Below are 230,686 nucleotides of genomic sequence, written 5' to 3' on the forward strand. Positions count from 1 at the left end.
CAATATCAGTTTCAAGAGCAGTGTATGTTTCCAGATTATGCCAGACTTTTAGTCTGTCAGCGTTCTTCACATTGCTGTTGAAAAGTATCTCATTAGTTTCCAGATTGCAGAGATATAGTGTCATACGTGGATGCATATAATTTTGTACCCATTCCTTAATATCAGGATTCCATCCCAAGTTCAAAATACACAGGCTCTTATACTGCCCGGCTGGAACTGCGTTTGCTTCTCTTTGTACAAACTGTATAATAGTTCTCAGATCCTCAAATGGATGCCAGTATGTTTCAAATGTCAGAAGAGGCTTCAAGACAGTATCCATTATGTTTCCGAAAATCAATTTATCAGATATATTTACCTTCCATTTCCTTTTCCCTATATATTCCCCGTTGAATGATACTTCTGGTTGGTATGAGGAATATTTGTGTTCCAGTATGTTCATGTAGTTATAAAGTTTTGAAAGCACATCCGTTTCAATATCTTCATTTCCGTTTTTCTCATTATCATTTGCCGGATTTGTTCCAGAACTCATAGATGGAACCATTATTAATCTGGACTTATTCAGGGAATCTGATAATTCACCTGTCTGCCTTTTTCCGGTCGAAGTTATCTTTTGTGACTCTTCTTTGACTGAACGCTGTTTTTCGTCGGACATCACTCTCTCTGCACTTTTTGATTCCATTTGTTTTAATTTGAATTCCTTAAGAATATCCCTGTCAACAATAATGCGATCATTGAACGCTTTTTTTAAATTTTCAATAAGGCTTTCCAGCAGAAAAACATCAATCGATTCTGTCGAACTTATCAGTGAAGAGAATGTATCTTTCATCTGTATAGATTCATTCAGCAAATTATCCTCTGTTCTGTAGAGTTCCTCCAACGAACCCTTTTTTCCGGAGAAACTGTCAAGTTGTTTATTCTTAATATCTGCAAGAAGCTGGGATACATTTGTCCTTATATTGCGAAACTGGAAATTAAGATCTGCTTCCTTTTGAGCATAAGTTCGCTGAATAAGTTTTTCAACAGAGCTATAAACATCGTTCAGGTTCTTGATCATAATTTGCCGATTACTCTGTTCCAGCTCCCTGGGGTCTTTTAGCACTTCCATCTTAATCTCTTCCGGATCATTTATGAGCGTATTCAACTTTATTTGAAATATAAGCAGTTATAACTATCAATTAGATGTTTTATGATTTAACAATTAGCAAAATATATTGTATGTTCATGCAACTTCATGTGTTCCAAGATCAATCGGTTCTTGCTGACAAAGAACTTCATTCACTTCAAAAGAGAAATTGAGATTTCCAAGATACATCTTTCCAGAATTTACAGGTTTTATTGCAAGGGATGTATATCCGGATGAATGGGGTTGTATTTCAGGGATGCAGGCACCAGTGTTATGGCATTCTATAAAAGAAGAAAAGCAACTGTTAAAACAAACGTTATTGATGACTTCATCTGATTTGTTATCTACATAAATGCCTATGGCATTACCAACTTCGCTGTACAGTGCATCAGGGATATTGAGTTTAACATTTACTTTAGGAAGTTGTATATAATACTCTCCAAAAACAACAGGCCCAATCTTACAATTGTTGTTGCCGAGAGTAAATAATATATCAAAATACCCCATGTCTATTGTGCCTGTTACTTTTGGTATTACCTGATATGTAACATGATAAGATGATCCTGGCGGCATAGTTTTTGTATCTGAAAATGCTGTATCATATTTCACTCCTTTTGCGAAAGAAGATTTCAAATGCAGGTTGGCCAGGTCAGCATTTAATCTATTTTCCATTTTAATAGATATTGTAGAACTTTGCCCGAATCGTAGTGGTTCAAGAAGCTCAACATTTAATCCCATATATGAGTGAGAAACGTCAATATTCCCAAAAAAGATTGGGGGCTTTTGATGTTTATTTTCGTTAACCTCAAAGTACAGGTCACAATAGCCCATGGACACAGTTCCTGATGACAGGGGAACGAAAGAAAAAGACGAAGGTACTGACGACATTGGTTCAAGATCGCCCAGATTTAAAACAGGTTTATCGCATCGAATAGTTGCAGGGAATACTGCTCTTACCCAGATGTTCTCTACCGGTTTATCGGTGGGATTGTTTACCCTGAAGTAAAGCATATTGGTGAATCCAATTTCAGCAGGTTCGCTAAATTTGTATTCTATATTTACAGAATCAACGGCCTGCATCTCTTGCACCTGTCTTCTTTCAATACCGACCTTCTTTTCATATATCCAGAAGATATAGATAATGGCATAAAGGAGAAAAATGTATATTGGTGCACTGGCAGCATATACCAGGTCAAATTTCTTATTAATGGATAGAATAAGGGATACAATCAAATATGTGGAAAGTACGACCCACAAGAATGCGTATATCTGGAAAAAAAGCCCACTTCTACCTCCTGCTTTATTATGAAGGGCATGGGAAAGTGATTTAGCAATATCTTCAAGGGGTCCAAGGTTCATCTAAATCGCCTATCCATAAATAACTAATTAGTTTATGGAGTTTTGATTATAAATATATTATTGCTTATATCCCTTCTATATTGCCTTTGTGCCGTATTCAATGCAAAAATCAGCACCCTTATCCAATGCAAATAATCACTTTTGAAGCAGTTCTGCAAAGACTTCTTCCTCACCTGTCTTCTGGATGGCGGATCTGGCTTCTATGTACCAGCTAACTATGGATGGCTTACGTTTCTGTAAAACAGTTTCGAAATCCTCCAGTCGTATTTTTCGTGCTTCTCCGCCTCTTAAAGCTTCACCAAGTGGAATATCTGCAGCTTCCTTGCATATGGCTGCAAGGTCTGCACCGGAATAAGAATTCGTGATGGAAGCAAGGTGCTTTATATCAACATCATTATCAAGCGGACGCTTTTTAAGATGTATCCTTAGGATGGCTTCCCTTGCATCGAGGTCAGGTTCAGGAACAAAGACGAGTTTGCTAAAACGCCCCGGACGTCTCAGTGCAGGATCAATTGCCCATGGTTCGTTTGTGGCTGCAAGCACAAGTAGGTTATCAGATGCAGTATCCACACCATCCATCTGTGCCAGCAACTCATTTACCACTCTCTTTGCATAGTCTTCGCTTTCACTGCGCCTTGATGCAATAGAATCTATTTCGTCAAAGAATATAATCGATCTATCTCCCTGACGAGCTATATCAAAGACCTGCTTGACATTCTTTTCTGAAGCACCAACCCATTTGCTGACAATACTGCTGGTTTTGACGCTAATGAACTCCGCTCCGCATTCCTTTGCAGCTGCCTTTGCCATCATGGTCTTACCACATCCGGGGGGGCCATAGAGTAAAATGCCTTCTCCAGCTTTCTGCCCATACATCTGGTAGAGTTCTTTGTGCGTGAAAGGATAGATGATGGCTTTGCGTATCTCTTCTTTTACCTGCTCAAGACCACCAATATCTGAAAAACCTGTTTTAGGTATCTCTTTGAGAAATACATCATCTTTTGAAAGGGATGAATCGTCATTATTTGTGGAATCTCTCTTGATTTGCGTATTTCCGTCAGAAGACAAAACAGCTGGACTTTTTTTCAATGCCTGTGCCCTGGCAAAAAGATGCTCAGCAAGATCTCGCTGTGTATTGCGGTCAATGCCCTCAGTGGAATTCATGGAGGCATCATTGTAGAGCTTGGCAGCTTTCAGGTATAGTTCACGAGCCCTTTCTGGTTGTCCTCTGTCTTCCAGGTCTTTTGCAGCTTTTGCATATCCGCGAGCCTGGGCAGCAAAAGTTATGGCTGAGTTCAAATACGCACCCCTTGATTATGAGTCTATTATAATCCAGAAAAAAGATACCGGTTTATTCGGTATCTGCCATTTCTGATTCTATCTTTTTGGAAAGTTCATCCTTTTCAGGAGTCTCACTTGATAGTTCAGCAAGGAGTTCTGATCTCAGCGAATCCTGCATTTCAGAGAGTTCATTACCGCCACTCATTGCAGCATCCATGGATGATGTCATCATGTTTGTTGCAGTGTTTACTTTCTCCATGGAGGTTCGTATATTTGTTACAGCACTCTCAAGTTTATTAGTGTCAAAACCAAGTTGTTTCTGCCATTTCCCCAGATCCTCGCCAATCTCAACAACTTCCTTGAGTCCGGTTTGCATCTCAATTACGTCGTTCATGGACTGAGCCATCTCTACCATGCTGCTGATGGTGTTTACCTGTCCTTCAACAAGAGAATATCTGCGTGATGCAACTCTGAACTCCCTGTCATTTCCCTTTGCAAGAGCTTCCTTTGCCTGCTCACGGGATTTTTGTTGCTTTCTCATGAGTTCTTTTTCACGTGTTGTCAGCCTTTGCTCTGAAATACTCAGTTTTGTTTTCAGTTCTTCGGGTGATACTTTCTTAAATGGATTTTTTAATGCCATCACAATTCCTCTTCCATTTTTTTCTGTTTTGCATATCTTATACACAGTTTCATAGCTTCAGATCTATTGATTGCTATTCCCATTTCTACTAGTGTATCCAGATATACTTTACTATCTTCTGAGATTCTTGCACTTACCGGGTAAGAATTTGCCATTGTTATTCCAACTTGACACTGTTTTGTATGCTTATGTATACAATGGAAAACAATATATATAATATTTCCTCAATACATAAATAGGAATACAAGTCAAGCTTATAGAAGAAAAGGTGTTACAATCATGGTGTTCAAATGGAAAAAAGAAGCAGATGACATTGCAAGGGTGGTCCCGAAAAAGGATGTTAAAGGTTTTTTCAGTAAAGCGGTGATTCTTTCTCCGAATGAAAAGGCAGCCATGGTAAAGAATGGAGTTGTTGATGAAATAGTAGAAAGTGGGAAATTATATGTAGGCGGTCTCTTAAAACCCGGTAACATCGGAAAGGATGTGGATGTAGCCCTGATGGATACTTCTCCTAAGGATCTGCAATGGTCACAAGCCGAATTGTGGACTCACGATAACCAGAAAGTAGCCTGTAACGGTCTGCTCCGATTCAGAATACAGGATACAAAGCGCTTTTTCCAGATGCTCTATGCCTACACAACACCTGATAATAAGGGAACCAGAGCACTTTCAATACAGGACGTATACAAACGTCTTGAAAGTGAAGTGCTGACCCTTGTTCTTGAACCAGAGGTGAGGCAGGAAGACATAGAGAAACTCTATGGGAACAGGGACCTTCGTCTGAACATTGAGAATGAACTTGAAATGCGCCTCAGGTCTACTTTATCCATGTGGGGACTGGAAATGCTGAAATATACAGTCCAGTGGGAGCTAGGTTCCTATGGAAAAGTAATGCAGGCGACCAACGATTTCCAGACAAGGGAAGAACTTGCAGAACTTGATACGCTTGCAGTTGAAGGCGATCTTGAGCGCAGGGGCAGGGAAGATGTGGCAGGTCTGCGTGCTGACCATGCGACCGTTGCAACAGAGAAGGAGTTCCATCGTGACCAGAAGCTAAAGGATGTAAGGTCCGATCTTGAAGCAGAAAGGCTGCAATATGAAGCTGATATGCAGGAAGCCAGGGAAGCTATCGGCCTTAAGGAAGAATTAAAAATTGCAAAAGCCCGGGGTATGCGTGCAGAGCTTGAAGTCGAACAGGACATGAAAGACCGCGACCATGGTAGGGATATGGAATACCTGAAACATATAACCGAGGCAGGTGGGAAGGATGTTGCAAAGACTGTGAGTGAAGGACGTGAATACGGACGTATGTCGCCGGAACAGCTTGAAGCTCTGGCTAAGGTCAAGCAGAGTGAAGCTATTGCAAAAGAGGACAAGGTCAGTTTCATGATGGAAGTTGAGGACCGGGAGCGTGCAGATTCATATCGCAGGCAGGAACTTGACGCTTCCATGATGGGGGCAGCACAGGGTAAGAAATCACCAACTGTACGAAAGTGTCCCGGGTGCGGTTCAACAATTCCTTCAGAAGCAAGTTTTTGTAGCCAGTGCGGTAAAAAAGTTACAGATATTTGATTCAAAATACCTGAACGTACTTCGAAACACGATCTAAGCGAAGATAAAATAATATCAGGATAAAGACATTATTGCAAGGTAAGGGTGGAATTTTGGCACAAAAAACTCTCAGGCTCCTGTTCATACTGGTTCTGGCATGCAGCATCTTTAGTTTGAACACAGCTTTAGCTCCAACGTCCGGTTACTATGATATTAGCCTTGTTGAAGGTGAAATTGCAGAGGTGCAGGATGGTTATTATCTAAATGTACTGGATATTGACACGTATGATGAAACGGTAAGATTTGCAGTTTCATATTACGATACCATTCTCATGGACCAGTATTATGCCAGAGGGGATTATTTCTATTATCAGGACAGCTACCTTACTCTTGAATTCAAAATTGATGATGTATATTACGACTCCTTCTATGATTATGATTACGTGGTCCTTTCAGATATTTACATCTATCCTGATTATACTGTTACTTACGATGAAACAGAAGAAAGGACTCGTGAGACTGATTACTACACAGGTTATGATTACCCGGACAGTTCAAGCACTTCCGTAGAAGATGCATTTTATGAAATGGTCGGAACTCTTGTTGTACTCATGGTAGCAGTTCTGATACTGCGCAAAATGTCTAAGAAAGGGAAAGAGAAGAAAGCCCTGAAAAAGCAAAAAAAGGAAGCTGCATTATCACCAATGCCTGTAAGTGAAAAGGCTTCAAGTACAGTTGGAGCTGCCGGGGCTGGAGTTATAGCAGATGCTGCTTCAAAGCGTGATTCTGTCGTGATCAAGTCGGCTGTCCAGTACAAAGGCGCAAATATTCTTTATAAGATCAAGGTCGAAAACACTTCTGATGAACCAATGGGCGATATCAAAATAAGTCTCTTTGTTCCTGATGTATTCCTCATTAAAGAAAATCAGAAGACAATTTCCATGTTGCAGCCCGGGGAAGGGAAAACTGCGACATTCTTTATCAGGCCAACGGGTGAATGTGGTAATTGTATACTGGCAGGAAATATCCGTTACTATGATTACAGCCAGAAGAAGCATGTTCAGGTAGATCTCAGCAACAAAATGGTGGATATAGTCTGTCCTGTACTCAGGGTCAAAGAGATCGATGAAACTGCCTGGAGGCTGAACATCAGCTCGATGATGATTGCAGAAGAGGATACTAAAGACTTGGAGATTCCGGCAGAGAATCTCTTTGACATGGCAACACGCATCCTGAAGGATATGAACATGTATATGATAACACCCGAAGTGACATCTACACAACAACTGTTCACGGGTGTTGCAAGGTTCTATGCAGAAGGTGTGGCTGGTCTGAAATATGCCGCATATGTTGAAGTGGTGGGTAAACGCAAATCCCGTCTGATTGTGAAAGCCTGGGCTGAAAAGGAAGAAGCTCTTACAGGTTTTTACCATAAGATCCTTGAAGAGATCGAAAAAAGGACGGATATCAAGCTCTTCGTTGATGATTCTGTCACCCATTACAACATAAGCAATACCACCACAATACAGGATAGTGTGATACAGCGTTCGAATATCGGTGGCGATAAAAGAAAGTGTCCTCGATGTGGAAGGGGAGTAGAAGCTAGTGAGAAGTTCTGTACCAATTGCGGGCAGAAGCTTGATCAGTAATAATTTCAAAGAAACATCCTCTCAAATCAGAAAAGATTCTTTTATCTGATTTAATCTTCTTTTTTAGACATTCAATAGAAAACTATATATTTAATAATGCGGAAGTATCATTCCGTATGTGCTGAAAGACGGCATATGACTTTTTACAATCACAATAGGAGGTTACCAGATGAGACTGGAATTTATGGAGAAAAAGTCGAGATTTGATGAATTTGAACAGGAATACCGGGACTCAAAGGCATACCTTCGCAGATCAAGGCAGTTCCAGGCCGAAGGGCAGGACCACAATGTGGTTTTCAACGTTGCTTCACTTGCACTTGAACGTTATCTTGTTGCTTTGTGCTATCTATATGATATGGAACCGTATAATCACAATTACACCTGCTTGATGGACACAGTAGAAATGTTCATGGATGTACCGGAAGAATTGAATAAGGAAATCAGGTCCCTGGATGAGATATTCGGTATTTGTTCCATTGACGATTATTATCATGGTGAGCCTGAGCTATCCGATGCAAATAGGATTCTATCAATGTGCGATGCAGTTGAGGGATTGTTTGACCAGGAAAAGATTTCATCGATTAGAAAGTCTTTAAAGATAATGGAATCTGAGTTGTAACACTAGAGGATATCAATATGCTGTAGAATATTCTCAACAATTATTTTTTTGAAACTACGGATTTGTTTTTGGATATTATTTTGTTTAGTTAACACTATATTTCCTTACTCCTTAACTTAACAGTATCCTGTAATAGAAACTCTTTTATACCAGATATACCAAGGAAGTATCGTTATGTATTGTCGAACATAACACTCCAAAATTGCTACTTCGAATGATGTTATGTCCGAAAGGGCATAACATACATTCTGATATACCATGTACCTGTGATTATCACGCCTCCGGAGAATCCTGCAAACATCAGCTCTCTTGATGACCTTACAAACGATGGTGTCAGTGTAGTATTTGGTGATTCCGAGGCAGCAGCTATCGGTGTTCTTTGTCAGAAAATGCTGACGAACAAGGGTATCTATGAGCATGTTGAGGAAAATGTAGTTGCTAAAGGTGCAACCGTCAACGAACTTGTCACCTACGTCTCACTAGGTCAGGCTGATGCATCAACAGTATGGGAAGACCTTGTCAGGGACAATGAAGATGTCAATATGATAGAGATACCTGAAGGTGATAACATCATCAAGATAGTACCTATTGCCACTCTCAAGTCATCAGAAAATCCTGAACTTGCAGATGAATTTGTACAATTTGTTATTTCTGATGAAGGTAAAGCAGTCTTTGAAGAATATGGGTTCACACTCTATCATGATATCAAAAGATCCTATTGATCCAAGTGCTAGTAATTCATTTTCAGGAGTTCTTAGCGAGGTTATCAGGATGAGATCAACAGTCAAGCTAATGATAGATGCGGGAATTCCTTTCAGGGTTGTACTTACAAAAAGAGCCTATGGTGATATGCAACTTTCAATAGGGTCAAATGTCTGCCTTACTTTTAAAGCATCAGCAACGCATTATTTAGCGATGAAAAATAAGAAAAAAGAGCGAAGTTACGTTTAAAGTAACTTCTTTCCGGCATTAGGTCCGGGGCCACATTCAAAGATATCTGTTATCTTCATTTTGATAAGGAACTTTGCAGGGAAATGCTCACCCCTTGCTTTTACTATCTTACGCATCTCATCAAAGTCCTCTCCACGGTCAATGATCCTGATATTTCCTTTGATCTGGAAGCATCCCTTTATCTCAGGTCCCCAGACATAAAGAGCACCCTTTGGATTTTCCCTGAGATTCTCTATTGTCTTGAGGAAGAAGTTATCCACGATCCAGATCGTCTCTGCGTCTTCCTGAAGGAAGCACATACCGATTGGGATTACGTTTGGAACACCATCTTTTGATGCTGTTGCAAATGGGAATATCTTCATCTTTGCGAATTGTTCTTTCATCTCATCTGTTAATTTAACCATTGATATCACCTCTGCATGTATAAATAAAAGATACAACTTATCTACACATCAATTAAGTTTAAACTTTTTCATCAGTGTGCTTGTTACTGATGGATGGTGGCAGTAGCGAAAAAAAGAATAATTAAAGAAATGAAAAGTAAAATGTGTGATTTATCAGAACAATTTATCAAGGAAGTACTGATGAACCCTTGTATCAAGAGTAAGTTCAGGATGGAATGCCAGTGCCAGTATATTTCCCTGTTCAGCAGCTACGACCATGTCATCGATTCTTGCAAGGACTGTGACATCATTTCCTGATTCCACAATTCCCGGTGCCCTGATAAATACTGCATTGTAAGGTGTGTCAAGGAACGGAAGTTCAAGTTCTATCTCAAAAGAATCACGCTGTCTTCCGAATGCATTCCTGTTGACCTTTGTATCCATAAGGCCAAGTAAGTGCTGGTGCGTTTTTGCCACCTGTTCATCGCCTGCCGTCGCAAGCAAAATAAGACCTGCACAGGTGCCCATTATGGGTTTACCTGCTGTATTCATATCCCTTATCTCATCTGCTATACCTTCACGTATCAGCAGTTTTCCAAGAGTTGTGCTTTCTCCGCCAGGGAGTACAAGTGCATCACATTCAGGAACTATCCCTTTGTGTTTGATTGTGACAAGCTCTGCCTGTTCACCACGCTGTTCAATTGCTCTTTCAAGAGCCTCAACGTGTTCGGAAACATCTCCCTGAATAGCAATAACACCAATTTTCATAAGATCACGTTTTAAGTTAAATGAATTTAAAAAAGAATAGTTGGGATGGGATTACCATCCACGGTTCTGCAAAATATCTTCATCAGGAATGGAGCCAACACTGATACCTTTCATACCTGCGCCAATACCCTTTGATACCTCTGCAAGCACTTTAGGATTATCATAGTTGTTGACAGCCTCAACAATGGCCTTTGCCATCAGTTCTGGATTCTCTGACTTGAAGATTCCGGAGCCAACAAACACACCATCAGCACCCATGCGCATCATAAGAGCTGCATCTGCTGGTGTTGCAACACCGCCTGCTGCAAAGTTAACAACAGGAATACGCTGCATTTCTGCGGTTTCCATTACAAGCTCGATCGGAGCTTCAATATCACGAGCAACTGCAATGAGTTCTTCCTTTGTCATGCCCTTTAACATGCGGATCTCTCCAAGGATCTGCTTCATGTGCTTGACAGCTTCACTGACATCACCAGTTCCAGCTTCGCCCTTTGTGCGTATCATTGCAGCGCCTTCGTTGATTCTGCGAAGTGCTTCACCAAGATTTCTTGCACCACAAACAAATGGTACAGTGAACTCTGTCTTGTCAATGTGGTAGCTGTTGTCAGCAGGTGTGAGTACTTCGGACTCATCCACCATATCAACACCAAGAGCCTCTAGAATTTCAGCCTCTACAAAGTGACCGATACGTGCTTTTCCCATTACAGGAATAGTTACAGCAGCAATTATGTCTGCAACTATCTGAGGATCTGCCATTCTTGCCACTCCTCCTTCTTTTCTGATGTCAGCAGGTACGGCCTGAAGTGCCATAACAGCAACAGCTCCTGCTTCTTCTGCGATCTTTGCCTGTTCTGGGTTTACGACGTCCATAATTACGCCACCTTTTTGCATCTTTGCAAAGCCGCGCTTTATAAGCTCAGTACCGTGTCTTAATTTCTCAAGTTCCATAATATCATCCTGAATTAGTTATGTGAATTTTAATGCTTAGCTACTCAGACTACTTAATATAGTTAATGCTTAAAAGCATTTACATCTAGTCTTCTTCAGCTTTTAATCTCGCCACACCAACAACCTTGTCGCTGGCACGAACATCCATTATTTTTACTCCCTGCGTGTTCCTTCCCTGAACGCGAACATCCTTCACCGGAATGCGAATGATGATACCTTCTGAACTGGTGAGGATAATGTCGTCATCTTCATGGACTGATTTGACATTGATGACAGGTCCGTTACGCAGGCTTGTAACGATGGTTATGACACCACGGCCTCCCCTGTGCATTGATCTGTATTCCTCAAACTCCGTCCTCTTACCAAAACCATTCTCGGTCACTGTGAGAAGTGAAGCGGTCTCGTCTACCATATCAAGGCTGACTACCATATCACCGGCTTCCAGGTTCATTCCACGGACACCCCTGGCACTGCGACCCATTACACGTACTTCATCCTCAGGGAATCGTATTGCTTTACCATGTCTTGAGACCATTACCATGTCCCTGAAACCGTCAGTGAGTGCAACATTGACAAGTTCATCATCGTCAGCAAGGCTTATGGCAATTATACCTTTCTTACGTGGGTTACTGAAATCGGAAAGCTGACTTTTCTTGACCGTACCCATGCGTGTAGCCATGAAGAGGAACATATCCTCCTTAAACTCACTAACAGGTATCATGGCCGTTACCAGTTCACCTTCATCAAGTTCAAGCAGGTTAACGATAGCTTTGCCACGGGACTGCCTGCTACCTTCCGGTATCTCATACACCTTTCGCCAGTGTACACGGCCCCTATTGGTGAAGAACATTATATAATCATGCGTAGAGGCAACAAAGATGTCCACCACGAAATCCTCTTCCTTGGTATCCATGCCTATTACGCCTTTTCCGCCTCTGTGCTGCTGGGAATACGTATCAACAGGAAGCCTTTTGATGTATCCGCTGTTGGTGATTGTCACTACCATATCCTCTTCAGGAATAAGGTCCTCATTCTCCAGTTCCTCAACAGAGGATTTGATGGCAGTTCTTCGCTGGTCACCGAAGCGTTCTTTCAGGTCTTCCAGTTCCTCCCTGATAATGCCATATTTCTTTTCTTCGCTTTCAATGATCTCTTTCAATTCAGCAATACGCTTGACAAGTTCATCGTACTCATCATCGATCTTCTGCCTTTCAAGACCAGTGAGCTTTTGCAGGCGCATATCAAGAATGGCCTTTGCCTGTAGTTCATCAAGCCCGAATTCTGAAATGAGTCCTTCTCTTGCATCTTCCACAGTTTTGGAAGAGCGTATGAGTGATATGACCGCATCAAGGTGATCAAGGGCGATCTTCAGACCTTTTAATATATGGGCCCTATCTTCTGCCTTTTTAAGCAGGAACAGGGTACGTCTCTGTATAACATCGACACGGTGTTCCAGGTATATTCTCAGTATTTGTTTCAGGTTCAGTTCCCGTGGTACATCATCAACAAGTGCAAGATTGATTATACCAAAGGTTGTCTGCATCTGGGTGTGTTTGTAGAGCTGGTTCAGTACTACATTTGCATTGGTACCACGGCTCAGTTCCACAACAACACGTATTCCTTCACGGTCGGATTCATCACGAAGGTCTGTTACACCGGTGACTCTCTTTTCCCTGACAAGGGTGGCTATATCCTCAATGAGTTTTGCCTTGTTGACCTGATAAGGGAGTTCTGTGACAATTATACGGTACTTGTCCTTTTTCATCTCCTCTATTTCGGCAACAGCTCTGATCAGTACTTTCCCACGACCTGTTTCATAAGCTGATCTTATTCCCTGGGAACCAAGTATGACACCACCGGTAGGAAAATCAGGTCCTTTGATCACGGTCATCATTTGGGAAATTGTCACATCGGAATTATCAATGAGCATTAAAGTTGCATTGATCACTTCAGTAAGATTGTGAGGTGCCATATTGGTGGCCATACCCACAGCAATACCAGTGGAACCATTGATAAGAAGATTTGGAAGTTTCGCCGGAAGAACAGTCGGCTCCTGAAGGGAACCATCATAGTTTGGACGTGTGGAAACAGTCTCCTTATCGATATCTAAAAGCATCTCATCGCATATCTTGTCCATGCGAACTTCAGTGTAACGCATGGCAGCAGCGGAGTCACCATCAATAGAACCGAAGTTACCCTGTCCGTCTATGAATGGATACCTCAGTGAGAATTCCTGGACCATCCTGACAAGGGAATCATAAACCGCAGTATCACCATGTGGGTGGTACTTACCAAGAACGTCTCCCACTACACGGGCTGACTTCTTGTAGGCTTTGTCGTAGGTGATGCCTGCCTCTTTCATGGCATAGAGTATCCTGCGGTGAACCGGCTTCAGACCGTCCCTTGCATCAGGTAATGCACGACTCACGATTACACTCATCGCATAGTCCATGAATGACTTCTTCATCTCATCTTCAATGAGAATAGGGAGTATCTTTTCACCTGTTTCCGTAGGCTGGATGTCAAAAGGAACCTCATCTTCGGATGTGTTTGATGAATCGTTATCCTGAATATTTTCATTATCAATATTATCTGCCATTTTTCTTCACCTCATACATCCAGGTTAGCGACATCTTTTGCATGTGTCGTGATAAAATGCTTACGTGGGGCCACATCATCTCCCATCAGGACTGTGAATATCTCATCTGCAGCAACCGCATCTTCCATTGTGACCTGCAGTAGTGTCCTTGTCTCAGGGTTCATTGTTGTTTCCCATAGCTGTTCAGGGTTCATTTCTCCAAGACCCTTGTATCGCTGGAGAGTTACGTTCTTGTCACCAATCTCTTCCAGCTTTGCAGCAAGTTCGCGGTCAGAGTAGACATAATAATCTCCCTTGCCTTTCTTCACACGATAGAGCGGAGGCTGTGCTATATACACATAACCGGCATCTATCATGGGTTTCATGTACCTGAAGAATAGTGTAAGTATAAGTGTCCTGATGTGTGCTCCATCAACATCCGCATCAGTCATAATGATAACTTTGTGGTAACGTGCCTTCTCAATATCATATTCGTCACCAATGCTTGTTCCCATGGCTGTGATAAATGAAATGATCTCATTGTTCTTGAGGATCTTTGTCAGACGGGATTTTTCAACGTTGAGGATCTTACCCCTGAGAGGCAGAATGGCCTGGTATTTTCGGTCCCTTCCCTGTTTAGCTGAACCTCCTGCAGAGTCTCCTTCCACAAGATATAGTTCACTGAGTGATGGGTCCTTCTCTGAACAATCTGCAAGTTTTCCTGGGAGTGTGCCTACTTCAAGTGCGCTCTTTCTTCTTGTGAGTTCCCTTGCTTTCTTTGCAGCTTCCCTTGCGCGTTGTGCATCCAGTGCTTTTTGCAGGATAGCGGTGGCAACCTTGGGGTTTTCTTCCATGAATTCAGAAAGTCCTTCAGAAACCATGGATTCCACAATTCCTTTTACGTCACTATTACCAAGTTTGGTCTTGGTCTGTCCTTCAAATTGTGGTTCTGTCAGTTTGACACTTATAATGGCAGTGAGTCCTTCACGGATATCCTCACCAGAGAGTTTTAGGTCACCCTTGGCAAGATTGTTCTTTTTGATATAATCGTTAGCAACCCTGGTAAGTGCCGCCTTAAAACCTACAAGGTGCGTACCGCCTTCATGAGTATTTATGTTATTGACAAAAGAGTAAACATATTCAGCATAGTTGTCCGTATACTGCATTGATATCTCAACAATGGTATCGTCCTTTGTCCGCTCAAAGTATATGGGGGAATCATGCAGGACAGTCCTGTTGACATTAAGGTGTTTTACGAAAGAGACAATACCGCCTTCGTATTCAAAAACTTCTGCAACAGGTTCCTCAGTTCTATTGTCTGCTATGCTGATCTTTATGCCTCTGTTGAGGAATGCAAGTTCACGAAGTCTTGTAACCAGAGTATCATATGCAAATTTAGTGGTCTCAAATATCTTTGAATCCGGCATGAAAGTAGATTTTGTTCCTGTGCCATCAGCCTCACCTATCTCAAGCACGTCATCCACTGGTGCTCCACGCTGATAACGCTGGTAATATACCTTTCCATCACGCTGAACCTCAACTTCCATCCATTCAGAGAGTGCATTTACAACAGATACACCAACTCCATGAAGACCGCCTGATACTTTATAAGTATCCTTATCAAATTTACCGCCTGCATGGAGAACGGTCATAACGACTTCAAGTGCTGATTTTTTGTACTTGGGGTGGGTTCCTACCGGAATTCCTCTTCCATTATCCTGAACGGTGATAGTTCCGTCATGGTTTATCGCTACGTCTATCTGTGTACAGTATCCGGCCAGAGCCTCATCAATACTGTTGTCAACTACTTCATACACAAGATGGTGAAGGCCCCTGCTATCAATACTTCCGATGTACATGCTCGGTCGTTTGCGAACAGCTTCAAGTCCCTCGAGTACCTGGATATTGCTTGCATCATAAGCCTGTTTTTCACTCATTTAAATACAGCTCCGTGAAAAAATTCATAATCCTCAAATAATAATGTCTAATCTATACATCTCTAAAACGTATACTCAATCGTCCTTCAAAATACAGTCAAAGAAATATTTATTTTGAATCTCTAGGCTCTTATTTTTATCTAATTAGCTTGGCTTTTTATTATGCATTCATGCTTATTAAATGTTTATATAAATTTGTTTAAAAAAGTGTATGAATAAAACTTTAGCAACTCTGATAAGCTAGAAATCCTTCTAATTTGATGCTAAATCATTCCAAAAAACCCTATTATATATAAAATACAACGATAATGCTAAGTTAACTTTTTTCCATTTAAGAATAGCAATTGGATTAAAAAATGAAAGGACAGTTGTGTCCTTTCCACTATCTATTCTTCTATCCTTTCTTACTCTCTTGCTGCGTAGTACATATTTCCAACAGGTATGCAAGTGGCAGCCATATAGGCCAGTGCTCCTATGATGGGTATTTCACCCACAAGAAGCAGGACAAAGATACCAAGTGCCATCTTTGTCCAGGGTTTGGATTCTTTCCCGACTTTCATGAACAAATATTTTCCAAGCCAGAGAGCTGTGAATATCCTTGCGATATAGAGAGCTGCAAATATCAAACCCATGAGTAGCATCCCCAGAGGGATACCTATCAGGGTGACAAATAGCAGGAATACGAGTACAAAGGATGCTACAAATATTCCAAGACCGGTGAGGAAAGCTTTCCCAGGTGCTTCCGGGGTCTTCGAAGCTATATTTTGTATCTGCTTTGGCCAGATTGCCATTCCCAGAAGGCCTATCAGCACAAGTGCAAGATATCCTATGAACCATAAAATTATAGAAAATGAATCATTCTTCTTGTCATCATATTTCTCCTGCAGGAAGTCGGTCTCTTTTCCTACTGTTTCGGCTGGAACATCTGCACTTTCAGGACTTCGGTATTTGAGATTGCCAGTAATGTATGCATCCGGCAGTACCACAAGCTGTCCTGTGGTCAGGTCTACACTTCCACCCACAGTGCCACCAAGTGTGACTTCACCACCAGATCCTGTGATGTTTCCACCTATATCTCCAAGTAAGTTCAACTGGCCTGATGCAGATGTGAAGTCACCACCAACGGCTCCGGTATCGGATATTTTAGTATCACCTGTAAATGAGATAAGGTCATCATGTACATATCCGGTAATTGTTAACGTCCCGGCTGCAGCTCTTACATCATCACCTACGTTACCTGTTATGGTAACATCCCCGGCAGCTACTATAAGGTCCTGTGTGATATTTCCCTGAATGTCCACCATACCACCGGCAACGATCAAATCCCCGTTAATAGTCCCTTTGATAATTATATTGTTACCGGCGATGTAAACATCATCATCTATAACATCGTCTATGACTATTGTATCCCCACTTTCAATGGTGGTAAAAGCTGATGCAGGATAGCTAAGTACAAAGACAACAATAAGCAATTTTAACAAAATACGAAACTGGATTTTCATACTATACTCCCCTTTATTGATTTGCCCCAAACAGCATTGTATCCTATGGAACAAATGCTTAATTAAAAGTTATTGTTCTCAATGAACAAAAAAGAATCTGGCGGTTTTACTGAGGCTTTTAATTATCTCTGGAATAAACACTTATGTACTTTCACCCAAGATTAGTCCTGAACAGGATGAACAGATCAGAACTCCTAAATGAACTCAAAAAAGAGGCCCGATACATCTCCAATGAGGACCTGAGCCTTGCCCGGGCTGCTATCATGGGGGCTGTAGAACACGTTCCGGAACCGTACAAGACGATCTATTCATCTGATTACTTCACTTTCCTTTACGAGAACTTCCTCAGGTTGAAAGGACATAAGGAGATTGGGATCGAAGAAGAACTTGATGCAGAGGAATACGCCTCCCTTCTGGGCAGCATAAAGGATAAAAGCTATCCAGATGACAGAAAAAGAGAGGCTTTAACAAGACTGAGTAGTCTTGTCCTTGCATATCTGGTCTTCATAGTAAAAGAGCCATTGCATCCTGTTGGGATGATCTTTCCGGGTGGCATGAGGATAACTCAGAAAGAACCGCATTATTACTGTCCTGTTAAGGGCAAGCAATCAGAGACCAATATCTCTTTTTGTGAGTTCTGTATCTGTAAGGATAATTCAGAATTAGAATAGGATGCAAAAAATGAAAAAAGGAGGTAGTGCCTGAACCTGAGTTCAGGCTTCGAATGCCAGTGCCTTTGTTGGACATGCAGTTATGCATCTTCCGCACTTGATACAGTCCGGTTTCTTGCTGTTGTTGTGAACTTCAAGCTGCATTGGACAGCTCTTTTCGCACTTGTTACAGTTGATGCACTTTGAATCATCGACCTTCAGCTGGTACTTGCTTCCGCCGATGATATTCTGGACAGTTCCCATTGGGCAGAATGTGCACCATGTACGTGGACTGATGCTTGCTCCTGTGACCAGTGCGATAGTTGTTGTTACAAGGCACATGATTACGAAAACCATGCCTATCTGGTTGATAAGTCCCTGTGTGCTGAGCAGCCTGTAACCCATGAATCCCATCATCAGGAGGAACAATGGGATTCTGATCCAGTAGCTTCTGAGAATTGCAGGGATCTTTTTATTGCGTGTTATTTTGCCAACCCAGAAGTCATTGAAACTTCCTCTGGGACAGAGATTCCCACAGAACCATCTTCCCCTGAAGTAACTTGTGACAAGCAGTGTTGCGAATACAAGCATCAGGAAATATCCAAGCAGCGGGAACCAGAGTCCTGCAATTGATACGATAATGACAAGTATTCCAAGATGTGGAGTAATTTTTAGCACTTTTTCACCCTTTATTAATGATGTTTTAAATTTGATGGATTGAAATCGGTATTAATACGTGAAATTCAATTGATTCACTGGTTTTCATCTGCCCATGACTGGAGTTCGCTGTCAACACGTTTTACCCAGCTGTTAACGATCTCCATGATAAGTTCGTGGATATCCTTCTTGCTGCGTATTTTATAGACAAAGAAATATCCACCACCATCCATGTTGTTCTGGGAGCGAATGAGTATCTTCCTTTCATAGAGTTTCTTTACACTTCTCTGAACCGTTGAAAGGTTAAGCTCCAGCTCTTCGGCTATGCTTTCTGTTGTAAGCCAGTCCTGCCCGTATTGCAGGAAATATTTCAATATCTGGAGTTCGGCTTTTGTAAGGTTCAGACCACATTTGATGACAGCTTCGATTTCAAACTCTTTACAGGCAAAGTCAACCATGTAATACCTCTGTTATCTGACAGTACTGTATCAAAGCATCAGTAATATATAAAGGGTTTCAAGTACTGTAGAAAACTGTAAAAAAACAGAAGTACTAAAAAAGAGTTAAAATGGAACTTACCTGTAGCCGCCTATCAGGCGGTTGATCTCCTCGCTGCCGATGATGCCTATTATCTTATTATCATCATCGACAACGGGAAGGGCAGAAATATTGTTCTGTTCCATTTTCTTAGCAGCAGTTTCAATGTCCTCGTTTCCTTTTACTGTGAGGACATCCTTTGTCATTATTCCATCAAGGGTTTTGCACTTAAGTGCAACTGCCTTGGAAATATCCCAGGAGGTAACAATTCCTGTCAGTTCATCATTCTCTGTGACTACCGGCAGATGTGTTATTCCTTTTTCAAACATTACCCTGGCTGTTTCCTCTATGCTGATACCCTGCCTGATCGATACGATATCATTTCTCATCACATCGGAAACAATTGTATGTGAAAGGAAATTGCCTATCAGATAACCTAACTGGCCGGATTCCAGCAGGAATGCATCATGTCCGTAATTGGATTCTATCTCCCTGTAAGTTACATCCAGCTCATTTGCACTTAATGCGGATACGATCTCTCTGGACTGGTAAGGTGGATACAGCCAGTCAGAACTGACAGCAACTATGAGGAACTTTGCTTTTGCAGTCTTCATTCCTTCTATTAGTGACTCTTTTCTGGAAAGGTCGAAGTAATCAAGTGCCTTGGTTATATAGAGATAGGAATTTGCATCAAAGCGTTTTGTGAATGACTGGCCCTGATAATGCAGGTAACTCTCAACCTCAAAATCAAAACCAAGGTTGTAATCATATTGTTCTTTGTTCTGCAGTTTCCGTCCGAATTTCTGGTGCATTGAAGCGTCGCTCAGGTATGTTATGTGCCCTATCATTCTTGCAAGTGCCAGTCCATGCGTAGGTGCAGATCCAGAGTAATAATCCCCATTATTCCATTTGGGGTCGGATAATATTGCTATTCTGGCGACCTCATTGAATGCTATCTGTTGAGGTGATGAACGGGCTGTGGTTGCAATAGCTATTGCTTTTGTCACATAGTCCGGATATGTGACTGACCACTGGAGTACCTGTACTCCTCCCATTGAGCCGCCGATAACTGCAAAGAGTTTTTGTATCCCAAAATGGTCCACAAGCTCTTTCTGTGCTTTTACCATGTCGGCAACGGTGATGAACGGAAAATCAGCACCGTACTGTTTTCCAGTTTCAGGATTTATGGAAGAAGGGCCTGTAGAGCCCTTACATCCTCCAAGTACATTGGAACAAATAACGAAGTACCGGTCGGTATCAATGGTCTTACCCGGCCCGATCATTATGTCCCACCATCCGGATTTGCTATCCCCTTTATGCAATCCTGCTGCATGTGCATCTCCCGTGAGTGCATGGCAGATGAGAATTGCATTACTTTTTTCAGGGTTCAGCTTTCCGTAGGTTTCATAGGCAAGCTGCACATCCCGGAGCTTTTCACCGTTTTCCAGTTCAAGTTCGTGAGGCAGGTTGAAAACCTGAGTTTCAACAATGCCTATGTTTTCTTTTTTCATAGTTTTTGCGACCTTTCCAGTGCCTGGCTTATGTCTGCTATAATATCTTCAACATCTTCAAGCCCGACAGACATTCTGATGAAATCATCGGTTACACCTGTGGATTTTCTCTCTTCGAAAGTCAGTTGCTGGTGTGTGGTTGAAGCCGGATGGATTACAAGGGTCTTTGCGTCACCTATGTTTGCCAGGTGTGAGAGCAGCTCTACACTGTCAATGAATTTCTTTCCGGCTTCCAAACCGCCTTTTATTCCAAAACCAAGGATTGCCCCGTATTTACCATTCAGATATTTTGTGGCCAGTTCATGGCTTGGATGGTCCTTAAGTCCCGGATAGTTCACCCATTCGACATCAGGATGCTCATTAAGGAATTCTGCTACTTTCAGTGCGTTGCTACTGTGCCTCTCAACCCTCAATGGTAGTGTTTCCAGTCCCTGAAGGAAGAGGAATGAATTGAACGGACTCAGTGCAGGTCCGAGGTCACGTAGGAGGTGAACCCTCATTTTGATTATGAAAGCAATGTTTCCAAGTTCGGGGAAATCACCAAATGTTTCCCAGTATTTCAGGCCATGGTAACCTGGATCAGGTTCTGTTAATCCTGGGAATTTCCCGTTGCCCCAGTTGAAATTACCGGAATCTACGATAACTCCGCCAATTGAGGTACCATGTCCTCCAAGGAACTTGGTTGCTGAGAGTACAACGATATCAGCCCCAAAGTCGATGGGTTTGGTAATGCCTATACCTACGGTGTTGTCAACTATGAGTGGTATGCCTGCATCATGTGCAATTTTTGAGATCTCTTCAAGGTTGGGTACGTCAAGCTTCGGGTTTCCGATTATCTCTGTATAGATAGCTTTTGTTTTTGGAGTGATGGCTTTTTTGAACTCTTCAGGTTTTGTAGAGTCAACAAAGTGCACTTTTCTTCCCAGTCCCGGGAATGTATTATTGAATAACTGGTATGTTCCTCCATAAAGGTTATCGGCTGCAACGATCTCATCTCCAAGGCCTGTGACACCGAGTGTTGCAAGAGTGATAGCGGACATTCCGGAAGAAACAGCAAGTGCACCAGTGCCACCTTCAATTGCAGCTACTCTTTTCTCAAGAACATCGGTAGTAGGGTTCATGAGTCTTGTGTAAATGTTCCCGAACTCTTTCAGTCCGAAAAGATTTGCTGCATGTTCTGCATCCTTGAATGTATATGATGCTGTCTGGTAGATTGGTACTGCACGTGATCCTGTTACAGGGTCAGGTTCCTGCCCTGCATGCAAGGCCAGTGTGTTAAATCCAAATTTCTTCTTGTCCATGTTGTTTCCTCTTGGTTTGTTGAATGCAATTTGATTGCGATATTACCAGATTGATGTAGTTTTATATATATGTTTGCATAAAGGCAAAGAAAATTATAACCTGTAGTTATGGTATGTTTTTGTCTTTTGAATATTTGTTATACTTACTCACTCTTTTTTGTTTTTTAGTGTTCGGGGCAGAAAATAAACCCGGTTTTAAAATCGAATAAAAATAAAAGAAAACAGCCAGAAGCTGTGAATATAAATATGATTCTGTTCCCGTAATAAAATACGGTCAAACAATAAGCATTTTCAGGAATGCAACTTCCCTGACCTTTGGACTTTCAAGTACCTTTGCAGTTGAATTCAGTTCCTGTACAAGCTTTCTGACGTTAGAAATGTGTTCCTTTGTATCAAGTTCTATCATATTGATGCATATTATCTCTGCACCTTCTACCTGCTTTCTTGCATACTCTATAAGCTGGTCTGCTTTTGTTTCGAAATCAGCTGAATTGATAATTAGTATACTCGGGAGCAATTCGGTTTCAGGAAGTGCCATTCTTTCAACATCTGCTTTCAGCTTATGGGGAAGTACGGTTTCCTCGGTTTCAATGAAAACCGTATCAGGATTGAATTCTTCCTGAAGGGTCAATAAGTTGCTTCTGATATCTGTGTCAAGAGAGCATGGTATACACACGCTGTTGACTTCCTTTGTCTTAATTCCCAGTTCTGAAAGTGTCTTTTCATCATAGTCTGCCTCCCCGGTTTCCTGAACGATAACACCTATTTTCTCTCCCATTGAGTTAAGGTATTTTGCAAGGTCAAGAATCATTGTTGTTTTACCACTGCCCGTTGCTCCGCCTATGATGCTTACTTTCATATTGTGCACTCCATTTGTAATTGAAAAATCCTTAAATGCCCTGATAATGTTCTATTCTGCCGCTATATCTTGGCACTCTTTTCTATCTGCAGTTAGCATTTCTAAAGCCTAAGCTAAGCTTAGAGTTACCAGTTCATTTTGCAGTTCACAGCAATCCCACATCGCTGAAACACTGCTTAATCGTTTACGTAATTGTTACTCACTCTATTATGAGATTTACTGATTAATAAACTTTCAGTATTGAATAGTAAAAATTTAATCAAAAAAGATAATCAGGTGGTTAATATAAACCACCATTTTCTGGCTATCGGGCGGCTTGATTATGTTTTATCCTGAAAGTATCATACAAAACCAGATATTATGTCTCTATTTCCTGTTGTAGTTTCTTCATTTCCTTTATCTCTTTTATTCTTCTCAGAATGACTTCCCCGAGGAAGATAATAAGAGCTGCAAGCAGGAAGTATATTTTCTGGCTAACACTGTCACGTACAAGCTTTTCAGAGTTCCCCTGTGCTTCCTCAAACAGTTTTGCCCTTGCTTCGTTCACAGAATAGGTGCTTCCGCCATATGATTTGATCAATGCAGGAAGTTCCTCATTAAGCCCCACATCACGGTACTCGAGGGCATAATTCACTGCTACCGGATATCCGGAAAGGTCATGCAGACCTATAGGACTTGGGTTAATTACAGCTTCATAGACATTGTTCCCTGTAAGTGATAGGTCAAGAGCATCACCATCCAGCTTCAGGGTGGGTATGCCTTCATCGTACATTGTCAGTTCGATGGTTACAGGTGTACCGTACCATGTATCTGGTGCATTTACAACAGCTCCTGTTTCTTCCCTTGGGTTACCGATCGCCCAGTTCACGGTTGAGGATATGAGCTTTGAATTATTGTCAGAATACAATTGGGTGGCCCACATGTTCTCTCCACCCTGTCCGTTATCAGTTGAAAGGGCAGCAACCCTTCCGAGTCCGTATCGCCATGTGGTCAGTACAGGTTTTCCTGTACTTGTGATAATAAGCCGGTCTGCTCCTGCTTTTGGTGTAACGTCATCGTATCCTGTAATGCTGCCTTCGATCTCAATGTCCTTTGTAATGAAATGTTTGGTATTGTATTCAATAAGAGGGTACGTACCAATATCGGCAGTCTCTTCATCCTCGGTTTGCTGAAGGTCTTCAAATTCTATATTTGCTCTTTCACCTTCATCAAGGTGGAAGTAAACACCGCCTACTTCATTCATCAATGTTTCTGCATAGAAATTTCCATAATTATCAACTTGTGATGGCGCACTTGACCTGATGTGTATGTAGTAGAGATTCACACCTTTATCCACTATATCTTCTGCAACCTTAAGACTTTCATCATATGATTTTTCAATTCCACCATCAGAAATGATTATGATCTCCAGTTCTCCAACTTCATTATCCAGCCACTCATCTGCTATCGCCAGTCCTTCGTTAAGTGACGTTTCACTTGTACTTCCAGGCGTAAGCGTTGCCATCTCAGACTCAAGGAATTCAATATTCGAAGCAGTCCCTAGGAATTGTAGTCCACCGGATACATCCATACCTTCACTGCCAAAAGCAATGACTCCAAGATAAGCATCTCTCAGGTTGTCATTGTGAAGTATATTAATGGCGTTTCCAAGTATATCTGCAATAGTTCCGTGAGCGGCTGTACTTTGTGATATATCCAATATCAGGACAATGTTCCTTCCGCCGCTCCAGTCAGTAGGCTTTGAGAGGACCGGTAATATCTCTTCGATAGGGGAGTCAAGGTAATCTCCATAATTATAGGAACGGTCTCCTCCCACTACAACAATACCTCTGCCGTCATTGAGGTAGTCCTGTAGTTCTTCTACATTGGCTTCTGTGAATGAGTTCGCATGAGTATTATCGATAATTATTGCTTTCTTGGTATCGATATTGTTAAGTTCCCCTGAAGTTGAAACATCATAGAGATTTAACAATATATCTGCAAGCGGGGAATTGGTTTCAAGACCGATTGCACGAATAGTAGGTTTAGGGATAGCATATACAGCTTTGTAATATTGATTGTTGATAGGATCAACATCAGAGCTGGAAGGCTTGATAATAGCTTTCAGAGTATGTGCGCCAAGTTTTGTGAATTTCACCTGTGTTACAGGTATGCTTTTCTCACGTGTTGTTTGTGTGACCTTGCCACTTCTAATGAGCGTATCATCACTATATAATTCATAATTGTAGCTTATTTCCTGGTCCATTGCCTGGGATACTACAATGTCGAACTGGTTCTCGTTCTTGAGAATGACTGTCTTATCACCTACGATCTGCACTGTCAGATCATTCTCTTCCAGTTCAGGTTGAACATAATACACTGTAGTGCCGGTTTCCTTTGCAAACTGCAGGGCATCTACCAGTTCTTCACCTGTATTGCTGTTACCATCAGTGACCAGCACTATCTGGTTGTCTCCTGTGGCATACTGCACAATAGCATCCCCAAGAGCAGTGCTGTCTCCTGTGAGCCGGACAAGTGATGCAGAAGTCTTAGCAGTCATGGCTTCATAAAGTTCAGATGCCGTACCGTTAACGAACAACTCCATACTGTCAGTCTCATCCGAGATTATCACAAGGTCAGGATTATCATCTGTTGTGATCCTTGGTACGAGTGTGAAAGGTGATGCAAGAGCAATGATGAGCAGTATAGCAACAACGATACGCGAGATAATAAGTCCTTTTTTAGTTCCCTTCTTCAGTAGATAGAGGCCTGCAATAAGGGCGGGGATAATCAGCAAGAGCATCTCCGGATTTTCAAGTTGGACCATCAAAGCTCACCTCTTTTTCTGATTATCAGCAGTTCCAGTATTACCAGGATGAAAACAATGATTATCATGTAAATGTCCAGATAGTTCTTTGCGGTATAGGAGCTGGCACGAACAATTTCAGGCCCATTGTTTACCTGTGAACGTTCTATTACGTCATCTCCTTCAAGAGTAGTATCAGATTCCCTGTCGTTATAGAGATTAACAGCTATTTCTTTTCCAGCTACCTGGTAGACTCCGCTTTGATCATAAAGCACACGAGTTACTGTTTCCGTTCCGCTGGGAGTCTCGATATCCTGTTCCTTTGCCAGTGCTGAAATAGTTCCTGTCTTAAGGTTATAGTCCTGAACACTACCGGTACCTCCGAGCCATCCTGCCAGCTTGAACCAGAATACAGGATACTCAGGAAGATTATGGAAATTGTTCCAGGCATTCTCGCCGGTAATATCATTGATTCCGAAATAGACGACTGTTCCATCGCCGACTGAATGATATGCCAGCACGGGAACCTTTTCTTCAGTAGCGACAAGTGTAGTAGAATCGATCCTTTCGGTTACATTCAGGAATTGGTACATGGCAACTTCTTCGTATTTGATATCCTCACTAAGCCTTGTTTCCTGAACGACCTCAAGGGTCACACCATTGTCTGCATCTTCAACAGACTCCGGTATTAAGGGGAGCAGTTCCTGTAATTCCGTCTTTGCGTTTTCAGTTGAAAGTGCCTCACTGGCGATAAATACAGCTCTTCCTCCATTATTGAGGTAGCTGTTAAGAGATGATATTTCATTGCTTGCAAGTGCCCTTTCCTTATTTGCAATAACAACAATACTGTATTTTGACAGGTCATCAGGTACTCCATCGATCTGTTTAAGCTGAATGGTTGGTATCAATGAAAGTGCAACCTGTGATGGCAGGTTTTCAACATCTGTTACATAGAGCAATTGTCTGTCGGATACCTTAGGAATGGATATGTAAGCGATATTATCAACCATAAGGCTGTCATCATCTGTTAATCTTACTTCTGTAATGCCCGTTCCAAGATTTGTGATCAGGAGTTGTTTTGTTGAATGTGCCGGGATGGTTAGTGAAGCCTCATTTGTCTTCCCATTATCAAGATTCTTGATATCAACATCCACTACCTGTCTGCTGTTCCTGTAGTTCTTCACAACTCCTGTATAGGTATAACTGCCATCTACAGCCTCAATGCTTCCCTGGATGAATCCTACATTGTCAGCATCATTACCAACAATGATGAACTGGACGGTAAGTCCGTATGATTCAGCAAGCTTCATTGCATTAACTGGGTCATCACCATTCCAGCTAGTAAAATCGGAAATAACGACAATATTGCCACCTTCATCTGAGAGTAATCTCATGCCAGCTGAAATGGCGCTTGACAGGTCTGCAACTGTCGCTTTTGCTTCAAGGATGTCAAGTGTGTCATAGGTTGCCTGCGAACCTTCACCTTCAAGCACTGTTACCGGAGTGCTCTCTGCAAGTATGATGCTGTTCTTCTTGCTAACATAATCTTCGGCTTTTGCTATGGCATCGCTGAATCTGCTGTCAGTCTGCATGCTTGCAGATGCATCTATAATAAGTACCGTGTGCTCGCCGCTGAGTGCTTCCTGTGTTTCAAGAAAAGGCGATGCTGCGGCCATTGCAAGGAGTATGAGCACAAGTAATTGTATAAGGAAAAGCGGGTCTTTTATGAGTTTTGTAATAGATGTATAGAAACGTTTTTTCTCTTCCTTGATGTCCATAAGGAACATGAGGGATGGGACCAGGACCTGAAGTGGCTTTGGCCTGAGAAGGTAGAGCAGTATCAATGGTATGACACTTACAAGACCTGCCAGTGCAAGAGGATTATCAAAAGGCATTACCATCTCCTCCTGCTGATGGTGTGGAAGAACGCGTCAAATATCGGGGTGTCTGTTGTGAACGTATAGAATTCTGCACCAACTCTGCTGCATGTATCCTTGATATGGTTAATATGTTCTGTTAACTTTTCCTGATACTCACTTTTAAGATCTTCACTGATGTATGTGTCCAGTTTTACTCCTGATTCAAGGTCTATGAGCCTGCTGTGACCGTGGATAGTGAGGGTGCTTTCTGTCCTGTCAAGTACCTGGACAAGTATAAGGTCATGACCTGAAAAACGATATATTGCAGATTCGATCTCCTTTGGGTCCTGAAGGAAATCTGAGATAATTATGACAAGTGAACGTGAATGGATTGCTTTTCCGTACAGGATGGTGCATTCATCAATAGCTGTCTTTCCACCTACCCTGGCCGTTTCAAGTCGCTCGATTGTATTAAGCAGGTATTTTCTTCCTCTTCTGGGTTTTGTGATGTCCACATCTTCTGCAAATGTGGATATTGCAAATTTATCGTTATCCTTTGTAACCAGATAGGCAAAACCAGCTGCAAGCATTGTAGCATACTCGAACTTACTTGGGGCAGCTCCGGCAGTATAGTCCATACTCTTACTGGAGTCCAGCAGGATGTGTGTTGTCAGGGATTTGTCTTCCTCGAACTGGCGTACATAGAGTCTCTCAGACCTAGCATAAGCTTTCCAGTCCACGGATTTGAGTTCGTCACCACGGTTGTATTCCCTGTAACCAATGGTGTCCAGACCTCTTCCGCTATGGATAGAGCGTCTGCTACCTGCATAGGCAGTTGACACTCTTTTCTTTACCATGAAGGTAAAACGGTCAAGCTGCCTGAAAAAATCAACATCGATATTATGTCTCTTGTCGCTCATAGCCAGTGCTCTGCCCGAGTTTTCTGTCAGAACTTACCTTTTTACTTTATTTTTTCAAGCAGGCTCTTGATAACCTGGTCAGTGCTGAATCCTCTTCTTTCTGCCTCGAAGGTGAGGATGATCCTGTGCCTGAGTACAGGATATGCCATTGCATCAATGTCCTCTGCACTTACATAGTTGCGTCCCTGTATCAATGCCCGTGCCTTTGCTGCAAGAATGATTCCTATTGATGCCCTTGGGGATGCACCGTATTCGATGAACTCGCTTTTGATACGTGTTGACATGACGATCTTAATGGCCCTGTTCTTGATATCATCGGCAATTGGTACATCTCTTGTCAGTTTCTGCAGGTCAAGAAGTGTGTTCTTGTTAACAACTTTACCAACAGTAGGCATGATGGACTTCGTGTAACGGTTAACGATCTCTATCTCATCTTCGTAGCTTGGATAATCCACAAGTATCTTAAGCAGGAATCTGTCAAGCTGTGCTTCCGGGAGAGGGAAAGTACCTTCCATCTCAATAGGATTCTGGGTTGCCAGTATGAAGAATGGTTGTTCAAGAATGAAGGTATCGTTACCGACAGTGATCTGTTTCTCCTGCATTGCTTCAAGCAATGAGGACTGTGTCTTTGGTGATGCACGGTTGATCTCATCGGCAAGTACGATATTGGCAAACACAGGTCCCGGCTCGAACTTGAATTCCTTGTGTCCGTCACTTTCTTCTATGATATGTGTTCCTGTGATGTCCGCAGGCATCAGGTCTGGTGTACACTGTATTCTGCTGAAGTTAAGGTCCAGTGATTTTGCTATGGTTGAAATGGTCAGTGTCTTTCCAAGACCCGGGTTACTTTCCACCAGTGCATGTCCATTACATAATATTGCAATTATGATCTGTTCCACTGAAGCTTGCTGGCCGACAACTACCTTTCCAATCTCGTTGAAAAGCGTTGCAAACATATCGCCGGCCATTTTGTATGTTTGCGACAGGTCCCTTGAATTCAGGTCGCTAGCCATTTATTATCTCCTTTATCGTTGTCCTATAAGTGTAAAATTATGAATGTAATGTTCAGTTCTTAGCCATTTCCTCAAAATACGATTTGATCACGCTTTCATAACCCTCAGGAAGCTCTTCATAATATGCCTGGGATGAAATGATGCTTATTTCGTAAGGTGAGGATTGGTCAAAGTCTTCATCAGCCTCTTCTGCTTCTTGCTGGTTTGAAAAACCTGTACCTGTTCCGGGTGGAAGTGTAAGATCAACTTCTGTTCCTTCCACAACAATTATCGCAGTTTCCCCGGTAAGGTCTTCAGTTCCGGAACCATCATCGTCGCTGCCCTCATCAGTTATGTCGTAAAGGTCACCTGATGTGTCTTCGTCTTGAGGCAACAATCCTGCATCTTCTAAAAGTGTTATGACATCCTCCGGATTAAAGTCCGTATGAATGTCATTCGACATAATAATACCAAGTGTTGATGCAGAGGCCAGTATAAGTATCAGGCCCAGTGTAAGCCGTCTTCTTTTCAGAAAAGCCGAAGACTGCACTTTTGAAATGCCTGAAGAGACAATATTTAACAGGTCATTCACTATTATATTGTCAGTTTCCCTGTTATCGTATGCAGTACGTAGTTTTTCCTGTAGGTTTGGATATTTTTCTTCTACTAATAATAAAATCCCGGTCCTGTCATCACGTCTGTGTATCAGGAAGGTCAATATCAATGCCATGAATGCGGAAATAAGAGCCAGTGCAACATTTTCGAATGCAATACTTATGCCTGCAAGATCGTAACTTGTTCCTGCCCTTACTTCAAAAGTAGTCATCATGGCAAATACTTTATCCATATTCAACAGGAACATCAGGGTAAAAAGTACCAGTGAAATTGTCAGGAAATCCAGTATCTTATAGACCCTACGGTATTTTTTAAGGGCAGACTCCTGTTTCTTTACGAAATCCCTGATATCCATGGTGGCACCGTTTATTTTGATTCAGCAGAAGATGCTTGCTTTTTCAAATACATCTAATTAGATTCGCAATAAGAATCAAATTCAGGATATGATCCGAGTATTTTCAACATCCCTACGTTTGACTCTATATTAGATATTGCATCTTTTATAATAGTATCGTTTATATTTCCTTCGAAGTCAATGTAGAAAACATAATCCCCAAGTACTTTTTTGGAAGGCCTTGATTCAATCCTTGTCAGATTGATATTGGTTTTAGCAAATTCACCCAGAATAGCATAGAGAGCACCGGGGCGGTCACGGTCAAGATAGACTATTATAGAGGTCTTATATGAGCTACCTTGTTTATCCTTTTTTATGTATTTTTGGACACTTTCCGGAATATTGCTTCTTGTAATTATAACAAAACGGGTATGGTTATGTTTTCTATCCTGAATATTTGGCATGACAATATTCAGATTATACATTTCAGCCGTCTCGGGTGAAGCGATAGCTGCCATTTCCTCAAATTCAGTGGCAAGTTTTGCCGCATGGGATGTACTTCCCGTTGTCCTCAACTCAGCGGCAGGGAAATGATTTTTCAGGAATTGGCGACATTGTCCGAGACCCTGTGGGTGTGATAGTATCACTTTTATCTCTTCTTTTTTACCTCTGGATAACAGGCAATGTTCTATAGTGACGATTGTCTCTCCAATGATATTTACATCATTTTCAAGTAATCTGTCCAGTGTAATTCCTACAGAACCTTCAATAGAATTTTCCAGGGGCACAACACCGATTTCACATTTCTTGTCTTCCAGCAGGGAGAATACATCCTGTATGTCTGCACAATATTCAAGAATATCTTCACCTTCGCGTCCGTTCTTTTCTATCCATTGCTCTGCAGCTTTTTCAGAATAGGTTCCTTTAGGGCCAAGTACGCCGATTATCATTCTGTTCCCCAACGATAGTAAATTTAAAAAGTCTTTTCATTACTGCTTTTCAAGGGCCTTTGCTATTTTTATCTCTATATCAGAGTGTCTGTTATCAAGTAATGTCAGGTCTTTTTCTGCATCAACAAGAGCTTTAATATATATATCATCTTTCTCGTCGGGCAAAGCTGTAATATCGGGGAAATTCTTAAGATCCTGGATCATCGGTTTGATCTCTTCTTCTCTCTGGGCAAGCAGATCAACTATTTCTTTCATTTCATTCCGTGTGGTATCATCCTTTATTTCCTTAATTTTATCTTCCATTCCTTTCCTGCGTGTACTCAGACCATCTGCAGTAGTATATATCCTGTCAAGCATCTGTGCCAGGATAGCCTTATCAAATATTATTTCTTCAGTCTTGGTCTCAGGAACCTTCTCTTTCTCTTCAGCCCCGGTTTCCTTAGGTGGCATACATACATAATCCTCGCTGAATACTCTCTGGTTCATATATGTGGGGGAAACGATTTCAATATCGGAATTATGCAGGGAGTCTATAACGTTCTTCTTAAAATCAGACCTCGCAGTGATTATACCTTCAACATCCTTGAGGAGGCCTCCGACCTTATAACTGATAGAGAAATCTCCAAGTTTTTCAATATGGACAAAGGGACTTTCCAGACCCGAGACCTCTGCAGCTCCCAGAAGGCTTTTCTCAATATCTTTTCGGGGTATGTTGTAACCCAGAGAAACGCTTGATGTGATTATTGTTCCTGATGATCTGATGGTCTTGAGAGGTTTTGAGACCAGGGCAAGATTGGGTATAGTAATGAGGTCCCTATCGATGGACTGTATCTGGGTATGAAGGAAATAAATTTCAGTTACTCTCCCAAAAGAGCTATCTGTTTTTATGAAATCCCCTACCCTGAAAGGATGTATCATGCGAAGCATTATCCCGGCCATCGCATTCGCCACAAAAGTGGTTGATGAGAATGCAATAACAGCACCAATAACTATACTTACAAAGGTAAGTATCAGGTTTTTGTCTTCAACATTTATTGGCAGGGTGAATATGATAAACAGTATGCCAGTAATAAGAATTGCAACAAAGATGAGTTGTTGTATCATTCTTTCTCTTGAGAATAGATTCCTTTTCCTGAAAAGGAAATCAAAAAGAATGATTAGCGAGAGGGTAACCAGTAAAGAAATTATACTTGGTATGAATTGGTTAATATCCATATTCTTTCTCCCGATTGATAATTCCGGCTTCCAGATAATAATGATGTCTCATCATATAAATATGGTAGATGAGCTCAATGACCATGATTAATTCTGCTTTACAATTTCCTATCAATACATTTGTTTATCGCTCTTTTCAGACCATTCCCTGAGCAGTTTAAGGCACTCATCCCTGTCAGTGTTAACTAACTTAAGTCCCTGATCCTGTGTTTCTCCCCGAATGTACCTGTAAAAAAGACTGTCATCAAAACCAATGGACGCAACGTCTATTTTGTTGGACCCGTAATATACTGTCTTTATGCGTGCCCAGTAAATGGCTGCAAGACACATGGGACATGGTTCAGAACTGGTGTATATTTCGCAGTCTGAAAGGTCGAATCTTTCCAGAATCTCAGATGCCTGCCTGATGGCGAGGACTTCTGCATGGGCGGTAGGGTCATTGTTCTTCAATACTTCGTTATGAGTTTTGGATAATACCTTCCCGTCTTTCACAACAATCGCCCCGAAAGGTCCACCATGATTGTGTTTAATTCCGTGACGTGCCTCATCTATGGCCATTTGCATAAAGGTGTTCATGGGACATTATCATTATTTATTGGTTTTAAGTGCAGTGGTAGATGATCGCATAATCTTCAAAAAATAAAGCTTTATAGTATGATTATTACTCGTTAGCTTGCTTTATATGCTCTTAATAGCTTTTAGAAACTTTATATGCTTTTGATTGTAAATTAAAGCTTTATTATTACTTTTTAATTGTAAGTATCTTTATATTCGAATTAACGAATCCGGGAATTGTAAGATCACATGTCTAATTCCATAAACCACCACCAACCATCATCACCAACGTACCACCATACGTATCGTAACACCAACATGTGATCTTTCTTCTATTCACATATCATATTCATTGCATTCATATGGAATACAAAAACCAAAAAGAAAAGAAAAAGGAAATCGGAGTTTAGAAATGAAAAAAACAACACTCAACTATATTGTGGATCTTCCGTTATTGGCACAGTCAGTCATAGTAAGCGTTACAGGAGTTGTCCTGATGTATGGAAGCCACGGCGCAAGTTTCCTGGGATTTGATAGTAGGGAATTGCTCCACATGCATGAGCAGATAGGAATCCTGATGGTTGCATTCTCACTCATCCATGTAGTGTTACACTGGAAGTGGATGGCCTGCACAACAAAGAATTTCCTCACAGGTAAGAGCAGTTCATCTACAACCCGTAAGAGTGGATCATTTGTACAATGTGAGGTGGCAAATCAACTTGAAGAGTAAATTAATGTATTCAAATTAGATGTCTGGTTTTTTCCAGACATTCTCATCCTATTTTTTTCGTATACCATAAACCTATTATCTCTTAGAGCATTTTTCTGTATAAAATAAAGGTGGAACTATGCAGCTAAAAGTACAGCCTATTGATATCAAAGTCGGCAAATACAAAGTGGTGTTGAATACAATTGACGCCAAGGAACTGGGAGTTAACGAGGGTGACAGGGTAAGGATCAAGGATCACACAATTCTTACAGCCATCGTCGATTTTACAGAAGATATGATCTCTCCCGGAATGATAGGTCTGTATCATGAGGTGCAGGAACAGTTGCAAAGAGAATGGACAGAAACGGTAGAGGTCGAACCGGCTGATAAACCAAAATCCACCCGCATCATCCGAAAGGTCATGGATGGTCACAGACTTGAAAGGGATGAGATATATGAGCTTGTGAAAGACATCGTTGAAGAAAATCTCAATGATATCGAGCTTGCTGCATTCCTTACTGCCACTTATATCAAGGATCTCAGTGAAGATGAGACCGAATGGCTCACAAAGGCAATGATAGAAACCGGTGAGCGTATAGAATTCAGCACTTCCCCTATAATGGACAAACATTCAATAGGTGGCGTGCCAGGTAACAAGATCTCCCTGCTGATTGTTCCAATTGTCGCAGCCAATGGTTTACTGATCCCAAAAACCAGCTCTCGAGCCATAACCGGTGCCGGAGGCACAGCTGATCTCATGGAAATACTGGCTCCGGTGGAGTTTACCGCTCAACAGATAAAGGAAATGACTGAAAAAGTAGGTGGTGTCATTGTCTGGGGTGGTGCTACTAATATCGCACCTGCAGATGACAAGCTAATAAAAATAGAGTATCCGCTTTCTATTGATCCACATTGTCAGTTGCTGGCTTCCATTATGGCTAAAAAAGGTGCAGTCGGTGCCCAGAAGGTTGTTATGGATCTCCCTACCGGTGCAGGTACTAAACTACCTGATGTAAAGGCCGGAAGAAAGCTTGCCAGGGACCTCATAAGTCTTGGCGAACGTCTTGGTATGGATGTTGATTGTGCACTAACCTACGGGGCATCTCCTGTGGGAAGAACAGTTGGTCCTGCACTTGAAGTCATAGAAGCTCTTAAAGTCCTTGAAACAATGGAAGGTCCCAACAGTCTCATCGAAAAGAGTGCTGTCCTTGCAGGTATGCTGCTTGAGATGGGCGGAGTTGCTGCAAAAGGACAGGGTCGTGAACTTGCAATTGAGACACTTAAGAATGGTAAAGCACTGGCAAAAATGAAAGAGATAATTGCAATCCAGGGTGGCAATCCGGATGTAACTCACAAGGATATTAAGGTGGGTGAATTCACTGCAGAATTAACAGCCCCAACCAATGGTTATATTCTTGAGTTCCATAACAAGCGTATTGTTCAGATAGCAAGGCTTGCCGGTGCACCAAATGATAAAGGTGCAGGCGTCAGGATCCACAAGAAACGTGGTCAGTCCGTTGAAGCAGGCCAGCCTGTTCTTACAATATATGCTGAGAAAGAAGAAAAACTCGCAGAAGCTATCAAAAGTGCCAGGGAGGATCTCCCCATAGTCGTTGAGGGTATGCTTCTTGAGAGAGTAGATGACATAACCGAAGTCTGATAGGTATTCCAATGAAAAAGATAGTAATATTAAGGCTTGGCCACCGTCCACAGAGAGACAAGAGGATAACCACGCATGTGGGTCTGACAGCAAGGGCTTTTGGTGCAGAGGGCATGCTCCTGGCATCCGAGGACAAGAAGCTTGCAGACAACATAGCCGATGTTTCCACAAGGTGGGGAGGAGACTTCTACGTTAAGAACGATGTCAGCTGGAAGTCTGAAATAAATAAATGGAAAGAAGATGGCGGAAAGGTCTGTCATTTATCCATGTATGGAATAAATCTCCCTGATGCTGTTCCGGAGATTCGTCAGTGTGACAAGCTCATGATCGTAGTGGGTGCGGAAAAAGTACCTTTTGAAATATACGAAATGGCTGACTGGAATGTTGCAGTTGGCAACCAGCCCCATTCAGAAGTTGCAGCTGTGGCGGTAACCCTAGATCGTATCGCTGATACTGACCCTCTGAGAAATGAGTTTAAGGGTGGCGAATTAACAATCGTTCCTGAAAAATGTGGTAAACAAGTTATTGACAACAGATAATTGGATTTTACTAAGGGTCCCTTTTTACCGAAGGACCCCTGTATATCCTTCTTCTTTCGTAATCACCGTATCCGCGGTGTTTTGGATCTTCTTTTTTCTTCAAATGCTTCTCAAACAATTCTTCGAGATCATCCTCATCGATATTACCATCTGTTTTTTCATTGTTTTCTGGCATATGATCACAAATTATCAAATTGTTTTTATGAGCGGATCATGGTCTATGAATTCCACATCGAGTTTTAATTTATCCGCAAGCACCGGGCAGAGATTCTGCATACCTGGATTCTCTGTGGCGTAATGTGTTGCATCAACAAGGAGCATGTCGTTGAAAGAGCGTATTATATCATGCTTCAGTTCTGATGACACATAAGCATCCGCTCCGTATTCTCTTGCAGTTTCAATGTATTCCGACCTGAAACCACTTCCTCCGAACACCATTACTTTCTTTATTTCGTCCTTGTTCCCAGTATATTGGATATGTGTGTTCAGGCTCTTTGAAACAAGGTTGACAAAGGTTTCTGTTGAACATGGGGTTATTGTCCCGATTCTGCCAATAGGAGTTTCCTGTATATCTGATAATCCAAGCCTGTTTGCAAGGGCATCGTTTATGCCACCTTTTGCCTTATCGAAATTCGTGTGCATGGAGTATAACGATATGTTGTTATCAAGGGCTATTCTGAGACTGTCTGCCAGTTTTTTGTCAATGCAATTGATAGAATGAAAAATAAGTGTATGATGTGTTATCAGAAGGTCTGCACCGATCTTTGCAGCCCTGTTAAGCACGTATTCTGTAGGGTCCAGTGCAATGGCTATCTTGCGAATATCATTTTCCAGGTTTAGTGTAAGGCCTATTCTTCCAATATCAAAGTCTTCAGCAAGTTCAGGAGGTGCTACTTCTTCGAGAATCGGAATAATATTTTTTAGTTGCATAAAGCAGGAATAATTTTGAATTGATTTGAACCTGTCGGAAATACTTTGTTTACTGTTGTTGGTATAATTATTCTTTCTATTTTATTTAATAAATGTGTATACAATCGAAGCATTCAAATAGGTGCATTGTATATTTATAATAAATAATATATTATATGTTTGAATTAAATACTCGAGGATAGTTTATGAGGATAAAGACAGGTGTAGAGGGTTTTGACGAAATGGTGCAAGGCGGATTGCTTGCAGAACGTGTTTACCTTGTAAGTGGTCCACCGGGTAGCGGTAAGACTACTTTTTGTGTGCAGTATCTGGCGCATGGTGCAGCCCTTGGTGAAGTAGGTCTTTATGTAACATTACTTGAAAGTCCGCAAAATATCATTGATGATATGTCCAACTACTCTATTAGTGTGGTCCCTCTCATAAAAATGAGAAAACTGCTTTTTGCAGACCTTGGTCCACGAATGGAATATGGATTCATGGATGAAATGAGCGAATATATCACTCCTGAATATGAGGTCTCAGCGACTTCAAACGAGCATGAAGCTCCTTCTCCTGCTATGGTATTCAGGGAAATAGCAGCCTATGTGGCAGAATATAATGTCAAAAGGCTGGTAATAGATTCCGTCTCCGCAATAAGGTTCACCACAAGGGACATGTCCCTTCAGGAAAAAGAAATGAGCCGTTTCATAAGGAATCTTAAGAAACTGGGCTGTACTACTATACTCATATCTGAAATGACCGATCCAAGTGCTTATTCCACTGAACAGTTTGCAGCACATGGTGTTATTTTCATGCATAATTTCCTCTATGACCGGACAATGACCCGTGCATTGCAGGTTATTAAAATGAGAGGTACAATGCATGATTGCAATATGCGCTCAGTAAATTTCAGTGACAGAGGACTTGTAGTCACTGATCTTCTTGAGTGATGGTGTTTACAAATGGTAAGGTTCTTTGTCAAAAAGGAAGAGAAGACTCAGCTAACTGATTCAGAGATTGCTGAGCTTTCAAAAAATGCTTATGACCTTGGGTTTGAGGTAGGATACCATAAGCATTCTGAGCTTGGATGGGTCAGTGAACGATATTCAATGCTTGAAGATCTTGCCAAAGAAGCAGGACTTGATAAACTAGTCAAAGAACAATATGCCAAAGGTAAAGAAGGAGGCGTAAGGGCCAAAGAAAAAGATATGAATGCCGGTCTCTCTAAGAAGGAATCTGAAAAGCAACGGGAAGAATCAAAAGCAGCTTACAATGCTTTCAGTATACATCATCAGGAGAGGCTCATTGAATCTGGCTACAGGAGTTCTCTTGTGAATGAGGATTATGTTTTTTCCATGATCCGGCACCCTTCCTTGATGAATCTCCCTGGATCGACTTCAAGAACAAGAGCTCTTGATCGGCCTTCTCAATTACGTGGATTTAAACCCCTGTATCCTAAAAATTAAAAATTTACAATTAATCTATGGCTGGGATGTCTATGTTAGCAAAAAAAGTTTTTTATCTGTCATTCATTGTTTTCATTTTGTTTACTTCTTCTGCAATGGCTTATACCGTTGATGATATTGAATGGAGTGACAGTTCTGATGCAAGTGGAACCCTACACTGGGGTGGTACACTTAAATGTGACGAATACACGATAAAAGCGGAAGATTTCAATGAGGGTGGCTATGTAAGTATTGGTATCTACCGTGACGGACAACTACAAAAGAAATCGCCCGCACGCGCCGGTGAAGGTTTTGAATTCCGTGATACGGAAAAGGGTGATGATCTTCGTATCTTTGTAAAAACTGTGACTCTCAACATTGATGAGTGGACCGGCAATATGGAAGATCCGACTGTTGCCATAGAGGTTTACGAAAGGGGCATACCTGAGATGGACATTGTGATCGAGCCTGAACAGGATACATATGATCCGCGGACAATTTCCTATCCAACTATAATTGCAACGATTGCTATCACCAATGAAGGTGATGCCAAAGCATATGATATGGATGTGGATATTGATGTGGATGGTATGGAACTGATAGATGGCAAGTTGAGTCATCATCTTATTTCTATCGATGAGGATGAAGTACTCGATCCAATAGAGATCAAACTGGAAATCCCACATTACTGGGAAGAGACAGATGTGGACATTACTGTTACAACAAGATCAGAAGATATCAATGGTGAAATACACGAAGACGTTGAAACGGAAACTATCACCATAGAACCGGTAGTAGAACTGATGATCACAAAGAGTGCCACTGAAGAAATATACATGGATGAGACTGCACATGTTTCTGTCAGTATATGGAACAATGGTATCTACAGCCTTAGTTCGGTGTCAGTCACCAACCCAACTACAGGTGATCTTGAAATCCAGGACAGTGTTGATAATGAAGTTACACTTTCTTTCACTTCAAAGGAAACAAAGGCAAAGGTATTTGAATATACTTTAAAGCCTACAAAGACTGGCAAATATTCAATGCCGGCAGCAACTGCTACTTTTACTGCTCCTGATGGAAAAGAATATACCTTCACTTCAGAAAAGCCCACTATCCAAATAGATGGTCCTGATATTGTTCTTACTAAAGATGTAAGTCCTTCATCTGTAAACCCCGGTGACGATGTTACTGTAAAGGTCACAGTGAAGAATCAGGGCACAAGGGACGCAAGCGTTCATACATCTGAAACTATTCCTGAAGATGTTGTTTTTTTAAGTGGGGATCTTAGTTTTGATGATGTTGCCGTGCATGGTAAGACCTACTCATATTCTTATGTCCTTAAAGTAAATGAGATTGGAGAACTGAAGCTTCCTGCGACGACTGGAACATTCATTGATTTTGAGGACTATAAGGGTGAAAAGATATCCAATATGCCAATAATCACTGTGCTTGATCCGTCACCAGAACCTGAAGAGAGTACATCTGCCAGCAGTTCAGGCGCTAACACTGATCAGCAGGTAAGTACCAGTGACCAGGGGTCAACCTATACCAGTGATATTGCTGAGGATAGGGTAGAGCCCGGCTTTGAAGCAAGCTTTATGATACTGGCGCTTTTCGGAGTTTATTTCGTATCCAGACGCAAAGACAGGTCATGACTTCATGAGGCTTCGAATACTTCTGTTCATCGGACTGGCTGTGCTATTGGTAAATTCCTGCATTGTTGCGGGCGCACAGTCAGATGAAACCGAATGGCTTGATGCTCAGGAGTATACTCTTTACTGGGGAGATGAAATAAATCATAGCGGGTACCTCATAACAGCATCTGATTTTTCCCCGGCTAAACCAACAGATGATGAAAATGATTACGTTATGCTCACCATATCAAGCATTTACCATGATTCGTGGGGTGCAATACTAGCTAATAATACGGGTATATCCAACAACACTGTTTTTGATGAGCGGCTTAACATAACAGCTATTGAAATTATTACTGGCAATGACATTCCTGTTCCATATGCTACTCTCAGTGTTGCTATTGCTAATTCAACGGGTTCTTTACCTGTGAAAATAAAATGGATGGATGCAACATTTGAATTTGAAGAGCGAATCAGCAATGAAGTGTATATTGATGAAAGGGCTTATTTTTCGCTGAAAATAAAGAACCTGAAAGAAATTCCTCTGGAATCGGTCAGTATCAGTAAGTTCATTCCACAGGAATTCGTCTTTGATCCGGACTCTGAGATACAATGGAACCTTTCATTCGATCCTTATGAGACAAAGACGCTGGAATATTCACTTAAGGCTTTGAAACCGGGAACTTATGAATTCAATGGTTCTCTGATTACAGTTGAATATAATGGAAGGATTTATTCCAAAGAACTGAATACTTCAGACCTGACAATTCATGGTCCATTCCTGAATATAAGTAAATCAGTGTCTACTGATAGTGTCGGCTTGCATGATCAGATCAATATAACCCTAAATGTTGCTAATGAAGGTGACAGGTCGGTTCGTTTAGCGGTTTCAGATCAACTGCCTATAGGTGCTGTTCTTATTTCCGGTGATACTGGAGTAAACAGTGTTCTCCATTCGGATAGTAGCATTTCATTAAGTTATTCAGTACGTATGGACAAGGCAGGAGATATTATCATACCTGCGGGCCAGGCAAAATTTGTTGACTCAAAGGAATATGAAGGAATAGTTTACTCGGAGAAACAGCTGATACATGTTCTGGATCCTGATGAAACAATATATGCCGAATCCTATGATGATTCAGCTTATTTTGATGAGACTTCGTATGATGGCGAATATCAGGATATAGGCGATATTTCAGAAACTGTTGCTGATGTAGCTGAAGAAGAAGAAGATCATGGGAAGTTACAGTTCTTGTATGACATTCTGGGTTCCATAACCGGATTCCTGAAGAATACTAAAGACAAAATACTATAAACTACTATGAATGTTATTCTTATAAATGATCTTTATTTTCTTTGTTCCACTTATACAATCAATAGGATGCTTCCATGACAATACCCAATAAACATGAAAAACATAGTACTTTGATCCTGACCCATGGGGATTCGGATGGTGTTTGTTCAGGTGCCATTGCAAAGAGTGCTTATCCTGATTCTGATGTTTATTTCACATCACCTCTGGGTATACTGGATGAGCTGCAGCTTGCAGATGGTTATAAGAATGTAATAATATGCGATATCGCCGTCGATGAGACTAAATGTGTCGACCTCTTCAGGCGGCTTGAAGAAATTGCGTCAAATTCCAATCTTACATATATCGATCATCATCCTTTGCCTGATAAATGTATAAGTGTGGACTGGATGTACCACGATCTGACGGTTTGTGCATCGGAGCTTACCTATAAGGTATTTGAAAAGAGACTTAGCCGGGATATGCGCAGGGTGGCCATATACGGTGCCATAGGGGATTACTATGATAACACTCCGTCTGTAAAAGAGTGGCTGCGTGATTGGGATAAGAGAAGTCTTTTCTTCCAGGCTGGAACGCTTATACAGGCACTTATCTATTCCGGAAGGAATTATGATTTCAAAAGGAAGCTACTTTTACCGCTTTCACATGATATTATCCCTACAGAGATTCCTAATGTGTTCAAATATGCAAAGGAAGGTGCAGATCTTGAGGAAAAGCTGCGTATCCATGTAAAGAAAGAGGTCAGGACTCTTGAGAACCTGGCATACGTGGTGGACCCTAACGGTTATATGTCAAAGTCTGCTATATACGCTGCTTCTTATGGAAGAAGGGATGTGGGTATTGCGGCCGAGTACAGGTATAAGAGAAATGCCTACGATATGAGTATGCGTTCGCGGGGTACAGTGGATCTTAATAAGCTCTTACGTCGGATAACCCCGCAATTCGGTGGCAGTGGTGGCGGTCATGCAGCTGCTGCAGGTGCGAGAGTACCAAAAGAATCTTTTGAAGCATTTCTCCGTGAGTTCAATAAGGCTATCGGAGAAGAAAAACGTAAGGTCAAAGTGGATTAATATGGCAAAAAAAATAGATGAATTTGAAGGTATTAATTTTGAGATACTCTTTGCAGGAAGATCGAACGTAGGTAAATCTTCCGTTTTAAAGCAGATAACAGGAAAGAACGTCAAAGTGGGCAAACGCCCGGGTGTGACACTAAAACCTACCCACATACGTTACTCTGACCTGCTGCTTACAGACCTTCCTGGTTTTGGCTTCATGAGCGGTGTGAAGGACCGCAAGCAGGATATTGTGAAAGACCAGATCGTACGATATATTGAGAATAATGCAGAAAGGATAAGTCTTGCAGTATTGGTTATTGACGGTGCGACTTTTCTCGATATTGTGCAGAGATGGGAAGAAAGGAACGAGATTCCTATTGATATCGAAATATTTGAGTTGTTCAAGGAGCTTGGTATCGATACGATCCTGGCGGTCAATAAGACTGACAAGATCGGTGATGGTGAACTCGATACGACCCTGGATAGGATATGTGATAAACTTGAAATGCTGCCACCATGGAAGCAGTGGATAGATTGTGTGGCTCCTACATGTGCCAAAAAAGGTGATCTTAAATCCCTGAAATCACTTATCAGGCAGAGATTGCATGATGTAAAAAGAGATGATCTGTTCCAGTATTTCTGAAATTCGAAGTTTACCTTATTCTGAAGGAAGCTCCAAGTTCAGTTGCTATTCTCTCACATTCATTGGTGTCAATATCCGGTTGGCTGACAACGGTCATACGGGTCTTGATACCCACATCAATCGCTTTTTTTGTAAAGTCCAGAAGTGCCCGGTATGAACCTTCAAAGACAGGTTTGCACAATTGGTTGTATTTTTCTTCAGATTCGGCGTTAAGACTAACAGAAACTGCATCAAGTCCGGCTTCTTTTAGTTCTGTGACAACATCCCTGCCAGGGTTCATGAGTGCTGCGTGGCCGTTGGTATCCAGCCTGACAAGGCTTCCTTTTTTGTGCAGCCAGTTGGTTATGTGAAGTACAGTATCAAATCTGCATGTCGGTTCGCCAAAGCCGGTAAAAACGATCTCATGATATTTAGTAAGGTCAAGACTTTCAAGCTCTTTTATAATCTCTTCTTCAGAGGGCTCTCTTGAAAGACGAAGATTGTAACCGTAAACTCCGTCGCAGATGTCGCGAATACAAAATACACAATTGGCACTGCATTGGTTTGTTATGTTCAGATAGAGGTTACCATATGCTTCATAGCAAATCGTATCCTTGAGCATAGGAATACTGTTGTCAGTGTCTGGCATTTATGTCCTCCTGTAGCTTTTATTTTGTCCAGTTGCCGTTTGGGATCATGTCGTAGTCGATTGCCGGTATTTTTTTAAGGAAATAGATAAGTGCTTCAATCCCCGCTTCAAGTTCTATTTCTTCCCTGAAGTACCATTCGCCTTCGTAATTATCCAGTATATCAAGGGTCTGTGGAGTTATATCGTAGACCTCACCATGTATGAATGATGGTGATGATTGCGATGATTTTTCATCTTTCAGGACGCCCGGGAAAAGTCCAAGATCAAGCATGGTGTATTTTTCGATTGTCCTTGTTGTGCAGATATATTTGGAACCATCCAATAACCGGTGGTTCGGATCTCCTTTTTTAAGGGTGCCGTAGACGAAGATGTACATTCAACTGAGTCCCACGTTCAGTTTTAATAATGTCTTCCTGACAGGTTCCGGAAGTTGTCCACACTGGATGGCTTTCATCTGTTCCGGAGTTATCATTTTGATGGCTGTGGACATAAGCCTGTCGGAAAGCATGAGCTTGTCCATTAGTTTGCGGACATAGACTGCAGTCTTTATCTCAAGTCCCATCTGCTGTCGCCATCGGGTCTCATAGTCCTGAAGCTGGCATTTACCTGCCAGGAATTCAGCAGCAGTCTCACCTGCAAGTTTGCCCCCGACCATTGCGGTTGATATGCCGCCTCCATTGGTTGCGATTATATGGCCGGCAGCATCTCCTGCCAGAAGTGTATTATGATTTGCAGTTACTTTTGGTGCTCCACCTACGGGCACGAGTCCTGCTACAACGGAAGTGATGGATGCTCCACTGAGCTTTTCACTGGCTATGGGGTGCTTGTACATGAAACGTTCCAGATAATCCCTGGCACAGAGGTGTTGTTCGAAAAGAGCTTCCCTGATGCCGACACCGATGTTTGCTGTGTCGCCTCCCTGGGAGATTATCCATGCGTATCCACCGGGGACATAATCTTTGCCGAAGTACATTTCCACAGCGTCTTTGTCTACGTCTACGCCAGCAAGCTCATATTCAAAGGCAATGCCCGTTCCCATGGGGTCATCATCACGCAACATGTTGTTGGCTTTTCCTACGATTGAGTTGGGACCGTCTGCTCCTATGATCACTTTGCCTTCTACTTCGAATTCGCCGAATGCTCCGTCCATGAAGAGTTTTGTGCCTTCTACTTCGGTGACATTTGTTCCGACAAGTATGTGTGCTCCGGCTTTACCTGCTTCTTTTGCGAGATGTTTGTCAAAGCGTCTTCTGTCAATGGCATCGGCATCCACATCAAAACCTTTGGATATGCCATTCGGAGCTATGAAACGCTGGTATGAGGCTGTTGCGTGTATGCAGTTTGAAGGGATCTCTTCAAGGGTGACAGGAAGTTCTGCATTAGGTACGAGTTCCTGCAGAATGGGATAATGGGGGAGGAAGCCTCCACATTGCAGTGGTACTCCTATGTCCTTTTTCTTTTCTATCAGGAGTACGGAGAGGTCTTTTTCAGCTGCGTACATGGCTGCTGTGGAGCCGGCTGGCCCAGCACCCACAATGATTATGTCATATGAGTCTTCAGGTTTCATGTCTGTTTTTTGGGTTGATTAGATAAGAGTGTTTTACAGGGTGATATTGCACCCGCGGGTCTTTTGCCTATGGCTCAATATACTTATCAAGAACCACATTCTATTAGATATATCTAACTATTATCTAATATTATCCATTATGGTGAGAGATATGATAAGGGAACACAGGAACAATGTCTGGGTAATACGTACAGGTTATTGCGGTCAGCAGGAGGCTGCTTGTCTTGAGAATGGCTATGTCTCGTTTGACCTGAACCTGCATATCACTGACCTGTTCGGGAAGGAATTGCTGGAGATGAAGAACCAGCCACAAGATTATAAAAGGTATCTGCATTTCGGGGATAAGTATAGGGATTTTGACCAGAGGTTCAGGAAAGAGTTCGAGGATGCCCTTAAGAATGTCGATTATTCTGCTGACAGGCCTGAGGTAGTAAAGAAGATGAAGCGGCTTAACAGCAAGCTGAAGCAGTTCGATGAGGAGGTTAAGCAGTTCGATGCTACCATGCGGAAGTTTGATGATTTTGAGAGGCTGGAACAGATGAAAAAAGCCCTGGTCACCAGGCTTAGTTCTCCTCCTATAAACCTGCTTGAAAGCTGGGCAAAGGATGTGCTTCACTTTACCAATGATATAAGGATCTATGATCTTGTTGTACTACCCATCATGTCTGAACAAAAGGTGGCAATTGGCAGGGTAAAGGATCATTACCAGTATCGTGAGGGAAAAGGTGTTCTGAGTCATCACAGAAGGGTTGACTGGCATGATACGAGGGTTCCTATTGAGAATATGTTCTTCGGTTTTGAAAAGATACTGGAATCGGATTCATCTATTACGCTTCTTGATGGTGATGAGCGGGAGTTTGTCTTGGGTATTGTCATTGATGATACTTTTTAATCTTTTTTTGTGATTTGCTGGCAAAAGATTCTTAAAGACATATGAGTATAGCGTGCAGGTAATTCAATTCATAGATTTTATCAATGAATCTGACTATTAATCTAATAACTAATACTGAGTTGATCGATTTGGCAATTGAGAAAGGCGATTTCATAAAAATAAACTATACCGGTAAGTTCAATGAAGGACAGATCTTTGACACAACCGATGAACAGCTTGCAAAGGACAATGGCATCTACAATCCACGCGGTGTTTACGGTGGAGATGTTGTAATTGTTGGCTCCGGCCACACTATTAAGGGTCTTGATGAGGATTTCGTTGGTAAGGAAGTCGGATATACCGGTTCCATTACAATAGCTCCTGAGAAGGCATTCGGTCCACACAATCCTGCTCTTGTTGAGACAGTTTCCATTACAAAGCTCACTGAGCAGTTCAAGGACCAGAGGCCATACCAGGGAATGCCTGTGGAACTTAACGGAAGGCGCGGTGTCATTGTACAGATCATTGGCCGCAGGGTACGCGTAGACCTCAACCATGCTCTTGCAGGTAAGGAAGTCGAGTACGAGTACACCATCGAAGAGAAGATCGAGGACAAGATCGCTAAGGCACAGGGCCTTCTTTCACTCTACACCGGAATGCCTGAGATCGAGATAGAAGTAACTGATGATGTTATCAGAGTATTCACTCCTATCGAGCTCGGATTCAACCAGAGATGGATGGTCTCAAAGCTTACCATCGCAAGCGAACTTATTGACAAGCTCGGCATTCCTAACCTGGAATACGTCGAGAAGCACCCATACGTTCCTCCAACCGCTGTGACAGAGGCAGAAGCCCCTGAAGCTCCTGCAGAGGAAGAAAAAGCTGAAGCAACAGAGGAATAATCTTCCTCTTTTCCCTTCACTTATATATCCCCTCCACATAAATTACATAATTTACTAAAAATCTCTCTCAAAATCAAAGACAATTACTGTCAATATCGATTTTGAATCAAAACCCTTATATCTTAGGTCGCTATTAAGATACCATCCGACATGCTGAGGTAGCCAAGTGGACTACGGCGCCGGTCTTGAAAACCGGTAGTGCTAACGCGCTGCAAGAGTTCGAATCTCTTCCTCAGCGTTATACTCGTTGTTCAGAGCCCCACACTTTCACCGTGCTTACAAAAACCCATTATATATGGGAGTGGAAGTGTGACTCATGGAATTATACGACTATAACAAAAAGATTGCCAATGCTGAAAATCTTATTTTGAATTCTCCTTACTCTGAAAAGAACAAAGAGCTTATCTTCGAGTTTGTAAATGTGCTCTATGCAGAAGGCATATCAACTGCTCGCGTTTTGAAATATCTTAGTTCTCTCCATAATCTGTCAAAGTGGTTCAATAAACCTTTTCCGGAAATTACCAAAACAGATGTTTATAAATTGGTAGGTGATCTGGAAAGGTCCGATCGTAGTGTTTGGACCAAACGAGACTATCGCGTTGTTTTGAAAAGGTTCTTTAGATGGATGAACAATGACAAAGATCCAGAGATTACTGCATGGATCTCTACAAATGTCAAGCAAAAAGACCGTAAGATGCCTGAAGAACTACTCACTGAAGAAGAAGTCAAGAAAATGCTCGAGGTTGCAGAGCACCCTAGGGATGCTGCAATTGTAGCTGTTTGGTATGATTCTGGGGGACGTGTTGGTGAGAATGGTACTCGCAGCATCAAACATATTGGATTTGATCAATATGGTTCCTACGAGATTGTAAAAGGCAAAACAGGAATGCGTAGAGTTAGATTGGTTATGTCAACTCCTTACATTGCAGCATGGCTTTCAATTCATCCGATGAAAAATGATCCAGAGGCCCCTCTTTGGGTAAACATCGGTAGACATTCTCATGGAAAACCAATGAAATATGATGCAATCCGGATGGTTCTCAAAAGATTGGCTAAAAAAGCAGGAATAAAAAAGCGAGTATATCCTCATCTTTTCAGACATACAAGAGCCACAGAATTAGCAAACCATCTTACCCAAGCACAAATGGAATCCCATCTTGGATGGATACATGGATCGGATATGCCTGGAACATACATTCATTTGTCCGGTCAACAAGTGGATGATGCTATATTGAGTATATATGGATTGGTTAAAGACGAAGATAGAAAGCCGATACTTACATCTGTGAACTGTCCACGTTGCAAGACCATGAATGGGCCAACATCCGATTTCTGCTGTAGTTGTGGAATGGCACTCAATGCATCTGCAGCAACTAATATCGATGACATGCAACAGTTGGGTATGCAGTTGCTTCTTGAAATAGGAGCAAAGGATCCAAAGGATGTCCGGGAGTTGCAGGGATATCTGGGTAAATTGAAGGAAGTGTTGTCTGACAACAGCTCAGCTTCAATAAGTGACGAGTAGATTCACGTGAGCTATGGGTCTGTAGTGGATTCTATGTATGTGTCTCCTTGATTGAATATTTGCACTTCCCGTTCCGTCCCCTGTGCGATTTCTAAAGGTACAGATTTTTGTCCTCTTATGCCTTCACCACGCTGGCTGTTCCTATCCTGTCGTCCGTGGTCAGGTAGTCCGCTGGCGAATATCTGAGCCCGGTCTTTATGTCTGCAATTCCACCACCACCACCTGCTGCAATGGCCATAAGTTCTGTGTACCAAGCCGTGCCGGTGCTCTGTGCCGGTGCTACGATGGTGGCCATATTATCCCTTGCCGTTTCCCCTGCGATCGACCCAGCGGTTGCCTGGATGTCTATAAATTCATGTATTGTCGCCGCTACTATGCTGGCCGATGTTCTGGTGGTCTGATGCAGGCCATATTGTGAAATATCGACGGCCGCTTGGCTCATTGAATTGGCGAGAAGATGTGGGATATCCTCCTCGTCTAATATTTCGGCTATTATAAACGACCTAGAGCTTGCTTGGATAGATATCCCGGCGGACATTTCGTAGTCGATGCTTGCCTGGGCGGCTATTTCCACGCTCGTCGTTTCGTCAGGGTTTATGGTGCTGCCGATGGCCCCGGCTGTGGTTGCAACGGTGCCTATTGTCACCGCTGTCGTGTCGACGCTGGCCAAACTGCCAGACGTGGCTGAAATGGAGTCGATGGTTGGTGTCGGTGCCGGGGTTAGTGCGATTACTGTACCGTTAAATCCTCTATCATATTTTTTAGGGGTTACATTTGCGGTCCCGGTTGATCCTGCCGGGTCGACAATGCTGTCACCCACGCCTATCGTCAGCGATATTCCGTAAGAATCCGAGCCGGTTCCAGCTGTTGCATCGTCTACGGCTTCGGTGACCGTCATATTTTGGGAGGTCCAGCCGCTGTAGGTGTAGTTGTCATTTGCTGCAACGACCCACAATGGCTTACAACCGTCCACGGTGGTGGTCTGCCCACCAATTGTTAGCGGTGAGGCCGAGCCTATTGCTGGCCAGTGTTGAAAAACGTTAATAGGGGCCGATGGGTTTATGCCCCTAAAGGCAATAACCTGGCCGATCGAGCTCGATCCACCTCCATAAAATTCAGGGGCTGTTTCGTCTGATGTTGCTATTTTCCAGGATATCTTTATCCAGCACGAAACCTCACCGGTCCCGTACACCGTCGCTACAAATGTCGTCCACCCGGAAGGGGTGGCGTTATGGGTTTGTTTCGCTAATTGGAACAATAACAACAGATCCCCTTCCTGCCAGCCTGCAGGCAAGCCTGGGGATAGGGTTACTGCGTATCCGTCCGCGAACGTGCCAGTGCCTATGTAGGAAACACTTGCCATTCAATCCCCAGGGGTTTAGACTCTCTGCTGGGTGTGCGTGACGGTAATTGTGACACTCTCTCCGTCAACGTAGTTCTTGTCCGCGGTCAGAACATTTCTGATAAGCATGTCATCGCTCGCGTTAAATATGGCGATTTCCCTTATTGTAACGGCTCCGGTGAAGTTGAAGGTGTGAACCCATTTGGTGACCCCAGTTGCCTCGGTTGCCGGCGCTGTTATCGTCCCCGCTACGTCCCTGGCCGAACCGTTCAGTGTGTTCTCTGACCCTAGGGCGGTGTCGGTGGTTGCTTCTGCTGTGCTGCTGCTGCCTGTCGCCATGTAGGTAAAATCGGAGGCGATGAGGTTTGCGACCCTGTCGAGTCCTGCATCTGGTATTGTTGTCATTTATTTTCCTCCTGTGGTCTTTTCGTTGTCTCTGTGCCATCCGGGTGGATGGTCGTGATCTCTGTTACTTTTCCGGTATTGTCTATTCTCTTCAATTCGATAGTGTATTCACTTCCTGTTCTTGGATTCTTCATGATGTCTCCCTCTGGAATGTGATCGTGTACGTGTATTTTCCGCTACCCCATAGCACTTCTTTGTAGGAAAACGGGGGTGTGATGTAACAATTGGTGATGTTTTCTAAACCATCTGTCAGGGTTCCCTTGATCCCGATCTTCGCTAATAGTGCTGTGATTTCGGACAAACTTTCGGTGTAGCATTCGTAGGTCCTGGAAAATCTCTGCTCGCTGCTTGCTTGTATGGATACCTTGCCTGACAGAAGGGTGGTTGCATTAAATTCGAAATCTATTATCTTCTCAGGAATAAGCCTTGGACTAAAGGGAATGCCATCGAACGTCGTTGCCATTTACATCCCTCTCTGCACTCTTTTTTGTGCACTTTGGCGTGTCATATCCTGCATGAATTTCTCGAATGGATAATCTGCAGACAGGGTGACGTTCTGGATCACAAACTCGTCTCCTGCATATGTGTTGTTAGTGGTGTTGTTGCTTGTACTGAATGTTCCAACCGCATTGTTAAGACCCGACGCCAGCATGCTATCCATCTTTCCAACGGACTTTTTTAGAGGGGATACAAAGAATGCATCCCAGTTCGGAAGTTCTGACAATGGTCCAATCTCAGCAGGACTATGAGGAAGATATCTGGAAATGCCTGAAAACGCATCCGATACAGTGGTTGTCAAAGGATTCACCATTGACTTTATCCCGTTGATGAAGTTCTGTATCAATTCCTTTCCTGAAAGGTAGAAACTGCTACCTGCTGATGAGAATATGTTCAGTATAGGTTCCAGTGTATCTAATATAATAGAATACAGAAGATCCATGCTGTTCTGGACGATATTCTGCAATGTCTGCCATGCACCTGCCCAATCACCCGTGAGTACCTGTGCAAACAATAGAATTAGGTTGAGCACCTGACCGAGCACGTATTCAAATGTTTTCAGAATCAGAGGCATCCAGACCATTACATTATCGACCACATACTCTGCAATGTATGAAATTAATGTTCCAAGGACGGACACAATAACAGCTACTGCAGATGTGATCGTATCTCCATTTGCTGCCCACCAGTCACTTATCCTATTCATGGCACTGGACACAAATTCCTGCACAATGGGAATAAGAGGTTCAACCGCAGTACGGATGTTTGCCAGTGTATCCATTACCACTGGAGATACTTTGTCCCAGCTCTTCCATATCAGAATAGCACCCAGTGCAAGAGCAGCAATTGCTATTCCCACAGGACCTGTAACGACTGCAATCAAACCACTCAAAGATCCAGCCAGACCGGCACCACCGAGGAAGGTTGTTATTGTTCCGATGGCACTGATGGCAGAGCCTGCTACTATCAGTACGGGACCAATAGCAGCAGCTATTGCAGCTATTGCTACAACAACCTTGAGTATTGGTTCTGGGATTCCTGATACAAGATTCAAAACCCCAGTGAAGGCATCGACCAGTGGCATAAGGCCTTCAGCAATCACATCTCCAAAGGTTATCATGACATCTTGAAGTGCGGATTTGAGTTCCCGTATAGCTCCTCCGGGTCCACCTTCCATCTCCTCTGCCATTTTAGCTGCAGCACCAGCGGAGTTCTCCAGCAGTTTTGTCTGATTATAGATGGCATCTGACCCAACAGATAACAATGCAACCATACCAGGTCCTGCTTCCTGACCAAACAGTGCCATTGCATCTGCTGTGGACAGACCAACATTGCTCAGTGTTTTGATAATATCAGTGAAGGACTGCGTAGTTGGATCCACATCTGCAAGTGTTAGCTGGTATTTCTCCAGCACTCCGGCAACTTCAGTGGTTGGATCTGCAAGCCTTGTCAAAGCCCCTCTTAATGCAGTACCTGCACGACTTCCCTGGACACCGGCGTCTGACATTTTTCCGATGATGGCAGCAGTCTCTTCCATGGATATCCCCATTGCAGCAGCAAGGGGAGCAACATAGGACATTGCCTGACCAAGTTGAGTGATATCAGTATTAGAGGAAGCAGATGCTTTGGCAAGGACATCTGCTACCCTTCCGGCTTCACTCGCCTGCAGATTAAAACCAGTAAGTACATTTGATGCGATATCTGAAGCAGTACCAAGGTCAATGGCTCCTGCTGCAGCAAGGCTAAGCATATCATCGATGGATTCCATTACCTCTGAAGTGGAGAAACCCGCCATCGCAAGATACTGCATACCTTCGGCAGCTTCACTTGCAGAGAAACGGGTCGTTCGGCCAAGTTCCCTGGCAAGGTCTGTCATCTGCTTGAACTCATCGCCAGTAGCTCCTGATATGGCTTTGACCTTTCTCATGGAATCATCGAAAGAGGAAGCTGTATGAAATGCCACGGCTCCAAGACCCAGAACAGGAGCAGTAACATATGTGGAGAGTGTTTTTCCGGCAGAGGTCATCTGCTTGCCAGTTTCCTGGAACTTTTTTCCCATCTGGCTGGCCTGTGAACTCACCTCATCAAATGCTTTCTTGATCTGGCTCACGTCTCCGATGATCGAAACAATGAGTTCACCGATGGAAGTCATTTTCACCCTCTTTTTATCTTGTTACCGTACAGCTCGTAGAATCGTTTCATGTCTGGTTTATCGCCAGAATCCGTTTCTGACACTTTTTCCTGTCCACTCAAAGCCTCTCCAAGCACACCCCAGAAAACCCTGGCCTGCATCTCAACTGCCTGTATTCCTTTTTCGTAATAGAGCATGACCTGGTCCGTGGACATGTGGTCCAGAAGATGATCAGGACTGGCCCATGAATACATGATTCCCATCTGGGCAAATATGTCCCCGATGGTCACTGACAGTTTTTTTCAGTATCCTCTGCAGGCTTGATCTCCTCCAGTTTCTGGATGATCGGTTCCAGGACGAACTTTGAGAACTCAACAAGGGTGAACATATCCACATTATCCATGAGCCAGTCTGCGGTTATCTTTGGATTTGAACGCTGACAGGCAGTTGCAACCACCTCGACAAAACTCTCGATGTTCTTGCCGTTCTCGAGATTTTGTATCTTCTCCGGAGAGTCTGTCATATCGATGAGCTTCAGGGTTGCACGTGTTGAGAATACTGAAACATCAACTTCTTTTCCTCCTATCCTTGCAAAACGCTTCACTGGTGCAATAGTATCGAAATCCTTCATGATATCAGAGCTCATGTTCAGACCCCCTGCTCATCGTAGATCTCATACAGCTGGTCACCTGCTGTTCTGCTAACATCCAGCACTCCTTTCATCTTCAGATGTGGCATTGCAGGATCGTCTCCATCGTCTGCAGGGAACTCGATGTTCTGGCCTTCGTTGACCGTGGCCTTGTAGAGTGTGATGCGGAATATCTTATCGTTCTCATCGGTATTGGTGATGCGAACCACACGATCTGATATCGTGGTCTTACCACCGCTTGTAAGAGTGGCAGCAGAGCTGGGAGTATAGGAATAGTCCACCTTGACACCTTCACCGTCAGAGATGACAGTAGAATCTGATATCCTGGCAATGCAGGTGTACCCATCGCTGTCGACTGCTACAACGTAGTCGGTGTTCCTGACGGCTGCATTGTCTGATGCATCTGTAACCACAATGCTGGAAACTTCAGTCCCATCTCCATTCATGTGATCGAGCTTTACAAAATCAGTGCCTTCAAGAGTGTGTGTTTCATCGGTCACAGATACAGGTGTTCCTGCAACCGTGGAATATGTGTCCAAGTCACCTCTTATGGTGTTTAGGTTTTCCAGGTCCACTTCCATCATGTCACATTCAATGTATGCAACATGTTCCTTGATGCCAACCTTTACGATTCCAGCATTATCGGATTTTACCTCGACATCTTCCCATTCTTCCTTGAACACTGCATTACGGATGGCGCCGATATTGACAAGCGATCCGATGGTTGTGCCTATCTCCAGTTTTCCTGAACCGAACCGGATGGCATTTGAGTTCTGTACGGTTGTTTGTGCCATGTTATTACCTCATGTGTATGATCTTGAAATCTATCGGAATGTGAAAAATACCAGAACCATCCTCTATAGCATCATGCGAATCAAGGTACGCTATTTGCTTGATGAGATTCCCATCAGCCACACCTTTGTACCGGTTCAAACAGTCGATAACGGCATTAGATAACTGCTGTACCTGGGCATATGTCTCGGACCAGCAGGAGAACTGATACCTTGGAGTTGCAAAACCGGTCACATGGTCGATTGGATTGCTAATCTTGTGGATGGATATCGCTGGCATTTGGCAATCAAGCGGTAATCTCAGCGGATATATCCTGTCGCTGACAAGATCTGTCACTGAAGTGTCCTGCAATAGCAGATTTCGAAGAGCTCCATGAACAGACGTCATTTGTACTTCCTGATCACCTGCTGAAGCTTGAGGTTGATCGCCGTTTTGATCTCGTCGGTGTTCTCATCCAGAGCAGGTCGGAGGAACGGTCGTGGTTGTTGATGGTATCTCCGTCCTAGGGAATCGGTATCATTGAATCCTTTTTCAAGACGCATTGCATAGTTCATGGTGGAGCCGACCATCACCTCACATCTTTCGTTCGACTTTTCAACAGATACAGGGTTGACCTCTGCGAGATTGCGGAACAGGTTACCTGTTATCCTGTGTGGGAAATCATCCCCTCCCTTTCTGGAATTCTCCTGGGCAGCCCTTACAACAACATCTCCTCCTGCAAGCACACCCTCCTCAAGGACGTCGGCAATGTCCTTACCCAGTTCCTGCAGGTTCTTCTGCAGCTTTTCAATTCCTCTGACTTTGAACTGGAACATATCGTCACCGGATTATCTGCACCACGATCCCTGCCAACTGCAGGACCACAACCACCGCCAGGCCGAGGAAAGCATTCCTTCCCAGCCAGCGGTTCTGTCGCTCTTCCAGCACACGGATCCTTTCTTCGTGGTCCTCAATGGAGCACTTCTCAAGTACGCGGATCCTCTTCTCATGATCATCGAGCTGACAGCTCATCTTGTCAATGCCTGCACGAACATGCTTGACATCGTTGTGGGTCTCAATTATCTTGTCATAAGTGTCAGTATCGATCTCCATTATTCCACTGCCTTGAGCTTGCATTCGTAATGATGAACTGTAGAGTTGAACAGTCGGGTAATCGGTTTGATAGACAATACATCATAAGAATGGGAATAACCAGGAACCGTGCTGCTTATGGTGTCACCTGCTTCCACAGCAACACCAGAAGGTAGTATCACAGAGACCTCTGAAACACTATGCTCCCCGCTTTCAAGCACGTCTATCCGGCCAGGTTCATCGGATGTCAGAAAACGGCAGGCTGATACGGTGCTGTTCTCTGCATAGACAGGAGAACCGTATTCGTCTGTCCCGGTCTGGGTCCTTGAAATAATGGTGCATTCGTGGATCAGACCAATGGTATGGATGGTCATTCCTATTCCTCGCTGTTCACCGTTCTGATACCACTTCTTCCATATGGGATCGAGAAAGCCCGATGTTTGTACCTGTTTATGTATGAAGTGGCCTTCTCACGATGCATCTGTATGTCAGCATCAACATCGTTTGACTGCTGTTCGGACCCCAGTTTGACCTGCTTTGCAAGTTCACCGGTGTACTTCATTCGTTCCAGAACGGTTGCAGCTGAAAGATGTATGCAGGCTATGTTCAGTGCAGGTTCCGTGCTCTCCGTACTCGCACCGGTTTCAAGAGAGATCTCTGCCGATGTGTGAGTTATGATGGCAAGTATATCATCATCCGTTACGGATTCCGGAGATACGATCGTTTTTACTTCTGACACCGAGCATAGCATCTAGGTTCACTTTCCGGTTGCTTTTCTCTTTGGGGTCGTTTCTTCTTCGAGTATCACAAGGGTATTACCCATTCTTTCAGCTCTTTCTGCAGGAATATCGAACATATCTCCCTGCCTGAACTTCATTTCCTTTCCATCGATATCGATAGCAAGGTTTTTCACGTTGACCTGGACCTTGACCATGTTTTCACCTCAGATTGCACTGGTCTTGCAGATGGCTACGTCCTGTTTTATTCTCAGGATTCCTGCACTGTAGACACGACCGTTAAGATCGCCTGTGTCTGGGTGTTTTGAGTCCACGCCATGCTCTGTCTTGAAATCAGATGTCATGTAGAAGTCGACATAAGGTTCTCCGACGTTCTCTGTTGGGCATACAAAACCTGTACCTGCAGTCAGTGTGTTGGTACCGAATACCTGTCCGCCGTTGAGCATGTCCAGGATATCCGGCATTTCCTTGATACCGTTTGCACTGCGGCTGGCCATCAGTTGCCTGCGCTGTGTGGTTGCAAGTACCCAGTTGAAGGAGAGACTGTCAACAGGAATACCATCATCGTCCATGAGTTCATAGACACCTGCCAGTGCATCGGTGGCATTGCCATATGTCCCGAAGTCCTTGCTTACAGCATAATCGTTACCTGCTCCCTGGTAAAGTCCATTCATATCATAATTTGTACCGTCATTGCTGACACCCATCATGATAGCCGCATTCTCTGCCTTTGCTGCCTTGTATGCTGCAGAGATGGAAGATGCTTTATCAACATCCACTCCGCTTCTAAGCCAGCTTTCATAAATGCGCCTGTCAACCGTGTAGTCCTTCCAGTAGACAGGTATTTTGGAGTTGGTAAGGGAAACTTCGATCTTGTCCTCGTTACCATCACGGAAACCATATGATACGTATCCGTCACTGACGTCTGTTATTCTACCCCAGTCAACGGAAGTTATACCGAATCCCTTCTCCGAGGTCACATGTACCAGTTTTCTTCCGATAAGTGCGTTCCTGAGAGCAGGGACAAGAGAGGAGTCTATTTCTTTTGAGAATGTTGCGAGTGCGTTTGTCATGTTTTTCACCTCATATGAGACTCAGTACCACAATATCTGCAGCAGCTGAGCTTGCATCAACTGATTCCTCAGCGATGGCCACTATCTCGTCGGTTCCGACAATGCCTGCTGCAAGCTCTCCGTCAGCAGCTGCCTTAAGACGTGCACCTTTGGTCACGTTCTGACCTGATGCAAGGCTGCCAACAATTAGGAAACTGCCTCCATAGAGGACAGCAGCCATGTCATCCAGTGCGTAGATGGTATCGACGTCAGTGGGCATGAATGCAGGATTGGTCTGCTCGTATCCGAGCCATCCCATTGTAGCACCAGCTGCGGTGTTCACAACCATATCGTCATCATTGGTACCTTTCTTGACAAGCCTACCTGGGTACATGTTAGCGGCATTTTCGATCTTAAGCTCCTGTTCCAGAGGACTTCCACCAGCCACTATCTTGTTTGCTGGCTTCACAACACCTGAGTATGCCATTATTCCACCACCCATTCATTCTTGGTGCTGTCCCATCTACCTACGGTACCCATGCCTGTTGAGCTAGGGTATTTGACGTTCTCAGCTGTTGCTCCGAGCTTTATGCTTCCCAGGTCCTCAGCAAGCTTTTCGATATCCGATGCTGACAGGTGCTGGTAATCTTCATCCTTTGTCTCGAGGTTCAGATTCTTCCTGGCAGCAGTGAGACTGCCCATCGCACTGACCCTCCTCTGCTCTTCCTTGTATGCTACGATTTTGGCAGTGGCGATCTCATCAGCTTTACTTGCCACCAGCTCCTGCACCTTTTCCAGAGGAACGGATATGGCTTTGTCTTTTTCATATGAAGCAACCACTTTTTCGAGATTATTAACCTTTGTTTCAAGTTCTGTATTAGCAGCCTTCAGATCCTCGATATCCTTATCTTTGGCTACATTGTCCTTTTCGAGCTCAGCAAGTTTTTCGTCCGGTGAAGGATCTCCACCGCTGTTAGAATCGTCTTTGTTATCTGTCATAGGATCACCTGATGCGATGATTTTGAATTGATGAATGTTACGTACCGCTACCTTTCCATCTTCTGATGCTGCTATGTTCCAGGTTGCCTGCTCCCACGCAGGGTTCTGGACAAGGGTCAAGGACCTGGCCTGGACTCCACTAGCCCAGTTATCATCGATAGAATCGGCCAGAGAATAGACACTCCATGTGTTTTCCCAGGTTCCATCCTGGATCTTTCTTTCAGCTACGGAGTCGGTTACCGATGCTCTTGCTTTGATCTCCGAACCTTCACGCCAGGCATCGACAATCCTTCCGATCTCAGCATTTGGGTCTTCAGAAAAATCACAATCGTGGGGAGCATCTCGTGGGCATATACGAAGTACAGAGCCTTTGAGAGAGGAGATGGCATTATCTGCTTCTGAAAATGGAATTCCCCATCCGTTTTTGTTTATCTCGCCGAGTGGAAATGCAGTGCCTTCAATAGTGATAGCCATCGGCGTTAAAGTACAAATACAACGGGTATAAAAAGATTATACAACTGAAAACTAGAGTCAACTACAGTTTCAAGTCTCGGTATTGATTGTTTCGTTCAAAAAAAGTTCAATTAAAAGACAATAATGACATTTTATTACTGATTCTTATCCCAATTTTACTACTTACAGCTAAGTTAAAAAGGCACATTGTCTGGAATCGTTCATTCATCATCTCTTAATATTTGACAACTATTATTCATCAGTCTCGGTGAGTAAATCTCTAAAGTCTAGGTAGCCACTGGCAAGTAATCTGTCAACAAATTCCGCTGCAGTTTTATATGCCACATCGTCCGTACTTTTAAGTGCGGTGCCAATGATAATTCGCATATGATCAACAAAACTATGAATTCGCCATTTATTCTTATCACTTTCAAAGATTTGAGCTAAACATTTAACTGTAAAGAGTGGCATGGTTTTTGAGAGTTCAGCCAAGCGCTCTATAACAAGGTGATCTGGATCAATCTTACCATTGGTTAGTTCAATAAGGTCTTCAAGCTGTGAAATAGCCCAGTCATCGTCAAACTTTGCGGAGACGAACCACCAACCAAAACTAACAAGTTCGGTGTTTATATTGTCTTTTTTTGTGGCGCGAATTGCGTTGATACGTGTTTCCCATAATTTCTTTAACCTCTTAAGAATCTCGGAATCAATGCTTTCCTTTGAATTATAGAGATTTCGTCCAATAAACTCTATAGCTTGTCCACGAAACTCTTCAGGAGCTTTTGTAAAGAAACGTGTAAGCACCCCATCCGGCTCATCTATATCTAGCTTACCACGCCAATAATAAGTCATTGTGTGTTCAACAAGGTTTTTGTCATAATTAAACAAAGGCTTTTGATCTTCAGATAAAGACTCAATATTGTCAATTGCACGACTATACTCCTCTCTCAATAAATCTAAGACATTATCATAGGGTTTACAGTAGACAATATAGGTCCTCCATGCGGCATCATGTAAGTTTCTATCCATTGGGAAAATCTTTGTTGTATTCTGAGCTGCCCATTTTTCATCAAGCAGAACTAGCCAAGGGAACCATTGACCGTAAACAGAATGGATTGCTAACGATGGATCTAAATTTGGGTCGAGATGACGTTCAAGAACGTCTCTCACTTCTGGCATTTCTTCGAACCCACTATCAACGCGCTCTTTACTGTCTGTTGTTTCCTCAATATGCTTCCTTATCCATAGTGCATAGCGCATTACTGCACGCATTGCTGCACCACGAGTCGTGTTAATTGAAAGCATAGCGGGACTCATATTTGAACCCCCATACTTCTCTTCATGTTCCATCGTTGGGTCTGGGTCATCAGTGATGGGGCTTAATACATCCCACGCAGCAGTGCGTAGGTCAAACGGGATCATATTTAATTTGAAAGCGATCTCTAACAGGTCTGCAATAACTTTCCGGGTCCATCCCCTATCAGGATCTGTATCCATATCCTCAATCTTTCTTTCTAGAATTTCTCGAGTTTGATCAATTATCCTGTGACAAAGATCGAGTACTGGTAGCCATTGAAAAGTTTTCTTTTGCTTTAATGCATCGCGAAAACCAGAGAGTAATGCACGTGTATATGTAGGGTCTAGATTCTCAAATCGTCCAGCTTCGATAGAAAAGGGTTCTGGTTCCAAGGATACTAGTTCGGTCAGTTGGCGACCAAGGCCTTCTGGAGAAGCACTCATGGGAGATTCAGATGGCGACCATGAATTCAAAAAAGATATAAGTTCATCTATATTCATGGATTTGAGGTCTTCAATGGCTTTCGGACTGATTGGCCCAACCCATCCTTTGCTAAAATAAGAATAAAATTCAGGATGATCAAGTTCACCGAATTCTCCCTTGAGAGTATTGAACTGTTCTCTCCATTCTTGATCCAGAAATGCTTGAATTGGCCATAGTTTTTTGTATTGCCATCTTCTGACATAACTTTCAATTTCTTCAGTATGTGGTTGATTTCCATATTCTCGTTCCCGAAGATCAAACTTTTTACCCACATCGACAGCTTGCTTTATCATATCTAGATAGGCTTTTTGAACCATTGGGGAAAAATTGTCGAACTGTTCTGCAACTAATAGATAAAATTCATGATGTAGATGGATATCATCAAAAACATTTGGGTTAATTACCAAATTAGCAGTACCATCTGGATCAATTTCTGGCCATTTGCGTCTTAAATACAGGCCAATACGTTTAAAAAGCTTGAATGTCTGCCCCTCGATGATTTCTAATACAATCTTGCCATTTGTTTCTATCAATTCATCTGCTACATCCCTCACCGCTGATACAATCAAATCATTTATTTCATGGATCCTGTGATTTTGATCATGTTCTTCTATAGCAGGTCGCCAAATGAAAGAATATTCCTCTACAGTTTCATCCGTAGATTCGTCACTGAAGCGGATTACATCAACTAACAAATCACATAGTAACTTAAGTGCATCCTCCTTCGCGGTTATAACAAGATCTGGCATGTTATTTTTGAGAATCTGTTCATAATACCAAATATCGAAGCGAATAAATGGACTAGAAGGCATTAATGAGATATTTTCTTCCTTATACTTCCTCATTGTTGGATTTACAGCAAGCAATGTACGAGCTAGGTTAAGCGCATAATTCACTTGGCCACCACGTGCGAGGTGACTTATTAGCTTGCCATATATTTCAGGAAGGAAATATAAGTGCTGCTGGGATTTAATCCAATCAATTTCTTTTTTGATCAATCTTACAGCTAGGTCAGGTGGCATTGCAAGCGCTGCTTCGGCAAAATCTTCATGCACACGAATGTTCTCTGTCTCTGGAATTTTTATAATAGTACTAAGAACAAGTTCAGGTGATTTCGATGCCATACGTACTAGATATCTTGATTCGGGCCAAGGTGGAAAACTGATGTAACCTTCTTCTTGCTCAGGTAGTGGGGGGTGTTGAAACATACCATTACTATATAGTGGTTCAATCCACTCGGGAGACGTTAAATGATTAAAAAAATATACATAATTAACAGCTCTTTTCCGAATTTGATTGAGAGCTTTTTCGATAATTTCTGGCTTAGGCATTACTCTCACCCTCTAGAATTAATTCGTCAATCTCCTTAATGTCGATAAAAGTTTGTGGAAGCAATCTCTCAAGAAGAAATATCTCTAAAGCTTCCAGTTTTTGATAAAAAATTTCACTTGTAGTGATTTTTTGGTGATGTGAAACGCCTTGGAAAAAATCTCTAATTTCGGACCATTTTTTGATGTTTGAATCCTCTAAATAGTTTGGCAAAGTCAGTCCAGAAATATCAAGTTCTCTCAAAACTTTAGCAACCTCTGCTTTTCTACGAGGGTAGTGATTATTGTACCATTCAAAAAAAGAGTCTAATTTTGATAATAGTTTGGAAAGTGGTCTGTCAATTTCACCTTCCCATTTTTGGTTATTTAAAGTCTTGGATTTATTAAGTGCATTTAACCAAACACCTTCTAAATCAATCACTTTGCTTTTGAGTGATTCACCGTGTGCTTTCATTGGTACATCCAAGATTGATGGTAGCTTTTCCATTAGTTCACGGGCACCATGTGCTGCAAGAGCTAAATGATCTGGATTTTCATTTTGTTTTAGTGCTATTAATGTTCCTAGATAAATAGTAGCTAACATCTGATTTTTACCTAATAGAACTCTATATAGATCTAGCTGTTGTCCAAGCAACTGCATTTTAGTCTCATCATTTTTTATGACTAACACCATAGAGTTTTGATTAGCTTCAAGTGATTCATGCTGCTTCTCTGACATACTGACATTTTCCAACTTTTAATATTACGTGATACAAATATTAAGTTTTTGAAGTTATACTGAGTTTATTTTCAGCCTTACTTTATTGCTAAAAACTATTAAACAAATATCTTATAATGCTTTAATTCCAGAATCTAATAACGCATTGAATGTCTCCTTTGTACCCTCTTTAGGCACAAAAATTACCATCCCATCTCTTCCTCTGCTAAGAATTACACGATAACAATTTAGAGTCACTTGCATAGGATCCTTAGATTTATATCTGACTCGTCCTCTTTTTGACCACTGATCGTTTTCCCAATAAAGGTCATCGCCCCAACAAACAATTGGTAAATCAAGTTCCAGTCCCTGGCATTGGAATTCAGTAGTAGGTAAGTTGAGTCTGCAACAAGAATACTCTGAATCAGGCTCATCGTTAAACCAAGGACCTGGCTTTACCCGTTGCATAGCATAAAAAGCGTTGTCAATTCCGTATTTCTCTAAGTTTTTGGCTTTAGATGAGCAGATAAAACCATATCTTTTGTCACTACATTCAGAATATCTCTCTGTAGCATAGTTTTTTGCAACATCGATGTTGTTTGTAACGTAAACATTAAAGTTTTGCTTTTCCAAGTTCATTGAGATTTTTTGAGCAAGTTCTAATTCCCCATTTAAAAAAGCATCTATCCACTTATCAACATCTTCTGCTAAATGTGATCTCAATGTTGCATTTAGGTTTAGTTTTTCGCTTGTGACAATGTCCTTAGCATCTGAAAATATATGTTCGATCTTACTTGGACAGTGAACAATCCATTCTCCCTTTGTCTCTTTGATGGCATCGTTCCATTGAACTAATCCACTTTCTTCGCCTAGATGAATTTCTTGTCCCTCTCCAATAAGACCAACTAACAGAGTTCCATTAGGTATTTTTTCACCAATACTGAGGAAATCAAGTGGTTCAGAATTGGAGTGATTTCTTTTTTCTTTAACTCTTTCTGCGTCCCACGCCCTTTGAGCTTCATCGAAAATAATAATATTTTCATTTGGGAAGTCTGTGCTATTTCCACCATATTCTTTTAGAAATCCATGAACATCTTGAACAAATACTTTGCTTTTCAAAGTATATTGTAGGACCTTTACCAAGGGCCCGTTACCAGAAAGAAACACAGCATTCTGTTTATTCTCATCAAAATTATGTGAGTTGTAAACGACTTGTAAACCAACAAGCGTTTTTCCAGAACCAGGAACGCCAGTTACTAAAGCTAAGTGTTTTCCATTTTTGTTTAAAATCTGGTTTGATATATCCTTTAATTCGTCTACGGCGTCATTTACCCCTAAACTTTCAGCTTTTCTAATTTGGGGCAACGGTTCATGATCAAAAATTAATTTTGCAGCTGAAATCAATGATGGTAAGGGAGCATAACGGCTATTGATCCATTTATCAGGATCTATAAGGTTCCCATCTGTTGTTTTGTTTAAAACTTCATGCAATTGTTTTGGCGACACAATGGTAACACCTTGTTTTTCAATTGCAAGATTTTCCATGAATGTGATTAGCAATATGGGTTCAAATTTAACATTAGCAGACCCCGCATGATAATTTGATAAATCTCTTACATATGCTTTCAATTGATCTATATGCTGCTGTTCTGCGTATTTCATATCTTTACATTCGATAATGAATATTCTATCTTCAGCAATAATGAGAATATCTGGTCTTCGTCCTCTTTCTCTTGGCAATTCATATTCAAATACTAAATACCATTCCAAAGCATTCGGCTTTTTTTCTATCAAAAGAGGCAATTGGTTTTTAAGGGTATCATATTCATTTTCCCATGCTGTGACCTGTAAACCTGAAGGGTTACAATTCATACATTGGGAATGATGTAAAGATAACGAATCAATAAACTCTGACTTTTTTACATCCATAAACTGATTTATTTTTCCTTTCCAACCAAATTTTTGCATACTGATGTAGATATCACTGTAAGTATATAAGTATCACTAAATGATTACGTGTAGACCCTTTTCTAACATTATCCTTTTCTCAATATCCTTGTCCAATATAATCTTAGATATCCGATATTTCTCATCAAATCTGTCAATATTCTCAAAGGCTTTCTCCACAATCTTCTCATCGGCCAGTTCCTTAAGGAATTCACCTTCTTGATTCATCTGATGAAGAAAGTCACGGTTCTCGTACTCTGCATCAGGATCGATTTTCCTTGTAATAGACACCGGTTTTAGACTTGATCGACAATGGTGATGCAAAGGAGGCCTGTATAAATCTAGAGAATGTAATTTTGTAGAGAATATTGTACCATGTAAAGCTCTGCACTGATCACTTGTCCTGTCATCAAGTTCAGCATCAAACTCAACGTATTCCACTCCCCGCTGACGATATCGGTACACAGTTGTATTGGTGGCAACATCTGCAGTGAAAGTCCTGGCAAATCTAATTGCCTTGTATCGTTCTCCTTCCCAGAGGTCTACTATCCTTTTGGCCAGCTGGTTGGGGTGCATCGTATAGATTGCTTCATCTTTGAGCATCTGGACGATAGATTCTACAACATTATCTGCCAGCTCTGTGGATATCCTCACAGCTTCTTCTGTTAGTACGTATGAATCTTCGATTGCAGCCGCAGAAATCTCCTTAAGTTGTTTGTCGGTGTACAGTAAAGATTGTTTGATGATCTTAGTGATGATATTGTCCAGTTGATTCACGTAGGTCTTGGAGCCAAATTCTCTGTGGACATTGCGGAAAAGCTCTTGCTTATAGTTCATGGTCCTTAATCTGAATGCTCTCTTTATGGTGCGATCTAGAAGCGAGATAAGCTGGTTCTCGACCAGGATTAGTTCTGGAGATTTCAGGAGTGACATCTTATCGCCAGATCAGTCCCCTTCCACAGGGAATCCACCCCATTTGAGAAGCTGTTCTTTTGTAAGAACGCCACTATTGTACCATTCTATCACATCACGGGATTCCAGCTGTGGTCGGCTAAGCTCCTCGAATTCTATCCATACAGAATCTTCCGTTTTGTTCATGAGTCGAAGACGCATATTGATGGCACTGTTGGCGATATTCCGGACAATATGCTGCAGACCTTCAAGAACGACCATTCGGTCCTCTTCAGACACATATCCGGCAGCATAAGTAGACCCTTTTGTATCTCCCATGCTGAGAGGAGATTGTAGCAAACCTATCTGGATATCTGTTTCAAGTGATTTTTTGAATGACATTACGTCCAGAGATCCCTTTGCATCTACGGGAATCACATCCAGACCCACTGCAGCAATATCCTCGTTCTCCGAGAGATACTTGTGCTCATCAAGCCAGGCATCTATGACCTTCTGAGCATCCTCGATGCTGACAATCTCCTGCTCGACCAGTTTCTCAAGGAGCTTGAAGTCGATCAGATACCTGCCATTGCCGTATTTCTTCACAAAAGAAACGTATCCATGGTTGATGTTTAGCAAGTTTCGGATACTAAGCTCAATAGGTTCCATCATGGAAGCACCATAAATACCGTATGTATCTCGCTTGAGAGGATCCTTCTGAACAGTATCCCATGCATTGTAGGATCCACAAACCACATCACTGATCTTCAAGATCTTTCTTTTGGCCTTGTCACTTTCATTGATAACAATAGATCCAGTGGGGGGTGTGAGGATTTCTTTAGGGTTCATTTCGCCAACAGTAAAATCCTCAGGAAGAATAGTTGTATTCTGCATGAGCAGGGGTATTAGAGAGAATGTCTCTGCGTTCCCGTTGGGTAGTGCCACATATGTTCCGTCCCTGCAGAGAAGCCTGGCAAGTGTCTGCACCTGCTCAAGGAAGTTGACCTTAGTGGACCATCGCTCAAAATCTTTAATGATCTTGGAACCGGTTCCATCAAACTGCATGCCTTTTACCAGGGAAAGTGCCAGTTTGTTCAAAGATGTGGAAACATGTGGCGTACAGGTTGAAAGTTGCTGGTAGTACTTGAACCGGTTATCAGTATCAAAGTTCTGATATCCTCCGAACTTCGTCGATGTATCTGTCCTTTTCACACCAGCAGAGGCCATGAGGGTAATTGGCTTAGTATTTGGACCATTGATTGTGGCATTCAGACGGACCATGGCCCCTCACAGGTGATTCTTGATTAGATCCTTTGCTTCTGCAGTGGTGATCTTACCGTCTTCTAGTGACTGCAGGACTTCGTAGACAAAAGATTTCTTCTCTTCTGTGGTCTTGTTTTTCCACCAGAATTTTGCTCTTATGGCTATGCCTGTACTAATTCCTATCAGAAAAGTAGCTGCTTCCGTTGCATATGATTCTATCATGGTTTTCTGCTCCTGGGTTCATGTTGACCACACCACTCATTTGAGGGAACTACCGGAAACCCTGCCTTCGCAACAGGAGACTCGCGTCTGCAAAACCCATATGTAATTGCCGTTGGTTTAAAAAATGTGCATGTAGAACAGGTATCACTCATGCACTGAAATCAGAATGCTGCAACTATATAAGTTTAATACACATTCCAGAAGAAGAGAACTTACAAATCGTCGTTCTCTATGAGTTCAGAAAAGTTGGGATCGACTACAAACAAAGCACCGCATGTTTTGCAATAGTATGATTTTCTTCCAGAAGGGAGGCGGATAAGATTGGGATGATTGTATTCACATCTTGCAAATAGTTTATCACCTTCAATCTCTACGGTTGCTATCCAGGACATGTTGTTGCCTCGTAAGTATTCTGTAAAAACAGTACGTTCCGACCTTATATATATTGTGTGATGCGGGGTAATCAATGTGCTTCAATGCGATTTTGTTTTTGAAGGATTATTTCTTGTTTCCTACATGTAGAAAAGTTTAAATGTTATCCTATTCATTAAAGTTATACAGTAACAAGATTAAAAAAACAACAAAAATTAATTCATGTAACTGCATCCACATCCTTATTCTATTTTGTGGCAAGCACAGCGTAGAATTAGAATGTAGATATGGATAGATGAATTAATTTTTCTTGCTTTTTTCTTTTTGTTGCGAAATCCAAGAAAAGAGGCAATTAAAATGGATATTGCAACACACAGACTTACATGTATAGAGCAGACTATCGATTATGTTTTTAATAATCGAGATTTGTTAGAAGAAGCTTTCACTCACCGTTCATACAATCCAACAAAGAACAATGAAAGATTAGAATTCGTGGGTGACAAAGTTGAGAATGCCATAATTGGAGTTCATCTATTTGAAAACTACAATATAGATGAAGGAATTCTTTCAAAGCTGACAAGCTATTTTGTAGACAACAAGCGTGTTCTTCCAAGATTATGCGTCAGTTATGGATTCGATAAACTGATAAAAATCACCGATTATGAAAAAAACACAAAGAATAGTCGTGAAAAGTGGATCCCTTCTCTTTGGGAAGCATTGATTGGAGCAGTCTTTATTGATAGTGGAAAAAACTGGTATGCCACTGAAAAAGTTATTCTTCACCTTTATGGGGAAGAACTGATTCTAGATGACGAAAGAATAAAGGACATTCTCCGCACTGATCCCGTCACTGTTGTAAAAGAACATTGTGATGAATTTGGATATCTCCTTGAATTTGATGAAAAAAGAGTCGGTGGTTTTGATCATGACCCCGAACATGTTGGATATGTTTGGATTAATGGCGAAGAGTATCAGGGAGATGTTGCGAGAGGTAGTAAACAGAAAGCTAGAGAAAATGCATGTGAAAAAGTGATATCTATCCTTGGATTGAATTAAGCTATAAGAAGATTGATATAATCTTCTTTTTCAATTTTTAAGGCTATTTTGACCAATGCCTGCTATATTTGCTTAATCGTCGTATCGTTTCCCGATAACAATGCTTTCTCCTTTTTATAGACTAAAACTAGAAATTAAATGTCGATATATAAAGGTATTTAAACTCAAATGTAGTAATATATTTAATGAAAAAAAATATAGGTGTTTTAATAACCATCGTAATTTCTTTTCTGTTCATGAATCTTGTTTCGCTGTCAACAAATGCACCAACAAGTGAAGTTGAAGTTGCAGATTTGACTTTAGACAGCATATATGAAAATACACCGAAAGCATCTGGAGAATGGGGCCAAATCCAAGAAAACACATATTTTTATTCAAAGTTATCTCTTGGACTCGTTGGGATAGCAACAGGGATTGCAGGTTTCTTAGGTTTTTGCAACAAAGTTAAAGATGCATTTTAATAATTGGTGTTGAATTATCACAATGTCAATAATTTCTTTTCTTTTTTCAGTTTTTCGATCACAAGTTCTGCAGTCTCTTCAACCTGTTTCTCCCTTTGATTATTCTGCATTTTAGAATAATACTCTGCAATAAAGTCCACTGCCTGGCTCTTGTTGCAGTCCTGCTCTTTCATTACCCTGTGAAGTACTGCGGTCGTATTCTTGCTAACAGTTGCATAGAGTTTTGGTCTCATAATTACCTCGGTCTTGTTTTGATTAATGCTGAAATGTTCAGTTTCTGCGGTCCGTACCTTGATTTGCTAAGCTCTGACAATGCCCATACAAGTGCATCCACTCTATCCGGACTACTTCCTTCTCCTGGAATCCAATCACACATCTGGTCCTCAAGGGCCGGAAAGGATCCAACATGATGGCATTTTCCTTGCTCATAGAGAGCACTAATGGGCTCGGCCCTGGTCTGCTTTCCTCTGCTGGCTCTTACTGATCTGTAGGAAACATTAGGATCGATTGTCCGTAGCGTATACTCCACGAGCTCACCTCCGTTGTTCACTTCCCCGATAACCCTGTCCGCAGAATGCTTGTAGTAAGCTGCGATGATCTCCTGTGCCCATTTTTTCGGTGTTGCATGGATAGTGTAGTCCCCGAGGACATAGTATTCTCCATGCTCATCGACAGCTGCAACAACTATTCCAGTATCTGCTGAAGTCTCGTTTGACGTAACTGCCGGATCCACACCAACCACGATGCGTAGGAGATTAGGGACCTTCGACACCCTTGCATCTTCTATCATCTGCCGGGTCCAGAGTGCATCGGGGTTGTCGTCCAGGATTTCTGCGTTGAGTTCCTGTCTTCCCAGTCTGGTCCCTTCGTATCTGCTGATGATCACATCGATGAAAGCTGGTGCCAGGTTGGACAGATTCTCGTAGGTGGACCCTCTTGTCACATGGGTACTGGAATCGTTCAGAATGTTCTTGACTAGCGGAATTGGCCTGGGTGTTGTAGTAATTGCAGCCCTTGGATCATCTCCAAGCCTTAAGCCGAACTGCAGCATGTCCCAGGTTTTTTCCGGGTACTTCCAGGCTGCAATCTCATCACACCAGGCAGTGTCGTGCTGAGGACCTCTCAACCTGTCCGGCTCCTCGGCACTGAAAAGCAAAGCCATAGCACCGTTGGGCCAGGTGAGCCTACGTTTGGATGGCTCGTAGACCGGTCGGTTCCATGGAGGACACACCGACAGTATACCGGATTCACCTTCAACCATTGTATCCCTGGCATCAGCTGCAGTAGGTGCAACAAGAGCTATCCTGCGAGCTGTCCCGGTCTCTACTCTTTCTCGGATCCATTCGGCTCCTACTCTCGATTTACCCCAGCCTCTTCCAGAGAGCACCAACCAGTACTGCCAGTCACCTGCAGGAGGGAGTTGATTGGGACGGGCCCAGAACTTCCAGTCATATTCCAGCTGCTGGATCTCGTCATCGCTAAGATCATTGAGAATCTTCTGCCACTCTGACTCTGGCAGCAATGCTACTGATTCTGCCATTGATCTTGTCTCGTGTTTCATCTACGTTTATCTCGACGTTGTTCTGGGTCATATTGATCTCAACTTCCCTCTTTGCAAACTCAGCAGGACAACTGCGCTCAAGCCACCAGGCTGCAGCTTGCCAGGATTGAGTTGCAGCTTTCTGAATTATGGCAACGTTCCTGGCAATGGCCTCCGCCCTAGCTTGCTTGGTTTTGAGGTAGAAATCACGATACTGCCCAGATGTTGCTCGTTCTCCGCGCTTCATCCAATCGTAATAGGTGACAGAAGCAATTCCCACAGCATCACATGCGTGGATTACAGGGACACCGGACTTGAGGAGTTTGATCAGTGGCTCGGAGACCTCAACCATTATTTTGCTTCCCTTTGGCTTTCCCATGTGTATGCTTCTCCATTTCGTTTCAGTTCACAGTCGCCTGTCAGGTTAACATACCGTTGAAGAATCACATCGCAGTAACGTGGATCAAGTTCAACTCCGTAACAGACACGATTGAGTTGATGTGACGCAATTAGTGTCGTGCCGGAACCACCGAAGAGTTCTAGAACGAGGTCCTTTTGCCGGGATGAGTTGCTGATGGCATTTGCAACAAGAGCCACCGGTTTTGTGGTCGGATGTAGCTCAGATGTAGCAGGTCTTTCAAACTCCCATAGGTCAGACTGCTTTCTGTCCTCCACCTGACATAACCGTGGAGCTCCATCTTTCCAGCCATACCATATTGGCTCGTACTGGGTGTGGTAGTCTTTCCTGGAGAGGACAAGCCTGTCCTTGGCCCAGATTATCGTACTGCTCCAGTGGTACTTGTTCTCCTTGAGGGCCAGCATCAAATTACCCCATTCCTGGGCCGACATCACAACGTAGGTCGGACATCCATCCTTTGAGAACTGGCTCATGCAGCTGAAACTTGCCATCATGAACTCTTTGAAGTCCTCTGTTTCCATTGCATCGTTCATTATGCTCCGCTGCTTCCAGCGAGGGTTCCTTGTCGCACCGTAATTCACATTCCATGGCGGATCCGTGAAAACCATATCAGCTCTCTGCTCACCCATGAGCTTTGCAATCTGGTCTGGGTCGGTGCTATCTCCGCATAGTAAGCGGTGGCTTCCCATCTCCCATATATCACCGAGAACTGTCACTGCCTCTTCTGGTACCTCAGGTGGTTCATCTTCCACCACTTCTACCGGAGTTATGGATTCGAGCAGATCATCTACTACATCAAGGGTGTAACCAATAGCCTCAAAGTCAAAGTCCGGGATCTCTGCAATTTCCTGCAGCAGCTTTGCCAGCGTTTCTGTGTCTATTTCTGCCAACTCCGCCAGCCGGTTGTCGGCGATGACATATGCCACAGCCTTCTCATACGGAAGGTCGAGGGTTATTACGGGAACTTCGGTAAGACCCAGCTCAAGGGCAGCTTGGAGCCTTGCGTGGCCTGCTACGACCATCTTATCGGATGTGATGAGGATAGGGTTTGTCCATCCAAATTCCTTTAACGACTTTTTCAGCATGCTCAGCTGGCTTTCTGGATGTCGTTTGGGGTTGTCAGTAAACGGTTTCAATTCGCCTATCGGCATAGTAATGACTTGCATTTTTAGTACCTTTTTTTTCAATGTTAGATTTATCTATCATTTACACGAAGATTCAGATCTTCTCAAGTTTATGTCCATTCCTCAGCACCCGGAATTTCGTCCTGCAGTTGGTGCATTCAACCTCTTTCTGATCAGCTGATGTGATGAAGAGGAACTTCCTACATTCCGGGCAGTGTTTGGATATCGGTTTGAACTTGATCAGTTCACCTCCTTTATCGATTGCAGGAGAGAGATGTTAACCACCTACCCACACAAGGTCACCGTTAGGTTTCTCGTGTATCACTCCTTTCTGTTTCAATAGATCCAGCCGTTCCCCACCACAGGACACATTCAACATTTTACATTGTGCCACGATGTGCTCTCTCTTGTACGTCGTCTTCATCACAGCTCGGATCACGGAATAAATAACATCCTGACTAACTAGCGTTTCATCAGGTTCAAAGAAAGTCCCCAGTTTTTTAGGGACCTCAAATGAATTGGAAATATTCTCATCTACGTCCGGACGCACGGACGTGTCCTTGGACGTAAGTAAATCGTTATCAACAGGACTATCTGCACCATCATCCGTCCAGGCGTCCGGGCATTTTCTATATTGTAGCGTATTATGTGAATTATTATCAATACTACATACTGTAGTATTGTCTTGGTTATTACTACAATGTAAAGAAATGCTTGGACGCTTGGACGAGTTGCTCTCAGCTTCTTGTTTTTTGCCGTCCGGGCAGATTTCGCCTCCTTGGACGGATTGCTTGATAGCACAGTTCTGCCAGGTCCTTCTCCTCTCACCAGAACTTTCTCGTCCAGTGGTATAGCCAAGTTTTGTAAACCTCTTTGAAAATACGTTCTCATGTACCAGAGGAACATCGTTGTCCTGGCACCAGATAATGAACTCACTGTACATCTTGGACTTTAAGGTGTCATTGTCGGAATAGACCACACAGTCGTCTGCAAACTGTGCTATAGGGTCTGAGTTGATTCTGTAGAGCTTCGTCACCTCTTCTGTTGTAAGCTCAAAGCTATACTGACCCCTCTGCAATAGTTTCTTCAGGGCCTTCACACAGATATTGAACAGGCCCGAGAGCTCCTCTGGTTGTGTGAGCTTGTCGATCAGGTTCTTATCCGCCCTCTTTCCTTCAAAGGTGTTCGGGAACTTCAGGGGGATCCACCTTCGGAAGTAGGCGAAGTCATCACCAGGGGCTGGTGGGAGATTATTGGCACTGAATATCAGGCGAGCAGTGTTCTTGAATTTGAAAGGATGCTCGAATTTACGCTGGGCTCTTATCTCTTTCTCGTTGCCTGTGAGCATCTTGAAAGTACTGTTCTCGTAGATGGCCCTGGACGCCAGGTCCGGGAAGATGTTAGCCAACTTTCCATACAATTCTGCAGTCGAGTAAGGATCCTTCTCAAGCATGTGCAGAGATTCAGCACTGGTGTTCTGGCCTCCAAGGAACTCCCCGAAAAGTGAAAGCATGACAGACTTTCCATTGGCACCTTTGCCCAACAACATGAGAGAGTATTCCAGCCGACTGTCAGGGATCATACAGTACCCGAGAAACTCGTAGATGACCGGGACTCGCTTTGGCTCAAGCACCTCACCAATGAACTTCTCAATCAGTGGACATTTGGCGTTTGAATCGTATGCAACTGGAAGCTGCACAATGGAAATATAATCAGGAATATGTGGCTCAAGTTGTTCTGTCTCCAGATTGTAAAGACCGTTCAGCAGATTTATCCGCTTCAGATCATGATTGACACGACCCCGTGGGATCAGTGTTTCCAACTGGACATAGTTCTGGATCTCAGAGATGTGCCTTTTCTTGGAAGCATCTCCCAGGGAGTTCTGGACTATACGTGCAATGATATCTTCTCCGCCGGGAACATACACTCCGTTACGGTAATGGAAGATGTTCTTCGTATCCTCAAAGGTGATGAACCTATGCAGGGACATCACGTATTCCCCGAGCTTTTTCACCCGGAGACTTCCACGTTCGGTGAAGAAACTTCGATCCTCTTCGTCTATCTCTTCAACCTCATCCTCGAACATAAGGTTCTTGAGGATCTCATTGATGTCAGTAATCTGCAAGCCGAAGTAGTTCTTTACATCGTTGCGGATGAACACCTTTCTCATAGCAGGATCCATCTGCTTGAGCTCGTTCTGTATGAACCTCTTAGCTGCACGGAATTTATCTATGGCCTTATCAGGGATGTTCTGAGCACGAAGCTTAATCTCCCATACATTGTTCGATTCCAGCTGCAGGAAGTCCTCCTTGCTGTTATCCTGCAGGAACTCTGCCAGGTCTATCTTGTCCACGCCATCCGGTTTTGGTAGTTCAACCACTCTTACAGGAACACCCCTGGATTCGAGGTACTCTGCAGTTGCTATGGCGCCTTTCTTGCCTGTTTCGTTGTCCTCATTGTCATTGCAGATAATGACCTCGGACATGTTTTTCACCAGGCTATAGGCATACTCTTTCTGCTCGTCTTTGATGCGAACAGTGACCGGAGATATGCAGGCCAGCCCTTCCTGAAGGACCTTTATACAGTCAGTGACACCCTCGGTTATGATGACAGAATCTGCCTTTCTGATAGAATCCTCACCGTAGAACACGGAATTGTCCACTACCTTGCTGATATATTGTCTGGTTTCGGAGTGCACTAGCTGCTTGAAGTATTTCGGTACACCTTCGTTTGGATGAGGGTCCCTGCCAATGAAGTAGACTACCTTCCCTCCTTTCCAATAAGGGAATATTATCCGTCCTCTGAAAATATCACGCATCTGTCCCTTTTCATTCAGGTTGAAAAGACCGGACATTCTCATGATATCATCAGGGAAAAGATCATGCAGCTCATTCTGCAGGTGACAGTTTTCCGGAGCCCAGCCTATTAGGAGCTCATCGATCATCTTATCGTTGATACCCCATTTTCGGTGGATGTAGGCTCTGCATTCCTCTGTGAGTTTTGAGTGGTAATAGCCTGCAACTGCCCTGAAAAAAGGTTGAAGCAGAGCTTTGTCTGAAAGGAGCTTCCTGTCCTGGTGCTCCAAGACGACACCTGCTTTCTCAGCAGCAATTTCAATTATCCGTGGGAAATCAGAAACAATGTCCAGACCTTCCCTATATGCTATCCAATTGAGCACGTCTCCGCCGCTTTCTTCAGCGAAGTTGTTGTAGAGCTGGGTGTGAGGATCTACCTTCAGAGAGGCACCTGACTTTGAAGAAGGGGAGGTTGCACCTACATAGATGCTCCCCTGTTTCTTCAGTTTGATAGTTTCACCAATAAGAGCAACGATGTCTATCTTTGATTTGATCTCCTCGATGATCTCAGTGCTCACCGTTGCCCTCCGAACCGGGTGGCTTTTTCATGAATATCTCGATAAACCTGGTCCAGCAGCACATCAAGCCACCTCAACACCATTGCTGTTGATCTTCATGTCCGCTATCTTCGTCCTGTGGCCGACACTTCTGCTACGGAAAGCACTGATGCGGATGTTGGTGTACGCAGGTTTTCGGTCCACGATCTCCGTTTTCCAGATTTCCTTGGCAGCGAACTGGCTCTTGTCACCGAATGGTCTGAGTATGTGGTTCGGTGCCTTGTTGAACTCACTCTCCGGTTGGTTCGTGACAACCACTATTCCATTGTTCTTGTAAGCCCAGTTCTTCAGATCACCGAATATGGCAATCAACTTCAGCAGAGCATCACCTTTCTGCTTGACACTAAGTCTTGCATATGATGTCAGGATAGGGAAACCAATGGAATCCACGATGACCACGTCGGCTGCAGGAAGCTTCTGACAGATAGTATCAATCTCCTCGATAACCGGGGTGTACTTGTACTCACAACCTTTCAGGCAGGCAATGTCTGCTTCTGTCAGATTCCTCTCGGTGTCGAGGTAGTACACCTTCTTCCCGGAGGCAATTGCCTCCTTTGCAACGGTCAGAGCGAACTTTGATTTTCCACTGCCTGTGTCTCCGAAAACCTCAAGGACATCGTTTCCGACGTAGCTGTGAATAAGGTCCAGCAAATGTGTCGTTGTATCGTTATTTTCATAAGACGGTGAAACATTCTCTTTATTGGTGAGCTCTTCCTGACAATCCTCCTTGCTTTGGTCGGCTAAAGGTTCGTCTGACCGGAGTTCACCACCCGGTTCTGCTGAACTTTCCGCAAGCATCTTGAGCTCAGCGAAGGTTGGGTCGTTTGGCACATCGTATTCCCGGTGGTCTTCTACCCATTTGAAAATCTCATTCTTCTTGAAATCCACCCCCCAGAACACGTATTCTCCAGGTTTTTCACTGGCCTTTTTCCAGACATCGGTACCGTTGATGGTATTATATCCCATCATCTCAAGGATGGGGACAAGTTTTTCCGGGTTGAGTTTCACTTCCATGCTCACACCCCATCTCCAGCCAACATCTCATACACTGTCTGTTGCACCTTGTCCACACACTCGCGTACATCATCGGAAATGATTGCAAAAACATCACAATCTGATTCTAGCTTCCTTTTGATGGTGATCTCAGCGTGTGGTTTTACATTGCCCTTGGAATCGACGTCTGCCCCTACTTTCGTTGAGATCTCAATAGGCTCGGCATAGGTGATGGTTTGAGTCTGATCCATCAGTTTGCCCCCTTTCTCAGATCCTTCACAACGATGGGTATCATCCCTGCCTGGGACCATCCTATTCGGGTGACGTTCTTGCAGGATGCCAACTCCGCAGTTGCTACCATGTTCACAAATCTGGATGCTTTGCCTGTTATTACCGCGAACACCTCGTTATTTCCGGAGACCTTTGTCCTTATCCACTGCTGGATTTTGGCAACATCCGCATTATCGATGTGTTTGAGAGGATCCTCTTTCATGCGACCAATGCCTCCTGGCAATCGGTCGAAATCGATGTACACTTCTACTTCTTCTGTCATTGATTTCACGTCCTTTGTGTTGTATTGAAGAAACCTGCAGTTATTATGCAAGCCGAAGCTCCGGCCGGGGCTTGAACCCGGAAACGACCCTGCTGTCCCGGAGTGGAGGTCACTTTTATGGTCTGACCTCCTCATTACATTCCGGGCAGTATACAGGTCGGTTCTTGCACTGCCAGTCAACATCGAAGATATGGCCACAGTGGTCGCATATGCACTCGGCGACAATTCGTGTCCGTGCGATTGGCATGTTGTCAATGGTCATGCGTTGTTCTCCTGGATTCGATCATCTTTTCAAGATCTTCCGAGTAGTATTCGGCCATCCTCTCAGGAGAGATCGATTTGATAAACTGGTGACCGCATTCACATTTCCACCAAGATCTTGCTCCCATGCCTTTTGTGACGCCTGCATCAATGCACTTTGCAGTTTGATGATTGCATATGGGACAGTCTCTGGTCTGCCCAAGCGTTAGTTTGCAGAAGTCCATAGCATGGTTGAACCTACGTTCCTGGTGACCTTCGCTGAGCCAGTTACGGTCCTTTGTGGATCCTACCGGTCGGCCTGCATAGCCTCCGCTCTTAGACCGACCCATGCACAAGCCCCGCAAGGAATTTAACGCTCAACGCCAATTCTCCCATGGCACCAGGGATTTGCGCCAACTCATCCCATTGTTTAGGTGCCGTGTTATAGACGGCCAGTGCCTTCTCGCGTGCAAAGTCAGATGGCATTGGTCATCACTCCATTCATTTTCAATCTTGCAAATTTCGTTCTCACTCTTTCACCCCATCTGCCTGTAGTCCGGCTCTTATGTAGTGCCTGGCAGCATCACTGACATTGAGATACTTTCCGAGGTTCACGTTCCTCAACATCTTTTCATAATCACTGCAAGGCATATTCACATGCAATTGTCTATACTCTGTGATGATTATCACCTAATTATGACATAGTTCTTCTAATATTTATATGTAGCTATAATGTCATAATTAAGCGGATATGCCTGCAAAAGCATATATATGTGATAAACACTACATGATTATGTAATGACTATCCAATACAAGAAAGAGTCAATTCACGCAACAGTGAGTCCTTACATCAAGAAGCAAGCAGAAGAGCTAGTTGATACGGGTGATTTCAGCAGCATGTCCGATCTTGTCAGCGTTGCACTCGCAGAGTTCATCGGTCGTTATAAGAGGGAACAGAAAGAAAAGGACATGGGAACTGAGGAACTACTAGCAACTCTGTCTGAAAAAGACATAACCCCTGCTATGGTTAAGTTACTCAAACAGGTCTTTGAAGAGGGCAAAGTTTCAAAAAAGAATCTCCCTATTATTGTTGATGATATAATCGAATGACTTTTTAGAAGGAAAAATAAAGCTTGTTTGAAAAGTAGTAATTAGTGAAACTGGAACTTTGTCACTAGCTAATATAATCCCAGATGATTCACATGTACGTAAAAACTAAATGTCCAATATGTGGTGAGAACTCTTATCATAACCTCCGATTGCACCGCAGAAGTTTATTCCTGGGGGGTAGTAAAGTATCATGGATCATAGATGCCGATGTAACTGACTCGTGCACTCCTGAGGAGCTGGCCAAATCTGCATTATGTGTTCTGGCAGACCACGTCTATAATGGGATCTCCACTAATGAACTCTGCAAAATTCTCAAAGAGAAGTTCGGTGTCCTGGAACAGTATTGTTGTGATCTTATCCAACAGTTGAAGATAGAGATGGATATGTACTGTCCAGACAGGCAGCATTTGTATTATGTGGAAGCAAGGTCTCCGTGAATATAATTGACGCTTTAGATCCGTTCTAAATATTAAATGTAAGTAACCTCTAGCAGAAATTCTCCTTAAATACGAGGAGTTTAGTTGAATTCCCTACCATTCGATATTTTCAAGAAAGTGATGACGATGGATAACCATAAAGTTGATCATAAACTCCCAAAGGAAATAGATAAATACCTCGCAGCTCTAGCAAATTTATACGAAAATAGTGGTACACAAAATCTTTGGGAAATAGTGGTTAATGCTAAAGTAAGTGTTCATGAAGAATGGAGTCATCGTTTTGACTTTAATGAAGATATCTACGGTCATGCAGTTTACTTATATCTTCCTGCTACACTGTACGTAAATTCTTTTAATCAAAAAGAAGAACTGCAGAATAAATTGATTAAAGATTTAAACTCGGTTCATCATGTTAAAAATGAATTCATTGATGATGTTTTTTTAGAAATGGATGTTCCAGAAGAGCTTGATTGGAGAAAAGATGCTAGTGTACAACTGAATGGAAATGTTTTTGTTTCTTCTGCAGATGAAAAAAGAATATGGGGCGATGGAGGATTTAAGTTATTTCTTAGTCACAAAACCGAGGTAAAAACAGAGACGGCAGAATTGAAAAATCGGTTGAAAATGTATGGCGTTACATGTTTTGTGGCACATGAAGACATTAGGCCAACACGTGAATGGCAAAATGAAATAGAAATCGCTCTTCATTCAATGGATGCATTTGTTGCTCTATTAACCGATAATTTTCATGAAAGTGATTGGACTGATCAAGAGATAGGGTTTGCTTTTGGGCGAGGAGTTCCAATTGTCTCAATGAGACTTGGACGAGACCCTTATGGATTTATTGGCAAATTTCAGGCTCTTTCTTGCTCTTGGGAGTCAGCACCCGGAGAAATTGTAAGTATACTGATAAAATATGATAAAATGGTAGATGTCTACATTGATATTGTCAAAAATTGTAAAAGTTTTGATGAGGGCAACATGCTTTCTAAAATGTTGCCACACATTGATGCTCTTTCAGAGCAGCAAATTAGCAATTTAATATCTGCGTTTAATGAAAATGATCAAGTGCATTATAGTCTTGGATTCAATGGGAAGAAGCCTTATGCACATGGATATGGGTTAGTTCACCATCTCAATAGATTAGCAGGCAATCAATATGAATATACAGAGGATAATAAGATTATGTTAAAAAAATAATCATGTCTCAATAATGCTCCCTAATATACTCATAAGCCTTATCAAACAATTCTCGTTCTTTATGCAACTTATATTTCAACAAAGTCTTACTTAACGCCTTTTGAACATCCCTCTCACCTGCAGATGTCCATTGCCAGCCATCGAATCTGGTATATTTAACAACCTCATCAATATCATTAACAATTCTTTCTATGATTGCTGGTGTCGTTTCAACCTTGCATTCAAGGAATAATTTTGTTAATGCTTGCTTTGTATCATCAACTGCCTCTGCTTCTGTTTCTCTCTCCAGTTTGACGGTGTCACGTGCAATCTCCAGCAGTTTCTTGAGGAAATCAATACTACTGATGGCATTTCTGTAATGCATCTCCTTTACTTTCTCCAGTCTTTCCCCGAGCTCCTGGAATCTTGGATCATCTACGTGAACGTGTAATCTCCATTCAATCTTCAAGGCAAGCTTCTTCCCTTTTACATCAGCATCTTTATCCGTGAGATGATCGAGAATATTGGCATCCATTATCAGGGTTTCAAGGTCATCCCTGATTGTTTGCACGGTAACGTTCTCATGGATGAGTTTCAATGTTTTGGCACCAAGGGCATGCCAGATAAGTTTTCCATTTCCACTTGGCGGTCTTATGGATTCATACACTTGTGTAAGCCATTTGTAATCCTTCTCATATTGATCCAAAAATGAATCTGGAGATATAGCTTCCCAATGACGAGACAAATATGAGTAATCAGCTGCAAAGAAATCCCTGCTTTCATCAGTTCTCAGACAATCTTGAGCTGCAAGCAAGCCTTCATATCCATCAAGGGCTCTGTCAACACCTTCAAAGTGTGAAAGGCAAGTTTCCAAAGCACGTGGGAACTCTGCTTTTAGCATTTCAATGTTGGAAATTACGGTTTTCATTTCCTCTACATCGAAATCCAAAGCTGATGCTACATTGTCGAATATTCCAAGGTAATCTATTATTAATCCATGGTCTTTGTCTGGGTAAGGTCTGTTAACACGGCAGATTGCCTGCAGAAGGTTATGGTCCTTCATTGGTTTATCAAGGTACATTGCCTGGTTGATTGGTGCATCAAATCCAGTAAGCAGTTTTGATGTTACTATAAGGAGTTTCAGTGGGTCATTGGGATCTCTGAACCTGTCCAGCAATTTCTCTTGTTCATCATCTGTCAGAGAATAACTTTGCTTCCAGTCGTCGGGGTCCTTCTGTCTCAGCGTCATAACAACAGCAGACTCTTCAGGTGGCATGTGTTTGTCAATTTCTTGCTTGTAAAGGTGGCAGGCTTCTCTATCCCATACGACAACCTGTCCTTTGAAATCATTGGGATCTACATGTTTCTTGTAATGCTGGACAATATCCTTACATACTCTACTTATTCTGTCAGGGGTTTTAGCCAAGACTCCGTATTTTCCTGCACGGTCAGAAAGTTCAGATTTGTCACCGTAGCTAAGATCATTTTCCTTTGCCAACCTTTCAAATTCTTCATCAATGGCTTTTTTATTGATGTGTAATTCTACTGGTCTTGGTTCAAAGTAGATTGGTAGAGTTGCTTTGTCTATGATAGACTGTTCGAAAGAGTATCTGCTAAGATACCCGTTCTCATCTTCTTCAGCACCAAAGGTCCAGAATGTGTTTCTGTCTCTGGTGTTGATTGGTGTACCAGTGAGGCCAAAGAGGAATGCATTTGGAAGGGCTTGCCGCATCTTCTGACCAAGATCTCCTTCCTGGGTTCTGTGGGCTTCATCAACAAGGACTATGATGTTTTCCCTGTCGTTGAGAACTCCATCAGCTTCTCCGAACTTATGAATGGTTGTGATTATGATTTTCCTTGTGTCCTGTTTCAGTAGCTGTTCCAGTTCTTCCCTGGAATCAGTCATGACAACATTCGGAACGTTGGAAGCGTTAAAGGTTGCACTTATCTGAGAATTAAGGTCTATTCTGTCTACAACAACAAGTACAGTAGGACTTCTGAGCTCAGGGTTACGTCGAAGTTGCATAGCTGCGTATACCATCAGCAAGGATTTACCGGAACCCTGGAAATGCCATATCAGACCTTTTCTGATTCTTCCATCAATAACTCTCTGTACAATCTGTTTTGCAGCTTCATACTGCTGATAGCGGCAGAGAATCTTAATCTTCTGACCGCCTTTTGTGGTGCTGTACAAGGTGAAATCCTTCAGTAGTTCAAGGACAACTTCAGGTTTAAGCATCCTATTAACGGAGCTTTTGACTTCATCCAGCAGATCGAATGCATCTTCCTCAGTCTCTCTCCATGGCTGCCATTTCTCTATTGGTAGTTTTATGGAGCCAACACGATATACTTTGCCTTCAGTTGCAAAGCAGAATACGTTGGGCACGAAAATCTCAAGAACAGAGTTCTGGTACTCTTCAAGTTGTACCGCTCCATCAACCCATGATACTGCAGGTCTGACTGGACTTTTTGCCTCCCCTATTACCAGTGGAATACCATTTACCAACAGAACAATATCAGGTCTTCTCTCCTGATTTGTCTTGTAGCTGTACTGAGTAGTTACAATGAAATCATTGTTTTTGAGATTATCATAATCTATGATCCTGACAGAAACATGTTCTCCGTTCTCCCCGAAAGGCATGGTCTTTTCATTACGAATCCATTTGGAAAACTCTTCATTTGCCCTTACAAGCCCCATTCCCTTTGCACTCTGGATGATTGCTCGAAGCTTGTAAAGAACTTCATCAGCACGGCTTGGATCTTCAGCAATGGTAGGATTCAGTCTGATAAGAGAATCTATGAGATGCTTTTCTACCAGTACATCAGTTTCACTTCTTGGAAGCTGTTCTCTTGGTACAAATTTCCATCTCATATTTGTCAGAAGGTCTCTGACTAAATTCTCGACTGCATTTTCCTCATTGAACATTTTGAAGAGCCTCTTGGAGATTTTTTAAGTTTCCTGATAAAAAGTCATCTGTTAATTTTTTCTTTAAATTTATAACAGAAGTTAAATGGCTCTTATAGTTTAAAATATTTTCACCAGATTTCTCTAATAATTCAATTATTTCTTTTTGCTCTTCAATAGGAGGAATAGCTATATGAATCGAATCAAAAAAATCATTGGGTACTCGCTGTCGACCAGTGGTTCCTCTCATTGAAGCTATGGCATTTTTTCGGAAAAATGGAGAGGTTGCAATATAATATACATACTTGTTTAGTGTTACACCCTTCTTCCCAGATAATACAATAAATTCAGTAGAACCAAATCCAATTTCATCTTCATCCAGTACGTTTACATATGCTGTTTTTCCATTTTCAAGACATGGAGTAATCCTCGCGAGTAAAGTATCCTCTTTTGTAAATTTGGCTCCTCCATTTTTGAAAACTCTTTCTGAATAATTACATATTTCTTCGTGGAATTCAATCACATCTTCCATTGCCACATATTTACAGATTTTACCTTTTGATATTTTTCGACTTGGATTTACATTGATAGCATCAGTGAACAAACATAATTCCCAGTTTATAGGGATTTCATTATTTTTGATGGTTGTTGAGTTATTATGTCCAATCCCTTTGGATAAAAGCTCATTTAAAAGTCCTCTTTTGAAATTTTGACTTATATCTACAATATTCTCTATATGTTCAATATTCCCTTCAATAGCCCACAAAACCTCAGATACCTTCTTCTGCTCCTCAATAGATGGAATATAGAATTCCTGCTTAGCTAGTGTTTTCCATTTGATTGTAGGAGACATTGAGCCTTCAGAAATAGCATGTGCAGTTTTCCAGAAAATACTTGATTGCATGAAGCATGGAAGAAAATCAGGAACAATTAAATCACTTATGGGTCTGATAACCATTGAATGAGCAGATACAACTGCATCTCTGTCTGTTACAGCAACTTTTCTGAGATATGCATTTCGTTTTCCAAAAATGATATCTCCTTTTTTGCAAAGGAATTTGGTGGCCTTTACATCCTCAGTAGAACCAAATCTCTTAATCCTGATTTGATCAGTATCAAGATGTTCAAGTCCGATATAGTATTCTAAACCAGATTCATTTGGTTTTTCAATCCTGTCAGTTATATTTTCCGCAATTTGATCAAATCTTACTTTTATCCAGTTTGGAGGTACTTCTGAGAGATTACTTATCATTTTAAATTACCTCCTTCAAGGTAGAGAAGAGTTCGATAGTATGTTGTTTTATTTCAGTGGAACTTTTATTCCATTGTTGGACTAGCTCTTCAAGAGACTCTTCAACTTCGCCTAGCTCGTATTTCTGGACATATATTGGTACATTGAGACTGAAATCCTTTTTCTTGATTTCATCTAAAGAAGCCACGTGAGATAAACGAGGGACATTTTCATATCCCTTGTAAAGCTCGTATAATGTCTGAATATTTTCATCAGATAGGAAGGCCATTTGCTTTTCTTCAATTACCTGTTCAAGTCCATTAATAAACAGAACTTTTCCTTTTCTCTTTTCAGGTTTATTTTTAGAACAGACAACAATGCAAGATTCCATTACAGAGTTATAGAACAAATTCTTACCAAGGCCAATAACACAATCCACAACATCGGATTCAATCAATTGCTTTCTCATGTCAAATTCAGCATCCCTAAATAAAATTCCATGCGGCCAGAGTATTGCACATCTTCCAGTATCTTCCCTCAGGGAAGAAATGATGTGTTGGAAGAAAGCATAATCCGCACATCCCTGGGGTGGTGTTCCATAGATGTTTCTGCCCCAAGGGTCGTGTTGCCAGGCTTTCTGGTTCCACTTCTTTATTGAATACGGTGGATTGGCGAGAACCATATCAAACTGTTTAACTCTGTCATTTTCCACAAAAGAAGGATTTGAGAGCGTATCTCCTCTTACAATGTGGAAGTCCTCAAAACCATGGAGGAACATATTCATCCTTGCAATTGCTGAGGTAATAATATTGATTTCTTGTCCGTATAGACTTATGTTTCTGTACTCCTGGTCATTTTCCTTGGCAAGAAGAGCAGCATTGAGTAGCATACCACCTGAGCCACATGTTGGATCATAGATACTCTCGCCTGTTTTAGGGTCAACAATCATGCTCATCAGGCGTACAACTGTACGGTTAGTATAGAATTCTGCAGCAGTATGACCGCTATCATCAGCAAACTTTTTGATAAGGTACTCATAGCCTGTACCAAACTCATCTTGTGGTACACTCTTGAGTGAAAGGTTGATGGTTGAGAAATGTTCTACAAGGTCAATAAGAATCTTATCCGTCAGACGATTCTTGTTCGTCCAGTTTGTATCACCGAAAATACCTGCAAGCCTGTCAGGATTGGCTTTTTCAATTTCACTCATAGCAGTCTTTATTGCCTTACCAACATCAATGGAAACATTCCTGACATCCTCCCAGTGTGCACCCAATGGAACCTGGAATCTGTGGTTCTCTGCAAACTCTGCGTATTCCTTATCTCCATCAGACTCTTCAAGAGCTTCCTGATACTCTTCATCATAAACATCAGATATACGCTTAAAGAACATCAATGGGAATATAATGCTCTTATACTCTCCAGGATCAATAACACCTCGGAGAAGCACAGCAGCTCCCCAGAGATACTGTTCAAGTTCCTGCTGAGATATTGTTTTGCTCATAATACGCCCACCTCTTTCAGTAAAGCTTTCATTTTCTCCTCGGATTCAAGGAACTCATCGTATGCATCATTCAATTCCTGGAAAGTCTCTTTAAGGTCAATCTCTTCAACAACAAGTTGCTTCCTGACATACCTGGAAATATTGAGGTTGAACTCGTTATCCTTGATCTCATCAACATCTACTACTTTACTGATGTCTTCAATATCCTCAAACTTCTCATACCATTCAAGGACCTGCTCAGCATGCTCCTCTAAAAAGAAATTCTGATTCCTTCCCTTCTGGTATTGCTCAGCAGCATCAATAAACAGAACCTTATTCTTGTTTGCTGCATTCTTCTGGTTTCTGTATACAAGGATGCATGCACTGATGCCAGTACCATAAAACAGGTTAGGTCCAAGCCCAATCACAGCTTCCAGCAGATCATTTTCAATCAGCTTTTTCCTGATTTTACCTTCAGCTCCACCCCTGAACAATGCACCATGAGGCAACACAATCGCCATTCTGCCTGTAATTGGTGCCATGGATGATATCATATGTTGAACCCAAGCATAATCTCCGTTACTCTTTGGTGGTGTGCCTGCAATATTTCTTCCGAAAGGATCATGCGACCAGTGTTCATGTCCCCAGTTACTCAATGAAAATGGAGGATTGGCTATCACCGCATCAAACTGAGAAAGCATATCACCTTCATGGAAAGAAGGATTTCTCAGTGTATCGCCTCTGATAACCTCAAAGTCCTGGACGCCATGTAAGAACAGATTAATTCTGGCAATGGATGAGGTTGTCAGGTTCTTCTCTTGACCATAGAGTTTCAATGTCCTCTCATCTCCACCTTTATTCTTGACATAATGATAAGCTTCCAGTAGCATACCACCAGAACCACATGCAGGATCATATATGGATTCCTTCTCCTGCGGCTTGAGGATACTACCCATCAAATGAACAACGGTCCTTGGAGTATAGAACTCTCCTGCCTTTCTATTGGTCAAATCTGCAAACTTCTTTATCAGATATTCATAAGCCTGCCCCAGCATATCAGGTTCAACATACTTCTTGGAAAGGTTCTTACTAGAAAAATGGTCAATCAAATCTATCAGAAGCTCATCAGATAATCTATCCTTGTTACTCCAATTAACATCACCAAATATCTCGTACAACTTGTCCTGATTTTCCTTTTCAATCTCCCTGAAAGCATGCTGAAGTGCCTGACCCACATTGGTTGTTTTCTCCTTCACATCATCCCAGTGAGCACCTTCAGGAATTATGTAATCGTGTAGTTCTGGAAAAGATGCATATTCCTCATCACCATCAGATTCATCCAAAGCTTGCTTATATTCTTCATCATAGACATCTGATATTCTCTTGAAGAACAAAAGCGGGAATATGTATGCCTTAAAATCAGAGGCATCTACAGGTCCGCGCAAGATGTTTGCTGCATCCCATAGATATTGTTCAAGTTCTGAAAGAGTTATCTTTTCCATTATTGGAGTATCTCCTTATTCTGTTTTTATGTGCACAAAACATGTAGCTAAGCATAAATACCTATCATAACTACAATTTAACTTAGAATCGTTAAACAACTTTATAAAATTAACTAAATTATGGCCATAGTTTGAGGGAATAAAAAATAACGGTGTACCCGCAAAGGAAAGGGAACAAATACTGCAACTGATCTGTATTGGGGCACAGGTCATATTTTGAACAACGATGGAGACTATGCAAGATTGTATGATGTGAGTGGTGACGTGAAAGAGATCAAGAAAGGACAGTCTCTCATTAAAGTTGATGAAATGGAGGTCTGCGACACTGTCTCTGAAACAAAATGGCACTATGTATGATTGAATGACGACAGACGATTTCTGCAGGATACTCAAGAAATACTAAGGTGTTGCATCAAAATATTGTTGTGACTTGATTCAGAGGATGAAACTGGAATTGGGTATGTACTGTCCGGACAAGCAGCATTTGTATTTTGTTGATGCTTAGTAGAAAAGTGAAAGTAAATGATGGAGTAAAGTGAATCGCTTAAACAGACAATTTTTCCATCAATTTAAACATTTCTTTCAGTGAGTTTCTTTCATTGTTAACAGCCACTTCGGGAGTTCTTGGAAGACCTTGGCGCTGTAAGTAAAATGAATATCGTTGCTGAATGCGAGTAATGTGGGGTGGTAAGAGCCTTCCAATGCGCTTATCTTTATAATCCTTCCAGTCAGCAATTAGTATGTCTTTAAACCTAAATACGTAAGATCTTCCAGCAATCATACTAAAAACAAAAGCTGTGTTTTCTTGTTCGCTGAAATTTCCATATCTTTTAATATAAGAATCACTTTCTTTCTTAAAAGTGATTCTGTCTCCTCGAATAAGGTATAGCTTGACATCATCCAAAGTTGAGTCGCCTTTACTTCTGTCAGGAATACAATCACAATCCGGCCTTATATTAAGATAAACCTCCTTATTATTTTCACCAAAAACATCTCCAGCTAGTATAGAGTCTGAGTGAAGTCTATGATTGCTGATAAAACGTTCTCCTTCTATTACTTTTCGAATTTCATCCATCTCAATATCAGGATCTTTTATATCTAAATAGTCTTCGTGAAAAGAGAAAGGAGTCATTCTGGTATGGAGATTTCTACTTATAATTTCACCAAGTTCTCTTGATGTATTTACGCCATCATTCTCAAAATTATTCCATAGGATTGTTGGCCAAGAGTGACTCATATTGTAAAAATCCAAAAAAAGAAGGTTTTTTGCTTTACCATACTCCTTTTCCCATGCCTTCAAAGCATAGATTGAAGGAGTTGTTTGAATCCAACTATTTATTTCGGCAAATAGTTTATCGTCATCAATATCTGATTTTCTCTTTACAAAAATAAAATTAGGTTTGTCATCACTATATAGGTCGTTTTCTTTTAATTTGGAAATGATGTAAGATGGACTTTCATTTGAGAAAATAAAAACTGGTGCAAAACATTTCTCCATCAAAGATTTAAGGAAGGATATGTTCTCATCAATGAGTTTTGATTTCAGCTCATCAGGAATTTTTACTCCATCTAAAATGCTGCTCTGTAAGTCTTCCGTTAGAATAGTCCAATCCAAAAGCAAAAATGAAACCCCCTGCAAGTGATTTATGATTTTTGGATCAGGAAGCTGAGTATATTTTACACACGGAATGTTCTTTTCTTCTATCTGATTAATTATATTATTGATTTTGCTTTCTTTCCCTATTTCATCGTCAATAATAATTGCAATTCCATTAAACAGTTCTGTTGTCGGCATTTCATTTGTCCTCCCCAACAAAAGATACAACGAAATTAACCCCAGAGAGTATTTTTTCAGAATTAAGCTCTGCTAAATTTATCGAAAATCCGTTCCTTTCAAGCAGTTGTCTGGCAATATACAAACCAAGTCCACGTCCATCTTCACCCTTTCCAGAATAAAAAGGTTCAAAAATATATGGAATATCATCATGTTCAATGCCTGGTCCGTTGTCTGAAAAAATCAATTCTCCACTGTCTCCATCCAGTGTGATTTGAATTTTTTTGTCGGTGCTAGAAACTTGCTGAAGCCAATAAACAGAATTATCAAAGAGATTTAAGAACAATTGAAGAAGGACTGCATCTGTCGTTTTTGCAACTAAAGGAGAACCTATGACATTAATTTCAAACTCTATGTTTTCTTTAGTAAGAAGTCTTGTATAGATACGTTCTACTTTTTCAATAACATCTTTAACTTTTATGTTCTTGCGGCGTTTCTTAGTCGATCTGAAAAGTAGCTGTATGTCTTTTAATTGTGCTTCGATAAAAGAAAGCATCCCACGTAATGATTGCATATCTTCAAGCAGATTATCTTTGTTTAATTTTGAATGCATTGCAGTTTTGATAAGTGAATCAATTTGCATCATACATCTTTCCATTATAGCCATGATGTCGTGAGATGCTGTTTCAACTGAGAGGCCTACACCTGCAAGATCTTCTGTAGTTTCTGCTCTCCTTTTAAGATAATCTCTTTCAGTGTGGTATAATTTCTCAGCTTTTATAGCTAAATCATGCACTTTTTTATTGTCTTTGGTAGCCTTTTTAAGCTCATAAAACTCTTTGTCCACCTGTGCATTTTTTAATATATCTTGTGCATTTTTTTGTTCATTTTTATCTTTCAATTCAAGACGATATCTTGCATACGGCCCTTTTCGAATATAAACTAAAATCGTTTGCAGCAAAACAATGAGATCCTCTGTAGCATCTCCTTCCTCAATCAAACCCTCACGATTTGTCTTATCTTTGAGATTTGGGTTGTCTTTTTGAGTAATGTTTACGTATCCGAATATTTGGTCATTGCTAAGGTAACCGCCTGCGCTTTTCGTACCACGTAAAATATCAATACGCAACCAATCATCTTCAGCCTCCCCATATGGGTATACTCTGATTCCATCACGATATAGATAGACTCTATGTTGCTTCAAAATTTTCTTTTGTTTATCTCCAAGTTCATATCTTTTATCAGCATCTTTGTTTAAGTCGAAAATATAAAAACCAAACCTGAATGGGCCACATTCAATTTCCCTTTCATTTAATACTTTTGCAGCATTACCAAAGCGACTTTTAAAAACAGAACTAGATATTGAAGGATCAAAAAGACTTAACTCATGTTTGACTCCATTAATAGTAAAACTAAAACATTTCTTTTTATCATCGAAAAAACCGTTTTCAATATTCAACACGCAATTATTTTCGATAAGTGCTTTTAATTCATCCTTGTAATCTGCATCATATGTAAGATGTCTAGCATCCGCATGCATCTTGACTTCAAATTCTTTTTCTTTAATTTTAAGTCCAGAATCAATATCCATCTCAGAAAAAATAGGTTCTAAACGAGTGATGTCTCTATAAACTTCTTCTGTCTTCTTAGTTGACCATTTCCCTTTAAGATCAGAAATTTCAATAATGGTTCCATGAGAGAGTCGAGTTATTTGGTCATTTCCAAATGAAATACTTTTTTCGACTATCTGTTTAGGGGCACGACTCTCTACAGTGATAGATATCTCATCTAAGAATATGTCTTTATGATTTCCATTTTCGGACAAAAATTCGTCATCATATATTGAAAAATCATAATTTATGACATGCTCTTCATCTTCGTCTTTTGCCCTTGTGATTATTTTTATTTTCCGGCCTAATTTCAGTATAGCAAAACGTCCTATTCCTTTTTCTCCCTGAATAACGCGTCCACGACTTGTTTTTTCATTTTCGGCCTTTCTTCTTTTTTTATCGGGGGTTGCCGGATTAAGCCAATGCTTTGTTATTGTACCCAAAGTCATTCCTTCTCCTGCATCCTCAATTATTATTTTTGATTCCAATTCAGGAGTATTTTTTAGGTTTTCATCAAAACCATTAAAGGATACTTTCACCCAGGGAGAATCAGCATCATATGCATTCTTGATAAGTTCAACAAGTGCTATGCGTTCGTTTTTAATTAACTGATCACCCAACATTGTTAAAAGACGCGCATATGGGCGTATTGGGTATTGTTCTTTATTGGTCATAATTTCCTCCCGATAAGGATGTATTCTTCACTGTATATCTTCCGACCACTTTTGTCTGTTGTGAAACGACCCTGTTCGTCTCGATAAGGTGTCAATATCTTGTTACTAATTTTCCTTTTTGTTATTGTAATTTCATTGAAACCACTATCTTTTAGTGACTCCGCAAGATGTTGAGCGTTATGGATTTTAACTCCTTTATATTCAGTGTTGCCTATAATGAAAAGAGCAATTCCACCGCTATTTAGCATAGAATAGCAGGATTTTGCTACTTGTTGCATATCTAAGAAGTACTTGGCAACTGAACGGGCCTTATTTTTATGTTGATCGATTAGTCTGAAAACAACATGTGTACCTGTTTTGTTTAACCTTTTTAGTTCCCTTTCAAAATTGTAAATATGATGAAGACTTCCTATTGATCCTTCCCTTAACTCCCGGAAATCCTCTGCAAAATCGAGCCACAGGCTTGACAGTTGATGTAAGTCTGCGTATTCATAGGATGTAACGTAAGGCGGGCTTGTTATAATCATGTCCACCTTTGGTTTATCAAGTGAGGGATCAAGTAGATTTTTTGTCACAATCTCTGTGGATGCTTTACTTGAAAGATTGCTTTCTTTATTTGCCAGTGCCATGAAAGCATATTGTTCTTTAAAGGCTTGAAGTACATCTGCTGGATTTTTATGAGGGTCAACCTGAGGTTTTATGGATTTAGTGAGCCACTTTGAAGTTGGTTTCAGAATATTAGAAAATGCACATAAGAAAAATAAACGGTATTTGCTATTAGGGGTGGCTTCTTTAATTGCCATTTTCAAACGTAACAGATTTTCATAGTTTGTCTGATTATACCAGTACTTCAGACGTTCGTTTGCAGATTCATACCATGCATCGGCAATATCTATTTGATCATACGAACTAATAATTGAATTATAATAATTTTCAAGTCTTCCAGATTGATATTTATCGCTTTTTGCCCGGGCAATCAACGTCGCAACTGGATTAATATCGCAACCCCAAAAATCAATATCACACCTCTTAGCTTCAAAGGCAACCGTTCCACATCCACAAAATATATCTGCAATTTGTTTCGTTTCCAGAGATTTTTCGTGTGCATATTCAAGGGCTTTAGTGGTGATAAATGCAGGGAATTTTGCAGGGTAAGAATGAATTCTATGCATTTTTAACTCTTTTTCCGTCCCTGTATTCCAGAAAGAATCAATAGGAATAGTATCAAAATCAACTTCATCAAGATTAGTTATTTGAATCATTCAAGTTCTTCCTGGTAAATATATTAAGTGTATTATTGGATTTCGAATGTTAAATGACTTACTAATATATGATACTTGCTAAATACCTTTATTTACATTATGATTTTTATATTTTTCAGTATATTCAGCATTCTTCTTCATGTAATGCAAAGTACCTTTAGATATTTCTCCCACCAGCATCATTTAAAGCAGCTTAAACAACCGAATCCTCAAATGTAGCTATTATCCAAGAGGTTAAATGATAGCAAAATATGGGGAAACGGCTGTAAAAGCAGCTGAAATAGTAGTATCAAACAAAGAAGAGGAAGTATATGATTGTCTCTTATCTTTCGAACTTGATCAATAAGTAATGTGGAATACTTCATGTCCAACATGTCCTATATTTGTAGTGCAGTGAGTAGTTAGGCTTTAAATTGCGTGGTAAAATCCCCCTCTCAGCCTATTCCGAGTTAATAGAATGCGATTTGAGAATCATAGTTACTAATTCAGTGATATCATTCTTTGATTATTACCCACCGAGTAGTACCTTCACCTTTACTTTTGGGCCGGAGTTCGGTGTCCCAATTTCCTTCGCCAAAAGTTGTGTTAAGTATTCTCGCCATATTATTGTAAGCGATTTGAAGCCTTTCTTTTTTTTCGATAATGTCAGGCAAAAGTTGACTTATTATTACTTGAATACCATACCAGGGTTTACCATGATGCTTTATTTCAGATATCGTAATCGTGTCGTTTTTGAACGTTTCAATTACAGAGTTAATGTAAGTTTCGAGAAGATCTACAGTTTCGTCATCTTCCTCAATAACAATCCCATCTTCAGTAGTTGTAGGTACCGAATCCGCTGATGTCTTCACTATTTCTTTTTTGTACGTTGCTTTTCCAAATTTCTCCTTAAGTTCTTGGACAAAATTGCTTACTGAAGACTTATTATAACTCGGATCTCTAACACTATATAGCTCTTCAAAAGACATCACACGGATTGGAAGTGGGTAACTTTTTCCTCCTGCACTACTCCAAAAAACGCCATTTCCAACAATTGGCTCATTTAACAGGGTACTTAGAATATCATCACTAAAATGAGCATTTGCTCTTTTCAGAGCTTGAAGATCACCGGCTGAGATTAAATGAAAGGCAAACCAGTTGTCTCCTTGACTCAATATTTCATTCGATATGCTGCCGGGCTGTTGAGTAATCAACACTGCTCCCAAATCATATTTACGACCTTCTTTGACCCATTCCACATAAGGTCTTGAACTACCAGAATTCCCAAGTACAGATTGAGCTTCTTCCACTACTGCAATTGTAGGGATGGTCTCAGGAGATGCACTTGTAAATTGATCTTGGTTGAACTCGAATATCTTTTGAAGAATGATACCTGAGAGAATTAGCGCTGGTTCACCCCTCAACTGTGATATATCAATTATGCAAAGTTTACCTGATCGAAGACTGAACAAAAGCATATCTAGCATCGAACTTCCAGGATTATGCAACATACGTACTATTGCTGTCATGTTGGCTCGAGCAGCAGCCATTTCTACATTTTGATCTGAGTCCAGGTGCAGTAGAGCTTTTAGCCTCTCACCATCTGCAAGGTTGCCATTTTCATGAACTAAATCAACTAGTTCACTCCAGTTTTGATCGCTAAGACTCTTTAATTTTCTAACGTTCTGTTGTTCTTGTTTATCAGGACTTAAGGCTATAGAAATAACGTCACTTGGTTTCAGTCTACGAATGTCAAGCTTAATATCCGAAGCCACAAATGAATTATAGAACTCACTAGGACCTTTTTTCTTTGTAAAAACAACAAGTTTGTTTTCCAGCTCCGGAACATCACAAAGCCCAGGTCTGTCTTTATCATCTGGCCAGTAATATTCTCCATCAGGATCAAAAACAATTGTACCTACAGGTACTTGCTTTCCACCACGTTTTTCAATAGTAGGAGTTTCTTTATACAAATTGCTGAATAATAGCTTATTAAGATTTGATTTACCAAATCCTGCTCTCGCAAAAATAAAAGATCTTCTAGAAACAAGGTTATTGATTTGGAATCGTGGAATTATAGGTGGATTTTTTATTCTAATCCACGGTTCGTGTTTCAGTCGTTCATCAGTTCCAGCATATACGAACTCTCCAAGTGCAAAAAATCCAATCTCCACACCATCCAAATTATGCCCTGCAATCTCTCTTATAATTTCATCTGAAAGGAAAGCAACCTTACTTCCAACATGTGGTAGTCTTCTATGCGAGGGTGCAAAAACAATAGTTCCATCTTCAACTCTTACAACACCAAGCACACGAATGTCAACACGGTATTTTAGATATTGTTTGCGTAAATCTTCTGGAATTACTCTATCATCAGCAATAGCACGGATACCATAATCTTCTCCAGAACTCGAAGCAAGTCTACCTTCAGATGATATGGATGTTATTCTTCCCAGCACTGCTTCGTTTTCGTGTTCTAGCTGTACCAATAGGAATTGTCCGTGCATAGGAGCACTTTGAAATTCATTTCTATAAGGAAGCATTATTTCTGCATGAAACTCCATGCCGCCTTGGCTGAAGCCTCGAAAAATACCAACTATTTTATCTTTGGGAAACAGTTTCATCCATATCGCCTCATGGAAAGATCAGAACGGAATCTCCAAGAATCAACAATACATTTCTTTTCATTAGGAAGGAGATCTCGAACAGCTTCGAATATATGGTCTTGAAATATCTCTAAATCAAAATCAACTACTTGAGCAAATTCGTGAGCTTTTTGTAAACATCGTGGGTAAAAAGGAACTGGAAAACCATCAATGGCATCGTTGAGAAGATATCCGAATATCTCGGATGCATCATCTTTCTGTTTTGAAAATATATCCACCGCCCATATGGGATCACCGTCCATAGGCCCAAATCTAACAAGGAACATGTCTCCTGCTACAAATTTAGGAGCTTCAACATCTTTTCCTTCGGCTTCTGCTCCCCTGGCATATTCATTCCAAATATAAGCTTTGGCCTCCAGATCACGGGGAATTCTGACAAATCTGGCATCACCTGAAGGAAATACATTATCTATTGCCATTGCCAGTTGGTAACGTGTAATTACTTTACTATGTTTAGCTAAACCAACAAGGAACACACGACGATGGTCTTCTTTATAGATTCTATCCATGGCGTTTTCGACATTTTTTCGCCACTTAATGAACAGCTCACCGGAAAAAATCTTGCTTCTTAGAAGTCCATCTCTTACGATTAGGGTGTCAGTGGCAAAATTCGTATGACAAATCCGTTCATACAATACAGCCCATTCACAAAGGTCTCTATAAGTCATTACCCACCCGGGTGAGACCGAATCAGGATTATCTCGTATGTCACTCCCTTTGGGAATCATGGGGCTTAGTCGATTCAAAAAAGGTGGATCGTTTACACCAAGATCCATCATCATTTTTCCAAGGGCAGTTTTAGGAGTTCCATCTGGATTAAATTGAGCTTTACCTAATTCATCAGTGTCTGTTGAAGGTGATACAGCATCTACACACAATTCTTTCCCATAAGAGTCAGTAACACGAACGAGTTGTACATAAAAAGGATCAAATGAGAGCTGGTTGTTCCCTCCGTCACTTGCAACAAGTGAAACCGCTGTAGTGGTATATGGCTTAATCGTCCGTACTTCGCTTGCAAATGAATGAACTTCTCGTCTTAATGCATCAAGTATCTTTTTGTCCGCCTGAGTTGTTTCATATATTGCTTTTTTTAATTCGGGGAGGGTGTCAATGTCAAACGTCCGTTATCACCTCAAAACGGCATGTAAATCTATTTCCTCAGTGGCAGTGCCTAAATTTTTCTTAAATTGTTCTGACTGACGATATCCATTTGCTGATGTGCCAGCAGATTTGATATTCTTTATTTCCCAACCACATTCGGCCTTCTCTAAAGAATCTTGTAGCAACTCTGATGGATTATAAGGACTGCTTGGTAGAGATCCAAAACGGATGATTAAGTTAGCATTTGGATTACACACATCTGCAACGTTTTTCCACACTTTCGCTAATTCATAACTGAATTTGTTTGTTGTAGAATGGGATAATTGTTCAGATGAAGTATATTCAACTCTCTCTTCTCCACCTAAAAACCAGTTTCTTATCCACTGATCGGGGATATATGTGTTCATGTTATAGTAAGGAGGAGATGTAATTACCCAGTCGAACTCACCCAACGAATAATTTTGTATTTGTTCACGGCTGTCTACTTTCAGAACCCCGCCGTCTACAGAAGGTGGTAATGATGCTAATGAGTAATATGCTCTCCTTTTGACAACATCCAATAAATCTATTTTTTTTGGCAACAGTCCATGCTCTTTCCAGTATTTCACAGAATAGTTTGGCTTTGAGGCATATGTTCTAGGCATTTGATTTGATAGATATGAATCAATTGTTTTATTTCTCGGTCCATGAAGGATACCTAAAGTTAAAGCACGCAATGCAATTGCTGCCTCAGTATCACACTCGTTCAAGAATGTTTCTCTCAGCTTGCATATCTGAATTAAAGTAGAGGGATGATAGCAAAGTTCCCAAAAATCTCCTTCAGGGACATGTTCTGGTTCATCGTTACTTACAAGTATTCTATGGCACAAAGCAACGATTTCTTCAGGGCTTATGTTTGTAAATTTTGCAAGAGCTACGGCCCATGCAATAGGGCTTGCGTCAAGCCCTACAGAGGAAAGTCCTCTCAATCTGGCAGCAAAATTACTTGTTCCTCTTCCACAAAACGGGTCTAAAATCCTATCTCCAAGTTTTGCGTCCTTCAAAACATCAAATGGAAAGTTAAGAGGAAACATTGTATAATAAGGGCAAATCGTATTTAACCTTAAATAGGGATTTGTTTTTTTAGGAAGGTCTTCTAGAGGGAAAGATAAACCATTTTCAGACTGATTGTTTGTTGTCATTTTTTTCCCTCTATGGTTTTTATTATATATATCAGTCGTATGGTATAAATATTTTTATATGTTCTTCCAATTGTTACTATTCTGAATCAAAAAAACGAAATGATTAATGGCTTACACTTTTTCAGTTGTAAAATAGCTTTAGATATTTATGAAAAACAAAAAGTATATTTGAGTATCTAAATATCTGTAAAACCCTGTCAATAAATTATTATAGTAATTTATCTTTATATGTTCACATGTCTGAAAAGAAATTTGCATTCAAGAAAATTACTCCAAAATCATACAATCCAGATGATCCTGAGTCTCTTTTCCGCGATTTAAAAGGCAGAGATCCAAGTATACAAAGTCTCTGGTCTCATCAAGCAGATATTATAAGAGAGTACCACAATAAGTTTATGGGGTCTAAAGATGTTGCTCTCCAACTCCCTACAGGAAGTGGTAAAACTCTTGTTGGCCTTTTAATTGGAGAATATCACAGACTTAAGTATGGTAAAAGAGTATTGTACCTTTGTCCAACTAAACAGTTAGTTCACCAAGTTCATTCTTACGCAAAGACTTATGGTATTAAAGCACATGCTTTCGTAGGAAAACAAACCGAATATCCTACTAAAGAATTTAATGATTATGTGACTTCGGATGCAATTGCAATAAGCACGTACAGTGCTTTATTCAATTTCAATCCGCGGTTCGACAATTCAAACGTAATAATTTGTGATGATGCCCATGGTTCAGAGGGATATATTAGTTCGATGTGGTCACTGAATATAAGTTTTGATCATGACTTATTCACAAAAATTGTAAACCTTTTTGAAGATGAATTGCCGACCGTTTTTGTAAATCAATTGAAAACAAAAAGTAGGTCTCAAATTAATCCAATAATCGAAAAAGTTCCTAATCACATTTTCTTGAATCGTTTAAAGGAATTAAGTGAATTGCTCGATGAAAATATAAGTAATGAAGAAAAAAACTTGTATTATTCTTGGAGAACAATACAAGACAATTTATCTGCATGCAATTTGTTTGTTTCACGTAATGAAGTGCTAATACGTCCTTGGATTCCACCAACACTTTCACATTCTCCATTTAGCAATGCTTCTCAGAGAATTTATATGTCTGCAACCTTAGGAGCAGGAGGGGAATTAGAACGAATAATAGGAATTCCTAAGATTGAAAGATTAAGTATTCCTCATGGTTGGGATAAGCAAGGTTCCGGTAGACGTTTATTTGTCTTCCCTGACTATAATTATTCTTTGAGTGAATATATCGGTTTTCTTGCAAAAATCATACATAAACGTAACAGAACTCTTATTTTATGCCCAAATAAAGATATTGCAGACATAATAAAACAAGCTTTGATAAGAGAGGGTGTGTTGCATGATTTTTATGATTCATATTCTATTGAAGAATCTTTAGATTCTTTTACTTCATCGAATGCAGCAATTCTTTTGCTTACAAATAGATATGATGGAATTGATTTGCCTGGTGATGCATGTCGCCAATTGCTCATGGTTGGATATCCAGGTTTCACAAATTTGCAAGAGGGTTTTTTACTTTCGCGCCTTGAAATGGATTCATTGTTATCAGATCGTGTTATTACCCGTTTCACCCAAGCTACCGGTCGTTGTACAAGAGGATCAACTGATTATTCTCTGGTTATTCCAATTGGAACTGAATTATTTGAGTTTTGTTTAGCAAAAGAAAATAATGAGAAGTTGCACCCTGAGCTACAAGCAGAATTATATTTTGGTCTTGAGCAATGTAAAGATGCAGATTTAGATGACTTAGAGTCAATGGTTGATATTTTTATGGAACAAGGGGACGACTGGAAGGGAGCAGAAGAAAATATATTGTTATACAGGGATCAAACAGTTGTATCAGAAGATCCAAAAACAAAATCTCTAAGTGATGTAGTATCTGAAGAAGTTAATTTTGAATATAATTTGTGGAATAAAAATTATCCTCAGGCCATTGAATATGCACAAAGTATTATAGGATCACTTAATGGTACTCAGTTCGATGGTTATCGTGCCATATGGAATTATTTTGCAGGTTCTGCTGCTTTGCTTCAGTTTAATAGTACAAAAGATAGCCACTGGAGTTCTCTGTCTTTTGACTATTTTGACAGAGCAAAAAGCTGTGCTAACATGATTGGTTGGTTTTCAGAATTGCCTTCTTTTGTAGAAAAAGAGGGAGGTGAACCAGAAAGCGTTGATACTCTGTCTGGGTATGCTCTAGATAATATTCAGGCTTTACTCCATAAGTTAAAACCAACAGGTCCTTTGTTCGAGAAAAAAATGAAAGTTAATCATGAATATATATATGATGATACTCCGTCTGCTTTTGAAGAGGGGCTAACCGCATTGGGTAAATTACTTGGTTTTGAATCTTATCATCCTGGTGGTGACGCAGATCCAGATTCAGTCTGGACATTAAATGATGAGGTAATTATTTTATTTGAAGCTAAAAGTAGTGAGAATTCGGAAGGAGTTATTTCTGTAGATACTTGCAGGCAAAGCCAAGGTCACTATAAGTGGGCAGGTTCATTTCATAGGGATTATGAGACTTATAAGAAGAAGATATGTGTTGTCGTATCAAAGAGGTCTAAACTAGATAAAAATGCTATTGTACATTCAGGAGATTTATATTATATTCATATAGATGAAACAAGACAAATGTTCGAAACAATTTCAGGATTATTACGAAGGATTAGATCTCAATCAGGTACCTACAACAAAGAATCAATTAGAATTAAATTGTTAGAAGAACTTGAATCATCTAAGTTGACTCCTAAAGGGATTATTTCTCTATTTGAGAATCGTCCACTCACTGACCTCGCACATAATCGATGATTAAATCAACCACAGGATGTTCCATGAATATGGTTTTCATCCTGATATATTTATTTATTTGAAAATGTAAGAAATTGATTGAAAAAGCATTACATCTATGATTTTTCTAGGTACAAATTCCACCCTGCCAACCTTCTCTCCATCTTTGAAAGGCAACCCTGATAATTAAGGTGATTTGTGCATAAGTATAGGCATAAATCTACTTACACAAAGCCGCATAATCCACAACTCATATATAAGTACAAACCTATTTTTTATTGTAGGCTTTTAGTCATGTCGCCGGCCTCAACATTAACATTTTCCTAATTAATATAAGTCAATTTGAGAATCATGATCACATTATCCTTGATTAAATATATGTATCATGAGGCATTATGTAGTATTGTGAAAAGGTGAGGCTTTGGACCCCCGTTGCAGGGCTCTTCCTCAGCGTCGATATCTTTTTTTGAAATGATTTTTTTGGTTTTAGCTTAGATGCTGATTTTACGTTTAGTGCTTTGTCTCTCTGTTATTTTGAAGAATAGTGCACGTATTTCCCACTGTGCGTACTTCAAACAGATTGATTTTTTTGGTGATAAGGAGATTGTTAGTGGGGTGAAAGTTTTATGCAGGATTGAAAAGTATTTTATTTATACTGCTATGACATACTTTGGGTAGATGGCGGTAGATTAAGAAGAGATTCAGGTAACGGAGGGTCTTTCGGGTTTTGGAAGTGGGGCACAGCATGTAACCACAATTTCACTTCAGGATATATCGGATGAACTGCAGAAGGAGTCGGAGGATTAGATATGCATATACTTTTCTGTTCTTTAAAATCTATTCTTGTTCGAATAACTGCAAATCGATTTCAGGCAATACATTAAAAATTATTCTCTCAACAAGTTCTTCGCATTTGAGTTCAAATTCATTTTCTATTTCACTACCTATGCCATAAAAATAGTAGCTAAGCTCTCTAAGAGAATCATCAACACCAAGCAATTTATCTTCGATTTCAGGAGAAATATCAATAGGACGTTTGGATAATATAGATGTCAACTGTGTTGAAAATATCTTAAGTTCATTTTTGAATAGATCAAGCTCATATTCAATCCGAAGAGTAGATTGAATAGTTTGTGCAATTTCCGAAAGCTTGTTTTTGAGATTATTCTTATATTCAAGTTTTTCCATCGAAATTGCGTCTTTTCTTTCATCTTTTTTTTGGAGAAAATAAGATATTCTATTGATGGCTACTCCTCCAAAAATTCCACCTATAAATCCGAAGAATGCTGTTGAAAGTGTTTGATAATCAAAAATCATTATTACACACCTAAAAATAAATTTCTAGCATTTAATTGCTCTTTTCTGTTAATTTATTTAATTGAACGGAATAATATCTGATCATAGAAAGACATAACATGATTGAAAGTTCTGCATCTTCTCTAGTAACAGTATATCCATAATGTGGGCCGATATGATGATAGCGCCATATCATCTGGCGTAAATTTTCGATTTTTCCACTTTTTGTTTCTTCTCCTTGTTTTTGGAATGAACCCACATCAACTATGCCAGCGATATCTTTGTTCATTTCAAATTTGTTGCCGGAATATTTTCCTGTTACAATAGTTGCAAGTTCTTCAAGAATCAACCTGCATTTTGATACTACTTCATTATTTCTACCCTCATAGAACAAGGATTGAGAGTCTTGCAATTCTTGAATTATATTGTTTAGTTCATCTAATTGAGGGATATCTGGCCATAGCATTTCAAAAATCTTGTATCGCGTATAACCTAGTTTTGTCGCTAAATTTATCCATTCAATTTGTGATAGTTTGTAGGAGTCAAAGTAAACATTGTGTACAAGTGGAATTTGGTTTTGTTGTTCAATTGCTAAATTTAAGTAAAGGATATTAATAGAACCATTTATGTGTACATCTCCATTTCTTCTAGCTTTATCTATAGTTTCGAAAAGATATGGGGTGATTTGAATCTCTTCTTCAAAATAATGAGAGCCACGGTTATCAACTTTTATTGAACTATAACCAAAGGCAGTTCCTATATTGACACCTGCAAGCTTTATTTCAATTTTATAACCTAATAATTGTATAGAGTAACTCTCTGGATTTTTTAAAAGTAATTTTATTTTGAAAATCGGAATTGCTTTCTTTTCAGCATCGACTTGTACTATTTTTGCATCAAACATCTTTTTCACCGGATTTAGAATAATATAAATATATTATATGTGATTATATGTATCGCTCAATTTAATAAATGGCACGGTGGCATACTATCAAAAGAATGTCTTTAGCATAATCCTGCATACCTCCCATATTTTACTGAAGAGAGATGCACGTGCCTTTTTGTGCTTTTAGTGCTATTGCTACTTCTTAATCTCATAACAGGGTGCGGTTTTCTAATCTTGCACGTATTTCCCACTGTGAGTGCTTTAGAATGATTGATTTTTATATTATGTGTGGGTAGGATTGTTGTGGATCTTAAAGATATTCTCATCATAGCTTTAGTACTCTTAATAGTGATTGCTATTCTGAATGGCGTGCTTGCCCTGTTTGCTATTGCAATACGACTACTGATTAGTCTGATGTATCTCGTTTTGATCATAGTTGTAATTGGTCTTATTTTGCACTTTATTATGAAGATCTTTAAATAATACATTGATATATTTTTTAGGATCAATCCAATTCTTCACACCATTTAATAGTCTATATTTATATAATACTAACTATAATTATATTATCAGTAGACTATGCTTTTCATTAAAGTGTGTGATCAAGTCTGTTCACACTTCAACAGTCAGAAAAATGGGGTAAATAGGCGTTTGGCGGAAATTTGTTCTCGGAGGCATGTAGTTGGATAATCTTTTTGAAACGATATTCAATTCTGTAAATGACGGAATTGCGATATATAGCATAGATGGTCTTTTTTTGGAAGTAAATCCTATAACATGCCAGTGTTTAGGGTATTCGAGAGATGAATTATTACAGATGCACGTACTTGACCTAATACCTTCTGAATTTAAGGAAATAGCAAGTAAGCAAGTTGCTGAAAAATTGAATCAGAAAGGTGGAATCGTCGAAATGGTATGCATTTGTAAAGACGGTTCCTTGCTACCTATTGAACTTAACGTTCGCCCAACAGAGTACAACGGAAATAGGGTCAATCTGGCTGTTGTCCGAGATATCACCGAGCGCAAAAAAGCAGAGCAGGAATTACAAAATAGTAGGGAGCTGCTTCGATCTATAATCGATATTCTCCCCGGAACTCTTAATGTGGTAGACACTGAATACAATATTGTTGCTATGAACAATGCTGATTTCAGATTGAAACTGGTAAACAGTGACTCTGCCACTTCAATTCTTGGAGGGAAATGTTATGAAGTCTTCATGAAAAGGTCTTCTCCTTGCCCCTGGTGCAAAGTCGAAGAAGTTCTCTCTACAGGAAATTCAATACTTTACGAGACCACACCAGATGATATGCGTGAAATAAAGACTGGAAAAGCCTTCCAAATATTTGTATCCGCAATTAAAGATGATTTTGGTAATATAAAGGGTATTATAGAATACGGAATCGATATAACAGAGTTGAGGAACGCCAAATTAGAATCAGATGCTTCAAACAGAGCAAAGAGCGAATTCCTTGCCAATATGAGTCATGAACTCAGGACCCCTCTTAATTCGATAATAGGCTTTTCTGATTTCCTTCTTGACGAATACACTGGGGAACTGGGTGATAGGCAGTATCGATATATTAACAATATCTCAAACAGTGGAAGGCATCTGCTTGGAATTATCAATGATATCCTGGACATCTCTAAAGTAGAAGCCGGGAAAGTAGAACTAAAACCTGAAGAAGTATCTATTCACTGTGTTCTGGGAGATATTATCTCATTCATGCAACCGCTTGCAGCTGATAAAGAGATTGTGTTAAAAATGGAAACAGAACAACAATTTGACTCTCTGTCAGCGGACAAATCAATACTTAATCAGATACTTTATAACCTGATAAGCAATGCCATAAAGTTTACAGATATTGGTGGAACTGTAACGATAAAAACCAAAAGTGAAGATAATATGGCTCATATATCCGTTGCAGACACAGGTATTGGTATCTCACTAAAAGACCAGGACAAACTTTTCAAGCCCTTTAGTCAGCTTGATTCTTCTTTATCCAGACAGTATGAAGGCACAGGCCTGGGATTGTTACTTACAAAGAAATTCGTGGAATTGCATAATGGAAAGATATGGGTTGAAAGTGAAAAAGACAACGGTAGTACGTTTACCTTCGCAATTCCAATTGAATTTAAAATATAATAAATGGGTTTTGTAGAAAACCTATCAAGATCATCATCTATAGGCTGAAGTGGCAAATTCTTTCAATAACATACAGTACTTTTTGAATAATTGTAAATATTGATTTGTGCCCGAATACAGTGGATTTCAGCGGTTTCCATGGCATTTGCCTATCTTTTTCAAACAATAACATTTTGAATGACAATACTGCAAGCTATATCTATTGGATATCAGGTTTAGGAATTGTGCTTGCTCTGACAATTGTGTTTATAAATAATAAGAAAGGTAAAGAAGGACTTTAAGTCCTCCTTTTTTAAATTTTTACTATAATCTTTTTTGTATTTTCTGAACAAAAAATCGTCGCATTCATTTTGAGATAGCTATGATAAAGGTTAAATATTATACAAAAAAGATTACCTATAGAGTGGTGGGATATAATTGAAAAGCAACATTTCGTTAGCTATGGTAATCTTTTTTATCGGTTTAATTGTTTTGACTTCAGGATGCGCTTCTGATAATGATTTAAACAATACCGATAACGTGACGACAGAGAATACCCTGTCAGAAGTGGATCAGATAGAAGCTGATGATTCCGGTTTAAGCAGTGAAGATACCGGAGCGACAGAAAACATCTTGCCAGAAGCGGTTCAGGTGGAACCTGCTACCAGTGAAGATGCAGTAGTTGAAGAAACAACTGACCAGTCTTCAGATCCCAAAATACAGGAGTCAGTTCCCCAAGTGTCACTTCAGGCATCAAAACTTGGAGATGGGGTGTATTTGCTTGAACACCAGAGTGGCGACGATATGGATCTTGCTAAAGTAAGATTGATCCTATCTTCAGATGGACAGACACAGGTCTATTCTCAAATTACTGAAAATAGCGAGATAATGACTGCAGGCGATAAGCTGAATATTGATACAAACTCTGGTATCTTCACGCTAAATGGCAATCCAGTAGATGTAACTGATCCGGAGTCCACGGAGTCTTCACTCAGTACAACTAATATGATGTTCATACACGTTGCTTCTGAGCAAATTATAGCTTATATAACATTAAACTGATCATTTTATTGACATATTTCATTCAAGGATCAGTTAATGGTTAATTAGTTATACTTTTAGGTTTTTTCCTTTGTTTTTCTTTTGCTGTGCACATAATTATGCTTAATAGGCGCATATGTGTGGGTATATTGTAAAATTATGAACATGCTTCTTTTATATGTCTACATAAATATTCTCTTTCAGGTCAACATGTATAGTGAAACCATTTTGCCTTCTGCTGAAAGAGGCAAATGGTGTTCAAAGTGTAATACCTCCCAAAACTTCAGTAAAATGATAACGGACGAAACAGAAATATGAGTGAGGAACTTTTTTACCAGAATCAACTCCAGAACCTGGAAGAGATTAAATCCACATATTTTAGTCAGCTTGATGAAGTGGAAAGAAAGCGTGCTGAAATCGCTTTAAAGAAAGAGCAGATTAAAGTTGATGAATCCTTACTTATAGAAGATTCTAAAAAGATTCGCGAAGCTAAAAAGCTAATTGCGAATGAATATGAAAAGCTCGTAGCTAGAAATGATGAACTGAAGCTAGCGAAGAAGGAATATTCGCAAAAAAAAGAATTCTTCTCCCAAAAAGCATTGGAACTTGAGTCCTGCCTGAAAAAATATGAACTTGATCAAGAGTCCATTCAAAAAAGAAAGTCAGAGAACTACCGAATATTGCGCTCTATATATGAAGAAGAGTTGTCAGTCAATAAAAGGCAAAAAAGGCTTGAAATAACCAAAACTAGACTGGACAGAAAGGCTAGGGAAATTGCTGCGCAAAAGGATGAGATAGCATCTCATGAAATGGATATAGATATTGATAATGAAAAAATAGAGCGCAGACGTGAATATGTAAAACACCTCAATGAGACCCTCACCGTCCGGGAGAAGGAAGTTGAAGTCAGGCAAAATGAACTTTCAGAACTAGTGCGAAAGACTGAAGAGGATATTGGCAAACATGTAACGATCCAGAGACAACATCTTAACATGATGACAAAAGATTCAAGGATCGAGCAGCAATTGACATATATCAAAAGTCTTGAAGAAAATATACTTGAGTTAACTAGTAAACTTGAAAGTAAATCAGAAGAACTCAGGCAAGTTAAGATTTATTCAACTCTGGTTGAGCAGAATCTTGAACTTATCAGAAGAGAAGTCTAGTTTTGAATACTAAATATCAAGTCAGAACTATTTTACTCTAATTCTTTTGGAAATCTGAGGTTTTATCCTAAGATATACATAATGGTGAATCTAGTTGTTCACTAAAGAATCCTGATTCTTTATAGTAAATGAAAAAGTACTTCCTTTTCCTTCTTCGCTTTCAAGCCATATCTTTCCGTTATGCAATTCAACAAATTGTTTGACAAGTGCCAGCCCAAGACCTGTGCCACCATATCTCCTTTTGTTAGATGAATCGACCTGTGTAAAGGGATTGAATATATCTTGTTGCAGATTCAGGGGAATTCCAATGCCAGTGTCTGATACTGATACCTGAATGTCATCTTCTGTATTGGTGGCAAAAACTGATACCTTGCCGTTATCTGGGGTGAATTTAATAGCATTGCTGAGCAGGTTGAACATTATCTGTTTGAACTTAACTCTGTCAGCAAATATTTCAACATCTTTTATCTCATTTATTATTTTGAGATCAATATTCTTCTTGCCTGCCATTGGGTGCATAAATGCCTGTATTTCATTCAATGTGTTGGAAATTGGGAAATTCTCGCAATCAAGTTCCATCTTTCCAGCTTCAATTTTAGAGAGGTCAAGAATATCATTTATAACTTCCAGAAGATGTCTGCCACTCTTATTTATGTGGTTAACATGTGATATCTGTTTTTCATTCAGCTCACCGAACAATTTAGCATCCAATATGTCTGAAAAGCCTATTATAGCCGTAAGGGGAGTGCGCAGTTCATGACTCATGTTAGCAAGGAATTCTGATTTGATACGGTTATTTTCCTCTGCCAGTATCTTACCTTCAATTAGGGAGTATTCTGCTCTCTTCCTTTCAGTAATATCACTTGCAAACACAATATAGCGATTTTCTGAAAGTTTGGTAGCGTCCATCCTCATCCAATAGGAAGTTTTGTCCTTATGAATGAAAAGCAGTTCAACTGTAGTAAAGCCAGTGTTTTTAACCTCATAATTACTCTGATATGCTTTGCGTTGAGATTCCGGGGCTACGAGGTCAAAGCCGGTCATTGTCAGTAATTCCTCTTCTGAATACCCGGTAAGCATAGAGGCAGTCTTGTTAACTTCCAGGTATTTCCAGTCTTCATCAGCTATAAAAATGGCATAAGGTGCATTTTCAATGTAATTCCTGAATTTACTTTCACTATCTCGCAGAGCGTTTTCAGCTATTTTTCGTTCAGTGATGTCATGGTAATTCAACATTACTCCATTGATAGCAGGTTCATTTAGAAGGTTGCTGATTGTGAATTCTATCCATTTGTAACTGTCATCTTTGCAACGGTATCTTGCTTCTGAAGTTACTACAGCTTCTGGCATTTCAAGGAATATAGGATACAATTCCTGTGTATTTTTAAGATCATCAGGATGAATATTCTTCCAAGCAGAAACACCTATCATTTCCTCTGGCTTCCACCCGAACCATTTCTCTATATTCGGACTCTTGTATATATTGATACCATCCCTATCTACAATCGCGATAACATCAGCACTGTTTGCGATCATGGCACTCTCTTTTGCTTCACTTTCACGCAGATGATTTTCAGCCTGTTTACGCTCAGTGATATCATGGTAATTCAACAGTATTCCATTGATGGTAGGTTCATGCAATAGGTTGATAGCTGTAAATTCCATCCATTTGTAACTCCCGTCTTTGCAACAGTACCTTGCTTCTGAAGTAGATGTAGCATTTTGTTGTTCCAGAAGTCTGGAAAATAATTTTTGTGTTTGTTCCAGGTCATCAGGGTGGATATTTTCCCATGTGGAAACACCTATCATTTCTTCTGGCTTCCATCCAAACCATTTCTCTATATTCGGACTTTTGTACCTGTTTATTCCATCTTTATCAATGACGGCTATCACATCGGATATGTTAGCAATCATTGCGCTCTGTTTTGCTTCGCTTTTCTTAAGTGCTTCTTCTGCTTCTTTCTGTTCGGTTATGTCTCTGAATTCTGTTACTCTTAACTGTTTTCCTTTATACGGGACTATTTTTGCTTGTACTCTGACGGGATATTCTGTACCATCTTTGCGACATCCTATGACTTCGTAAGCCTCCTCATAGCCTGAGATCATATTGTCTATAACTCTACTTCTGAAACTTTCCTCAATAAGCAACAGTCCATCCATTCCAATCAATTCATTGGTGGTGTATCCGGTAATTTCAGAGAGTCCTTGATTACAGTCGAGAACAAGACCTTTATCGTGAATAGCAATGCCACCAAAAGATGCATTATGAAGTGCTTTGAATCTCTCTTCACTTTCTTTTAGGTCATTTTCTGCTTTCCGATGGAAAATATATTCTCCGATGCCATCAGCAATTACCTCAAGAAGATTAATGTCGTCTTCATGCCATTTTCGAGTCTCTGCACAATCATCAAATCCTATGAAGCCCCAGAGTTCCTTGCCTGTAAAAATTGGAATAATAAGTATTGAAAGAATGCCTTGCTCAGCGAGAATCGTTCTTTCTGGTTCCTCAAGTTCTTCTACTACATGTACAAAGTGCTGTCTGGACTCTAAAATAGGGAGCATTGTAGGCGCCCCTTCGTTATATGGCAGATGCTGCAGGTCAGGATTGTCTATTTGTGGTTCAATTCCATCAGACACAACCTCATATACCTGCGACATGCAAAGACCTAATTCAGGATTCTCTTCATTTTTGAAAATATATGTCCTGCTATTTCCCACAGTTTGATGGATTATATCAAGGATCTGCGGTATGAGTTTATCCATGTTGGCAGGTTCGAGTAAAAGGCGCATGCACCTGACTGTTGCCATCTCATAGTCAAGTCTTCTATTGAGTGATTCTTCAGTATCCTGAAGGCTTTTTCGGGATCTGTTGAGTTCCCTGATGCGGGGGGTGAGGTATGTAAATAACAATGAACCTGTAATTAAAACAAAAAACCATCCTTTATAGGTTTGGAGTTGCATATATTGGTCTACATCCAAAGCAAACCATCCCAGGACAATATCTGAGCATAAGATCCAGATGCTGGCTACTAATATGTATAGTGCTGTAACTTTCAGAGCCAGATTTTTACCTTTATCAGAGCTATTCATTTCATTAAGATTCCTTCCCAATGCTCAGTATCCTTCAAATGATTCTTTAATTCGAATCCTGATTTTTGTGGTAGACAATTAATTTATCAGCAGTGATTTTAAGTAATGATACTTAAAAACATCAGTTTTTATTCTGATATTTTGAATTTTCATAGTTTATGACACAATTTATTTTGGATTTTCATTTACGGCCCTTTTATTAAACTACAATATACACATGTATATGCTAATCATTTATATAATTTTATAGATATACAAGTTTTACATTGAATATTTAAACAAAACCTTTAAGCCTGTTTAGTAATATGCCACTAAAAGATGCTGTTTCTCAATGAGTTTCTGGTACTGGGAGTTATTCTTGGTTTTACCGCAGGCATATCTCCCGGACCACTAATGGCAATGACGATATCTGAAACTCTTCAGCATGGATCAAGAGCAGGGGTGAAAGTTGCAATATCCCCGTTGATAACAGATATTCTCATAGTCTCTTGTATTCTGTTTTTTCTGTTACGCATTGAAAGTCATGATTTGATAATTGCTTTGATATGTTTGTCTGGTGCATTTTACCTGATGTACCTTGGTGTGTCATCATTCAATACCAGCACCATAGATATTGATATTAGAAAAGAACGTGAAAACTCTTTTAAAAAGGGTATTTTAGTCAATTTCCTGAGCCCTCATCCTTACCTGTTCTGGATAACCATTGGGGGTCCCATTTTATTTCAGGCTCTTGATGTTGGTATATGGGGAACTGTTCTATTCGTTGCAGGATTCTATTCTCTTCTTGTAGGGTCGAAGATTATGATTGCAATGGTTGTAGGAAAATCCAGGTCTTTCCTGAAAAGTAAGTATTATCTTTATATGATTCGTGCTCTGGGCTTTGTTTATTTTATATTTGCCTTATTCTTCATTGAGCAAGGTTTAGAGTTATTGAGCTTGTAGACTGTCACTGATTATCGTTATTTGGATTACCCTTTTGATTACATGATGACAACAGGTTCAATGATTTTGAATTGATTTTCCTGTTACATAAACATTTAAGCTGATGTAACTTTTAGTCAGGTTAAAGTGCAGACTGCTGTCTGCACTTTGGTCTTTGGTTCAGGAAATTACAACACCGTATTTTGCAAACACCCTGGCAAATGCTAGCCTGAGATTTTCAGCATTAGTTCTAATTTCTGCTGAATCACCGTTTATTATTGAACTGTTCAGTACTCCAATAGCACTGTCAACCTGGGCAAGGGTCTGTTCATATTCTTCATCCGCACTTGCCGGTTTGTCTGCATCTTTTACGTCCTGCCATTCCTGCTCAAGTGTTGGGATGTATGAAGCAACCCTCTCGGTATCATTCGCATTTGCAAAAGTAATAGCTTCTTCCATTGAGGCATGGAATACTGTAAGGAGGTCGCCCATATGGATGACTCCGTTCCTTTCATGCAGACTGAAAAAAAGATCCCTCATGGGTTCAAGCGCAGTATGTGCAGCTTCAATGTCACCGGAAGCAAGCATTTCCTGTGAGTATGCTGCAATCAGTACCGCTCTTTTGATTTCACTTGTCCAGTTCTTGTCATTGGCATACATTTCAGGTGGTGCTTGTCCATATGTTTCTGATACATATGTGAGCTTCTCTACCAGTAAATTAATAGAAGCTTCGGAAGCTGAAGTGTTCTTCTGGCTTGTTGATACAAGAGCTTTGATATATGCTGAATTTGCTTCTGCCATTATCTGCGCAAACTCAGCTTCATCTACAGTGGCAGCATTAGTATCATCTTCACTTTTAACCTGTTCATCAACGCAACCAGCTACGAGGCAAGTCAGGAGTATAAGGATAAGGTATAGGGGGAATAACTTTAGTTTCATATATTTGCTCCATTAAAAACTAAGCTCTATCACAATATAAATTTATGTGGTTTCAACGGCCCCAACATTCAATTTGATTCTGAGGTGTGTAGTAATTGACGAGTTAAACAGATAGGAGGATTCAGAGAAAGCGGTCACACCTCAGAACAAATGCTCACTATACCATTTTCTTATTATATCTAATAGTTTTAATAATTTATGGTATATATTTTAATATATAATCATTTATTTAGAGCTACCTTTCTGGTCTGTATATTTAATACCCCATTGAGCCAACGCTTCCAGCACGGGAATAATCGTTCTTCCAAAATCGGTAAGTGAGTATTCGACCCTTGGTGGAATCTCAGGATACATCTCACGATTGACAATGCCATCATTCTCAAGTTCCCGGAGTTGCTTTGTCAGCATTCTGGGGGATATTCCCGGGAGGACCTGTTGTAGCGAATTATAACGCATTGTGTTTTCTTTCAAGTGCCAGAGGATAAGTGGCTTCCATTTGCCCCCTATAACACTAAGTGTAGCTTCTACTGGGCAGCAGCATCTTTGTTCATTCTCATTGACTGTTTTATTGTAAGTTGCCATAGTTTTCCTTACTATACTTTTTGTTAGTTTCTACCAAAAATGAGTGTATGTCATTTAAATATAGCTCTAACACATTAATATCTGAACACTTCTTAATTAAGTAATCATTCATGAATTAAAGGAAATGATCGAAATGAAAGTAGTAGGTTTTGTAGGAAGTCCAAGAAAGAATGGAAACACTGATGTACTTGTACAGCAGGTCCTTGACGGGGCAGCAGAAGCTGGTGCAGATGTTGAGAAATTCTACATAAATGAAATGAACATAAAAGGCTGCCAGGGATGCACATACTGCAGAGAAGTTGATGGTTGCAAATTAAAAGATGATATGGGTAAGGTCTATGATGCCCTTAAAAATGCAGATGGCTTTGTATTCGGTTCCCCTATCTATTTCTTCCAGTTCACAAGTCAGATGCGTCAGGTGATCGACCGTTGCTGGGCACTTGTAAATCCAGATTTCAGTTCTCGTATTGCAGGTGGGAAGAAAGCTATCATCGTCGGTGCACAGGGTAACCCAGAGCCAGATGCCTTCAAAGGAGTCTTTGATGAATTCACCCAGGTCCTTCAGATGTTCGGAATGGATGTCAAAGGTACTTTCGTGGATGTAGGTCACCATGCTCCGGGAGAGGTAAAGGAAAACGCCGGGCTCATGGAACAGGCTAAGGTAGCTGGTGCTCAGATATTTGAGTAATTTTTCAATAAGAGAACATGTATGATGTGCATGTTCCTTTCTTATTCTATTTTTTAATTTCCAGTTGTGTTTAAACAGCTGATGACGAAATTTATTATATGATGTGCCAAAGTAATTGCCACCGAAGATAACGCCGGTAAAAAATGGCAATTGAATTCTTAAATTAGAATATAATATCTTATTTATAATCCGCTAATTTCTGCATCCTGCATGTTCTCGGATAAACTCATAATGTTATTAGTAATGGGGCAGTCTTCAAGTACACTTTCAGCTAAGGAAATAACCGGTACAGGATTTTCCATTTCAGGGTGTCCACAATAATATGCTGTTCCAACTTTTGTTCTTCCTGGTACTCCGGCACATTTGGAATATAGGGGAATATGTTTTCGATAGTTGCATGTAGAGCACTTCATTTTTAATCATCCATTTGTTGGTGTTATGATGTACTTGTCACGTTCTTACAATTAATTATTATATCTGGCTTAATGTGACTAATATATCGGCACTGTAAAATATATTTATGTATTAATTATTATATGTATTGTTTTATTCTTCTATTATATTTATCTCAATCCCTTCATAGCATGTCTATTATTATATCACAATGTATATTTTTTATTATTTAGTACATTACTTCATACAGTATGTCTGATAATATAATAATTGGCAAATGAGGGGCATGATTTACCACGACCTTCTCATCAGTGTATCAACCACCAACCAACCAGTTTTCCATACATTGAGATTACTGTGCTCCCCAACTGCAATTAAGTACTAATTCCGCTCATGTGTTCAAAGCAACAATAAGAAATGATATGGGTATATTATTTTATAATGAGGATTAGTAATGGAAAAAAGTCACTCTTATGTGCTAATGATCATTGTTATTGCTTTTTTAATAAGTCTCAGTACTAACATGTGGTCATGCGGACCTGTACAGATAGAAGGTTTATTTTTGGTTGATGGCTCATCTTCTATTGGCTCGTCTGATGCGAATGATTCCAACAATATCTTTTCATACAGTTTTACTCTTTACAACAGCGGATCAAATGACATTTATATCACGACCATTGAACCGGTACTTTCACAAAGTCCGTATATTGTTTCATCACAGGATTCTCTTCGTCAGGAAATAAACAAACTTGTAGTATCAGGTTCTTATGTTATAGTCGAAGGGACCATTGAACTGACTGGAAATGTATCAAAGGAAGAGATAATGAATTTAGAACCAATTGTTCATGTAAATGTTTCTTCCACAGAAACGATTCCCTATTTCAATTATTGAATATGTGGTGTCCACGATACTTATGATAATTCTTAAGGGTTTGTAGACAATCACTGATATATGATTAAATGCCATAAGCCTCATTATAGGCAGCAGGTGTTAAAATGAAGCTTGAACAAAATGATAAGGATAGGATAGTATCAATAGTTGCATCCCGCTATTTTGCGGAACAGGGATGGAAATGGATAGATCTTAATGCTGAGGTTTCAAAGATACACAAGGCATATGATGACCTCAGGGACCAGTATGCTGCTTATCCTTATATGAGCAGGGACTGGTATGTGAGTAATTCTGCTACCAAAAGTATTCACATGTGTGAGAACTGGGATGAACTAAATGAGCTTGTGGAGTTTCTGAATGCTTATGGTCAGCATTTTGATTTCCTTATTAAGGATACAAAGAAATCATTATGTATAGCAAGCACAGATGGGTATCTGACATCTGATGAAAAAAATGCTATATCTACTGCACGAAGATCCCGATATAATGTCTTTGTTTTCAGGGTAGATGTACCTGATGCAATTGACTTTGAGCTCATGCAGATAGGTGGCGGAGTATAATCAGCACTATTCTATCGACACATTCATATTATGTGTGTCCTATTGCAGCCTACTTTTATATAGTATATATCTGTATTATACCCGACGTGGTTACAATTATGTAGTAACTCATTCTGTCAATGATTTACTACTTTATGAATATTTATAGAAGTAAAGTTGACTAAAATCTAGCATTAAAATAAACTATATTGAGAGGAGTTTTAATATGGAAGCTTTAATTTATCTTGCCCCTCTTGCTGGTCTCGTTAGTTTGTTATTTGCCGGCTTCTTTGCGCGCAGTGTTCTTAAAGAGGACGCTGGTTCCGAAAAGATGCAGCAAATAGCAGGTGCTGTCCAGGAAGGTGCGATGGCTTATTTGAATCGTCAATATAAAACAATCGCAGTAGTAGCTGCAATTCTTGCTGTACTGATCTTTGTTCTCCTTGGTGAGGATGGGGGTAAAATAGCAGTCGGTTTCCTTGTTGGTGCAATTAGTTCCGCAGCAGCAGGATACATTGGTATGAACGTATCCGTAAGGGCAAATGTAAGGACTGCACAAGCTGCATCAAAAGGTCTACAGAAAGCAATGTCTGTTGCATTCCGCGGTGGTGCGGTCACAGGTCTTGCTGTAGTAGGTCTTGCACTTCTTGGTACAAGCACTTTCTACATCCTTTACGGTGATGTGGATCTTGTAATCGGATTTGGTTTTGGTGCCAGTCTTATCAGTCTCTTTGCAAGGGTCGGCGGCGGAATATTCACAAAAGCAGCTGACGTTGGTGCCGATCTTGTCGGTAAAGTCGAAGCTGGAATTCCAGAAGATGACCCACGTAATGCAGGTGTAATTGCTGACAACGTAGGTGACAATGTAGGAGACTGTGCCGGTATGGGTGCTGACCTCTTTGAAACATATGTAGTAACAGTTCTCGCATCAATGCTTCTCGGATCACTTATCCTTGACTCATACGCAAACGCAATTCTTTATCCACTCATCCTTGGTGCAGTGGCAATCTTCGCATCCGTCATAGCTGTCTTCTTTGTCAAGGTTGGCAATGATGGGAAGATCATGAAAGCATTATACAAAGGTGTGGCAGTTTCTGCAATCCTAAGTCTCATTGCTTTCTACTTTGTTACAACTTCCCTTATGGGTGATATGAAATTCTACTATGCAGCTCTCGTTGGTATTGTTATCATGGTGCTGATGGTGGTTTTCACAGAATATTATACTTCAACATCTTTCCGTCCGGTAAAGACAATTGCCGCTGCATCCGAAACAGGTGCAGGTACAAACGTCATTTCAGGTCTTGCAATTGGTTTTGAAAGTACAGCACTTCCATTGGTCATCATCGTTGCTGGTATCCTTGGTTCGTTCTACATTGTAGGCGGAGCAACAGATCCTGCACTTGGTATCTATGGTATCGCAATTGCTGCAGCAGCAATGCTTTCAACCACCGGAATGATCGTAGCACTTGACTCATACGGTCCTATTACCGACAATGCAGGTGGTATCGCTGAAATGGCAGGTATGCCTTCTAATGTCCGTAAGATCACCGATGCACTTGATGCAGTAGGTAACACCACAAAGGCAGTTACTAAGGGATATGCGATAGGTTCTGCAGCACTTGGTGCTCTGGCTCTCTTCGCAGATTACAGGTACAAGGTAGACCTCAGTGGTGCTGATCTAAGTCTTGACCAGCCACTGGTTCTTGTAGGTCTTTTCATTGGTGGACTGCTTCCATTCGTTTTCAGTGCAGTTACAATGCGTGCTGTAGGTAAAGCAGCCTTTGAGATCGTGAACGAGGTTCGTCGCCAGTTCCGTGAGATACCTGGTATCATGGAAGGAACTGGAAAGCCGGAATACGGTAAGTGTGTCGACATCGTCACAGCAGCAGCTATCCGTGAGATGGCTATTCCTGGTTTCCTTGCTATAGTCACCCCATTGGCAGTCGGACTTATACTTGGTCCTGCAGCTCTTGGTGGTCTGCTTATCGGTATCATTGTGTGTGGTCTTTTGCTCGCACTTACAATGGACAACGGTGGCGGTGCATGGGATAATGCAAAGAAGCTCATTGAAGATGGGGCATATGGTGGAAAAGGTTCAGATGCTCACAAGGCAGCTGTTGTCGGTGACACCGTAGGTGACCCATTCAAGGACACATCCGGACCTGCACTCAATGCTCTGATCAAGGTAGTGAACATGGTTGCAATCCTGTTCGCGTCCCTGTTCATAGGCGCAGGAATCTTCTAAAACAAAGAACAAATTATGTTTCCGGCAAAAGCCGGAAATCCTTTCTCTTTTTTGATTTGCTTCATCCTGTAGATTTTACTCTGCAGTATCAAAGAATGTGTGTTATTCTATTTTGTACACTAAAAGTACAGTATAGTATGGACTCAGGAATTCAGTATTTTATTCTTTCAGAAAAAAGACAGGATGAAATAATCTTTGAAAATAAAATAAAATAAAATAAAGAATCTGCTCGCAGATTCTTATTTTCTTCCAAGGAAGTAGTAAGCTACAGCTCCCAGGATACCAAAAATAAAAGCAACAACTATCCAGAGCACTTTTTTTACTGGTTCAAGGCCCTTATTACTGGTCATAATATCGTAGATCACCCAGATAAAAGCTGCCAGGGTGAGCAATCCCCATAAGTTATATAACAATGACATATTTTACACCTCAAAAAAAGATAGCTTGTACTACCTATATATATTTATCTGAAAGTTGTAACTGTATATTCAACCTAATATTCAGATGTGCTAATATATCTGTGTTTATATGCTTAAATTACAACAGATTTAACTACGTGGTTCAGTTTTTCAGAAAACACGTTTTGCACGGGTGGTTGGGTTTAATGTATTTGGGGAGTGGGGTTTAAGTGTGGGAGTGGGTTTAATGTATGAAAAGAGCCACCCGTGCAAGAACAATCTAGAAAAGGCATTATGGTATTTAAGGTTTATTATTCCATCCCGCACTTTTGAAATAATAACTATTTGTATATACAGTTCTTTCATTTTACTAGTGGGATGCAAATAAATATGAGTGATACGTAGAATGTCAATATCTCGGAGTTATTTTCATGGTTGAGGACATTGGAACGGTTGTGCGCAAAGGTTTTGCGACCTGGACAAGGAATTTGAACATTTGTGTACCATTTATACTTGAGGTGTTGACAGCAATTGTATTCTTTTTCTTAGGATTGTTGGTCTTCACAGTGGTATTTATTGCTCCGGTGATCTCAAAGCAGAATATTGATCCCTCAGTTCTCTCTCCCGAAGAAGTGCTGAGCATGTTCACTTCTACATTCTCAGAGAACATGTTGATGTTGATCCTTTCAGGAATTGTTTTGTTCCTATTCTACATGCTCGTCCAGTCATTCTTTGCTGCTGGAGCCATAGGGATGGCGAAAACAGCCTCGGAAACAGGACATACGAATCTGGGTGATATGTTCCATTCAGGTGGAAAGAATTTCATTAATCTTTTCCTTACGAATATACTTGTTTTCCTGCTTGCTGTGGCTGGTTTAGTGTTCCTTGTGCCAGGCATTATCTCAATAGGTGATGTATCTCTTTTCCTGGCAAACCCTGGGAGTGCTGCTACAGGTGCATCCTTGCTCATGATAGGCATGATGGTATGGGTATTATACATACTAATCCTGAGCATTGTGTTTTTATTTGTTGACTATGCCCTTGTAATTGATGGTCTTGATCCCATCAGTGCAATTGAAAAAGGAATTTCAGTCTTCCGACGTAATATGTTCCCCGTTTTCATGATGTGGGTTCTGGTGATTGGGCTATCTGTGTTTCTGAGTTTGATAGGGGAAGCAACATCCTATATGGATGTAATAGCCCAGCTATGGTCATTTTTAGAATTTATACTCAGCACCATCGTCATACAGCCCTTGATCACTGTTTGGCTTACACGTTTCTATCTGAACAGGACAGAAAGGAAACTGTATTCATTTGAGGATTATCTTCTGGATTACTGATCACGTTTAAGAAGCTTACATGCCTGGCATATATCTTCAGTACATGCCTGTCCGCACAGGCTACATCTGGAGAGACCTTCCTGTGGGAATTCACGGCCAAGAATGCCTGATATCTTGTCAAAACCACTCAACAGGGCATATTTAGTCCCCGGGTGGTTGACCTCGAATTCATTGAGCATGACCCTTATCTCCCTTCTCATTGCCTCATGTGCATATGGACATCCTCCAAAACCCAATGGAAGGTCATGCAGGTAAGCATAGAGGGCAACCTCTTTCTCAGGAATATGTCTGAGTGGCTTCATTCTAAGGACAAGTCCTTCCAGCTCTTTTGGGGGAGCAAGTCTTACCATACGAGCCACATCTCCTTTCAGGTGATTGAGGAGAATTGTCTGTGCCTCATCGTCAAGATTATGACCGATAGCCAGTTTTGTCGCACCTATTTCCAGAGCTATCTTATTCAACAGGGATTTTCGCAGGACACCACAATAGCTACATGCCCCCTTCTCTCTTTGTTGCGGAGCTATCTCATCCATAGTAGTATCGTATTCTTCCTTAAATGAACGAACTATATGTCTGATACCAAGTTTTTCCGTTAGCTCTTTTGCAGAGCCTATCGTGCTTGGTCGATATCCTTCGATACCTTCATCAATGGATATGCCTACAAGTTCGATGTCCGGTCTTTTCCCGAATATCTGGTGTAATATGTATAGGGTAGTACTGCTGTCTTTGCCGCCACTAAGTCCTATTGCAATGACATCATTCTTCTGGATGCTGTAATGTTTCCTGATGGTGAGTTTTATCTTACGCTCAACATCCTCTATGAAATGTTTCCTGCACAGGTGCATACCTGAGTATTTCTGAAAAATGATTGCATCGTTGTTGCATTTGTTGCATTTGATCGTTTTTGTTTCCATTCTTGTAAGGTCATGGAATCTTATTATATAAAATTGTCCTGGCAAACCATTTCTAATAATTATCACATGATATTTATTTTAAACACAAAAAGCAAAAATTAAGTAATAGCCCAATGTTCCTGACTGAAAATACAGGAAAATAATAATGAGTGTGCTAACAGATGTACCCATGTGGGCATTTTTAATATCGGTGCTTGTTGGTTATCTTCTGGGCATTGTGTCCGGTCTTGTACCAGGAATTCACACCAACAACTTCGCATTGATATTGCTTGCATTCTCTCCCTTTCTCTCTGAAAAGGGATTGCCGGCCGTTTGCATTGCGGCCATGATACTATCAAATTCAATATCGCATACTTTTCATGATATTATTCCATCTATTTTCCTCGGAGCACCTGGGGAAGATACAGCTCTGGCAGTACTTCCCGGCCATACTCTGTTGCTTGAAGGTCAGGGTGCGCAGGCTATCCGTCTTTCAGCTCTTGGAAGTGCAGGTTCTGTTGTCCTGTCTCTTCTTACAGTAATCCCACTTTCATTTCTTTTCGTGAAAGGGCATCAGGTCATTCAGGCAAACATGGCATATATCCTCATCTTCGTTGTCTTTGTAATGATAATGACGGAGAAAGGTGAGTATCTCCACGGAGAAGGAAAGATACATGTGTGGAGAAAAAGATTCTTTGCATTTCTGCTCTTTGGAATGAGTGGCCTGTTAGGTATGCTCGCATTCAGGATGGAATATCTTTCATCTCCGATAATAGGCTGGGCGGAGGGCTCCATACTACTTCCACTGTTAAGCGGATTATTTGGTGCATCCCAGCTCATCATAAGCCTGTTCTCCGATCCGATTATTCCGGTACAATATGATTCAAAACCGGACCTTGAAAGGACTAAGATCTTCAGAGGAATTGTAACCGGAAGTATATTCGGTTCCATTGTGGCATGGTTACCAGGAATATCCTCATCAATAGCAACTTTATTTGCGCGCCTCTTTGTGAAGGAAGACGAAAGTTCCGGTGATAGATTTCAGGATGATGGGGCTTTCCAGAGTTCTTCAAAAGAATTCATCGTGTCAATTTCAGGTGTCAACACAAGCAATGCAATATTCGGATTGATGGCACTTGCATTCCTGGGAAAGACAAGGAGTGGTGCAATGGTAGCCATAAATGAGTTGATGAACGGTGTGTCTCTGGAAATTTCACAGGTAGTGCTTTTTTTGTGTGCACTTCTGCTGACATCATTACTTTCATACCTGTCAACAATCTATCTTGGCGATAATATTCATCATGTGCTGGAAAAACTAGATTATCCCAAGCTCTGCTACGGTATCATCTTTTTCCTTGCAGTCATGATATTGTTGTCAACAGGAGTATTCGGGTTACTTATTTTTGTCATATCAATTCCAATAGGAATGCTTGCTCCGTTTCTCGGAGTAAAAAAGAGTCATGCGATGGGCGTGATATTGTTACCTGTGATCCTGTATTTCATTTAGTTCAAGTATCTCAGTATCTTCATGTGAATAGGATGGGGAGCAGCAGCACAGTAACCTAAGTTCTTCTTCGCCGGTATTTTTGATATTATGGGGGGTTCCGGGATGAATGCAGATGGAATCTCCTTCTTCGACGAAAATAGATTCTTCCCCAAGTATCATCAGGCCACAGCCTGATAAAATATGATATATCTCTTCTGTAACCTTATGCCGGTGCAAAAGTGTGGTACTTCCTGCAGGTACTGTAGCCTCAGCAAGACTCTGGGCTAAGTTACCATGTACAAGAGGATGCATGAGTTCCCTGATGGATGAACCGTCTTTTGTGATGTAAGCTTCTACAGTCTTGCAGGAAGTTCTGATCATTATTGAACCACTACTATTCTTCTTTCTCAAAACCTGCTATCATTTCAAGCATTGTGTTCTTGATCTCTGTGACCGAATCTATCCACTTGCCTCCGACATCAATTGGTGCAAGTCCATTGAAGTCAGCTTCCATAAGGTCGGGGTCGTATGGTATTTCTCCGAGAACAGGGATTCCAAGCTCTTCCAGTTTTGGTTTGATATTTGCAGAAGTACCTTTGTTGATGATTGCAGCAAGATGCTTTACATCGATACCTTCGGAAAGTTGCTTGATCCTCTGGGCTGTTTCAATGGAACGCATTCCTGGTTCAACAACAACTATCATAAGGTCTATTCCTCGGGTCGTGCCTCTTCCAAGGTGCTCAATCCCCGCTTCCATATCCAATATAACAGCACTGGTATCTTTTAACACCACATGGCGCAAAAAAGCTTTCAGGAATGCTGAAGCAGGACACATGCAGCCACTTCCGCCTCTCTCGATGGTGCCCATGACGAGCATTTTGACATTATCCGGGCCAACAACACCGAACTTATCCACAATGTCATCGACTTTTGGATTGAATTTGAACATGCCTCCCTTTTCCCCTGCTCTCTCTTCAATGAGGTCCTGATAGTCAGTGAGTGGTTCAGGAGCCTTTTTAATCCCCAGGGAGGAAGCAAGGTTCATGTCGGCATCGGCATCAATGGCAAGTACATCATACCCATCCCTTGCCAGCATTCTTGCAAGAGTTCCGGAAAATGTTGTCTTGCCTACTCCGCCTTTTCCTGTGACTGCAATTTTTACCATGCTCAGAACTGAGAATTTATATGAATTATATTTTCCGGTTGCACTCACTCTATAGTACTTACAAGTTCCAGCATTTCATCCAGTTCACTTTCTCCGTCTATTGAGAATAGTGTGTCATTTATCGGCCAGACTTCAATACGGTATTCACCATCCGGTACAAGTCCCATAATTATGGTGCTTGTATCTTCATTTTCAAAGGCAGTGACAAAACCCAGCATTCTCATTCCTGAATCAGTAGAGTTGCCGGCTGCTGAGAATATCTTTACCATGGTTTCCGTTCCATCTGCCAGCGTAAGGTTTCTGGTGGTGGTCTCCTGAAGGTTTTCAACCTCACCATCATCCTTTATTTCATCGATCATCGTCTCCATTATTCTGGATACAAGTCCGGTCGGGAGTTTAGCTCCGGAAGGCAAAGAAAGGCGATATGTAATTATCTGAGCGCTTAGGTTTTCTGGTATTGATATAGAAAGAGGTAGGTTGTTAGATTCCTCAAAATCACTTACCTGTTTACTTATATCCTCGCTCAGTCTGTCATTATGGTATTTTACAGTCGTGGAATTGAGAGCTATACTTGTTGAATCGGTAATTGTTTGCTCGAATGAGTTCTCCTCGATGGATACCTGTGACCATCCATAAGCCAACAGTGCATTCTCATTGATAGCTGCAGGAGTTGCCTGTGGAGTTTCAAGGCATCCTGAACTCAGGGAAATTATCAATAATAGTGAAATTAAAAAACAAGCTTTCTTTACATTCAGAACCAAAGTATCACCTGAACGTACTATGTGTTTATTTATATATTAAAGCACTTGGTGTTAACGATTGTTGGTTTCCCTTCTGTTTATACATGACTCTAGCCATTTATGGTGACTTTAATATGTTTTCTACGGAGCCATTAAATAATTGATTTCAAACTTCAGTCTTCAAATAACCCTTATCCAATGCAGTCTATACAGTAAACGTTTTGTGAATGACTGATATATTGGTATAGGGTAGATATTTGCACTAAAGTATTGTTCACATAATAACTATAAGGTCTTTACCTGTTCTGCATATATCTCCTCGACGCTCTAGCTCTACCATAAGTTCGTCAACTTCTATTTTACTGATATCATGCATTTGTGTTGTAGTATAAACGTCTTCTAAGAGAAGCCGATGACTATTTTTTGAATCCTTCATCTCTTTTAATATCTCAATCATTTTTACTTTATTGGGATTAGCTTTTCTAATTTCTGGCTTTTTAAGAGAAGGCTTTAGTTCATTTTGAGTAACTTTCTCAATTGCAGTCGCATACAGGATATAGTCTCCTATTTTAGTCCTGCTGTTTGTTTTGCCTTTTAATGAAGTCTTTACTTCTCCGGTAATAGAAACTATAGCATCCATAATTGGCTCTGTTACAAGGTCTCCTTCAATCTCCACGAATAATGAATTATTTGTATCCACAGAACCATAATTATCAAGAATCTTTCCAATACGTATCCACCTATAATCAATAATGTCTGATTCATCGATTAAAAGTTCAAAACAGTTACTTCTACCACATGTCTCATTTGAACATATTTGTGGTGTCAATAATTCTTTGCTTGTGGATTGAGGAATCTCAATATTTGTTTCGCATGCTTCACATCTAAAAATAGCTTTTTTAATTTTTGGTTGAATATTCCCTACTTCTACAATTTGTCCTTTCACAGTAATTGATTTAGACAAATGTTTAGCTTGAATTTCACCGATAGGAACTTCTATTAATTCTTGCACAGTTTCGCCCATCATATCACAAAGCAACAATAGTTAGTATGAATAATAAAAGTTCCGAAGGTCAATTAATTGTTTATGGGTTGCTGTTCTATATCATACAAGTTAATCCTGAATAGGAAAAGGGCATATTCAGATATGTTAAAATAAACCTGATGGAGCAAGGATATATGGCAGGCGGTGAAGTCCATATTCCCAACCTAATGGACTTACCAGGCTACCATTATCATCAGGGATGCATCAAATGACTTCGAAGACAAGCTTGAATCGTTTTATTCAGGAGAAATTTAGTTGTCCGGTGGACAGATACAGAAAATATATCTCAATGAATGAACTAAGCAAGTTCACAATTATGCTGCCTGAAGATTATTGACATACCTTATGTTTTTTGTTAGCATTTAGAAATATGCTTAGTAATTTCCATATCATATACTTTATATTGTTGATGTTCAATAGTCCTATTGATGTACGACATGGAATCCCGTTTCAGGCAAATACGAAAAGTAATGGTGTATGTGCTTTTCCTGAACCTGGCAGTGTCTTTTGCCAAGATTGCCTATGGTTTTTACACAAACGTACTCAGTATGCAGTCAGACGGTTTCCATTCTCTTTTTGATGGAGTTTCCAATATTGTAGGTCTCATCGGCATTCAGATAGCAGCCAAACCACCTGACAAAGAACATCCTTACGGTCATCGTAAGTTCGAGACACTGGCTTCCATAATGATAGCTGTGATACTGGCCGTTGTTGCTTTTGAAATTGTCCATTCTGCATTTGACCGCTTTGGAAATGGCAATCATCCGGAGGTTACTGCAATAAGTTTTGCAGTGATGCTTGTAACAATGCTGGTTAATTATTCAGTGACTACCTATGAAAGTAAAAAAGGTAGACAACTGAACAGTGAAGTGCTTCTTGCAGATTCTGCCCACACCAGAAGTGACATATATGTTTCACTTTCAGTAATAGCAGGTTTGATAGCTATCAGGCTTGGCTATCCTATCATTGATCCTGCAGTTTCTATATTGATCGCATTTGTCATATTGCATGCAGGTGCAGAGATAATATTCCATAGCATATCCATACTGATAGATGAATCCCAGATCGATCCTGAAAAGATATCAGAGGTAGTCTGTAATGTAGAAGGTGTGATAGATTGTCATAATATACGAACACGTGGCCCTCCGGGAAACGTCTACGTAGACCTTCATGTTGAAGTGGACCCTAATATGAGCACTTATAAATCCCACACAATCTCCCATATTGTTCAATACCGTATCAAGGAAAGTTTTGATGGGATCGCAGATGTTCTGGTACACATAGAGCCGGCTCACACACGGTCGATATAAATATTATCAGGAACTCTATACGATTATGCCAGGAAATACATTCGGACATTCTTTCAGGATCACTACCTGGGGCGAATCCCATGGAAAAGCTCTGGGAGTTGTTGTTGACGGGGTACCGGCAGGACTTGAACTATCGGAAACTGATATTCAGAAAGACCTTGACCGCCGCCGTCCGGGACAGAGTGAAGTATCCACACCACGCTCAGAAGCAGATTCCGTGGAAATATTGTCCGGTGTACTTGATGGCATTACAACAGGAATGCCAGTATCCATGCTTGTATGGAACAAGAATGCAAAGTCCAGTGCTTATGATTATATAAAGGATATCCCGCGTCCCGGCCACGCAGACCTTTTCTATTCTGAGAAATACGGTATGCGCGATCACAGAGGTGGAGGCAGGTCTTCAGGCAGGGAAACCATTGGCAGGGTTGCCGGTGGTGCTGTTGCCAAGAAGCTCCTCTCGCTTGTAGGCGTTGAAGTGTTTGCCCATGTCATCGAGCTTGGCGGCGTAAAAGCAAAGCAGCTTTCCTTTGATGAGATACGCTTGAACGTTGAGAAAAACGTTGTACGCTGTGCTGACCCGCAAGCTGCTGAAAAGATGCTCGAGCAGGTGAATGCTGCACGTCTTGAAGGTGATAGTATTGGTGGTATCGTGGAAATAATTGCCACAGGTATGCCCGCTGGCCTCGGAGAGCCTGTATTTGGTAAACTGGATGCAGATATTGCCTGTGCGATGATGGGCATAGGTGCTGTAAAAGGTGTGGAGTTTGGTGTAGGGTTTGAATGCTCCCGCATGAAGGGAAGCCAGATGAATGATCCTTTTATAATTAATGATGGACGGGTAGTTCCAAAAACGAATAATGCAGGTGGCATGATAGGTGGTATATCTACAGGGCTGCCAATAATATGCAGAATAGCAGTAAAACCAACTCCTTCTATCTCAAAGACCCAGAAAAGTGTTGATATGGCTGCAATGAAAGAGATCGATCTTGAAGTTCATGGCAGGCACGATCCGACAATTCCACCAAGAATGGTACCTGTAGCAGAGTCTATGATGGCAGTGGTGCTTGCTGACCATATGATAAGGAGCGGACGTATCGGTCCTGATTCTTTGCTGGTATAAATGTCTCCTTAATCCTTTTTCTTTTTTTTTGTATTTGTATTTCTACGGTTCAGTTGTCTAATCAAGTGACACAGAAACATCTCTGCAGGTATGATAACAATAACTTAGTTAATGATGCAAAAGAAAAAATAGTAAAAAATAGAAGAAAAGGTAAGCAATATCAAATATTCAACTTGCTCATCCTTTCTACTGCCTCGTTGATCCTTTCAACAGGGCGGGTAAGTGCAAATCTGATGTAACCTTCGCCGTAGGTTCCAAAGCCAACACCAGGGGTTGCAACAATTCCTGCAGTTTCAAGCAGCAGTTTGGCAAATCCGACAGAATCGTAGCCATCAGGAACAGGTGCCCATACGTAGAATGTTGCTTTAGGTGGCTTGACATCAAGTCCAAGTTCATGTAGTCCTTTCAGGAGTGCATCCCTTCTTTTCTGGTAGATATTATTCATGTCTGCAACACATTGCTGTGAGCTGGAAAGTGCTGTAATACCTGCCATCTGGATAGCATCGAAAGCTCCTGAGTCCACATTGGACTTTACCTTGCCGATACCGGATATTATTTCCTTGTTACCGACTGCAAAAGCAAGTCTCCATCCTGTCATGTTATAGGTCTTTGAAAGTGAGTATATCTCAATTCCAATATCCATTGCGCCGTCGACACTTAAGAAACTTGGTGCCTTGTAGTTATCATAGGTCATTTCTGAATAAGCGTTGTCATGTATGACAATGATATCATTATCGCGGGCAAACTGTACAACCTCTTCAAAGAACTTTTTGTCAGCAGTAGCTGCTGTTGGGTTGTTCGGGTAATTCAGGAACATTATCTTTGCTTTTTCAAGCTTTTCCTTTGGGATTGCATCAAGATCAGGCAGGAAATCGTTCTCCTGGAGCAACGGCATGATATAAGGCTCTCCGCCTGCAAATTCAGTTCCGATTTTGTAAACCGGGTATGCAGGATCCGGACACAGGGCTACATCCCCGGGGTTGATAAATGCAAGTGGTATATGTGCAATTCCTTCTTTGGATCCTATGAATGTAAGGGTCTCTGATGCAGGATCTATGTTCAATCCCCTGCTCTCTTTGCACCAGTCAGCAGCAGCTTTCCTGAAAGCAGGCATTCCTGCGTAGGAAGGGTATTTGTGGGTTTCAGGGTTGCGTACTGCTTCGCACATTGAATCAACAATATGGGTAGGTGTTGGCTGATCCGGGTCTCCGACACCCAAATCTATAACATCTACTCCCTTTGCTTTCATAGCTGCTTTAGATTGGTCGATTGTTGCAAACAAATACGGGGGCAATGAGTTTATCCTGTCTGAATACATTTATTCACCTATAGTGGGGGCATTTTTAGTGCCATATGGCATCTATGAATCCCTTCTATTGATTCCTATGTATTTAATAGCATAGGATAAGCAAAAATTTCCAGACTGTCTATAAAATAATGTCCAAACAAAATCTATTAATATTAAAAATATAAATTAAACTAATATATTTATCATTACTACGTGGTGTGAATTATTACTTCTGAAGAAAAACTGGGTGCTCTTAGAAAGAGGGAGAGGGAGCTTGAATGCATCTATAATATCTCTGATCTTTTTGATCTGCATGTGCCCATCAAATCCCTATTAAGAGGTATAATGCAAAGGATGCCACCAGCCTTTCTTTATCCTGATCTTGCTGAGTTATGTATAGTGCTGGATGGGGAAGTATATCGGACAGGCGGGTTTGAAGAACGCAAGCAGTCGCTGTCCAGTGATATTATAGTTCATGGTACTAAAAGAGGTTCTCTTCATGTCTCTTATCGTGAGGAATGTCCTCTGCATGACATTGGTCCGTTCCTGAAAGACGAGCAGCGGTTGTTGGATGTCATAACATCACGACTATGTAAAGTGATAGAAAGAAAACATGTGGAAGAAGCCCTTCTTGATTCTGAAAAAAGATACAGGTTGATATTTGATGTTTCTCCCCTTGGGATATTTATGGACCAAAAAGGAACCATAAGCCATTGCAACAGAAGTTTCCTTAATATTTTTGGAGTTCCTAAAAGTGACGTTGTCGGTGCTGAGATATTTGATTATGTAAATGATGACCGTTTACATCAGCTTTTTGCAGGTTATATGGAATCTTCCCGTCCATTTTATGAGAACGAATATTCTGCACGAATATCTGGCAGGGAGATATATCTGAAATCTTACTACGTTCCTCTGATATCAAAGGACAATGTTATTGATGGCGGTATTGGTCTTATTGCTGACATAACATCAAACAAGAATTCCGAAGAAGAATTACAAAACCAAAAGGAACTTCTGACAAGTACTTTCAATGCCTTGCAAGACCTTATCGTTGTTGTTGATAAAGAGCTGAAGATAGTTACCAGCAACTGGAAAAGTGACATGATATGTCATCCTGAGGTTGATAACCCACATCCTATGATGTGTGATTGTTTTGCTCATAATCTGATGCCATGTGACCCTTGTCCTGTAAAGGATGTTTTTTCAACAGGTAGCATGAAAGAATTCGAACACACAGATCCAGTTGACCATAAAGTAAGGGATTTCCGTATTTTTCCGGTATACGATACCAAAGGTGATGTAATGATGGCTGTAAGCCATATACGTGATATCACCGAACGCAAGGTAACAGAAGATGCCTTAAAGCGGTCAACGTTTGAATTAGAGCATGCATACGAAGAATTAAAGTCCCTTGACAAGCTCAAGGATGAATTCCTTTCAAATCTGAGGCATGAACTGAACACACCTCTGACTTCAATAAAAGGATTTAGTGAACTTTTGTACGATGGTACTCTGGGCCAGCTGAACGATGGGCAGATGGATGCCATAGAACGTGTTGTGACGAAATCAGGCAAGCTACAGAATTTGATTGATTCCCTGCTGTTTGTAAGTACCAACCAGAATGGGACTATAAGGTACAATTTTGAACAAATTGAGTTTTCTTCTGTTCTTACTAATATTGTCAATATCTTCTTTGACACGATCAAAGAAAAGAAAATGCATATTCATATAAACGTTGATTTTGATTCATGCTTTATTGAAGGTGACAGAACATACCTGCCTCAGGTGTTCCTCAATTTAATGGACAATGCAGTAAAATTCACACCACAGCATGGGGCCATTAATCTATCGGCAGTTATAGAGAATAAAGGGGTTCATGTGATATTGGAAGATACTGGTATTGGTATCTCAGAAAAGGATATTCCAAATCTTTTCCAGAAATTCTATCAGATAGACAGTTCTTCAACAAGAAATTATGGTGGTAATGGCCTTGGACTTTACATTAGTAAAGTAATTGTAGAAAACCATAATGGGAAGATATGGGTAGAAAGTGAAAAAGGGACAGGAACTAAAGTTCATGTACGTGTCCCCTTAAAACAAAATCATTTTTCAGCTTCTTCAAGTTCACCTTCTGTGTCCTGTGAAAGACCTTTGCTAAGGTAATTATCGTTTGTCGGCAGTTCCAGATAGAACTTATCAGTGCTATCTATCTCTACAGTTCCTGAACTGATTGTATAATCAAGTATATGTCCGCCAGCTGTTCTATCCTGTGTGATGAAGTGCAGGTGATAACCTGGTACATTCATTCCTTCGACATATTCAGGCATCCAGTATCCGACAATTGTTCCTTCTGTGTCATTGAACTCAAAAACAGACTGATCCTTGGTTACTTCAACAAGTCTGGGGTAAGGTTGTTCCTGTGCTGCTACACTACGTGTTTTCATGTAGTCGAATTTTCCTGTGACTTTTACAGCATACATTATATTCTGACTTGGAAGAAGTGTCTCAATGTGCTCTGCCAACTGCTGGCTGTCCATTTGCTCATCTACTGTATCTTCAATATCAGTCTCAAAGAAAGTGATAGCTGCAAATGGTGATGTTACGGAGTCTTCAACTTCATATGCCTGGCCATCTGCTTTGACCTGATAGATTATTCCATCGAGTTCCAGCATTTCCCCATCAAGGTTGTCAAAAGTTCCAAGTCCAAAGTCGCCTTTTTCCTTGAGCTGTGCACAGCTTACCTCCCCGTCATAGACACCTTCAAGAAGAGCATCTATTATGGAAAACTGATAGATGGTATCAGTTTCTGAGTTGCTTAATTTATTATCAGTACCTGCTGTCTGATCAGCAGATTCAATGTTTTCGTTCTCTTCAGTGATGCACCCTCCTGCTACAATTGACAGGAAGATAAGCAGGATGGTGAAGTACAAGTTTCTGTTTCTCATTTCATTTCCTCACTATTGATTGCTTTAGTTATCAGCTGGTTATATATTTATCTTCTTATTTTTAGGAAGTATTGTTATAATGATGTTTTAAGTTTATATGTGGCGGATATGAAATATTTACAGAAGCCACTTATTCACTACTATACGTATGCGCAAAAATTGTAATAAATGAAAAACAGACGAAGAGGCAAAGGTGGTATAAGTATTATTTGGTTGTACCATTTTGGAATTAAGAAAATGAAAGTGAAATTACATTGCACTTTCATTAATGATGTTCTGAAGGTCAAGAAGAATGAGTAACCTGTCTTCCAGTTTGCCGACACCCTTTAGGAATTCCGCATTTATCTTCTGGGAAATTATCTCTGGTGTCTGTTCAATGTTAGAGCCCTGCAGGCGTATTACTTCACTGACCGAATCAACGACAAGGCCGATTACGGTACCCTCTATATCCACAACAACAACGCGGGATTCATCGGTTAACTCTTTTTGTGACATTCCAAAGCGTTTGTCAAGATCCATGACCACTATTATCTTTCCTCTCAGGTTGATTACTCCTTTTATGTAATCAGGGGACCTTGGAATCCTTGTTATTTCAGGCATTCGGATTATTTCCTGTACCTGCATGATATTCACACCGAACTCTTCTAAGCCAAGATTAAAAATTACAAGTTGGTGGAGATCCTCGTCAATATTATCTTGAAATCTTTCATTCACGTTAGCCATAATTTTACCTCAATCAATACGGAAATGTATTAGCACATTACAAACCGCACACATAATATATGTCTTGATAATATATTACGGTTCGTATAAATAGATTATCTAAACTGACAGAAATGTCCCGGCTGGTTCGACAATGTTCAAAAAACCGATTCTTATTTAAGTATTTAGACCAATACCACGCTAAAAATCAGGATTAAAATCAGGATTACTTTTCAATTATGTTTTACAATTACGAGGGTTCACATGAGCGATATTTTACGTAGAGGCCGCTTATCTTCAACACCTGATGAAGATATGATAAATTTCACATCATCAATGTCCGCTGACAAATGGATATTTGAGGCTGATGTCCTGGTAGACATGGCTCACACAGTTATGCTACATGAGCAGGGTATCATTAAAGAGAAAGATTGCAGCAAGATTCTCAGCGGGCTTTTAAAAATAAGGGAAGAAGGCATTGAAGAGCTAGACCACAGTTATGAGGATATCCACATTTCCCTGGAATCCCGGCTTATAGATATTGTAGGTGAGGATACAGGGGGCAGAATGCACTCCGGTCGTTCCCGCAATGATGAAGTTGCAACCTGTATCAGGATCAGATTAAGGGATGAATTGTTATCTCTGACCGAAGAGCTTTCAGAGCTTCGTAAGGCACTGCTTACCCGAGCATCAGACAATACAGAGACTCTTATGCCAGGATTTACACACCTGCAACATGCACAGCCAACCACATTTGCACACCACCTTGTTGCACATTCAGATGCTATCGGCAGGGATATTGAGCGTGTTATCAGTGCATTCTCAAGAGTTAACAAATCTCCATTGGGTTCAGCAGCTTTCGCATCAACCGGATTTAATCTCAACCGTGAAAGAACATGTTCACTTTTAGGATTTGATGCTCTGCTTGGAAACTCAATGGATGCTGTAAGCACCCGTGACTTCTTGATAGAATCAGCATCAGTGATGTCCAATATCATGGTGAACCTCAGTAAAATGGCAGAGGAAATCATCATCTGGTCAACTTCCGAATTCTCCTTTGTTGAACTTGATGATATGTACGCTTCCACATCATCAATAATGCCACAGAAGAAGAATCCTGATTCTGCTGAACTGGTCAGAGGTAAGGCTGGCACGGTAATCGGTTCACTTATGGCTCTGCTTTCTCTATGCAAAGCACTTCCTTTGAGTTACAACCGTGACCTTCAGGAAGCAACACCTAACATGTGGCGTGCAGTTGAAACCACAAGAAGCGCTGTCCGTATCACAAAAGGTATGATAGCTACCATGAAGATTAACACTGAAAGCATGGCTGAAAAGTCAGTTCTTGGTTTTACAACTGCAACAGAACTTGCAGACACAATGGTAAGGGCCGGCGGAATTCCTTTCAGGACAGCTCACCAGATAGTCGGTGTACTGGCAAGAGGAGATGGAAACCCTACACTTGCTGATGTCGATGCAGTAGCAAAGGATGTTATCGGGGAAACCTTAAGCTCCAGGGGTCTTACTGAGGTAATGGTAAAGGAAGCCCTTGATCCTGTTCTTAACATCAACAGGCGTTCAATAACAGGTGGTCCTGCACCTACTGAAATGGAAAAGGCAATTAAGATCAGATTTGAAGAACTTGAGGGTACAAAAGCAAGTATTTCAGAGCTGAATGCCGGTATTGAGGAATCCTTGAAGGTTCTTTACGGTATTGTTGAAAAGTATACAGGAAACAATGCTTAAGGCATATATTACGATTAACTTATCTCATTGAATAGCAATGAACACTTAACTTAGGCTTAGATTTATACTTAGACTTACAGGTAATTAAGTGATGATCATGGATTATGAAGAGGGCGACAGAGTAAAGGTCGAGAAGTCCGGTGTGGAGTATGAAGGCATTGTTATGCCAAGTACAACCGGTCACATTATTATTAAGATGGTCAGCGGCTACAATGCAGGAATTGAACCTGAGGGTGCCACTGTTACAATTGTACAGAAGAAAGCTGATATGGGAGCTTCAGCAAAGAAAGCAGTAAAAGCTGAAATAAAGCCAAAAAAAGGTCTTCCAAAGGTATCTATCCTCTCAACCGGAGGAACCATTGCCAGTAAAATAGACTACAGAACAGGTGCTGTAACTTCCCAGTTCTCTGCGGATGATATACTACAGGCAATTCCTGAGCTTACTGAGATCGCAAATTTCAGTGGAAAGGCTATCTACAACATTCTTTCCGAGAATATGAAGACAGAATACTGGCAGGAGCTTGCCAGGGCTGTTGTTGAAGAGATTAAGAACGGTGCTGATGGTATCATTATCGCTCACGGGACAGACACTATGATGTACACTGCTTCTGCATTATCATTTATGATAGACACTCCTGTGCCTATTGTGTTTGTGGGTTCACAGAGAAGTGCTGACAGGCCAAGCAGTGACAATGCCATGAATGCCATATGTGCTGCAAAGGTTGCAGTCAGTGACATTGCTGAGGTTACGGTTGTCATGCACAGTGATGGTTCAGATGACAGTTGCTCTATCCACCGTGCGACCAAGGTCCGCAAGATGCATACATCCAGAAGAGATGCTTTCAGGTCTATCAATTCAGAACCTATCGGTTCTGTGGATTATGCTACCGGTGAGATATCCGCTTCCCTTCCATACATTAAGAGAAACGAAAAGGAACTGTCACTCAGGGATGCGCTGGAACCAAAATGTGCTCTTGTGAAATTCACTCCTGGTACAAGTCCTGATATCCTTGGATATTTCATTGATGCAGGCTATAAGGGTATAGTTATCGAAGGCACGGGACTCGGGCATGTATCAACCGACTGGATTCCAAAGATAGAGAGAGCTACATCCAGTAATATCCCCGTAATAGTTACTTCACAGTGTCTCAACGGAAGGATATGTGACAGGGTTTACGACACTGGTAGGGATATACTGAAAGCCGGTGCAATTGAAGGTGAGGATATGCTTCCTGAAGTTGCCCTTGTCAAGATGATGTGGACACTTGGCCAGTCAGATGATTACGCTACTGTGCTGGATATCTTAAAAGAAGATATCAGATATGAGATCAATGAAAGGAGTATTGAGTGACTTATCTTCACTCGTATGACCTACATGGTAACTATAGCGATTGTAGTAATTAGATTTATAACGAATTAATTAGGTATTGAAGCGAATATCAGTTATTGAATATCAATTATAAAATTGTGAATAATTTCAGTCAGATCAGGTGAATTATATGTCATTAGCAAATCTCAGGACGCATTATACGTCACAGATTAACCCGGAGGAACTGGGTGACCAGAAGGTCACTGTCGCCGGATGGGTACACGAAGTTCGTGACCTTGGTGGAATTTGTTTTGTTGTGCTCAGGGACCGTGAAGGAAGAGCCCAGGTCACACTGGTAAAAAAGAAGACAGATCCGGAACTTCTGGAAACAGCCCGAAAACTTGTCAGGGAATCTGTTATATCTATAACAGGTACTGTAAAGCCAGAAGCAAAGGCTCCAAATGGATATGAGCTCATTCCAGATGAGATAAACCTCATCAATGAGTCAGCTTCACCATTGCCAATGGACACGACCGGAAAGGTTGAAGCTGAACTTGACACACGTCTTGATTCAAGGTTCATTGACCTTAGAAGGGAAAGGACCACAGCTATTTTCAAAATAAGGCATGAAGTACTCAGAGCTGTCAGGAATTTCCTTACAGACAATGGATTTATTGAAACTTCCAGTCCAAAAGTAGTGGCAACAGCAACAGAAGGTGGAACATCCCTTTTCCCAATCACATACTTTGACAGGGAAGCATTCCTTAACCAGAGTCCACAGCTTTTCAAGCAGATCCTTATGTCAGGCGGACTTGACAGGGTATTTGAGATAGGTCCTATATTCAGGGCAGAGGAACACGACACCCGCAGACATCTTAACGAAGCAACCTCCATTGACATAGAAGCAAGTTTCTGTGACCACTTCGATGTAATGGAGATCCTTGAGGAAATGGTTGCATACATCTATGAACAGGTAATTGACAAGGCATCCGATTCACTTGCGGTTCTCGGTGTCGAGTTAAAAGTACCGGCACTTCCATTCAAGAGAGTTACCTATGATGAGGCTATCGAGATAGTCAATGCCAACGCAGATGAAATGCTCAACTGGGGCGACGATCTTGGTACTGCTGCCGAGCATACTATCGGTGAACACGTATTCAAGGAAACCGGCGAATCACATTATTTCATCATTGACTGGCCAACCGAGATAAAGCCATTCTATGCTATGCCTTATGAGGACAATCCTATTCTTTCAAAGGGATTCGACATGATGCACAGGACAATGGAACTCTCATCAGGTGCACAGCGTATACACATTCCGGAGCTTCTTGTAAGCAGGATCGAGTCACAGGGTCTTGACCCAGAGGGATTCGAATTCTACCTTAAGGCTTTCAGGTACGGTATGCCACCACACGCAGGATGGGGTATTGGATGTGAAAGGCTTGTTATGACTATGCTGGGTGTTGAGAACATCCGTGATGTCGTACTCTTCCCAAGAGACAGGCGAAGACTTTCTCCATAATACATTCACAGGATGAGTTCTTATGAAAGAAAGAAATCCAGCAGGAGAAAGTCCTGAAAAGAAAGCTGCAGGAATTGCAGCGGCTGATCTTGTAACTGATGGTATGGTTGTCGGTCTTGGTACCGGCTCCACAACCGCTTACACAATAGCCGAGCTTGGAAGGCGTGTTGATGAAGGTCTTGACATCATTGCAGTTGTAACATCATACCAGTCAGAGATGCTTGCTATCCAGGCAGGTATCACCCTTACTTCACTTGCCGAGCACCCTGAACTTGATATTGCTATTGATGGCGCTGATCAGATAGATGCCGGCCTGAATGTGATCAAGGGCGGTGGCGCTGCACATACCCGTGAAAAGGTTGTTTCACGTTCTGCAGAACGCTTTGTGATAGTTGCTGACGAATCAAAATACAGTGAACAACTCAATCATTATGTTCCATTGGAAGTACTTCCATATGCAAAGGAACTTGTATCAAAACAGGTAAGGAAAATGGGAGGAGATCCGGTACTGCGTCTTGCATCAAGAAAAGATGGCCCGGTCATATCCGACAATGGTAATTTCATTATCGATGCAAGTCTTGGCGTTATCGAGACTCCTGTGATTATTTCTGCTCTTCTTTCGCAAGTAGCCGGAATTGTGGAACACGGTATCTTTACCAATGTAGACGAGGTCTACATCGGTAAGAAAGATGGTTCCGTAGAAATAATGTCCTGATCGAAAGATCAGGAATCATTTTTATCGTCAAGCGGACAGGCACACATTTCAAACAACGCTTCTTCTCCTGTGTGTGAACCTCTGGCGATGAGTATATCTCCAGCCCTTACAATTGTTTTCTTGTTAGGTCTGTAAACCCATCTGTCCTCTCTTTTGATGGCCATTACATGGACTCCCGTCTCAGTCTCAAGTTTTAACTGGCCAAATGTCTTCTCGACTATTGGTGAGCAGGCCTGGACCACCAGTTTGGTGATGACCTCATCGGATTCCCTGACAGCAATAGTGATGATGGGGTGCAGTTCGATATCCCTGAGGACTGTATCTGCAATGGTGTAAGCAGCATCTGAAATTGCTTCCGCAGAGTTTGCCAGCTGCAGGAGTCCTCGAAGAATATTAACATCAGGGACATGTTTTGCAGTTTCAAGTACCCAGTGCTGGAGTTCATGCTTCATAGAGTCCATTTCAGCTTCAAGAGCCTTCACTTCATGTGCGATGTCCTCATTATCGAATAACAGGGCAGAATAGGCAAGTCCTACGGAAAGCTCTCCCATGTTCTTCATTTCCACAATAATGTCAACAGCTTTCTCAAGGTCTATCAAAAATCTCTCATGCTGCATCGTCCTTGGAACGTATTTATGACCTGTTACAAGCTCAATGAACAGAGGGACACCTTCGTCATGACCGCGGGCAAAAACCACGTCATCTGGTCTTATGCGGGTCTGGTGGTTGGGGTCGTATATCCATTCATCATTCCTGCGGATAGCAATTATCCACATTCCTGCTTCTGTATCCAATTCGATGTCTTCCAGGTTCCTGCCTGCAATGGTGGATTCTTCTCTCACTGTTGCTCTGGTGATGGTTTCATCAGCTTCTCTCATTGCAAGCTTTAATTCCATGGGAATACCCATGTCCATCAGAACAATTTTGGCAATGTCGCCTGCAGCATTGGCTATATTTTCCGATGCACGGGCAACCTGAAGCACACCTGACATCTCCTCGGCCTCTTCAACACGTCTTGTGCTGAGCATGGCAGCGATCTTCATGTGATAGTCAAGTGTGTCCATCTTTTCTTCGAGTCGCATTACTTCTTCTGCAATATCCTCGTCATCATAGACCATTGCTGAATATGCAAGGTCTACCATGAGTTCGGATGTATCCTTCATCTCTATTAAAAGGTCCTTGAGATTGCGTGGGATATACCTAATTTCCTTTGGTCTCATATGTTTCTACCGTTCATTATATTCTTATTATGTATTTGTTTTTTAATTATATTATCGTTTAGATTAGGTTCAGGATATGCATTGTTATGAATATTCCGCTGACCCCGATAAGGTCGCCAAGCGTTGCGATAAGTGGGATTACCGTATCATCGGGATCCACTCCGAACCTGTGAGATGCAAATGCAATGGTAATGGTGGCTGAAAAGACTGCCAGCAGCTCAAACGAGCCGGCTATAAGGCATAGTGCCATGAGTGTTATGAATGGCATTCCAATGCCAAGCGCTTCTCCCGTTATCCAGACCATGATGCCTACGAAGATGCAGGCACTAAGCCCTACAATGAGGGCTGCGAGGACACTGTTACGAACAACGGGGTTTCTGTGGAGGTGGCTTCCAAGACCCATGTGAAAGGATGATGAGAGTCTCGCACCGAGCATGCTTCCCGTGTCCCCGCCAATTTTGATGAGTGAGGGTATTAGCACAAGTATGATGGGCATTGAGACAAGTTTATCAATTTCAAAGTTAAGGATCTGGCCTGCGAATATGCCTATGATGGATGTGACCAGAAGGATTGGGAATCCTCTTCCGACAATACCTCTTACTGTGTAGTAGCTCATATCATAAGCACCACCTTTGCAGCCATAAAGAGCATTATCATGGATACGATATCACCGATGGTGGCAATAGCAGGAGTTACCACGTTATCGGGATCGAATCCGAAGCGGAACATACCAAGTGCGAGCAAGACCGCTACAAATGATAGGATTATACCTGAGGAAACACCTGCCAGGACTGCTATCAATGTAAGGGTGAATGCTCCTGCACTTTGCAGGCCAAGTCCTACGGTTATCAGATGTCCTACAATTCCAAGTATGATCGACATCATTAAACTCAGGAGAAGGGAGCCGGAAACGTTGTTAACAAGTTCAGGATTACGGTCTATCTTTGTGATAAGACCCATGTGTATGGCACTCCCGAGACGGGAGCCCAGTGTGCAGGAGATATTCCCGCGCATACCAAGTACAGCAGGTGTGATCACTATCAGTCCGGGAATAAGTGCAAGTTCATTGCTCATGCCTGAAAGGATGAGTCCTGATATTACTCCTCCTACTGTTGCCATGAGTTCAAATGGCAACGCCTCACGTACTATGGAGCGGACACTTCCGTAATCTCCAATGTATTCCTCGACGACTTCTATTTCGTAGTCCTCGTCTTCATCACTTGTATCGTGAGCCATTACAGTGCCCTATTTCACTTTGTTATTATTTAAATGCATATCTGGATTGTTTTCTGAAAATCCCATTCATCCATGGTTAAACATAAAAGACATGTTCACATTTTCAGAATAGAGGAAATATTATGTTAAAACATATTGTAATGTGGAAGCTAAAGGAGAACGCTGAAGGAAAGAGCAACATTGGAAATGCATTGCTCATGAAGGAAATGCTTGAGACTCTCAAAGATGTAATCCCGGAGATTGAAATGATCGAGGTGGGGGTCAATGAAAATCCTTCAGCTGCTGCTTACGATGTTGTTCTTTATTCCGAGTTCAGGGACGAGGAAGCACTAAGAATATATCAGAACCATCCTGAACATATGAAGGTCGCTGAATTTGTCGGTAAGATAAATGAAGATCGAGTTGTTGTTGATTATCAGGTCTGAAATCATCCAAACATTTATTTTTTATACTGATACATTTTGTTGAGGGAAATAATGGCTCAGGATTTCCCATCAGTATTTTAAAAATAAAGGCTGCTGTCGTATTGAAACTTCTAATACCTCGGAAGAAAGGGAGAACACCGTTTTCGGTGACCTGCTGGAGAGGATATGGAAGGATTGCGTTTTTGATTTCTGCGTAGTCACTAATTACAGCCGCAGGATGTTCAGGACAATTGCGGACAGTTCCCCCACAATTAAGGCCGATTTGGTTGGATGAAGTGAAGGAAACCGTTTGTAGTTATTTCTCATCAATGGAGATGCAATCTTAAATCTAAAAACTATATAAAGGAAATCAAATTAGAAGGCCATATTTCCTGAATTATATCTCTGCCGCAATCTTCAGGCATTTTTCATCAAAAAAGGTTATATACAACTAGTTACATTAAGGAGTTGCTCGTGGGCGAAAGCGCCACCGAACAACTTTATTCGCAAACAATGTGGGCCCGTGGTCTAGCCGGTTATGACATCGCCTTTACACGGCGGGGGTCATGAGTTCGAATCTCATCGGGCCCACCACACTTTACTACTTTTTCTGATTCTAAGCTCTTAGAGAGTTCTTTTTCGTTATTGCAACATGATAGTTCAGATTTTACTTTGGCTAAGTTGGAAATATTGTTAGAATTGCAGTTAGTTACTACGTCTGTAGATGCTGGTTTTTGTTGTATGGATGGGGTGTTAGAAGGAGTAATGCCTATTTGAGGCGGAGGTTTGTAGAGCCATCGTTCTCATAAGTTGGTATTTGTCTATTCCCAACCTTGTACATTACATCTGATTCAAATTATGCCTTTCTCAGTAAATTAGGGGGATATAGTTAATTTGTAAAAACGGATCTCTTAAAAAATCATCTGACCCTCAATTAAATTGCAATTTATTAAAAAATATCATTTAACAATTCAATGAGATTACAAACTAGCAGGCATCAGTAAGAAGCTCATAACCTGGATCAGCTTATGTGATATTGAATCGCTTCCCCTTGGTCCAGAGGTCGTCGAATTTAGCTTTGAAACGCTTTGTATATGCCTCATCATGAATCTGTGTCATACCAAGACTTGTACCCGTATTGATCTGGTCTTCAATATCAAGGAAGAGAGTCTTTGAATCAAAGATCACGAAATCATGCTTTGTTTCCAGAATTCTTATTTCCATGAATTTCTGTAAATTATTTATGACGTATTCATCTTCTATTGAAGTAACAAGTTCTTTTATTGAAGGTAACAGTTGAGAGTGGGAATCCAGAATTTTAACATGAATACCACTCTGTGCCAAATTTAAGTAAGCCTTGCTGAATACTGACATTGAATCATCATATTGTGCTGATACTCCTGGTTTATACTTACTGGGAGTAACAACACATATTTCATGCTCAATATCCTCAAAAAATGAATTAACTGTCTCTTTTAGTTCATCATAATCATGGAACTTATCGGGCCAGAATATTGTTTCAACATGCTTTGGAGAATCGTCGTTGGAAAGTTGCTGTTCAATTTCAGCAAATGCTTCCCTGAGTAGTTTGAGCTCATTGAGTGCTTCTTCTTCTCTTCTTTTATACATAACTTCAAAAGCAATTTTCGTATCAACAGTCCTGTATTTTCGTGGTCTTGAAGGTTTTATCTCCACAAGGCCATACTTGTTCAGATCCGTCAAAACCTCATAGATCTTTCCAATGGGAACTCGTGATAACTGTGATAATTTACTTGCTTCCAGCTCTCCTTTTTTCAAAAGCATCCAGTAAACGGTTCTTTCATATTTGTTTAAACCGATATTTGCAAGTAACTTTTCATCCATCTTTTCACTACTTTTTAGTTTATTGTAAAGTAAAATTGTTATCTATTCTGCGTGGTATTAAGAACCACTGCTTGAACATATAAATTTGTAATTATCAAAAAATCATATTGATTTTATTGCACATTTATATCAAGTAAAATAAATGATGAATATAGGTGCAAAAATGGAATCAGCAATTTTTGAGATATTTGATGGGTTACCTAGACAGGGTCCGGGAAGTAATGAATGTACTGAAAAAGCTTTTAATATGCTTTCTTCCCTTCCTGCAGGTACTAAGATCCTTGACATTGGATGTGGTGTAGGTATGCAGACAATACACCTTGCTAGTATCTGCAAGGACTGTCATATCACTGCAACTGACATTTACCAGCCTTTTCTGGATAAACTAATGGAAAATGCAGCTAAAGAAGGAGTTGATGACAGGATCAGCACAGTTTGTGCTTCTATGGATGACCTGCCTTTTGAAGCAGGAGAATTCGACGTGATCTGGGCAGAAGGCTCCATCTTTATCCTTGGTTTTGAAAAGGGAATCAGCTACTGGAAACAGTTCTTGAAAGATGGTGGCTACATGGCATTGACAGAGAATACATGGTTCACAGACGAACCTTCTCCGGAAGTTGTAGAATTCTGGCAGGAAATATATCCTGGTATAATGAACATATCTGACACTGAAAAAGTAATCACAGCAGTAGGATATGATGTTATTGATCACTTTAAACTGCCAGTTTCTGTCTGGTACGAGTTTTATGACAATCTGGAAAAAAGAGTTGATGAAATCAGTGATAACTACAAAGGAAACACTGAGGCAGAAATGATACTTGAGTTTAACAGAAAAGAGATAGAACTATTCAGAAAACTCCCGGATGAATATGGTTATGCGTTCTACATTTTTCAGAAGAACAAACTCTAATAGCGTATATGTGGAGTGACTTGCTCATAAAAAGCAGGTCATATCCGAATACAAATCATTTTTGAAATAAACACATTTTCGTTTAAAACTGTCTCCCAAATATCCAACCTTTCTCCAACATGAGCATTCATAATAACTCTTTAATCAGCTTCAGCATCCTGTTCTAAATAGAAAATAGCACTTCGATACATAATTTTACTTTTTCAAACCCCCAAAATTCCCGACTATTTTTCTATACGCTTCCTTCGATTGTTGAACCTTGTTAAGATAATGAGCACTCCCTACTGTTGCAGGTGCTCTGCCCTGTATAAAATCAGCTAAGCTCTCAGTAACTCCTTCTTTAATCATCAAGTTAAGATGCCATTTGCGGATGGTTTTTGCACATACGCGATTGTGTCTAATTCTCTTGGCGTAATAATCGTATCCATTAAATATCACACAATTTTATTGTAAACATTGATTTCCGTTTCTTTTTCACAGAGATTTGCCATCAAAGGAACTATCTCCTTGAAATGTTCAGAATTAAAGTGCCTTCCCAGGCTGTTATTATCTTCCCATTCCTCAATCATTGTCAAGATTAGTGGATTCTTTAAATCCTGATAAAGACCATATTCAATGCAGCCTTCTTCTTTCAATGTCTCTTTGACCAATTCTTTGCTCAAACCAATATAATCTTCAATTTTTTCAGGTTTAACATAGTGTTTTGCGACTACCTTTATTGTCATGGAATCATCCTGATACTAAAAAGATTCATTATTTTTTACCGTATGAGTTGTGGTATACCTTCTCTTCCATATACCTGTCCTGCGGGCCAGCCTCCTGTACAGGATATCCAACAGGTACCAATCCCAGGGGTATCACATGTTCCGGCAAATTGAAAGCTTTCCTGAAACCCTCCACCCTGTCTTCCATAGGGTGAATTCCAGTCCACACCGCACCAAGGCCCAGTGCATGAGCGGCCAGCAGGAGATTCTGTATTGCAGCCGAACAGTCCTGTACCCAGAATCCCGGAGCTTTTTCCAGATTTGTATCTCCACAGACAAGAATTGCAAGTGGAGCATTACGGGCCATGGCTGCATAAGGACTGTATGTAGGGATCTCGTCCAGCAGCTTGCGGTCATCGATTACTATAAATGCCCATGGTTGTGCATTCACAGCTGAAGGCGCACTCATGGCAGCAGATAATAGTTCTTTGATCGTTTCCGGTGCTATGCTTTCATCCGTATATTTCCGGATACATCTACGAGAATGAATAGCTTCTAATACGTCCATAGTTTCAGAGCTCCTTTTATGCCTGAATACCGATGATTTAACAACACTCAAAAGAACTATAACAATAAATTCATGTGGCATGCAGACTAAATTATTAAACGTCATTTGTACATGTAAACTACTTCAAACTATCGAACAACGGATTTACGGAGAAACAAATGCTAGTGATTGAAAATCTCGCGAACATCTTTGGGCTTTTAGCCGCATTATCATGGGGTGCAGGGGCTCTTGTAGGTGACTGTCTACCCAAAGCAAGAATTAGGAATTATAATATCAATTAGTCCAAATCAATTATCAATTGGAATTGTGATAGTAAACGTACTGCCCTTACCTACTTCACTTTCAACTGCAATCTCTCCGGAATGCATCTCTACATAGTACTTAACAATTGCAAGTCCAAGTCCTGTTCCTCCATGAGTACGGCTTGTAGATGAACTGGCTTGTTTAAATGGTTCAAAAATAGTTTTTTGTTGTTTCAAAGGAATTCCAATGCCATTATCGGATATAGAGATCTGAACATTGTCGTTCATTACTTTAGAATCGAACCACACTTTTCCATTTTTAGGTGCAAATTTGATTGCATTGCTAAGAAGATTAAACATGATTTGCTTGATTTTCATCCTGTCAGCATTTATTTCTAGTTTTTCGAATTTCCCGTGGTCTTCAAAATCAATATTCTTCTCTTTGACCAGGGGTTCTGTTAGTACAATGATTTCATCCATTACTTCTCTGACATCCATTATTTCAGGTGCATATTCCATGTTGCCAGATTCTATTTTTGAAATATCAAGAATATCATTGATCAGATCTAACAGATGAGTGCCACTTTTCAGTATATTAGAAACATATCGCATTTGCTTTTCATTCAGGTCCCCCATTATTTTCTCATTCAATACTTGGGAAAAACCAATAACTGAATTAAGTGGTGTGCGAAGTTCATGACTCATGCTTGCAAGAAATTCAGATTTTATCTTGTTTGCATTTTCAGCCTCTATTTTGGAATTTAACAATTCACTCTCGGCTCTTTTTCTTTCAGTAATATCGGTGTGTGAACCTGCCATCCTATAGGGGAATGCGTTCTCGTCCCTCAGGGCTGCTCCTCTTGCCAGCACCCATATATAATTTCCATTCTTATGGCGGAAGCGGAATTCAATCTTATAATCGGATATTTCATTTTTCAGGTATTTTCCAAGGTGTTTCAGCACCCTCTTGCTGTCATCAGGATGGATCCCGTCTATAAGTGTAGGTAATTTATTGGGGATTTCATCGTCCTCAAAACCGATCATTGCCTTCCATCGGGGAGACAAATATATTTCATCTGTATACAGGTCCCAGTCCCATATACCATCCTGTGAACCATTCACAGCTACCAGGAATCTTTCATAGCTTCTCTGCAGTTCATTACTCTTTTCTTTAAGTGCCGTCTCAGCATTCATTCTCTCGGAAACATCTCTGCCAATCCCCAGCACACCTATGAGTTTTCCATTTGAATCATACATCGGACTTTTTATTGTTTCTATGTATTCAGGATAACCATCATCAACACGGGTGACTATTTCTTCATTAATTAAAGGCCTATCAGCCTCTAATGCTTTCATATCCTTCTGTCTAATAAAATCTGCAAGTTCTTTATCATGAAAATCATAGTCCGTTTTTCCAATGATATCTTCTTCACTCACATTATAAAACTGTTCGAACTTATGATTGCATCCGAGGAATGTACCATTTACATCTTTAAGCCATATAAGATCAGGAATAGTATTCACCAGTGTGCGCAGTTGTCCCACGGTATTCCTTAACGCAAGTTCTACTTCTTTGTGTTCGGTGATGTCTTGAAAAATAGCGGCAAAACAATCGTCTTCAATTTTACATGCGTTTACAGAATAATGTTTATTTAGCTGTGGGTTGAATGTTTGAAAATTTGCAGGTATGCCGGTGAGAACAACATTTCCATATGTTTCTATTAAGGATGTTTCTTCAACACATGGAAGAACTTCAGTAACATACTTTCCAATGATATCGGTTATTTTCAGTCCTGTACATTTCTCAAAAGTTTGATTTGCTTCTAAAAAGACACAGTCTATTGGCTTCCCATCCTCATTAAAGATCATTTTGAGGACAGATACTCCACTGATGGAGTTATTAATAATTTGATCACTTTTGCTCTTTAAGTATCTTACATCTCTTTTAGTAGCTTCATTTACAAGAAGCGCTTCCTTTTCACTTTCATTTGTTTTAGCTATATCATAGACTGTGAGGATAAGAAGGGTTTTTTCTTCAGTGTTGATGGGTACTGCACAAATATCGACATCATGGATATCATGATTATGCAGTTGATGCTTAAAAGTAAAGTTGTTTTTAACCAACTTTATCGCTTTTGAGAACTCAGCTCTTATTTTTTCTTCAGGCAATAAATCTATTTGGCTTATTTTCATTTGTCTGAGTTCTTCACATGACCAACCATAGTAATTAGAAGCAGCATTGTTAGCATTAATGATTTGCAGGCTTTCAGGGTCAATAAGAAACATAACAGCGTTATTGTTATTGATTAATTGAGTATAGTCTACCTTTATTTCATCTTGAATGCATTTGGAAGACTGTTTATCATTTTTCATTATACCACTTCTATGACAGCTTTAAAACCCACAGCCAATCGAATTTTGGATGTGGTAGATATATTATACTATTTGTTTACTTATTGCACAACATCTCGATTACACAGAACCAACTTATATAAAAGTACTCATATTAAACTAGTTTTACTGACAACATGATTAATTAAAGAAGAACTATGCTAGCTTTGTAGCATTACTGATTTTATACCCCAAAATTTCCAGTGCAAAACACTAATATTTTCATATTATTGTATGGTGGAAGTCTGTTATTTTGTTCACCATTTCTTTTTAGAATGCTACGCTTTATTAAGATAATTCGCACTTCTAAATATTATAAGTGCTTTGTATTGTATGAAGTCAGCTAAATTCTCAGAAATTCCTTCCTTGATTCGTCAAGTTTAGCTTCCATTAACAAGTATTCAGATAGAGAACCAGTTCATAATTTGAAAGGATTTGAGTTCACAGAGCCTTGTTTACATTTAACACGTCTACATGAAACGTGGTTATGAATAAGAATCATCCTACAACTAATCAAGCATTTCTCAAACCAATCGGTATCGTAAATGTGAATTTACTTCCCTTGCCAACTTCACTTTCAACATGTATCTCCCCAGAATGCATCTCTACATAATATTTCACAATAGCAAGTCCTAACCCAGTTCCTCCATAAGTGCGGTTTGCCGATGAACTTACTTGCTTGAACGGGTCAAATATGGCTTTTTGGTGTTCTAGGGGAATTCCAATACCACTATCGGATACAGATATCTGAATATTTCCGTTCATTATTTTAGAATCAAACCATACTTTGCCATTTTTAGGTGTGAATTTGATCGCATTGCTAAGAAGATTGAACATGATCTGTTTGATCTTCATTTTATCGACATTTATTTCCAGCTTTTCGAATTCACTGTTGGCTTCAAAACCAATATTCTTTTCTTTAACCAGAGGTTCCGTTAGCACTATAATTTCATCCATTATTTGTTTGAGATCTGTCATTTCAGGTGAATATTCCATATTGCCAGATTCAATTTTTGAAATATCAAGAATATCATTGATCAATTCTAACAAATGGTTGCCACTTTTCTGTATATTAGAAACATAATGCATTTGTTTTTCATTCAGATCACCAAATATTTTTTCATTCAACATTTGGGAGAATCCAATAACAGAATTGAGTGGTGTGCGAAGTTCATGACTCATGTTTGCAATGAACTCCGATTTAATCTGGTTTGATTCCTCAGCCAGGACTTTAGCTTGAAGAAGTGCCATTTCAGTTTGTTTACGCTCAGTGATGTTAGTCAGGAACAGAGTAAGTCCGATAACATTTCCTTTATCACTTTCAAGAGGACTGTACACATTCTCATACCATTTTCTTCCGAGTAAAGAATCACCGTATTCTTCAATAATCGTGAAGGCTTCACCTGCAAGTACTCTGTCAAAATTCACTTTTGCTTTTTCCGCATCTGCAGGATCTTTGATGTAATCAAGCATATTGACACCAATCTCTATTTTTGCATCCCATATATGTTCCATTGTAATCTGATGATTTTGATTGAAGGCAATGTATTGATAATCTTTGTCAAGAGCAAATATGACAACATCTTTAGGGCTCTCAATGACCTTTTGCAGTATATTGTGTGCCTGCCTATATTTCAATTCGGTTTTTTTCAGTGCTTCTTCTGCTTTTTTGCGTTCTGTAATATCAAGGACAAAACCATCTATTAAAAAAGGATTATCGCCTGGTTTTGCTTTTACATTTGTTCTTGCATTGATCATTAGCCAGGCATGTTTACCATCTGCACGTAAAGCCTCAAATTCAAAATTCTCAACATGACCCTGTTTTGCAAGGACATTGATAAGCTCGTTACGACGTTCCTGATTAACATATAATTGTTCTCCTACATTCTGCATGTATTCGAGGGTTTCTTCTTTACTCTCTCTGCCTATGATTCGTATCATCTCAGGATTTGCCTGAAGGGCTTTTCCATCAGAATTAGTACGGAAGATTCCGACAGGAACATTGTCTATGAATGTCTGGAGCTTTTCTTCATTCTCTTTAACAGCATCCAGTACCTGATTGAAACTCCTGGGTATTGCCTCTAAATCAATACCCACATCAATATTTGCTCTCTTGTCCAGTTTACCCTGAAGAGTAGCATTGGTTATGTCATTAAAGTCAGTAACTATTTTTTCAATTCCACCAGAAATAGATTTGCTTAGAAGGAATGAAGCTAAAATACCAAGAATTACAAAGACTAAAACAGCCATTATTAAACTGTTCCTAATTGCCAGTAGAGGACCTGCAAACTCTTCATAATAAGTATTTGATACTATATACCAATCATTTGGCTCATAGTAGGTGTAGCCTGCAATTTTTTCGCGACCCTCCCACTCATAAGCAATAATACCTTCTTTGTTAGTGATAATATCTTTTGCAAAGTCATACTCATAGACATTCTCACCTTCTATACTAGGGTGAATGAGAATATTTCCTTCAGAGTCCATTATATAGATATATCCAGTCTCACCTACAACAATTCCACCCATATGATGCCTTATCGTATTGATAAATGGATCTTCAAGAACACCAACGTAAAGGATACCTATAATCTCACCAGCACTATTTCTGATTGGTTCGTATGCGGTCAGATACCAGGCATTGACTACCCATGCTCTTCCGTAGAACATTTCACCTTTGGTGACAACTGTATCATACACTGGTTGCGACACTGTGGTACCGACTGCTCTTTCTCCCTCATTGGTGATAACGTTAGTAGAGATTCTTACAGCCTCTCCATCCAGTACCTGAAATACAGTAGCAGTCCCTCCTACCATATTCTTGACATTATCGACAATCTCAAAATTATTGTTGACAACATAATCTTTACCTAGTATCATTTGTCCATCAACAATTTCGGGATTGCCGTTAGAGTAAAAAACGGTCCTTGCAACTCCCAGGTCACTATTTACTTTGTCTTGTGCAAGGGAGAAAGTAGACTCTATATAGGCCTTTTCAAGGAACAATTGGTCATTCAAATACCCTTCCAATTGTGACCAGGTGCCAGCTTCTGTTTGGTCGTAAGCATAAAAACCAACAATCGTTACGGGTAATATAGTTAATAACAAAGATACTATCAATATTTTATGACGAATAGTTATTTTTTTAAAATCCATCTAGCATACTCCCAGTATCTATGAAACTATTTCACCTGAATATACATACCAAATCTGTTGTTTCCGTGTGCAACATGGCATGTATCCAGTATCCCATATAATTGAAAATTGATTAAGTGCAAGATTTGTACAAAGTATTGGAGTAACGGTGCTAAATGCCTTTTTTGAACATTCAGGACCATTGGAATGTTATTATTCCATCTACATGAATTGAATTTCTTTGAAAAACATGTAGTATGGTTAGCAATCAGAGATATTACCAATCTCAATTCATTCCATATCTGTAAAGTATACCACTGGGGATACATGTCCTCGCATGTTATATAAGGCGTCATATATATAAATATACTTAATAAAAATATATTATTACTACATGTGGCATTATATTTGTCAGGTTTTCGTCATAATTTTTGATAAAATCACAAGCAATTTTACAACCATGTGTCAGACTGACTTTTTAATCATATTATGATATTTATACCCTTGTGTTTCCAGTGCAATATATACTTAATTTTTTATTTTATTCTGTTTGGCCATCTTTATTTTAATTCACTATATTTTATAATCATGCTACTTGTATCATAATTTTGCCCACAATCTTTAATTGTTACTTTTCAATGTGAGTTTTGTTGAAATAATATGTACTTTCCATAGGTTGTGCAGGTGCTATCCTCGATATGAAACTTTTGAACATCTCAGAGAATTCTTCAATAATCCGAAATAAAGGTTAATTATTTTTGCTCTGTAGAAAACCTATTGAAATCATAATCTGTTGCCTATGTTCTGCAAGAATCGTCACCATTCATGGCAACATATTGATGTTTTATTGACTTTCATAATTGTTTGAATTTAGAGGATTTCTACAGAGCCATTATTCTGCACTTTTAAATTGATACCTGAAATCAGCTTCAGAATAAAATAGGGATCATCAGTGAGAATACACTGATGATCTGTAATTGCACACTTCGCTAGAAGAACGTGGCCAAAGTTACCATCAAGATCAAAAACAGCATAACAGGCCAGTACATCAGTTTTGCAAAGACATTGTCCTCGTACTCTATCACTGGTATCTTCCTATCTGAAGCATATATAATGGCATTGAAGGAAATTGCCAGCACCATGAAATACATAATGATATAGAAGTACTCAAGGTAAATGATGCCGGATGCCGTAAGGCTCTCTCGCAGAGAAACATGTGCTACCATCAATACCAGCATCAATGAGGCACCATACTTCAATATCTCCGAAGAATCGGTGTCTGACTTGACCTCTGTGAAAAGTGCAATGAACAACAACAATGCAATCAGAAGCAGAGGACTCATATATGTGATGAAGGGTGTCACAATGTCCCTCTTCATCTCTACATTGAAGTATAGCTCAGGATTAGCATTTTCTTTGTATCCATTGATACCAAAGTCGGTATCGTATTCATTGACTTTGTATGAGAAATAGCTCTTAGTGATATCCCAGCCTTCAAGAACAAAGTCTTTTTCGATACCAGGCGTGGATTCCGGAGTAATCGAGTAATACGAGTCCAGATCAGGGACCAGGACAACGTTATCATCAAAGCCATCGCTCCATAATCTGATCCAGACAGTTTCCATGTCAAATGGATAAGTTATGTAATCAAATTGTTCACGTAGTGTTGTTTCGAAGTACCAGCCTGTAACACCATCTTTTTCATAAGCATTGGTGATACTTGTCGACTCAGACTCCGGGAAAATAATTCCGGGAACGTAATCATCAGCAATACCTTCGACATGCTTCTGCCATACATAGCCAGTAATAACTACATCATTTCCCGATGCGAACTCAATGGATTGGATAAACATTCCGGTGGGAACCTTTAACATTGAATCACTAGTTGCTTCTTTTGTATTCACGTCATTGAGATATACCTTTTCCAGGGAGCTTTCAAGTCCGGATTCATCGTAGAGGATGATATCATCCATATTTTCAGAAACATTATTGGTCATGGTAAGATTCCATACAACCCCAATCTCGATAAAACAAAGAATCGAGAATATGATCACTATTTTCCACATGGAAGCTTTTGTAGTTCCATTTCTGGTGAAAATGATGATCGAAAGAGATGTCAGCAACCCTATGATGCCCAGTGAAAGGTATATCTTCTCATGATAGAGTTCCTCATTCATATAATGCAGAACTTCGTCATCTTTGAGCACAACACCCAGGACCATGTCGGTTTGAGGTATTTCCTCATAGAATACCCATAGTTTGTTTCCACTATTGCTATCGTACACAGTGCTAACAGTGCCTGGGGATATGTCACTGGTGATCTGACCTAATACACTGTCAGTTTTTGAAATATCTGAAATGTTTCTGGTTACATAATCCTCTATGGGATGGGAGATGACATCTCCATCTTGAGAAACAATAAATCCATATCCAGTCTTTCCTAATTCCAGAGAACCTATTATATCTCTCAAGCCTTCAAGGGAATAACTTGCATAGACAACTCCTGCAGGAGAGATTCCCTGTTGCATGGCATATGTAGATTCAAAAGGTGTGGAATATTCAAAGATGTACCTGTTGCTGCGGCTACCAAAATACGGCTCATTCCATCCTCCTCCATCGGTCAATGCACGGTGATACCATTCAGTGTTCGGTACATTCTCTTCCTCACCATTTTCCAGAGTATAATCATAGGATGCCTGGAAAAGTTGTGGCTCACCATATTTTCTTGAATAGGTTGGTGCATAGAGGGGCAGGGATTGCGGATCCACCTCATAATTCTCAAAAGCACCTTTTTCATAGGCTACACCAACCCCAAATATATTGGGATTAGAATTGATCGATCTATAAAGTAGCTCTTCAACCTGATCTTCCGATAAATTCCCGGAATTCAGATTAGAGGCAATCAATTGGGATGTATCCGAAAGGACGATCAGAGTTGAGGATACCTGTAAAGAAGCACTATGCGCTTCAAGTCTGGCAGAGTCTATCGATGATTCTAACATCTTATCTGTACCATAGATAAGATCGTAACCATAAGCTGCGACAACAAAAGAACTCACTATAAATATTACCAGGGATATTCCTATAATCAAATTTTTATAAGTATTATTGCTATGAGTGGACAATTAAGCATCTCTCCAGTACCAGTGAACAAGGTAAAATAATAGTTGCAATATAATACTATAATTATATTTAGTTACCTCTATCGAGATGATCGACCTGAGTTTGCTATTGAATCATCTTACCGGATGAAAAATGCAACAAGATTTAAAAAGCTAAAAAAGGATAATTGCTATTTATTCATCTATAATGATACGCTATCCAGTTACTCCTTTAACGACTGAGGGAGTAAGGTTTCATAAAATACATAAACCCAGAAACGGATAATTGGATGTTTTGTCGTTAGTATCTCATATTCTCGCAAATACTAGTTTTAGCTTCCATGTATGAATTGACGGCTATTTCCATCGTCCCATCAACGTGGATAGTCTCCATATCAAATATCTTTGCAAATTCAGAAGCGTTTCTGTGAAAATTACTATCTTTACAGTTTTGATTGTTGATCTTAAAAAGAAGACTATACATCGGGCTGCTAAGATACTTACTGATTTTTCTATAAGACTCAGTTGATCTGTAATCAGTTCCATTCATGCTGGAAAGCCACATCGGAGTTGCATATATAGCTCCTTTGCCGTTCCCAAGTAACATCGTTTTTGTGTAGACCTCGTTCCCTCCAAGTGCTACACTAATACAGTCATCAACAATGTTTCTTTCATTATCTTTCAGAAAATAAACATGACAATCAAGCTTCTGCAAGTCGGCCTGCACTTTTTCAGAACTATAGCCACATTTTCCATAGAAAAGAAGGATGCCATCTGATATTTTTGCCATTTCCCCGGCATTCAGATACACTTCAGACTGCAAACGATCAATATCAGAATGCAGATCTTTCCTGAGGAGATTCACAACAATTGTTAATTCCTGTTCCTTATTTCTATTTACGGCATCACTTATTTTCTTGAAGAGTGGAATGTTCGAAAAAGCAGTCATTAAACTGCCAGGTGATCTTTTGTCGATTTCTGATACGATAGGATATAATTTGTCAGACAAGAACACAAAAGGCTTGAGATCATCTGATCTAAGTTTCTGTATAAATCTGAAACTGTTTCTGTTCTCTACTACAAACAAATTTTTGATATCAAGGTCTTTTGAGAGAACATGCACCAATTCATCTTCAAGCATTTCGCAGGCAATTATACTTAACACTGGCATAATTATTATTCACATAGTTTTGTCTTTATTTCATCCTTTATCGAGAGATAACATTTCTCGAAAATTTGCTGATTACCGCTGACCTCAAAGGTACTGTACCCAAACAAACTGGCATACTCTTCGATCTTTGCATCGATATCCTTTACGTATGTCAGGCCTGTGTTGACCTTTGCAACCCTTGAATATCCTGCAAGGTCATTGACCATTTTTGCCATCTTGAGCGCTTTTTCAGGGTCTGGATGATATTTAGTAAAGCCTAGAAGTTCTTTCCATGAACTGGCATACATGGGAGTGAAGAAGAAGGCAGGTTCTTTACTGTGTGTTTTAAGCAAGTTCAGATAATTAGCTCCACCGCCTACTGTTGCTCCGATGCAGTCATCCACAATTCTTACATCATCTCTCAATATCCTCACTATGCAGCCATCTTTCTCAAGGCAGAAATCCTCCTCTACCTTACCCAAAACATTTCCACAAAGCCCGTAAAAAAGCAGTATCCCATCTGAGAAGGGTATCATTTCCCTAATACTCTGGTAGACCTCGGATTTCAGTGTTTTAGGTACTGCATGAAGTCCAAGTTCCAGAATATTAACTACTACAATTGATTCATTTCTATCCATTTCCTCGAAAGTACTTGGTATCTTTTCTAAAGGTATGATCTCATAAGATACATGCTGTTCACTAAGTTTTTCTGTAAATTCAGAAATGTTCTCGTTCTCTACGATCATGATCTTATTGATTTCAGGATCATTGGTGAAAAGCCAGACAATTTCATCCTGCATTATTTTACATGAAATAATACTCATAACAGGCATTACAAATTTCCTCCAATTTTATTTCTCTTACTGGTTTCCGTTCTTTATGGCAAAAATAGCTTAATATCTATAACCTGTCTACCTACATGTAGATAGGCAACAGGTGGATAAAAAAATCAACCCCTCCATCCAAGATCGGATTTGATCGAGGAAATTGATCTGACAAGTGTTTTCCTACCTTTAATGCTGGATAGTAGTCTGGCTCCCATCAATGTTATGAATACATCTTCCGCACGTGCTTCTACGGAGTCTGAAAAATTGAATTCCCCTTTTTCCAGTCCGGTTCTGAGAACATTAGTGATCCAGTCAAGTATATCATCCATTAGCAACTTATTTTGCTTTTGAACTTCCTCTGGAAGTTCTTCAAAACCCATGATCACTGAGCCAGGAGGACAGATCGTTTTACCTTCCTCGAACTCCTGTAATGCATAATCAAAATAGTATTGAAGTTGCTCACGGGCAGACCCTCCTGCTTTCACTACTTGTGCAATAGAAATAGCTAAGTTCTTTCTTCTTTCTTCAAGCAAGGCAACAACTAGATCTTCTTTCTTTGGGTAGTAATGATGGATCGAAGCATTTTTGATTCCAAGTTTCTGGGAAATGTCCCTATAGCTGAATCCATTATAACCCCGGCATTGCAAAAAGTGCCTTGCGTAATGGAGTATCTGTTGATTGGTAGGGTTCATATCTGTCATATAGGTCCACATGCTTCTTGTTTCTTGTATATACTTGAATAATGCTCATATAATAAATACCTACCTGCATATAGGTAGGCAAAAATAAAATGAACAAACAAAAAACCATGATTAAGGAGAAGAGATCTAAAAGCTTAAAGCAGATTCTGATGTTTGCACTTAATTTATTAGGTTTTAATCAATTGCTTTGCAAACACAGTATTTGCACAAAGACAATGCCTCTAATATATGCTTGCTCTTTACAGGGCAATAATAACTGCTACCGTTCTTGAAGATCATCCGATTTACAGTTACAAACATTCCGGGAGGGTGCAGCGGTTCTTTCACTATAAAAGCCAGATATGTGGATATTATACGAATATATTCTTTCAGGTCTCTTTGATCGGGAGCATATTCATCCATATATTTATTGATCCTATATGTAAAATCTTCAAGTTTTTCAATGTCAATCTCCTTAGATATATCAGGATGGTCTCTGTCTGTCAGTTCAGAAAACATCTTATGGTTATATCTTGCAAGACAACTGATATTGTGCCGAAGACTTCCACGAGTACTCTGAATATCTTCTGTTTTATTTTCATTAATCTTTATTAAATGCTCAGAAGATAGATTGGAAGCTTCTTTCTTCAATGAAAATAATAGCTCACAGGAATTAATATGATATTCCTCCTAATTAGTATCTGAAATCCTAGAACATGCTGTGCATTTCATAATTACTATTTTTATTGTTATTTTATTTGAATAAAATCAGTTAACTGTTCCATGCTGTACTTTAGAGTAAGATTATATCGGTATTGTAAGCGTGAAAGTGCTTCCCTTGCCAACCTCGCTTTCAACATGTATTTCCCCTGAATGCATTTCTATGTAATGTTTAGCAATCGCAAGCCCTAATCCTGTTCCGCCATGAGTACGGTTTGTAGATGAACTGGCTTGTTTAAATGAGTCAAATATAGCTTTCTGTTGTTCTAAAGGAATGCCAATCCCGTTGTCCGATACAGAGATTTGAACATTTCCATTCATTATTTTTGAATCAAGCCATACTTTGCCAGTTACATGTGTGAATTTGATGGCATTGCTAAGAAGATTGTACATGATCTGTTTCATTTTCATCTTGTCAGCATTTATTTCTAACTTCTCGAATCCGATGTTGATTTTAAAATCAATATTCTTCTCTTTGATCAGAGGGTCCATTAATACTATTGTCTCGTCCATAAATTCCTGAAAATCAATTATTTCAGGTTCATATTCTATATTTCCAGATTCTATTTTTGAAATATCGAGTATGTCATTGATCAATTCCAACAGATGTTTACCACTTTTTAGTATATTGGATATATAATTAATTTGTTTTTCATTCAGATCGCCGAATATTTGTTCATTCAAAATCTGGGAAAAACCAATAACTGAATTAAGTGGTGTGCGAAGTTCATGGCTCATGTTTGCAATGAACTCTGATTTAATTTTATTTGATTCTTCAGCTAGGGCTTTAGCCTGAAGAAGAGCCAGTACTGCCTGCTTACTTTCAGTGATATCCTGGATCATCCCAATAGCCATGTTCCTGTCAGCAGAATATTCTGCAGCGGAATGGATATCACGAATTTTGCCATCACTGGGCCTTTTAATCTTAAATTCAACATCATAACGGATGTTTTTTGTTATGAGGGCCCTCATTGCATCAAATACCATTTGACGGTATTCGGGTAGCACTATACTGTGTATCTCATCTATTGTATGATGTTCACCTTCAATTCCATAGATCTTTCTTGATTCTTCAGATGCATCGACCATACGGGAAGTGAAGTCCATCTCCCAGCTTCCGACATTCCCTACACTTTGTGCAGTGCGCAGTTGTATTTCTTTCCTCAGCAACTCCATTTCAGTCTGTTTGCTTTCAGTTATGTCTGTTAAGAACAATGTAAGTCCAATAACATTTCCCTCGTCATCCTCAAGTGGGCTGTACACATTCTCATACCATCTTCTATTGAGTGAGGAATCACCGTATTCTTCAATAACAGTGAAAGCTTCTCCTGCAAGTACCCTATCAAAATTAGCTTTTGCCTTTTCCATATCTGCAGGATCTTTGATGTAATCAAGCATGATAACACCAATTTCTATCCTGTTACCCCAGATATGTTCCATTGTCATCTGATGATTTTTATTAAAAGCAATGTACCTGTAATCTTTGTCAAGAGCAAATATAACAACATCTTTAGGGCTTTCAATAACTTCCTGCAATAGTTGGGATGCCTGTCTGTGTTTCTGTTCTGCTTGCTTTAATGTTTCTGCAGCTCTATTTCTTTCAGTAATATCCCTGCAGATGCAATATGCCAGATTTTGTCCGTATATATGGGCACCGTTAAGAGTTATCTCTACATCATATGAACTACCATCCTTACGACGGTGCTTTGTCTCAAAATGATTAAGCGATTGGTCATTAGTTCTAATTGCTCTGGATAACCTTTCACTAGTGAATGATTCATCCCAGTCCCATATATGAAGCTGAAGTAACTCATTCATAGGATAGCCAAGCATATCAGCATATTTTTTGTTCGCCTCGACGACCTTTCCATTCTGATCGATAACAACAATTCCATCGCCCGATTGCTCGAAGAATATGCGTCTTCTAACAGCTTCTTCTGCAATCCTTTGTTCACCCTTCTTTCTTTCCGAAATCTCTCTACCAATACCTAACACTCCTACAAGATCCCCATTAGAATCATACATTGGAGTTTTGATCGTTTCTATGTATTCAGGATAACCGTCAGCAACACGGGTGACTATTTCTTCATTAATTAAAGACCTACCAGCCTCTAATGCTTTTATATCCTTCTGTCTAAAAAAATCAGCAAGTTCTTTATCATGAAAATCATAGTCTGTTTTTCCAATGATCTCTTCTTCACCAACATTGTAAAATTGTTCGAACTTATGATTACATGCAATGAATACACCATTAATATCTTTAAGCCATACAAGATCAGGAATAGTATCTATTAATGTTTGCAGTCGTTTTTCACTATTCATTAGTGCAATTTCTGCATTTTTACGTTCAGTAATATCTTGAAATACAGTGGCAAAACAATCTTTGTCCACTTTATAGGCATTAACATTATAATGCTTATTTAATTGTGGTGCAAATGTTTCAAAATTAGCAGAGATGCCAGTGAGTACAACCTTTCCATATGTTTCTATCAAGGATGTTTCTTCGATACCTGGAAGAACTTCAGTAACACACTTTCCAATGATATCAGTTACTTTAAGTTCAGTATTTTTTTCGAATGCTTCATTTGCATCAAGGAAGATGTAATCTATCGGCTTGCCATTCTCGTCAAGAATTATTTTATGTATTGCTATACCATTGATAGCATTTTCAAAGATGCCTCTATATTTTTTTTCAATTTCTTTTAGTGCATTCTCAGCTCCTATATTTCCGATGACGTTCTTTGTAGTAGATATGTCATGAACTATGAGGCAAAGAAGGGTTTTTTCTTTGGTGTTTATCGGTACCGCACAAATCTCAACACTGTGTATGTCACTATTTTGCAGTTGATGTTTAGAGATTAAGTGATTTTGCATCCCTTTTTTAGTTCCAGAGAACTCAGCTCTTATTTTTTCTTCAGACATTATGTCTATTTGGCTTATTTTCATTTGTCTGAGTTCTTCACATGACCAACCATAATAATTAGAAGCAGCGTTGTTAGCATTAATGATTTGCAAGCTCTCTGGGTCAATAAGCAACATAATAGTATGGTCATTATTGAATAGTTGTGTATAGTCTGCTTTAATTTCATCCATAACACATTTTGAAGAACTTAGATTCTCTTTCATTGGATCATCATTTATTGCTATTTTTAAAGCCCAATTATTGTTGAGTCACTTGAATTTTAGAAAATAGTTTTAAGGCATATTGTGTGTTCATTATGTTAGTTTAACTTTGGCACAATGCCTATAATTATATTTGTATTTATTATATATAAATCATAACATGTTGATAGTTTTAATTATTAATGGCTTAATTAAGAATTATGCCGATTTTGCAGCTATCCTATACTCCTCAATAAGAATGGGTATATACAATGCTTTTTTGATGAATATTGTGTAATTATTATATGAGTAAAAAAACCTCTTTATTGATAGTGCAAATTATACTATGAATCATATTTAATTATGTGTTGTTTGTAGGAGAGTACATATTCATTGTAGTATCTTTTGTCGTATATATCTGGATACTATCATTTTGCTCATAAGACCGAATAGATCTACTAATTTCCACCTTTGAATTCAATTTAAAAAATAAAGGTTAACCTTGAAACTATCAGGTAGTTATGTAGGTAAATCTTGCCTCAAAAAAAGTTAATAAATATTCTGACCTCAATTTTGAAATTATAGACCGACAGTACACTCCACTCGATCTGGCATTTTTTTCTTCCAGAGCAAGCAGGTGAACTTTGATTTTAGGAGATAGTATGAAGCCCCATCTTCATGTAGAACAAGCCAATTTATCGCATGTTAGTTTCCTTTCCGAGTTCGGGAAAGAATCATTTATAGATGCATATAAGCTAACCCTTCCTATGGAAGAACTTAGGGCCTATGTGGATGGTGCTTTCTCGGAAAAACTAATCAAACGTGAGATGGAAAGCTCAGAAGCTCTTTATTTAATCTGCAAGAACTCAAAGGGAGTAATATGTGGCTACGCAAAAATTCTGAATTCTGAAGTACCAGATTGTGTCACAGATAACAAGGCAATAGAATTGCAGCGCCTTTATGTTAAGAATGAATCAAGGGGCAAAGGAGTTGGAGGGATTCTATTCGAGAATGGAGAAGCAATTTCTAAGCAAAAAGGCTTCAATGTAGTGTGGTTACGTGTATGGGATGGCAATACTGCTGCTCAGAATATTTACGTGAAGTGGGGATACACATTTTGCGGTAAAGAGTGGTATGAAGTAGGAAAAGAAAAAAGGAAAGTATTGGTCATGATGAAGCATATTTAAGCAAGTTAGATTGACATATTCTGTCTGTGTATGGATTCTGCAGGTGCTTCACATCATTTCTTTTTCTCCCTATTCTTCACTCATCATCAAGGTAAGATACCATTTGCAGTGGTACGATTATTTTTAGCCGTGTTTGCATAAAATGGTGGTAACAAGTGACTAATTTTTATAACATGTCATAAAAACATCTTATAGGATTTTGATGACTGAAAACAAATCAATGGGCCTGTTATCAGCTACTTCCATTGGCGTCGGTGCAATGGTAGGTGCAGGTATCTTCTCAATATTCGGAACAGCAACCCAGATATCCGGTAATGCAGTCTACATATCTTTCATAATCGCAGGAGCTATCGCTCTGTTAAGCACATATTCCTATGCTAAGTTGGGAGTAAGATATCCTTCCGCAGGCGGTCCTGTTGAGTTTCTTATTCAGGGTTTCGGTGACGGAATATTAAGCGGTGGATTAAATCTCCTTCTCTGGACCGGATATATATTCGGACTTGCACTTTATGCAAAAGGATTTGCCCTTTATGGAATGACCTTTATAGCTGCTGGCTCCGCGGCGATATGGTCAAATATCTTTGCCACAGCTATAATTATTGTTTTTACAGCTATCAATTTCATAGGTGCAAAGGCTGTAGGCAGGTCAGAACTGTTCATTGTATCAATAAAAGTAGGGATTCTCCTGCTCTTTGCCATTTCGGGGCTTTTTTTCATCCAGCCTGTAAACCTGTCAATCGCACAATTCCCAACTACTCCTAATATTCTTTATGGAGCAGGAATCGTATTTCTTGCCTATCAGGGTTTTGGATTAATAACCAATGCTGCAGAGGATATGGATGATCCCGGGCAGACTCTCCCCAGAGCTCTGTATCTGAGCGTTCTCATCGTCATATGCATTTATGTTCTCGTAAGTTTTGCAGTTATCGGGAATCTATCCATGTCAGAAATATCCACCTCAAAGGATTATGCACTGGCAGCAGCTGCAAAGCCTTTTCTGGGTGATATAGGATTCAAAATAATGGCAATAGCTGCCCTATTTTCAACATCTTCAGCCATCAATGCATCTCTTTATGGTGGCGCAAATGTAAGTTATCTCATTGCTAAGGAAGGTGAGTTGCCTGAATTCTTTGAGAGGAAAGTCTGGAACAGAAGCACCGAGGGTCTGTTCATCACTTCAGGTCTTGTTATTCTGTGTACGAATCTCCTGAACCTTGAAGGAATTGGTATGCTTGCAAGTGCTTCATTATTGGTGATATATGTAGCAGTCAATACATCCCACCTGCGTTTGTCCGGGGAAACCGGTGCAAAACGCTATTTGATATATGCATCTTTATTCAGCAGCTTGGTATTTTTAGGGATTCTCATCTACTATGAACTGCTCCACTCAGTAACAACATTGATCGTATTTGCGGTAGTTATTATATTCTGCTTTATAGTAGAATGGACTTATAGAAAATACTCAAGAAGGACATTAAAAACCAGATCAGTATGCGATGGGGCTAATTTATGAAAGACGCATCATCTGTAAAATCCATAGGCTACCTCTCCGCAGTTTCCATAGGTATTGGCGGCATGGTTGGCGGAGGGATATTTGCAGTTCTTGGCCTTGCTGTGAAACTTGGGCAGGGTGGGACTCCTATTGCATTTGCACTTGCCGGCCTTGTCGCTTTGATAACTTCTTATTCCTATGCAAAATTATCAGTCTGCTATCCTTCCGAAGGTGGAACTGTGGAATTCCTGAATCAGGCCTTTGGTTCGGGTTTGATTACAGGAGGGCTTAATGTTCTTCTGTGGTTGAGCTATGTTGTAATGCTCTCGCTCTATGCCTACGCTTTTGGAAGCTATGGTTCCACATTTTTCCCGGATACCATGCAGGCAGTTTTAAGACATGTGCTTACCAGCATTATTATTGTAGCATTGACCATGGTGAATATTATTGGTGCAAAAGTCGTTGGAAAATCCGAAGAGTGGATAATTGGTTTTAAAATTACTATTCTGCTTATCTTCATTGGAGGCGGTCTATGGAGTTTAAAGTCACAGCCGCTCCAGCTCATAACAGGGACCAACCCATTTCAGCTTGTAGCCGGGGGCATGATAATTTTCCTGGCTTATGAAGGGTTTGAACTGATCGCAAACACAGCAAAGGATGTAAAATATCCTGCTAGGACACTACCCCGTGCATATTATTCAGCCGTTGTCTTTGTTATTGCGCTTTATGTCCTGATAGCCTATGTAACCGTTGGGAATGTGTCAACAGACACCATCGTACAGGCTCAGGACTATGCTCTTGCTGTAGCTGCAAAGCCTTTTTTGGGGAATTTTGGTTTCAATTTAATTGCAGTTGCAGCCCTGTTATCAACAACTTCAGCTATTAACGCAACCTTATACGGTGCTTCACGTGTGAGCTTTATCATAGCCAAAGATGGAGAATTGCCTGAGATACTGGAAGAAAAGATATGGAATCGTCCAATCGAAGGTCTGCTGATAACTTCATTTTTAACATTGATCGTAGCAAACGTGTTCGATCTGTCCAGTATTTCAATAATGGGAAGTGCAGGATTCTTGCTTATATTTGGAGCAGTAAACACTTCTAATGCCCGCCTTCATCAGAAGACCGGAAGCAACAGGTGGATACCCATAACAGGTGTAATTGTCTGTTCAATTGCATTATTGACCCTGGTCTGGTACACATTGACTAACTCGCCAAAAGATATTCTCATATTGGCTTTGATGCTGGCTTTAGCATTCACTATCGAAGCGGTTTACAGAAAGTACACCGGAAGAAGCATAAAAAAGATTCATAGTTGATATGGTTTTAATCAGGTAATGGAATACCAATGTTCAGGTATTTTCAGGCTCAACAGGAATCACAAACGCAAAGGTACTACCCTCTCCCGGCTTGCTCTGTACCCATATATTGCCGTCATGTAGTTCTATATACTTCTTGACAATTGCAAGCCCTAATCCGGTTCCTTCGTGCTCGCGTGTATTATATTGATCAAGTTGTTTGAACGGCTGGAAGAGTTTGGCAGTATTCTCTTGAGCGATTCCTATGCCGTTATCTTTTATGCTGACCTCTATCATATCTTCGGAACGCTTTACACCAATTTTTATGAATCCTTTAGTTGGCGTGAACTTGATAGCATTGCCTGTAAGGTTGTAGAGGATCTGTCTGAATTTTGTCCGGTCTGCATTAATGCTCAGGTCAGGATCAATTTTTGTATCCATATCTATAGTTATATCCTTTTTTGCTGCCAGAGGAGCAATTAACATTCTTACTTCCTCTACAGCATCAGAAACATAGAATGTTTCATAGTGAAGTTCCATTTTGCCTGCTTCTACCTTTGAGAAATCAAGGATGTCATTGATAAGTTGAAGCAAATGTTTGCTACTTTTTGAAATGTGATCCATGTAATTGTTCTGCTTTTCGTTAAGTTCTCCGGGAATCTTTTGAAGCATCAGGTCTGAAAAACCTATTATGGAGTTCAGTGGGGTTCTTAACTCGTGGCTCATTGTAGCAAGGAATTCTGTCTTACTCTGGGTAGTATCCTCAGCAGCCTGTTTAGCGGCAATTAATGCTTCTTCCGTCTGCTTTCTTTCTGAAATATCCCGGCATACACAAAAGATCAGTTTTTCGTCCCCAAACATGGAAGCGTTCCCGCTTATCTCCACATCAAGTAAAGTGCCATCCTTACGTCGATGTTTAGTTTCATGGATAACGCCTACACTGTTAGCAAGTCGGGTCATTTCCATTAATTGTTCGCGAGTGTATTTAGCATCCCAGTCCCATATATGCAGTTTGAGTGTCTCTTCAAGCGTATAGCCATGCATGTCCGCATATCTCTGATTTGCCTCGTAGACCTTAGAATTCTGGTCAAGGATGACAATCCCGTCTGCAGACTGTTCTGTCAAAATACGTCGCTTAGTGATCTCTGCTTTCAGTGCATCTTCATTCTTTTTACGTTCAGTTATATCCCTGACAATAGTGCAACTGTACTCATTTCCTTCGTAGCTCATGTAGTTGACTGTGATCTCAACAGGAAAAACACGGCCAGATTTTGTACGATGGGTAGCTTCTAATGTGGCTGATCCTTTCTGTTTAACCATCTCAAACTTTTCAGGCCAGAGTTCCTTTGAAATGGTAGGATCGACATCATAGACTTTCATGGCCAATAACTCTTCTTGCAAGTATTCTAATAAAGAGCAAGCTGCTTTATTGGCATAGAAGAACTGTCCATCGGACCTTGCCCAGAAGACAGCGTCGCTTATTGTGTCCAGGGAGAAACTGATGAGTTGCATTTTCTCCATGTTTTCCCTGCACTGATCTTCTTCCATTTTCATAAAATCGTCCATTTTAGGTTAAAACATGGCGTGCTGCCTGTGTGGTATGTCAGATATGTGTCTTTGTCAAAGTGAAAAATCAGGGTATTTAATAATTATTCATGAGTTTGTGTTATGAGAATTACACGTTGATCGTGTGGTGATTAATATTCTTGCAAATAATATGATAATTCTAATATATAAATGTGTTTTTGTTGAACAACAACATGTTTTAAGAGGATTAGTGGAAATAATTATTTTTATGAAATGAGATCTCTCTAATATCGGTATTGAGTTTACATTTCCTAAAGAAGGTTGCTTGGTTATAGGATCAGTTGTTTTCCATTTTCAGTGGAATAACAAATGTAAAAGTACTTCCTTTACCAGTTTCACTTTCAACCTGAATATTTCCACCATGCAATTCCACATATCTCTTTACAATTGCAAGGCCAAGCCCTGTCCCTTCAAATTCACGAGTTAGAAAAGAATCTGCCTGTCTGAAGGGTTTGAATATCTCTTGCAGATAATCTTTTGAAATACCAGTTTGAATATTTTCGTATTGCCATTAATTACATTCCTTATTCCTTTCTCTGTACTAACAGCTTCATCCGGTCTTTCAGTTGTTAATTCATCCAGGGATTTCAGATAATTGGATTCTTCAGTGCATTTAAGAGAATCCAGGCCACTATTTTGTGCAAAATCTTTCCAGCTTTGATTTGCATAAGAAATGGTTCCATCTGGTGATAGTATAATGATTCCATTTTCCCAGAGGTCCATTGAATCCGCTTCAAGATTAAAAACAGAAGGATTGTTGATTTTTGAAGACATATCATGTCCTATTATATTATGTGTTTATTTTTATAATAGAGTGTATGTATTATTCACTATAATATATAACTGTTTAGAAATAGTAAAAATTCCAGTCTTTGTCCTATTAATTATTGGATGCTGGAAGTTTAAATCCAGTATCCTTGTACATAAGATCTTGTCTGCTGAACATATGGGGTGATGTACCTGAGTAAAAGGGGTACAATTACAAGTGTAGCAATTAAATTGCCTATGAACCACCCTTCAAATGTCACAAAAAACTCTGTCCACTGGATGACTCCATTGGTTACTAACATTAACGAGCCCCACAAGGCGCCCACTAGATTGTTCAGTACACAGGCAAAGAGAACAAATATTGTCATATCCCTTTTTGTCCGCATTCTGATGTTCACTTTGAAATATGCAAAGGCAGCTAGGGGGATAAGTACCTGCCAGAGGTCTGCAAGTGACCATGCCACATTCAATGAAAAAGGTACATCTGCAAGTATTCCGGCTCCGATCATACAACCAAGATATGCTGAAAAAGCACCCCATATTCCGTACCAAAGGGCGAATACTATCATGAATGCTACAGCAAAATACATGCTGGAAACTCCTGGTGCAGGTGATATAGGAGAATTGATAACTGCAAATCTTGATAAAAGTGAATTAACCAGTGCAAGGAACAGCAAAATATTCAAATATCTCGAAAATGACTCTATATCGGGCATGATATCTTCTCCTCCAATTTTGATATATGATGTACTGAATAATTTCTGTCAAAAATCGAATGTCTTCATTGTAAATGTATATATAGTATTCTTTTTATTTAATATATTTATTGTATAAAATAAGTCTGATTGATATATATTTATGATTTGTTTTTCCAGGCATATTGCAGTTCGCATAAGGTGGAATTCGCTATAAAAAGTGATCAAAAGGATATGGATCCGCTTCGGATAAAAGAATGGTTCAAAAGACCATATTCAGTGACAGTCACTACTCTTTTGATCTTTGTTCTAGTTTTGTATCAGGCATGGTTGTATACTGGCAACTGGCTTGAAAATATTCTTGTAAATGGCCTTATTCCGGGAGATGTGACATTCATCAAAGCTCTCACATTTATCCTTATCCTGTTAACCGCTAATATAGTTCACATGATAATCAGCAGACAGGTAGCTCTTTCAAGAACCGTGGAGGATCAGGAGAACAAACTTCATTTATACGAAGCGAAGTTCCAGAGCTTCATTGATAATGTACCTGCTGTTGCTGTCCAGGGTTTTGATTCCAATCATACTGTGCATTACTGGAATCTTGCAAGTGAAAAAATGTACGGATATTCCAAAAAGGAAGCTATAGGGAAGAAAATGACCGAACTTATAGTCCCGGCTGAAAGCAGGGATGAGTTTGACAGGATCGTTGTTTCCACACAGGACGAAAACAATTACACTAACACCTTTGAAACAACTTTCCTCAATAAGAATGGAAATGAAGTTCCTGTATTTTCCAGCTACTCCGGTGTTCCGGTAGCTGAAGACAAATTAGAGATATTTTCTATGGAGATAGACCTTACGGAAAGAAAAAGAATGGAAAAGGCACTAAAGGGGGCGAAAGAACTTGCTGAGGCTTCAAGCCATGCAAAAAGCAAATTCTTAGCAAGCATGAGCCATGAGATTCGTACTCCTCTCAATTCCATTATAGGGTTTTCTGACATTCTCGCAAATGAAAGCTTAGAACCTTTAAGTGATAAACAAAAAAGGTATGCTCATAATATATCCACAAGTGGTCATCATTTGCTTGGAATCATAAATGATATACTTGATATATCTAAAACAGAAGCTGGAAAGATGGAGCTTGAATATGAAAAGATCTCAGTTCCTTCGATAATCAATGATATAGCAGAAAAGATGAGGCCATCAACAAATGTCAGGAACATATTGATCGATGTCATTATAGAACAGGAAATCGAAATGGTTGAAGCAGATTCCGGAAAGTTGAAGCAGATTCTTTATAATCTTGTAGGGAATGCAGTCAAGTTCACTCGAGATAATGGAAATATAATCATCAGGTGCAAGGCTGTTGAAGATATGGTGCACATTGAAGTTGAAGATGATGGTATAGGGATTAAAGAACATGACATTAATAAATTATTCAAGCCATTCTCTCAGATAGATGCACCTTCTATGAGTAAGTACAGGGGTACAGGATTGGGTCTGTCCCTTGTCAAAGAACTGGTCGAACTTCATAGCGGCGATGTCTGGGTAAGGAGCGAATACGGAAAATATAGTATTTTTGGCTTCAGTATTCCCATGCATCAATTGGATAATAATAACATCATGCTTTTTTCAGCATGACCCAGAAAACACTGCCATGCCCTGCGGGGTTATCCTCAACACCATATTTGCCACCATGCAGTTCTATTATTCTTTTGACTATGGCAAGACCAAGGCCAGTTCCTTTGATGCCTTTCTTATCGGCACGATGGAAACGGTTGAAAAGAAGAGGTTTATCTTTATCCGAAATACCAATTCCAAAATCGGTAACACTGGTCTTCCACATATTATTTTCATCTGAAAAAGTTATCTCTATCCTGCTTTTAGGTGGACTGTACTTTATAGCATTTGAAAGCAGATTTGCAAAAACTTCTTCGATAACAGTATTGACCACAGAAGGACAAGGCCCGTCTGCTGTGAAGACGATTTCATGCTCTTTCATTTCATGCTGTGTTTTGAAACTGTCCAGAACCATCTTGAAAATAGGAACTATATCCATATTTTCAAAAACAATATCTTCATTCTTTTGCAGTTTTGCAAGTTTAGTAGCAGTTTCCAGAAGTTCTATGAGCCTGTCGTTGTTATCTCGAACCTTTTCCGCAAGTTTGAGCGCATTTTCATCATTGATGGTCATAATAAGTTCTTCAGTGTAACCCTTGACAACACTTGCAGGCGTTAGCAGGTCATGTCTGATAATGTCAGTGAACAGATCCTTCAGTTCATTTGAATGCTTGAGTTCACCTGCATATCTCTTTAACCTCTCTTCAGCCTTCTTTCTCTCAGTTATATCCCTTGCAACTGAGATAATTGCCTGCTCTCCTTTGTATTCAATTAATCTTGAATTAACTTCGTGAGGTAATAAGGAACCATTCTTGTGAACATCATATATCTCAAAAATAATATTCTTCTCTTTCATTATGCGTTCAGTATAGCCATCCATCATGGGTCTCATTCCTGGCCACACCAGATCTTTTGGAGACATTTCAAGCATTTCATCTTTAGTGTATCCTGTGGAAGAGACTGCAGCTTTGTTAACGTCTATGAATTTACCATGAGGTTTGTGAATCGATATCAGGTCATCAATATTATTAAATATCGTCTTGAGATTATTCTCCGACTCTACTAGCATTGCTTCCATTTTTCTGCTCTCTGTAATATCCTCTCCTGAACTTATTACGCCAATGCGCTTGCCATTTTCATCCTCAAGAGGGACATCATGCCAGAATATCAGTCTTTCTTCACCACTTTTAGTGAGTATCAGGTTTTCAAAGTATTCCGGTGGATCTATCTCCCCATTAATTACCTTTATAAAATTCTCCCTGGTAATATCCCTTACACTCTCGGGAAGGAACTTGTCAAACCAGCTCGCACCTATGATCTCATCTTTTGTGTATCCAAGAACTTCAGCTCCTTTTTTGTTAACAAACGTAATGTTTGTGTCAACACCAACTATCCCTATTATAGAACCGGCGACATCCAGGTAATTCTCAAGTTTATCCCTTTCTTGCTTTAGGATGTCTTCAATGCATTTCCTTTCGCTGATGTCCCTTAGAATCAGAAGTTTTGCTTCACTGCCTTCATAATCAATAACAGAACCTGTGATCTCAACAGGTAGCTCCTGCTTGTTTTTCGTCAGCAGATCGACATGGAATATTGCTTTATTGGCAATATTGCTATTGCATTGGTTGAGCCATTCAATGGATCTTTGATGATCTTCGGTTGGAATAAGTTTAAGGTAGCGTTCATTGATAATATCTTCATATTCATATCCGGTAATATCCAGTGCTTTCGAGTTTGCAAATCTTACGAGTCCTTTCTGAACGATAATAATTCCATCATTTCCTTTTTCCACGATGGTTGAATACTTTCTTTCAGACTCCTGCAGTTCCAACTCGGCTTTTTTTGCCTCAGAGATATTCCTTGCAACACAGATGAATGTCTTTTCATCATTGTTTGCAAGTGGTTTGCATGTGATGCTCATAGGTACTATCTCTCCACTTTTACACCTATGATCAAATTCGAATGTCGAGCTTCCTTTTACAGCAGCATCTTTTATCATGGGGGAGTTTTCAAAATTATCTGAACATTGGGTCAACAAGTCTTTGATATTCATTTGATGCAGTTCTTCTGCAGTATATCCTGTGCAGGTCTCAAAACTTGTATTGAAGTCAAGTATATTCCCATTTGAATTCACGACAAATAGGTAATCTTCAAGTTTGTTGCAGTAACTCCTCATCTTTTTTTCAATATTATCTAATTCCATTACTTTTTTTCTTTTTTCAAAAAAGAGCGATATCATTCTGGAAATAAGATGCAGCATCTTTTCATAATTATGGATTAGATCAGCATTATTTTCAATTTCTGTATCCTTGCCTGCGATTATGATCTCAATGAAGCCTTCTTTCTTGCCATTTACAGTAATATCACTGGTAAGAATAATACCAGGTTTGCTGTAGGAATCAGATTCACAATGCTCATCAAGCCATGATATTTTAACGGACATATTTTCAGGTTCAGAAAACAAGGATGGTATCCGCTCTACCAGTATCTTTAACATTTCTTCTACAGATGTCTCATCCAGTATAGTATCAACTAGATCCGCTATGCCTGCTATGCTATGTTCAGTGTTGCTAGAGTATCCATTCATTTCCCACTTTCCCCAGGAGTAATAAACGGCTGATAATTTCAATATACACTGGAATGTGATTGCATTCCACCCTACCCTACTAACCATATGCTTCTATAAGTTATAAATATATTCGCCAAAAGTATATTTGATAAAAATATTTTATAAAATTAGTTTATTTAAATCATTTCAAAAAAGATTAAAGCAACAAGAATTTGATTTAAGCATATATGCAGCTTTCAATAGAACTTATATCCTGACCTGCAACGGAATTAATAATACTAAGGTAATCCGCATTACTGATATCATTTCCAGCATTTATGAATTGCCGGTTCATTTCCTGCAATGAATCAATACCTATTTTTTCATATAATGTAAATGTCAGGTAAAATGCTTTTTTATATCCGAAGTCCACACGTTCTTCAGTAGAATCATCGATACTTTCAGGTGTGCTCCAATCCGATAGTGGATAATCATATTGATCCTTCAGATCTTCGTATTTGTCAAGGAATCTGTCACGTCTAGAGTCTGCTTCATCAGGTTCCATTTCACTAAGGACCAAATATGTATATAGGTCTGCATAACCTTCATCCATCCACAATTGGTCAAAGTTGCAGGCACGTGTCCAGTAATGTGCAAGTTCATGTATGAGTATTCCATGATTGGAAGTATATAGCAGCCATATTCCGCTTCTTCCCTGGTTATACCCTCCATATCCGCCGGTTTCAGTTAGATTTGCCTGTGTGATGGTGATATTGTACTCAGCAGGATATGCAATTCCCCATTTATCCTCAAGCAATGCCAGACTCTCAACTGTTGTTTGCATGATGTCCTGTGCCCACTGCTCTTCACCTTCCCAGTATCTTACCTTTATCTCTACATCTCTCTCTTTGAGGTGGGCTGTATCTACCATTGTCAGGCGTGGTGATGATCTAACGGAATTGACTGTATATGCTCTATCCCAGTTCTTTCCTTTTTCGAATATGTATACGCTTGAATACATTTTTACTTCTACTTTATAATCATCTCTGCCTATATGCGTATCAAAATCCGATGGTACTTCGAGTGTAACTTCTATATTGTCCCCATATTCACTTAAGGAAAAAACAGCTGTATTTTTGTTTATTTCAAGTTCGTAGTCGATGTGGAATGTATAACTTCCCTCATACCACACTTTCTGGTTGAAATAAAAAACATAATAACCTTCAGCAGATCTTGTAAATGCAAGTGTATTCTCGCTGTCATAGGATTCTATACCTGTTGCTCCATCGGGAAGATTGTAGTTGTAATTAGAGTAGTAGCCTCTCCAATATTTAGTATCTTCATTGTTGTTGGAGAATGTAATTTCCTTGGAGACTTTAACAATGCCTTCTTCCGGAAGCAGTTTGTAACTGGATACAATGTCAGTGGAGATATCATTGCTATCAGCTACTGTTACACTAATAGTACACAGGAAAAGGATGAGAAAAATCATTCCTGTCAGTAATCGACGTTTTGCAGAATATCCCATTGCTATCCAATGAGAGAACTGAATGGACATTGTTTAAACTGTTATGACATCAAATCCTAATTTGTGTACATGAAAATAGATATTATGTACACATATTCATTAAAATTCTGTGTAAATTATTAATTTATGTACTTATGATTGAATATACATGTATGAATATAATTTACGAGGGACTTCATTCCGATGGATGAGATGATTTATTACAACGGATGTTTGAAATTTTTACTTAAAATATGAAGTTGAAGAAGATTTAAAACCAAAAGTATTAATGCAACAGTATTGCAGTATCAGGTAGTAATCCTCTTATACAACACTGGAAGAGTCTCTGGAAGTGAACTGGCATCATCTATTATCGTGTATCCTGCGCCAGAGAAAATATTGTCAAGATACTTGCTGGGATCCGGATCCACGGTTATGCAGAAAAAATGTATTCCTCTGGCATTGCCTTCACTTATGGCTATTCTGGTATCTTCTTCAGCAATACTTCCTTTGTATGCGCTTTCTCCCCTGGAACTATCAAAGGGTTCGCCATCTGATAAAAGCATCATTATCTTTGTTTTTGCATTTACCTTTTCAAGTTTCCTGATCGAATGGCGGATGGCAGGTCCGAGCCTTGTGTTGGATACCGGTTCCAGCAGACTTATCCTGCGTGCAACGTTCTCCGATAGTTCCTCATCGAATTCCTTTATAACAAAGTATTCAACATCATCTCTGGTCTGGCCGGAAAAAGCATAGATCGCATACTTATCGCCTATACTTTCAAGAGCCTGCATCATAATGATAAGAGAATCTTTTTCGACATCCAATATGCTCTTTCCCTCATAGTTAACCATTTTATGAGTGGAATAACTGACATCTATAAGAAAAAGAGTTGCAACATCCCTTTCATGCTTGTCCCATCTGAGGTAGAGACCATCATCAGGATTTATTCCGCATTTCTTCTGTATCAGGGCATCAATGAAGGCGTCGATATCTACCTCAGTTCCATCGGTCTGTTCCTTCATCCTGCGGAATGTTTCCGGCTTCATCCTGTTGAATACCTGTTTGATCAGAGATATCTCATTCCTGTATTGTTTTGAAGCATCCTTATAATAATCACTGGACATACCACTAGGCTCGATCTCGTTGAGCGTACACCAGTCTGCTTTATAATCATTGATCACAGCATCCCATTCTTCATACATGTAACTGCCCAGTATCTTCCAGTTCTTGTCTGTAGCATAGGTCTGAGGTTTGACCTTTTCCTCTTGTGGCCAGTTTTCCTCTGCTGCCAGTTCCACTTCACTTTCGGGAATGAAATTCCTGATAATATTATCATGTGATCTGGAGGAAAGAGGGTCCTTCTTGTCATATGCTCCAATACTCACTCCACGATAGTCAAGGTTCTTCAGTACCTCATACTCCTTCTGACTCAGTGGACCCATATGCTCATCAAGCAGGATGTATATCCTGAAGGTCGTATCAAGGGAATCAAGAATGGATGATTCTTTCCGGAATATCCTATCCATCAGCAAAGCCTTTACCGGGTCCAGAAGAGCCTTTGTCCTTTCACCAATGTTGTAAACAGGTTCATGTCGTATCGAGATCCACAGAAGTGATTCCATGAACTCTTCTAGGTAACCTGTCGGAGTAGACCTTGTCAGAAGCATCTGGTATCTTATCCTCTCAAGGTCTGCGCGAACTCCCCTGTAGTATTCCATTATCAGGTACTCGGCCCTGGCATCTTCCAGAATGCCGAGTATTGTTCCTGCCAGCGGCTGGTTGGGGAACAGAGCTATGATGTCAGCGATATCAATGACACCCTCGGGTTGCAGACCTGACAGATAAGTTCTTTTCTTTATGGTTGTGTACCTTCTTCTGATATCTGCCATCAGTTCTGCTGCCCCACCAAGTTCTAGTTTATGGGAACTGAACTTTACATGACCAACCTCATGCATTATGCTCAGCTTGTATATCTTGAAGTTATCTTCAAAATCACCGTATTTCTTGATCCTGGGTGTAAGGTAGATGGTCTTGCCTGCAATCACAGGATTTACGGAATTGGATTCTTCCTCCATTTCTAACATCCTTCGGGAAAGAATGTTGAAATTGACACCTGATAATCCAAGGGCATAGTATCTTAGAACGCTTACGATCTCATTAAGTGCCGCAGACCCCTTAATTCTCTCAATGAATTCCTTTGAGATCTCAGACTTCAGGGAAAAATAAGTTTTTCCAAGGGATGGATTCTCTTCAAATATACATATGCCGTTCAGGGCCCACTCTTCCAGTTCATTGACATTCAGATCATTTAAGAGCGGAGGGGAATATGAAAAATAATCAATGGCCAGATCCTTATCCTGGTCAAATATCTTCATCCCGGTACCTGCCCATTTCCTGATTCCTTCAGGCCCTGCATTCTCTGCTGCATCGGGAAGATTTTCAAGGAAAACTCCTGCAAGCATCCAGTCTTTATCGAGCAGCATACGGGCAGTTCTGAGAAGTTCGCTATGATACGATGGGCTGCTCTTTTTCAGAACACTGAGGAGTTTCTTGTGATAATTCCTTCCAAAGAACCTGGATTTTATAAGTTCGATCAGTTCCTCTTCTGTGAGATCTTTGTGTTCAGCGGTATTTTTTGACAAGATATCTCTTCACTCCACGATGATAATGATCCCCCTACTCATATCTGTGAAATTTGTCCTTACTTATTTATATTAGCTATGTAGGGATAATTTCATAAAATAATGAGTTTCTGACCTTCTTTATGTTGTATCGCATGATCCTTGTGTGATACTTACGACCAAACAATGGCATATTTAATACCTTAAACATAACCATTTCTTAGGCGTTGTAGTCCGGACTAACCATTATATTCATGTATTATGTATGTCATGTTGACGCATACCTCAGTACACGAATTAATTATTCATTAATACTCCTCTCTTGGTGTTTAAAAACCAGCTTCTCGATGACGAAAGCATATATGAGTTTATATAAAGGTTTAAACACTCAAAGATGTACTTATATGAAAGGTGTTTGCGGAGATGTCCCCCATGAATTACTGGCAGCCAAAATACGAAACGATGAAAAAGGAAGAACTTGCCGAACTACAACTAAAACGCTTAAAGAAGACGGCTGCAGCGGTCTATAATAATGTTCCCTTTTATAAAGAAAAATTCAAGCAGCTTGGCATCACCCCGGATGATATAAGATCGCTGGATGATATCAGCAAGTTACCTACCACAAGAAAGACAGATCTTCGGGACAATTATCCCTTTGGACTCTTTGCTGTTCCAAAAAAGGATGTTGTGAGAATACACGCTTCTTCAGGTACAAGCGGAAAACCAACTGTTGTCGGTTACACTAAGAACGATATAGAGAACTGGTCAGACCTTATGGCAAGGAACCTTACAATGGCCGGTCTTGACAAGAATGATGTTTTCCAGAATGCTGTGAACTACGGACTTTTCACAGGTGGTCTTGGTTTCCACTACGGCGTGGAACGCATGGGTGCCATGACAGTTCCAAGTGGCACAGGCAATACCTGCCGGCAACTTGAAATGATGATGGATTTCGGTGTCACTGCAATTCATTGTACTCCTTCTTATGCTCTTTATCTTGCAGAAACTGCAAGGGAAATGGATATTGTTGACAAACTTTCTCTGAGAGTTGGTTGTTTTGGTGCAGAACCCTGGTCATCCAATACAAGAAAACAGCTTGAGAATGCCTTGAATATCAAGGCATACGATTCCTATGGTCTTTCGGAGCTTATGGGTCCGGGAGTTGCTTTTGAATGTGAGGAGCAGGATGGTCTTCACGTATGGAGTGATCACTTCTATGTAGAAGTACTTGATGAGAATGGAGAGCAGGTCGCAGAAGGCGAGAAGGGAGAACTTGTACTCACGTCACTTACAAAGGAAGCACTTCCAATTATAAGATACAGGACCGGAGACATCACAAGATTACTTGAAAGTGAGTGTTCATGTGGTCGAACAACGCCTCGTATATCAAGACTTCTCGGAAGAGCCGATGATATGCTTATTGTCAGGGGTATAAACGTATTCCCTTCACAGATCGAAGATGTCATAGTCAATATTCCTGAAGTAACAGAGCATTTCCAGGTCATCCTTGACAGGAATGTAAAGATGCTTGATGAGATCACGGTAAAGGTGGAACTCGAGGAAAATGCATTCACCGGTGAACTGAAGGACCTTGCCGCTGTGCGCAGGCATGTGGAGAATGAGCTAAAAGGCGTACTCAATATAAGGACAAATGTGGAACTTGTCGAGAAGGGTACTATTCCACGTTCAGAGGGTAAGTCAAAGAAGGTCATTGACAGAAGAAATGCTCTTTAAGTACAATGAACAATTATTCTTCTTATAAAAGGTGAAAAACGATGGCACATGTAATGGAAATATTGGGTAAGGCAAGAGTTGTTGTAGAGAATGGAGAAGTTGTAGAGGTTAGTGAACCTCTTATCAGCTGGTGTCCGATCTTTGATAAAGCGCGGGGTATCACTGAGATTACAAAGGAAGAGATTAAGAAGAATATGGAATTCCGAATCAGGGATTTTGGTCTCTTCACAGGTAAACGTCAGCTTGACATGGATATATTTGTTGGATTTGGTGCTTCCGAGACTATGATGACAGGACTTAACCGTGGTCTTCTTGACACAACGGTTACTGCATGTGATGGCGCAGGTTCTGTGATATCCAACAACCCAAATCTTGTACAGGGTATGGGTGCCCGTATTTCCGGTCTTGTTGAGACTGAACCAATTGATGAAACCATCAACGGTATAACTGAACGTGGTGGAATCGTACTTGATCCATCAACGGCAAAGCTGGATCCTGTTGCAGCTACCAGGAAGGCTGCCGGACTTGGTTACCAGAAGATAGCAGTAACCGTTGTTTTCCCGGAAACTGCAAAGCAGTTAAGGGAACTGGAATCTGAACTGGGTCTCGAGCTGACCATAATTGGTGCACATGTAACCGGTATCGACAGGGATTTTGCACAGGAGCTGTTGAACAATGTTGATATTGTAACCAGCTGTGCATCAAAAAACATACGTGACCTTGTAAAGCCACTTGTACAGGTCGGGAATGCGGTCCCTCTTTTCGGACTTACGCAAAGAGGAAAGGAACTGCTTCTTGAAAGAGCAAAGGAAGTTGATTCACCTTTGCTTGTAAGTTCTACGAAATTACCTTCATTGCCTGAAAACAGGCAGCCAAAAGAGCTGGTTTGATCATCCAGCTTTTTTAACTGTTTTTTGAATGTTTTTGATGTTATTATTGTACAAATAAGTCTTATTCTTCAGGAATTTCAAGTTTGTTTTTCTTTCTGTAAGCCATTCCGTTGAATATAGCTACAATATCTCCATCATCATCAGTTACATTTACTACATACGTTGATATCTTCGGGTTTATGGATGTTTCCTTAGCTTCAGCATAAAGGGTTCCTTTCATTGCGGCTTTTACGTAAGCTATGTCGACATTGATGGCAACTGCTACAGTCCCGTAGGAGTTGGATGCGGCGGCAAAAACCATATCTGCCAATGTAAAAATGGCTCCTCCGTGGACAGTACCCAGGATATTAAGATGTCTTTTCTCTATTTCCATCTCTGCTTTTGCATATCCCTTTGAAACAAAAGTGAGATTCATACCTGAATTTGATGCAAAGCATTCCTGTGAGAAATATCTCTTGATATCATCCATGTTTTGTTGTGTTTTCATGTTCCCCCTCATCTGAATAATGTCTATCTTCTCTGTTTTTCTGATACTTATCTATTGTTAATGAATCTTGTAAATTGTTCGTAGTTCTACAAAGCAAATGATTAATCATGATAAATCGTAATAAAGTTTATATAGAATCAAAACAATGTTTATCATGATAAAACATGACAGAATACCACGTTAATTACAATTCGTACAGCTTCGGGACATTGCTCCTCTCCCTTATGATTGCTCTGTTGACATATTACTCATTCCTTAGTTACCACGGTGTAGTTTAAGCTTTTAATGTGTACCACACAAATATACAATTGGGTCTAAGTGGGGTTTAGTGTGGAAAAGGGCAAATGGATAATCCATCATCCATTTGCTTTCTTTTCGGATGTGTGGCAGTTTTCTTCAAGTTGTTCTTATATTCTGTTTTTTAGATATGTGATTTTTAACATTTCACCTTTTAGTTGTCTCATTTCCATCTATGATCTTTGATATAAAACGAATGATGTGTTCAAACGCCTTCAAAAATGGAGTAAAATTGGATTTAAATCTTGACCCTAGCATGAATGTGATCTATGCGGATAAATCCAAGATAAAAGTAATACTGCATCATTTGATAAGCAATGGTATTAAATTCACACCATCAGGCGGCAATGTTTTAGTGTCCGTCACAAAAAATAATGATGAAGAGCTACACATTGTAATTCGGGATAACGGCATCGGTATATCAGAAGAGGACCAACAGAGATTTTAAAATGCTTTTGTGCAACTCGATGTTTCTCTCAATCGAAAATTTGCCGGCACAGGTCTTGGATTAACCATAGTGAAAAAGTTTGTCGAGGTCCAGGGTGGTTCTATATGTCTTGAAAGCACACTTGGCATAGGGAGTACATTTGAGGTAACAATACCTTTAATGTGTCCGGATTATACCTATGCTTCTAGCAGTGCTTGTAACACAGAACCGTTTTTAGAATTATTCGAAAAATCCAGCTCAAAGTATCTCATCATCCACTATCTCAACATCAAGCACATCCAGGGATATCTCTTCTCCGCTTCCGTTGAAGCATTTCCAGTTTTCAGGTCCGAAGGGATGTCCAACTATAATATGATGGTTTCCTGTTTTACTGAAAAGTCTCAGGTCTGCTTTTGAAGGTCGTATAATAGAACTGGGGTGGCTGTGTACTGACCCGACTGCTGATATATTTGGCATCATGAAAAGCTTGAGGACTGCATTTACCTCACTGGATTCGGTGCCAGGAAGAATGAGAATATCTGTTATGATTCCATCTTTCGTCTGCAAAAGACCTGCAAATTCATTTGGGTATGTGGATTTGCTTACTTCAAGTATAAAATCAAGTGTTTCTCTTGCAATACCTTTTACTCCTGCACTCATACTATAATCTTAGTCTATGCGAACATATAACTTTTTTGAAGACATTCCCTATTTAAATATGTTAATAATATTTGAATGGTAATATTAGGGGAGTGAGTGAAATGGATGCAGATTTAAAAGCCTCAATGTGTAAGGAAAGTGACAACAGTCTGGGAGAGCGGTCATTAGAACTGCATGAAAGTGCCGGTGGAGTGATTGGCATAAGTGGAAAGGTTCCACTCAATAATATAGAGGATCTGAGTCTTGCTTATACTCCCGGAGTTGCAGAACCATGCAAAAAAATAGCAGCGAATATGGATGATGTTTACAGATACACCATGAAAAAGAACTCTGTAGCAGTAATTACAGATGGGTCTGCTGTCCTTGGTCTTGGGAACATTGGTGCATATGCTGCTTTACCTGTAATGGAAGGTAAAGCCCTGATATTCAAAGAGCTCGCAGGCATAGATGCATTTCCTGTTTGTCTTGACACAACAGATACTGAAGAGATAATCAGGACAGTTAAACACATAGCACCTGCATTTGGTGGCATCAATCTGGAAGACATCAGTGCTCCCCGTTGTTTTGAGATAGAGGAAAGGTTGCGTAAGGAACTTCCTATACCTGTGTTCCACGATGACCAGCACGGAACGGCAGTCGTGGCCATCGCAGGTCTTATCAATGCTTTGAAGATTGTTGGAAAACAAATGGATAATATAAGTGTAGTTATATCGGGAGCCGGAGCTGCAGGTAAAGCAATAGCTCTCAAACTGATGTACGCTGGTGTCAGTGCTGAAAGGCTCATTGTATGTGACAGTCGCGGAACGATTTACAAAGAACGCAAAGAAGGTATGAACCCCGAAAAAGAAGAGATTGCAAACCTGACAAATAAGCAAAATATGACAGGAACGCTGGCAGATGCGCTGGTTGGTGCCGATGTATTCATAGGTGTTTCAGCACCTGGGATAGTAAGTAGCGAAATGGTTTCATTCATGGCCCATGATGCAATTTTATTTGCAATGGCCAATCCCATTCCGGAGATAATGCCCAATATTGCTAAAAATGCAGGTGCAAGAGTGGTTGCAACAGGTCGTTCGGATTGTCCAAACCAGATAAACAACTGCCTTGGTTTTCCCGGCATATTCCGCGGAGCTCTGGATACACGTGCCAGCGATATAACTCTGGAAATGGAAATGGCAGCGGTGTTTGCACTTGCAGGCATCGTTACAGATGATGAGCTCAATGAAAATTACATAATTCCGGGTCCGCTTGACAAAAGAGTTGTAGAAGCTGTAGCATCCGCAGTTGCAGAAGCAGCAGTCAGAAGTGGTGTGGCAAAGATCAATTTGCGTTGATAAAAATGCTATTATATCAGCAAAAGGTAGAGTGCTCCTGATATAATGGCACCTGCAAAGGTCGCTACAAAATTAACACCGCTGTTTGAAAGTAGTCCCCTTTTTTGTAGGGTTGCACCAAGCAGACTATCAACATTCGTTCCCAAAAAGCCGCCTGCGGTAGTAACAGCCAGGGCAAGGAACACATGATCAACTCTTCCGAAGAGGATAGGAAGCAATCCTATAACCATTGAACCCAGAAGTGCTGCGAGTTCACCGAGAATTGATACTGCTCCGTCAACTCCTGTTTGTGTGGGCTTCAGGGTTGTTATCATTATTGGTTGTGAGTGTGCAGTCGTTCCTATCTCACTTGCCAGCGTGTCGCCGGTTGCTGTGGCCACAGTGCCAAGATAGGCAAAGATTATCAGTTCTGCATGTTGCGGATATATTCCATAGCAAATCGCAAGTATGAGGGCTGCTGTACTGTTACTGAAAACATTCTCATAACTTCGGACTCCGCCCTTTGATTGTGCAAGACCGATGGATTCCTTATATTTGTATTTGAATTTGGTAAAGGCTCCTCCCAGAATAAAGAAAGTAAGCAGGAGTATGAACCAAAAGAGTTCGCTGAATACGATAATTAGCACACCAAGCAGGGCTGCACTGAAAAGTGCTGAAAGGTCAGCTATTTTAGTCCTATAGGCCAGATAGCCCAGGACCAATGAAAAGATAAGTGCAATGAACATCTGTTGTGCCGGTACTGAGTATCCGAAAGAACTGAACAGCCACATAGACATCCCCGAACCCAGTGGAACAGAAATGTTGTTATCGATACGTGTGGGTATTGATTCAAAAAGGGCACCTGTTATGGAACCAATGACAGCCAGGAAGAATAGCATATTTGAACTAACGTCTGATTCCTGCCAGTACAAAAACCATGTTCCTGCAATGTATGCTGTTATTATTCCCACGCCAAGAAGCACAATACTTGATGGTAATATATGGGATTCATGTCCATCAATGTTTTTAGGCTCATAGCGAAGAGATTGCAGTTTCTTTCTGTGGCGTATAAATTTTGCAGCACTGGTACCGAAGGTAGATATGGCGATGGCACCTGCAATCACATATAATGGAAACCGATATGATGTGAAATCCAGTAGTGAACTTATCAGCATTAAGATAAATACTGCAATAGCCAGATTCTTTGCACTCTTTAGTCCCTCATTGATATTGCCAGTTAGCATTTCTCTGGAACCGGGGAGTGGTTTTTTGTAAAGGTATCTATTGATCGGTGAATCTTCAGGAAGAAATGTCAGTCCCATTATGACAAAGAAGCTCAGTAATAATAATATCTCAGCTCCGATAAAAGGAAAAAGCAGCACCAGAAGGCCAAAGGCAGCATGAAGTAACTGCCTTCGGTATTCATGCTCCATTTTTTCAAACAATCCTAGAATGCTTTCCATGTTAATCGATTGTGTTTTGCTGATATGGTAGGATACCATTAAAGTATATATTGATAATGATAAATGTAGTATTGTGTTATTAATATATTTGCTTTAATAAAATCTCATCTGTTTTTGTTTTTCTCTGGAAAAACCACTACTTTTAAGCCATGCTATGTCTACGCATAGCATTATTTATACAAATATCTTCAAATAATAGTAACTCTTAAAATCACAGGCCTATCTGGTAAAGACTCGGGGAGAAGAACCCGTTCTGAGAAATGTTTTGCTTTTTGCTTTTGGCAAGGTGTGAAAATTCTCTTGTTGTATCCATATGATTACTTTATGAAGGTATTTCTATGCAGGAAAAGATCAAAGAAATTGCAGCTCGTGTAAAGGAATTACGTGATATTTCAGATATTTCCGTTAAGGAGATGGCTGAAAAGCTAACATTACCTGTTGACACATATACTCGGTATGAGAATGGAGAGGAGGACATGCCTGCAAGCATTCTCCTTGAGATCGCCCAGAATCTCAATGTTGACATGTCCGTGCTACTTACAGGTGAAGTACCAAGAATGCATGTGTTCTCTGTTACCAGAAAAGACAAGGGTATCAGTGCTGAACGCCGTAAGGACTACAAGTACCAGAACATTGCTGCTAACTTTGCTCACAAGAAAGCTGAGCCTTTTGTTGTGAGAGTTGATCCAAAACCTGAAGGCACCCCAGTATCCATGAATTCTCACCCCGGGCAGGAATTCGATTATGTCCTTGAAGGAACCCTAAAAGTAACTATTCACAATAATGAGATAGTCCTTGAAGAAGGAGATTCCATTTTCTTTGATTCTAATTATGCACACGGAATGCAGGCAATGGGCGGAAAACCCGCGAAATTCCTGGCCGTTATTTTATGAGGAGGCAGTATGACTTCATTACTTGACAGATATATTTCACGTGTTGAATATGATTCCTACGAGGATTTTAAGGAAAACTTCAAAATAAACGTTCCTGATAATTTTAACTTCGCCTATGAAGTGGTCGATGTTTACGCAGCGCAGCAGCCTGGTAAGAAGGCTCTTGTCTGGTGTGATGACAACGGCAGTGAACAGATATTCACTTTCAAGGACCTTGAGTATTATAGTAATAAGACTGCCAGCATGCTGAAAAGCATGGGAGTCAAGAAAGGCGATAATGTAATGCTCATGCTCAAGAGCCGCTATGAGTTCTGGTTCTGTCTGCTGGCACTTCATAGAATAGGTGCTATTGCAGTTCCTGCAACTCACATGCTTACGAAGAAGGACATTGTTTACAGAGTAGAGCGTGCCGTTATCAACACCGTCATTTGCGCACCTGACGAAGGTATTCTTAATTATGTGGATGAAGCTTACGATGAGATAAGCAGCATACTGAAGAACCGGCTGGTTATCGAAATGGAAAGAACCGGCTGGCTAGATTTCACCGTTGAGATGGAAAAGGCTTCAGAGAACTTTGCCCGTCCAACCGGTGAAGAAGCAACTACCAATAATGATATCCTGCTGAATTACTTCTCATCAGGAACCACAGGTTTCCCGAAGATGGTGCAGCACAACTTTATCTATCCGCTTGCACACATTATCACTGCAAAGTACTGGCAGAATGTCACGGATGAAGGTCTTCACTACACAGTTGCTGATTCCGGCTGGGCAAAATGCGTATGGGGTAAGATATACGGCCAGTGGATAGCAGGCAGTGCTGTCTTTGTATATGATTATGAAAGATTCAGTGCTGACAGGATGCTTGAGAACGCAATCAAGTACGGTGTAACCACATTCTGTGCTCCGCCAACCATATACAGGTTCCTTATCAGGGAAGACCTGAGTAACTATGATTTCAGCTGTCTCAAGTATTGTGTAACAGCAGGTGAACCGCTGAATCCTGAAGTATATGAACAGTTCTACCGCATAACAGGAATGAAGCTCATGGAAGGTTTTGGACAGACAGAGACAGTCGTTTCCGTTGCAACTTACCCATGGCTCGAACCAAAACCAGGCTCTATGGGCAAACCTTCTCCTGAATATGATATCCTTCTCCTCAATGGCGAAGGCAAACCCTGTGAAGCCGGTGAAGAAGGCGAGATCGTCATAGACACAAGTTTTGGAAACCCACCGGGAATATTTACAGGATACCGCTCTGATGAGCAGATGACATCAAGGGTCTGGTATGACGGATATTACCACACAGGCGATATGGCATGGAAAGATGAGGATGGTTATTTCTGGTTCGTCGGCAGGGCTGATGATATCATTAAGACCTCCGGTTACCGTGTCGGTCCTTTTGAAGTGGAGAGTGCTCTTATAGAACACCCTGCTGTACTTGAATGTGCTATCACAGGTGTTCCTGATCCAGTAAGAGGACAGGTTATCAAAGCAACAATTGTACTTACAAAGGATTACACTGCAAGTGATGAACTGAAGAAAGAGCTTCAGGACCACGTAAAGAAGGTCACTGCACCTTACAAGTATCCACGTGTTGTCGAGTTCGTACCTGAACTTCCAAAGACCATCAGTGGAAAGATCAGACGTGTGGAAATACGTGACCATGATAAGGAAAGTTCACAGTAACTTTCCATTTTACATGTTTGATATTTAGTCCCCGAACCATAAAGTAAATAGATGCTTATTGCCTCTATGGACTATTCCTGTTTCCGGGATATTATTTTTATCGAGTAAAATGAGGCATTATATTATGTCAGGCAAGAAAGAACCGTACCCGGTTATCAATATCATTGAGTGTAAAGCCTGCGGACGTTGCATTGTAGCATGTCCGAAAAGTGTCCTGAAAATGAGCGATAAGCTCAACGAGAGAGGATACTACTATGTAGAATATGCAGGCGAAGGCTGTACAGGTTGTGCCAATTGCTACTATACCTGTCCTGAGCCGCTTGCTATAGAGATACACATTCCGCTTAAGGAAGAATGAGCTTAAGGTGAGAACACATGGCAACACAATTAGTAAAAGGCAACACAGCGGCTGTCATTGGCGCATTATACGCTGGTTGTGACTGTTATTTCGGTTATCCTATCACTCCTGCAAGTGAGATATTGCAGGAGGCTTCCAAATATTTCCCTATGCTGGGAAGGAAATTCGTACAGGCAGAATCAGAAGAGGCTGCCATCAACATGGTCTACGGAGCAGCATCCACCGGCCACAGGGTCATGACTGCATCTTCCGGTCCAGGTATCAGTCTTAAACAGGAAGGGGTTTCATACCTTGCAGGTGCTGAGCTTCCCTGTGTAATAGTCGATATTATGAGAGCAGGTCCGGGACTTGGAAACATCGGTCCTGAGCAGGGCGACTACAATCAGGTAGTAAAAGGCGGAGGACACGGTAATTACAAGAACATAGTACTGGCTCCTAACTCCGTTCAGGAAATGTGCGACATGGTCATCAAAGGCTTTGAACTTGCTTTCAAGTACCGAACTCCTGTTTATGTACTGGCTGACGGAGTACTTGGTCAGATGGTCGAGTCCCTGCAGTTCCCGGAAGTTTCAGTTAAACCGGAAATAGATACCTCATGGGCTGTAAGTGGAACAGCAGATACCAGAGAGAACCTTGTTACATCCATATTCCTTGATTTCAATCAGCTTGAAGAATTCAACTATGAGATCCAGGAGAAATATGACACTATAAAAGAACAAGAGGTTGATTACGAGGATTACATGACAAAGGATGCATCTATCATCCTTGTATCGTACGGAATCAGCAGCCGTATATGCAGGTCAGCTGTGGACCAGGCAAGAAAAGAAGGTATCAATGTCGGTCTTTTCAGGCCAAAGACACTCTTCCCGTTCCCTGAAAAAGAATTGAAGGAAATTGCTGATTCAAGAGAATGCACATTCGTCTCTGTTGAGATGAGCAATGGTCAGATGCTTGATGATGTCAGGCTTGCCATCCAGTGCAGCAGACCGGTAGAACTTGTTTACCGTCTTGGCGGTAATCTGATAACCATGGACCAGGTGCTGGAATGTGTAAGGAAGATTGCTGCAAGGGAGGAATAAAGATGGCAGAGAAAATAATAAAAAACTCAGGTCTGTATCCTGAATTCTCCCGTAAGGGAGGCGCTGCATCTACTGCCACTCACTACTGTCCGGGATGTGGACACGGTGTCATCCACAAGCTTATTGGTGAAGCAATGTCCGATATGGAGATACAGGACCGCAGTATCATGATAAGTCCCGTAGGCTGTGCTGTTTTCGCTTACTACTACTTTGACTGTGGAAATCTCCAGGTGGCACATGGTCGTGCTCCTGCTGTGGGAACCGGTGTTTCAAGAGCACAGGATGATGCGGTAGTTATTTCCTATCAGGGTGACGGTGACCTTGCATCCATAGGTTTGAACGAGACTCTGCAGGCAGCGAACCGTGGTGAAAAGATGGCTGTTTTCTTCGTGAATAACACTGTTTACGGTATGACCGGTGGCCAGATGGCACCAACCACTCTCATCGGAGAGAAAACTGTCACCTGTCCGGATGGAAGGGACCCAAGGTTTGCAGGTTATCCACTGCACATGTGTGAACTTATCAACAACCTTAAAGCTCCTGTATTTATCGAACGAGTATCCATTTCAGATATATCCCATATCAGAAAGGCACGCAAAGCTATCCGTAAAGCTCTTGAGATACAGCGCGATGGAAAAGGATATGCATTTGTGGAGATTCTTTCTACCTGTCCCACAAACCTGAGACAGAACTCAGAGCAGAGCACTAAATTCGTGAACGAGGAAATGGAGAAGGAATTCCCACTGGGTAATTTCAGGGATCTGTCTGATGAAACAGAACCACTTCACAGAGCAGATAGTGTTTTTGAGAAGCAGGCAATCGACTCACTCTTCAATCTTGAGACCGAATCATCACTGGATGCGGTTCTTGATCCTTCACTCCCTGAAGTCCAGATAAAAGCAGCAGGATTTGGAGGTCAGGGTGTGCTTAGTATGGGTCTGACCCTTGCACACGCAGGCTGTGATGGACAGCGCTTTGTTTCATGGTATCCTTCATACGGTCCTGAACAAAGAGGTGGCACATCCAATTGTTCTGTCGTAGTTTCAGGTGAATCTATTGGTTCTCCTGTGGTCTACACTCCTGATGTCCTTGTTGCAATGAACCGCCCATCACTGGAAAAGTTCGCTGCGGATGTTAAAGAAGGTGGCTACATACTCTACGATTCAACTATTGGTGAATGTGATATCCCCGAAGGTGTTACAGGAATAGCCATACCCGCACTCAGGATCGCAGGAGATGCAGGTTCTGAAAAGGCTGCAAATACTGTCATGCTCGGAGTTATCATGGCTCTTGGAATAACAGGTCTTACTGAAGACAATTTCAAGGCAGCACTGACTGAAACCTTCTCCAAGAAGCCAAAGCTTATTCCGCTAAATCATGCGGTTCTTGAAGCAGCGGCCTCATGGGCAAGAGAGAATATCTGAATCCGACATTTATTTTAATTAACCGCTACAGGCTTTATGCCTGTAATATTTCTTTTTTTGAAGATAGATTTTAATAATTGTAAGTTTTTATTCTAATATGGGAGCGGCAAAAATGACTGAAAGCAATATAATCGAAGTTAATGATTCCAACTGGGACGAGTTTCTTGTGAATCAGGAGAAGCCCATGGTTGTTATGTTCTATCTTCCTACCTGTGCTCATTGTAAGGAAATAGAACCATATTTCAGGGAATACTCAACTGAATTCCATGCTTCATGCACTTTTGTCAGGATGAATGGCCTGGAAAGCCCCATGACAGCAAGGAAATATGGTGTAAGAGGAGCACCAACTTTCAAGTTCTTCTGCAAAGGCCAGGCTATCAGGGAAGAAGTGGGTCTTGTTTATCCGTCGATACTTCGAAAAGCCATTGATGATCTAATAAAACATGGTGACGAATGTGTCCTGCACACCTCACCCCTGCCTGATGAAATTTCGCCATATGAGTGAACGAATTCTTTTTTATTCTTCATTCTTTTTTGATGAACTCACCCTTTACATACTGGTAATATAGTGGTTTCCCGGTTGCAATTTCAAGTTTGGGTATATCGTCATCACTGATGTTCTCAATGTACTTGACCACGGAACGCAGGCTGTTACCGTGTGCAGAAACTATGACATTCTTACCATTTTCAAGCTGGGGGAGGATATGTTCCTTAAAGTAAGGAATTGTGCGTTCATAGGTATCCCTGAGACTCTCGCCACCCGGGGGTTGTACATCGTAACTTCTTCTCCAGATAAAGACCTGCTCTTCCCCGTAAACTTCCTTTGCTTCCTGCTTGTTCTGGCCCTGAAGATTTCCGTAGAAACGCTCGTTAAGGGAATCACTTGAATATATCGGTATTTCGGAATCATCGAACCTGGATGGATGATATGACCATTCATCTCTTTTTTTGCTATCATGCAGGAAAATACCTGTTTTTTTCTGCCTGGCAAGTATCAGGTAAAGTGTTTCCTGTGATCGTGATAATTTAGATGTGAAAGCAACATCCAGATCAACATTCTCAAGTTCATTTGCACAATCCATTGCCTCTTTAATACCTTTTTCACTCAGGGGTACGTCAACCCATCCCGCGAACCTGTTCTCAAGATTCCATCTTGATTGTCCATGTCTTACCAGTATCAGATAGTTCATCGAATATCCCCATTTAACTGAATAATAGTTTGTTTGCAGATTATTAAAACCTTGAGGTTTTCTAAGGTAACTTTGATAAGTGTACCCGGACATTATTCATCAAGCTATGAACACAGAAGAAAGATCATGGGAGTCGGATTTCCTGCCATTGGTTCGTCCACCGCAAAAAAATGGTAGTAATGATACCTATTGTTTTGCATTTAAGGACCGGGAACTATTGCTGGTGAAAGGGAATAACAGTTTAAGGCTGCCTTCACTTGAAGAGATTGGGAATATGGATATCGATATTCTCAGGACACAGTATTTGGGTGAACTTAAAGATATTTCCTGTTTTTCAGTTGAGCTTGATAATTCAAATGCTGTTGCTAGTATTGTTGAGAATGCCAGTTTCGTATCTGTCAGAGAACTGCCGGGTATTCTGGAAGAAACACTTGCTTATCTTGCAGGAAAAGCCGTTCACATCATGGAGTGGGACAGGAACACTTTGTTCTGTGGAAGGTGCGGTTCCGCTACATCACTCAAGGAGAACGAACGAGCAAAAGAATGTCCTGAATGTGGTTTCCTTGCCTTTCCAAAGATATCCCCTGCAATCATTGTACTAATAGAAAAGGATGACAGGGTACTGCTTGCCCGTTCCCCTCATTTCAGACCCGGACTTTACAGTATCTTAGCCGGTTTTGTAGAACCAGGTGAATCAATAGAAGAAGCAGTTGTAAGGGAGGTCAGGGAAGAAGTAGGCATATCGATAAAGAATGTCAGGTATTTTGGAAGCCAGCCCTGGCCTTATCCGGATTCACTGATGATAGGATTCACTGCAGAGTTTCTGGAAGGAGACATAAAAGTTGACGGTGTTGAAATAGAGGAAGCCGGATGGTTCACAAAAGACGAAATCCCAGTCGTCCCGGGAAAAACAAGTATATCCGGCTGGCTGATCGAATATTTCATTAACAAGCATTCATAGTTTGCGAAGCTCTTTTTTTCGGTATGGGGAATAAAGGTACTTCCTTTTTCTTTTTCGCTATTTGCTGCCATAGTGCCTTTGTGCATTTTGATATATTTCTGTCAGGCTTTTTCAAGCTATATATACTTCTATATATCATATACTCCTAATAAATAGAAAGAGTCTTTATGCACAAGATTTATACTATCTGATTACAAATAATTAGTAAGAAATGCAAATTGCATAAAGATAATATCAGCTTGGAGAGGTGTGAGGATTGGTGTTAAAAAGAATTATTTATATTACATTGTTACTGCTTGCCTGTACTTTATTTGTGCAAACATGCACTGCATTGACATATTCAGGTGGAGGGGAATGGAACTATTCTGAAGAGATAAGTATCAGGGAAAACTCAGGGAACAACCTGATAAATTACCAGATACCCATAGTTCTTAACAGTTCTAATTTTGATTTTTCCCTCGCAAGTTCAGAAGGTGAAGACATACGTTTTTCCTCTGGTGATAAGCAACTTCAGCACTGGATAGAAGAATGGAATGTTGCAAGAGAGGAAGCGGTTGTATGGGTAAAGGTTCCGTCCATTGCGGCAGAAGGCACTGCAAAAATAACAATGCACTATGGCAATCCTGATGCAACGGATATAAGCAGCAGTGCTTCTACTTTTGAATTCTATGATGATTTCAGTGGCTCCAGTTTATTTGGAAACTGGGAGTCGTATACCACAGGTGGAAGTGAGCTAAAAGTTTCCAATGGCGTATGCAATCTGATAGTTCCAAAATTCCATCCGGAGGATGTTGTGAGTATCAAATCCAAGGACGAGTTCCCTGTAAACTCCATGTTCGTAGCCAAAAGAAAGAAAACCACTACAGGAACCGATAGTCGTGGTCCTGTTATAACACAGGGATTTGTGGATCCACAAAGAGAGACAAAGAACCAGGTATTAACATCTACCGAACTTCAGAATGAGACAAAAGTTATCTGGATACTTGAAAACTCCAAAAGCGATGCACGTTATTTCCCAAGAGACCTTACAGCCGTCAATGTAGCCGAAGGTGACTGGTACACAATTGGTGTTGCATGGTATATGGAAGATGAATTTGGTAAGATTGCCTGGTTCAAGAATGGTGTGAGAGATAGCAGAATGGACCTTGCAGCAACAGAAGAGAACAATTATATTCCTGTTACAGATATGAAGGTATATCTTTTTGCAAGCACCTATTCCGATGTTTCTGATAATACCGGTTACGCATCCTTTGATTATGTCTACGTGCGGAAATTTGTTTCTGAAGAACCCACTGTGATGTTCGCAGGCACTATGGCAGAGGAAGAAACAGTTACAGAAGCAGAGCCTGTCAGGATAAATATAACCCCTGCAAGCGGTCTGATAAGTGCAATTCGCATCTTCGATACGGCAGATTATGATGACACTGCTATCGTCGATCTCAAGGACAGCGGAATAAATACTGTAATGTTGCTTACCGATGGTGATAATGTATGGAACCTGGAAAGATTTGTGAAGAAAGCTCATGACAATGATATGCAGGTCTATGCAATGATATTCAATGACCCTAAGAGTGATTCAGATGAGGATAACTCTGTGTATGTCAAAGATGTGCTGGAGCAGGTCATGGATTACAACAGCAAGTCACTTTCAGCTTTTGATGGTGTTAACATTGCACTTGATCCGTGCAGCGAGGACCCCGAGGAAGCCTGTGCCTTGAACCTTCTCATTCTTGAGGATGCGCGTGAAATCGCAGGAGACAAACTTGCTGTGGCTATTGATATTCCTTCATCATATGCTCTGGCAGATATTCCCGCGGTTTCAGCAAATGCAGATCTCATAATCCTCCAGACATATTCTCTGGATGAGAGCTACCCTCAAACCAAGGACGAAATCATAGATTCCATAGCATCAAAGATGGGTGAGATCAGGATATCTGATTCAAAAGCACTTATTGGAATTGCAGTAAATGAAGGTTTCATGACCGATGCCGATGTCCAGAGCTTACTGGAAGAGCTTCAGGATTACTATGCAGAAGATACTGCATTCATGGGTACTTCCATAGTTGTCTATGAAGATTACGAGGAGTATAGCATGATCCCTGAAACAACAGAGGAAAGCAAAGGAATACCAGGATTCTCCGGACTATTCGCCATTATCGGACTGCTGGCAGTATCATACTGGCAAAAAAGAAGATGATGTGATATTCACATCATCTGATTCTATTTTCAAATTTTATTCTTCATTTTTCAGAAGCTCAACTGCCAGGTCCCTGAGTTTGAACTTCTGGACTTTTCCACTTGCAGTAAGCGGATAATCATCTACAAAGAAAACATGTTTCGGAACTTTGTAACGTGCTATCTTTGACAGACTATAGTCCCTGACATCCTCTTCGGTAAGTTCAGTTCCTTCCTCGGGAATTACAAAGGCTCCGACTATCTCTCCGTATTTCTCATCAGGTATGCCAACGACCTGTGCACTCTTGACGCCTGGCATGGTGAACAGGAACTCTTCTATCTCCCTGGGATAGATATTCTCGCCGCCACGGATTATCATATCCTTTATACGACCGGTAATGCGGTAGTATCCTTCATCGTCAACTGTTGCAAGATCTCCGCTGTGCAGCCATCCGTCCTTATCAATTGCAAGGTCAGTCATTTCAGGCATCTTGTAGTATCCTTTCATGACATTGTAACCGCGACAGCATATCTCGCCCTGGACATCCGGTCCGACAGTCTCTCCCGTCTCGGGATTTACAATCTTCACTTCGATCTCAGGCATGGCTGTTCCTACCGTACTGACACGTCGTTCTATAGGATCATCTGTACTAGTCTGTGTAAATACGGGTGATGCTTCAGTAAGTCCGTAGGCAATGGTAATGTCCTTGCAGTTCATGTCATTGATAACACGTTTCATGGCCTCTATCGGGCATGGTGAACCTGCCATGATACCAGTCCTGAGTGAGGAAAGGTCAAACATCTTGAACATCGGATGGCTGAACTCTGCAATGAACATTGTCGGTACGCCGTAAAGGGCTGTACATTTCTCTTTCTGGACAGCAGCCAGCACCATAAGCGGGTCGAACAGTTCAAGTAACACCAGTGTGCCGCCATGTGTGAGAGTTGCAAGTACACCGAGCACAATTCCAAAGCAATGGAAAAGCGGGACCGGAAGACAAACCCTGTCTTCTTCTGTGAATTTCTGTCTTTCACCGATGTAGTAACCGTTGTTAAGTATATTGTAATGAGTGAGCATGACACCTTTAGGGAAACCTGTTGTTCCTGATGTGTACTGCATATTGATCACATCATTCTTATCAAGTGTCTGCATGATCCTATGGATATCTTCATCGCTTCCATGCTGTCCCAGAAGGAGCAGTTCACGAGTACTGTACATTCCTCTGTGTTTTTCCTGACCGATGAAAATAACATTTTTCAGGAAAGGGAATTTCTCGCTTTTAAGATTTCCACGACTTTGTGTCTTAAGCTCAGGAACCAGTTCATAGATCGTATCAATGTAACTAACATCCCTGAAACCGTCGATTATGGCAATGGCTTTCAGGTCAGCCTGTTTCATGACATACTCGACTTCGTGTATCTTGTATGCTGTATTTACCGTGACGAAAACGGCTCCTATCTTTGATGTTGCGAAAAGGAAGGTAAGCCAGTCAGGCACGTTTGTAGCCCAAATGCCTACATGGTCACCTTTTCCAATCCCAATTTCTATAAGACCCTTGGCCAGCATGTTGACGCGTTCGTCGAATTCTTTATAGGTGAATCTCAGGTCCCTGTCCGGATAGACCAAAAACTCCCTGTCAGGGTCATTCATGACCATTTTCTCAAAAAAAACGCCCACTGTATCATTTGTAAAAGGCATGATTATATCTCCATGGTATCATTTACAACTATCACTTTCTTCCTGCAGGTGCTCTTCAAGCTCTTTCCTTATGTCATCAGGTACGGGGACTGACTTCTTATTGATGAAATCGTAGTGAACGATAGTGGATCTGCCTATTGCACCAATTTTATCATTTTGCCATGCTTCCTGGGTAACTGTGAATGATGAGTTTCCAATCTTTGATATGTAAGTAATTATATCGACATCCGATCCGTAGAACATTTCACCTACATAATTGTACTCTGTCCTTGCCATGATCAATTTCCATTTCTCATAGCTGAGGTCAAGGTCAGGAGTGAACAGTCTGAATACAGGATTACGTGCCTGTTCGAACCATATGGCAATGGCAATATTGTTAGCGTGTTTCAATCCGTCAATATCACCGAATCTTGGAGTAACAGTTGTTTTAAACATATTGATCTTCTTTTTTAGTAAGGTGCATATACGACTGCCAGTATCTTTGCATCTTCACTGCCCACTGCATGGACATGATGAGGAACTATTGAATCGTAATATATACTGTCGCCGGTTGAGAGTTTGAAGCTGTCCTTTCCATAAAGGATCTCAATCTGGCCGTTGAGTACGTAAATGAACTCTTCTCCCTCGTGAGATGATTGTTTTGCATCTCCTGATTTTGGGGGATGGACGTCAATGATAAAAGGCTCCATGTGCCTGTCAGCTTTGTCAGTTGCAAGTGAAAAGAAGTCAAGAGTACTTATCTCGCAAGCATCACAATTGCCGGAGAATCTTACTACGTTCTTTGAAGCACCGTCTTTAGTAACTACAGGTCCGTTGTGAGCAGCATCATCAAGGAAAGTTCCCAAACGAACTCCCAGGGCTCTCGCGATCTGCATAAGTGGAGTCAATGAAGGAACAAGTGCTCCGTTCTCAAGTTGCTCGACAAGCTCGGTGCTTGTGTTACTATTGTTTGCCAGCTCTTCCACAGACATTTTCTGCATTTCACGTATCTGGCGGATCTTGTTTCCCAGTATATTCTTTTCTGCCATATTTTTTCCTCAGTTGTCAAAAACGCGTTCTATGGCTTATGATACTTTAAGTTAAAAAAGTATTGATTTATCATTATCATTCAACTGACAATGATAATCATTCAGATATCCCCTGCAATCATTGCTTTATGGTAAGCCATTGCCAGAATCCGGTTCACAAGAGCACTGGCTTCCTGTTCAGAATCAACCATTCTCACAGTAACCTGGCCATTCCGAAAAAAGTTCATTTCCTTGATCCCAATCTTTATTACTACCATACCAAGATTTTCCGAATATTTACCATCGAGATATTTTGCGATCAGAGGAAGGTCTGGTTTTTCATCAAGATGTGCGATGATCCGCAGCTTCCATGGGTCTGCTATGCATGGAAGAACCTTTTCTATATCGTTTACTTGCATTTCCTCCTCCATATTAGTGAAATGTATTTTAAAATTTATTGAAGCGATTATACTTAAATATCTCGCAAGCATTGTATTAAATGTAGTTCGATTTATTTTTAAAAAAGGTGATATTAAATGCACTTTGGTCTTGGTATCGATGCCGGTGGGACATATACGGATGCAGTACTCATACGAGGCTCAGACGGAGCTATCGTGGATTCGAAAAAGGCTTTTACAACATATCCTGATTTGCAGGAAGGAATAAAGAATGTACTTGATTCACTGGATCAGGAACTTTTGAAGGATGTAAATCTTGTTTCCGTTTCTACTACCCTTTCAACAAATTCTCTTCTAGAAGGTACGGGAACAGCTGTTGGTCTTATAATCGTGGGTGAACAACCGGCACAAACAGAATTTCCATCACAGTATGTTCTGTGTGCTTCAGGCGGCCATGATACCAGAGGTGATGAGGCCTGTGAACTTGACCTTTCTTCAATCGAAGATTTCATTCTCTGGACAAAAACAAAGGTCTCAGCGTATGCTGTTTCAGCATATTTTGGTGTCCGAAACCCGGAGCATGAGCTGAAGGTCAAAGAGCTTATCACTAAAATGACCGGAATGCCGGTAGTATGTGGATATGAACTATCCCAGGAACTTGGTGCCTATGAGAGGGCGGTCACTGCTGTCTTGAATGCACAGCTGATACCTATAACATACCAGTTCGTCAATTCTGTTGTCAAAGATATAAGAGCAAGGGGGATCAATGCCCGTCTTCTGATGCTCAAGTGTGATGGTTCTGTCTATAATATAGAAGATGCCCTTGAAAAACCAATCGAAACCATCTTTTCCGGACCTGCTGCAAGTCTTCTTGGTGCTTCATATCTCTCTAAAATGGAAACCTGTGCTGTTATCGATATTGGAGGAACCAGTACCGATGTTTCCATGCTGTACAATGGTGTTCCTGAAATAAGTGTATCGGGTGCTGTTGTAGGCGGGTGGAAAACACGTGTAAGGGCCATGAAGATGGAAACCTCTGCAACAGGTGGTGACAGCCATATATGGATCAAGGATGAGAAGGTGAGAATTGGTCCGAAAAGAGTGATACCACTTTGTGTTGCATCGAAGATATATCCTGGATTTACCAGCAAACTCAAAAGAAGCAGGGTTATTTCCAGAACAACTATGGATGAGAACTTCCAGCCTACCAAGTTCTTTGTAAGGACAGGTTATGAGGCTTCAGATGTTGATGATAATGAAAAGGAAATTCTTACATTTATGGGAAGTGACCCCATCTCAGTTACTGAGATGTCAACTGTTATGAGCAAGACCACATCCTCAAAAGTACTGGATTCACTTGTCAAAAAAAGGCTCATTCAGGGAATCGGATTTACACCCACCGATGCATTGCATGTGCTTGGGATTTACACAAAATGGGATGTCAGTGCGTCTGAGATTGGTGCACTCAATCTTTCAAAATATATCCAGAAGGGAAAATATGATTTTTGCAGTCATGTAAGGGAACTTGTGGCAAAGAACATGGCAGCCGATCTTATGTCCTATATCCTGCCACACCATCCGGCTGAAATGATAGATGATCTGTTGAGTCACGAATATCCTGCCAAATTCAAAGTTGAATTGCCGGTGGTATTGCTTGGAGGTCCTGCACAGGCATACGACAGTGAGCTCAGGTCCCTTATAGAAGCAGATGTGGTGGTACCTGAGTTTGCAGATGTTGGAAATGCAGTGGGTGCTCTTGCCGGAAAAGGTGTGAAAAGAATTGAGATATCAATAATGCCTGCTTCCATTGAGAATCCTGATGAGGATTTCCTGCTTTTTTCTCCTGTGGGGAGGGAACGTTTCCAGAGATATGCTGATGCAGTGGAATTTGCAACAAAACTTGGAACCGAACTTGTACTGGATTATGAGATGCGGTGTGGAATACTAAAACAAGATACAAAGATAACCGTGTCTAAAAAGACCACATCACCTGATAACTGGTCCCATCCTCCACTGACGACACGGGTAATAGTTGTAGGTATAGGAAATCCTATGATGGTCCTGAAGGACTAGAATGCATGCTTTTTGGTAAAAGAAAAAGCAATATATAACCACGGGACGTAAAATATAATCATGCACAGATTGGCGGAACTTCTGGAAAGCTCGAAAAACTGTGTTTTCCTGAGCGGAGCTGGAATTTCTACCTTATCAGGTATACCTGATTTCAGGGGTAGCAATGGTCTGTACACAAGATATGATGCGAATAAGATATTCGATCTTGAATGTTTTCGTAATGATCCCGCTTATTTTTATTCACATGCAATGGACTTCATCTATAATCTGGATAGCAAGAAGCCTAATATTATTCACAATACTCTGGCCACTCTGGAAAAAGAAGGATTTGTTAAGGCTGTCATTACCCAGAATATTGATCTGCTGCACCAGAAAGCAGGGTCTATTAATGTTATAGAGATCCATGGTTCACCTGCAAATCACAGATGTGTCTCCTGTAACAGGGATTATTCCTATGATGAGATTTGTGAAATGTTAAAAAAAGAACCAGTTCCTTATTGTTCTGAGTGTAATGGGCTGATCAAACCAGACATCACGTTCTTTGGGGAAATGCTTGATCATAATTCGTTTACAAAAGCCGTAGAAGCAAGTTCAGGAGCAGATATTTTTGTGGTAATCGGCTCATCACTTGTGGTCCAGCCAGCAGCCAGTCTTCCACTCTATTCACTGGAAGCCGGGGGAAAGCTTGTAATAATCAATAACATGCCTACTCCCCTGGACAGATATGCGGTTCTTAAGTATAATGAGCTTGGAGAGGTTTTCAATTATCTTTCCGATCATTTCAGGGAGAGATAATACTCTTTAAGAGCCATCTTTTCATTTTCAGGAAGATCATGCCATCGCATCCCCAGAATGGCTCCTTCCAGTGCATAGAGCTTGTTTATACATGAGGTTTCATCGATGGTCATTATTCTTTCGAATACTTTCCTGCTTCCAAGCTTGGCAAGTTCAGCCGGAGTTTCTACTCCGACCTGCTCAAGCTGTTCTTCTATCTTTTTGCCGATATTTGGAAGTTTGACAAGATCACCCATACACTTCAGCTTTTTCAGTATTTACCGGTGGCATCCACAAGAATGAAAAAGGAGTCACTTTCTGCTTTGATGATCAATGGCTCATTCTGGTTTATACGAGCCTGATCATAAATTTCAAGTTTTTCCCCGCATACATCAAGCTCTCCTTCAATCACATAGATGAAAACATATCTGGCGATATCGGTTAGAAGGTCGAACATCTGTCCCTTCTCCAGTTTTGCAATAGAAACAGTTACATTAGCACGTATTTTGAGAGCACCTGGGTATCCCTGTCCGGCAACATGAACAAGTTCGTTCTTCTGTGACATCACATCAAAGTTCTTTTTATTTGATGTAGGTGCCATGTTCTCTCTTAATGGATTGATCCACATCCTGCAAAGGCGTGTGTCTTTGTCTGTGAGATTCATTCCTGAAAATGATATGCCTTCACCAGCAGACATAACCTGTACATCACCGGCTTTCAGGACCTCTTTTGCTCCTGTACTGTCTTCATGGGTCAGTTCTCCTTCGAGAATGATCGTGATTATTTCTTTGTTGTCGACGGATTCCGGCTTAAATGCTTTTCCTGCCAGTAAAGTATCATCGTTAAAGACCTTAAGGTCTCCAAAGTGAGTGTTCTTCATGTCCAGATAATCCGCATAGGAAAAGAGCCAGTAACTTTGTGATGATTCGGTATCCACAAGATGTCTTTCGTTTGATTTTACAATCTTTATCATGATGATCTTCCTTGATTTTCTGTCTTATCTGGCATTGGTGTTTAAGTATTTGACTGTCAGGTATGTTTCAGTATGTCTTCAGAAGATCTTATAGCTGAAGCTAAGTGCAAAATAATCTAAAACAGAATCAAAATGATCATGGTAAGCGACTGGAATCAAAATAGAGTTAAAGAAAAGAGAATAGAAAATACCGCTTATTCTTCAGCGGCATTTTCAAACACAAGTTCAAGTACACCGTTCCTGTAGCTTGAGATCATGCTTGTCGGGTCCACTTTGCATGGGAGGTCTATTACTTTTGAATAGCCGGTACCACTGGTTATAACGGTTAGTTCCACATGGGACTCGTAAGAGTGATATTCCACACTATTTTCTTCAACTCCGAGATCTGCCATCAGGAATACCTTATTCTCTGCCTCAAAGACATCTATGAAAGGTTCCTGGTTGAAGATATAGAAATCTCCCTCAGTTTCTTCATCGTCATCTTCGTACTCGAAGGGTTCAACTCCATGTTGACCTCTAAAGCCAAATATTGTCGGCTTTTTTCCTGGCTGGTTGATTATTGTAAAACCATGGATCACAGGTTTGCCGCCATTTTGCTTGATACTGCTGGCGAACATTTTCATGATGTGCTCTATCAGTTCATCAATGCTTGCAATCTTATCCTGTGAATCGTCATCACCGGAGTAATGATCCTTGTCATTCATTCCTATATCCTCTTTTCTACAAACTCATCTATCAACAAACAGTTCGTTTCGAACATTTCCGAAACTATAATAACCCCTTATTGTTCTATAATATGCGAACAAGTCATATAAATATTATGCGTTCTAAAAAAGACAGGAATGTATGCCTTTTTGACACTTTTCCAATCAACTATTTATTTGTGAACCGAGTTTTAGGGAACCAGACAATAAAAGAGGAAGACCAATGGTGTCAAAACAAGTTCCTTTCACAAAGGAAAAGCTAACAGAGATAATTGAAAAGTATCCTACACCTTTTCATATTTACGATGAGAAGGGAATCATTGAGAATTCAAGAAAGCTCAAAGAAGCATTCAGTGAAGTAAACGGTTTCAAGGAATATTTTGCTGTAAAAGCCCTGCCAAATCCGTATATCATGAAGCTGCTCAAGGCCGAGGGTTTTGGTGCTGACTGCAGTTCCCTTCCGGAACTTCTGCTTGCAGAAAATACCGGAATTGTTGGCGAGAATATCATGTTCAGTTCCAACGACACTCCTGAAGAGGAGTTCATCAAGGCAAAGGAACTGGGAGCTATCATAAACCTCGATGATATCAGCCATATTGAGTTCCTCGAAGAGGTTGCCGGATTACCTGAGATCGTCTGTTGTCGTTACAATCCAGGTCCTCTTAAGGAAGGAAACGCTATCATCGGTAATCCTGAGGAAGCAAAATACGGTTTTACAAGGGAGCAGCTTTTCGAAGGCTACCGGATGATGAAGGAAAAAGGTGTCAAAAGGTTCGGTATGCACACAATGGTGGCTTCCAATGAACTGGACCCTGAGTATTTCATTGAGACTGCAAAGATACTCTTCGAGCTGATAGCTGAGCTATCAAAGGAACTTGATATCAAATTCGAGTTTGTGAACCTTGGCGGTGGAATAGGTATTCCTTACAGGCCTGACCAGGAACCAGTACCTTATGATGTCATTGCTAAAGGTGTCAGAAAGGCTTATGATGAGATCATCAGAGGAAATGGCCTCCATCCACTGAAGATATTCCTGGAATGTGGAAGGGTAATTACCGGACCATACGGTTATCTTGTGACCACTGTTCGCCACCTGAAACATATCTACAAGGACTACGTGGGTACTGATGCATGCATGGCCAACCTCATGCGTCCGGCTCTGTATGGTTCATACCATCATATCACTGTGATGGGAAAGGAAAACGAGGAAGCTTCACAGCTTTACGATGTCACTGGTTCACTTTGTGAGAACAATGACAAGTTTGCCATTGACAGGCTCCTTCCTGAAGTTACCAGAGGAGATGTCCTTGTAATTCATGATGCAGGAGCACACGGTCATGCTATGGGTTTCAACTATAACGGCAAACTCAGGTCAGCAGAGATACTCCTGAGATCCGATGGAAGTTTTGTAGAGATAAGAAGGGCAGAAACAGTGGATGACTATTTTGCAACACTGGATATGTCAGGTCTTTCTGCCTTTGAATGAATATTATAATATTCATTCACTTTTTAAAAACACGCATTTAATGGCTTTGTAACTGATTTATTTTTACACAAATGTACATGATTTTTTCATAACATACTTATAGGTGTCCATTAACCTGTAGTAATGTTGCTTACTTTATGTTCAAAAACTGGTGATTTGATGAATAGACTACCAATTACGTTACTGATGATTGTGTCGATATTGCTCTCCTTTGTGGTGGCACCGGCAAGCGCTGTACCGAACGATGATGAAAAAGTTCCTGTTCTTATTAAATTTAAAGGGAAAACAGACGCTCAGCTTGTAAAAGCCAATGGTGGAAGTATAAAATACGAATATGATGTTGTTCCTGCCATTGCCGCAGAGCTTCCTCAAAAGGCAATAGATGCTCTTTATAAGAATCCGAATATTGAACTTATTGAACCTGATAGAATAGCCCAGATAACAGAAGAAACAATTCCATGGGGAATAACCAGGGTTAATGCGCCTGCTACTCAGGCACTTGGTTTTACCGGTAGTGGTATTAAAGTCGCTGTGATCGATACCGGTGTTGATTACAACCACCCTGACCTTGCAGCAAATTACCTTGGCGGTTATGACTACGTTAACGATGATAATTATCCGATGGATGACCACAGCCACGGAACCCATGTTGCTGGTACCGTTCTGGGAATTGATAATGAAATAGGAGTGCTTGGAGTTGCTCCGAATGCAGGTTTCTATGCTCTTAAGGCTGCAGACAGCACTGGGTACGCCACATACAGTGATATTATAGCATCCATCAACTGGGCTGTGAATAATGGTGCTGACGTAATTACCATGAGCCTTGGTGGTTCCCCTTCTTCCACACTCGAAGCTGCATGTGATAATGCATATAACAGTGGTGTTGTGGTCGTTGCAGCAGCCGGAAACTCCGGTGGCGCAGTAATCTATCCTGCAGGCTATGATTCTGTTATCGCAGTCTCAGCTACTGATTCCAATAATGTTAAGGCTTCATGGTCATCATACGGTCCTGAAGTAGAACTGGCAGCTCCTGGTGTATCAATATACTCCACTATGCCTGGATCTTCATACGGCTACAAGAGCGGTACAAGTATGGCTACACCTCATGTGACTGGTGTGGTTGCTCTTCTGCTCAGCACAGATGTATCAGGAACAAACCTTGACCTCGATAAGGATGGTACATGGGATCCTGCAGAGGTACGTGCAAGACTCCAGAGCACAGCAACTGATATTGGAGCAAGCGGACAGGATGACTACTATGGCTATGGACTTGTCAATGCCCTGGCAGCAGTCTCCGATCTGGAACAGGCACCTGCTGTAGAGGACCCAGTTGAAACGGTTACACCTCCTGCTGATGAAGCACCTGCAGGAGATTCCCCGGTAGAAGAAATGCATCTGAGTGATCTTTCTGTTACTACAGATTACTCTGTTAAAGCCAACAAACATGTTTTTGCATATGCAATTGCAACAGCTACTGTTGTAGATGTTGATGGTAATCCTCTATCTGGCGCAACAGTTACCGGTGACTGGAGCGGCCTTGTTTCAGGAACTGTTTCTGCTGTGACTGATTCAAGTGGTGTTGTTACATTCCAGTCCGCCCAGTTGAAGAATCCATTAGGAAGCTTTATCTTCACAGTTACTGGTGTCACACTCGATGGTTATACATACAATTCCGGTGCAAACGGATTTGAAAGTGAAGTAAGTGCTGATTTCACTTTGTCATTGAAGTAAGGGAATACAGGTACCAATCGGTACCTTCTTTTTCTATTTTTTGAAATTCTTTTCTGGTTTATGGTCATTTTGACTGCCAATGATTATAGTTCTATTTTTATAAAATTAGGCATGCTGTTAATGTGAACATGTACATTTCAGGCATTTTTCAATATCCAATCCGGTATAATTAATACTAAAAGGCTAGTATCATTGATTGGGGATATCTATGCAAGTACAGACCGGAAAGAGAATTGAGCTAATCGATATTACGGACAGGGTACGAAAACACGTTAGTGAAAGCGGTGTGCAGAACGGTATCTGCGTGTTAAGTACAAAGCATACGACTACTTCGATAATTGTCAATGAGAATGAGTCAGGTCTTGTTTCTGATATTCTGAAGCTGCTGGAAAAGCTTGTTCCACCACATGCAGGCTATGCTCATGACAGGATTGACAATAATGCTGATTCCCACTTGAAAGCTGTACTCCTTGGTAACAGTAAAACGATGCCTGTTATCAACGGGAAACCCTTGCTTGGTACATGGCAGAGCATCTTTCTTGCGGAGCTGGATGGTCCCAGGACAAGAGAGGTCACTGTGACTGTTATCAGCAGTGACTGAAAAAGTGTAAGAAAACTTATCAGGAAAGTATCAGAAAGAAAGCAAAAAAAGTAAAGAAAAAATAGGAATAAAAAAGGTTTATTCGCTTGTTTTTTCGTAGTCAGCGTGTGCATAGAAGCATCTTTTAGGAGAACAGACGGCATCTGCGCTCTTGAGGTTCTTGAGTATTTTGCTGACTTCTTTGCTGTCAAGACCTGTTGCTTCAGCGATCTCGCCCGGTCTCATTGGTTTTGCTGCATCTTTAAGCGCGTCAAGTACTTTCTGTTCATCGTCTGCCATGTTTTATTCTCCTGTAATTGATTGCAATAAATGTGATCGATCATAATTAATTTAGTGTATTTAGTTGGTTGCAATTAATCGAATGCTTCCCTGATGGATTCAGCCAGTTCTGCAATGTTGTCTGTTGAAGGATGCAATTCTACGATGGTGTGCATGTTCCCCTCACCGTCACCAACACGTCTGGGTATGATGTGAACGTGCACATGTGGCACTGTCTGTCCTGCAATCTCCCCATTGTTGATGCCGATATTCATTCCTTCCAGTCCAAGTGTCTTTTCCAAGGTCTTTGCAACCTTGTTCACAAAAGCGAACAAAGAAGCTGCATCTCCTTCTTCCATATCCGTGAACCTGCCAAAGTGCTTCTTAGGAAGAACAATGGTATGCCCCTCAGAACATGGATATATGTCGAGAAAAGCATAAACAAACTCATCTTCATACACCTTATGCGAAGGAATCTCACCAGCAACGATCTTGCAGAATAAACAATCCATATGAATCACCCTCTTTCTTTGATTGTTGCAATATTTAATGATTGTTGTTGGGCAAATCCCAAAAGGCATTATCAAGTAAGTGAATAATGCTGGAAGACATTAAGTGATGTGTTCCTTGATTACATAGACCATCCTGAAGCACAGTTTGAAGGGGATGTTAGGGTTCTGCAAAGGAGACATCTGAAGCCCAAAGGATGTGTTTACATTAACAAGGAAGCCAACAAGGTTGAAATCCAGGAGCTTGAGAGCAATAAGGTTGAAACTTATCTTGATATCAGTAAGATTCATGAATGGATACTTTCTCTGGAGCAAAAAGATGCACGGCAATGGAAATCAAGGATAGGGGTACACTGAAGAGAATTAAAGATAAAATCAGACAAGGTAAAAAGCTAAATAACGAAAAATGAGCGGTGAAGGTGTTAGTAAGCAATTTTTGCCTGATTCGACCTTTAAAATCACCACAATAATCCTACATTCATTTCCTTTAGATTGTTGCAGGGAGTTTTTCTTTCCAAGCATTGCAGAAATCTCTGTAGACTGGACGGAAGATAATCAAGATAATCACCGCTAATACTATTGCAATGTTTGAGGCTATAGCAAAATATTTGACAAGTACAATGACCAAAACTTCCGCAGCATTTTTTTTCCCTAACTTGAAAGCTTCAGCAAGCATATTTCGGGGTTCATTATCCTCAGATGAACAAAGTACATTGTGTATCCCTATCTCCAATCTTTTGAAGATCCATATTCCGAGTTTCTTCAATTTGTCTTCAAACCCACTTTTGTCCTTTTCATGAACAAGTGGCCTGTACTTACTGCTCTCAGTTACATTTGTTATATTTGCTTCGTAGCGTCTTCCAAGCTCCATATAAAGTTTGTTTTCATCAGTTTCCAATAATGTTTCCGATAATGGTAATAGATTTTCCAAATCTAATTCAGTTTGCATATTCAATTCAGACACATTTGTAACCCCTTTTAATTGACGTATTTAGGCTATTCAATTAATTACAGCCAAAAGCTCTCCTGCTTTCAGCTGATTTGGTACAGAATTTCACGTTAATATTCCCAAACTAGAAGAGATCTGAGTGAATACCCCTAATTCATATCCCTTCAAATATTATTTATTTTCTTCAAACTATTTAAATTTGATATATTATCTTTTTTAGTTATAAATATAATTGGCATTATCTAAAATTCTAATATTAGTTGCAATTAAAATTGTTTAGATCGTAACACCATAAAAATATAAAATGGCCTCCCATGAAGTTTATAAATCGCTTGTGTGTCACAATGACAAAAGCATTGTCCTATTTAGAGTTGTATATATCCCAAAAAGCTACATAGAGAGGTTCAATCTAAACCTCTCCATCTAACACAAAAATCTCTACTCACGTTTCCTTAACACCAACATCACCCCAATAATTCCCACAGCAGCATACAAAGCCTCAAACCCGGGTGATTCTTCTTCTGCGGTTTCTTCAACGGGAATTTCCTCCATAACCATCTCTTCTTCAGCAGGCATTTCTTCTATCGCTTCTTCCGCAACCTCGGAATCATCCACAACTACACTCTCGTCCATTCCCATTTCTCCAGGAGGCATACTGTCGGTTACATCTTGCTTCTCGGTTTCAGGTATTTCCACAAAGAGCGAGGTGTATGGGGTCACAAACTCGAATTCAAGTGAGAGGTCGGTAACTGCAGTAACAAGGTCGTCAGTTTCGCCTTCCACCTCGATCCTGTCAAGCAGGTCGTTGATAGTTTCGTAAGCCCATAATCTTGGGATGAAGGAATTTTCTGCTTTTGGCAGAATTGTGAACTGGTTGTTGAATTCCTGGGTTCCTGAGCGGCTGGTAGCTTTGATCTCAGAGCTTATGGTGCTGGTTCCGGTGTTGTATTTTCCGAGTACAATAGCGTCAGAGCCTGCAAACAGGCTGCTTTCTACAGTGTTCACAATATCCGATACCTTTCCGTTGTAACTGAATTCTATATCCGTTATCAATGGTGTGGATATGGTTGCATAGAAATCGCTGATACCTTCTTCTGCACCAGTGGTGGAGGTGAAACGCTCGGCTTTACCGTTATTCTCCAGACTAAGCGCCCTCAGCGACTCATAATATTCCTCATGCTCAATTCCAAAAGCGATGCTGAATATGGAAACATCCACCTTGTTAGCTTCCATGACATTCTCACGGATCACATACCTGGAAGTAACGCCGGAGGTTGGTTCACCATCAGTGAGGAATACTATTATCGGGACATTCTCGGTTTCATCGTTGAACATTCCAAGTGCATTCAACAGAGCGTCATTGATATTTGTGCCACCGTCGGCGTTCAGATTGTCCACAAATTCTATGGAATCCTTTTTGGAGCTTGCATTTGCTTCCATCAGTTGTTCTGAATAAGTATGCACTTCTCCGTCAAAGAATATCACATTGAAACGGTCGTTGGCCGGCAGACCATAGATGATATCAGAGAACACACTCTTGACCTGATACATCTTTTCCCCACTCATTGAACCGGATTTATCGATAACGAAAATGATGTCCTTGTTGAGTGCTTTTGTGCCCAGGTCATCCTCTGTGGGTGAGAATATGTGCATCATATACCCCTGACCGCCTGTTTCGTAGAAGAGCATCTCTCCGTTCAGGGCAGGGTTATTGGTCGTGAAAATAATATTGAGGTCGGAATCAGGAACTGATTGTGAGTTATATGTCACCTGTCCTTTGGTGGATGAAAGATATTCTGTGTTTGCTTCGGCAAATCCGGGAGTTTCCAGGCTGAGGATCTTGTTCACAGAGCTGATATCCACATTTACGGACAGGTTGTTTATATTGCGATAACTGCGAAGCGGCTGAGTATATTCATATTCCCCAAGGGTCTTTTTCAATGCCTGTTCATAGGTCAGCCTGACAATGATACTCTGATGAGGTTCAAAGTTCAATGCATAGCTGAACCTGTCCTTGCCTGCATCTGTCAACAGTCCTGCTGACCTTCCTTCAGATACGGCTTCCTCAAACTCTTCTTTGGCCTGAGTTTTTGGAAGTACCTCTGAATTGTATTCCTCCCCATCGATGATTATGGTAAAATCGGATATGAATGCATCTTCGGATTTGAATATACTAAAATCATCATAGGCAGCTTCATCTTCATTGCTTGTTATTTTCTGCTCAACGGTGGTAACTGCATATCCGTTGTTGATATCAACATCTATACTCATGTAATCGACCGATGCAGTAGCCATAGCCGGTGAGGCCGCTAACAATATCGACAGAAGAATGGCTAGTGGAAGATAAATTTGTTTAATTGCTCCTGTTTTCACATATATTCCCCCTGACAACAATTCCAGTAACTTGTTGAAAAGTCCTGTTTTTGAACTGTTATTCAGTCTGATATGCTTAACAATGTATAATTATTCCTACTTATATCTAGTGAATTTTAACAGTGTGGTGGGTGAAAAAGTATCGATATGGCATGTCAAACAAAGAATCTAAATAAATTACATCCATATCATTTATGGTGAGGGTTATAGTTGAATTTCAGTAGAAAACTGATCATAACGGCATCAGCAATCATCCTGCTTCTGCTCTCGTTCGCATTCCTTGACATAGGTGTAAAATCAAGCATCACAAATGCAGAATCTACAACCAGTGCATATTCCAGCGGAGAAACTGAAAATCTTCTCTCAATAGATATCATTCTCTATCTCGATCAGGAAAATGGTTTTGACACGATGGTGGAAAAACAGTTGATAACAACTTTTGAGGAAACCGGCTATTCAGTGACCCTTACAGATGAAATAAAAGATGATTATAGTTCCCAGTTTGTTTTTGTGAACGTTATTGATATGAATATGTTCTACACTCCGTTGTACTCAAAATCCTATGTTGATGTCATGTTCGGATTTTCCTCTACAGGTAAGACAAAGTATCTGGATATTGAAGGTTCAGGTGACAGGAAAGCGGTTGTATTCTCATCAGAAGATGAAGATGATTATCAGTTTCTTGCACAGGGCGATGTCACTTTATATGATGAAACAAAGGGTATTTTCACCTACAACTCTTACCAGAATCATATTGCCAGGGAGATTGCCAGATCAGTTGCTTCAGAGTTAGATTCCCAGCTAAAGACCCGCAATTGAATCCTGCAAAAAAGCTATACAGTTTTCGTTTCAGCCGATGAGGTTGCTATAAGAGCAATACTTTCCAGCAATGGCTCTACGGGCCAGCTATCATATTCACTAAATAATGGCGATATCGATGTTGATATTGAATGCAAGAGCTTTTTGAAGAAGGCAGCACTTGCAGCTTTGAAAGCGTTTGCGTAGTGATATTTGTTTTTTGTTTTTGATTTTGGGAAGGGGGATTCTCAAAAACCTCAAATATTCGTTGATGAAGAATCTATCAAGTAGAATGTGTTGGCTCTGAATCCTGAAAAGACAAGAGAATATGGAATTAAATATAGGAGACGCTCAAGAGAATGAAGGACAGGATATTGAGTGGTGGGAGTTCAATTTCAGGATAAAAAAAGTGAGGAAATTGATAAGTGGATTTTGATTCATGATTAAAACTAGATGTAAGCTAAAAACTTCTGATTAACTATTTCTTAATCCTTTCTACGCTGAAAGAAGAATGCCAGATCAAGTATAGTAGCTATCGGAACTGTTATCGTGGGAAACTCTAAATTTGGACACCTTTTCATCACTATAAATAAAATTATAGAATCCAAAACTTTGTAATCATTAAAAAAGAAAAGTAGATTCTTATGTTGAATCTGAATCAATCTGTAGGAACAATTCTTATTGAATCAGTACCTTCAATGGGTATACCATCATAAGTTTCGCCTGTCAAAGTTGTATCAGCCTCTCCCAAAGCTATTCCAGTCTCTTTAACCTTAAATTTAAGCACAAGATCCTGATCCCCGTCCCCATCGACATCTTCAATTGTCCATCTTAGTGGTGAAGCTGAGGCAAAAATCACAGTAGTGGGGTCTACAGTGGATGCATCAAAGTCATCTGTAGTCAATATTGCAACTGAGATTACACCATTACTTTTCAGATTTATGGAATTTGGCTCTGAACCAGGTTTGATGTCAATGTCAATATCTATATCACCACCGTTAGCCAATGCAATGCCTGCAGCCATTGTCATTAGTAATAATGCAATGGCGAAAATAATCAACTTGTTTGTTTTCATTTCTATTTCCCCCATGAATCCAGATATGTTTGGATTTTTAGATATATTACACTAGTTTCTCTTTAACATTGAGTATAGTCTTTGCGAAACAATGTTCCTTCAAAAGTTAGTAAAGTTATTATGAAAATAGACGCATAATATATCAGATGCTATTTTTTAATAAATGCAAGCTTATAAAATAACAAGTATTATTCATCAGATTTTTGAAAATAATTTAATTTACATTTAAAAATGAGAATGGTGTTTATTTTATCGGCATCAACGTCCATTTTATTTCTTAGTATTTCTAAGGAATAATGTTTCGCATTGTTTTATGTACCATGAGCAAAAGATGATGAAATGTATTCTAACTAGCTTAGAATATCGTACCACCTTTCTCAACTAGTTATGAATACTATCGTATCGCCGGACACCGATATAATTATCGGTGTCCTTTTTGGAAAACATCTGGATTTTTTGATTTGTTAGGATTGTATCATTGTTTAAAATTACTGTTGCGTTTTTTGGTTATTACTATCACCCCAATTGAATGTTATAGGATTCAGATTTGCCCCCCCTTCTATTTACATAACGTCTTTATTGAATCCAAGCACATCAGGAACAAGCTATGAAAACAAAAACTCCGCCATCCTCAATCCCCTCCAAAAAAGTCCTCCAAATCCCCACCGACACTGAAGGCATTCTCATAGAGCGGCCAAACCGTTTCCTTGCCATCGTTGAGATAGAGGAGAACGGCACTAAAAAGCAGGAAAAAGTCCATGTGCATGATCCCGGCAGGCTCATTGACGTGTTCTATCCAGGTAACAGGGTGCTTTTGAGGAAGGCCAACAATCCGAAGAGAAAGACAGGATGGGACATGATAGCGGGGAGGATATCTGATAACTGGATACTCATTAACTCGGCATTTCACAGGCAGATATCCGGCTGGGTTATTGAGAATGGGGTTGTGGATTTTTTCAGTAATGCAGACAGTATCCTGCCAGAGCAGAAGTACGGTGACAGCAGGCTTGATTATCTGATCCTGAAAGAGGGTAAGAGTATATGGGTGGAGGTTAAGGGCTGCACACTGGCAGAAGGTAGGGTTGCTTCGTTTCCTGATGCTCCGACCACGCGCGGAAAGCGCCATCTTGAAGAACTCATCAAGGCAAGGACTGAGGGATATGAAGCCGCAGTGCTCATTCTTGTTCTCAGGCCGGAAGCAGAATGCTTCACGGCAAACGGGCTCATCGATCCTGCATTTGCAGAGACTTTTAAGAAGGCTCTGGAAGCTGGTGTAAAAGTGTTCCCGCTTTTATTCTCATTTGAGGATGGGGTGATATGTTATCACTCCCAGCTTCCTCTTTGCGATAAGGTGCTCTCTGCGGAAAGCTAAAAGCAGGATTTCCCTTATCGATCCGGTTTCACCAGCCAGCAGTGGCAGTTTGACTGGAAGATATCCCCGTGGGCAAAATTAGCTGCAAGGCAGCTTCCCCTGCAAACAGGAAGCCAGTCGCATTGCTGACAGCTACCGTTAACATCCGAGGTTTTCAGGCTCCTGAAATAATTGAGGAAACGGGAATTGTTCCATATCCACTGGAAATCTTTTTCTTTCACATTCTCTGCTTCTGCTCCCGAAAAATAATTACATGGGAGTACCTCTCCGCTGGATGTGACGGTACAGTAGGAAATTGCACCATCGCAGCCTATTCTCGTATCAGCATCAATCTCCTGTTCAGGAGGCAGGCTGAAAGTGCATTCGAATTCCATTGGAGCTATATTGACACCATCCTCCTCTTTCTTAGCATGCAGGAATTCTGTCAGCTCTCTCATTCTGGCAGGAGCCACTTCCAGTTCATCCGCATACTTCCCGCGTCCGAACGGGACAAAAGGGAGGATACGGAATGTCTGCACTCCCATCTCATTCGCAAGCTCGTAAAGGCGGTGGATATCATCAATATTCATTGTAGTAACTGTGGCTGCAAGGGTAACAGGAACACCTGCACGTATCAGAAGCTCTATTCCATCCTTCGTTCTCTGCCACGACCCGGGATGCTGGCGGAATTCATCATGCACAGCAGGTTCCGGTGAATCAAAACTTACCTGTACACAGGCACCTATACTGGCAAGTCTTTGTGCAGCATTCTCGTCTATCAATGTCCCGTTGGTGGCTACCTGTATCGAGATACCTTTTCCTGCTGCATATTCAGCAATGTCGAAAAAGTCCTTTCTTACCATAGGTTCCCCGCCACTCAGTATGAATTGACTGATGCCGAAGCCCGCACACTGATCTATAAACTTGCAACACTCGGCAAAGTCCAGCTCCTCTCTGCCCTCCTCTCCTGCGCTTACAACACAGTGCTTACACCTGAGATTACATCTTGATGTCAGGTCCCACAGAACAGCTAAAGGCGGTGGCAGTTTCCAGTAATTGAGTCTTCCTCTTCGCCACCATAGCATCCCGTCCCCTGTGAGCTTTTCAAGCAGACTAGAACTCATATCAACAACAGTATTCCTGTCAGTTCTATAAGCTCCTGAGATTTCCGTGATTATTTCATCAAGGGTCCTGTATCCGTCACAGAGCTTCAACAGCCAGAAAGCAGGCTCATTCAGCTCATTTTCTACTCCTGTGATGGGGTTTTCTATGACCCATACCTCATCTTCATGTTTTATCCTGAAAGGAAAATATGGCACAAGCTCATTTCTATCCAAAATAGAAAAAGGTCCGGGAACAGTTCCCGGTTCGTTTTTCGGCAATATCACTTTAGTTCCCCAAGCATCACAAGGGTCTTCTTTCTCCAGTCATGCATCTTAGCTTCCGATATTCCAAGAGCCTTCGAAAGTTCAGTGATTTTCTTTTCATTCTCTGTAGCCTTCATGAAATCTCCCAGTGTCAGGATAGATCTTCCCTTGAAAAGATTTGCAGTTTCAGGACCGATTCCTACAATTTCAATTATATCCGTTTTCAGTGTTATTTCAGGTCTTCTTACACGGATGTCCGGGATATATGGTGGCAATGGATCAGGTCCAGGCAGACATGAAAGTCCCGGAGACGGTGGGCATGCAATATGCGGTGAAGGAGGACACACTACTATTGGAGATGGCGGACATACAATATCCGGTGCAGGTGGGCAGATATATGGTGACGGAGGGCATGCGAAATGCGGTGATGGCGGGCAGATATATGGTGACGGTGGACACAGGATGTGTGGTGCAGGTGGACAGATGAACGGAGCTATCCAGCATATCATCGGACATGTGACCGCAGTACCTATGCCAACAGCAGCGAAAGCGTTTATAATGCTTGCTCTCCAGCGTGAATAATGCGGGTTGGTTGCATAGAGATCGTCAAGCGAATCCAGCACAGCATCCCTCATATCACTGAAATCAGAACTTGATACCAGATGGGTTGTAAGCGCCTGATAGTAAATAATACCAAGAACATCACGTCCAAGTCCTTCACATATCCTTATACCACGATGTGTCCCACCGGTTGCTATCAGGTAAGCTGCTTTGTTCATGATACCGCTGTTTATGTGTACTCCGCCGTAATCCTGGGCTCCGGTGTATTTATCGGTCATATGATCTGGCTGATGGCCTGCAAGAACACTGTCTATCGGATTTGCCGGATCATACAGGCCGCCATTGGTAGGGTCTTCCATATTACGTGACCCTGGTGCAGAAGCCAGCAGCCATGCATCTTCCCCGAAGATCCAGTTACCGGCTATAAGGGCGGCGAAAACATCCGACATGGACTCGTTCAGGGCACCTGATTCCCCGCTGTAAACAAGATTTGCAGTGTATTCAGTGACAGCATGTGTCCACTCGTGTGCTATTATGTCCAGTGCGCAAAGAGGATCATATTTTATCCCATCACCGTTACCTATCTTGACATAACTTCCATTCCATGATGCATTGTTCCAGTTTGCTCCGCAATTTGCATAAATATGCATGTCAGCGCCGGCATCATCGTAGCTGTCACGTCCGTGAACGGTAAAGAAGTAGTCATACACCATTCTTGTATAGAGATGACAATCAACGTCAGGTCCCTGAGATGCTGCAGACCAGTTGTTATTATTATCTTCAGATACAGGAGCAGGAGGATAGCCTCCGTTAGCATCGTGGGTTGTTACCCTTGCAGAACTTGGTAACCACTGGTCGTCAAGCTGATATTGGGCAGAACCGTGGTCGTGTACAGTATTAATAGTTACAGCACCGGAATATCTTCCGATTCCTGAACCGGTGGTCCGGGTATGCGTCTGTTCATTATTGTATTTCCAGACAATTTCTCCGCTTAGTGCATCAACAAAATATTCCCATTTTGCAGGCGTATCGTCCCCTTTAAGGTCCCTGTCCATACCATTGACAGTCACGTGCCACACAAGATGGGGTTGTTCCACAAATTGTGTAAGTATCATAAGAGCAGGCTCTGCATGCAGGCGACCCAGGGAATTGTTCCTGTCATCACCAAGTGCTACTTTTAAAGCCTGTTCATCAGTGATCTTTGGTTTTTCAGGCAGGTCTATTCCGGGTGTAAGTTTCCCAGTTGTTCCTTTTATTTTATTATTTGCGTCAATATGGACTATAATTTCACTGCCAAACACGGGCAGTTCTTTGTAAACCTGCTGCATGCGTACATGTCTGGCTCCAAGCCTGTCAGTATCTATTCTTTTTAGCAGCATTTCCTTTTGTACAGAATCCAGTAAAAAAAGTCCTTTGTTCTGATCAAGGAATTCAATGGCAGCAATACCCGGATCTAAATGCTCTGCCTGTGCAAGTACTCCTTTTACTCGCAATGGGCTGCCGGTTTGTTCGTCCCACTTTATCTCAATATTTGCATCTATCTTTTTTAGATTCTCTAATACGTCTGTTTGTTTCTTACTCGGATTATACATACCTGTCTCCCCTGAGTATAGTTCCCACTAACTAACATTACTGATGTTCTGATCATTGAGAATATTGCTTAAGTTTTCAGACTTAGAGTACCCCTGCTAAGTTCTGACTAAATACCTCTCCCATTTATATTTGAGGGCTTATAAATTATAAAGTTTACTCTCAAAAACATTTTAATATTTTTATTTATCTCACAAAAAGATTCCTGTATGCTCTGCAATCAATTCCAATCCCAGGATTCATATTGCCAATAGGGATGAGAGCAGATAAATCTCTAAAGCTTTCTAAAATTGATATTGAATTCGTCATTTGTTAAATACTTATATATGTATCTCCGCTCAAATTAACTTTTACGGGGTTATGGTATGGGTTTACTTGATGTTATACGGGAAGTGGTGAATCATTCATCCATACTTACATCACTTACAGAGATCGACGGTTTTATATGGGGTCCGCCGTTGCTGACATTATTGATTGGAACAGGACTCTTCTACACATTCCGGCTTGGCTTCATCCAGATAAACAGATTACCCCTTGCCCTGAAATACGTTATTGGGTCAAGAAAGGCTGAAAAAGGTTCGCAGGGAGACATATCCAGTTTTGGTGCCCTTAGTACTGCCCTTGCAGCTACAGTGGGGACCGGTAACATTGTAGGAGTTGCAACGGCAATAAAGACAGGTGGGCCCGGTGCTCTTTTCTGGATGTGGATAGCTGCATTTTTCGGAATGGCGACCATGTATGCGGAATGCCTGCTCTCTGTAAAATACAGGACTTTCGATGAGAATGGACAGGTTTCAGGAGGTCCTATGTATTATATCAAGAATGGTCTTGCAGACAGGTCCTATAGCGGCCTGCTCTCCAAAATGTTTGCTGTCTTTGGTATTTTCGTCGGATGCATGGGTATAGGCACCTTTGCCCAGATGAATGCTATAGTTGATTCTGCAAAGATAACCTTTGATATCCCTGTCATCTACACTGGTGCAGTGGTCACCGTATTCGTGTTCCTTGTGATCATCGGTGGTATCAGGAGCATTGCAAAGGTTGCACAAGTGGTGGTTCCTTTCATGGCTATAGCTTACGTTCTGGGATCAGTATTGATATTGCTTCTGAATCTGGACCAGGTACCCTCTGCAATCTCCCTGGTGTTCAGGTCAGCTTTCAGCAGGACAGCAGCAACAGGGGGCTTTCTGGGAGCATCCATAATGATGGCAATACAGTTTGGTGTGGCAAGGGGTGTTTTTTCCAACGAAGCGGGACTTGGTAGTACGCCCATAGCTGCTGCTGCCGCCAGGGTCAAAAGTCCTGTAAAACAGGGTCTGATCTCCATGACTGCAACTTTCTTTGATACTATTATTGTCTGCAGCATGACGGGAATGGTACTCATCATAAGTGGTTCATGGAAGGGTGAACTTGCAGGAGCCTATATGACGAACTATGCGTACTCATCCGTACTGGAAAATATTGGTACTTATGTGGTGGGAATAGGATTGATGTTCTTTGCCTTCACCACCATACTCGGCTGGAACTATTATGCAGAACGCTGTACTGAGTTCCTTTTCGGTGTGAAAGCAATACTACCTTTCAAGTTCGTATACATATTAATGGTATCAATGGGTGCATTCCTGACCCTTGATATTATATGGGTACTGGCTGACATATTCAATGGCCTGATGGCTGTTCCCAATCTGATAGCCCTGATAGCATTAAGAAAGATTGTAATATCCGAAACAAAGAACTATTTTGATGAGATGAAAAAAGAGTCGTGATAAGTTGTTTTATTTTCAGAAAGCCGTATAAAAAAGAGTTTCTATTATTTCTTCTCTTTTTTCTTTTCACCCTCATCGGAAGTTTTGCACCACTCATCGATTATAAGATCATCAGCACTCTTCTTTTCGTCCTCTTCGGTGGGGACTTCACACCAGTTCTGAATTTCATCATCAAGTGATGGTATCTCTATGTCTTCGGTTTTTTGTTCTTTTTTATCATTCTTTTTATCCATCAAATGCCTCCAGAATCAAGTATCTATCTTCATGTTCAAAAATGTTTTCGCGTGCCGTTCTTATTTTGCATTGTTATTTTAAGTTCTTATTTTTTAATTAATCCTCAAACAATAACAAGCCTAAAAAATGAATGATCACTGGTGAAAAATCGTTGTAACTAAAACTCCGGTAGTTATATCTATTCTGGTGAAGTCTGTTTCCGAAAGTAGAAATAGAGTTAGTTTTAATCATTTTATGGAGATTGGTATGAAACGGATTGTTTTAGGATTCCAGCACGTACTTGCGATGTTCGGTGCCACTGTCACTGTTCCGCTGGTCGTTGGTTCTGCAATAGGGCTTCCACTTTCGGATATTGCAGTGATGATACAGGCTGTTCTTCTTGCGATGGGAATTGCAACCTTGTTACAGACATTTATCGGTTCTAAGTTCCCCATTGTTCAGGGTTCGAGTTTCGCCTTCATTCCAGGTCTTATTGCAATCGGTTCCGGGATCGGACTTGCTGCGGTGGAAGGTGCCCTGATAGTCGGGGGTATTGTTGAAGGGCTGACCGGGGCGTTAGGACTTATCGGTAAACTGAAAAAGCTGTTCTCACCCCTTGTTACGGGCATAACCATCATGCTTGTGGGTTTCTCTCTTGCCAATGTGGCTGTACAATATTCTTTTAACTATTTTGCCGATGCTTCCGGAGCTACTATTCTGCCTTCTTCTGTAATTGCCCTTACGACATTCATTACCACAATACTTGTTGCACTGAAAGCGAAAGGAACATTCAGGACCATGCCGGTGATTGCAGGTGTACTGGTCGGTTACATTATGAGTATTGCATTCGGACTGGTTGATTTTACTCTGGTGACAAGCCTTCCGTTTTTCAGCCTACCTAAGTTGCTTCCCTGGGGCACTCCGGTTTTTGACATAAGTGCTATAATCATACTTCTTTTCGCATTCATGGTCAGCATCATTGAAAGTGTGGGTGATTACCATGCTATATCCACTATTGCAGACCTGTCAATTGACAATAAAAAAATAAATCGTGGTATTGGTTCGGAAGGTCTTTCATGTTCCATTGCCGGTGTATTTGGTGCATGTGGTACCACCAGTTATTCAGAGAACATCGGTCTTGTGGCTCTTACAAGAGTTTCCAGTGTGCAGGTTGTGCAGATCGGTGCAGGTATTCTCATATTGTTCTCACTTATCCCTAAATTCTCCGGTCTGCTGGCATCAATTCCTGCACCAGTACTCGGTGGCCTGACAACAGCACTCTACGGAATGATCGGTGTTACAGGTCTTAAACTAATAAAGGACAGGGTGGAGCTGAATGACAGGAACACGCTCATTCTGGCAAGTTCGCTGGTACTGGGTCTTGGTGCCCCGCAGCTTCCGGCAGAATTCCTGGCAAATTTCCCGCAGGTAATTGCAAGTATCCTTGCATCCGGGATGGCCGTAGGTGCCATATCAGCAATAATAATGGACCAGTTGCTCAAAGAGTAGAGAAGATGCTAATAACAGGTAATCAAACTAATACATTCAAACACAGGTGGTAATATGATAAAAGATAATAGATGGAATGGTGTTTACTCATTTGAAGATTCTCCGTACCTCATGGAGATCCTCACCGAACTTCGTTCAAAAGAAACGGAGAACATCAAATTCAGGAAAGGTCTGGTCAAGTTGGGAAGATACATGGGCTATGAGTTTACCAGGACAATGGATTTCAAAAAGACCAGAATCGAGACCCCTTTAGAGAAGACAGATGGTGTTGCTTCTGGTGACAGGGACCATGTATTCATTATTACGGTTCTCAGGGTCGCCATACCTCTTATGGAAGGTCTCATCAAGACACTTGAACATGCAAGGGTGGGAATCGTCTCTGCTTCAAGGGGTAAGGCACCGGATTTTGAAATTGAGATGAATTACATTAAGGTTCCGCGTATAAAGGAAGAGGACACCTTGATAATCTCAGACCCGATGATAGCAACCGGTTCTACTCTCCTGAAGACCATTACAGAGATAAAGAAATGTGGTAATCCGAAAAGGATAGTTATAATAGGTGTGCTTGCAGCACCCGAAGGGATAACTGCGATAAAAGAAGAGTTTCCTGATGTTGAGATATATGTAACAAAGATAGACAGGGAACTCAACGACAAAGGTTACATCCTTCCCGGTCTGGGAGATGCAGGTGACAGGGCGTTTGGCGAGCCAATTAACATTTCCCTGCTTCCTATGATGCATAATCTCGAATAAGATATCAACAGTATTTCCCGGAAAAGAAGTACAAAAATAGTAAAAAGGATCTGTTATCCAGGTAACAGATCACCTGTTTTTATTCGCTGACCTCAGTAATGGTCCTTATTTCGATCAGCTGTCCCCACATGTGGAAACTCATCAGGTCGTTTCTTGGGTATGCAACGAATTCGACCATGTTTCCATCATTTTGAAATTGTTCTGCAAGGTTTATCGGGTCATAATGTGACTCATCTTCAGCGATAATACCGTAGAATCCACCTTCAAGTTCCAGATATGCAATTGTTCCTGTTCCTTTTATAAGTTCATCTTCCTCAAGAACCATGACATTCAGTTTGAAGGTGTCTTCAGCTCCGGTCTTTTCTTCCCATGGACGCATGTAAATTGCAGATATATTTTGTTCACCCGTATCAACGACTTCGAATGTCCACTGGTGGAAACCACCTGCACCAACTAGTTTCTCAGTTCCTTCTTGCTGTTCATAATTGTCTTCTTTGAGTTTCAGTCCATCGCCGTGAGTCAGGTTCCATGAATAACCTGTTGTGGGATTCTCTGTGAGTTTCACGAGGATTGTGTCTCCCTTTATGGCATATACTGTATTCTGACTGTCATTTTCTGAATAGGAGCTTGTGATGGGCTGCACCATGTCAGTTATCTCATCTGCGGTGTTATTATCCTCACTTGTCGGCAATTCTCCCTGCACATTATCTTCATCTGATGCTACACATCCTGAATTTAGGATTACAAGTGAAAGTATTGCGATTAAAGCAATGATTTTGATGAATTTATTATTCAAGCATGTCATCTCCCCCTTTTTGTTCATTAATAATTGTTTTTTAACTATATACGCATTTATTTAGCTATGGGCTTGTAGCCGGGTTTCTGTCAATGTGCATGTCATTATATTCTCAATAGATATATTTAAATAATATAAAGTAGTACATAGGCTGCCGATACCCGGCAAAACAAAAAAGGTGAAAATATGGATTTAGCAACAAAACTGAGATACAAGGTTATTAACCTGAACCATTTCAGACGATGTATGATGAGCAGGATGCAATATCAGCTATCTTCATACTGGAAAAAAGAGGCAAATATCCCTGCTTTCGACATGAAACCGGCAAAAGCTTCCAGCTTAACAATATGATTAACCTCCATGAAAAACGAACTGCCATCTCTTAATAAAAAACGGTTAAGCATAAACATTTGTAAGGTCTGAAGTCTATGTGGGTGCAATGCACCCAATCCCTCCACAACCTCCATTCTATTTTTTTATAATTCATCGAACTCTATGCTGACCCTCTCTGACTTCTTAGCCAGATTCTTTGAAAGCATACCGGTTTCCATCCTGCAGACGTGAAGAACTCCTGCGGGTACAAGGCATATAGGTGTACACTGTACTTCTTTTGCTCTGTCGATAACGAAATTATCTTTAATGTCCATGGTTTCCATCATGGGGATTTCCATGTGTGACATTTTCTTGATCTTCTCACAGGGTGTGTCGATATCTATAATAATATTACTTCCGTCAAGTTCCCCTGTAATCTTGTGAGTGAACCCACATATTGCTGAATTGACCCGAACTGTTGTTGCCATTTTTAATCACTTGATCATTCGTCATTGAATTCTATGCTGACCCTTTCGGATTGTTTTGCCAGCGTTTTTGAAAGCATACCCAATTCCATATTGCATACGTGCATTACTCCCGCAGGCACAATGCATGTTGTGCAGCAGACATCTTGTGCCTGATTCATGACATAATTTTCCTTTATGTTCCGGGTTTCCTTTTTTGGTATCTCCATGTGTGAGATTTTAGCGACCTTTTTGCAGTCAGTTTCAATATCTGCGATGATGGTCTTTCCATCAAGTTCTCCAATTATCTTATGCTTGAACCCGCAAATAGCTGAATTTACTCTTACTTCTGATGTCATGGTATGTTCTCCTTAAATCTCCATAAAAGTTCTATAATTATAGTTTCATTGAATGTGGATGGTTTTAAAAGTTTGCGTCTAAGTTAAAAAACAGCTGTTTTTTAGCAGTTCTGTCCGCTAGCTGCTGTAATTCATAAAAAAAATGTGTTAGAATAACACAATTTAAGAATGCATATTTATAGACTACTTTTCTTCGTCACCGGAACAACTGCAACAGACATTTCCTTTCAATATCTCTTTCCAGTCTCCGATCACGTCATGTGTCCAGCAATCATCAGCACCGGCTGCCTCTCTCATGGTGAGTGCAAAGATATATGAGAGATCCTTAACTGTGGCTCCTGCTTCCAGAGCACCTTTGAAATGTTTCAAAACACATGGTTTTGATCTGGCTTTGATTGAAAGGGCAAAACAAAGGTACTGGTATGTTTTTTCGTCAATTGGCCTTTTTTCGGCATAGAGTTTGTCTATTTCATCAAGTTTCTCGGTAAATTCGGGAAAGAACTCTTCAAGCATCCTCATGATTATATCTCCACTGTTTTTTTCAGTTAACACTGTTAATCCGGCATTTGGTAATACGATTCAGTGCCAGATACTTCAAAATATGTTGAAGTCGCTATTTAAATCTAATTGCTGTTTTCACCCTGTGTAAGAAATAGGTCTGATCAACGGGTTTCAAACCTGTATCCTGAAGTATTTCCCAAACACTCTGGGACTTTTCTCAATAACTGCAATATAAGCTCCAAGCAGAATGAATATGCAACCTATAATGGTGTTTGCAAGCAAAGGTGTATGCAGAATGGTAAAATCAAAAAAGATGCCGCTGACAGGTTCAAGCAACGCAAGAATACTTCCCTTCTGTGCTTCTATCTGCGAGATACCACTAACATAAAGGAGTGCGGCCATGGCGGTATTCACGACCCCGAACAATATTAACAGGTTCAAGTTATCTGCAAAAACGGGTTTAGGAACTCCGCCAGCAAATGGCAAAAGTAAAACAACACCTATCAGGGTATACCAGAATAGCTGGGCAACGCTTGAGTAATCATCCTTGATATAACGGATAGTTACAATCTCACTGCCAAATGAAAAACCGGCAAGGATTCCTGCAGCTATACCTATTATGTACCCATTGCCCGCTGCAAATCCGGTCGTTATGCCGGACATATCAACAATGAACAAAAGTCCGATAAACGACAGTACCAGCGCTACTATCCCTTTACGTGTTATCTTTTCCTTGAGTATGAGTGGTGACAGCAGAGTAACATACATCGGTGCCGTATAGAGCATCAGTATTGCAACTGAGAAACTTGTGTATTTTATGCATATAAAATATGTGAAAAGTGTAGTAGTATTAATAAAGCCAAGCAACAACAGGTATCGTTTCTTTTTCCGTGGTATTATCTGGGATAACTTTCCCGTGAGTATTATGAATACCAGAAGCGAAAGCACACCAAAGAGCTGCTTGTAGAATATCATTGGTCCTGTTGGTACATCTTGCAGGTAATCAACGAATACGCCTAAAAGTCCGAACAGAACAGAACCGGTAACAAGTTCAATGTACGGTTTTTTTGATCCCGGGTTCATAGATGGGAAATGGTGATATGGATTATATAGAATTTGGTGAGTGTCAGGATTTACGAAACTTTTAATATTTCAAACCCTACATCTAAATGGGGGTAAACATATGGCAACATTCATTCATATCGATGTACCAACGGACGATCTTGAACGTGCAAAGAAATTCTATTTTGATCTTTTTGACTGGGAATTTGAAAAACCATTTCCAGAAATGGATTACTATCTCTACAAAACGACTGGCCTGAATGGGGAAGAAGGTATCAGGGGTGGAATGGGTCTTCGGGGAGAACCTGAACAAAGAATTACCAGTTATATCGGTGTTCCGTCTATTGAGGAATATACAGATAAGATAGAAAAAGCCGGAGGCAAAGTGCTTAATCAAATGCCAGTACCTGGCTGGGGCTATCTCGCCATCTGTCTTGATACCGAAGGAAATATGTTTGGCATCTGGGAAGATAATAGTGAAGCCGTATAATCTTTAGCTACAGGGTATTGCAGTCTTTTTATTTTTTATTACTGACGGGGATGTCATTTACAAAAATGAATATCCACTGCTTATTTTTTATTATGTAAATATGATTTATTTCTTCTTTAAGACGTTACCTTTACATATCAGACTTACACTTTAAGTAGCCATTAGAACTTTGTATATACAAAACCTTCTTAGCACAATAATTTATTCGTGTAAGCAGACATGCACCGCATAAAAAACATAAATTCTAGTAAAGGAGGCTCAATGCTAGATATAGACCCGACAGGTATCCTTATAAGATACAATGTCAAACTCGAGAGTGAGTTATCCACTGATGAAGTAGCTAGAGAACTTTTTCCTTCAGATGTACTTCTAAGCAATATAGTTGAGGCAGTTTTTGAGGGCGATGAAGATGAGGTCATCATTACTCTCAAAGAGGCAGTAAAAGCTGGCAAAGATCCTATATCCCTCATAGACGATGCTCTCATGGTAGGAATGGATATCGTATCTCAATTATATGATGACGGGCTCCTCTTTCTCCCGGATGTGATAATTGCATCCCATGCCATGACTGATGGAATTGAATATTGTAAAGAGATATCCGGAAAGACCCATGAATGTAAGGGAACGGTTGTATCATATGTTGTTGAAGGGGATATCCATGACATCGGTAAAAAGATATTGACCGTATTTTTGAGATCAAATGGATACGATGTCATAGATCTTGGAAGCGACGTGCCTATAGATGAAGTTATAATTGCTGTGCTGAAACACAGACCTATTATGCTCACTGGTACCTCCCTGATGACAACGACCATGTATTCCTTTATGGAAGTTAATAACCGCTTACTTGAAAATGATATCAGAATACCATTTGTATGTGGTGGCGGGGCTGTAACCCAGGACTTTGTGATGAACTATGAATTGGGTATATATTGTGAAGATGCTGCAATGGTCCCTAAAATTGCAGATATGATAATAAAAAACAAAAATATAGATGAATTAAGGGAACAATTTCATGTACATTAACACTATTAGTACAGAAAAATAGAACATAATAGGTGGCTCACATCCAAAATCATATCCCTCTTGTGTAGATTGGATTGAAGGAAGTATAAAACTTAGATGAGAGCCAAATATTAATCTGCATCCTTCATGTATTTAATATCTCCTTTTTAGTCAGGAAACACTAAAGATATGGATAATTCATTTTGATTCTAAATAATCATATATGATTCATCTTTGTGTAAAAAATGTAAGTAGATAATAAACAGCTATAATGGCGTAAGGATATAATATTGTTAAAAAAGGGGGTCATATCATCAGTTCTGAAAATCTCATGGAAACAAAACATCCCTCTTGCCTGAGGGACGCGGAACTTACAGGTATTGGTCCCGTTTTTTCATTTCTCTGGAGCAATGACAACAAGAGGTCAGTAATATCGGTTTCAGATAATATCTCCCTTTTGGATTATTCATCCGAAGATTTTAGTTCAGGGGAAATAGAATACTCTGATATTGTTCATTCACAGGATTTTCAAAAACTAGATGAGATTTTATCTAAATTCAGGAAGGATGACAAATCATCGTATTTTTCAGCAGAATACAGGATAATGGCCAGAGATGGCAGAACATGTGAAGTAATCGAAAAGACCTTTGAGATCTTACAGGATGGAAGCAGTCTTCTTCATGGACTTGTATTTGTAACGGGGAGTCTGGAACATACAGATAATGCTTCTATAGCTGCCGAAAAACAAAATATGTACTGCCAGAATATAGTTGACACTATACAGACTCCTCTTTTAATACTTGACAGTGCATTCCATGTTCTCTCTGCGAACAGGTATTTTTATGACCTCTTTAAGTTAGGTCCTGAAAAAACAGAAGGAAGACTTTTTTTCGACCTTTATGGAAGAAACTGGGATAGGCCTCTACTGAAATCATTCCTTGAAAAATTGATGGCGGAGAATGTTTTCTTTGATAATCTGGAGCTGGAGTGCAATGTAGAGGGACTTGGTAGCAGAACAATGCACCTTAGTGCAAGACCACTTGAGATGGGGGTTGATAATGAGCTACGTATCCTTCTTTCAATAGAAGACATCACGGTCCGGAGAATGTCTGAAATAGAGCTTAGGGCATCTGAAGAAAAATATTCCACGCTTATTGAGAAAGGAAATGATGGTATTCTCATTATTCAGGATGGACTGCTCAGTTTTGCCAACTCTAAATTCTCCCAGATGACTGACCTCGAAGAAACCGATCTAACAGGTCAGAATATCCTGTCATATGTTCCTATGGAATATCATCGCATGATCACCAAACGTTTAGAAAAAGTCCTGAAAGATAAACGTGGTGTCAAAAGGAATGATGAGGTAGAGTTCATCAAAAAAGATGTTAGTACTTTTCCTGCAGAGATAAGTCTCTCATATATACTACATGAACAACGTCCTTCCGTAATGATGGCTGTCAGGGATATATCGGAAAGAAAGCGTGCTGAAGCTGAGCTTAAAGCATCTGAAGAGAAGTATTCCACACTTGTAGAGAAAGGAAATGATGGTATAATTATCCTTCAGGATGATTCATTTAAATTTATCAATTCAAAGTTCTCTGAATTAACCGGCTATTCAAGGGAAGAATTGTATGAAAGGGCTTTCATGGACAATTTACCAGTTGATTATCAGCGGATGATCAGCAAACGAATTAAGAAAGTCCTGAAAGATGGGCGCAGCATTCGCCGAAACAATGAAGTTGAATTTCTTAAAAAAGACGGCAATACATTCCCTGCTGAAATAAGCTTGTCTTTCATCATGCATGAAGGTAAACCGTCGGTGATGGTGGATATCAGGGATATCTCTGAGAGGAAGCTTGCTGAATCAGAGCTTAAGGCTTCCGAGAAGAAGTATTCCACGCTTGTTGAAGAAGGGAATGACGGTATTATTGTTGTGCAGGATGGAGTTCTCGTTTTTGCCAACATGAAATTCTGTGAAATTACCGGTTTTTCTAGGAATGAAATACTGTACAGGCAATTTGAAGACTTTTTAGTACTTGAGTACAAACGCCTTGTTACGAATAAGTTCAAGAGAAGTCTTGAAAAGAACCGCAAGGCAACTCTGAAATATGAGATAGAGTTGATCTCAAAGACCGGAAAAAGTACTCCTGCGGAAATAAACTCCTCTATAATATACCATGAAGGCAGGCCGGCTATAATGGCTATTATCAGGGATATTACCGATCAGAAAGAAAAGGAAAGGGAACTCCTTGAGCTCATTGAAGTTCTGAAGGTTCTGGAAACGGTTATCAAAAGCAGTCCTGCAGTCGTGTTTTTCTGGAAACCTTACGAGGACTGGAAAGTGGAGTTCGTTTCAGAGAATATTTCCCAGTTTGGATATGAGGCCAATGCGCTAATGTCAGGTAAAGTGCTTTACGGCGACATTGTTCATCCATCCGATATGGAAAGGCTCACAATGGAATATGACATGTTCTCAGGTGAGGATCATCTATCCTTTGAATATCGCATACTCACAAAAGCCGGTGAAGTCAGGTGGGTGGACGAAAGATCTGTTATTAAACGTGATGCTGAAGGTAATGTTCAATATATTCAGGGTATCATTGTTGATATCACCGAGCGTAAGAATGTGAAGAATTTCATGCAGATCGGCTCGGATGTGGGTATGCTTTTCAGTCCGTTGGGTGATGTTGGTGATATGTTCTCCCAACTTGTGGAATTTACAACCCAGATGGATAATCTTGATTGTGGTGCTCTCTATCTGGTTGATGAAACCACCGGCGATATGAACATAGTAGCTCATTCCGGTCTGTCTTTGGATTTCGTTAAAAGCACACGGCATTATGGTGGTAAGTCAATCCACGCCAGGCTTCTTAAAACAGAATATCCTCTGTATACGAGGTATTATGAACTGACCGCCATGATCCCCGGAGATAAATTAAGTTATGAAGGTCTTGAAGCTACCGCCCTGATTCCTATTAGGTATGGTATGGAACTTGTAGCCATACTTATGCTTGCGTCCCATAATGCATATGGGGTTCCTTTTGAGGTTCGTGATTCCCTTGAAACCATTGCTTCTCAGATAGGTCCTGTAATAGGTCGTATGCGTGAACAGGCGGATATCCAGAGGGATATAAGAAACCTTCAGGTTATTTTTGAATCAATGGAAGACATGGTGTTCATGCTGGATAATGATGGATGCATACTTTATGCGAATCCTTATTCATGCACCAGGCTTGGTTATTTGGAAAACAGCCTGATAGGAATGAATCTTATCAATATCTATCCGCAGAAAATGCTCCTTGAGGCGGCAGCAGAACTCAAGGTAATACTGGAGGGCAAGGCGCATATTTGCACAATACCATTTGAGTCGTCTTCGCATGAAGTAATACCTGTCGAGATGCGTTGTTCAATGGGGCAACTGGATACCAATCCAATAACGATATGCGTCAGCAGAGAAATGGTATGATATATCTCTTTTGGTTCAGTTCCATCTTTTTTCTACCTTTTTTGTTTTGTATTTAAAATACATGTATATTTAGGATGTAATATCCGGTGAATTTTTCATTTTTATTCATAATCCCGTTCAGAATCATGATTTTGCCAGTTACTCTTTGAATTTTATATTATACGTATCTAAAAATAGAAATTTTGTACTATTTAAATGTGATGGTGCTTTTAGCAGTAACTTTTTTTCATTTTATTAGTATTTAGATTTTTAGCTATCAGTAGACATTACTTTTTTTTATACTTCTGGTATTCTATTATTGGTATACATTGGACTATACATTTCTTTTTATATGATTATCTTTTTTAAAAAAACAATTCACAATATATAAACATTTGCCTATTAATTGTAGTTGCTGAATTACTCAAATGCACAACAATTTTAAAAACAATATCAGTATCTGGTATATTTTATTATTATTCAAAACGATTAATTATTCTCCAATGCATACTTTTATATATGTGTATCTTTCAAAGATAACATTTATATAGGATGGTAAAAGTGCATGTTTGAGGTTCAATAGAACCTTTTTGTGTAGATTGGATTGAGCTTGACCCAAGCTCAATAAACTAAACTATCCAAATTGAAGGAGGTATAGAATGTTAATAGTAGACAAAGAAGGTATCCTGATTAGATACAACGTTAAAATGGAAAAATCAATGACCCCTGAAGAGGCGGCAGCAGAACTCTATCCAAAAGATGAGTTATACCGTGCAATCGCAGAAGCGATCTTTGAGGGTGAAGAAGATGACGTAATTGAAGGTCTTGAAGCAGCTATCGCAGCAGGCAAAGACCCAATAGCACTCATCGACGATGCACTTATGGTAGGTATGAAGGTAGTAACAGACCTTTATGACCAGGGTGTCATTTTCCTTCCAAACGTAATGATGTCAGCAGATGCAATGCTCGAAGGTATCGAGTTCTGTAAGACCCAGTCCAACGAAACCCCTGTACAGAAGGGTAAGATCGTGTGCATGGTCGCAGAAGGTGACGTACACGACATCGGTAAGTCAATCGTAGCAGCACTTCTCAGAGCAGCTGGATACGAAGTTGTCGACCTCGGAAGAGATGTACCATCCGCAGAAGCACTCGCAGCTGTCAAGGAACACAAGCCACTTATGATGACCGGAACTGCACTCATGACAACAACCATGTATGCATTCAAGGAAGTCAACGACCTTCTCGTCGAGAGCGGAATCACAATGCCATTCGCATGTGGTGGCGGAGCAGTAAACCAGGACTTCGTTTCAACCTACTCCCTCGGAGTATATGGTGAAGAGGCAGCAGATGCACCAAAGATGGCAGATGCTATCCTTGCAGGCGCAGACATAGCAGCATTGAGAGCGAAATTCCACCAGCACTAAGGTGATTAAAATGGCAATTAACAGATTCACAACAATGGCATACTCCGAAGCTGACGAAATGGTCTTCGGTAAAGCAAAGAAACCTGTAAAAGCTGGTCTCGGTCTTGAGATCGGAGCAGGATACACAACCGCAGAAGTAAACTACGCACCAAGGCCAGAAGCCGGTGAGTCCATGGAGAAACTCGTAAACGAGTACCAGAGGATCACAAAAGACATCATGGCAAGAATGGTTCAGGTCGGTTTCCCATCCGTAGTACTTGAAACAGAGCACGTCCAGCAGATGACCAACAACCCAGCATGGGGAGCAGCTGTTGCACACGCACAGAAGACCATCATGGAAGAGTACTATGAAGAATATGGAATCAAATGCGCACTGAGACACACCCCTGGTGACATCAGAGAGCACAAAGAGTTCATGGACCTCAGAGGCGACAAGATGACTGTAGTCATGGAGTCCTTCGACCAGGTCGCAGAAAGCGGCGCAGACCTTCTCTCCATTGAATCAATGGGTGGAAAGGAAATTTTCGACTACGCAGTACTCAGGAACGATGTTCCAGGTATGCTCTACGCAATCGGCTGCCTTGGTTCAATGGACATGGACTACCTCTGGCAGGAGATCGCAAAGGTCGCACAGCAGAAGGGCGTAACCGCTGCTGGTGACACAGACTGTGCACAGGCAAACACTGCAATGTTCATTGCAGGTGGTCTCCTTGACAAGAACCTTGCACACACACTTGCAATCGTCGCAAGAGCAATCTCAGCTCCAAGATCACTCGCTGCATACGAAGCAGGCGCAGTAGGTCCAGGAAAAGACTGTGGATACGAAAACATCATCGTAAAAGCAATCTCTGGTATGCCAATGTCATTCGAAGGAAAGACATCAACCTGTGCACACTCCGATGTAATGGGTAACCTTATCATGCAGTGCTGTGACCTCTGGTCAAACGAGTCCGTTGAATACCACGCAGAATTCGGTGGTACAACAGTACAGTGCTGGTCAGAATCCCTCAACTACGACTGTGCATTGATGAACACTGCACTTAAGTCAGGCAACGAGAAGATCCTCAGAGACCTCCTCATGGCTTCCGACAGATTCAGAGACCCACAGTCCTACATCCTTGCATACGACAACGCATACAAGGTTGGAGAAGCAATCGTAAAGGACGGAGAAGACATCTTCCTCCGTGCAAAGAACGCTGGAATGGAATGCTGCAGCATCCTGAACGGCTCCGAAGGTCTCGAAATGACAAAGTTCGAGCTCGGTGCACTTGCAAAGGCAACCGCAGAATTCGAGGCACTCACATCAGAGTCCGAGACATTCATGAGCGAATGCATGGAGAAATACTCCGCAGAAGTACCAGTATTCAAGCCAGAGAACTACGCTCTCTAAATGTAGTACTAAGAAGTTTTTCTTCGGAAAAACTTCTTTTCTTTATATTTCAAAAACGAAAATATATTCCAATTATCAATTCACACTTAACTCCACAATAAAACTCATAGGCTTTACAGAAAAAAACGGAGTCACAAACGCCATCAATTCTACCTCCAACTCCACAACCTTCACTATTATGGCATGTGTATCGAAACTTCCCCTGTAAAGCCTTTGACACTTTCTGTTGCATATCTTTTCTGATTCAGGTAACTGGATGTTCTTTACTTTGATATTTATACAGGAATTCTATCCTAAGATGTATAGATAAAATTCATTTTTCGATTATATTTCATCACAAAGTTTTGTTTTGTGTACACACATCATGATTTCATGCACATATGTCGTGATTTTGTATTCATTACCCTGATATGCACAAACAAACATCCATGAGAATGGTGCCTTTATGAATTTTTTAAAACGATACAATTTATTCTCTATTCTTATTCTATTAGCAATAATTGCGGTTTTAGGCTTAACTGGACACACCAGTTCAGAGCAGTTCGATGTAAACGAAATCAGTGTAATGCCTTCTTCTTATCAGGTGGAGCCGGGAAGCATGTTTACAATAGAAGTTGAACTTCTGCCGGTTATGCCAATTTCAGGTGCACAATTTAGTGTGTACTATCCGGAAAATGGTTTTTCTGTGCTAAACGTTTCAGAAGGTGATTTCTTCTCCCGTTATGACTTATCTACTGTATTTGAATTAAAGAACGACACATATGATGGTACAAGTTCAGGAACTATCTATTGTGCTATACTGGGAAACCATTCTGTTGCAGAATCAGGGACAATTGCAGTTCTTACAATGGGTGCCGGAAATTATACGGGTTATCTGACAATTGATCTTGAAGATGTAATTCTTAGTGATGCTTCTTCAAGTCCTGTAAATTATATAGTTAACAACGCAACAATACTGGTAGATTCAAAACCTGAATTGGTTGATATTGGAACAGTACAGGTCACTGAAGGAAATCTACTAAATCTCACATTGAAAGCAACAGATGCTGACAACGATGTACTTGTATTCTCTGTGAATTCACTCCCGGATGGTGCAACACTGAGTAATTCATCCGGATCTTTGATGTGGCTACCAAACACCAATCAGGTCGGAGAACATTCTCTTGAATTATCTGTAACAGATGGATATCTGACTGATACAAAATCTGCAGTTATTGAAGTTCTTCCATCTGATCTTTCACCCATCGCCCATGCAAACGGTCCGTACGAAGTAAGGACAGCAAAGAAACTCCGTTTCTCAAGCACCGGTTCCTATGATCCTGACGGCACTATTATGTCTTATACGTGGGACTTTGGTGATGGTAATGTGGGTATTGGTCCAAGTCCGTTCTATACATATAATAAAGCAGGCGTGTACACATTAACTCTCACTATAACGGATGATGCAGGAAATATTGGTATTGATAAAACAACTGTTACTGTTGAGAATATATTCAAGTTCTATCTTGATAAGTTCAACTATTAATAAAGTAAAAAAGTGAATCAGGACAGGAGGCGCTAAGCTTCCTGCCATCCAAATTCAGCCATAGTTTCTGCATCACTTTCCTTAATTTTCAAACTATACTGGCACATACCATCGTTTAAACTCCGGGAACTGAAATCAGATATTTCTATACCGTGAAATGTGCTGAAATATGCAATTACCAGTTCTTCTTCAGTTGGTTCCATCAGGAAATTGATATTTCCTTCAGCGTACCAGAGTTGCCATGGTGTCTGGTCACATGCCTGTTCTGATTTCATTTCTACAACTTTATCCAACATGCTTTGAGTCATCTCATTCCACATGTCATCAATTATTACAGATTCTACAATTTCATTGTATAATCTTATCTCAACGATGTGGTTGGTAATGACCTGTGTGACCATCTGGTCAGACCTGTTACCGTAGCCACCGTGGCTGCTGTTGAATGTGTAAGTGAGGATGTGTACTTCAGG

At 40.6% G+C, this 230,686-nt stretch carries 213 protein-coding genes, 2 tRNA genes and 1 pseudogene (2 of these 216 only partly in view); 81 read left to right on the top strand and 135 right to left on the bottom strand.

Translation table 11 applies throughout. From position 1 onward, the window contains the following. The 5 genes from RE476_RS02385 to RE476_RS02405 all read right to left on the bottom strand — a co-directional run. Nucleotides 1–1,105, bottom strand: partial view of a hypothetical protein gene (locus RE476_RS02385; protein ID WP_309308803.1) — the 5' portion only. Its footprint begins 164 nt before the window's first position; 1,105 of the gene's 1,269 nt are visible here — the first part of the coding sequence; it begins with the start codon at nucleotides 1,103–1,105; its stop codon lies beyond the left edge, outside the window. Between the two features lie 114 nt (nucleotides 1,106–1,219). Further along, entirely contained in the window at nucleotides 1,220–2,203 is a 984-nt protein-coding gene (locus RE476_RS02390) for a hypothetical protein (protein WP_309308804.1), read from the bottom strand. A 414-nt stretch (nucleotides 2,204–2,617) separates the two neighbouring features. Further along, complete coding sequence (locus RE476_RS02395) at nucleotides 2,618–3,781, bottom strand: ATP-binding protein (RefSeq protein ID WP_309308805.1); 1,164 nt, start codon at nucleotides 3,779–3,781, stop codon at nucleotides 2,618–2,620. A 52-nt stretch (nucleotides 3,782–3,833) separates the two neighbouring features. Next, nucleotides 3,834–4,403, bottom strand: coding sequence for a hypothetical protein (locus tag RE476_RS02400; RefSeq protein ID WP_309308806.1), 570 nt, complete (start codon nucleotides 4,401–4,403; stop codon nucleotides 3,834–3,836). Continuing rightward, nucleotides 4,403–4,558 (bottom strand): hypothetical protein, encoded by a 156-nt coding sequence (locus tag RE476_RS02405; protein ID WP_154717830.1) that lies wholly within the window; start codon nucleotides 4,556–4,558, stop codon nucleotides 4,403–4,405. Before RE476_RS02405 ends, RE476_RS02400 begins: the two co-directional genes overlap by 1 nt. Nucleotides 4,559–4,682: 124 nt before the next feature. On the opposite strand from RE476_RS02405, the gene RE476_RS02410 reads away from it, so the two are divergent. The 5 genes from RE476_RS02410 (at nucleotide 4,683) to RE476_RS02430 (ending at nucleotide 9,173) form a co-directional block, all read left to right on the top strand. Beyond that, complete coding sequence (locus tag RE476_RS02410; protein WP_309308807.1) at nucleotides 4,683–5,975, top strand: SPFH domain-containing protein; 1,293 nt, start codon at nucleotides 4,683–4,685, stop codon at nucleotides 5,973–5,975. 92 nt (nucleotides 5,976–6,067) lie between these two features. Further along, nucleotides 6,068–7,603, top strand: coding sequence for a zinc ribbon domain-containing protein (locus RE476_RS02415; RefSeq protein WP_309308808.1), 1,536 nt, complete (start codon nucleotides 6,068–6,070; stop codon nucleotides 7,601–7,603). Nucleotides 7,604–7,772: 169 nt separating this feature from the next. Next, complete coding sequence (locus tag RE476_RS02420) at nucleotides 7,773–8,222, top strand: hypothetical protein (protein ID WP_309308809.1); 450 nt, start codon at nucleotides 7,773–7,775, stop codon at nucleotides 8,220–8,222. A gap of 251 nt (nucleotides 8,223–8,473) precedes the next feature. Further along, entirely contained in the window at nucleotides 8,474–8,944 is a 471-nt protein-coding gene (locus RE476_RS02425; protein WP_309309547.1) for a substrate-binding domain-containing protein, read from the top strand. Beyond that, on the top strand, nucleotides 8,922–9,173 hold the full coding sequence (locus tag RE476_RS02430) for a TOBE domain-containing protein (RefSeq protein ID WP_309308810.1): 252 nt from the start codon (nucleotides 8,922–8,924) through the stop codon (nucleotides 9,171–9,173). Before RE476_RS02425 ends, RE476_RS02430 begins: the two co-directional genes overlap by 23 nt. On the opposite strand, the gene RE476_RS02435 is transcribed toward RE476_RS02430, so the two are convergent. From RE476_RS02435 to RE476_RS02460, 6 genes are all read right to left on the bottom strand, one after another. After that, nucleotides 9,170–9,577, bottom strand: a complete 408-nt coding sequence (locus tag RE476_RS02435) for a pyridoxamine 5'-phosphate oxidase family protein (RefSeq protein WP_309308811.1) — start codon at nucleotides 9,575–9,577, stop codon at nucleotides 9,170–9,172. The genes RE476_RS02430 and RE476_RS02435 overlap by 4 nt on opposite strands. A gap of 153 nt (nucleotides 9,578–9,730) precedes the next feature. After that, nucleotides 9,731–10,324, bottom strand: a complete 594-nt coding sequence (gene pdxT, locus RE476_RS02440; RefSeq protein ID WP_309308812.1) for a pyridoxal 5'-phosphate synthase glutaminase subunit PdxT — start codon at nucleotides 10,322–10,324, stop codon at nucleotides 9,731–9,733. A 51-nt stretch (nucleotides 10,325–10,375) separates the two neighbouring features. Then, nucleotides 10,376–11,272: a pyridoxal 5'-phosphate synthase lyase subunit PdxS gene (pdxS, locus tag RE476_RS02445; RefSeq protein ID WP_309308813.1), complete on the bottom strand. Its 897-nt coding sequence runs from the start codon at nucleotides 11,270–11,272 to the stop codon at nucleotides 10,376–10,378. A gap of 85 nt (nucleotides 11,273–11,357) precedes the next feature. Continuing rightward, entirely contained in the window at nucleotides 11,358–13,871 is a 2,514-nt protein-coding gene (gene gyrA / locus RE476_RS02450; RefSeq protein ID WP_309308814.1) for a DNA gyrase subunit A, read from the bottom strand. An 11-nt stretch (nucleotides 13,872–13,882) separates the two neighbouring features. After that, nucleotides 13,883–15,787 (bottom strand): DNA topoisomerase (ATP-hydrolyzing) subunit B, encoded by a 1,905-nt coding sequence (gyrB, locus tag RE476_RS02455; RefSeq protein WP_309308815.1) that lies wholly within the window; start codon nucleotides 15,785–15,787, stop codon nucleotides 13,883–13,885. A gap of 404 nt (nucleotides 15,788–16,191) precedes the next feature. After that, nucleotides 16,192–17,289 (bottom strand): bactofilin family protein, encoded by a 1,098-nt coding sequence (locus RE476_RS02460; protein WP_309308816.1) that lies wholly within the window; start codon nucleotides 17,287–17,289, stop codon nucleotides 16,192–16,194. Between the two features lie 176 nt (nucleotides 17,290–17,465). Between RE476_RS02460 and RE476_RS02465 the strand changes: the two genes are divergently transcribed. After that, the gene (locus RE476_RS02465) at nucleotides 17,466–17,960 is read left to right on the top strand and encodes a DUF2115 domain-containing protein (protein ID WP_309308817.1); all 495 of its coding nucleotides are present in this window, start codon (nucleotides 17,466–17,468) and stop codon (nucleotides 17,958–17,960) included. Between the two features lie 42 nt (nucleotides 17,961–18,002). Here the strand turns inward: RE476_RS02465 and RE476_RS02470 are convergent, their stop codons facing one another. The 13 genes from RE476_RS02470 to RE476_RS02530 all read right to left on the bottom strand — a co-directional run bounded on the left by RE476_RS02470 (nucleotide 18,003) and on the right by RE476_RS02530 (nucleotide 33,032). Continuing rightward, entirely contained in the window at nucleotides 18,003–18,617 is a 615-nt protein-coding gene (locus RE476_RS02470; protein ID WP_309308818.1) for a 4Fe-4S binding protein, read from the bottom strand. Nucleotides 18,618–18,691: 74 nt separating this feature from the next. Then, on the bottom strand, nucleotides 18,692–19,054 hold the full coding sequence (locus RE476_RS02475) for an HTH domain-containing protein (RefSeq protein WP_309308819.1): 363 nt from the start codon (nucleotides 19,052–19,054) through the stop codon (nucleotides 18,692–18,694). 117 nt (nucleotides 19,055–19,171) lie between these two features. After that, nucleotides 19,172–20,644, bottom strand: a complete 1,473-nt coding sequence (gene metX, locus RE476_RS02480; RefSeq protein ID WP_309308820.1) for a homoserine O-acetyltransferase MetX — start codon at nucleotides 20,642–20,644, stop codon at nucleotides 19,172–19,174. Continuing rightward, complete coding sequence (locus tag RE476_RS02485) at nucleotides 20,641–21,945, bottom strand: O-acetylhomoserine aminocarboxypropyltransferase/cysteine synthase family protein (RefSeq protein ID WP_309308821.1); 1,305 nt, start codon at nucleotides 21,943–21,945, stop codon at nucleotides 20,641–20,643. The genes metX and RE476_RS02485 overlap by 4 nt, the downstream gene beginning before the upstream one ends. Nucleotides 21,946–22,219: 274 nt before the next feature. Then, nucleotides 22,220–22,804 carry a GTP-binding protein gene (locus RE476_RS02490; RefSeq protein ID WP_309308822.1) on the bottom strand — a complete coding sequence of 195 codons (585 nt, stop codon included), beginning with the start codon at nucleotides 22,802–22,804 and terminating at the stop codon, nucleotides 22,220–22,222. 358 nt (nucleotides 22,805–23,162) lie between these two features. Then, nucleotides 23,163–25,610, bottom strand: a complete 2,448-nt coding sequence (locus RE476_RS02495; RefSeq protein WP_309308823.1) for a hypothetical protein — start codon at nucleotides 25,608–25,610, stop codon at nucleotides 23,163–23,165. Beyond that, nucleotides 25,610–27,484, bottom strand: a complete 1,875-nt coding sequence (locus RE476_RS02500; protein WP_309308824.1) for a VWA domain-containing protein — start codon at nucleotides 27,482–27,484, stop codon at nucleotides 25,610–25,612. Before RE476_RS02500 ends, RE476_RS02495 begins: the two co-directional genes overlap by 1 nt. Beyond that, complete coding sequence (locus RE476_RS02505; protein ID WP_309308825.1) at nucleotides 27,484–28,368, bottom strand: DUF58 domain-containing protein; 885 nt, start codon at nucleotides 28,366–28,368, stop codon at nucleotides 27,484–27,486. The genes RE476_RS02500 and RE476_RS02505 overlap by 1 nt, the downstream gene beginning before the upstream one ends. A 41-nt stretch (nucleotides 28,369–28,409) precedes the next feature. Beyond that, nucleotides 28,410–29,381 carry an AAA family ATPase gene (locus RE476_RS02510; RefSeq protein WP_309308826.1) on the bottom strand — a complete coding sequence of 324 codons (972 nt, stop codon included), beginning with the start codon at nucleotides 29,379–29,381 and terminating at the stop codon, nucleotides 28,410–28,412. A gap of 52 nt (nucleotides 29,382–29,433) precedes the next feature. After that, nucleotides 29,434–30,330 carry a DUF7502 family protein gene (locus RE476_RS02515; protein ID WP_309308827.1) on the bottom strand — a complete coding sequence of 299 codons (897 nt, stop codon included), beginning with the start codon at nucleotides 30,328–30,330 and terminating at the stop codon, nucleotides 29,434–29,436. A 53-nt stretch (nucleotides 30,331–30,383) separates the two neighbouring features. Then, nucleotides 30,384–31,259 (bottom strand): prephenate dehydratase, encoded by an 876-nt coding sequence (pheA, locus tag RE476_RS02520; protein WP_309308828.1) that lies wholly within the window; start codon nucleotides 31,257–31,259, stop codon nucleotides 30,384–30,386. A gap of 39 nt (nucleotides 31,260–31,298) precedes the next feature. Continuing rightward, nucleotides 31,299–32,474, bottom strand: a complete 1,176-nt coding sequence (locus tag RE476_RS02525; protein ID WP_309308829.1) for a mechanosensitive ion channel family protein — start codon at nucleotides 32,472–32,474, stop codon at nucleotides 31,299–31,301. A 111-nt stretch (nucleotides 32,475–32,585) separates the two neighbouring features. Beyond that, the gene (locus RE476_RS02530; RefSeq protein ID WP_406600974.1) at nucleotides 32,586–33,032 is read right to left on the bottom strand and encodes a nucleoside deaminase; all 447 of its coding nucleotides are present in this window, start codon (nucleotides 33,030–33,032) and stop codon (nucleotides 32,586–32,588) included. 409 nt (nucleotides 33,033–33,441) lie between these two features. Between RE476_RS02530 and RE476_RS02535 the strand changes: the two genes are divergently transcribed. The 3 genes from RE476_RS02535 (at nucleotide 33,442) to RE476_RS02545 (ending at nucleotide 35,937) form a co-directional block, all read left to right on the top strand. After that, complete coding sequence (locus RE476_RS02535; protein ID WP_309308831.1) at nucleotides 33,442–33,759, top strand: DUF4405 domain-containing protein; 318 nt, start codon at nucleotides 33,442–33,444, stop codon at nucleotides 33,757–33,759. A gap of 118 nt (nucleotides 33,760–33,877) precedes the next feature. Further along, a complete protein-coding gene (locus tag RE476_RS02540) occupies nucleotides 33,878–35,398 on the top strand; it encodes an AMP phosphorylase (RefSeq protein WP_309308832.1) in 1,521 nt (506 codons plus the stop codon). An 11-nt stretch (nucleotides 35,399–35,409) separates the two neighbouring features. Next, nucleotides 35,410–35,937 carry a tRNA (cytidine(56)-2'-O)-methyltransferase gene (locus RE476_RS02545; protein WP_309308833.1) on the top strand — a complete coding sequence of 176 codons (528 nt, stop codon included), beginning with the start codon at nucleotides 35,410–35,412 and terminating at the stop codon, nucleotides 35,935–35,937. Nucleotides 35,938–35,947: 10 nt separating this feature from the next. On the opposite strand, the gene RE476_RS02550 is transcribed toward RE476_RS02545, so the two are convergent. Both RE476_RS02550 and RE476_RS02555 read right to left on the bottom strand, forming a co-directional pair. After that, a complete protein-coding gene (locus RE476_RS02550; RefSeq protein WP_309308834.1) occupies nucleotides 35,948–36,112 on the bottom strand; it encodes an RNA-binding protein in 165 nt (54 codons plus the stop codon). A gap of 14 nt (nucleotides 36,113–36,126) precedes the next feature. Then, a complete protein-coding gene (locus RE476_RS02555) occupies nucleotides 36,127–36,867 on the bottom strand; it encodes a Nif3-like dinuclear metal center hexameric protein (RefSeq protein ID WP_309308835.1) in 741 nt (246 codons plus the stop codon). Between the two features lie 185 nt (nucleotides 36,868–37,052). Here RE476_RS02555 and RE476_RS02560 point away from each other — a divergent pair, with 185 nt between their 5' ends. The 6 genes from RE476_RS02560 (at nucleotide 37,053) to engB (ending at nucleotide 42,938) form a co-directional block, all read left to right on the top strand. After that, nucleotides 37,053–37,796, top strand: a complete 744-nt coding sequence (locus RE476_RS02560; RefSeq protein WP_309308836.1) for an RAD55 family ATPase — start codon at nucleotides 37,053–37,055, stop codon at nucleotides 37,794–37,796. Between the two features lie 12 nt (nucleotides 37,797–37,808). After that, nucleotides 37,809–38,312 (top strand): hypothetical protein, encoded by a 504-nt coding sequence (locus RE476_RS02565; protein ID WP_309308837.1) that lies wholly within the window; start codon nucleotides 37,809–37,811, stop codon nucleotides 38,310–38,312. Nucleotides 38,313–38,344: 32 nt separating this feature from the next. Continuing rightward, a complete protein-coding gene (locus tag RE476_RS02570; protein ID WP_309308838.1) occupies nucleotides 38,345–39,949 on the top strand; it encodes a BatD family protein in 1,605 nt (534 codons plus the stop codon). Nucleotides 39,950–39,953: 4 nt separating this feature from the next. Then, nucleotides 39,954–41,243 (top strand): COG1361 family protein, encoded by a 1,290-nt coding sequence (locus RE476_RS02575; protein ID WP_309308839.1) that lies wholly within the window; start codon nucleotides 39,954–39,956, stop codon nucleotides 41,241–41,243. Nucleotides 41,244–41,317: 74 nt separating this feature from the next. After that, entirely contained in the window at nucleotides 41,318–42,310 is a 993-nt protein-coding gene (locus tag RE476_RS02580) for a DHHA1 domain-containing protein (protein ID WP_309308840.1), read from the top strand. Between the two features lies 1 nt (nucleotide 42,311). After that, nucleotides 42,312–42,938 (top strand): GTP-binding protein EngB, encoded by a 627-nt coding sequence (engB, locus tag RE476_RS02585; protein WP_309308841.1) that lies wholly within the window; start codon nucleotides 42,312–42,314, stop codon nucleotides 42,936–42,938. A 10-nt stretch (nucleotides 42,939–42,948) separates the two neighbouring features. Here engB and RE476_RS02590 read toward each other — a convergent pair whose 3' ends face one another. From RE476_RS02590 to RE476_RS02600, 3 genes are read right to left on the bottom strand one after another with little or no spacing between them, the layout of a single operon-like run. Then, entirely contained in the window at nucleotides 42,949–43,566 is a 618-nt protein-coding gene (locus RE476_RS02590; protein ID WP_309308842.1) for a TatD family nuclease-associated radical SAM protein, read from the bottom strand. 19 nt (nucleotides 43,567–43,585) lie between these two features. After that, nucleotides 43,586–43,942: a gamma-glutamylcyclotransferase family protein gene (locus RE476_RS02595; RefSeq protein ID WP_309308843.1), complete on the bottom strand. Its 357-nt coding sequence runs from the start codon at nucleotides 43,940–43,942 to the stop codon at nucleotides 43,586–43,588. After that, complete coding sequence (locus RE476_RS02600; RefSeq protein WP_309308844.1) at nucleotides 43,943–45,133, bottom strand: geranylgeranyl reductase family protein; 1,191 nt, start codon at nucleotides 45,131–45,133, stop codon at nucleotides 43,943–43,945. It lies immediately after the preceding gene. Between the two features lie 139 nt (nucleotides 45,134–45,272). Between RE476_RS02600 and RE476_RS02605 the strand changes: the two genes are divergently transcribed. The 4 genes from RE476_RS02605 (at nucleotide 45,273) to RE476_RS02620 (ending at nucleotide 48,431) form a co-directional block, all read left to right on the top strand. Next, the gene (locus tag RE476_RS02605; RefSeq protein ID WP_309308845.1) at nucleotides 45,273–46,025 is read left to right on the top strand and encodes a hypothetical protein; all 753 of its coding nucleotides are present in this window, start codon (nucleotides 45,273–45,275) and stop codon (nucleotides 46,023–46,025) included. A gap of 128 nt (nucleotides 46,026–46,153) precedes the next feature. Continuing rightward, nucleotides 46,154–46,906 carry an FKBP-type peptidyl-prolyl cis-trans isomerase gene (locus RE476_RS02610; protein WP_309308846.1) on the top strand — a complete coding sequence of 251 codons (753 nt, stop codon included), beginning with the start codon at nucleotides 46,154–46,156 and terminating at the stop codon, nucleotides 46,904–46,906. A 152-nt stretch (nucleotides 46,907–47,058) separates the two neighbouring features. Next, nucleotides 47,059–47,144: transfer RNA gene (locus RE476_RS02615), tRNA-Ser, on the top strand. 78 nt (nucleotides 47,145–47,222) lie between these two features. Further along, entirely contained in the window at nucleotides 47,223–48,431 is a 1,209-nt protein-coding gene (locus RE476_RS02620) for a tyrosine-type recombinase/integrase (RefSeq protein ID WP_309308847.1), read from the top strand. Between the two features lie 115 nt (nucleotides 48,432–48,546). Here RE476_RS02620 and RE476_RS02625 read toward each other — a convergent pair whose 3' ends face one another. The 24 genes from RE476_RS02625 to RE476_RS02740 form a co-directional block, all read right to left on the bottom strand. Next, entirely contained in the window at nucleotides 48,547–49,794 is a 1,248-nt protein-coding gene (locus RE476_RS02625; RefSeq protein WP_309308848.1) for a hypothetical protein, read from the bottom strand. Nucleotides 49,795–49,809: 15 nt separating this feature from the next. Further along, nucleotides 49,810–50,178, bottom strand: coding sequence for a hypothetical protein (locus RE476_RS02630; protein WP_309308849.1), 369 nt, complete (start codon nucleotides 50,176–50,178; stop codon nucleotides 49,810–49,812). Further along, entirely contained in the window at nucleotides 50,175–50,312 is a 138-nt protein-coding gene (locus tag RE476_RS02635; RefSeq protein ID WP_309308850.1) for a hypothetical protein, read from the bottom strand. The genes RE476_RS02630 and RE476_RS02635 overlap by 4 nt, the downstream gene beginning before the upstream one ends. Further along, the gene (locus RE476_RS02640) at nucleotides 50,309–50,641 is read right to left on the bottom strand and encodes a hypothetical protein (protein WP_309308851.1); all 333 of its coding nucleotides are present in this window, start codon (nucleotides 50,639–50,641) and stop codon (nucleotides 50,309–50,311) included. The genes RE476_RS02635 and RE476_RS02640 overlap by 4 nt, the downstream gene beginning before the upstream one ends. Further along, nucleotides 50,642–52,828: a phage tail tape measure protein gene (locus RE476_RS02645; protein WP_309308852.1), complete on the bottom strand. Its 2,187-nt coding sequence runs from the start codon at nucleotides 52,826–52,828 to the stop codon at nucleotides 50,642–50,644. A 2-nt stretch (nucleotides 52,829–52,830) separates the two neighbouring features. Continuing rightward, the gene (locus RE476_RS02650) at nucleotides 52,831–53,097 is read right to left on the bottom strand and encodes a hypothetical protein (RefSeq protein WP_309308853.1); all 267 of its coding nucleotides are present in this window, start codon (nucleotides 53,095–53,097) and stop codon (nucleotides 52,831–52,833) included. Continuing rightward, nucleotides 53,094–53,453, bottom strand: a complete 360-nt coding sequence (locus RE476_RS02655; protein ID WP_309308854.1) for a hypothetical protein — start codon at nucleotides 53,451–53,453, stop codon at nucleotides 53,094–53,096. Before RE476_RS02655 ends, RE476_RS02650 begins: the two co-directional genes overlap by 4 nt. 2 nt (nucleotides 53,454–53,455) lie before the next feature. After that, complete coding sequence (locus RE476_RS02660; protein WP_309308855.1) at nucleotides 53,456–54,250, bottom strand: hypothetical protein; 795 nt, start codon at nucleotides 54,248–54,250, stop codon at nucleotides 53,456–53,458. A gap of 4 nt (nucleotides 54,251–54,254) precedes the next feature. Continuing rightward, nucleotides 54,255–54,635 (bottom strand): tail completion protein gp17, encoded by a 381-nt coding sequence (gene gp17 / locus RE476_RS02665; RefSeq protein ID WP_309308856.1) that lies wholly within the window; start codon nucleotides 54,633–54,635, stop codon nucleotides 54,255–54,257. Then, nucleotides 54,632–55,063, bottom strand: coding sequence for an HK97-gp10 family putative phage morphogenesis protein (locus RE476_RS02670; protein WP_309308857.1), 432 nt, complete (start codon nucleotides 55,061–55,063; stop codon nucleotides 54,632–54,634). Before RE476_RS02670 ends, gp17 begins: the two co-directional genes overlap by 4 nt. Nucleotides 55,064–55,067: 4 nt before the next feature. Then, nucleotides 55,068–55,340 carry a hypothetical protein gene (locus RE476_RS02675; protein WP_309308858.1) on the bottom strand — a complete coding sequence of 91 codons (273 nt, stop codon included), beginning with the start codon at nucleotides 55,338–55,340 and terminating at the stop codon, nucleotides 55,068–55,070. Further along, a complete protein-coding gene (locus RE476_RS02680) occupies nucleotides 55,340–55,693 on the bottom strand; it encodes a hypothetical protein (RefSeq protein ID WP_309308859.1) in 354 nt (117 codons plus the stop codon). The genes RE476_RS02675 and RE476_RS02680 overlap by 1 nt, the downstream gene beginning before the upstream one ends. 2 nt (nucleotides 55,694–55,695) lie before the next feature. Continuing rightward, nucleotides 55,696–56,058, bottom strand: coding sequence for a hypothetical protein (locus RE476_RS02685; RefSeq protein WP_309308860.1), 363 nt, complete (start codon nucleotides 56,056–56,058; stop codon nucleotides 55,696–55,698). 18 nt (nucleotides 56,059–56,076) lie between these two features. Then, nucleotides 56,077–56,253: a hypothetical protein gene (locus tag RE476_RS02690; protein WP_309308861.1), complete on the bottom strand. Its 177-nt coding sequence runs from the start codon at nucleotides 56,251–56,253 to the stop codon at nucleotides 56,077–56,079. 9 nt (nucleotides 56,254–56,262) lie between these two features. Continuing rightward, nucleotides 56,263–57,129, bottom strand: coding sequence for an encapsulin (locus RE476_RS02695; protein ID WP_091938234.1), 867 nt, complete (start codon nucleotides 57,127–57,129; stop codon nucleotides 56,263–56,265). 10 nt (nucleotides 57,130–57,139) lie between these two features. Then, nucleotides 57,140–57,595 (bottom strand): structural cement protein Gp24, encoded by a 456-nt coding sequence (locus RE476_RS02700; RefSeq protein WP_309308862.1) that lies wholly within the window; start codon nucleotides 57,593–57,595, stop codon nucleotides 57,140–57,142. Next, nucleotides 57,595–58,581, bottom strand: a complete 987-nt coding sequence (locus tag RE476_RS02705; protein WP_309308863.1) for a GAS domain-containing protein — start codon at nucleotides 58,579–58,581, stop codon at nucleotides 57,595–57,597. Before RE476_RS02705 ends, RE476_RS02700 begins: the two co-directional genes overlap by 1 nt. A gap of 231 nt (nucleotides 58,582–58,812) precedes the next feature. Then, on the bottom strand, nucleotides 58,813–61,671 hold the full coding sequence (locus RE476_RS02710) for a hypothetical protein (RefSeq protein WP_309308864.1): 2,859 nt from the start codon (nucleotides 61,669–61,671) through the stop codon (nucleotides 58,813–58,815). Next, nucleotides 61,664–62,386, bottom strand: coding sequence for a hypothetical protein (locus RE476_RS02715; RefSeq protein ID WP_309308865.1), 723 nt, complete (start codon nucleotides 62,384–62,386; stop codon nucleotides 61,664–61,666). The genes RE476_RS02710 and RE476_RS02715 overlap by 8 nt, the downstream gene beginning before the upstream one ends. A 111-nt stretch (nucleotides 62,387–62,497) precedes the next feature. Continuing rightward, the gene (locus RE476_RS02720) at nucleotides 62,498–64,333 is read right to left on the bottom strand and encodes a DNA/RNA helicase domain-containing protein (RefSeq protein ID WP_309308866.1); all 1,836 of its coding nucleotides are present in this window, start codon (nucleotides 64,331–64,333) and stop codon (nucleotides 62,498–62,500) included. A gap of 36 nt (nucleotides 64,334–64,369) precedes the next feature. Next, nucleotides 64,370–65,245 carry a minor capsid protein gene (locus RE476_RS02725; RefSeq protein WP_309308867.1) on the bottom strand — a complete coding sequence of 292 codons (876 nt, stop codon included), beginning with the start codon at nucleotides 65,243–65,245 and terminating at the stop codon, nucleotides 64,370–64,372. Between the two features lie 12 nt (nucleotides 65,246–65,257). Further along, complete coding sequence (locus tag RE476_RS02730) at nucleotides 65,258–66,484, bottom strand: hypothetical protein (protein WP_309308868.1); 1,227 nt, start codon at nucleotides 66,482–66,484, stop codon at nucleotides 65,258–65,260. 6 nt (nucleotides 66,485–66,490) lie between these two features. Then, nucleotides 66,491–66,688: a hypothetical protein gene (locus RE476_RS02735; protein ID WP_309308869.1), complete on the bottom strand. Its 198-nt coding sequence runs from the start codon at nucleotides 66,686–66,688 to the stop codon at nucleotides 66,491–66,493. 212 nt (nucleotides 66,689–66,900) lie between these two features. Further along, nucleotides 66,901–67,080 carry a hypothetical protein gene (locus RE476_RS02740; protein WP_309308870.1) on the bottom strand — a complete coding sequence of 60 codons (180 nt, stop codon included), beginning with the start codon at nucleotides 67,078–67,080 and terminating at the stop codon, nucleotides 66,901–66,903. A 337-nt stretch (nucleotides 67,081–67,417) separates the two neighbouring features. Here RE476_RS02740 and RE476_RS02745 point away from each other — a divergent pair, with 337 nt between their 5' ends. Both RE476_RS02745 and RE476_RS02750 read left to right on the top strand, forming a co-directional pair. Then, entirely contained in the window at nucleotides 67,418–68,116 is a 699-nt protein-coding gene (locus RE476_RS02745; protein ID WP_309308871.1) for a ribonuclease III family protein, read from the top strand. A 185-nt stretch (nucleotides 68,117–68,301) separates the two neighbouring features. Next, a complete protein-coding gene (locus tag RE476_RS02750) occupies nucleotides 68,302–68,577 on the top strand; it encodes a hypothetical protein (RefSeq protein WP_309308872.1) in 276 nt (91 codons plus the stop codon). A gap of 17 nt (nucleotides 68,578–68,594) precedes the next feature. Here the strand turns inward: RE476_RS02750 and RE476_RS02755 are convergent, their stop codons facing one another. From RE476_RS02755 to RE476_RS02800, 10 genes are all read right to left on the bottom strand, one after another. Then, nucleotides 68,595–68,810 carry a hypothetical protein gene (locus RE476_RS02755; RefSeq protein WP_309308873.1) on the bottom strand — a complete coding sequence of 72 codons (216 nt, stop codon included), beginning with the start codon at nucleotides 68,808–68,810 and terminating at the stop codon, nucleotides 68,595–68,597. 2 nt (nucleotides 68,811–68,812) lie between these two features. Next, nucleotides 68,813–70,117: a DNA-packaging protein gene (locus tag RE476_RS02760; RefSeq protein ID WP_309308874.1), complete on the bottom strand. Its 1,305-nt coding sequence runs from the start codon at nucleotides 70,115–70,117 to the stop codon at nucleotides 68,813–68,815. Further along, nucleotides 70,062–70,496, bottom strand: a complete 435-nt coding sequence (locus RE476_RS02765; RefSeq protein ID WP_309308875.1) for a hypothetical protein — start codon at nucleotides 70,494–70,496, stop codon at nucleotides 70,062–70,064. Before RE476_RS02765 ends, RE476_RS02760 begins: the two co-directional genes overlap by 56 nt. Beyond that, a complete protein-coding gene (locus RE476_RS02770; protein ID WP_309308876.1) occupies nucleotides 70,469–71,701 on the bottom strand; it encodes a site-specific DNA-methyltransferase in 1,233 nt (410 codons plus the stop codon). The genes RE476_RS02765 and RE476_RS02770 overlap by 28 nt, the downstream gene beginning before the upstream one ends. Nucleotides 71,702–71,936: 235 nt before the next feature. After that, nucleotides 71,937–75,032: a phage/plasmid primase, P4 family gene (locus RE476_RS02775; RefSeq protein WP_309308877.1), complete on the bottom strand. Its 3,096-nt coding sequence runs from the start codon at nucleotides 75,030–75,032 to the stop codon at nucleotides 71,937–71,939. 63 nt (nucleotides 75,033–75,095) lie between these two features. Next, nucleotides 75,096–76,085 (bottom strand): ATP-binding protein, encoded by a 990-nt coding sequence (locus tag RE476_RS02780; RefSeq protein ID WP_309308878.1) that lies wholly within the window; start codon nucleotides 76,083–76,085, stop codon nucleotides 75,096–75,098. Nucleotides 76,086–76,087: 2 nt separating this feature from the next. After that, a complete protein-coding gene (locus tag RE476_RS02785; RefSeq protein ID WP_309308879.1) occupies nucleotides 76,088–76,315 on the bottom strand; it encodes a hypothetical protein in 228 nt (75 codons plus the stop codon). After that, the gene (locus tag RE476_RS02790; protein WP_309308880.1) at nucleotides 76,315–76,617 is read right to left on the bottom strand and encodes a hypothetical protein; all 303 of its coding nucleotides are present in this window, start codon (nucleotides 76,615–76,617) and stop codon (nucleotides 76,315–76,317) included. The genes RE476_RS02785 and RE476_RS02790 overlap by 1 nt, the downstream gene beginning before the upstream one ends. A 251-nt stretch (nucleotides 76,618–76,868) precedes the next feature. Beyond that, a complete protein-coding gene (locus RE476_RS02795) occupies nucleotides 76,869–77,207 on the bottom strand; it encodes a hypothetical protein (protein WP_309308881.1) in 339 nt (112 codons plus the stop codon). Nucleotides 77,208–77,385: 178 nt separating this feature from the next. Further along, the gene (locus tag RE476_RS02800; RefSeq protein ID WP_309308882.1) at nucleotides 77,386–77,508 is read right to left on the bottom strand and encodes a hypothetical protein; all 123 of its coding nucleotides are present in this window, start codon (nucleotides 77,506–77,508) and stop codon (nucleotides 77,386–77,388) included. A 147-nt stretch (nucleotides 77,509–77,655) separates the two neighbouring features. On the opposite strand from RE476_RS02800, the gene RE476_RS02805 reads away from it, so the two are divergent. From RE476_RS02805 to RE476_RS02815, 3 genes are all read left to right on the top strand, one after another. Next, nucleotides 77,656–77,967 carry a hypothetical protein gene (locus RE476_RS02805; RefSeq protein ID WP_309308883.1) on the top strand — a complete coding sequence of 104 codons (312 nt, stop codon included), beginning with the start codon at nucleotides 77,656–77,658 and terminating at the stop codon, nucleotides 77,965–77,967. A gap of 92 nt (nucleotides 77,968–78,059) precedes the next feature. Further along, complete coding sequence (locus RE476_RS02810) at nucleotides 78,060–78,404, top strand: hypothetical protein (RefSeq protein WP_309308884.1); 345 nt, start codon at nucleotides 78,060–78,062, stop codon at nucleotides 78,402–78,404. A 126-nt stretch (nucleotides 78,405–78,530) separates the two neighbouring features. Next, nucleotides 78,531–79,604: a toll/interleukin-1 receptor domain-containing protein gene (locus tag RE476_RS02815; protein ID WP_309308885.1), complete on the top strand. Its 1,074-nt coding sequence runs from the start codon at nucleotides 78,531–78,533 to the stop codon at nucleotides 79,602–79,604. Nucleotides 79,605–79,611: 7 nt separating this feature from the next. Here RE476_RS02815 and RE476_RS02820 read toward each other — a convergent pair whose 3' ends face one another. The 4 genes from RE476_RS02820 to RE476_RS02835 are packed head-to-tail and all read right to left on the bottom strand — an operon-like array spanning nucleotide 79,612 to nucleotide 86,704. Continuing rightward, the gene (locus RE476_RS02820) at nucleotides 79,612–82,509 is read right to left on the bottom strand and encodes a type I restriction endonuclease subunit R (RefSeq protein WP_309308886.1); all 2,898 of its coding nucleotides are present in this window, start codon (nucleotides 82,507–82,509) and stop codon (nucleotides 79,612–79,614) included. Then, nucleotides 82,499–83,740, bottom strand: coding sequence for a restriction endonuclease subunit S (locus tag RE476_RS02825; RefSeq protein ID WP_309308887.1), 1,242 nt, complete (start codon nucleotides 83,738–83,740; stop codon nucleotides 82,499–82,501). Before RE476_RS02825 ends, RE476_RS02820 begins: the two co-directional genes overlap by 11 nt. A 1-nt stretch (nucleotide 83,741) precedes the next feature. Further along, nucleotides 83,742–85,223 (bottom strand): type I restriction-modification system subunit M, encoded by a 1,482-nt coding sequence (locus RE476_RS02830; RefSeq protein ID WP_309308888.1) that lies wholly within the window; start codon nucleotides 85,221–85,223, stop codon nucleotides 83,742–83,744. Further along, entirely contained in the window at nucleotides 85,220–86,704 is a 1,485-nt protein-coding gene (locus RE476_RS02835) for a type I restriction-modification system subunit M (RefSeq protein WP_309308889.1), read from the bottom strand. The genes RE476_RS02830 and RE476_RS02835 overlap by 4 nt, the downstream gene beginning before the upstream one ends. A gap of 216 nt (nucleotides 86,705–86,920) precedes the next feature. On the opposite strand from RE476_RS02835, the gene RE476_RS02840 reads away from it, so the two are divergent. Further along, nucleotides 86,921–87,061: a hypothetical protein gene (locus tag RE476_RS02840; protein WP_309308890.1), complete on the top strand. Its 141-nt coding sequence runs from the start codon at nucleotides 86,921–86,923 to the stop codon at nucleotides 87,059–87,061. A 187-nt stretch (nucleotides 87,062–87,248) separates the two neighbouring features. Here the strand turns inward: RE476_RS02840 and RE476_RS02845 are convergent, their stop codons facing one another. From RE476_RS02845 to RE476_RS02870, 6 genes are all read right to left on the bottom strand, one after another. Next, nucleotides 87,249–88,499, bottom strand: a complete 1,251-nt coding sequence (locus RE476_RS02845) for a hypothetical protein (protein ID WP_309308891.1) — start codon at nucleotides 88,497–88,499, stop codon at nucleotides 87,249–87,251. Between the two features lies 1 nt (nucleotide 88,500). Beyond that, complete coding sequence (locus RE476_RS02850) at nucleotides 88,501–90,762, bottom strand: ATP-binding protein (RefSeq protein ID WP_309308892.1); 2,262 nt, start codon at nucleotides 90,760–90,762, stop codon at nucleotides 88,501–88,503. Next, nucleotides 90,759–92,024: a class I SAM-dependent methyltransferase gene (locus RE476_RS02855; RefSeq protein ID WP_309308893.1), complete on the bottom strand. Its 1,266-nt coding sequence runs from the start codon at nucleotides 92,022–92,024 to the stop codon at nucleotides 90,759–90,761. Before RE476_RS02855 ends, RE476_RS02850 begins: the two co-directional genes overlap by 4 nt. Nucleotides 92,025–92,518: 494 nt before the next feature. After that, nucleotides 92,519–94,627 (bottom strand): ATP-binding protein, encoded by a 2,109-nt coding sequence (locus RE476_RS02860; protein WP_309308894.1) that lies wholly within the window; start codon nucleotides 94,625–94,627, stop codon nucleotides 92,519–92,521. Then, nucleotides 94,624–95,547 carry a hypothetical protein gene (locus RE476_RS02865; protein WP_309308895.1) on the bottom strand — a complete coding sequence of 308 codons (924 nt, stop codon included), beginning with the start codon at nucleotides 95,545–95,547 and terminating at the stop codon, nucleotides 94,624–94,626. Before RE476_RS02865 ends, RE476_RS02860 begins: the two co-directional genes overlap by 4 nt. 249 nt (nucleotides 95,548–95,796) lie before the next feature. Beyond that, a complete protein-coding gene (locus RE476_RS02870) occupies nucleotides 95,797–96,951 on the bottom strand; it encodes a TRM11 family methyltransferase (RefSeq protein WP_309308896.1) in 1,155 nt (384 codons plus the stop codon). A 236-nt stretch (nucleotides 96,952–97,187) separates the two neighbouring features. Here RE476_RS02870 and RE476_RS02875 point away from each other — a divergent pair, with 236 nt between their 5' ends. After that, complete coding sequence (locus RE476_RS02875; protein WP_309308897.1) at nucleotides 97,188–99,800, top strand: DEAD/DEAH box helicase family protein; 2,613 nt, start codon at nucleotides 97,188–97,190, stop codon at nucleotides 99,798–99,800. Between the two features lie 816 nt (nucleotides 99,801–100,616). On the opposite strand, the gene RE476_RS02880 is transcribed toward RE476_RS02875, so the two are convergent. Both RE476_RS02880 and RE476_RS02885 read right to left on the bottom strand, forming a co-directional pair. Next, the gene (locus tag RE476_RS02880; protein WP_309308898.1) at nucleotides 100,617–101,096 is read right to left on the bottom strand and encodes a hypothetical protein; all 480 of its coding nucleotides are present in this window, start codon (nucleotides 101,094–101,096) and stop codon (nucleotides 100,617–100,619) included. 31 nt (nucleotides 101,097–101,127) lie between these two features. Then, nucleotides 101,128–101,979, bottom strand: coding sequence for a hypothetical protein (locus RE476_RS02885; RefSeq protein WP_309308899.1), 852 nt, complete (start codon nucleotides 101,977–101,979; stop codon nucleotides 101,128–101,130). A gap of 664 nt (nucleotides 101,980–102,643) precedes the next feature. Between RE476_RS02885 and RE476_RS02890 the strand changes: the two genes are divergently transcribed. The 4 genes from RE476_RS02890 (at nucleotide 102,644) to RE476_RS02900 (ending at nucleotide 106,290) form a co-directional block, all read left to right on the top strand. Then, complete coding sequence (locus RE476_RS02890) at nucleotides 102,644–104,104, top strand: PAS domain-containing sensor histidine kinase (RefSeq protein ID WP_309308900.1); 1,461 nt, start codon at nucleotides 102,644–102,646, stop codon at nucleotides 104,102–104,104. A 119-nt stretch (nucleotides 104,105–104,223) separates the two neighbouring features. Next, nucleotides 104,224–104,385: a hypothetical protein gene (locus RE476_RS12885; RefSeq protein ID WP_406600975.1), complete on the top strand. Its 162-nt coding sequence runs from the start codon at nucleotides 104,224–104,226 to the stop codon at nucleotides 104,383–104,385. Nucleotides 104,386–104,575: 190 nt separating this feature from the next. Further along, entirely contained in the window at nucleotides 104,576–105,145 is a 570-nt protein-coding gene (locus RE476_RS02895) for a hypothetical protein (protein WP_309308901.1), read from the top strand. Between the two features lie 293 nt (nucleotides 105,146–105,438). Further along, nucleotides 105,439–106,290: a coiled-coil domain-containing protein gene (locus RE476_RS02900; protein ID WP_309308902.1), complete on the top strand. Its 852-nt coding sequence runs from the start codon at nucleotides 105,439–105,441 to the stop codon at nucleotides 106,288–106,290. A 90-nt stretch (nucleotides 106,291–106,380) separates the two neighbouring features. Here the strand turns inward: RE476_RS02900 and RE476_RS02905 are convergent, their stop codons facing one another. After that, a complete protein-coding gene (locus tag RE476_RS02905) occupies nucleotides 106,381–109,380 on the bottom strand; it encodes a PAS domain S-box protein (RefSeq protein ID WP_309308903.1) in 3,000 nt (999 codons plus the stop codon). A 318-nt stretch (nucleotides 109,381–109,698) separates the two neighbouring features. Here RE476_RS02905 and RE476_RS02910 point away from each other — a divergent pair, with 318 nt between their 5' ends. Continuing rightward, nucleotides 109,699–110,322: a LysE family translocator gene (locus tag RE476_RS02910; protein WP_309308904.1), complete on the top strand. Its 624-nt coding sequence runs from the start codon at nucleotides 109,699–109,701 to the stop codon at nucleotides 110,320–110,322. Nucleotides 110,323–110,481: 159 nt separating this feature from the next. Here the strand turns inward: RE476_RS02910 and RE476_RS02915 are convergent, their stop codons facing one another. Further along, complete coding sequence (locus RE476_RS02915; RefSeq protein WP_309308905.1) at nucleotides 110,482–111,240, bottom strand: hypothetical protein; 759 nt, start codon at nucleotides 111,238–111,240, stop codon at nucleotides 110,482–110,484. A gap of 225 nt (nucleotides 111,241–111,465) precedes the next feature. Further along, nucleotides 111,466–111,822 (bottom strand): winged helix-turn-helix transcriptional regulator, encoded by a 357-nt coding sequence (locus tag RE476_RS02920; RefSeq protein ID WP_309308906.1) that lies wholly within the window; start codon nucleotides 111,820–111,822, stop codon nucleotides 111,466–111,468. Between the two features lie 124 nt (nucleotides 111,823–111,946). On the opposite strand from RE476_RS02920, the gene RE476_RS02925 reads away from it, so the two are divergent. Continuing rightward, a complete protein-coding gene (locus RE476_RS02925; protein WP_309308907.1) occupies nucleotides 111,947–112,510 on the top strand; it encodes a flavodoxin family protein in 564 nt (187 codons plus the stop codon). Between the two features lie 182 nt (nucleotides 112,511–112,692). Here RE476_RS02925 and RE476_RS02930 read toward each other — a convergent pair whose 3' ends face one another. Further along, a complete protein-coding gene (locus RE476_RS02930; RefSeq protein WP_309308908.1) occupies nucleotides 112,693–112,923 on the bottom strand; it encodes a hypothetical protein in 231 nt (76 codons plus the stop codon). A gap of 434 nt (nucleotides 112,924–113,357) precedes the next feature. Between RE476_RS02930 and RE476_RS02935 the strand changes: the two genes are divergently transcribed. From RE476_RS02935 to RE476_RS02945, 3 genes are all read left to right on the top strand, one after another. Further along, nucleotides 113,358–113,795: a hypothetical protein gene (locus tag RE476_RS02935; protein WP_309308909.1), complete on the top strand. Its 438-nt coding sequence runs from the start codon at nucleotides 113,358–113,360 to the stop codon at nucleotides 113,793–113,795. A gap of 104 nt (nucleotides 113,796–113,899) precedes the next feature. Further along, the gene (locus RE476_RS02940; RefSeq protein ID WP_309308910.1) at nucleotides 113,900–114,355 is read left to right on the top strand and encodes a hypothetical protein; all 456 of its coding nucleotides are present in this window, start codon (nucleotides 113,900–113,902) and stop codon (nucleotides 114,353–114,355) included. A gap of 205 nt (nucleotides 114,356–114,560) precedes the next feature. Next, on the top strand, nucleotides 114,561–116,579 hold the full coding sequence (locus RE476_RS02945; protein ID WP_309308911.1) for a sodium-translocating pyrophosphatase: 2,019 nt from the start codon (nucleotides 114,561–114,563) through the stop codon (nucleotides 116,577–116,579). Between the two features lie 239 nt (nucleotides 116,580–116,818). On the opposite strand, the gene RE476_RS02950 is transcribed toward RE476_RS02945, so the two are convergent. Then, nucleotides 116,819–116,998, bottom strand: coding sequence for a PLD nuclease N-terminal domain-containing protein (locus RE476_RS02950; protein WP_309308912.1), 180 nt, complete (start codon nucleotides 116,996–116,998; stop codon nucleotides 116,819–116,821). A gap of 410 nt (nucleotides 116,999–117,408) precedes the next feature. Here RE476_RS02950 and RE476_RS02955 point away from each other — a divergent pair, with 410 nt between their 5' ends. Beyond that, the gene (locus RE476_RS02955) at nucleotides 117,409–118,317 is read left to right on the top strand and encodes a DUF7847 domain-containing protein (RefSeq protein WP_309308913.1); all 909 of its coding nucleotides are present in this window, start codon (nucleotides 117,409–117,411) and stop codon (nucleotides 118,315–118,317) included. On the opposite strand, the gene RE476_RS02960 is transcribed toward RE476_RS02955, so the two are convergent. After that, on the bottom strand, nucleotides 118,311–119,231 hold the full coding sequence (locus RE476_RS02960; protein WP_309308914.1) for a TIGR00269 family protein: 921 nt from the start codon (nucleotides 119,229–119,231) through the stop codon (nucleotides 118,311–118,313). The genes RE476_RS02955 and RE476_RS02960 overlap by 7 nt on opposite strands. 145 nt (nucleotides 119,232–119,376) lie before the next feature. On the opposite strand from RE476_RS02960, the gene RE476_RS02965 reads away from it, so the two are divergent. After that, on the top strand, nucleotides 119,377–120,717 hold the full coding sequence (locus RE476_RS02965; RefSeq protein ID WP_309308915.1) for a tripartite tricarboxylate transporter permease: 1,341 nt from the start codon (nucleotides 119,377–119,379) through the stop codon (nucleotides 120,715–120,717). Here the strand turns inward: RE476_RS02965 and RE476_RS02970 are convergent. The 4 genes from RE476_RS02970 to RE476_RS02985 all read right to left on the bottom strand — a co-directional run bounded on the left by RE476_RS02970 (nucleotide 120,691) and on the right by RE476_RS02985 (nucleotide 123,628). Beyond that, the gene (locus RE476_RS02970) at nucleotides 120,691–121,077 is read right to left on the bottom strand and encodes a cupin domain-containing protein (protein WP_309308916.1); all 387 of its coding nucleotides are present in this window, start codon (nucleotides 121,075–121,077) and stop codon (nucleotides 120,691–120,693) included. The genes RE476_RS02965 and RE476_RS02970 overlap by 27 nt on opposite strands. A gap of 13 nt (nucleotides 121,078–121,090) precedes the next feature. After that, nucleotides 121,091–121,861: an ATP-binding protein gene (locus RE476_RS02975; RefSeq protein WP_309308917.1), complete on the bottom strand. Its 771-nt coding sequence runs from the start codon at nucleotides 121,859–121,861 to the stop codon at nucleotides 121,091–121,093. A 44-nt stretch (nucleotides 121,862–121,905) separates the two neighbouring features. After that, entirely contained in the window at nucleotides 121,906–122,577 is a 672-nt protein-coding gene (locus RE476_RS02980; RefSeq protein ID WP_309308918.1) for a hypothetical protein, read from the bottom strand. Nucleotides 122,578–122,875: 298 nt separating this feature from the next. After that, on the bottom strand, nucleotides 122,876–123,628 hold the full coding sequence (locus RE476_RS02985) for a minichromosome maintenance protein MCM (RefSeq protein WP_309308919.1): 753 nt from the start codon (nucleotides 123,626–123,628) through the stop codon (nucleotides 122,876–122,878). A 446-nt stretch (nucleotides 123,629–124,074) separates the two neighbouring features. Between RE476_RS02985 and RE476_RS02990 the strand changes: the two genes are divergently transcribed. Both RE476_RS02990 and aroC read left to right on the top strand, forming a co-directional pair. Next, nucleotides 124,075–124,956 (top strand): cation diffusion facilitator family transporter, encoded by an 882-nt coding sequence (locus RE476_RS02990; RefSeq protein WP_309308920.1) that lies wholly within the window; start codon nucleotides 124,075–124,077, stop codon nucleotides 124,954–124,956. A 25-nt stretch (nucleotides 124,957–124,981) separates the two neighbouring features. Next, nucleotides 124,982–126,079 (top strand): chorismate synthase, encoded by a 1,098-nt coding sequence (aroC, locus tag RE476_RS02995; protein WP_309308921.1) that lies wholly within the window; start codon nucleotides 124,982–124,984, stop codon nucleotides 126,077–126,079. Nucleotides 126,080–126,239: 160 nt separating this feature from the next. Here aroC and RE476_RS03000 read toward each other — a convergent pair whose 3' ends face one another. Then, complete coding sequence (locus tag RE476_RS03000) at nucleotides 126,240–127,397, bottom strand: LL-diaminopimelate aminotransferase (RefSeq protein WP_309308922.1); 1,158 nt, start codon at nucleotides 127,395–127,397, stop codon at nucleotides 126,240–126,242. 315 nt (nucleotides 127,398–127,712) lie between these two features. On the opposite strand from RE476_RS03000, the gene RE476_RS03005 reads away from it, so the two are divergent. After that, entirely contained in the window at nucleotides 127,713–129,530 is a 1,818-nt protein-coding gene (locus RE476_RS03005; protein ID WP_309308923.1) for a PAS domain-containing sensor histidine kinase, read from the top strand. Here the strand turns inward: RE476_RS03005 and budA are convergent. Further along, nucleotides 129,470–130,312, bottom strand: coding sequence for an acetolactate decarboxylase (budA, locus tag RE476_RS03010; RefSeq protein WP_309308924.1), 843 nt, complete (start codon nucleotides 130,310–130,312; stop codon nucleotides 129,470–129,472). The genes RE476_RS03005 and budA overlap by 61 nt on opposite strands. Before the next feature lie 249 nt (nucleotides 130,313–130,561). Continuing rightward, nucleotides 130,562–131,035 carry a chemotaxis protein CheW gene (locus tag RE476_RS03015; protein ID WP_309308925.1) on the bottom strand — a complete coding sequence of 158 codons (474 nt, stop codon included), beginning with the start codon at nucleotides 131,033–131,035 and terminating at the stop codon, nucleotides 130,562–130,564. A 243-nt stretch (nucleotides 131,036–131,278) separates the two neighbouring features. On the opposite strand from RE476_RS03015, the gene argH reads away from it, so the two are divergent. The 4 genes from argH (at nucleotide 131,279) to rpiA (ending at nucleotide 136,306) form a co-directional block, all read left to right on the top strand. Continuing rightward, complete coding sequence (gene argH, locus RE476_RS03020) at nucleotides 131,279–132,760, top strand: argininosuccinate lyase (RefSeq protein WP_309308926.1); 1,482 nt, start codon at nucleotides 131,279–131,281, stop codon at nucleotides 132,758–132,760. 97 nt (nucleotides 132,761–132,857) lie between these two features. Next, nucleotides 132,858–134,111: a Glu-tRNA(Gln) amidotransferase subunit GatD gene (gene gatD / locus RE476_RS03025; RefSeq protein ID WP_309308927.1), complete on the top strand. Its 1,254-nt coding sequence runs from the start codon at nucleotides 132,858–132,860 to the stop codon at nucleotides 134,109–134,111. Between the two features lie 148 nt (nucleotides 134,112–134,259). Continuing rightward, nucleotides 134,260–135,591, top strand: coding sequence for an aspartate--tRNA(Asn) ligase (gene aspS / locus RE476_RS03030; RefSeq protein WP_309308928.1), 1,332 nt, complete (start codon nucleotides 134,260–134,262; stop codon nucleotides 135,589–135,591). Between the two features lie 22 nt (nucleotides 135,592–135,613). Beyond that, entirely contained in the window at nucleotides 135,614–136,306 is a 693-nt protein-coding gene (gene rpiA / locus RE476_RS03035; RefSeq protein ID WP_309308929.1) for a ribose-5-phosphate isomerase RpiA, read from the top strand. Nucleotides 136,307–136,314: 8 nt separating this feature from the next. On the opposite strand, the gene RE476_RS03040 is transcribed toward rpiA, so the two are convergent. Genes RE476_RS03040 through RE476_RS03050 form a run of 3 tightly spaced genes read right to left on the bottom strand, consistent with a single transcriptional unit; the run spans nucleotide 136,315 to nucleotide 138,762 of the window. After that, a complete protein-coding gene (locus RE476_RS03040; protein WP_309308930.1) occupies nucleotides 136,315–137,526 on the bottom strand; it encodes a potassium channel family protein in 1,212 nt (403 codons plus the stop codon). A gap of 58 nt (nucleotides 137,527–137,584) precedes the next feature. Then, complete coding sequence (locus RE476_RS03045) at nucleotides 137,585–138,142, bottom strand: magnesium transporter (protein WP_309308931.1); 558 nt, start codon at nucleotides 138,140–138,142, stop codon at nucleotides 137,585–137,587. Next, nucleotides 138,139–138,762, bottom strand: coding sequence for a magnesium transporter (locus tag RE476_RS03050; protein ID WP_309308932.1), 624 nt, complete (start codon nucleotides 138,760–138,762; stop codon nucleotides 138,139–138,141). The genes RE476_RS03045 and RE476_RS03050 overlap by 4 nt, the downstream gene beginning before the upstream one ends. Before the next feature lie 122 nt (nucleotides 138,763–138,884). Here RE476_RS03050 and RE476_RS03055 point away from each other — a divergent pair, with 122 nt between their 5' ends. Then, nucleotides 138,885–139,187, top strand: coding sequence for a Dabb family protein (locus tag RE476_RS03055; protein WP_309308933.1), 303 nt, complete (start codon nucleotides 138,885–138,887; stop codon nucleotides 139,185–139,187). Between the two features lie 496 nt (nucleotides 139,188–139,683). After that, nucleotides 139,684–139,760, top strand: a tRNA-Val gene (locus tag RE476_RS03060). A gap of 432 nt (nucleotides 139,761–140,192) precedes the next feature. Here RE476_RS03060 and RE476_RS03065 read toward each other — a convergent pair. Further along, on the bottom strand, nucleotides 140,193–141,029 hold the full coding sequence (locus RE476_RS03065) for a TrmB family transcriptional regulator (RefSeq protein ID WP_309308934.1): 837 nt from the start codon (nucleotides 141,027–141,029) through the stop codon (nucleotides 140,193–140,195). Between the two features lie 163 nt (nucleotides 141,030–141,192). Between RE476_RS03065 and RE476_RS03070 the strand changes: the two genes are divergently transcribed. Beyond that, nucleotides 141,193–141,939 carry a class I SAM-dependent methyltransferase gene (locus RE476_RS03070; RefSeq protein WP_309308935.1) on the top strand — a complete coding sequence of 249 codons (747 nt, stop codon included), beginning with the start codon at nucleotides 141,193–141,195 and terminating at the stop codon, nucleotides 141,937–141,939. 195 nt (nucleotides 141,940–142,134) lie between these two features. On the opposite strand, the gene RE476_RS12890 is transcribed toward RE476_RS03070, so the two are convergent. From RE476_RS12890 to RE476_RS03120, 11 genes are all read right to left on the bottom strand, one after another. Next, a complete protein-coding gene (locus RE476_RS12890; RefSeq protein WP_406600976.1) occupies nucleotides 142,135–142,377 on the bottom strand; it encodes an integrase in 243 nt (80 codons plus the stop codon). After that, nucleotides 142,374–142,664: a putative quinol monooxygenase gene (locus RE476_RS03075; RefSeq protein WP_309308936.1), complete on the bottom strand. Its 291-nt coding sequence runs from the start codon at nucleotides 142,662–142,664 to the stop codon at nucleotides 142,374–142,376. Before RE476_RS03075 ends, RE476_RS12890 begins: the two co-directional genes overlap by 4 nt. A 28-nt stretch (nucleotides 142,665–142,692) precedes the next feature. Next, the gene (locus RE476_RS03080; RefSeq protein ID WP_309308937.1) at nucleotides 142,693–143,211 is read right to left on the bottom strand and encodes a nitroreductase family protein; all 519 of its coding nucleotides are present in this window, start codon (nucleotides 143,209–143,211) and stop codon (nucleotides 142,693–142,695) included. A gap of 287 nt (nucleotides 143,212–143,498) precedes the next feature. Beyond that, complete coding sequence (locus RE476_RS03085) at nucleotides 143,499–145,826, bottom strand: PAS domain S-box protein (protein WP_309308938.1); 2,328 nt, start codon at nucleotides 145,824–145,826, stop codon at nucleotides 143,499–143,501. Nucleotides 145,827–146,357: 531 nt separating this feature from the next. Beyond that, entirely contained in the window at nucleotides 146,358–149,000 is a 2,643-nt protein-coding gene (locus tag RE476_RS03090) for a Cache 3/Cache 2 fusion domain-containing protein (RefSeq protein ID WP_309308939.1), read from the bottom strand. 968 nt (nucleotides 149,001–149,968) lie between these two features. Further along, complete coding sequence (locus RE476_RS03095; RefSeq protein ID WP_309308940.1) at nucleotides 149,969–152,038, bottom strand: PDC sensor domain-containing protein; 2,070 nt, start codon at nucleotides 152,036–152,038, stop codon at nucleotides 149,969–149,971. Between the two features lie 343 nt (nucleotides 152,039–152,381). Then, nucleotides 152,382–153,251 carry a DUF1638 domain-containing protein gene (locus RE476_RS03100; RefSeq protein ID WP_309308941.1) on the bottom strand — a complete coding sequence of 290 codons (870 nt, stop codon included), beginning with the start codon at nucleotides 153,249–153,251 and terminating at the stop codon, nucleotides 152,382–152,384. A gap of 5 nt (nucleotides 153,252–153,256) precedes the next feature. After that, entirely contained in the window at nucleotides 153,257–154,063 is an 807-nt protein-coding gene (locus RE476_RS03105) for a DUF1638 domain-containing protein (protein ID WP_309308942.1), read from the bottom strand. A gap of 116 nt (nucleotides 154,064–154,179) precedes the next feature. Further along, nucleotides 154,180–154,758, bottom strand: coding sequence for a TetR/AcrR family transcriptional regulator (locus RE476_RS03110; RefSeq protein ID WP_309308943.1), 579 nt, complete (start codon nucleotides 154,756–154,758; stop codon nucleotides 154,180–154,182). A gap of 174 nt (nucleotides 154,759–154,932) precedes the next feature. Beyond that, nucleotides 154,933–155,415 (bottom strand): DUF2115 family protein, encoded by a 483-nt coding sequence (locus tag RE476_RS03115; RefSeq protein ID WP_309309548.1) that lies wholly within the window; start codon nucleotides 155,413–155,415, stop codon nucleotides 154,933–154,935. A gap of 126 nt (nucleotides 155,416–155,541) precedes the next feature. Then, the gene (locus tag RE476_RS03120; protein WP_309308944.1) at nucleotides 155,542–158,550 is read right to left on the bottom strand and encodes a PAS domain S-box protein; all 3,009 of its coding nucleotides are present in this window, start codon (nucleotides 158,548–158,550) and stop codon (nucleotides 155,542–155,544) included. A 671-nt stretch (nucleotides 158,551–159,221) separates the two neighbouring features. Here RE476_RS03120 and RE476_RS03125 point away from each other — a divergent pair. The 3 genes from RE476_RS03125 to RE476_RS03135 all read left to right on the top strand — a co-directional run bounded on the left by RE476_RS03125 (nucleotide 159,222) and on the right by RE476_RS03135 (nucleotide 162,557). Next, a complete protein-coding gene (locus tag RE476_RS03125) occupies nucleotides 159,222–159,746 on the top strand; it encodes a GNAT family N-acetyltransferase (RefSeq protein WP_309308945.1) in 525 nt (174 codons plus the stop codon). 202 nt (nucleotides 159,747–159,948) lie between these two features. Further along, a complete protein-coding gene (locus RE476_RS03130) occupies nucleotides 159,949–161,259 on the top strand; it encodes an APC family permease (protein ID WP_309308946.1) in 1,311 nt (436 codons plus the stop codon). Further along, nucleotides 161,256–162,557 carry an APC family permease gene (locus RE476_RS03135; RefSeq protein WP_309308947.1) on the top strand — a complete coding sequence of 434 codons (1,302 nt, stop codon included), beginning with the start codon at nucleotides 161,256–161,258 and terminating at the stop codon, nucleotides 162,555–162,557. Before RE476_RS03130 ends, RE476_RS03135 begins: the two co-directional genes overlap by 4 nt. 33 nt (nucleotides 162,558–162,590) lie before the next feature. On the opposite strand, the gene RE476_RS03140 is transcribed toward RE476_RS03135, so the two are convergent. The 4 genes from RE476_RS03140 to RE476_RS03155 all read right to left on the bottom strand — a co-directional run bounded on the left by RE476_RS03140 (nucleotide 162,591) and on the right by RE476_RS03155 (nucleotide 165,607). Then, entirely contained in the window at nucleotides 162,591–164,084 is a 1,494-nt protein-coding gene (locus RE476_RS03140; protein ID WP_309308948.1) for a PAS domain-containing sensor histidine kinase, read from the bottom strand. Between the two features lie 316 nt (nucleotides 164,085–164,400). After that, nucleotides 164,401–164,619, bottom strand: a complete 219-nt coding sequence (locus RE476_RS03145) for an ATP-binding protein (RefSeq protein ID WP_309309549.1) — start codon at nucleotides 164,617–164,619, stop codon at nucleotides 164,401–164,403. After that, the gene (locus tag RE476_RS03150) at nucleotides 164,547–164,897 is read right to left on the bottom strand and encodes a hypothetical protein (protein ID WP_309308949.1); all 351 of its coding nucleotides are present in this window, start codon (nucleotides 164,895–164,897) and stop codon (nucleotides 164,547–164,549) included. The genes RE476_RS03145 and RE476_RS03150 overlap by 73 nt, the downstream gene beginning before the upstream one ends. Nucleotides 164,898–165,025: 128 nt before the next feature. Next, the gene (locus tag RE476_RS03155; RefSeq protein WP_309308950.1) at nucleotides 165,026–165,607 is read right to left on the bottom strand and encodes an MASE1 domain-containing protein; all 582 of its coding nucleotides are present in this window, start codon (nucleotides 165,605–165,607) and stop codon (nucleotides 165,026–165,028) included. A gap of 180 nt (nucleotides 165,608–165,787) precedes the next feature. On the opposite strand from RE476_RS03155, the gene RE476_RS03160 reads away from it, so the two are divergent. Beyond that, on the top strand, nucleotides 165,788–167,230 hold the full coding sequence (locus RE476_RS03160; protein WP_309308951.1) for a PAS domain-containing sensor histidine kinase: 1,443 nt from the start codon (nucleotides 165,788–165,790) through the stop codon (nucleotides 167,228–167,230). On the opposite strand, the gene RE476_RS03165 is transcribed toward RE476_RS03160, so the two are convergent. The 3 genes from RE476_RS03165 to RE476_RS03175 form a co-directional block, all read right to left on the bottom strand. Beyond that, nucleotides 167,211–169,796, bottom strand: a complete 2,586-nt coding sequence (locus tag RE476_RS03165; protein WP_309308952.1) for a PAS domain-containing sensor histidine kinase — start codon at nucleotides 169,794–169,796, stop codon at nucleotides 167,211–167,213. The two genes, RE476_RS03160 and RE476_RS03165, sit on opposite strands and share 20 nt — an antisense overlap. Nucleotides 169,797–169,995: 199 nt before the next feature. Further along, nucleotides 169,996–171,315: a M1 family aminopeptidase gene (locus RE476_RS03170; protein ID WP_309308953.1), complete on the bottom strand. Its 1,320-nt coding sequence runs from the start codon at nucleotides 171,313–171,315 to the stop codon at nucleotides 169,996–169,998. A gap of 257 nt (nucleotides 171,316–171,572) precedes the next feature. Next, complete coding sequence (locus RE476_RS03175; protein ID WP_309308954.1) at nucleotides 171,573–173,909, bottom strand: nitric oxide reductase activation protein NorD; 2,337 nt, start codon at nucleotides 173,907–173,909, stop codon at nucleotides 171,573–171,575. Between the two features lie 411 nt (nucleotides 173,910–174,320). Here RE476_RS03175 and RE476_RS03180 point away from each other — a divergent pair, with 411 nt between their 5' ends. Together RE476_RS03180 and RE476_RS03185 are read left to right on the top strand one after the other, a co-directional pair. Further along, entirely contained in the window at nucleotides 174,321–175,622 is a 1,302-nt protein-coding gene (locus RE476_RS03180) for a phenylacetate--CoA ligase family protein (RefSeq protein WP_309309550.1), read from the top strand. Between the two features lie 41 nt (nucleotides 175,623–175,663). Then, entirely contained in the window at nucleotides 175,664–176,512 is an 849-nt protein-coding gene (locus tag RE476_RS03185) for a methanogenesis marker 8 protein (protein ID WP_309308955.1), read from the top strand. 61 nt (nucleotides 176,513–176,573) lie between these two features. On the opposite strand, the gene RE476_RS03190 is transcribed toward RE476_RS03185, so the two are convergent. Further along, nucleotides 176,574–176,999, bottom strand: a complete 426-nt coding sequence (locus RE476_RS03190; RefSeq protein WP_309308956.1) for a PaaI family thioesterase — start codon at nucleotides 176,997–176,999, stop codon at nucleotides 176,574–176,576. Between the two features lie 553 nt (nucleotides 177,000–177,552). On the opposite strand from RE476_RS03190, the pseudogene RE476_RS03195 reads away from it, so the two are divergent. Then, nucleotides 177,553–177,891, top strand: a pseudogene (locus RE476_RS03195) (sensor histidine kinase); the annotation flags it as partial. Between the two features lie 90 nt (nucleotides 177,892–177,981). On the opposite strand, the gene RE476_RS03200 reads toward RE476_RS03195, so the two are convergent. Continuing rightward, entirely contained in the window at nucleotides 177,982–178,383 is a 402-nt protein-coding gene (locus RE476_RS03200; RefSeq protein WP_309308957.1) for a Mov34/MPN/PAD-1 family protein, read from the bottom strand. 101 nt (nucleotides 178,384–178,484) lie between these two features. Between RE476_RS03200 and RE476_RS03205 the strand changes: the two genes are divergently transcribed. Then, entirely contained in the window at nucleotides 178,485–179,717 is a 1,233-nt protein-coding gene (locus tag RE476_RS03205; protein ID WP_309308958.1) for an NAD(P)-dependent malic enzyme, read from the top strand. An 11-nt stretch (nucleotides 179,718–179,728) separates the two neighbouring features. On the opposite strand, the gene RE476_RS03210 is transcribed toward RE476_RS03205, so the two are convergent. Further along, nucleotides 179,729–181,141, bottom strand: a complete 1,413-nt coding sequence (locus RE476_RS03210; protein WP_309308959.1) for a TIGR00297 family protein — start codon at nucleotides 181,139–181,141, stop codon at nucleotides 179,729–179,731. A gap of 356 nt (nucleotides 181,142–181,497) precedes the next feature. On the opposite strand from RE476_RS03210, the gene RE476_RS03215 reads away from it, so the two are divergent. The 6 genes from RE476_RS03215 (at nucleotide 181,498) to RE476_RS03240 (ending at nucleotide 187,104) form a co-directional block, all read left to right on the top strand. Beyond that, nucleotides 181,498–182,052 carry a helix-turn-helix domain-containing protein gene (locus RE476_RS03215; RefSeq protein WP_309308960.1) on the top strand — a complete coding sequence of 185 codons (555 nt, stop codon included), beginning with the start codon at nucleotides 181,498–181,500 and terminating at the stop codon, nucleotides 182,050–182,052. Nucleotides 182,053–182,061: 9 nt separating this feature from the next. After that, complete coding sequence (locus RE476_RS03220) at nucleotides 182,062–183,738, top strand: AMP-binding protein (RefSeq protein WP_309308961.1); 1,677 nt, start codon at nucleotides 182,062–182,064, stop codon at nucleotides 183,736–183,738. A 124-nt stretch (nucleotides 183,739–183,862) separates the two neighbouring features. Further along, nucleotides 183,863–184,096, top strand: coding sequence for a 4Fe-4S dicluster domain-containing protein (locus tag RE476_RS03225; RefSeq protein WP_309308962.1), 234 nt, complete (start codon nucleotides 183,863–183,865; stop codon nucleotides 184,094–184,096). A gap of 17 nt (nucleotides 184,097–184,113) precedes the next feature. Next, complete coding sequence (locus RE476_RS03230; RefSeq protein ID WP_309308963.1) at nucleotides 184,114–185,175, top strand: 3-methyl-2-oxobutanoate dehydrogenase subunit VorB; 1,062 nt, start codon at nucleotides 184,114–184,116, stop codon at nucleotides 185,173–185,175. A 2-nt stretch (nucleotides 185,176–185,177) separates the two neighbouring features. Continuing rightward, nucleotides 185,178–186,599: a 2-oxoacid:acceptor oxidoreductase family protein gene (locus tag RE476_RS03235; RefSeq protein WP_309308964.1), complete on the top strand. Its 1,422-nt coding sequence runs from the start codon at nucleotides 185,178–185,180 to the stop codon at nucleotides 186,597–186,599. A gap of 112 nt (nucleotides 186,600–186,711) precedes the next feature. Then, the gene (locus RE476_RS03240; RefSeq protein ID WP_309308965.1) at nucleotides 186,712–187,104 is read left to right on the top strand and encodes a thioredoxin family protein; all 393 of its coding nucleotides are present in this window, start codon (nucleotides 186,712–186,714) and stop codon (nucleotides 187,102–187,104) included. A gap of 19 nt (nucleotides 187,105–187,123) precedes the next feature. On the opposite strand, the gene RE476_RS03245 is transcribed toward RE476_RS03240, so the two are convergent. Continuing rightward, nucleotides 187,124–187,789: a 2,3-bisphosphoglycerate-dependent phosphoglycerate mutase gene (locus RE476_RS03245; RefSeq protein ID WP_309308966.1), complete on the bottom strand. Its 666-nt coding sequence runs from the start codon at nucleotides 187,787–187,789 to the stop codon at nucleotides 187,124–187,126. 106 nt (nucleotides 187,790–187,895) lie between these two features. Here RE476_RS03245 and nudC point away from each other — a divergent pair, with 106 nt between their 5' ends. Next, nucleotides 187,896–188,750: an NAD(+) diphosphatase gene (gene nudC / locus RE476_RS03250; protein ID WP_309308967.1), complete on the top strand. Its 855-nt coding sequence runs from the start codon at nucleotides 187,896–187,898 to the stop codon at nucleotides 188,748–188,750. A gap of 313 nt (nucleotides 188,751–189,063) precedes the next feature. Continuing rightward, on the top strand, nucleotides 189,064–190,947 hold the full coding sequence (locus tag RE476_RS03255) for a DUF2341 domain-containing protein (protein WP_309308968.1): 1,884 nt from the start codon (nucleotides 189,064–189,066) through the stop codon (nucleotides 190,945–190,947). 36 nt (nucleotides 190,948–190,983) lie between these two features. Here RE476_RS03255 and RE476_RS03260 read toward each other — a convergent pair whose 3' ends face one another. The 4 genes from RE476_RS03260 to RE476_RS03275 form a co-directional block, all read right to left on the bottom strand. Then, nucleotides 190,984–192,624 (bottom strand): AMP-binding protein, encoded by a 1,641-nt coding sequence (locus RE476_RS03260; RefSeq protein ID WP_309308969.1) that lies wholly within the window; start codon nucleotides 192,622–192,624, stop codon nucleotides 190,984–190,986. Nucleotides 192,625–192,642: 18 nt separating this feature from the next. Beyond that, complete coding sequence (locus tag RE476_RS03265) at nucleotides 192,643–193,059, bottom strand: acyl-CoA thioesterase (protein WP_309308970.1); 417 nt, start codon at nucleotides 193,057–193,059, stop codon at nucleotides 192,643–192,645. Between the two features lie 14 nt (nucleotides 193,060–193,073). Then, nucleotides 193,074–193,652 carry a helix-turn-helix domain-containing protein gene (locus tag RE476_RS03270; protein ID WP_309308971.1) on the bottom strand — a complete coding sequence of 193 codons (579 nt, stop codon included), beginning with the start codon at nucleotides 193,650–193,652 and terminating at the stop codon, nucleotides 193,074–193,076. A gap of 101 nt (nucleotides 193,653–193,753) precedes the next feature. Beyond that, nucleotides 193,754–194,050 carry a hypothetical protein gene (locus RE476_RS03275; protein WP_309308972.1) on the bottom strand — a complete coding sequence of 99 codons (297 nt, stop codon included), beginning with the start codon at nucleotides 194,048–194,050 and terminating at the stop codon, nucleotides 193,754–193,756. A gap of 117 nt (nucleotides 194,051–194,167) precedes the next feature. Between RE476_RS03275 and RE476_RS03280 the strand changes: the two genes are divergently transcribed. Continuing rightward, nucleotides 194,168–196,102 carry a hydantoinase/oxoprolinase family protein gene (locus RE476_RS03280; protein WP_309308973.1) on the top strand — a complete coding sequence of 645 codons (1,935 nt, stop codon included), beginning with the start codon at nucleotides 194,168–194,170 and terminating at the stop codon, nucleotides 196,100–196,102. A gap of 60 nt (nucleotides 196,103–196,162) precedes the next feature. Beyond that, nucleotides 196,163–196,897, top strand: a complete 735-nt coding sequence (locus RE476_RS03285; RefSeq protein ID WP_309308974.1) for an NAD-dependent protein deacylase — start codon at nucleotides 196,163–196,165, stop codon at nucleotides 196,895–196,897. Here RE476_RS03285 and RE476_RS03290 read toward each other — a convergent pair. The 3 genes from RE476_RS03290 to RE476_RS03300 form a co-directional block, all read right to left on the bottom strand. Then, complete coding sequence (locus RE476_RS03290; protein WP_309308975.1) at nucleotides 196,879–197,133, bottom strand: TfoX/Sxy family protein; 255 nt, start codon at nucleotides 197,131–197,133, stop codon at nucleotides 196,879–196,881. The genes RE476_RS03285 and RE476_RS03290 overlap by 19 nt on opposite strands. Nucleotides 197,134–197,147: 14 nt before the next feature. Then, the gene (locus RE476_RS03295) at nucleotides 197,148–197,849 is read right to left on the bottom strand and encodes a pirin family protein (RefSeq protein ID WP_309308976.1); all 702 of its coding nucleotides are present in this window, start codon (nucleotides 197,847–197,849) and stop codon (nucleotides 197,148–197,150) included. A gap of 194 nt (nucleotides 197,850–198,043) precedes the next feature. Beyond that, nucleotides 198,044–198,553, bottom strand: a complete 510-nt coding sequence (locus RE476_RS03300; protein WP_309308977.1) for an Hsp20/alpha crystallin family protein — start codon at nucleotides 198,551–198,553, stop codon at nucleotides 198,044–198,046. A gap of 223 nt (nucleotides 198,554–198,776) precedes the next feature. Between RE476_RS03300 and RE476_RS03305 the strand changes: the two genes are divergently transcribed. The 3 genes from RE476_RS03305 (at nucleotide 198,777) to RE476_RS03315 (ending at nucleotide 202,371) form a co-directional block, all read left to right on the top strand. Then, complete coding sequence (locus RE476_RS03305; protein ID WP_309308978.1) at nucleotides 198,777–200,039, top strand: diaminopimelate decarboxylase; 1,263 nt, start codon at nucleotides 198,777–198,779, stop codon at nucleotides 200,037–200,039. 159 nt (nucleotides 200,040–200,198) lie between these two features. Beyond that, nucleotides 200,199–201,770 carry a S8 family serine peptidase gene (locus RE476_RS03310; RefSeq protein WP_309308979.1) on the top strand — a complete coding sequence of 524 codons (1,572 nt, stop codon included), beginning with the start codon at nucleotides 200,199–200,201 and terminating at the stop codon, nucleotides 201,768–201,770. Nucleotides 201,771–201,978: 208 nt separating this feature from the next. Then, nucleotides 201,979–202,371: a secondary thiamine-phosphate synthase enzyme YjbQ gene (locus tag RE476_RS03315; RefSeq protein WP_309308980.1), complete on the top strand. Its 393-nt coding sequence runs from the start codon at nucleotides 201,979–201,981 to the stop codon at nucleotides 202,369–202,371. A 78-nt stretch (nucleotides 202,372–202,449) separates the two neighbouring features. Here the strand turns inward: RE476_RS03315 and RE476_RS03320 are convergent, their stop codons facing one another. Continuing rightward, nucleotides 202,450–202,650 carry a helix-turn-helix transcriptional regulator gene (locus RE476_RS03320; RefSeq protein WP_309308981.1) on the bottom strand — a complete coding sequence of 67 codons (201 nt, stop codon included), beginning with the start codon at nucleotides 202,648–202,650 and terminating at the stop codon, nucleotides 202,450–202,452. Nucleotides 202,651–202,724: 74 nt separating this feature from the next. Next, the gene (locus RE476_RS03325; RefSeq protein ID WP_309308982.1) at nucleotides 202,725–203,141 is read right to left on the bottom strand and encodes an HIT family protein; all 417 of its coding nucleotides are present in this window, start codon (nucleotides 203,139–203,141) and stop codon (nucleotides 202,725–202,727) included. Nucleotides 203,142–203,249: 108 nt separating this feature from the next. Between RE476_RS03325 and RE476_RS03330 the strand changes: the two genes are divergently transcribed. After that, nucleotides 203,250–203,495: a hypothetical protein gene (locus tag RE476_RS03330; protein WP_309308983.1), complete on the top strand. Its 246-nt coding sequence runs from the start codon at nucleotides 203,250–203,252 to the stop codon at nucleotides 203,493–203,495. A gap of 130 nt (nucleotides 203,496–203,625) precedes the next feature. Here RE476_RS03330 and RE476_RS03335 read toward each other — a convergent pair whose 3' ends face one another. After that, nucleotides 203,626–204,102, bottom strand: coding sequence for a hypothetical protein (locus tag RE476_RS03335; RefSeq protein WP_309308984.1), 477 nt, complete (start codon nucleotides 204,100–204,102; stop codon nucleotides 203,626–203,628). A gap of 423 nt (nucleotides 204,103–204,525) precedes the next feature. Then, nucleotides 204,526–206,460 (bottom strand): VIT domain-containing protein, encoded by a 1,935-nt coding sequence (locus tag RE476_RS03340; RefSeq protein WP_309308985.1) that lies wholly within the window; start codon nucleotides 206,458–206,460, stop codon nucleotides 204,526–204,528. Nucleotides 206,461–206,670: 210 nt separating this feature from the next. Here RE476_RS03340 and RE476_RS03345 point away from each other — a divergent pair, with 210 nt between their 5' ends. Continuing rightward, a complete protein-coding gene (locus RE476_RS03345; RefSeq protein WP_309308986.1) occupies nucleotides 206,671–207,279 on the top strand; it encodes a hypothetical protein in 609 nt (202 codons plus the stop codon). A gap of 637 nt (nucleotides 207,280–207,916) precedes the next feature. Here the strand turns inward: RE476_RS03345 and RE476_RS03350 are convergent. After that, on the bottom strand, nucleotides 207,917–208,333 hold the full coding sequence (locus tag RE476_RS03350) for a hypothetical protein (RefSeq protein WP_309308987.1): 417 nt from the start codon (nucleotides 208,331–208,333) through the stop codon (nucleotides 207,917–207,919). Nucleotides 208,334–208,940: 607 nt separating this feature from the next. Between RE476_RS03350 and sfsA the strand changes: the two genes are divergently transcribed. Next, nucleotides 208,941–209,705: a DNA/RNA nuclease SfsA gene (gene sfsA, locus RE476_RS03355; RefSeq protein ID WP_309308988.1), complete on the top strand. Its 765-nt coding sequence runs from the start codon at nucleotides 208,941–208,943 to the stop codon at nucleotides 209,703–209,705. Nucleotides 209,706–209,719: 14 nt separating this feature from the next. On the opposite strand, the gene RE476_RS03360 is transcribed toward sfsA, so the two are convergent. Both RE476_RS03360 and RE476_RS03365 read right to left on the bottom strand, forming a co-directional pair. Next, the gene (locus tag RE476_RS03360) at nucleotides 209,720–211,072 is read right to left on the bottom strand and encodes a PqqD family peptide modification chaperone (RefSeq protein WP_309308989.1); all 1,353 of its coding nucleotides are present in this window, start codon (nucleotides 211,070–211,072) and stop codon (nucleotides 209,720–209,722) included. Then, the gene (locus RE476_RS03365) at nucleotides 211,069–213,204 is read right to left on the bottom strand and encodes a M4 family metallopeptidase (RefSeq protein WP_309308990.1); all 2,136 of its coding nucleotides are present in this window, start codon (nucleotides 213,202–213,204) and stop codon (nucleotides 211,069–211,071) included. The genes RE476_RS03360 and RE476_RS03365 overlap by 4 nt, the downstream gene beginning before the upstream one ends. Nucleotides 213,205–213,567: 363 nt before the next feature. Between RE476_RS03365 and RE476_RS03370 the strand changes: the two genes are divergently transcribed. Next, nucleotides 213,568–214,968: an alanine/glycine:cation symporter family protein gene (locus RE476_RS03370; protein ID WP_309308991.1), complete on the top strand. Its 1,401-nt coding sequence runs from the start codon at nucleotides 213,568–213,570 to the stop codon at nucleotides 214,966–214,968. 44 nt (nucleotides 214,969–215,012) lie between these two features. Here the strand turns inward: RE476_RS03370 and RE476_RS03375 are convergent, their stop codons facing one another. Then, a complete protein-coding gene (locus RE476_RS03375; RefSeq protein WP_309308992.1) occupies nucleotides 215,013–215,201 on the bottom strand; it encodes a hypothetical protein in 189 nt (62 codons plus the stop codon). A 247-nt stretch (nucleotides 215,202–215,448) separates the two neighbouring features. Between RE476_RS03375 and RE476_RS03380 the strand changes: the two genes are divergently transcribed. Continuing rightward, nucleotides 215,449–216,690: a uracil-xanthine permease family protein gene (locus RE476_RS03380; protein ID WP_309308993.1), complete on the top strand. Its 1,242-nt coding sequence runs from the start codon at nucleotides 215,449–215,451 to the stop codon at nucleotides 216,688–216,690. A 54-nt stretch (nucleotides 216,691–216,744) separates the two neighbouring features. Beyond that, entirely contained in the window at nucleotides 216,745–217,443 is a 699-nt protein-coding gene (upp, locus tag RE476_RS03385) for a uracil phosphoribosyltransferase (RefSeq protein WP_309308994.1), read from the top strand. A gap of 79 nt (nucleotides 217,444–217,522) precedes the next feature. Here the strand turns inward: upp and RE476_RS03390 are convergent, their stop codons facing one another. Further along, the gene (locus tag RE476_RS03390) at nucleotides 217,523–218,239 is read right to left on the bottom strand and encodes a protease inhibitor I42 family protein (RefSeq protein ID WP_309308995.1); all 717 of its coding nucleotides are present in this window, start codon (nucleotides 218,237–218,239) and stop codon (nucleotides 217,523–217,525) included. Between the two features lie 186 nt (nucleotides 218,240–218,425). Here RE476_RS03390 and RE476_RS03395 point away from each other — a divergent pair, with 186 nt between their 5' ends. After that, nucleotides 218,426–218,590, top strand: coding sequence for a hypothetical protein (locus tag RE476_RS03395; protein ID WP_309308996.1), 165 nt, complete (start codon nucleotides 218,426–218,428; stop codon nucleotides 218,588–218,590). Between the two features lie 125 nt (nucleotides 218,591–218,715). Here RE476_RS03395 and RE476_RS03400 read toward each other — a convergent pair whose 3' ends face one another. The 4 genes from RE476_RS03400 to RE476_RS03415 all read right to left on the bottom strand — a co-directional run bounded on the left by RE476_RS03400 (nucleotide 218,716) and on the right by RE476_RS03415 (nucleotide 220,958). Beyond that, a complete protein-coding gene (locus tag RE476_RS03400; protein ID WP_309308997.1) occupies nucleotides 218,716–219,039 on the bottom strand; it encodes a DUF6951 family protein in 324 nt (107 codons plus the stop codon). A 14-nt stretch (nucleotides 219,040–219,053) separates the two neighbouring features. Continuing rightward, complete coding sequence (locus tag RE476_RS03405) at nucleotides 219,054–219,374, bottom strand: DUF6951 family protein (RefSeq protein WP_309308998.1); 321 nt, start codon at nucleotides 219,372–219,374, stop codon at nucleotides 219,054–219,056. 183 nt (nucleotides 219,375–219,557) lie between these two features. Continuing rightward, nucleotides 219,558–219,893, bottom strand: coding sequence for a carboxymuconolactone decarboxylase family protein (locus RE476_RS03410; RefSeq protein WP_309308999.1), 336 nt, complete (start codon nucleotides 219,891–219,893; stop codon nucleotides 219,558–219,560). Between the two features lie 153 nt (nucleotides 219,894–220,046). Next, entirely contained in the window at nucleotides 220,047–220,958 is a 912-nt protein-coding gene (locus RE476_RS03415; protein ID WP_309309000.1) for a DMT family transporter, read from the bottom strand. A gap of 100 nt (nucleotides 220,959–221,058) precedes the next feature. Here RE476_RS03415 and RE476_RS03420 point away from each other — a divergent pair, with 100 nt between their 5' ends. The 6 genes from RE476_RS03420 (at nucleotide 221,059) to RE476_RS03445 (ending at nucleotide 230,216) form a co-directional block, all read left to right on the top strand. Then, complete coding sequence (locus tag RE476_RS03420) at nucleotides 221,059–221,427, top strand: VOC family protein (protein ID WP_309309001.1); 369 nt, start codon at nucleotides 221,059–221,061, stop codon at nucleotides 221,425–221,427. Between the two features lie 261 nt (nucleotides 221,428–221,688). Then, on the top strand, nucleotides 221,689–222,453 hold the full coding sequence (gene mtaC, locus RE476_RS03425) for a methanol--corrinoid protein MtaC (protein WP_309309002.1): 765 nt from the start codon (nucleotides 221,689–221,691) through the stop codon (nucleotides 222,451–222,453). Nucleotides 222,454–222,763: 310 nt separating this feature from the next. Further along, on the top strand, nucleotides 222,764–225,898 hold the full coding sequence (locus RE476_RS03430; RefSeq protein ID WP_309309003.1) for a PAS domain S-box protein: 3,135 nt from the start codon (nucleotides 222,764–222,766) through the stop codon (nucleotides 225,896–225,898). A 638-nt stretch (nucleotides 225,899–226,536) separates the two neighbouring features. Beyond that, nucleotides 226,537–227,301 carry a methanol--corrinoid protein MtaC gene (mtaC, locus tag RE476_RS03435; RefSeq protein WP_309309004.1) on the top strand — a complete coding sequence of 255 codons (765 nt, stop codon included), beginning with the start codon at nucleotides 226,537–226,539 and terminating at the stop codon, nucleotides 227,299–227,301. A gap of 10 nt (nucleotides 227,302–227,311) precedes the next feature. Next, the gene (gene mtaB / locus RE476_RS03440) at nucleotides 227,312–228,691 is read left to right on the top strand and encodes a methanol--corrinoid protein co-methyltransferase MtaB (RefSeq protein WP_309309005.1); all 1,380 of its coding nucleotides are present in this window, start codon (nucleotides 227,312–227,314) and stop codon (nucleotides 228,689–228,691) included. A 598-nt stretch (nucleotides 228,692–229,289) separates the two neighbouring features. Then, on the top strand, nucleotides 229,290–230,216 hold the full coding sequence (locus tag RE476_RS03445) for a PKD domain-containing protein (protein ID WP_309309006.1): 927 nt from the start codon (nucleotides 229,290–229,292) through the stop codon (nucleotides 230,214–230,216). Between the two features lie 32 nt (nucleotides 230,217–230,248). Here RE476_RS03445 and RE476_RS03450 read toward each other — a convergent pair whose 3' ends face one another. Further along, nucleotides 230,249–230,686, bottom strand: partial view of a hypothetical protein gene (locus RE476_RS03450; RefSeq protein WP_309309007.1) — the end only. 591 nt of this gene lie beyond the right edge of the window; only the last 438 of its 1,029 coding nucleotides appear in the window; its start codon lies beyond the right edge, outside the window; the stop codon is at nucleotides 230,249–230,251.

Origin of the sequence: Methanolobus mangrovi (assembly GCF_031312535.1) — an archaeon.
Taxonomy (GTDB): domain Archaea; phylum Halobacteriota; class Methanosarcinia; order Methanosarcinales; family Methanosarcinaceae; genus Methanolobus; species Methanolobus mangrovi.

What these genes read in the sequence shown, in the direction of transcription:
- RE476_RS02820 (WP_309308886.1), bottom strand. Translation starts at nt 82,509, where the DNA reads ATGTTCAATGAGGAAAATGCAGTCGAGAATTTAGTCAGAGACCTTCTG.
- RE476_RS03260 (WP_309308969.1), bottom strand. Translation starts at nt 192,624, where the DNA reads ATGCCTTTTACAAATGATACAGTGGGCGTTTTTTTTGAGAAAATGGTC.
- RE476_RS02885 (WP_309308899.1), bottom strand. Translation starts at nt 101,979, where the DNA reads ATGTTTGATGCAAAAATAGTACAAGTCGATGCTGAAAAGAAAGCAATT.
- RE476_RS03285 (WP_309308974.1), top strand. Translation starts at nt 196,163, where the DNA reads ATGCACAGATTGGCGGAACTTCTGGAAAGCTCGAAAAACTGTGTTTTC.
- RE476_RS02420 (WP_309308809.1), top strand. Translation starts at nt 7,773, where the DNA reads ATGAGACTGGAATTTATGGAGAAAAAGTCGAGATTTGATGAATTTGAA.
- RE476_RS02390 (WP_309308804.1), bottom strand. Translation starts at nt 2,203, where the DNA reads ATGCAGGCCGTTGATTCTGTAAATATAGAATACAAATTTAGCGAACCT.
- RE476_RS03085 (WP_309308938.1), bottom strand. Translation starts at nt 145,826, where the DNA reads ATGAAAAATGATAAACAGTCTTCCAAATGCATTCAAGATGAAATAAAG.
- RE476_RS03320 (WP_309308981.1), bottom strand. Translation starts at nt 202,650, where the DNA reads ATGGCAGACGATGAACAGAAAGTACTTGACGCGCTTAAAGATGCAGCA.
- RE476_RS03140 (WP_309308948.1), bottom strand. Translation starts at nt 164,084, where the DNA reads ATGGAAGAAGATCAGTGCAGGGAAAACATGGAGAAAATGCAACTCATC.
- RE476_RS02970 (WP_309308916.1), bottom strand. Translation starts at nt 121,077, where the DNA reads ATGATCAGAACTTCCTGCAAGACTGTAGAAGCTTACATCACAAAAGAC.
- RE476_RS02400 (WP_309308806.1), bottom strand. Translation starts at nt 4,403, where the DNA reads ATGGCATTAAAAAATCCATTTAAGAAAGTATCACCCGAAGAACTGAAA.
- RE476_RS02540 (WP_309308832.1), top strand. Translation starts at nt 33,878, where the DNA reads ATGCAGCTAAAAGTACAGCCTATTGATATCAAAGTCGGCAAATACAAA.
- RE476_RS02430 (WP_309308810.1), top strand. Translation starts at nt 8,922, where the DNA reads ATGATATCAAAAGATCCTATTGATCCAAGTGCTAGTAATTCATTTTCA.
- RE476_RS02960 (WP_309308914.1), bottom strand. Translation starts at nt 119,231, where the DNA reads ATGGAAACAAAAACGATCAAATGCAACAAATGCAACAACGATGCAATC.
- RE476_RS03275 (WP_309308972.1), bottom strand. Translation starts at nt 194,050, where the DNA reads ATGCAAGTAAACGATATAGAAAAGGTTCTTCCATGCATAGCAGACCCA.
- RE476_RS03315 (WP_309308980.1), top strand. Translation starts at nt 201,979, where the DNA reads ATGCAAGTACAGACCGGAAAGAGAATTGAGCTAATCGATATTACGGAC.
- RE476_RS02955 (WP_309308913.1), top strand. Translation starts at nt 117,409, where the DNA reads ATGGTTGAGGACATTGGAACGGTTGTGCGCAAAGGTTTTGCGACCTGG.
- aspS (WP_309308928.1), top strand. Translation starts at nt 134,260, where the DNA reads ATGTCATTAGCAAATCTCAGGACGCATTATACGTCACAGATTAACCCG.
- pdxS (WP_309308813.1), bottom strand. Translation starts at nt 11,272, where the DNA reads ATGGAACTTGAGAAATTAAGACACGGTACTGAGCTTATAAAGCGCGGC.
- RE476_RS03265 (WP_309308970.1), bottom strand. Translation starts at nt 193,059, where the DNA reads ATGTTTAAAACAACTGTTACTCCAAGATTCGGTGATATTGACGGATTG.
- RE476_RS02475 (WP_309308819.1), bottom strand. Translation starts at nt 19,054, where the DNA reads ATGGTTGACTTTGCCTGTAAAGAGTTTGAAATCGAAGCTGTCATCAAA.
- RE476_RS02800 (WP_309308882.1), bottom strand. Translation starts at nt 77,508, where the DNA reads ATGCCTTGCAGTGATTATGAAAAGATGTTGAGGAACGTGAACCTCGGA.
- RE476_RS02805 (WP_309308883.1), top strand. Translation starts at nt 77,656, where the DNA reads ATGACTATCCAATACAAGAAAGAGTCAATTCACGCAACAGTGAGTCCT.
- mtaB (WP_309309005.1), top strand. Translation starts at nt 227,312, where the DNA reads ATGGCAATTAACAGATTCACAACAATGGCATACTCCGAAGCTGACGAA.
- RE476_RS03185 (WP_309308955.1), top strand. Translation starts at nt 175,664, where the DNA reads ATGGCACATGTAATGGAAATATTGGGTAAGGCAAGAGTTGTTGTAGAG.
- RE476_RS02830 (WP_309308888.1), bottom strand. Translation starts at nt 85,223, where the DNA reads ATGAGCAAAACAATATCTCAGCAGGAACTTGAACAGTATCTCTGGGGA.
- argH (WP_309308926.1), top strand. Translation starts at nt 131,279, where the DNA reads ATGAGCGATATTTTACGTAGAGGCCGCTTATCTTCAACACCTGATGAA.
- metX (WP_309308820.1), bottom strand. Translation starts at nt 20,644, where the DNA reads ATGAAAAAAGAAAACATAGGCATTGTTGAAACTCAGGTTTTCAACCTG.
- RE476_RS03395 (WP_309308996.1), top strand. Translation starts at nt 218,426, where the DNA reads ATGGATTTAGCAACAAAACTGAGATACAAGGTTATTAACCTGAACCAT.
- RE476_RS02855 (WP_309308893.1), bottom strand. Translation starts at nt 92,024, where the DNA reads ATGATTCAAATAACTAATCTTGATGAAGTTGATTTTGATACTATTCCT.
- RE476_RS02750 (WP_309308872.1), top strand. Translation starts at nt 68,302, where the DNA reads ATGAAAAAAAATATAGGTGTTTTAATAACCATCGTAATTTCTTTTCTG.
- RE476_RS02560 (WP_309308836.1), top strand. Translation starts at nt 37,053, where the DNA reads ATGAGGATAAAGACAGGTGTAGAGGGTTTTGACGAAATGGTGCAAGGC.
- RE476_RS02850 (WP_309308892.1), bottom strand. Translation starts at nt 90,762, where the DNA reads ATGACCAATAAAGAACAATACCCAATACGCCCATATGCGCGTCTTTTA.
- RE476_RS03400 (WP_309308997.1), bottom strand. Translation starts at nt 219,039, where the DNA reads ATGGCAACAACAGTTCGGGTCAATTCAGCAATATGTGGGTTCACTCAC.
- RE476_RS02460 (WP_309308816.1), bottom strand. Translation starts at nt 17,289, where the DNA reads ATGAAAATCCAGTTTCGTATTTTGTTAAAATTGCTTATTGTTGTCTTT.
- pheA (WP_309308828.1), bottom strand. Translation starts at nt 31,259, where the DNA reads ATGATAATCGGCGTACTTGGCCCTAAAGGAACCTATTCTGAAAAAGCT.
- RE476_RS02745 (WP_309308871.1), top strand. Translation starts at nt 67,418, where the DNA reads ATGGATATTGCAACACACAGACTTACATGTATAGAGCAGACTATCGAT.
- RE476_RS02780 (WP_309308878.1), bottom strand. Translation starts at nt 76,085, where the DNA reads ATGGAAGTGAAACTCAACCCGGAAAAACTTGTCCCCATCCTTGAGATG.
- RE476_RS02965 (WP_309308915.1), top strand. Translation starts at nt 119,377, where the DNA reads ATGAGTGTGCTAACAGATGTACCCATGTGGGCATTTTTAATATCGGTG.
- RE476_RS02790 (WP_309308880.1), bottom strand. Translation starts at nt 76,617, where the DNA reads ATGACAGAAGAAGTAGAAGTGTACATCGATTTCGACCGATTGCCAGGA.
- RE476_RS03150 (WP_309308949.1), bottom strand. Translation starts at nt 164,897, where the DNA reads ATGTCTTCAAAAATCAACAATCCTTCTGTTTTTAATCTTGAAGCGGAT.
- RE476_RS03070 (WP_309308935.1), top strand. Translation starts at nt 141,193, where the DNA reads ATGGAATCAGCAATTTTTGAGATATTTGATGGGTTACCTAGACAGGGT.
- mtaC (WP_309309002.1), top strand. Translation starts at nt 221,689, where the DNA reads ATGCTAGATATAGACCCGACAGGTATCCTTATAAGATACAATGTCAAA.
- gp17 (WP_309308856.1), bottom strand. Translation starts at nt 54,635, where the DNA reads ATGACGTCTGTTCATGGAGCTCTTCGAAATCTGCTATTGCAGGACACT.
- RE476_RS02900 (WP_309308902.1), top strand. Translation starts at nt 105,439, where the DNA reads ATGAGTGAGGAACTTTTTTACCAGAATCAACTCCAGAACCTGGAAGAG.
- RE476_RS03170 (WP_309308953.1), bottom strand. Translation starts at nt 171,315, where the DNA reads ATGTCCATTCAGTTCTCTCATTGGATAGCAATGGGATATTCTGCAAAA.
- RE476_RS02770 (WP_309308876.1), bottom strand. Translation starts at nt 71,701, where the DNA reads ATGCAAGTCATTACTATGCCGATAGGCGAATTGAAACCGTTTACTGAC.
- RE476_RS03130 (WP_309308946.1), top strand. Translation starts at nt 159,949, where the DNA reads ATGACTGAAAACAAATCAATGGGCCTGTTATCAGCTACTTCCATTGGC.
- RE476_RS02510 (WP_309308826.1), bottom strand. Translation starts at nt 29,381, where the DNA reads ATGGCTAGCGACCTGAATTCAAGGGACCTGTCGCAAACATACAAAATG.
- RE476_RS02925 (WP_309308907.1), top strand. Translation starts at nt 111,947, where the DNA reads ATGATCGAAATGAAAGTAGTAGGTTTTGTAGGAAGTCCAAGAAAGAAT.
- RE476_RS03215 (WP_309308960.1), top strand. Translation starts at nt 181,498, where the DNA reads ATGCAGGAAAAGATCAAAGAAATTGCAGCTCGTGTAAAGGAATTACGT.
- RE476_RS02785 (WP_309308879.1), bottom strand. Translation starts at nt 76,315, where the DNA reads ATGGATCAGACTCAAACCATCACCTATGCCGAGCCTATTGAGATCTCA.
- RE476_RS03310 (WP_309308979.1), top strand. Translation starts at nt 200,199, where the DNA reads ATGAATAGACTACCAATTACGTTACTGATGATTGTGTCGATATTGCTC.
- RE476_RS03220 (WP_309308961.1), top strand. Translation starts at nt 182,062, where the DNA reads ATGACTTCATTACTTGACAGATATATTTCACGTGTTGAATATGATTCC.
- RE476_RS02930 (WP_309308908.1), bottom strand. Translation starts at nt 112,923, where the DNA reads ATGAAGTGCTCTACATGCAACTATCGAAAACATATTCCCCTATATTCC.
- RE476_RS02515 (WP_309308827.1), bottom strand. Translation starts at nt 30,330, where the DNA reads ATGGATATCAGGGATTTCGTAAAGAAACAGGAGTCTGCCCTTAAAAAA.
- rpiA (WP_309308929.1), top strand. Translation starts at nt 135,614, where the DNA reads ATGAAAGAAAGAAATCCAGCAGGAGAAAGTCCTGAAAAGAAAGCTGCA.
- RE476_RS02600 (WP_309308844.1), bottom strand. Translation starts at nt 45,133, where the DNA reads ATGAAACCTGAAGACTCATATGACATAATCATTGTGGGTGCTGGGCCA.
- RE476_RS02875 (WP_309308897.1), top strand. Translation starts at nt 97,188, where the DNA reads ATGTCTGAAAAGAAATTTGCATTCAAGAAAATTACTCCAAAATCATAC.
- RE476_RS02755 (WP_309308873.1), bottom strand. Translation starts at nt 68,810, where the DNA reads ATGAGACCAAAACTCTATGCAACTGTTAGCAAGAATACGACCGCAGTA.
- RE476_RS03090 (WP_309308939.1), bottom strand. Translation starts at nt 149,000, where the DNA reads ATGGATTTTAAAAAAATAACTATTCGTCATAAAATATTGATAGTATCT.
- RE476_RS03225 (WP_309308962.1), top strand. Translation starts at nt 183,863, where the DNA reads ATGTCAGGCAAGAAAGAACCGTACCCGGTTATCAATATCATTGAGTGT.
- RE476_RS02990 (WP_309308920.1), top strand. Translation starts at nt 124,075, where the DNA reads ATGTACGACATGGAATCCCGTTTCAGGCAAATACGAAAAGTAATGGTG.
- RE476_RS02735 (WP_309308869.1), bottom strand. Translation starts at nt 66,688, where the DNA reads ATGATAGAATCATATGCAACGGAAGCAGCTACTTTTCTGATAGGAATT.
- RE476_RS02530 (WP_406600974.1), bottom strand. Translation starts at nt 33,032, where the DNA reads ATGGCCATAGATGAGGCACGTCACGGAATTAAACACAATCATGGTGGA.
- RE476_RS02920 (WP_309308906.1), bottom strand. Translation starts at nt 111,822, where the DNA reads ATGGCAACTTACAATAAAACAGTCAATGAGAATGAACAAAGATGCTGC.
- mtaC (WP_309309004.1), top strand. Translation starts at nt 226,537, where the DNA reads ATGTTAATAGTAGACAAAGAAGGTATCCTGATTAGATACAACGTTAAA.
- RE476_RS03135 (WP_309308947.1), top strand. Translation starts at nt 161,256, where the DNA reads ATGAAAGACGCATCATCTGTAAAATCCATAGGCTACCTCTCCGCAGTT.
- RE476_RS02570 (WP_309308838.1), top strand. Translation starts at nt 38,345, where the DNA reads ATGTTAGCAAAAAAAGTTTTTTATCTGTCATTCATTGTTTTCATTTTG.
- RE476_RS02575 (WP_309308839.1), top strand. Translation starts at nt 39,954, where the DNA reads ATGAGGCTTCGAATACTTCTGTTCATCGGACTGGCTGTGCTATTGGTA.
- RE476_RS03350 (WP_309308987.1), bottom strand. Translation starts at nt 208,333, where the DNA reads ATGAAAACAAACAAGTTGATTATTTTCGCCATTGCATTATTACTAATG.
- RE476_RS02535 (WP_309308831.1), top strand. Translation starts at nt 33,442, where the DNA reads ATGAAAAAAACAACACTCAACTATATTGTGGATCTTCCGTTATTGGCA.
- RE476_RS03065 (WP_309308934.1), bottom strand. Translation starts at nt 141,029, where the DNA reads ATGGATGAAAAGTTACTTGCAAATATCGGTTTAAACAAATATGAAAGA.
- gyrA (WP_309308814.1), bottom strand. Translation starts at nt 13,871, where the DNA reads ATGGCAGATAATATTGATAATGAAAATATTCAGGATAACGATTCATCA.
- RE476_RS03105 (WP_309308942.1), bottom strand. Translation starts at nt 154,063, where the DNA reads ATGCCTGTTATGAGTATTATTTCATGTAAAATAATGCAGGATGAAATT.
- RE476_RS02940 (WP_309308910.1), top strand. Translation starts at nt 113,900, where the DNA reads ATGAAGCTTGAACAAAATGATAAGGATAGGATAGTATCAATAGTTGCA.
- RE476_RS02845 (WP_309308891.1), bottom strand. Translation starts at nt 88,499, where the DNA reads ATGCCGACAACAGAACTGTTTAATGGAATTGCAATTATTATTGACGAT.
- RE476_RS02525 (WP_309308829.1), bottom strand. Translation starts at nt 32,474, where the DNA reads ATGGATATTAACCAATTCATACCAAGTATAATTTCTTTACTGGTTACC.
- RE476_RS02905 (WP_309308903.1), bottom strand. Translation starts at nt 109,380, where the DNA reads ATGAATAGCTCTGATAAAGGTAAAAATCTGGCTCTGAAAGTTACAGCA.
- RE476_RS02680 (WP_309308859.1), bottom strand. Translation starts at nt 55,693, where the DNA reads ATGACCATCCATACCATTGGTCTGATCCACGAATGCACCATTATTTCA.
- RE476_RS03375 (WP_309308992.1), bottom strand. Translation starts at nt 215,201, where the DNA reads ATGGATAAAAAGAATGATAAAAAAGAACAAAAAACCGAAGACATAGAG.
- upp (WP_309308994.1), top strand. Translation starts at nt 216,745, where the DNA reads ATGATAAAAGATAATAGATGGAATGGTGTTTACTCATTTGAAGATTCT.
- RE476_RS02695 (WP_091938234.1), bottom strand. Translation starts at nt 57,129, where the DNA reads ATGACAAACGCACTCGCAACATTCTCAAAAGAAATAGACTCCTCTCTT.
- RE476_RS02725 (WP_309308867.1), bottom strand. Translation starts at nt 65,245, where the DNA reads ATGTCACTCCTGAAATCTCCAGAACTAATCCTGGTCGAGAACCAGCTT.
- RE476_RS02545 (WP_309308833.1), top strand. Translation starts at nt 35,410, where the DNA reads ATGAAAAAGATAGTAATATTAAGGCTTGGCCACCGTCCACAGAGAGAC.
- RE476_RS02485 (WP_309308821.1), bottom strand. Translation starts at nt 21,945, where the DNA reads ATGGACAAGAAGAAATTTGGATTTAACACACTGGCCTTGCATGCAGGG.
- RE476_RS03045 (WP_309308931.1), bottom strand. Translation starts at nt 138,142, where the DNA reads ATGAGCTACTACACAGTAAGAGGTATTGTCGGAAGAGGATTCCCAATC.
- RE476_RS03300 (WP_309308977.1), bottom strand. Translation starts at nt 198,553, where the DNA reads ATGAATGACAAGGATCATTACTCCGGTGATGACGATTCACAGGATAAG.
- RE476_RS03005 (WP_309308923.1), top strand. Translation starts at nt 127,713, where the DNA reads ATGCAAAGGATGCCACCAGCCTTTCTTTATCCTGATCTTGCTGAGTTA.
- RE476_RS03075 (WP_309308936.1), bottom strand. Translation starts at nt 142,664, where the DNA reads ATGACAATAAAGGTAGTCGCAAAACACTATGTTAAACCTGAAAAAATT.
- RE476_RS03305 (WP_309308978.1), top strand. Translation starts at nt 198,777, where the DNA reads ATGGTGTCAAAACAAGTTCCTTTCACAAAGGAAAAGCTAACAGAGATA.
- RE476_RS02910 (WP_309308904.1), top strand. Translation starts at nt 109,699, where the DNA reads ATGCTGTTTCTCAATGAGTTTCTGGTACTGGGAGTTATTCTTGGTTTT.
- RE476_RS02730 (WP_309308868.1), bottom strand. Translation starts at nt 66,484, where the DNA reads ATGGTCCGTCTGAATGCCACAATCAATGGTCCAAATACTAAGCCAATT.
- RE476_RS02655 (WP_309308854.1), bottom strand. Translation starts at nt 53,453, where the DNA reads ATGAGCTCTGATATCATGAAGGATTTCGATACTATTGCACCAGTGAAG.
- RE476_RS02740 (WP_309308870.1), bottom strand. Translation starts at nt 67,080, where the DNA reads ATGTCCTGGATAGCAACCGTAGAGATTGAAGGTGATAAACTATTTGCA.
- RE476_RS03240 (WP_309308965.1), top strand. Translation starts at nt 186,712, where the DNA reads ATGACTGAAAGCAATATAATCGAAGTTAATGATTCCAACTGGGACGAG.
- RE476_RS03110 (WP_309308943.1), bottom strand. Translation starts at nt 154,758, where the DNA reads ATGACAGATATGAACCCTACCAATCAACAGATACTCCATTACGCAAGG.
- RE476_RS02915 (WP_309308905.1), bottom strand. Translation starts at nt 111,240, where the DNA reads ATGAAACTAAAGTTATTCCCCCTATACCTTATCCTTATACTCCTGACT.
- RE476_RS03040 (WP_309308930.1), bottom strand. Translation starts at nt 137,526, where the DNA reads ATGAGACCAAAGGAAATTAGGTATATCCCACGCAATCTCAAGGACCTT.
- RE476_RS02835 (WP_309308889.1), bottom strand. Translation starts at nt 86,704, where the DNA reads ATGGAAAAGATAACTCTTTCAGAACTTGAACAATATCTATGGGATGCA.
- RE476_RS03270 (WP_309308971.1), bottom strand. Translation starts at nt 193,652, where the DNA reads ATGGCAGAAAAGAATATACTGGGAAACAAGATCCGCCAGATACGTGAA.
- RE476_RS02705 (WP_309308863.1), bottom strand. Translation starts at nt 58,581, where the DNA reads ATGGCTATCACTATTGAAGGCACTGCATTTCCACTCGGCGAGATAAAC.
- RE476_RS02620 (WP_309308847.1), top strand. Translation starts at nt 47,223, where the DNA reads ATGGAATTATACGACTATAACAAAAAGATTGCCAATGCTGAAAATCTT.
- engB (WP_309308841.1), top strand. Translation starts at nt 42,312, where the DNA reads ATGGCAAAAAAAATAGATGAATTTGAAGGTATTAATTTTGAGATACTC.
- RE476_RS03125 (WP_309308945.1), top strand. Translation starts at nt 159,222, where the DNA reads ATGAAGCCCCATCTTCATGTAGAACAAGCCAATTTATCGCATGTTAGT.
- RE476_RS03370 (WP_309308991.1), top strand. Translation starts at nt 213,568, where the DNA reads ATGGGTTTACTTGATGTTATACGGGAAGTGGTGAATCATTCATCCATA.
- pdxT (WP_309308812.1), bottom strand. Translation starts at nt 10,324, where the DNA reads ATGAAAATTGGTGTTATTGCTATTCAGGGAGATGTTTCCGAACACGTT.
- RE476_RS03120 (WP_309308944.1), bottom strand. Translation starts at nt 158,550, where the DNA reads ATGGATGAAATTAAAGCAGACTATACACAACTATTCAATAATGACCAT.
- RE476_RS02700 (WP_309308862.1), bottom strand. Translation starts at nt 57,595, where the DNA reads ATGGCATACTCAGGTGTTGTGAAGCCAGCAAACAAGATAGTGGCTGGT.
- RE476_RS02565 (WP_309308837.1), top strand. Translation starts at nt 37,809, where the DNA reads ATGGTAAGGTTCTTTGTCAAAAAGGAAGAGAAGACTCAGCTAACTGAT.
- RE476_RS03430 (WP_309309003.1), top strand. Translation starts at nt 222,764, where the DNA reads ATGGAAACAAAACATCCCTCTTGCCTGAGGGACGCGGAACTTACAGGT.
- RE476_RS02465 (WP_309308817.1), top strand. Translation starts at nt 17,466, where the DNA reads ATGAACAGATCAGAACTCCTAAATGAACTCAAAAAAGAGGCCCGATAC.
- budA (WP_309308924.1), bottom strand. Translation starts at nt 130,312, where the DNA reads ATGAGAAACAGAAACTTGTACTTCACCATCCTGCTTATCTTCCTGTCA.
- RE476_RS03445 (WP_309309006.1), top strand. Translation starts at nt 229,290, where the DNA reads ATGTTTACAATAGAAGTTGAACTTCTGCCGGTTATGCCAATTTCAGGT.
- nudC (WP_309308967.1), top strand. Translation starts at nt 187,896, where the DNA reads ATGAACACAGAAGAAAGATCATGGGAGTCGGATTTCCTGCCATTGGTT.
- RE476_RS03100 (WP_309308941.1), bottom strand. Translation starts at nt 153,251, where the DNA reads ATGCCAGTGTTAAGTATAATTGCCTGCGAAATGCTTGAAGATGAATTG.
- RE476_RS02950 (WP_309308912.1), bottom strand. Translation starts at nt 116,998, where the DNA reads ATGTCATTGTTATATAACTTATGGGGATTGCTCACCCTGGCAGCTTTT.
- RE476_RS03015 (WP_309308925.1), bottom strand. Translation starts at nt 131,035, where the DNA reads ATGGCTAACGTGAATGAAAGATTTCAAGATAATATTGACGAGGATCTC.
- RE476_RS02625 (WP_309308848.1), bottom strand. Translation starts at nt 49,794, where the DNA reads ATGGCAAGTGTTTCCTACATAGGCACTGGCACGTTCGCGGACGGATAC.
- RE476_RS03205 (WP_309308958.1), top strand. Translation starts at nt 178,485, where the DNA reads ATGGATGCAGATTTAAAAGCCTCAATGTGTAAGGAAAGTGACAACAGT.
- RE476_RS03325 (WP_309308982.1), bottom strand. Translation starts at nt 203,141, where the DNA reads ATGGATTGTTTATTCTGCAAGATCGTTGCTGGTGAGATTCCTTCGCAT.
- RE476_RS03230 (WP_309308963.1), top strand. Translation starts at nt 184,114, where the DNA reads ATGGCAACACAATTAGTAAAAGGCAACACAGCGGCTGTCATTGGCGCA.
- RE476_RS02490 (WP_309308822.1), bottom strand. Translation starts at nt 22,804, where the DNA reads ATGAAAGTAAGCATCATAGGCGGAGCAACGGGCAGTGGTAAAACAACA.
- RE476_RS03410 (WP_309308999.1), bottom strand. Translation starts at nt 219,893, where the DNA reads ATGAGGATGCTTGAAGAGTTCTTTCCCGAATTTACCGAGAAACTTGAT.
- RE476_RS02505 (WP_309308825.1), bottom strand. Translation starts at nt 28,368, where the DNA reads ATGAGCGACAAGAGACATAATATCGATGTTGATTTTTTCAGGCAGCTT.
- RE476_RS02630 (WP_309308849.1), bottom strand. Translation starts at nt 50,178, where the DNA reads ATGACAACAATACCAGATGCAGGACTCGACAGGGTCGCAAACCTCATC.
- RE476_RS02815 (WP_309308885.1), top strand. Translation starts at nt 78,531, where the DNA reads ATGGATAACCATAAAGTTGATCATAAACTCCCAAAGGAAATAGATAAA.
- RE476_RS02660 (WP_309308855.1), bottom strand. Translation starts at nt 54,250, where the DNA reads ATGGCACAAACAACCGTACAGAACTCAAATGCCATCCGGTTCGGTTCA.
- RE476_RS03050 (WP_309308932.1), bottom strand. Translation starts at nt 138,762, where the DNA reads ATGGCTCACGATACAAGTGATGAAGACGAGGACTACGAAATAGAAGTC.
- RE476_RS02825 (WP_309308887.1), bottom strand. Translation starts at nt 83,740, where the DNA reads ATGATAAGTAATCTCTCAGAAGTACCTCCAAACTGGATAAAAGTAAGA.
- RE476_RS02870 (WP_309308896.1), bottom strand. Translation starts at nt 96,951, where the DNA reads ATGACAACAAACAATCAGTCTGAAAATGGTTTATCTTTCCCTCTAGAA.
- RE476_RS02710 (WP_309308864.1), bottom strand. Translation starts at nt 61,671, where the DNA reads ATGCCTAAGCCAGAAATTATCGAAAAAGCTCTCAATCAAATTCGGAAA.
- RE476_RS03200 (WP_309308957.1), bottom strand. Translation starts at nt 178,383, where the DNA reads ATGAGTGCAGGAGTAAAAGGTATTGCAAGAGAAACACTTGATTTTATA.
- RE476_RS02435 (WP_309308811.1), bottom strand. Translation starts at nt 9,577, where the DNA reads ATGGTTAAATTAACAGATGAGATGAAAGAACAATTCGCAAAGATGAAG.
- RE476_RS02640 (WP_309308851.1), bottom strand. Translation starts at nt 50,641, where the DNA reads ATGGCAACGACGTTCGATGGCATTCCCTTTAGTCCAAGGCTTATTCCT.
- RE476_RS02550 (WP_309308834.1), bottom strand. Translation starts at nt 36,112, where the DNA reads ATGCCAGAAAACAATGAAAAAACAGATGGTAATATCGATGAGGATGAT.
- RE476_RS03365 (WP_309308990.1), bottom strand. Translation starts at nt 213,204, where the DNA reads ATGTATAATCCGAGTAAGAAACAAACAGACGTATTAGAGAATCTAAAA.
- RE476_RS02880 (WP_309308898.1), bottom strand. Translation starts at nt 101,096, where the DNA reads ATGATTTTTGATTATCAAACACTTTCAACAGCATTCTTCGGATTTATA.
- RE476_RS03405 (WP_309308998.1), bottom strand. Translation starts at nt 219,374, where the DNA reads ATGACATCAGAAGTAAGAGTAAATTCAGCTATTTGCGGGTTCAAGCAT.
- gatD (WP_309308927.1), top strand. Translation starts at nt 132,858, where the DNA reads ATGGATTATGAAGAGGGCGACAGAGTAAAGGTCGAGAAGTCCGGTGTG.
- RE476_RS02590 (WP_309308842.1), bottom strand. Translation starts at nt 43,566, where the DNA reads ATGCCAGACACTGACAACAGTATTCCTATGCTCAAGGATACGATTTGC.
- RE476_RS03000 (WP_309308922.1), bottom strand. Translation starts at nt 127,397, where the DNA reads ATGTATTCAGACAGGATAAACTCATTGCCCCCGTATTTGTTTGCAACA.
- RE476_RS03180 (WP_309309550.1), top strand. Translation starts at nt 174,321, where the DNA reads ATGAATTACTGGCAGCCAAAATACGAAACGATGAAAAAGGAAGAACTT.
- RE476_RS02670 (WP_309308857.1), bottom strand. Translation starts at nt 55,063, where the DNA reads ATGTTCCAGTTCAAAGTCAGAGGAATTGAAAAGCTGCAGAAGAACCTG.
- RE476_RS02690 (WP_309308861.1), bottom strand. Translation starts at nt 56,253, where the DNA reads ATGGTCAAGGTCCAGGTCAACGTGAAAAACCTTGCTATCGATATCGAT.
- RE476_RS02675 (WP_309308858.1), bottom strand. Translation starts at nt 55,340, where the DNA reads ATGGAGATCGATACTGACACTTATGACAAGATAATTGAGACCCACAAC.
- RE476_RS02555 (WP_309308835.1), bottom strand. Translation starts at nt 36,867, where the DNA reads ATGCAACTAAAAAATATTATTCCGATTCTCGAAGAAGTAGCACCTCCT.
- RE476_RS02405 (WP_154717830.1), bottom strand. Translation starts at nt 4,558, where the DNA reads ATGGCAAATTCTTACCCGGTAAGTGCAAGAATCTCAGAAGATAGTAAA.
- RE476_RS03155 (WP_309308950.1), bottom strand. Translation starts at nt 165,607, where the DNA reads ATGCCCGATATAGAGTCATTTTCGAGATATTTGAATATTTTGCTGTTC.
- RE476_RS02715 (WP_309308865.1), bottom strand. Translation starts at nt 62,386, where the DNA reads ATGTCAGAGAAGCAGCATGAATCACTTGAAGCTAATCAAAACTCTATG.
- sfsA (WP_309308988.1), top strand. Translation starts at nt 208,941, where the DNA reads ATGAAAACAAAAACTCCGCCATCCTCAATCCCCTCCAAAAAAGTCCTC.
- RE476_RS02860 (WP_309308894.1), bottom strand. Translation starts at nt 94,627, where the DNA reads ATGAAACTGTTTCCCAAAGATAAAATAGTTGGTATTTTTCGAGGCTTC.
- RE476_RS02635 (WP_309308850.1), bottom strand. Translation starts at nt 50,312, where the DNA reads ATGAAGAATCCAAGAACAGGAAGTGAATACACTATCGAATTGAAGAGA.
- RE476_RS02945 (WP_309308911.1), top strand. Translation starts at nt 114,561, where the DNA reads ATGGAAGCTTTAATTTATCTTGCCCCTCTTGCTGGTCTCGTTAGTTTG.
- RE476_RS02495 (WP_309308823.1), bottom strand. Translation starts at nt 25,610, where the DNA reads ATGGTCCAACTTGAAAATCCGGAGATGCTCTTGCTGATTATCCCCGCC.
- RE476_RS02765 (WP_309308875.1), bottom strand. Translation starts at nt 70,496, where the DNA reads ATGGGAAAGCCAAAGGGAAGCAAAATAATGGTTGAGGTCTCCGAGCCA.
- RE476_RS03290 (WP_309308975.1), bottom strand. Translation starts at nt 197,133, where the DNA reads ATGGGTGATCTTGTCAAACTTCCAAATATCGGCAAAAAGATAGAAGAA.
- RE476_RS03055 (WP_309308933.1), top strand. Translation starts at nt 138,885, where the DNA reads ATGTTAAAACATATTGTAATGTGGAAGCTAAAGGAGAACGCTGAAGGA.
- RE476_RS02760 (WP_309308874.1), bottom strand. Translation starts at nt 70,117, where the DNA reads ATGGCAGAATCAGTAGCATTGCTGCCAGAGTCAGAGTGGCAGAAGATT.
- RE476_RS03420 (WP_309309001.1), top strand. Translation starts at nt 221,059, where the DNA reads ATGGCAACATTCATTCATATCGATGTACCAACGGACGATCTTGAACGT.
- RE476_RS02605 (WP_309308845.1), top strand. Translation starts at nt 45,273, where the DNA reads ATGGTGAGAGATATGATAAGGGAACACAGGAACAATGTCTGGGTAATA.
- RE476_RS03235 (WP_309308964.1), top strand. Translation starts at nt 185,178, where the DNA reads ATGGCAGAGAAAATAATAAAAAACTCAGGTCTGTATCCTGAATTCTCC.
- RE476_RS02410 (WP_309308807.1), top strand. Translation starts at nt 4,683, where the DNA reads ATGGTGTTCAAATGGAAAAAAGAAGCAGATGACATTGCAAGGGTGGTC.
- RE476_RS03380 (WP_309308993.1), top strand. Translation starts at nt 215,449, where the DNA reads ATGAAACGGATTGTTTTAGGATTCCAGCACGTACTTGCGATGTTCGGT.
- RE476_RS03080 (WP_309308937.1), bottom strand. Translation starts at nt 143,211, where the DNA reads ATGGACGTATTAGAAGCTATTCATTCTCGTAGATGTATCCGGAAATAT.
- RE476_RS03295 (WP_309308976.1), bottom strand. Translation starts at nt 197,849, where the DNA reads ATGATAAAGATTGTAAAATCAAACGAAAGACATCTTGTGGATACCGAA.
- RE476_RS02720 (WP_309308866.1), bottom strand. Translation starts at nt 64,333, where the DNA reads ATGCAAAAATTTGGTTGGAAAGGAAAAATAAATCAGTTTATGGATGTA.
- aroC (WP_309308921.1), top strand. Translation starts at nt 124,982, where the DNA reads ATGCCAGGAAATACATTCGGACATTCTTTCAGGATCACTACCTGGGGC.
- RE476_RS02935 (WP_309308909.1), top strand. Translation starts at nt 113,358, where the DNA reads ATGGAAAAAAGTCACTCTTATGTGCTAATGATCATTGTTATTGCTTTT.
- RE476_RS03245 (WP_309308966.1), bottom strand. Translation starts at nt 187,789, where the DNA reads ATGAACTATCTGATACTGGTAAGACATGGACAATCAAGATGGAATCTT.
- RE476_RS02595 (WP_309308843.1), bottom strand. Translation starts at nt 43,942, where the DNA reads ATGTACATCTTCGTCTACGGCACCCTTAAAAAAGGAGATCCGAACCAC.
- RE476_RS03415 (WP_309309000.1), bottom strand. Translation starts at nt 220,958, where the DNA reads ATGAACCCGGGATCAAAAAAACCGTACATTGAACTTGTTACCGGTTCT.
- RE476_RS02985 (WP_309308919.1), bottom strand. Translation starts at nt 123,628, where the DNA reads ATGATGGGCGAAACTGTGCAAGAATTAATAGAAGTTCCTATCGGTGAA.
- gyrB (WP_309308815.1), bottom strand. Translation starts at nt 15,787, where the DNA reads ATGAGTGAAAAACAGGCTTATGATGCAAGCAATATCCAGGTACTCGAG.
- RE476_RS03280 (WP_309308973.1), top strand. Translation starts at nt 194,168, where the DNA reads ATGCACTTTGGTCTTGGTATCGATGCCGGTGGGACATATACGGATGCA.
- RE476_RS03190 (WP_309308956.1), bottom strand. Translation starts at nt 176,999, where the DNA reads ATGAAAACACAACAAAACATGGATGATATCAAGAGATATTTCTCACAG.
- RE476_RS02810 (WP_309308884.1), top strand. Translation starts at nt 78,060, where the DNA reads ATGTACGTAAAAACTAAATGTCCAATATGTGGTGAGAACTCTTATCAT.
- RE476_RS02975 (WP_309308917.1), bottom strand. Translation starts at nt 121,861, where the DNA reads ATGGTAAAAATTGCAGTCACAGGAAAAGGCGGAGTAGGCAAGACAACA.
- RE476_RS02500 (WP_309308824.1), bottom strand. Translation starts at nt 27,484, where the DNA reads ATGCCTTTTGATAATCCTCTTGCACTGGCAGGTCTTGTAAGTGTCATA.
- RE476_RS02795 (WP_309308881.1), bottom strand. Translation starts at nt 77,207, where the DNA reads ATGGGTCGGTCTAAGAGCGGAGGCTATGCAGGCCGACCGGTAGGATCC.
- RE476_RS02645 (WP_309308852.1), bottom strand. Translation starts at nt 52,828, where the DNA reads ATGACTTCCATCGGTGAACTCATTGTTTCGATCATCGGAGACGTGAGC.
- RE476_RS03165 (WP_309308952.1), bottom strand. Translation starts at nt 169,796, where the DNA reads ATGAATGGATACTCTAGCAACACTGAACATAGCATAGCAGGCATAGCG.
- RE476_RS02580 (WP_309308840.1), top strand. Translation starts at nt 41,318, where the DNA reads ATGACAATACCCAATAAACATGAAAAACATAGTACTTTGATCCTGACC.